The 228,583-nt window shown below is 70.6% G+C and carries 212 protein-coding genes, 6 tRNA genes and 3 pseudogenes (2 of these 221 running past the window's edge); 68 read left to right on the forward strand and 153 right to left on the reverse strand.

Translation table 11 applies throughout. The features are described 5' to 3' along the window. A protein-coding gene (locus R0146_RS00895; protein WP_317690990.1) for an ABC1 kinase family protein crosses the window boundary here: on the reverse strand, positions 1-1,093 show its 5' portion. 599 nt of this gene lie to the left of the window's left edge; the window shows 1,093 of its 1,692 coding nt (coding positions 1-1,093); the start codon lies at positions 1,091-1,093; the stop codon falls past the left edge of the window. Positions 1,094-1,118: 25 nt separating this feature from the next. Continuing rightward, entirely contained in the window at positions 1,119-1,655 is a 537-nt protein-coding gene (locus tag R0146_RS00900) for a PadR family transcriptional regulator (RefSeq protein ID WP_317690991.1), read from the reverse strand. 265 nt (positions 1,656-1,920) lie between these two features. Between R0146_RS00900 and R0146_RS00905 the strand changes: the two genes are divergently transcribed. The 4 genes from R0146_RS00905 to R0146_RS00920 all read left to right on the forward strand — a co-directional run bounded on the left by R0146_RS00905 (position 1,921) and on the right by R0146_RS00920 (position 4,473). Then, entirely contained in the window at positions 1,921-2,511 is a 591-nt protein-coding gene (locus R0146_RS00905; RefSeq protein WP_317690992.1) for a YdeI/OmpD-associated family protein, read from the forward strand. 217 nt (positions 2,512-2,728) lie between these two features. Continuing rightward, entirely contained in the window at positions 2,729-3,232 is a 504-nt protein-coding gene (locus tag R0146_RS00910; protein ID WP_317690993.1) for an ArsR/SmtB family transcription factor, read from the forward strand. Next, the gene (locus R0146_RS00915; RefSeq protein WP_317690994.1) at positions 3,223-3,720 is read left to right on the forward strand and encodes an SRPBCC family protein; all 498 of its coding nucleotides are present in this window, start codon (positions 3,223-3,225) and stop codon (positions 3,718-3,720) included. The genes R0146_RS00910 and R0146_RS00915 overlap by 10 nt, the downstream gene beginning before the upstream one ends. A gap of 291 nt (positions 3,721-4,011) precedes the next feature. After that, positions 4,012-4,473, forward strand: coding sequence for an SRPBCC family protein (locus R0146_RS00920; protein ID WP_317690995.1), 462 nt, complete (start codon positions 4,012-4,014; stop codon positions 4,471-4,473). A gap of 50 nt (positions 4,474-4,523) precedes the next feature. On the opposite strand, the gene R0146_RS00925 is transcribed toward R0146_RS00920, so the two are convergent. Next, on the reverse strand, positions 4,524-6,170 hold the full coding sequence (locus tag R0146_RS00925) for an NERD domain-containing protein (protein ID WP_317690996.1): 1,647 nt from the start codon (positions 6,168-6,170) through the stop codon (positions 4,524-4,526). A gap of 62 nt (positions 6,171-6,232) precedes the next feature. Continuing rightward, positions 6,233-6,772 (reverse strand): DUF1697 domain-containing protein, encoded by a 540-nt coding sequence (locus tag R0146_RS00930; RefSeq protein ID WP_317690997.1) that lies wholly within the window; start codon positions 6,770-6,772, stop codon positions 6,233-6,235. A gap of 198 nt (positions 6,773-6,970) precedes the next feature. On the opposite strand from R0146_RS00930, the gene rph reads away from it, so the two are divergent. Next, positions 6,971-9,664, forward strand: a complete 2,694-nt coding sequence (gene rph, locus R0146_RS00935) for a rifamycin-inactivating phosphotransferase (protein ID WP_317692314.1) — start codon at positions 6,971-6,973, stop codon at positions 9,662-9,664. A gap of 63 nt (positions 9,665-9,727) precedes the next feature. Here the strand turns inward: rph and R0146_RS00940 are convergent, their stop codons facing one another. Together R0146_RS00940 and R0146_RS00945 are read right to left on the reverse strand one after the other, a co-directional pair. After that, on the reverse strand, positions 9,728-10,150 hold the full coding sequence (locus R0146_RS00940) for an SRPBCC family protein (RefSeq protein ID WP_317690998.1): 423 nt from the start codon (positions 10,148-10,150) through the stop codon (positions 9,728-9,730). 14 nt (positions 10,151-10,164) lie between these two features. Continuing rightward, positions 10,165-11,220 carry an IS110 family RNA-guided transposase gene (locus tag R0146_RS00945; RefSeq protein WP_317688753.1) on the reverse strand — a complete coding sequence of 352 codons (1,056 nt, stop codon included), beginning with the start codon at positions 11,218-11,220 and terminating at the stop codon, positions 10,165-10,167. A 420-nt stretch (positions 11,221-11,640) separates the two neighbouring features. Here R0146_RS00945 and R0146_RS00950 point away from each other — a divergent pair, with 420 nt between their 5' ends. Continuing rightward, the gene (locus tag R0146_RS00950) at positions 11,641-12,162 is read left to right on the forward strand and encodes a flavodoxin family protein (protein ID WP_317690999.1); all 522 of its coding nucleotides are present in this window, start codon (positions 11,641-11,643) and stop codon (positions 12,160-12,162) included. A gap of 10 nt (positions 12,163-12,172) precedes the next feature. Here the strand turns inward: R0146_RS00950 and R0146_RS00955 are convergent, their stop codons facing one another. Further along, complete coding sequence (locus R0146_RS00955) at positions 12,173-13,033, reverse strand: phosphatidylglycerol lysyltransferase domain-containing protein (RefSeq protein WP_317691000.1); 861 nt, start codon at positions 13,031-13,033, stop codon at positions 12,173-12,175. A 230-nt stretch (positions 13,034-13,263) separates the two neighbouring features. After that, positions 13,264-14,076 (reverse strand): IclR family transcriptional regulator domain-containing protein, encoded by an 813-nt coding sequence (locus R0146_RS00960; protein WP_317691001.1) that lies wholly within the window; start codon positions 14,074-14,076, stop codon positions 13,264-13,266. A gap of 185 nt (positions 14,077-14,261) precedes the next feature. On the opposite strand from R0146_RS00960, the gene R0146_RS00965 reads away from it, so the two are divergent. From R0146_RS00965 to R0146_RS01005, 9 genes are all read left to right on the forward strand, one after another. Further along, positions 14,262-15,452, forward strand: coding sequence for an MFS transporter (locus tag R0146_RS00965; RefSeq protein ID WP_317691002.1), 1,191 nt, complete (start codon positions 14,262-14,264; stop codon positions 15,450-15,452). 77 nt (positions 15,453-15,529) lie between these two features. Continuing rightward, complete coding sequence (locus tag R0146_RS00970) at positions 15,530-16,813, forward strand: Rieske 2Fe-2S domain-containing protein (protein WP_317691003.1); 1,284 nt, start codon at positions 15,530-15,532, stop codon at positions 16,811-16,813. 11 nt (positions 16,814-16,824) lie between these two features. Continuing rightward, positions 16,825-17,892, forward strand: a complete 1,068-nt coding sequence (locus R0146_RS00975) for an ABC transporter substrate-binding protein (protein ID WP_317691004.1) — start codon at positions 16,825-16,827, stop codon at positions 17,890-17,892. A gap of 1 nt (position 17,893) precedes the next feature. Next, positions 17,894-18,124 (forward strand): hypothetical protein, encoded by a 231-nt coding sequence (locus tag R0146_RS00980; RefSeq protein WP_317691005.1) that lies wholly within the window; start codon positions 17,894-17,896, stop codon positions 18,122-18,124. Further along, positions 18,121-18,735, forward strand: a complete 615-nt coding sequence (locus R0146_RS00985) for an ABC transporter permease (protein WP_317691006.1) — start codon at positions 18,121-18,123, stop codon at positions 18,733-18,735. Before R0146_RS00980 ends, R0146_RS00985 begins: the two co-directional genes overlap by 4 nt. Before the next feature lie 32 nt (positions 18,736-18,767). Next, positions 18,768-19,634 carry an ABC transporter ATP-binding protein gene (locus R0146_RS00990; protein ID WP_317691007.1) on the forward strand — a complete coding sequence of 289 codons (867 nt, stop codon included), beginning with the start codon at positions 18,768-18,770 and terminating at the stop codon, positions 19,632-19,634. Continuing rightward, positions 19,631-20,758: a zinc-dependent alcohol dehydrogenase gene (locus tag R0146_RS00995; protein WP_317691008.1), complete on the forward strand. Its 1,128-nt coding sequence runs from the start codon at positions 19,631-19,633 to the stop codon at positions 20,756-20,758. Before R0146_RS00990 ends, R0146_RS00995 begins: the two co-directional genes overlap by 4 nt. Then, the gene (locus R0146_RS01000) at positions 20,755-21,261 is read left to right on the forward strand and encodes a hypothetical protein (RefSeq protein ID WP_317691009.1); all 507 of its coding nucleotides are present in this window, start codon (positions 20,755-20,757) and stop codon (positions 21,259-21,261) included. Before R0146_RS00995 ends, R0146_RS01000 begins: the two co-directional genes overlap by 4 nt. Beyond that, on the forward strand, positions 21,258-22,214 hold the full coding sequence (locus R0146_RS01005) for a PDR/VanB family oxidoreductase (protein ID WP_317691010.1): 957 nt from the start codon (positions 21,258-21,260) through the stop codon (positions 22,212-22,214). The genes R0146_RS01000 and R0146_RS01005 overlap by 4 nt, the downstream gene beginning before the upstream one ends. 254 nt (positions 22,215-22,468) lie before the next feature. On the opposite strand, the gene R0146_RS01010 is transcribed toward R0146_RS01005, so the two are convergent. Together R0146_RS01010 and R0146_RS01015 are read right to left on the reverse strand one after the other, a co-directional pair. Then, positions 22,469-23,272 (reverse strand): IclR family transcriptional regulator domain-containing protein, encoded by an 804-nt coding sequence (locus tag R0146_RS01010; RefSeq protein ID WP_317691011.1) that lies wholly within the window; start codon positions 23,270-23,272, stop codon positions 22,469-22,471. A 227-nt stretch (positions 23,273-23,499) separates the two neighbouring features. Further along, positions 23,500-23,688 (reverse strand): hypothetical protein, encoded by a 189-nt coding sequence (locus R0146_RS01015; RefSeq protein ID WP_317691012.1) that lies wholly within the window; start codon positions 23,686-23,688, stop codon positions 23,500-23,502. Positions 23,689-24,116: 428 nt separating this feature from the next. Here R0146_RS01015 and R0146_RS01020 point away from each other — a divergent pair, with 428 nt between their 5' ends. The 3 genes from R0146_RS01020 to R0146_RS01030 are packed head-to-tail and all read left to right on the forward strand — an operon-like array spanning position 24,117 to position 27,025. Continuing rightward, the gene (locus R0146_RS01020; RefSeq protein WP_317691013.1) at positions 24,117-25,715 is read left to right on the forward strand and encodes an MFS transporter; all 1,599 of its coding nucleotides are present in this window, start codon (positions 24,117-24,119) and stop codon (positions 25,713-25,715) included. 37 nt (positions 25,716-25,752) lie between these two features. Further along, a complete protein-coding gene (locus tag R0146_RS01025) occupies positions 25,753-26,175 on the forward strand; it encodes a cupin domain-containing protein (protein ID WP_317691014.1) in 423 nt (140 codons plus the stop codon). Positions 26,176-26,206: 31 nt separating this feature from the next. Further along, positions 26,207-27,025, forward strand: a complete 819-nt coding sequence (locus R0146_RS01030) for a class I SAM-dependent methyltransferase (RefSeq protein ID WP_317691015.1) — start codon at positions 26,207-26,209, stop codon at positions 27,023-27,025. A gap of 64 nt (positions 27,026-27,089) precedes the next feature. Here the strand turns inward: R0146_RS01030 and R0146_RS01035 are convergent, their stop codons facing one another. The 4 genes from R0146_RS01035 to R0146_RS01050 are packed head-to-tail and all read right to left on the reverse strand — an operon-like array spanning position 27,090 to position 33,646. Continuing rightward, the gene (locus R0146_RS01035; protein ID WP_317691016.1) at positions 27,090-28,367 is read right to left on the reverse strand and encodes an ABC transporter ATP-binding protein; all 1,278 of its coding nucleotides are present in this window, start codon (positions 28,365-28,367) and stop codon (positions 27,090-27,092) included. After that, on the reverse strand, positions 28,364-29,893 hold the full coding sequence (locus R0146_RS01040) for an ABC transporter permease (protein ID WP_317691017.1): 1,530 nt from the start codon (positions 29,891-29,893) through the stop codon (positions 28,364-28,366). The genes R0146_RS01035 and R0146_RS01040 overlap by 4 nt, the downstream gene beginning before the upstream one ends. After that, positions 29,877-30,905, reverse strand: a complete 1,029-nt coding sequence (locus R0146_RS01045) for an extracellular solute-binding protein (protein ID WP_317691018.1) — start codon at positions 30,903-30,905, stop codon at positions 29,877-29,879. Before R0146_RS01045 ends, R0146_RS01040 begins: the two co-directional genes overlap by 17 nt. A gap of 11 nt (positions 30,906-30,916) precedes the next feature. Continuing rightward, the gene (locus R0146_RS01050) at positions 30,917-33,646 is read right to left on the reverse strand and encodes an AMP-binding protein (RefSeq protein WP_317691019.1); all 2,730 of its coding nucleotides are present in this window, start codon (positions 33,644-33,646) and stop codon (positions 30,917-30,919) included. 68 nt (positions 33,647-33,714) lie between these two features. On the opposite strand from R0146_RS01050, the gene R0146_RS01055 reads away from it, so the two are divergent. Next, complete coding sequence (locus R0146_RS01055; RefSeq protein ID WP_317691020.1) at positions 33,715-34,461, forward strand: 4'-phosphopantetheinyl transferase family protein; 747 nt, start codon at positions 33,715-33,717, stop codon at positions 34,459-34,461. Here the strand turns inward: R0146_RS01055 and R0146_RS01060 are convergent. From R0146_RS01060 to R0146_RS01075, 4 genes are all read right to left on the reverse strand, one after another. Further along, positions 34,386-35,315, reverse strand: coding sequence for a polysaccharide deacetylase family protein (locus R0146_RS01060; protein WP_317691021.1), 930 nt, complete (start codon positions 35,313-35,315; stop codon positions 34,386-34,388). The two genes, R0146_RS01055 and R0146_RS01060, sit on opposite strands and share 76 nt — an antisense overlap. An 81-nt stretch (positions 35,316-35,396) precedes the next feature. Beyond that, positions 35,397-35,804: a VOC family protein gene (locus R0146_RS01065; protein ID WP_317691022.1), complete on the reverse strand. Its 408-nt coding sequence runs from the start codon at positions 35,802-35,804 to the stop codon at positions 35,397-35,399. Between the two features lie 517 nt (positions 35,805-36,321). Beyond that, entirely contained in the window at positions 36,322-36,585 is a 264-nt protein-coding gene (locus R0146_RS01070) for a hypothetical protein (RefSeq protein ID WP_317691023.1), read from the reverse strand. Positions 36,586-36,664: 79 nt separating this feature from the next. After that, positions 36,665-37,972: a class I SAM-dependent methyltransferase gene (locus tag R0146_RS01075; RefSeq protein ID WP_317691024.1), complete on the reverse strand. Its 1,308-nt coding sequence runs from the start codon at positions 37,970-37,972 to the stop codon at positions 36,665-36,667. 98 nt (positions 37,973-38,070) lie between these two features. On the opposite strand from R0146_RS01075, the gene R0146_RS01080 reads away from it, so the two are divergent. Next, positions 38,071-40,977: a cation-translocating P-type ATPase gene (locus R0146_RS01080; protein WP_317691025.1), complete on the forward strand. Its 2,907-nt coding sequence runs from the start codon at positions 38,071-38,073 to the stop codon at positions 40,975-40,977. A gap of 8 nt (positions 40,978-40,985) precedes the next feature. Here R0146_RS01080 and R0146_RS01085 read toward each other — a convergent pair whose 3' ends face one another. Then, positions 40,986-41,465: an ACT domain-containing protein gene (locus tag R0146_RS01085; RefSeq protein ID WP_317691026.1), complete on the reverse strand. Its 480-nt coding sequence runs from the start codon at positions 41,463-41,465 to the stop codon at positions 40,986-40,988. Continuing rightward, on the reverse strand, positions 41,462-42,559 hold the full coding sequence (locus R0146_RS01090) for a lactate/malate family dehydrogenase (protein ID WP_317691027.1): 1,098 nt from the start codon (positions 42,557-42,559) through the stop codon (positions 41,462-41,464). The genes R0146_RS01085 and R0146_RS01090 overlap by 4 nt, the downstream gene beginning before the upstream one ends. 302 nt (positions 42,560-42,861) lie before the next feature. On the opposite strand from R0146_RS01090, the gene R0146_RS01095 reads away from it, so the two are divergent. Beyond that, on the forward strand, positions 42,862-43,608 hold the full coding sequence (locus R0146_RS01095) for an AfsR/SARP family transcriptional regulator (protein ID WP_317691028.1): 747 nt from the start codon (positions 42,862-42,864) through the stop codon (positions 43,606-43,608). Between the two features lie 53 nt (positions 43,609-43,661). Here R0146_RS01095 and R0146_RS01100 read toward each other — a convergent pair whose 3' ends face one another. The 14 genes from R0146_RS01100 to R0146_RS01165 form a co-directional block, all read right to left on the reverse strand. Then, positions 43,662-44,006 (reverse strand): hypothetical protein, encoded by a 345-nt coding sequence (locus tag R0146_RS01100; RefSeq protein ID WP_317691029.1) that lies wholly within the window; start codon positions 44,004-44,006, stop codon positions 43,662-43,664. A 4-nt stretch (positions 44,007-44,010) separates the two neighbouring features. Next, complete coding sequence (locus tag R0146_RS01105) at positions 44,011-45,210, reverse strand: hypothetical protein (protein ID WP_317691030.1); 1,200 nt, start codon at positions 45,208-45,210, stop codon at positions 44,011-44,013. 115 nt (positions 45,211-45,325) lie between these two features. Further along, complete coding sequence (locus R0146_RS01110; RefSeq protein WP_317691031.1) at positions 45,326-47,794, reverse strand: hypothetical protein; 2,469 nt, start codon at positions 47,792-47,794, stop codon at positions 45,326-45,328. A 39-nt stretch (positions 47,795-47,833) separates the two neighbouring features. Next, positions 47,834-49,216, reverse strand: a complete 1,383-nt coding sequence (locus tag R0146_RS01115; protein WP_317691032.1) for a hypothetical protein — start codon at positions 49,214-49,216, stop codon at positions 47,834-47,836. Continuing rightward, complete coding sequence (locus tag R0146_RS01120; RefSeq protein WP_317691033.1) at positions 49,213-49,662, reverse strand: hypothetical protein; 450 nt, start codon at positions 49,660-49,662, stop codon at positions 49,213-49,215. Before R0146_RS01120 ends, R0146_RS01115 begins: the two co-directional genes overlap by 4 nt. Beyond that, a complete protein-coding gene (locus R0146_RS01125; protein WP_317691034.1) occupies positions 49,659-51,524 on the reverse strand; it encodes a hypothetical protein in 1,866 nt (621 codons plus the stop codon). Before R0146_RS01125 ends, R0146_RS01120 begins: the two co-directional genes overlap by 4 nt. Further along, a complete protein-coding gene (locus R0146_RS01130; RefSeq protein WP_317691035.1) occupies positions 51,508-52,116 on the reverse strand; it encodes a hypothetical protein in 609 nt (202 codons plus the stop codon). Before R0146_RS01130 ends, R0146_RS01125 begins: the two co-directional genes overlap by 17 nt. Next, entirely contained in the window at positions 52,113-52,610 is a 498-nt protein-coding gene (locus R0146_RS01135) for a hypothetical protein (RefSeq protein WP_317691036.1), read from the reverse strand. The genes R0146_RS01130 and R0146_RS01135 overlap by 4 nt, the downstream gene beginning before the upstream one ends. Beyond that, on the reverse strand, positions 52,607-54,043 hold the full coding sequence (locus R0146_RS01140) for a polymorphic toxin type 4 domain-containing protein (RefSeq protein WP_317691037.1): 1,437 nt from the start codon (positions 54,041-54,043) through the stop codon (positions 52,607-52,609). The genes R0146_RS01135 and R0146_RS01140 overlap by 4 nt, the downstream gene beginning before the upstream one ends. Continuing rightward, complete coding sequence (locus tag R0146_RS01145; RefSeq protein ID WP_317691038.1) at positions 54,040-56,961, reverse strand: hypothetical protein; 2,922 nt, start codon at positions 56,959-56,961, stop codon at positions 54,040-54,042. The genes R0146_RS01140 and R0146_RS01145 overlap by 4 nt, the downstream gene beginning before the upstream one ends. 48 nt (positions 56,962-57,009) lie before the next feature. Further along, positions 57,010-57,315: a hypothetical protein gene (locus R0146_RS01150; RefSeq protein ID WP_317691039.1), complete on the reverse strand. Its 306-nt coding sequence runs from the start codon at positions 57,313-57,315 to the stop codon at positions 57,010-57,012. A gap of 11 nt (positions 57,316-57,326) precedes the next feature. After that, the gene (locus R0146_RS01155) at positions 57,327-57,767 is read right to left on the reverse strand and encodes a hypothetical protein (protein ID WP_317691040.1); all 441 of its coding nucleotides are present in this window, start codon (positions 57,765-57,767) and stop codon (positions 57,327-57,329) included. A 69-nt stretch (positions 57,768-57,836) separates the two neighbouring features. Beyond that, positions 57,837-59,033 carry a hypothetical protein gene (locus R0146_RS01160; RefSeq protein ID WP_317691041.1) on the reverse strand — a complete coding sequence of 399 codons (1,197 nt, stop codon included), beginning with the start codon at positions 59,031-59,033 and terminating at the stop codon, positions 57,837-57,839. A 19-nt stretch (positions 59,034-59,052) separates the two neighbouring features. After that, positions 59,053-59,943 (reverse strand): hypothetical protein, encoded by an 891-nt coding sequence (locus R0146_RS01165; RefSeq protein WP_317691042.1) that lies wholly within the window; start codon positions 59,941-59,943, stop codon positions 59,053-59,055. Between the two features lie 267 nt (positions 59,944-60,210). Here R0146_RS01165 and R0146_RS01170 point away from each other — a divergent pair, with 267 nt between their 5' ends. After that, the gene (locus R0146_RS01170) at positions 60,211-61,380 is read left to right on the forward strand and encodes an SPFH domain-containing protein (protein WP_317691043.1); all 1,170 of its coding nucleotides are present in this window, start codon (positions 60,211-60,213) and stop codon (positions 61,378-61,380) included. 69 nt (positions 61,381-61,449) lie between these two features. Beyond that, the gene (locus R0146_RS01175) at positions 61,450-61,614 is read left to right on the forward strand and encodes a helix-turn-helix domain-containing protein (protein ID WP_317691044.1); all 165 of its coding nucleotides are present in this window, start codon (positions 61,450-61,452) and stop codon (positions 61,612-61,614) included. Positions 61,615-61,642: 28 nt separating this feature from the next. On the opposite strand, the gene R0146_RS01180 is transcribed toward R0146_RS01175, so the two are convergent. The 6 genes from R0146_RS01180 to R0146_RS01205 form a co-directional block, all read right to left on the reverse strand. Next, positions 61,643-61,801 (reverse strand): hypothetical protein, encoded by a 159-nt coding sequence (locus R0146_RS01180; protein ID WP_317691045.1) that lies wholly within the window; start codon positions 61,799-61,801, stop codon positions 61,643-61,645. Between the two features lie 674 nt (positions 61,802-62,475). Beyond that, complete coding sequence (gene tsaD / locus R0146_RS01185; protein ID WP_317691046.1) at positions 62,476-63,537, reverse strand: tRNA (adenosine(37)-N6)-threonylcarbamoyltransferase complex transferase subunit TsaD; 1,062 nt, start codon at positions 63,535-63,537, stop codon at positions 62,476-62,478. Further along, entirely contained in the window at positions 63,534-64,064 is a 531-nt protein-coding gene (locus tag R0146_RS01190) for a GNAT family N-acetyltransferase (protein WP_317691047.1), read from the reverse strand. Before R0146_RS01190 ends, tsaD begins: the two co-directional genes overlap by 4 nt. Then, the gene (gene tsaB, locus R0146_RS01195) at positions 64,061-64,753 is read right to left on the reverse strand and encodes a tRNA (adenosine(37)-N6)-threonylcarbamoyltransferase complex dimerization subunit type 1 TsaB (RefSeq protein WP_317691048.1); all 693 of its coding nucleotides are present in this window, start codon (positions 64,751-64,753) and stop codon (positions 64,061-64,063) included. Before tsaB ends, R0146_RS01190 begins: the two co-directional genes overlap by 4 nt. After that, complete coding sequence (tsaE, locus tag R0146_RS01200) at positions 64,746-65,723, reverse strand: tRNA (adenosine(37)-N6)-threonylcarbamoyltransferase complex ATPase subunit type 1 TsaE (protein WP_317691049.1); 978 nt, start codon at positions 65,721-65,723, stop codon at positions 64,746-64,748. The genes tsaB and tsaE overlap by 8 nt, the downstream gene beginning before the upstream one ends. A gap of 196 nt (positions 65,724-65,919) precedes the next feature. Further along, positions 65,920-68,190 (reverse strand): DEAD/DEAH box helicase, encoded by a 2,271-nt coding sequence (locus tag R0146_RS01205; protein WP_317691050.1) that lies wholly within the window; start codon positions 68,188-68,190, stop codon positions 65,920-65,922. A gap of 788 nt (positions 68,191-68,978) precedes the next feature. Here R0146_RS01205 and R0146_RS01210 point away from each other — a divergent pair. Beyond that, entirely contained in the window at positions 68,979-70,115 is a 1,137-nt protein-coding gene (locus tag R0146_RS01210) for a glycosyltransferase family 4 protein (protein WP_317691051.1), read from the forward strand. Between the two features lie 4 nt (positions 70,116-70,119). On the opposite strand, the gene alr is transcribed toward R0146_RS01210, so the two are convergent. From alr to glmS, 4 genes are all read right to left on the reverse strand, one after another. Further along, positions 70,120-71,283: an alanine racemase gene (alr, locus tag R0146_RS01215; RefSeq protein WP_317691052.1), complete on the reverse strand. Its 1,164-nt coding sequence runs from the start codon at positions 71,281-71,283 to the stop codon at positions 70,120-70,122. Between the two features lie 82 nt (positions 71,284-71,365). Beyond that, entirely contained in the window at positions 71,366-72,793 is a 1,428-nt protein-coding gene (locus R0146_RS01220; protein ID WP_317691053.1) for a bifunctional ADP-dependent NAD(P)H-hydrate dehydratase/NAD(P)H-hydrate epimerase, read from the reverse strand. Positions 72,794-72,845: 52 nt separating this feature from the next. Beyond that, the gene (locus tag R0146_RS01225; RefSeq protein WP_317691054.1) at positions 72,846-73,205 is read right to left on the reverse strand and encodes a holo-ACP synthase; all 360 of its coding nucleotides are present in this window, start codon (positions 73,203-73,205) and stop codon (positions 72,846-72,848) included. A gap of 11 nt (positions 73,206-73,216) precedes the next feature. Then, complete coding sequence (glmS, locus tag R0146_RS01230; RefSeq protein WP_317691055.1) at positions 73,217-75,061, reverse strand: glutamine--fructose-6-phosphate transaminase (isomerizing); 1,845 nt, start codon at positions 75,059-75,061, stop codon at positions 73,217-73,219. Positions 75,062-75,154: 93 nt separating this feature from the next. On the opposite strand from glmS, the gene coaA reads away from it, so the two are divergent. Next, positions 75,155-76,138 (forward strand): type I pantothenate kinase, encoded by a 984-nt coding sequence (gene coaA / locus R0146_RS01235; protein ID WP_317691056.1) that lies wholly within the window; start codon positions 75,155-75,157, stop codon positions 76,136-76,138. Positions 76,139-76,152: 14 nt separating this feature from the next. Here the strand turns inward: coaA and glmM are convergent, their stop codons facing one another. The 3 genes from glmM to rplM are packed head-to-tail and all read right to left on the reverse strand — an operon-like array spanning position 76,153 to position 78,546. After that, positions 76,153-77,526 (reverse strand): phosphoglucosamine mutase, encoded by a 1,374-nt coding sequence (glmM, locus tag R0146_RS01240; RefSeq protein ID WP_317691057.1) that lies wholly within the window; start codon positions 77,524-77,526, stop codon positions 76,153-76,155. 25 nt (positions 77,527-77,551) lie between these two features. Then, the gene (gene rpsI / locus R0146_RS01245; protein ID WP_317691058.1) at positions 77,552-78,076 is read right to left on the reverse strand and encodes a 30S ribosomal protein S9; all 525 of its coding nucleotides are present in this window, start codon (positions 78,074-78,076) and stop codon (positions 77,552-77,554) included. Between the two features lie 26 nt (positions 78,077-78,102). Continuing rightward, a complete protein-coding gene (gene rplM, locus R0146_RS01250; RefSeq protein WP_317691059.1) occupies positions 78,103-78,546 on the reverse strand; it encodes a 50S ribosomal protein L13 in 444 nt (147 codons plus the stop codon). Between the two features lie 295 nt (positions 78,547-78,841). Between rplM and R0146_RS01255 the strand changes: the two genes are divergently transcribed. The 6 genes from R0146_RS01255 (at position 78,842) to R0146_RS01280 (ending at position 83,696) form a co-directional block, all read left to right on the forward strand. Beyond that, a complete protein-coding gene (locus R0146_RS01255) occupies positions 78,842-80,125 on the forward strand; it encodes a citrate synthase (protein ID WP_317691060.1) in 1,284 nt (427 codons plus the stop codon). Positions 80,126-80,237: 112 nt separating this feature from the next. Further along, a complete protein-coding gene (locus R0146_RS01260; RefSeq protein WP_317691061.1) occupies positions 80,238-80,675 on the forward strand; it encodes a hypothetical protein in 438 nt (145 codons plus the stop codon). Continuing rightward, positions 80,672-81,493, forward strand: coding sequence for a tRNA (guanosine(46)-N7)-methyltransferase TrmB (gene trmB, locus R0146_RS01265; RefSeq protein ID WP_317691062.1), 822 nt, complete (start codon positions 80,672-80,674; stop codon positions 81,491-81,493). The genes R0146_RS01260 and trmB overlap by 4 nt, the downstream gene beginning before the upstream one ends. After that, on the forward strand, positions 81,486-82,412 hold the full coding sequence (truA, locus tag R0146_RS01270; RefSeq protein ID WP_317691063.1) for a tRNA pseudouridine(38-40) synthase TruA: 927 nt from the start codon (positions 81,486-81,488) through the stop codon (positions 82,410-82,412). The genes trmB and truA overlap by 8 nt, the downstream gene beginning before the upstream one ends. Beyond that, a complete protein-coding gene (locus tag R0146_RS01275) occupies positions 82,405-83,025 on the forward strand; it encodes a class I SAM-dependent methyltransferase (protein ID WP_317691064.1) in 621 nt (206 codons plus the stop codon). The genes truA and R0146_RS01275 overlap by 8 nt, the downstream gene beginning before the upstream one ends. Before the next feature lie 77 nt (positions 83,026-83,102). Further along, positions 83,103-83,696: a superoxide dismutase gene (locus R0146_RS01280; protein WP_317691065.1), complete on the forward strand. Its 594-nt coding sequence runs from the start codon at positions 83,103-83,105 to the stop codon at positions 83,694-83,696. Positions 83,697-84,753: 1,057 nt separating this feature from the next. Here R0146_RS01280 and rplQ read toward each other — a convergent pair. The 9 genes from rplQ to R0146_RS01325 form a co-directional block, all read right to left on the reverse strand. Then, on the reverse strand, positions 84,754-85,275 hold the full coding sequence (rplQ, locus tag R0146_RS01285) for a 50S ribosomal protein L17 (RefSeq protein ID WP_317691066.1): 522 nt from the start codon (positions 85,273-85,275) through the stop codon (positions 84,754-84,756). A 57-nt stretch (positions 85,276-85,332) separates the two neighbouring features. Beyond that, positions 85,333-86,355 carry a DNA-directed RNA polymerase subunit alpha gene (locus R0146_RS01290; RefSeq protein WP_317691067.1) on the reverse strand — a complete coding sequence of 341 codons (1,023 nt, stop codon included), beginning with the start codon at positions 86,353-86,355 and terminating at the stop codon, positions 85,333-85,335. 184 nt (positions 86,356-86,539) lie between these two features. Continuing rightward, positions 86,540-87,145 carry a 30S ribosomal protein S4 gene (gene rpsD, locus R0146_RS01295; protein WP_317691068.1) on the reverse strand — a complete coding sequence of 202 codons (606 nt, stop codon included), beginning with the start codon at positions 87,143-87,145 and terminating at the stop codon, positions 86,540-86,542. Between the two features lie 31 nt (positions 87,146-87,176). Further along, complete coding sequence (gene rpsK / locus R0146_RS01300; RefSeq protein WP_317691069.1) at positions 87,177-87,578, reverse strand: 30S ribosomal protein S11; 402 nt, start codon at positions 87,576-87,578, stop codon at positions 87,177-87,179. Between the two features lie 55 nt (positions 87,579-87,633). Further along, on the reverse strand, positions 87,634-88,002 hold the full coding sequence (gene rpsM / locus R0146_RS01305; protein ID WP_317691070.1) for a 30S ribosomal protein S13: 369 nt from the start codon (positions 88,000-88,002) through the stop codon (positions 87,634-87,636). 387 nt (positions 88,003-88,389) lie between these two features. Next, on the reverse strand, positions 88,390-88,503 hold the full coding sequence (rpmJ, locus tag R0146_RS01310) for a 50S ribosomal protein L36 (RefSeq protein ID WP_020575560.1): 114 nt from the start codon (positions 88,501-88,503) through the stop codon (positions 88,390-88,392). Positions 88,504-88,597: 94 nt separating this feature from the next. After that, a complete protein-coding gene (infA, locus tag R0146_RS01315; protein ID WP_092613392.1) occupies positions 88,598-88,819 on the reverse strand; it encodes a translation initiation factor IF-1 in 222 nt (73 codons plus the stop codon). A 258-nt stretch (positions 88,820-89,077) separates the two neighbouring features. Beyond that, positions 89,078-90,016, reverse strand: coding sequence for a GTP-binding protein LepA (locus R0146_RS01320; protein WP_317691071.1), 939 nt, complete (start codon positions 90,014-90,016; stop codon positions 89,078-89,080). A gap of 149 nt (positions 90,017-90,165) precedes the next feature. After that, entirely contained in the window at positions 90,166-90,543 is a 378-nt protein-coding gene (locus R0146_RS01325; protein WP_317691072.1) for a DUF1707 SHOCT-like domain-containing protein, read from the reverse strand. 66 nt (positions 90,544-90,609) lie between these two features. On the opposite strand from R0146_RS01325, the gene R0146_RS01330 reads away from it, so the two are divergent. Then, positions 90,610-91,350 (forward strand): YaaA family protein, encoded by a 741-nt coding sequence (locus R0146_RS01330; RefSeq protein ID WP_317691073.1) that lies wholly within the window; start codon positions 90,610-90,612, stop codon positions 91,348-91,350. Here the strand turns inward: R0146_RS01330 and R0146_RS01335 are convergent. From R0146_RS01335 to R0146_RS01350, 4 genes are all read right to left on the reverse strand, one after another. Further along, complete coding sequence (locus R0146_RS01335; protein ID WP_317691074.1) at positions 91,343-94,735, reverse strand: PPi-type phosphoenolpyruvate carboxykinase family protein; 3,393 nt, start codon at positions 94,733-94,735, stop codon at positions 91,343-91,345. The genes R0146_RS01330 and R0146_RS01335 overlap by 8 nt on opposite strands. 142 nt (positions 94,736-94,877) lie before the next feature. Continuing rightward, positions 94,878-95,693 carry an ABC transporter ATP-binding protein gene (locus R0146_RS01340; RefSeq protein ID WP_317691075.1) on the reverse strand — a complete coding sequence of 272 codons (816 nt, stop codon included), beginning with the start codon at positions 95,691-95,693 and terminating at the stop codon, positions 94,878-94,880. After that, positions 95,690-96,661: an ABC transporter permease gene (locus R0146_RS01345; protein WP_317691076.1), complete on the reverse strand. Its 972-nt coding sequence runs from the start codon at positions 96,659-96,661 to the stop codon at positions 95,690-95,692. Before R0146_RS01345 ends, R0146_RS01340 begins: the two co-directional genes overlap by 4 nt. Positions 96,662-96,727: 66 nt before the next feature. After that, positions 96,728-97,717, reverse strand: a complete 990-nt coding sequence (locus R0146_RS01350) for an ABC transporter substrate binding protein (protein WP_317691077.1) — start codon at positions 97,715-97,717, stop codon at positions 96,728-96,730. A 255-nt stretch (positions 97,718-97,972) separates the two neighbouring features. On the opposite strand from R0146_RS01350, the gene R0146_RS01355 reads away from it, so the two are divergent. Next, positions 97,973-98,524, forward strand: a complete 552-nt coding sequence (locus tag R0146_RS01355; RefSeq protein WP_317691078.1) for a DUF4395 domain-containing protein — start codon at positions 97,973-97,975, stop codon at positions 98,522-98,524. Positions 98,525-98,607: 83 nt separating this feature from the next. Next, on the forward strand, positions 98,608-99,045 hold the full coding sequence (locus tag R0146_RS01360) for a thioredoxin family protein (RefSeq protein WP_317691079.1): 438 nt from the start codon (positions 98,608-98,610) through the stop codon (positions 99,043-99,045). Positions 99,046-99,132: 87 nt separating this feature from the next. On the opposite strand, the gene R0146_RS01365 is transcribed toward R0146_RS01360, so the two are convergent. The 25 genes from R0146_RS01365 to rpsJ all read right to left on the reverse strand — a co-directional run bounded on the left by R0146_RS01365 (position 99,133) and on the right by rpsJ (position 113,416). Then, positions 99,133-99,948 (reverse strand): hypothetical protein, encoded by an 816-nt coding sequence (locus R0146_RS01365; protein WP_317691080.1) that lies wholly within the window; start codon positions 99,946-99,948, stop codon positions 99,133-99,135. Positions 99,949-100,056: 108 nt separating this feature from the next. After that, positions 100,057-100,902, reverse strand: a complete 846-nt coding sequence (map, locus tag R0146_RS01370; protein WP_317691081.1) for a type I methionyl aminopeptidase — start codon at positions 100,900-100,902, stop codon at positions 100,057-100,059. Next, positions 100,903-101,475 (reverse strand): adenylate kinase, encoded by a 573-nt coding sequence (locus tag R0146_RS01375; protein WP_317691082.1) that lies wholly within the window; start codon positions 101,473-101,475, stop codon positions 100,903-100,905. It lies immediately after the preceding gene. Beyond that, the gene (secY, locus tag R0146_RS01380) at positions 101,472-102,776 is read right to left on the reverse strand and encodes a preprotein translocase subunit SecY (RefSeq protein ID WP_317691083.1); all 1,305 of its coding nucleotides are present in this window, start codon (positions 102,774-102,776) and stop codon (positions 101,472-101,474) included. Before secY ends, R0146_RS01375 begins: the two co-directional genes overlap by 4 nt. Positions 102,777-103,580: 804 nt before the next feature. After that, the gene (gene rplO, locus R0146_RS01385; RefSeq protein ID WP_317691084.1) at positions 103,581-104,021 is read right to left on the reverse strand and encodes a 50S ribosomal protein L15; all 441 of its coding nucleotides are present in this window, start codon (positions 104,019-104,021) and stop codon (positions 103,581-103,583) included. Positions 104,022-104,023: 2 nt separating this feature from the next. Beyond that, on the reverse strand, positions 104,024-104,215 hold the full coding sequence (rpmD, locus tag R0146_RS01390) for a 50S ribosomal protein L30 (RefSeq protein ID WP_317691085.1): 192 nt from the start codon (positions 104,213-104,215) through the stop codon (positions 104,024-104,026). Beyond that, the gene (gene rpsE / locus R0146_RS01395; protein ID WP_317691086.1) at positions 104,215-104,823 is read right to left on the reverse strand and encodes a 30S ribosomal protein S5; all 609 of its coding nucleotides are present in this window, start codon (positions 104,821-104,823) and stop codon (positions 104,215-104,217) included. Before rpsE ends, rpmD begins: the two co-directional genes overlap by 1 nt. A gap of 27 nt (positions 104,824-104,850) precedes the next feature. Next, entirely contained in the window at positions 104,851-105,234 is a 384-nt protein-coding gene (rplR, locus tag R0146_RS01400; protein ID WP_317691087.1) for a 50S ribosomal protein L18, read from the reverse strand. A gap of 2 nt (positions 105,235-105,236) precedes the next feature. Beyond that, on the reverse strand, positions 105,237-105,779 hold the full coding sequence (rplF, locus tag R0146_RS01405) for a 50S ribosomal protein L6 (RefSeq protein ID WP_317691088.1): 543 nt from the start codon (positions 105,777-105,779) through the stop codon (positions 105,237-105,239). 27 nt (positions 105,780-105,806) lie between these two features. Further along, positions 105,807-106,214 (reverse strand): 30S ribosomal protein S8, encoded by a 408-nt coding sequence (gene rpsH / locus R0146_RS01410; protein WP_317691089.1) that lies wholly within the window; start codon positions 106,212-106,214, stop codon positions 105,807-105,809. Positions 106,215-106,376: 162 nt separating this feature from the next. Next, complete coding sequence (locus tag R0146_RS01415) at positions 106,377-106,562, reverse strand: type Z 30S ribosomal protein S14 (protein ID WP_317691090.1); 186 nt, start codon at positions 106,560-106,562, stop codon at positions 106,377-106,379. Between the two features lie 7 nt (positions 106,563-106,569). Further along, a complete protein-coding gene (gene rplE, locus R0146_RS01420; protein ID WP_317691091.1) occupies positions 106,570-107,199 on the reverse strand; it encodes a 50S ribosomal protein L5 in 630 nt (209 codons plus the stop codon). After that, on the reverse strand, positions 107,199-107,576 hold the full coding sequence (gene rplX / locus R0146_RS01425; protein WP_317691092.1) for a 50S ribosomal protein L24: 378 nt from the start codon (positions 107,574-107,576) through the stop codon (positions 107,199-107,201). The genes rplE and rplX overlap by 1 nt, the downstream gene beginning before the upstream one ends. A gap of 1 nt (position 107,577) precedes the next feature. Next, on the reverse strand, positions 107,578-107,946 hold the full coding sequence (rplN, locus tag R0146_RS01430; RefSeq protein WP_153571267.1) for a 50S ribosomal protein L14: 369 nt from the start codon (positions 107,944-107,946) through the stop codon (positions 107,578-107,580). 64 nt (positions 107,947-108,010) lie between these two features. After that, positions 108,011-108,298, reverse strand: a complete 288-nt coding sequence (gene rpsQ, locus R0146_RS01435) for a 30S ribosomal protein S17 (RefSeq protein ID WP_317691093.1) — start codon at positions 108,296-108,298, stop codon at positions 108,011-108,013. Continuing rightward, on the reverse strand, positions 108,295-108,588 hold the full coding sequence (rpmC, locus tag R0146_RS01440; protein WP_317691094.1) for a 50S ribosomal protein L29: 294 nt from the start codon (positions 108,586-108,588) through the stop codon (positions 108,295-108,297). The genes rpsQ and rpmC overlap by 4 nt, the downstream gene beginning before the upstream one ends. Next, positions 108,588-109,007, reverse strand: coding sequence for a 50S ribosomal protein L16 (gene rplP / locus R0146_RS01445; RefSeq protein WP_317691095.1), 420 nt, complete (start codon positions 109,005-109,007; stop codon positions 108,588-108,590). The genes rpmC and rplP overlap by 1 nt, the downstream gene beginning before the upstream one ends. Positions 109,008-109,012: 5 nt before the next feature. Continuing rightward, the gene (rpsC, locus tag R0146_RS01450; RefSeq protein WP_317691096.1) at positions 109,013-109,825 is read right to left on the reverse strand and encodes a 30S ribosomal protein S3; all 813 of its coding nucleotides are present in this window, start codon (positions 109,823-109,825) and stop codon (positions 109,013-109,015) included. A gap of 2 nt (positions 109,826-109,827) precedes the next feature. After that, positions 109,828-110,250: a 50S ribosomal protein L22 gene (gene rplV / locus R0146_RS01455; protein WP_317691097.1), complete on the reverse strand. Its 423-nt coding sequence runs from the start codon at positions 110,248-110,250 to the stop codon at positions 109,828-109,830. Between the two features lie 21 nt (positions 110,251-110,271). Beyond that, positions 110,272-110,553: a 30S ribosomal protein S19 gene (rpsS, locus tag R0146_RS01460; protein ID WP_317691098.1), complete on the reverse strand. Its 282-nt coding sequence runs from the start codon at positions 110,551-110,553 to the stop codon at positions 110,272-110,274. A gap of 21 nt (positions 110,554-110,574) precedes the next feature. After that, positions 110,575-111,411 carry a 50S ribosomal protein L2 gene (rplB, locus tag R0146_RS01465; RefSeq protein ID WP_317691099.1) on the reverse strand — a complete coding sequence of 279 codons (837 nt, stop codon included), beginning with the start codon at positions 111,409-111,411 and terminating at the stop codon, positions 110,575-110,577. 34 nt (positions 111,412-111,445) lie between these two features. Then, positions 111,446-111,757 (reverse strand): 50S ribosomal protein L23, encoded by a 312-nt coding sequence (gene rplW / locus R0146_RS01470; RefSeq protein WP_317691100.1) that lies wholly within the window; start codon positions 111,755-111,757, stop codon positions 111,446-111,448. After that, positions 111,754-112,425 (reverse strand): 50S ribosomal protein L4, encoded by a 672-nt coding sequence (gene rplD, locus R0146_RS01475; RefSeq protein WP_317691101.1) that lies wholly within the window; start codon positions 112,423-112,425, stop codon positions 111,754-111,756. The genes rplW and rplD overlap by 4 nt, the downstream gene beginning before the upstream one ends. Further along, positions 112,422-113,093 (reverse strand): 50S ribosomal protein L3, encoded by a 672-nt coding sequence (gene rplC, locus R0146_RS01480; RefSeq protein ID WP_317691102.1) that lies wholly within the window; start codon positions 113,091-113,093, stop codon positions 112,422-112,424. The genes rplD and rplC overlap by 4 nt, the downstream gene beginning before the upstream one ends. A 14-nt stretch (positions 113,094-113,107) precedes the next feature. Next, positions 113,108-113,416 carry a 30S ribosomal protein S10 gene (rpsJ, locus tag R0146_RS01485; protein WP_091414454.1) on the reverse strand — a complete coding sequence of 103 codons (309 nt, stop codon included), beginning with the start codon at positions 113,414-113,416 and terminating at the stop codon, positions 113,108-113,110. A gap of 559 nt (positions 113,417-113,975) precedes the next feature. Between rpsJ and serB the strand changes: the two genes are divergently transcribed. From serB to R0146_RS01525, 8 genes are all read left to right on the forward strand, one after another. After that, entirely contained in the window at positions 113,976-114,848 is an 873-nt protein-coding gene (serB, locus tag R0146_RS01490) for a phosphoserine phosphatase SerB (RefSeq protein WP_317691103.1), read from the forward strand. 118 nt (positions 114,849-114,966) lie between these two features. Then, positions 114,967-115,623, forward strand: a complete 657-nt coding sequence (locus tag R0146_RS01495; RefSeq protein ID WP_317691104.1) for a molybdenum cofactor guanylyltransferase — start codon at positions 114,967-114,969, stop codon at positions 115,621-115,623. 164 nt (positions 115,624-115,787) lie between these two features. Further along, a complete protein-coding gene (locus R0146_RS01500) occupies positions 115,788-117,122 on the forward strand; it encodes a nitrate/nitrite transporter (protein WP_317691105.1) in 1,335 nt (444 codons plus the stop codon). A 52-nt stretch (positions 117,123-117,174) separates the two neighbouring features. Then, a complete protein-coding gene (locus tag R0146_RS01505) occupies positions 117,175-121,056 on the forward strand; it encodes a nitrate reductase subunit alpha (RefSeq protein ID WP_317691106.1) in 3,882 nt (1,293 codons plus the stop codon). Further along, positions 121,056-122,690: a nitrate reductase subunit beta gene (narH, locus tag R0146_RS01510; RefSeq protein WP_317691107.1), complete on the forward strand. Its 1,635-nt coding sequence runs from the start codon at positions 121,056-121,058 to the stop codon at positions 122,688-122,690. The genes R0146_RS01505 and narH overlap by 1 nt, the downstream gene beginning before the upstream one ends. After that, positions 122,687-123,409, forward strand: a complete 723-nt coding sequence (gene narJ, locus R0146_RS01515) for a nitrate reductase molybdenum cofactor assembly chaperone (protein WP_317691108.1) — start codon at positions 122,687-122,689, stop codon at positions 123,407-123,409. Before narH ends, narJ begins: the two co-directional genes overlap by 4 nt. Beyond that, entirely contained in the window at positions 123,406-124,206 is an 801-nt protein-coding gene (gene narI / locus R0146_RS01520) for a respiratory nitrate reductase subunit gamma (RefSeq protein WP_317691109.1), read from the forward strand. The genes narJ and narI overlap by 4 nt, the downstream gene beginning before the upstream one ends. A 27-nt stretch (positions 124,207-124,233) precedes the next feature. Beyond that, a complete protein-coding gene (locus tag R0146_RS01525) occupies positions 124,234-124,797 on the forward strand; it encodes a SixA phosphatase family protein (RefSeq protein WP_317691110.1) in 564 nt (187 codons plus the stop codon). 9 nt (positions 124,798-124,806) lie between these two features. Here the strand turns inward: R0146_RS01525 and R0146_RS01530 are convergent, their stop codons facing one another. Then, the gene (locus R0146_RS01530) at positions 124,807-125,757 is read right to left on the reverse strand and encodes a cation diffusion facilitator family transporter (RefSeq protein WP_317691111.1); all 951 of its coding nucleotides are present in this window, start codon (positions 125,755-125,757) and stop codon (positions 124,807-124,809) included. A 110-nt stretch (positions 125,758-125,867) separates the two neighbouring features. Continuing rightward, on the reverse strand, positions 125,868-126,710 hold the full coding sequence (locus tag R0146_RS01535) for an aldo/keto reductase (RefSeq protein ID WP_317691112.1): 843 nt from the start codon (positions 126,708-126,710) through the stop codon (positions 125,868-125,870). A 94-nt stretch (positions 126,711-126,804) separates the two neighbouring features. Between R0146_RS01535 and treY the strand changes: the two genes are divergently transcribed. Further along, a complete protein-coding gene (gene treY / locus R0146_RS01540) occupies positions 126,805-129,078 on the forward strand; it encodes a malto-oligosyltrehalose synthase (RefSeq protein WP_317691113.1) in 2,274 nt (757 codons plus the stop codon). A 95-nt stretch (positions 129,079-129,173) separates the two neighbouring features. Beyond that, positions 129,174-129,893 carry a DsbA family oxidoreductase gene (locus R0146_RS01545; protein WP_317691114.1) on the forward strand — a complete coding sequence of 240 codons (720 nt, stop codon included), beginning with the start codon at positions 129,174-129,176 and terminating at the stop codon, positions 129,891-129,893. A 70-nt stretch (positions 129,894-129,963) separates the two neighbouring features. Here R0146_RS01545 and R0146_RS01550 read toward each other — a convergent pair whose 3' ends face one another. The 8 genes from R0146_RS01550 to bioB all read right to left on the reverse strand — a co-directional run bounded on the left by R0146_RS01550 (position 129,964) and on the right by bioB (position 144,901). Further along, entirely contained in the window at positions 129,964-130,440 is a 477-nt protein-coding gene (locus R0146_RS01550; RefSeq protein WP_317691115.1) for a hemerythrin domain-containing protein, read from the reverse strand. A 145-nt stretch (positions 130,441-130,585) separates the two neighbouring features. After that, positions 130,586-131,776, reverse strand: coding sequence for an elongation factor Tu (tuf, locus tag R0146_RS01555; RefSeq protein WP_317691116.1), 1,191 nt, complete (start codon positions 131,774-131,776; stop codon positions 130,586-130,588). A gap of 183 nt (positions 131,777-131,959) precedes the next feature. Beyond that, positions 131,960-134,059, reverse strand: a complete 2,100-nt coding sequence (gene fusA, locus R0146_RS01560; protein ID WP_317691117.1) for an elongation factor G — start codon at positions 134,057-134,059, stop codon at positions 131,960-131,962. A 237-nt stretch (positions 134,060-134,296) separates the two neighbouring features. Continuing rightward, complete coding sequence (gene rpsG, locus R0146_RS01565; RefSeq protein ID WP_317691118.1) at positions 134,297-134,767, reverse strand: 30S ribosomal protein S7; 471 nt, start codon at positions 134,765-134,767, stop codon at positions 134,297-134,299. Then, positions 134,767-135,138 (reverse strand): 30S ribosomal protein S12, encoded by a 372-nt coding sequence (gene rpsL, locus R0146_RS01570; RefSeq protein ID WP_317691119.1) that lies wholly within the window; start codon positions 135,136-135,138, stop codon positions 134,767-134,769. Before rpsL ends, rpsG begins: the two co-directional genes overlap by 1 nt. Positions 135,139-135,616: 478 nt before the next feature. Further along, a complete protein-coding gene (locus R0146_RS01575) occupies positions 135,617-139,477 on the reverse strand; it encodes a DNA-directed RNA polymerase subunit beta' (protein WP_317691120.1) in 3,861 nt (1,286 codons plus the stop codon). Between the two features lie 71 nt (positions 139,478-139,548). Continuing rightward, entirely contained in the window at positions 139,549-143,043 is a 3,495-nt protein-coding gene (gene rpoB, locus R0146_RS01580; protein WP_317691121.1) for a DNA-directed RNA polymerase subunit beta, read from the reverse strand. A gap of 517 nt (positions 143,044-143,560) precedes the next feature. After that, a complete protein-coding gene (gene bioB, locus R0146_RS01585) occupies positions 143,561-144,901 on the reverse strand; it encodes a biotin synthase BioB (protein ID WP_317691122.1) in 1,341 nt (446 codons plus the stop codon). A 136-nt stretch (positions 144,902-145,037) separates the two neighbouring features. On the opposite strand from bioB, the gene R0146_RS01590 reads away from it, so the two are divergent. Next, positions 145,038-145,595: a TetR/AcrR family transcriptional regulator C-terminal domain-containing protein gene (locus R0146_RS01590; RefSeq protein ID WP_317691123.1), complete on the forward strand. Its 558-nt coding sequence runs from the start codon at positions 145,038-145,040 to the stop codon at positions 145,593-145,595. A 614-nt stretch (positions 145,596-146,209) separates the two neighbouring features. Here R0146_RS01590 and R0146_RS01595 read toward each other — a convergent pair. The 16 genes from R0146_RS01595 to R0146_RS01670 all read right to left on the reverse strand — a co-directional run bounded on the left by R0146_RS01595 (position 146,210) and on the right by R0146_RS01670 (position 157,714). Beyond that, positions 146,210-146,755, reverse strand: a complete 546-nt coding sequence (locus R0146_RS01595; RefSeq protein ID WP_317691124.1) for a putative endonuclease domain-containing protein — start codon at positions 146,753-146,755, stop codon at positions 146,210-146,212. A 1,273-nt stretch (positions 146,756-148,028) separates the two neighbouring features. Next, entirely contained in the window at positions 148,029-148,418 is a 390-nt protein-coding gene (gene rplL, locus R0146_RS01600) for a 50S ribosomal protein L7/L12 (RefSeq protein WP_317691125.1), read from the reverse strand. Between the two features lie 78 nt (positions 148,419-148,496). Then, entirely contained in the window at positions 148,497-149,129 is a 633-nt protein-coding gene (gene rplJ, locus R0146_RS01605; protein WP_317691126.1) for a 50S ribosomal protein L10, read from the reverse strand. 397 nt (positions 149,130-149,526) lie between these two features. Then, positions 149,527-150,237: a 50S ribosomal protein L1 gene (gene rplA / locus R0146_RS01610; protein ID WP_317691127.1), complete on the reverse strand. Its 711-nt coding sequence runs from the start codon at positions 150,235-150,237 to the stop codon at positions 149,527-149,529. 106 nt (positions 150,238-150,343) lie between these two features. Further along, entirely contained in the window at positions 150,344-150,775 is a 432-nt protein-coding gene (rplK, locus tag R0146_RS01615; protein ID WP_317691128.1) for a 50S ribosomal protein L11, read from the reverse strand. A 374-nt stretch (positions 150,776-151,149) separates the two neighbouring features. Next, on the reverse strand, positions 151,150-152,151 hold the full coding sequence (gene nusG, locus R0146_RS01620; protein WP_317691129.1) for a transcription termination/antitermination protein NusG: 1,002 nt from the start codon (positions 152,149-152,151) through the stop codon (positions 151,150-151,152). 26 nt (positions 152,152-152,177) lie between these two features. Beyond that, positions 152,178-152,519 carry a preprotein translocase subunit SecE gene (gene secE / locus R0146_RS01625; RefSeq protein ID WP_317691130.1) on the reverse strand — a complete coding sequence of 114 codons (342 nt, stop codon included), beginning with the start codon at positions 152,517-152,519 and terminating at the stop codon, positions 152,178-152,180. 170 nt (positions 152,520-152,689) lie between these two features. After that, positions 152,690-152,762: transfer RNA gene (locus R0146_RS01630), tRNA-Trp, on the reverse strand. Positions 152,763-152,977: 215 nt separating this feature from the next. Then, on the reverse strand, positions 152,978-154,735 hold the full coding sequence (treZ, locus tag R0146_RS01635; protein WP_317691131.1) for a malto-oligosyltrehalose trehalohydrolase: 1,758 nt from the start codon (positions 154,733-154,735) through the stop codon (positions 152,978-152,980). Between the two features lie 238 nt (positions 154,736-154,973). Further along, positions 154,974-156,038, reverse strand: a complete 1,065-nt coding sequence (locus tag R0146_RS01640; protein WP_317691132.1) for a UDP-N-acetylmuramate dehydrogenase — start codon at positions 156,036-156,038, stop codon at positions 154,974-154,976. Next, positions 156,031-156,465: a MaoC/PaaZ C-terminal domain-containing protein gene (locus R0146_RS01645; protein ID WP_317691133.1), complete on the reverse strand. Its 435-nt coding sequence runs from the start codon at positions 156,463-156,465 to the stop codon at positions 156,031-156,033. The genes R0146_RS01640 and R0146_RS01645 overlap by 8 nt, the downstream gene beginning before the upstream one ends. After that, the gene (locus tag R0146_RS01650) at positions 156,462-156,935 is read right to left on the reverse strand and encodes an FAS1-like dehydratase domain-containing protein (RefSeq protein ID WP_317691134.1); all 474 of its coding nucleotides are present in this window, start codon (positions 156,933-156,935) and stop codon (positions 156,462-156,464) included. The genes R0146_RS01645 and R0146_RS01650 overlap by 4 nt, the downstream gene beginning before the upstream one ends. 134 nt (positions 156,936-157,069) lie before the next feature. Further along, positions 157,070-157,237: a 50S ribosomal protein L33 gene (gene rpmG / locus R0146_RS01655; protein WP_317691135.1), complete on the reverse strand. Its 168-nt coding sequence runs from the start codon at positions 157,235-157,237 to the stop codon at positions 157,070-157,072. A gap of 37 nt (positions 157,238-157,274) precedes the next feature. After that, positions 157,275-157,351 (reverse strand) — tRNA-Met (locus R0146_RS01660). A gap of 77 nt (positions 157,352-157,428) precedes the next feature. Beyond that, positions 157,429-157,501, reverse strand: a tRNA-Thr gene (locus R0146_RS01665). Between the two features lie 131 nt (positions 157,502-157,632). Further along, positions 157,633-157,714: transfer RNA gene (locus R0146_RS01670), tRNA-Tyr, on the reverse strand. A gap of 152 nt (positions 157,715-157,866) precedes the next feature. Here R0146_RS01670 and R0146_RS01675 point away from each other — a divergent pair. From R0146_RS01675 to R0146_RS01685, 3 genes are read left to right on the forward strand one after another with little or no spacing between them, the layout of a single operon-like run. Next, entirely contained in the window at positions 157,867-158,361 is a 495-nt protein-coding gene (locus R0146_RS01675; RefSeq protein WP_317691136.1) for a YajQ family cyclic di-GMP-binding protein, read from the forward strand. Positions 158,362-158,418: 57 nt separating this feature from the next. Continuing rightward, positions 158,419-159,237, forward strand: a complete 819-nt coding sequence (locus R0146_RS01680) for an exodeoxyribonuclease III (RefSeq protein ID WP_317692315.1) — start codon at positions 158,419-158,421, stop codon at positions 159,235-159,237. 16 nt (positions 159,238-159,253) lie between these two features. Beyond that, positions 159,254-160,309 carry an enoyl-CoA hydratase/isomerase family protein gene (locus R0146_RS01685; protein WP_317691137.1) on the forward strand — a complete coding sequence of 352 codons (1,056 nt, stop codon included), beginning with the start codon at positions 159,254-159,256 and terminating at the stop codon, positions 160,307-160,309. A gap of 31 nt (positions 160,310-160,340) precedes the next feature. Here the strand turns inward: R0146_RS01685 and mptB are convergent, their stop codons facing one another. The 4 genes from mptB to R0146_RS01705 form a co-directional block, all read right to left on the reverse strand. Continuing rightward, the gene (mptB, locus tag R0146_RS01690; protein ID WP_317691138.1) at positions 160,341-161,921 is read right to left on the reverse strand and encodes a polyprenol phosphomannose-dependent alpha 1,6 mannosyltransferase MptB; all 1,581 of its coding nucleotides are present in this window, start codon (positions 161,919-161,921) and stop codon (positions 160,341-160,343) included. A 145-nt stretch (positions 161,922-162,066) separates the two neighbouring features. After that, a complete protein-coding gene (locus tag R0146_RS01695) occupies positions 162,067-162,408 on the reverse strand; it encodes a 4Fe-4S binding protein (RefSeq protein WP_317691139.1) in 342 nt (113 codons plus the stop codon). Next, positions 162,405-163,031: an NADH-quinone oxidoreductase subunit C gene (locus R0146_RS01700; RefSeq protein ID WP_317691140.1), complete on the reverse strand. Its 627-nt coding sequence runs from the start codon at positions 163,029-163,031 to the stop codon at positions 162,405-162,407. Before R0146_RS01700 ends, R0146_RS01695 begins: the two co-directional genes overlap by 4 nt. Next, complete coding sequence (locus tag R0146_RS01705) at positions 163,031-163,486, reverse strand: NADH-quinone oxidoreductase subunit B family protein (RefSeq protein ID WP_317691141.1); 456 nt, start codon at positions 163,484-163,486, stop codon at positions 163,031-163,033. Before R0146_RS01705 ends, R0146_RS01700 begins: the two co-directional genes overlap by 1 nt. A 188-nt stretch (positions 163,487-163,674) precedes the next feature. Here R0146_RS01705 and R0146_RS01710 point away from each other — a divergent pair, with 188 nt between their 5' ends. The 5 genes from R0146_RS01710 (at position 163,675) to R0146_RS01730 (ending at position 170,995) form a co-directional block, all read left to right on the forward strand. Next, positions 163,675-165,597 (forward strand): 2-oxoacid:acceptor oxidoreductase subunit alpha, encoded by a 1,923-nt coding sequence (locus R0146_RS01710; protein ID WP_317692316.1) that lies wholly within the window; start codon positions 163,675-163,677, stop codon positions 165,595-165,597. 53 nt (positions 165,598-165,650) lie between these two features. Continuing rightward, on the forward strand, positions 165,651-166,727 hold the full coding sequence (locus R0146_RS01715; protein ID WP_317692317.1) for a 2-oxoacid:ferredoxin oxidoreductase subunit beta: 1,077 nt from the start codon (positions 165,651-165,653) through the stop codon (positions 166,725-166,727). A 156-nt stretch (positions 166,728-166,883) separates the two neighbouring features. Then, positions 166,884-167,774 (forward strand): polysaccharide deacetylase family protein, encoded by an 891-nt coding sequence (locus R0146_RS01720; protein ID WP_317691142.1) that lies wholly within the window; start codon positions 166,884-166,886, stop codon positions 167,772-167,774. A gap of 135 nt (positions 167,775-167,909) precedes the next feature. Further along, positions 167,910-168,992, forward strand: a complete 1,083-nt coding sequence (gene rarD / locus R0146_RS01725) for an EamA family transporter RarD (protein WP_317691143.1) — start codon at positions 167,910-167,912, stop codon at positions 168,990-168,992. Continuing rightward, positions 168,989-170,995 (forward strand): M13 family metallopeptidase, encoded by a 2,007-nt coding sequence (locus tag R0146_RS01730; RefSeq protein WP_317691144.1) that lies wholly within the window; start codon positions 168,989-168,991, stop codon positions 170,993-170,995. The genes rarD and R0146_RS01730 overlap by 4 nt, the downstream gene beginning before the upstream one ends. A 482-nt stretch (positions 170,996-171,477) precedes the next feature. Here the strand turns inward: R0146_RS01730 and R0146_RS01735 are convergent, their stop codons facing one another. The 20 genes and pseudogenes from R0146_RS01735 to R0146_RS01830 form a co-directional block, all read right to left on the reverse strand. Further along, positions 171,478-171,795 carry an ArsR/SmtB family transcription factor gene (locus R0146_RS01735; RefSeq protein WP_317691145.1) on the reverse strand — a complete coding sequence of 106 codons (318 nt, stop codon included), beginning with the start codon at positions 171,793-171,795 and terminating at the stop codon, positions 171,478-171,480. Between the two features lie 90 nt (positions 171,796-171,885). Continuing rightward, positions 171,886-172,905, reverse strand: coding sequence for an energy-coupling factor ABC transporter ATP-binding protein (locus R0146_RS01740; RefSeq protein WP_317691146.1), 1,020 nt, complete (start codon positions 172,903-172,905; stop codon positions 171,886-171,888). Next, positions 172,902-173,717 carry a cobalt ECF transporter T component CbiQ gene (gene cbiQ, locus R0146_RS01745; RefSeq protein WP_317691147.1) on the reverse strand — a complete coding sequence of 272 codons (816 nt, stop codon included), beginning with the start codon at positions 173,715-173,717 and terminating at the stop codon, positions 172,902-172,904. The genes R0146_RS01740 and cbiQ overlap by 4 nt, the downstream gene beginning before the upstream one ends. Beyond that, positions 173,717-174,994 (reverse strand): energy-coupling factor ABC transporter permease, encoded by a 1,278-nt coding sequence (locus R0146_RS01750; protein ID WP_317691148.1) that lies wholly within the window; start codon positions 174,992-174,994, stop codon positions 173,717-173,719. Before R0146_RS01750 ends, cbiQ begins: the two co-directional genes overlap by 1 nt. A 70-nt stretch (positions 174,995-175,064) precedes the next feature. Beyond that, positions 175,065-176,042 (reverse strand): polyprenyl synthetase family protein, encoded by a 978-nt coding sequence (locus R0146_RS01755; protein ID WP_411567182.1) that lies wholly within the window; start codon positions 176,040-176,042, stop codon positions 175,065-175,067. Between the two features lie 14 nt (positions 176,043-176,056). Then, on the reverse strand, positions 176,057-177,631 hold the full coding sequence (gene nuoN, locus R0146_RS01760) for an NADH-quinone oxidoreductase subunit NuoN (protein ID WP_317691149.1): 1,575 nt from the start codon (positions 177,629-177,631) through the stop codon (positions 176,057-176,059). Then, a complete protein-coding gene (locus R0146_RS01765; protein WP_317691150.1) occupies positions 177,631-179,175 on the reverse strand; it encodes an NADH-quinone oxidoreductase subunit M in 1,545 nt (514 codons plus the stop codon). Before R0146_RS01765 ends, nuoN begins: the two co-directional genes overlap by 1 nt. Positions 179,176-179,191: 16 nt before the next feature. Further along, entirely contained in the window at positions 179,192-181,099 is a 1,908-nt protein-coding gene (gene nuoL / locus R0146_RS01770; RefSeq protein WP_317691151.1) for an NADH-quinone oxidoreductase subunit L, read from the reverse strand. An 11-nt stretch (positions 181,100-181,110) separates the two neighbouring features. Continuing rightward, positions 181,111-181,410, reverse strand: coding sequence for an NADH-quinone oxidoreductase subunit NuoK (nuoK, locus tag R0146_RS01775; RefSeq protein ID WP_317691152.1), 300 nt, complete (start codon positions 181,408-181,410; stop codon positions 181,111-181,113). Continuing rightward, positions 181,407-182,348 (reverse strand): NADH-quinone oxidoreductase subunit J, encoded by a 942-nt coding sequence (locus tag R0146_RS01780; protein ID WP_317691153.1) that lies wholly within the window; start codon positions 182,346-182,348, stop codon positions 181,407-181,409. Before R0146_RS01780 ends, nuoK begins: the two co-directional genes overlap by 4 nt. Before the next feature lie 188 nt (positions 182,349-182,536). After that, positions 182,537-183,064: pseudogene (gene nuoI, locus R0146_RS01785) on the reverse strand (NADH-quinone oxidoreductase subunit NuoI); the annotation flags it as partial. Then, a complete protein-coding gene (gene nuoH / locus R0146_RS01790; protein WP_317691154.1) occupies positions 183,064-184,413 on the reverse strand; it encodes an NADH-quinone oxidoreductase subunit NuoH in 1,350 nt (449 codons plus the stop codon). The gene nuoH and the pseudogene nuoI, both read right to left, overlap by 1 nt. Continuing rightward, positions 184,410-186,881, reverse strand: a complete 2,472-nt coding sequence (locus tag R0146_RS01795; protein WP_411567183.1) for an NADH-quinone oxidoreductase subunit G — start codon at positions 186,879-186,881, stop codon at positions 184,410-184,412. Before R0146_RS01795 ends, nuoH begins: the two co-directional genes overlap by 4 nt. 77 nt (positions 186,882-186,958) lie before the next feature. After that, on the reverse strand, positions 186,959-188,290 hold the full coding sequence (gene nuoF / locus R0146_RS01800; RefSeq protein ID WP_317691156.1) for an NADH-quinone oxidoreductase subunit NuoF: 1,332 nt from the start codon (positions 188,288-188,290) through the stop codon (positions 186,959-186,961). Then, positions 188,287-189,030, reverse strand: a complete 744-nt coding sequence (gene nuoE / locus R0146_RS01805; protein WP_317691157.1) for an NADH-quinone oxidoreductase subunit NuoE — start codon at positions 189,028-189,030, stop codon at positions 188,287-188,289. Before nuoE ends, nuoF begins: the two co-directional genes overlap by 4 nt. After that, positions 189,027-190,415, reverse strand: a complete 1,389-nt coding sequence (locus R0146_RS01810; RefSeq protein ID WP_317691158.1) for an NADH-quinone oxidoreductase subunit D — start codon at positions 190,413-190,415, stop codon at positions 189,027-189,029. The genes nuoE and R0146_RS01810 overlap by 4 nt, the downstream gene beginning before the upstream one ends. Beyond that, the gene (locus R0146_RS01815) at positions 190,412-191,119 is read right to left on the reverse strand and encodes an NADH-quinone oxidoreductase subunit C (RefSeq protein WP_317691159.1); all 708 of its coding nucleotides are present in this window, start codon (positions 191,117-191,119) and stop codon (positions 190,412-190,414) included. The genes R0146_RS01810 and R0146_RS01815 overlap by 4 nt, the downstream gene beginning before the upstream one ends. After that, the gene (locus R0146_RS01820; protein ID WP_317691160.1) at positions 191,116-191,670 is read right to left on the reverse strand and encodes a NuoB/complex I 20 kDa subunit family protein; all 555 of its coding nucleotides are present in this window, start codon (positions 191,668-191,670) and stop codon (positions 191,116-191,118) included. The genes R0146_RS01815 and R0146_RS01820 overlap by 4 nt, the downstream gene beginning before the upstream one ends. Before the next feature lie 45 nt (positions 191,671-191,715). Continuing rightward, positions 191,716-192,078, reverse strand: coding sequence for an NADH-quinone oxidoreductase subunit A (locus R0146_RS01825; RefSeq protein ID WP_317691161.1), 363 nt, complete (start codon positions 192,076-192,078; stop codon positions 191,716-191,718). A 78-nt stretch (positions 192,079-192,156) separates the two neighbouring features. Beyond that, the gene (locus R0146_RS01830; protein ID WP_317691162.1) at positions 192,157-193,473 is read right to left on the reverse strand and encodes an NAD(P)/FAD-dependent oxidoreductase; all 1,317 of its coding nucleotides are present in this window, start codon (positions 193,471-193,473) and stop codon (positions 192,157-192,159) included. A 241-nt stretch (positions 193,474-193,714) separates the two neighbouring features. Between R0146_RS01830 and R0146_RS01835 the strand changes: the two genes are divergently transcribed. Then, positions 193,715-195,106 (forward strand): isochorismate synthase, encoded by a 1,392-nt coding sequence (locus tag R0146_RS01835; RefSeq protein ID WP_317691163.1) that lies wholly within the window; start codon positions 193,715-193,717, stop codon positions 195,104-195,106. A gap of 67 nt (positions 195,107-195,173) precedes the next feature. Here the strand turns inward: R0146_RS01835 and R0146_RS01840 are convergent, their stop codons facing one another. Continuing rightward, complete coding sequence (locus tag R0146_RS01840) at positions 195,174-196,283, reverse strand: NADH:flavin oxidoreductase/NADH oxidase (protein WP_317691164.1); 1,110 nt, start codon at positions 196,281-196,283, stop codon at positions 195,174-195,176. A gap of 170 nt (positions 196,284-196,453) precedes the next feature. Between R0146_RS01840 and R0146_RS01845 the strand changes: the two genes are divergently transcribed. The 3 genes from R0146_RS01845 to R0146_RS01855 all read left to right on the forward strand — a co-directional run bounded on the left by R0146_RS01845 (position 196,454) and on the right by R0146_RS01855 (position 199,901). Next, on the forward strand, positions 196,454-197,167 hold the full coding sequence (locus tag R0146_RS01845) for a demethylmenaquinone methyltransferase (RefSeq protein WP_317691165.1): 714 nt from the start codon (positions 196,454-196,456) through the stop codon (positions 197,165-197,167). Between the two features lie 6 nt (positions 197,168-197,173). Beyond that, complete coding sequence (locus R0146_RS01850) at positions 197,174-198,904, forward strand: TM0106 family RecB-like putative nuclease (RefSeq protein ID WP_317691166.1); 1,731 nt, start codon at positions 197,174-197,176, stop codon at positions 198,902-198,904. Between the two features lie 784 nt (positions 198,905-199,688). Then, a complete protein-coding gene (locus R0146_RS01855; protein WP_317691167.1) occupies positions 199,689-199,901 on the forward strand; it encodes a hypothetical protein in 213 nt (70 codons plus the stop codon). 34 nt (positions 199,902-199,935) lie between these two features. Here the strand turns inward: R0146_RS01855 and menD are convergent, their stop codons facing one another. Both menD and R0146_RS01865 read right to left on the reverse strand, forming a co-directional pair. Beyond that, on the reverse strand, positions 199,936-201,585 hold the full coding sequence (gene menD, locus R0146_RS01860; protein ID WP_317691168.1) for a 2-succinyl-5-enolpyruvyl-6-hydroxy-3-cyclohexene-1-carboxylic-acid synthase: 1,650 nt from the start codon (positions 201,583-201,585) through the stop codon (positions 199,936-199,938). A 52-nt stretch (positions 201,586-201,637) separates the two neighbouring features. Further along, positions 201,638-202,591, reverse strand: coding sequence for an o-succinylbenzoate synthase (locus R0146_RS01865; protein WP_317691169.1), 954 nt, complete (start codon positions 202,589-202,591; stop codon positions 201,638-201,640). Positions 202,592-202,880: 289 nt separating this feature from the next. On the opposite strand from R0146_RS01865, the gene R0146_RS01870 reads away from it, so the two are divergent. From R0146_RS01870 to R0146_RS01880, 3 genes are all read left to right on the forward strand, one after another. Then, positions 202,881-204,164, forward strand: a complete 1,284-nt coding sequence (locus R0146_RS01870; RefSeq protein WP_317691170.1) for an AMP-binding protein — start codon at positions 202,881-202,883, stop codon at positions 204,162-204,164. Positions 204,165-204,200: 36 nt separating this feature from the next. Beyond that, positions 204,201-205,085 carry a 1,4-dihydroxy-2-naphthoate polyprenyltransferase gene (locus R0146_RS01875; protein ID WP_317691171.1) on the forward strand — a complete coding sequence of 295 codons (885 nt, stop codon included), beginning with the start codon at positions 204,201-204,203 and terminating at the stop codon, positions 205,083-205,085. Positions 205,086-205,195: 110 nt separating this feature from the next. Continuing rightward, positions 205,196-205,453, forward strand: coding sequence for a PLD nuclease N-terminal domain-containing protein (locus R0146_RS01880; protein ID WP_317691172.1), 258 nt, complete (start codon positions 205,196-205,198; stop codon positions 205,451-205,453). 21 nt (positions 205,454-205,474) lie between these two features. On the opposite strand, the gene R0146_RS01885 is transcribed toward R0146_RS01880, so the two are convergent. From R0146_RS01885 to R0146_RS01910, 6 genes are all read right to left on the reverse strand, one after another. After that, a complete protein-coding gene (locus R0146_RS01885) occupies positions 205,475-207,184 on the reverse strand; it encodes a glycerol-3-phosphate dehydrogenase/oxidase (protein ID WP_317691173.1) in 1,710 nt (569 codons plus the stop codon). Between the two features lie 136 nt (positions 207,185-207,320). Then, entirely contained in the window at positions 207,321-207,920 is a 600-nt protein-coding gene (locus R0146_RS01890; protein ID WP_317691174.1) for a class F sortase, read from the reverse strand. Between the two features lie 30 nt (positions 207,921-207,950). Beyond that, on the reverse strand, positions 207,951-208,610 hold the full coding sequence (locus R0146_RS01895) for a hypothetical protein (protein WP_317691175.1): 660 nt from the start codon (positions 208,608-208,610) through the stop codon (positions 207,951-207,953). Between the two features lie 117 nt (positions 208,611-208,727). Beyond that, a complete protein-coding gene (locus tag R0146_RS01900; protein ID WP_317691176.1) occupies positions 208,728-210,524 on the reverse strand; it encodes an amino acid permease in 1,797 nt (598 codons plus the stop codon). 194 nt (positions 210,525-210,718) lie between these two features. After that, positions 210,719-211,114: a VOC family protein gene (locus tag R0146_RS01905; RefSeq protein ID WP_317691177.1), complete on the reverse strand. Its 396-nt coding sequence runs from the start codon at positions 211,112-211,114 to the stop codon at positions 210,719-210,721. Next, positions 211,111-212,085 (reverse strand): Gfo/Idh/MocA family protein, encoded by a 975-nt coding sequence (locus tag R0146_RS01910; protein WP_317691178.1) that lies wholly within the window; start codon positions 212,083-212,085, stop codon positions 211,111-211,113. Before R0146_RS01910 ends, R0146_RS01905 begins: the two co-directional genes overlap by 4 nt. 134 nt (positions 212,086-212,219) lie before the next feature. On the opposite strand from R0146_RS01910, the gene R0146_RS01915 reads away from it, so the two are divergent. Both R0146_RS01915 and R0146_RS01920 read left to right on the forward strand, forming a co-directional pair. Then, positions 212,220-212,744, forward strand: coding sequence for a MarR family winged helix-turn-helix transcriptional regulator (locus R0146_RS01915; RefSeq protein ID WP_317691179.1), 525 nt, complete (start codon positions 212,220-212,222; stop codon positions 212,742-212,744). Next, complete coding sequence (locus tag R0146_RS01920; protein ID WP_317691180.1) at positions 212,741-214,495, forward strand: MFS transporter; 1,755 nt, start codon at positions 212,741-212,743, stop codon at positions 214,493-214,495. Before R0146_RS01915 ends, R0146_RS01920 begins: the two co-directional genes overlap by 4 nt. Positions 214,496-214,692: 197 nt before the next feature. On the opposite strand, the pseudogene R0146_RS01925 reads toward R0146_RS01920, so the two are convergent. Then, positions 214,693-214,962 (reverse strand): annotated as a pseudogene (locus tag R0146_RS01925) (MarR family winged helix-turn-helix transcriptional regulator); the annotation flags it as partial. Between the two features lie 71 nt (positions 214,963-215,033). On the opposite strand from R0146_RS01925, the gene R0146_RS01930 reads away from it, so the two are divergent. Beyond that, positions 215,034-215,402, forward strand: coding sequence for a VOC family protein (locus R0146_RS01930; RefSeq protein ID WP_317691181.1), 369 nt, complete (start codon positions 215,034-215,036; stop codon positions 215,400-215,402). Between the two features lie 72 nt (positions 215,403-215,474). On the opposite strand, the gene R0146_RS01935 is transcribed toward R0146_RS01930, so the two are convergent. Then, a tRNA-Lys gene (locus R0146_RS01935) sits at positions 215,475-215,547 on the reverse strand. Between the two features lie 251 nt (positions 215,548-215,798). Continuing rightward, entirely contained in the window at positions 215,799-216,428 is a 630-nt protein-coding gene (locus R0146_RS01940; RefSeq protein ID WP_317691182.1) for an arsenate-mycothiol transferase ArsC, read from the reverse strand. A 414-nt stretch (positions 216,429-216,842) separates the two neighbouring features. On the opposite strand from R0146_RS01940, the gene R0146_RS01945 reads away from it, so the two are divergent. Continuing rightward, positions 216,843-218,237: an SH3 domain-containing protein gene (locus tag R0146_RS01945; protein WP_317691183.1), complete on the forward strand. Its 1,395-nt coding sequence runs from the start codon at positions 216,843-216,845 to the stop codon at positions 218,235-218,237. A gap of 237 nt (positions 218,238-218,474) precedes the next feature. Next, positions 218,475-218,547: transfer RNA gene (locus R0146_RS01950), tRNA-Glu, on the forward strand. 663 nt (positions 218,548-219,210) lie between these two features. Here R0146_RS01950 and R0146_RS01955 read toward each other — a convergent pair. The 4 genes from R0146_RS01955 to R0146_RS01970 form a co-directional block, all read right to left on the reverse strand. Beyond that, positions 219,211-220,191: a type I restriction enzyme HsdR N-terminal domain-containing protein gene (locus R0146_RS01955; RefSeq protein WP_317691184.1), complete on the reverse strand. Its 981-nt coding sequence runs from the start codon at positions 220,189-220,191 to the stop codon at positions 219,211-219,213. A 366-nt stretch (positions 220,192-220,557) separates the two neighbouring features. Further along, positions 220,558-221,451, reverse strand: a complete 894-nt coding sequence (locus tag R0146_RS01960; RefSeq protein ID WP_317691185.1) for a LysR family transcriptional regulator — start codon at positions 221,449-221,451, stop codon at positions 220,558-220,560. Positions 221,452-221,542: 91 nt separating this feature from the next. Further along, positions 221,543-222,646, reverse strand: coding sequence for a TDT family transporter (locus R0146_RS01965; RefSeq protein WP_317691186.1), 1,104 nt, complete (start codon positions 222,644-222,646; stop codon positions 221,543-221,545). Positions 222,647-222,861: 215 nt separating this feature from the next. Then, complete coding sequence (locus tag R0146_RS01970) at positions 222,862-223,593, reverse strand: phosphatase PAP2 family protein (RefSeq protein ID WP_317691187.1); 732 nt, start codon at positions 223,591-223,593, stop codon at positions 222,862-222,864. A gap of 222 nt (positions 223,594-223,815) precedes the next feature. On the opposite strand from R0146_RS01970, the gene R0146_RS01975 reads away from it, so the two are divergent. From R0146_RS01975 to R0146_RS01985, 3 genes and pseudogenes are all read left to right on the forward strand, one after another. Then, positions 223,816-225,108 carry an alpha/beta hydrolase gene (locus R0146_RS01975; RefSeq protein WP_317691188.1) on the forward strand — a complete coding sequence of 431 codons (1,293 nt, stop codon included), beginning with the start codon at positions 223,816-223,818 and terminating at the stop codon, positions 225,106-225,108. A 213-nt stretch (positions 225,109-225,321) separates the two neighbouring features. Beyond that, a pseudogene (locus R0146_RS01980) lies at positions 225,322-226,041 on the forward strand (ABC transporter ATP-binding protein); the annotation flags it as partial. 191 nt (positions 226,042-226,232) lie between these two features. Beyond that, the gene (locus R0146_RS01985) at positions 226,233-227,720 is read left to right on the forward strand and encodes an FtsX-like permease family protein (protein ID WP_317691189.1); all 1,488 of its coding nucleotides are present in this window, start codon (positions 226,233-226,235) and stop codon (positions 227,718-227,720) included. Between the two features lie 50 nt (positions 227,721-227,770). On the opposite strand, the gene R0146_RS01990 is transcribed toward R0146_RS01985, so the two are convergent. Next, positions 227,771-228,436 carry a hypothetical protein gene (locus R0146_RS01990; protein WP_317691190.1) on the reverse strand — a complete coding sequence of 222 codons (666 nt, stop codon included), beginning with the start codon at positions 228,434-228,436 and terminating at the stop codon, positions 227,771-227,773. A gap of 51 nt (positions 228,437-228,487) precedes the next feature. Continuing rightward, positions 228,488-228,583 carry the 3' end of an Rv3654c family TadE-like protein gene (locus tag R0146_RS01995; protein WP_317691191.1) on the reverse strand. It continues 342 nt past the right edge of the window, so the window shows 96 of its 438 coding nt (coding positions 343-438); its start codon lies beyond the right edge, outside the window; the stop codon is at positions 228,488-228,490.

Below are 228,583 nucleotides of genomic sequence, written 5' to 3' on the forward strand. Positions count from 1 at the left end.
CCAGGTCCGCGCTCGGCAGCAGCACGTCGAGGGTCTGCATGCTCCTGACCAGTCGGCCGCCGTCGCGGGTCCCGACGGCGATCAGTGCCTCGGTCAGTCCCTCGCGCAGCGTGTCCGGGACGTGACCGACCATGCCGAAGTCGATGAAGGTCAGCCGCCAGTCCGGTTCACCGGGCGCGCCGTCGGGCCGCGGGGCGACGAACAGGTTGCCCGGGTGCGGATCGGCATGGAAGAAGCCGTCGACGAAGATCTGCTGCAGGTAGCTGTCGGCCAGCACGGCGGCGACCTCGGCGCGGTCGATGCCGGCAGCGGTGATGGCGTCGTGGTCGCCGATCCGGATCGCACTGACATCCTCCAGGGTCAGCACCCGGCGGGTCGTACGCTCCCAGACCACCCGCGGCACGATGATCCGCGGATCGTCCGCGAAGTTGGCGGCGAAGGTCTCGGCATGGCCGGCCTCGGCAAGGTAGTCGACCTCCTGCAGCGTGGTGGTGGCGAACTCCTCGATCAAGGCGCGTACGTCCACCCGGGTCGCCACCGGCCGGTAGCGCGCCAGCCAGCCGCCGACCCTGCGCAGCGCGGCCAGGTCGACCTCGATCACCTGGTGGATGTGTGGGCGCTGCACCTTGACCACGACCGCGTCGAAGCCGAGGTCAACGGCATCTTCCGCCCGCAGACGGGCCCGGTGGGCCTGGCCGAGGGAGGCGGCGGCGAGCGGTTCGTCGTCGAACCAGGCGTAGTGCTCCGCCAGTGGCAGGCCCAACTCGGCGAGGCCGACCTCGCGGATCGCCGCGATGTCCTCGGGCGGCACCTCGTCCTGCAGACCGGCGAGCTCGTCGGTGATCTCCGCCGGCAGGACGTCCAACCGGGCCGACAGGAACTGGCCGACCTTGATCATCAGACCGCCCAGCGCGACGGCGAGCACCCGGAAGCGTGCCGCCGCCTGCGCGTTGCGCCGCGACCGGGTGCGGTCGGCGAGGCCACCGAACCCGATGCGGCGGACGACGACCTCCCACCAGACGAAGCCCGCGGTGACCCGCGCGAAGAACCAGACGATGCGCCGGTAGCGGGCGCGCAGCGCGGAGTCCTTCATGCCGCCTCCCGACGGCCGCGCCTGGTCACTCCTCGGCGAGGATCGCGTAGAGCTTCTTGCGGGCGGTCTCCATCACCTCGTACGCGGCGGTGCGCTGGGCGTCCGTGCCGGTCGAGCCGATCTGGAAGACGGCCTGCGCCAGCCGGCCGGCAGCCAGCCGGAAGCCGCTGCCCTCCGGGCTGGCGGCCGCGACCTCCTCCCACGGGGCGCTCTTGCCCTCGAACTCGGCGGCCGCCGCCCGACCGGCCTCGGTCAGGTGGTAGGTCTTCTTGCCTGCCGTGGGCTCGGCGTCGACCAAGCCCTCATCGGCCAGCATCTGCAACGTCGGATACACCGAACCGGCGCTCGGGTTCCAGGCGCCGTCGCTGCGGTCGGTGAGTTCACGGATGATCTGGTAGCCGTGCATCGGCTGTTCGGCCAGCAGCCGAAGGATCGCGGTGCGTACGTCGCCGCGGCGGGCACGTACGCCGAAAGGTCCGGGGAAGCCCTCGAAACGAGCAGCCCTGTCGAACAGCGGCGCAAACCCGCGGCTCTCGGGACCAGGATGATGATGGCGATACATGACGTCACGTCCTCTTCGATCGTCGTCACGACATATCGTTTTCCTGTCGTTACCCACAGGGTAGATCGGCGGACAAGACCCGTCAGTGGGCCCTGCCGTACGCCGAATGAGGGGCGTCTGGCGCCACCGGACCGGCCGTACGCCACTGGCGTGCCCCGTCGCCGCACTGTGGCCGAGCCGCCCCCGGTCCTAGCACTGCGGCCCCATGGCCGCCCCGATCCCCGCACTGTGGCCCAGCCGCGACCGGTCCCCGTACTGTGGGCTCATGGCCGCAGAGCTGCCCGAACTCCTCGTGCCCGATGCCCCCGCGTGGCGGGACTGGCTGCAGGCCCACCACGCCGACAGCCCCGGCGTGTGGCTTGTGCTGCACAAGAAGGGTGGCGACGTCACCGCCCTGACGTACGACGCCGCGGTCGAGGAGGCCCTCTGCTTCGGCTGGATCGACGGCCAGCGGCGGACCCGGGACGTCGGCAGCTCGATCATCCGGCTCACGCCGCGGACCAGGACCAGCCAGTGGTCGCAGTCCAACGTGGACCGGGTCGCCCGACTCGAGGCCGAGGGACGGATGACGGCGGCCGGCCGGGCGATGGTCGAGGCTGCCAAGGCCGACGGCCGCTGGGACCTGGCGTACGCCGGAGCTGCCACCAGCGAGGTGCCGCCGGACCTGGCCGAAGCGGTCGCCGCCGTGCCGGAAGCACAGGCCATGTTCGACGTGCTGACCTCGGCCAACCGGTTCGCTCTGATCTATCGCCTCCGGTCGGTCAAGAAGCCGGAGACCCGGGCCCGCAAGATCACCGAGTACGTGGCGATGCTCGCCCGGCACGAGACGATCTACCCGCAGAAGCGGCAACCCTAGATCGATCGACCGGTCCGCCACACCCGGCTGCGCCGCACAAGCCGCACAAGCCGCACAAGCCGCACAAGCCGCACAAGCCGCACAAGCCGCACAAGCCGCACAAGCGATTCTTATCAGCGGACCACACCCCACTTCAATGTGACCTGAATCACACTCACCTCTTGACGTGTCACACCACCGGGACCTAATCTACAACCAAATGGTTGTAGATGAAGTCATGAGCGACGACCTGGATCGCCTGTTCCACGCGCTGTCCGACGCCACCCGGCGCGACATCGTGGCGCAGGTGATGCGTCAGGAACAGTCCGTCTCGGCTCTGGCCGCGCGCTATGCGATGAGCTTCGCCGCGGTGCAGAAGCACGTGACGGTCCTGGAGAAGGCCGCACTCGTGTCCAAACAGCGACGCGGACGGGAGCAGATCGTGTCCGGCAACCCCCAGAGCATCCTCAGAGCCCGCGAGGCACTGGAGCGGTACGAGGAGATCTGGCAGGGCCGTACGGAGCGGATGCGCGCCATCCTCCTCGACGACCCCACGAGCACCACCGCGCCACCGTATCGAGCGCTGTCCGAGACATCACCCACCTCACCGTCCGTCGCGCCGGTCACCGTGGCGCCACACCCGACCGCCACCCTGCCGCACCGTGACACCCCCTCCCCCAACATCGCCCCGCCCCGACCACCCACCCTCACCAGTCCGAAAGGACCGACACCATGCCCGTGACCAGCACACTGAAGAACGTCGAGGCATTGACCCTCACGTTCGTGACCGAGTTCGAGGCGCCCGTCGAGCGCGTCTGGCAGCTGTGGAAGGATCCGCGCCAGCTCGAGCGGTGGTGGGGGCCGCCGTCGTTCCCCGCCACCTTCACCCACTACGAGTTCACCGAGGGAGGGGCGGTCAGCTACCACATGACCGGCCCTGACGGCTCCACCCCCGCCGGGTGGTGGAAGATCCTCACCATCGTCCCGGAGGAACGCCTGGAACTCGAGGACGGGTTCGCCGACGAGGACGGCAATCCCATCGCCGAGATGGGCAGTGCCCGCCTCGTGGTGACGTTCGACAGCATCGGCGCCGGCACGCGAATGACCATCACCAACACCTTCGAGTCACGCGAACAGTTCGACACGATGCTCGAGATGGGCATGGAAGAAGGCATGCGCGAGGCCCTCGGCCAGATGGACGCGCTGCTGGTCGACGCCGAGGTCGCCTGACCGACAATCGCCGGACCAGCAACCCGCTGGAGACCGACAACCAGCCGAACAACAACCCGTCAGACCGGCAACCAGCCGGCCCCGCAACCCGCTGGACCGACATCGCCGACACCACCCAGACCGTACCCGTCGTTCCAGACCGTACCCGTCGCTGTCATCCCCGCACGGGCGACCGGTGGGGGATGTGCACGACGGGTACGGTCTGGCCAGGCGGGTCCTCGGGCGGCAGCATCCTCACCCCCTGAGATGCTCGTCAGGCGACGCCCCACACAATGACCGGAAGGACCTCCCGTGGCCGGACACTCCATCACCGTCAGCGGCACCATCGCCGCCCGCCCCGCGCGAGTTTGGCGGGTGATCACCGACCTCGACCACGCCACCACGATCATCCCGAGCATCACCGCGGTCGAGCGGCTCACCGAGGGGCCGTACGACGTCGGCACCCGGTGGCGGGAGACCCGCACGATGATGGGCCGCGCCGAGACCCACGAGATGGAGGTCGCCCAGGCGATCCCGGAGGTCCGTACGGTCGTCACCACCGTCGCCGAGGGCGTCACGTACGCCACGACGATGGACCTGGCACCCCAGGGCGGTGGGACGCTGCTCACCATCACCTTCGCCGCCGATCACCCGGGCGCCACCGGCGTGCAGCGCCTGCTGTGGGCGGCGGCCGGCCCGCTGGGTGCGGCCTTCACCCGGCGGATGCTGCGTCATGAAGTCGACGAGATCCGGCTCGCCGCGACGAACTCCTGACGGCCTCCGCCTCGGCGGTCGACCGCGTCCCCAGATCAGGTCTGGTCAGATCAGATCCCCAGCCGCTCCGCCACCGCCTCCCCACCCATCGCCCGGACGACCGCCGGATCGCCGACCACCACCAAGCGGTCGGTGGCCCGCGACAGCCCGACGTACAGCCGCTCCTTGGCCCGGTCGCGGGAGCCGTCCTCGTTGAGGCAGAGGATCACCGCACGCCGCTCCAGGCCCTTGCAGCCGAGCACGTGGCCGTAGAAGACGTCGCCGCCGTCCCAGAAGGTCCGCCAGTAGCCCTGCTGGCCGTACGCCTCCTGGCGTTCGGTCTGCACCGGATGGCGCCGACCGGTGGTGAGCAGCATGACGTGCGCGGGGTCCCAGCCCTCGTCGAGCAGCCGGTCGACCTGGTCGTCGGCCACCCCGAGTGCGTCCTCGGCACTCGCCGCGATGAACTCGACCTCGGGCCCGTTCTCGCCGCGCAACTCCATCCGGGCGCCGGCCAGCGGCAGGAACGTACGGGCGATCTGCTGGGTGTTGCGCAGGTTGTGGTCCAGCACCAACGGCACCAGGGTGACCGGCGGGCGGCCGAACCGCTGGAAGACCCGCTGCTGCTCGTCGCTGTAGACGTGCAGCCGTCCGGTCTCCTCGTCCCGCAGTGCCCGCAACAGCGGCAGCCACCAGGAGTCGGCGAAGTCCTGGCCCTCGTCGACGATGATCGCGTCGAACTTCTCCTCCCAGGTCAGCGACCCGGCCAGGTCGAGCATCTGGGCGGGCAGCCGGCGTTCCCAGAAATCGACGTCGTCGCGGGCGCCGTCGCCGGCTCCCCAGGTCTGGCCGAGGGCGTGGAAGGTGCCGACGAAGTCCGGACGGTCGCGCCGGCAGGACCGTTTGACGTCACGGGTGAACTGCTCGGCCAGCCCGATGGAGTAGCAGAGCAGCGCGACCCGCTGTGGCGGCACGCCGTCGTGACCGCGGGAGAGCTGTTTGGCCTGGGTGAACGCCAGGACGGTCTTGCCCGAGCCGGCACAGCCGCGGACCTCGGTGCGCGGCACGAACCGGGCGATGTCGAGCAGCATCGCCTGTTCCTTGGTGAGCCGGTCGGCCCGGCCTTCCCGCTCGGCGGCGTCGGCCTCGACGTCGGCGACCGGGTGGTGGCGTCCCCGCAGGATCTCCCGGATCGTGGCGATGTCGTCGGGGGTCGGTAGCCGGCCGCCACCTCGTACGTGGCACAGCTGGGCGAGCTTGTCCCCCAGCTTGCCCATCTCCCTCCTGCCGAGCACCTGCCACCGCTCGACGCCCGGAGCGTGGAAGTCGTCGGGCCACTCGGTGTACGGGGTGACCAGCACGTGCTCGATGCGCAGCCGCGGCCGGCCCTGCCACAGCTCGTCGGCCTCGAGATAGTCCCGGACGGCGTACTTGTTGCGCAGCGGCTGCTCGATGTCGAAGGTCCGCCGGGCCGTGCCGGTGCCGACGTACCAGTCGCCGTGGGTGAAGTGGACGCTGCCGCCCTTGACCTCGACCACCACCAGCCCGACCTCCGGGATCAGGCAGAGGAAGTCGACCTCGTGGTCGTACGTCCCGGTGAACCGCAGCCCGGCGAAGACCACCGAGCCGTCCGGCAGCTGTGCGGTCAGCCGCCGTCCCACCAGTTGCTCCGACTCGGTGGCGTACGTGGGGGATTCCGGGATGAGCTCGGCGGTCATGGCAGAACGCTATGCCGCCGACGGCCCTCCAGGTCGGCCGACCGCGGATCCGCGGCGGTGCCTCAGGACTCCAGCCTGCGGACGATCCGCTGGACCGTCAGCCAGGAGCGGGTGGTGATCCCCTTGCCGTACGTACGCTCCAGCCAGGACATGAAACCCGGGGTGCCGGCGGTGTTGTCGAACACGGCCAGCACCGCGTGCGCCGACGGGTGATAGCCGATCACCCGGCTGCCGGGCTCGGCGGGCTCCGGCCACCCGGAGGGCACGAGCGTACGGTCCTTGAGGAAGGTCACCGTCAGGTAGGTCTGCGGCCCGTGCGTGAGGCCCTCGAAGGGATCGCTGTCCAGCAGTGCGCGCAGCTCGGCGAGTTCGCGCAGCAGCGTTGCGCCGCCGATGCCGAGGTCCTGCTGCAGCGCCGCCTCGATCCGGGCCTCGAGCAGTGTCGCGTCGGGTTCGTCGCTGCGGAAGAGGATGTTGCCGCTGGACAGCACCGAGGCGACACCGTCGAGCCCGAGTCTCACGAACACCGCCCGCAACTTGTCGTTGGTCTGGTTCGGCTGGCTGGGCGCGATCCCGCGCAGGAGTGCCACGAAGCTGGCCATGCGGCCGAGGGTACCGGTCTCCGCCTGCGCGGGACCATCGGTGGGCGCCGCACCTCAGATCGGCCGATCCGCCCGTCTCACACCTTTCGCAGCGGAGTGCGCAATGATGCTGGGGAAGCGGCCGAGCGGCGGCACCGGATCAGCGTGGCGCAGCGGCGCCCAGCGTCCGTGGCCCGAGACGGCAAGGCGGGAGACGTGATGACCGACTACGTGGTGGGGTTCGAACAGATCGACGCGACCATGCTCGCGACGGTCGGCGGCAAGGGCGCCAACCTGGGGGAACTGTCCCGGCTCGGCGGGGTCCGGGTGCCCGACGGGTTCTGCGTGACCACCGACGCGTACGCCGAGGCCACGGCCGGCGACCCCACGCTGGCCGACCTGGTGGAGGGTCTGTCCCGGCTCGGCGTGGAGGACGCCGCCGGCATCCGCGAGGCCGGCACCCGGATCCGGAAGGTCATCGAAGCGGTCACCATCCCGACCGTCATCGCCGACGCGATCAGAGCCCGGCTCGCCCCACCGGGTGGGACGGACAGCGGGAAGAGTGGCGCGACGGGTGGCGGGAACGGCGGCGAGCCAGCCGATGCGACGGACGCGTACGCCGTACGGTCCAGCGCGACCGCCGAGGACCTGCCGACGGCGTCGTTCGCCGGCCAGCAGGACACCTACCTGAACGTGTCGGGAGCCGACGCGGTGCTGCGGGACATCCGCCGGTGCTGGGCGTCGCTCTTCACCGACCGGGCGATCAGCTACCGGCTGCGGCACGGCATCGACCACCGCACCGTACGACTCGCCGTGGTCGTCCAACGGATGTTCCTCCCGGAGGTGGCCGGCATCATGTTCACCGCCGATCCGCTCAGCTCCGACCGCCGGACGGTGTCGATCGATGCGGGCTTCGGCCTGGGCGAGGCGCTGGTCTCGGGGCTGACGAACGCGGACAACTACACCGTGCGCGAGGGACGGATCACCGGCCGACGGATCGCCGACCAGGCACTCGCCGTCAGCGCCGCCCCCGACGGCGGCACCGTCCGGGAGACGGTCGACCCCGCGCGGCGGGACGTCCAGAAGCTGGCCGATGCCGACATCCTGCGCCTGGCCGGCCTCGGCCGGACCATCGAGGCGCATTTCGGGAGCCCGCAGGACATCGAATGGGCGTACGCCGGAGGCACCTTCTTCGTCGTCCAGAGCCGCCCGATCACCACGCTCTTTCCCATCCCCGGCCCGGGCGACAACACGAACCACCTCTACATGTCCTTCGGGCACCAGCAGATGATGACCGACGCGATGACCCCGCTCGGACTGTCGTTCTTCCAACTGCAGATGGGGAACACTCCGCTGGTCGAGGCAGGCGGACGGTTCTTCATCGACATGGCGCCCGACCTGGCCTCCCCGGTCGGCCGGCGCATCCTGAAGGCGTCCCTGCACGCCATCGACCCGCTCATCGACAGCGCCGTACGAGGTCTCCTCCGGCGCCCCGGGTACGTGACGAAGCTGGCCCGCGGCGGGCCCCGGTTCTTCAGCCTCACCAACAATGCCGGCTACTTCACCTGGCGGCTGCCGGTCGAGGCGATCCGGCTCTACCGCCGCAACGATCCGGGCACGATCCCCCGGCTCACCGCCGGACACGAGGTGACGCTCGACGACCTGCAGCGACGACTCGCCGACCTGTCGGGCGACGCGGTGTTCGACGCCGTGCAGACCGACGTCCAGCGACTGGGCAAGGAGGTGACCGACGCCCACAGCATGGCCGTGGTGTACGTCGGCATGTACGCGCTGAGCTGGGTCAACCGGCGGATGAAGCGCTGGCTCGGCGTCGAGGCTGCCGGGGACGCGCTCTCGCAATCGGTCGGCAACGACGTCACCTCGACGATGGGGCTGGCGCTCCTCGACGTCGCCGACGCCGTCCGCAGCCGTCCCGCCGTGCTGGCCGCCCTGCCGCAGCTGACCGACGCCACCTTCTTCGAGGACCTGGCGGCACTGGACGGTGGGGAGGAGGTCGGCCGGGTGATCCGGGACTTCCTCACGACGTACGGCATGCGGTGCTCCGGCGAGATCGACATCACCCGGCCGCGGTGGAGCGAGGCACCGTCCATCCTGGTCCCGGTGATCCTCAGTGCGATCCGGAATCTGGAGCCGGACGCCCGTACGATCCGGGTCGAACGGAGCCGGCGGGAGGCCGAGGAACTGGAGCAGAGCCTGCTCGACCGGCTCCGCACCCTGCGGGGCGGTCGGCGCAAGGCGGCGCGGACAGCGACGATGATCAGCCGGCTGCGGAACTTCGCCGGTTATCGCGAATACCCGAAGTACCTGATGATGCGCCACTATTGGGTGCTCAAGCACGCCCTGACGGGTGAGGCGGCCGGTCTGGTCGCCGACGCCGTCGTGGAGCGGCCCGACGACGTGTATTTCCTGACCGTCGAAGAATTCCGGGAGGCGGTCCGGACCCGCCGGGTGGACAGCGGCCTGATCGCGCGACGTCGGGCCGAGCACCAGGCCTGGGCACGGCTGACCCCGCCGCGGGTGATCACCTCGGACGGCGAGGTCCCACCCGGCTCGTACGACCACTCCGCCGTCCCGGCCGGTGCCCTGGTCGGGATCGCGGCCTCGGCCGGGACGGTCGAGGGCCGGGCGCGGATCATCCGCGACCTACCGGAGGCCCACCTGGAGGAGGGCGACATCCTGGTCACCACGTTCACCGATCCGAGCTGGACCCCGGTCTTCCTCTCCGTGAAGGGTGTGGTGACCGAGGTCGGCGGCGCGGGCACCCATGGTGCGGTCGTCGCACGTGAGTACGGCCTGCCGGCGGTGGTCGGGGTCGAGGGCGCCACCCGGCTGATCAGCGACGGCCGACGGATCCGGGTGAACGGCACCGACGGGTACGTGGAGTTGCTCTGATATGGAGATCGTCCGCAGCCGCACCCATGCCGTGCAGCCGCACTGACCGTTCCGGCCCGCGGGTCAGTCGCGCTCCAGCCGCTCCTTCAGCGTCACCAGGTCGGCCGCCACCGCCAGGACGTCGGAGGCGTACGACTCGTCGGTCATCCCCGGGCGGCGACGGACGGTGAAGACCACCTCGCAGATGTCGGGCTGCGCCGCCTCACCGGGCACCACCCGCATCGGGTTGTAGAAGCTCTCCCCCGACGGCACGGTCACCACGTGGTCGAGCACCCCGAGGTCGTTGCGGCGAACGTACGCGATCCGGACCCGCCCCATCGGCGAGTCGGTGGCCCAGGCGTCGCCGTCGGGCTCGATCGTGGCGCCCGCCAGCCCGGCGGCCCAGGCGGGCAGATGCCGCGGGTCGGCGGCGTACGCGTAGACCACGTCGGCCGGCCGGTGGATCCAGACGCTGACGTGACGGGACGGGAGCAGCGGATCGGTCATGTGTTTCTCCTATGTCAAGCGGCTGCCGGAAGGCAAGCCCCCGGGACCGATTGCTGGGCGTTCTTGAGGGTGGTGAAGACCAGGCGGACGAGTTGGCGTTTGAGGCAGCGCAGGGCCTCACGGTTGGACATGCCTTCAGACTTCTTCTTCTCGTAGTAGGCCCTCCCCAGACTGTCCTTGAGACGGGTCTGGGTGAGGGCGATCCGGTGGATGGCGCAGTTGATCTGGCGGTTGCCCGAGCGTGTCATCCTCACCCTGCCCGCGGTCCGGCCCGACCAGACCGGGATCGGAGCGATCCCGGCATGACGGGCCAGTTGGGCCTCATGAGCGAACCGGTCGACCCCGCCAATCTCCCCAACCAGCTTCGCCGCGGTCAGGGCCCCGCAACCGGGCAGGGCGACCAGTTCGGGAGCCCGCTGCCCGACCAGGGTGCTGATCCGTTTCTCCATCGCATTGATCCGCCCGGTCAAGGCGATCACGTCGTCCAGTTCCTCGCCAGCCAGCTCGGCCACGATGCCGCTCTTTCCGGCCAGCCAGACCGCCAATGCCTGCTGGTGCCTGGCCCGGTCCAGCCCGGCAGGCTTCAGCGGATACTCGGGGTCGAGCTCATGAACCCGCCAACGCAGGCTGTTGATCGTGGCGGTGCGCTGCTTGACCAGCGTGTCACGCCGGTCGACCAGCAGCTTCAGCTCCCGTGCCGCCTCGTCATGACAGGCCCGGGGCAGGCCCGGCTCGGCCAGCGCGGCCCGCGCCACGGCCAGCGCGTCGATCGGGTCGGACTTGCCGCGAGTGCGAGCGATCGCGCGAGCCTGGCCCATCATCTTCGGCGGAACCCGCACCACCGCCTGACCGGCGCCCAACAGGTCCCGCTCCAGACGCGACGACAGGTGACGGCAGTCCTCGATGGCCCACTCCAGCTCGTCACCGAACTCCCGGCGGGCCCAGCCCAGCGCCTTCAGATGCCCGTCCGTGGTGGCCTGGACGGTCACCTGGCCCAGCTTGCGGCCACCCTGATCGACCGCGACGAAGGTATGGGTCTGCTTGTGAACATCGGCTCCGACGACAACCATGGTGGTTGCCTCCTTTCACCCTGATCAGTGAGGGACGGTCGGGCCGGTCGGCGGACACATCTCAGTGGGGGCGGTGCCACGCTCCTATCAAGTCACGCCGGCCGGTCCTTCACAACGGCCGACGACAAAACGCATGCACGCCACGAAGACACCCACGCTACGAGTCAGCCGACCAGTGATCCGGATCCAACCACCGCAACAACAGCGGCACCACCCACACTGACACTGACCCCACGCTAGGGTCGGCCACGCCCCCGGCGGAAGGTCCGGTCGGACCGACCGTCGGGAGGGCCCCGAACGAGGCCCCGCGGAAATGGATCGGACGGAAGGGGCGGCGGGCAGCCCGGCGTGACGCAGGTCTCGCAAAACGGGTGCGCTCCCACCTGCCGTCGTGTCCCCCACGGGTGCCAGGCTTGGCCCATGAGCGTTCTCGTGGTCTACGAGTCCATGTTCGGCAACACGAAGGCGGTCGCGGAGGCGGTCGCCGACGGCCTGCGCGATGCCCTGGCGCAGCGTGGCGACGGCATCGAGCTGACCCTCCAGGAGGTCACCGACGCCCCGGAGAGCGTGCCCGACGACGTCACCCTGGTCGTGCTGGGCGCTCCCACCCACGCCTTCTCGATGAGCCGCGCGTCGACTCGGGAGGATGCCCTGAAGAAGGCGCAGACCACCGATGCCGCGCGCCGGACGACCGGCGTACGCGAGTGGATCGCGGCGGCGTTGCTGCCCCCGCGGACCACCGTGGTGACCTTCGACACCAAGATCATGAAGCCGCTCACCGGCTCGGCGGCCAAGAGCGCCACCAAGGCCCTGCACGGCCGCGGCTTCCTCGACGTCGAACGGGGCGAGAGCTTCGGCGTGGCCGACACCCCCGGCCCACTGCTCGACGGCGAGCTGGAGCGGGCCCGCGCCTGGGGCGCCGCGTTGGTCGCCCGGGTCTGAGCCCGTACGGCTACTCCGGGAGCGCCCGCTCTCCCGGGTCCACCGCCCGCTGGTCCGGCCTGCTGAGTGACATCAACAGCCGGACCAGCAGTGTTGTCACCACGACGGTGAGCACACCGAGGATCCCGGCGACGCTCCACGCCGGAGGCAGGCCGACGGCGCGTTGCACCAGCGGCGTGAGCAGGATCGGCACCCCGGTGAGGATCAGGAACACCAGCGGCACCGGGGACACCACCACGGCGTACGGTCGGCGTCGCAGCACCCCCACACCGACCCCGATCACCGCGGGCAGGAAGAGCGCCAGGTCGAGGACGTGCACCGGATTGGTCGGCACCGCCAGGTCGACCGCGCTCTGCGGCGCGGTGCCGGACAGCAGCGCGGGCACGTCCTCCCGCAGCCACAGCAGCGCGAACAGCACGCCCAGAACGATCAGCGCCCACCCGATCACGGTGAGCATACGACGGCCGGTGAACCGTCGGGCGACCGTACGATCCAGCGTCGTCAACCCGCCGATCAGGGCGTACGTGGCCAACCCGAGCACCGCCACCCAGAGCAGGAACAGCGGACCGAACGGCACCGCGACCGTGTAGATCACGTAGTTGTAGACGGTGAAGGCGAGGGTGCCGAGCCACAGCAGGAAGGCGCGGTCCGATCCGCGCAGCGCCAGGCCGGCACAGACCAGCATCAGCGGTGACACGAGCGCCAGGTTGGCGATGTCCTGGGCGTACGCCTGGGGCAGGAACGCGGCGGTGAGGTCGGCGTAGAAGCCGGGCACGGCCAGCGCGATGACATTGCCGACCATCGCCAGCACCGCGGCAGCGACGGACAGCCACAGCCAGACCACCGCGCCCGGGGCACGCGAGCCGCTCACCGGTGTGCTCCCGGGCCGTTGGACGAGCAGCCGCCGGACGAGCAGCCGGCCCTCGCACCGTCGCCGCCGAGGCCGATCACGGCGACGTCGGCCATGGATCCGCGGTCAGACACGCCCTCATTGTCCCCCCCGGCCGGCCCCGACGGCGGCGGGGTCGGCTCCGCGGCGAGCTGTCGGGCGAGCGACCCGCGCCCTGCGGTCGCGGCGCGCGACGCAGCACGACCTCGGCGTCAGGAGAGGTGGCTCGGGTGGAGGTCCGTCCCGATGTCCGCCGCGGTGTGCAGCATGGCGGGGACCACCTCGTCCAGCACCGTCGCGCCGCCGTGCACGCCGGACTCGGTCAACACGTTGATGGCGGCGACCACCCTCCCGGACCGGTCGCGGATCGGCGCGGCGACCGCCGTGACGCCGGCCGCGATCTCCTCGGCCACCTCACACCAGCCCCTTTCCCGGATGTCCGCCAGCGTCTCGCGGAGCGCCGCCGCAGTGGGAAACATCCTCGTCGGCCGGGTGCGAAAGGTCTCCGAGGCGAGGAAGGCCTCGAGCTCCGCCTCGGGCAACCAGGCCAGTTGCACCCGCCCGATCGCCGGATGATGCGCCGGCAGTCGGCTGCCGACCCCGATCGCGACGTCCACCAGCCGCGGCCGGCCGACCCGGACGAGGTAGACCACGTCGGATCCGGTCAGCCGGGCCAACGACACCGTCCGCTCCAGGTCGCGGGACAGCGCGGCACAGTGCGGTTCGGCGACCTGGGTGAGGGTCAACCGGGACTGCTGCGCATACCCGAGATCGAGCAGTCCGGCGGTCAGTCGGTAGTGGTGGCCGTCGAAGGTGGTCAGGCCGGCCGCCATCAACGTACGCAACAGGCGTCGTACGGCCGATCGGCTGATGCCCACCCGCTCGGCGGCCTGGTCGAGGGTGAGCGCGGGATGGGCGGCGTCGAACGCTCGGACGACAGTGACGCCACGCACCAACGACTGCACGACATCGCGATCGACCGGGCCGGGGGCCGAGTCGACACGCGTCACCGCCTGTTCCGACATGCGTACACGATACGCGGACCAGCTCCGGAACCTCACGTCGAGCACGTCGACACCACCCCCACAGATGTGACGCGTGTCACGTGATGGCACGACTCGGGCAACCCATTGACGTGACGTACACCACATGACAGCGTGTGACTCAGGCAACAGCGCACACATGTACGCATGTCGGAACGGAGTCAATGGTGACCAGCACGACGCTCACCCGCACCAGCGGTCCCAGCACCGCTGCCCTGTGGGCCGGACTCGCGCTGTGCATGGCCGCCGGACCACTGCTGCTCTACACCCTGACCGCGATCTCCCCACTGGTCATCGACGACCTCGGACTCAGCGAGGCGCAGTACGGCGCGATCGCCGCCGTCACCTTCGGAGCCGCCGCGGTCAGCGCGCTGGTGCTCGGCGGGCCGACCGGGCGGATCGGCGCCCGTACGGTGATGGTGGCGGTGTCCCTGGGCGGCGCGGTCGGTCTGGGCGTGCTGGCCCTGGCAGGCTCCTTCGCCTGGGTCGTGGTGGCCGCCGTCGTGTCCGGTGCCGCGCAGGCACTCTCCAACCCGGCCACCAACCGGGTGGTCGCCGCACTGCCCGCCCACCGCCGCGGCGCCCTGATCGGGTGGAAGCAGTCCGGTGTGCAGATGGCCCAGTTGCTCGCCGGCGTCCTCGCTCCCGCGATCGCCGTCCTGGCCGGCTGGCGGTGGGCGGCCGCGGTCGGCATGGTGATCGCACTGCTGGCCGCCGCCACCTCGCTGGCCATCCGGCCGGAACGGGCGCCGCAGTCCGCGGCGGTCGCCGAGGGGGCTGGCACCTGGACCTCGGTGGCCACCCTCACCGCCTACACCTTCTGCATGGGCTTCGGGCTCCAGGCGACCAACGCCTACCTGCCACTCTTCGCCCACCGCCAGCTCGGCTTCTCCGTGCCGACCGCCGGGGCGACCGCCGCCGTGATCGGCGCCGTCGGGGTGGCCAGCCGGATCGTGTGGGCCCGCGCCGCCCATCGCGACGGGCTGCGCGCCCACACCCTGACCCTGCTCGCCCTGGGTGCCGCCCTCGGCGTCGGGCTCGGGCTGGCCGCCACCGTGGCCGGCGGCTGGCTGGTCTGGGTCGGTGCGGCCATCTTCGGCGCCGCAGCCCTCGCCTCCAACGCGGTGACCATGGTCGCGCTGGTCCGCACCGTGCCGCCCGCCCTGCTGAGCGCGGCGACCGGGCTGCTCGTCACCGGCATGTACGTCGGCTTCGCCACCGGCCCGCTGACCTTCGGTCTCGCCCTCGAGAGCGGGGTGGCCTTCCCGGCCGCCTGGCTCGTCCCGCTGCTCGCCTTCGGGCTGGCCGCCGTGATCGGCCTGCCCACTCCCCTGACCCGTCCCCTCCGCGACTCCTGACCCGAGTGCTCCTGACCCGAGCGCTCCCGACCCGTACGACCCACACCTGCACCACCACTCCCAGAGAGGAAGCAACGATGCTCACCCACGAACAGAACGACCTGCTCACCCAGACCGGCCCGGGCACGCCCATGGGCACCCTCTTCCGGCGCTACTGGATCCCCGCGCTGCACGCCTCCGAGCTCGCCGAGCCGGACGGCGACCCGGTCCGCATCAAGCTGCTCGGCGAAGAGCTCGTCGCCTTCCGCGACAGCGACGGGCGTCTCGGCCTGCTCGACGAGTTCTGCAGCCACCGCACCGCCTCGCTCTACTTCGGTCGCAACGAGGAATGCGGCCTGCGCTGCGCCTACCACGGCTGGAAGTACGACGTGGACGGCAACTGTGTCGACATGCCGTCGGAGCCGGAGGGCACCACGTTCCGCCAGCGGATCAAGCAGCGCGCCTACAAGGCCGTCGAGGCCGGCGGCCTGATCTGGGCCTACCTGGGCGACCCGGCCAAGGAGCCGCCGCTGCCCAGCCTGGAGTGGATGGGCCTCAACCCGGAGAAGCGGTTCGTCTCCAAGCGGCGCCAGTTCTCCAACTACCTGCAGGCGATGGAAGGCGGCATCGACTCCAGCCACGTCTCCTTCGCCCACCGCTACAACCTCGACAACGATCCACTGCACGCCGGCACCGAGGGCAACAAGTACCTCAAGGCCGACACCCGGCCGAAGTTCGAGGTGGCCGAGTCCGACGGCGGTCTGCTGATCGGCGCCCGCCGCACCGCGGACGAGGACACCTACTACTGGCGGATCACCCAGTGGATGATGCCCTGGTACACGATCATCCCGCCGTTCGGCACCCACAACCCGATGGGCGGCCACGCCTGGGTGCCGATCGACGACGACAGCTGCTACGCCTGGAGCTGGAACTACCACCCGACCCAGGACTTCGGCGAACGCGAGCTCGACGCCCTGCAGTCCGGTGACGGCATCCACGTCAAGTACAAGCCGGGCACCTACGATCCGCTGGCCGACAAGGCCAACGACTACCTGATGGACCGCGCCGCCCAGCGCCGCAAGGAGACCTTCTCCGGCATCGCCGGCATCGCCGCCCAGGACTTCTCCCTGCAGGAGTCGATGGGTGAGATCTGCGACCGGACGAAGGAGCGCCTCGGCACCTCCGACGCGGCCATCATCCTCGCCCGTCGCCGCCTGCTCGCCGCCCTCGACGACCTCGAGTCCGACGACCTGCCCGGGCTCGCCCCCGAGCACACCCACGTACGGTCGGCCTCGATCCTGCTGCCGAAGGACGTCCCCTTCCAGGAAGGGGCCAAGGACGTCCTCGTGGTGAAGCCCGGCGAGAACTTCTACTCCATCTGATCGGAACATCCATGCGCACACTCCCCCAGCGCCTCCGCGCGGTGGCGGCGGTCCTGGCCGCCACCGTGGCGGCCACCACCCTGGCCGGCTGCAGCGGCGTCGCCGCCGGAGCGACCTCCTGCGAGGGCGTCAAGGTCGAGGCCGGCATCACCAACAGCCTCTCCGACGCCCTGCTCTACATCGCCAAGGACAAGGGGTACTTCGCCGCTGAAGGCCTCAACGTCACGCTGCGGCCGTTCAAGTCCGCCGGCGAGATGATCCCCTACCTCGCCGCCGGTCACCTGGCCGTCGGCGCCGGCGCACCGTCGGCCGGCTTCTACAACGGCATCGCCCGTGGCATCGACGTCAAGATCGTCGCGGACAAGGGCGAGCTGGTCACCGACTACGACTACATGCCGCTGCTGGTCCGCAAGGAACTCGTCGACTCCGGCAGGGTGAAGAGCGTCGCCGACCTCAAGGGGCTCAGTGTCGCCGAGCCCGCGCCCGGCACCGCGACCGCGTCGACCGCCTCGGGGCTGCTGGAGGCGAACGGACTGACCTACAACGACGTCAGGCACACCTTCCTCGGCTTCCCCGACCACGTCGCGGCGCTGCAGAACGGATCCGTCGACGCCTCACTGACCACCGAGCCGGCCGCCACCAAAGCGCTGGCCACCGGTGCGGCGGTCAAGCTGGCCGACTCGACCACGGTCTACAACAACCAGCAGTTGGCGGTGCTCCTCTACAGCGGCGACTTCGGCAAGAAGCAGCACGCGGCCGCGCAGTGCTTCATGAACGCGTACGCCCATGCGGCGCGGGACTACAGCACCGCGGTGGAGCGGGGCAAGTGGGCCGGGCCGGGCGCCGACGAGGTCGCCGGGATCATCGCCAGGAACGTCAAGAGCCAGCCGGCCGCGATCAAGAAGACGGTCCCGAGCTACGTCGATCCGGACGCCGCTCTGAACGTCGAGAGCCTGAAGAAGGACTACGCGTTCTTCGTCAAGCAGAAGTTGTATAAGGGCAGGTCCCAGATCGATTTCGATTCGCTGGTCGACACCAGCTTCGTTGAGGCGGCCGCGAAGACCGCGAGGGGTAACTGATATGAGCACCGTCGTCGAAGAGCAGCAGAGCCAGGGCCGCCGCAGCGCCGTCCGGGCCACCCAGGTCACGCACCGCAGCGGGCCGAGCAGGAACACCCTGCTGACCATCTCCATCGTCTCCTCGATCGGCCTGCTGGTCGTCTGGGAGATCCTGTCCCGGACCGGGGTGTTGGACACCCGCTTCTTCCCCGCCCCGACGCTGTCTTCCGGTCGCTGTGGAACGAGGCGATGAGCGGCCAGCTGTGGGGCCAGTCCCAGCACAGCCTGGCCCGGCTGGTGATCGGCTTCCTGATCGGGGCCGTGCCCGCGGTGATCATCGGCGTCCTGATGGGCCTGTCGAAGTCGATCAGCGCCGCGCTGCGTCCGATCATCTCGGCGCTCTACCCGGTGCCGAAGAGCGCCGTCCTGCCGCTGTTCCTGCTGTTCTTCGGTCTGGGCGAGGACACCATCTGGTACTTCGTCGCGATGGGCGGCTTCTTCCCGGTCGTCATCAACACCTTCACCGGGGTCGCCAACGTGGCCCCGATCTACTACGACGTGGCGCACAACTTCGGCGCCAAGCGGGGCCGGGTCTTCTGGACGGTGGCCCTGCCGGGCGCGATGCCCAACATCATCACCGGCCTCGAGCTCGGCGCCGGCATGGGCCTGATCATGCTCGCGATCGCCGAGATGATGGGCGGCCAGGGCAACGGCTGGGGCTTCATGGTCTGGAACTCGTTCCAGCTGTTCAACATCGAGTCGATGTACGCCTACCTGCTGGTCTTCGCGATCGTCGGCTTCGTGCTCGCGGTCGTCGTCGGATACGTGGGTCGCAAGCTCACTCCGTGGATCACCCGTCACTGACGCCCCCCGACCCAACGAAACGGATTGTCACCATGTCCCACACCATCGCCTCGGCGAACCCGACCACCACGGCCACCGGCGACATCAAGATCAGGATCCGCGGCCTCGACAAGCGGTTCACCGTCCCGGGCGGCCACGTCGTGACCGCGTTGGAGAACTTCGACCTGGACGTCCCCACCGGCCAGTTCCTCACCATCGTCGGCCCGTCCGGCTGCGGCAAGACGACCTTCCTGCGGATGCTCGCCGGCCTGGAGACCCCGACCGCCGGCACCATCGACGTCAACGTCGGCAGCGCGGGTCGCCCCGAGAACGCCATGGTCTTCCAGGGCGACTCGATCTTCCCGTGGATGAACGTCTGGGACAACGCGGCGTACGGCCTGACCGTACGGCGCGTGCCGAAGGCCCAGATCAAGGAGACCGTCGGGCACTACCTCGAGGCGACCGGCCTGACGAAGTTCGCCGACGCCTATCCCCACCAGCTCTCCGGCGGCATGCGCCAGCGGGTGTCGATCGCCCGGGCGTTCGCCAACGACCCGGAGATCCTGCTGATGGACGAGCCGTTCTCGGCGCTCGACGAGCAGAACAAGACGCTGCTGCAGGCCGAGCTGCTGCGGATCTGGGACGAGACCCGCAAGACGGTCGTCTTCATCACCCACTCGGTGGACGAGGCGGTCACGCTGAGCGACCGGATCATGGTGATGAGCGCCCAGCCGGGCACGGCCAAGGCCTTCATCGACGTGCCGTTCGAGCGGCCCCGCGACGTCCTGCAACTGCGCCACGAACCGCAGTACGGCGAGATCGTCTTCGACATCTGGGGCCAGCTGCGCGAAGAGGTCCGCAAGGCCAAGCAGCAGGCCGACGACCGTGCCGCGAAGAAGCGCGGGCAGCGACGCCGATGACCGCCCTGCATGTCCGCGCCGCCGTCAGCGACGGCGCCGGCAGCACCGTCGTCCGGGAGCTCACCCTCCCGGACACGGTGAGCCGGTTGCGGGTGGAGTCCTCCGCGGTCTGCGGCACCGACGTCATGCTCCACCAGCGCGGTCTCCGGGCGCCCGCGGTGCTCGGTCACCACACGATCGGGCGGATCGACCACCTCACCGAGGCCGACGCCGAGGCGCTGGGCCTCGAGGTCGGCACCCGGGTCGCGGTCGAGGAGTACGTCGGCTGCGGCCGCTGTGCCGAGTGCCGGGCCGGCCGCTACCGGCTGTGCCCGTCGGTCGACCTGTGGACCGGCGGCGAGCGGGTCGGGATGATCCCCGTCTCGCGCGGCTCCGGGCTGCACGGCGGCAACGCCGAATACCTGGAGCTGTCCGCCCGACACGCCCTGCACCGCCTGCCCGACCGGCTCACCGTCGACGAGGCCGCTTGGACGCTGCCCCTGGCCAACGCGGTCGACTGGACGCTGGACGCCGGCGGTGTCGGGCCCGGGTCCACGGTGGCGATCATCGGCCCGGGCTACCACGGGCTGTCCTGCGTGGCGGCCGCCGTCGCGGCCGGCGCCGAGACGGTGGTCGCGATCGCCCGGACGTCGAGCGCGCACCGGCTCGAGCTGGCCCGCCAACTCGGCGCCGTCACCGAACGCAACGACGACCCCGACCACGACGTGGTCGACGTCGTCCGGGAGACGTACGGTCCGCTGGATGCCGTCATCGACACCATCGGCCGGCCCGAGACGATGGCGTCCGGGCTGCGGATGCTGGGTCGCTTCGGGGTGCTGGTGATCGCCGGTCTGGCCGGCGGCGACGTGGCCCTCGATCCCACCGCGATCGTCCGCAACCTGGTGACGGTCCGGGGCGTACGCGGCCGCTCCCCGCAGGCGGTCGAACGCGCCATCGCCCTGCTCGCCGCCGGTGGCACCGGACTGGAGCGGATCCCGTCGTACTACGTGCCGCTGGAGGGCGTCGGCGGCACCCTGCGGGACATGGCCGAGGGCCGTGCCCCGGTCACTCCTCACGTCGTGGTCGACCCGTGGCTGCGGGTCACCGATCCCATCCCCACCGAGTCCCCGAAGGAGATCCGATGAACCCCCTGCGCCGTTCCTATGAAGCCCGCGTGCTGGTCGTCCCGCTCGGTCCCGGCAGCGCCCGACTGGCCGAGGACCTGGTCACCCTCGGTGTCGAGCGGGTGCAGGTGCTGACCGATCCCGATCCGGTCGCCGCGCTGACCCGGCCGCTCGGCGAGGCCGGCTGGCAGCCGCCGTCGCCGGCCGGCACCGGTCAGGTCGCCGAGGCCGCCGACATGGTGGTGCTGGTCGGCACCGATCTGGCCCAGGTGCCCGAGGACGTCGTCCGCGAGGTCTGCACCGCGGCCCGCGTCGGCGGCGACCTGATCGCCGCCGTGCTGGTGGCCCCCGAGCGCTGGCAGGAGCCGGCCGGTGCCTCCGCGATGGTCACCCTGCGCCAGGAGGTCGACATGCTGGTGTCCGTACGCAGCCCGAAGCTGCTCGCCGCTCTGCTCGACGTGTTGCGCGGCGGCGCCCGGCCGCAGGACTACCCGGAGATGACCGTCGAGGAGGTGTCGGCATGACCGGCGAGGACCAGGACTTCTTCGAGGTCACCGTCAGCAAGGCGACGCTGGAGGCCGAGGGCGTCATCTCGCTGGAGATGGTCCCGGACCGTGGCCTGCTGCCGGCGTACGAACCGGGCTCGCACCTCGACATCGAGCTGCCGTCCGGCCTGGTCCGGCAGTACAGCCTGTGCAGCCCGCCGTCGGACCTCAGCTTCTACCGGATCGCGGTGCTGCTGGAGCCCGAGGGCCGCGGCGGCTCCCAGGAGATCCACGAGACCGCGCTGGTCGGCAAGCGGGTGCGGATCCGCGGCCCGCGCAACCACTTCCCGCTGGAGCCGTCGCCGCGCTACCTGTTCATCGCCGGCGGCATCGGCATCACCCCGATGCTGGCGATGGTGATCCGCGCCGAGCGGGAGAAGTCGCCGTACGAACTGGTGTATTTCGGCCGGCGCCTGGAGAGCTTGGCCTTCCGCAAGAAGTTGGCCACCGGACCGCACGTCAAGGTGCTGGTGACCGGGGACACCGGGCGCCCCGACCTCGCCGGCATCATCAACGGCGTCACCGACGACACGCTCATCTACGCCTGTGGACCGATCGAGATGCTCAAGGACGTCGAGGACTTCTGCGAGCAGGCCGGGCGGACCCCCCAGCTGCGGACCGAACGGTTCACCTCCGACGGCGAAGCGGCCGCCGAGGCGGCCAGCGGCGACTCCTTCGAGGTGGTGCTGCAGCGCTCCGGCGCGGTGCTGACCGTCGGGCCCGACCAGGGGCTGCTCGAGGTCATCCGGGATCACTGCGAGGTGATGACCTCCTGCGAGGACGGCTACTGCGGCACCTGCGAGACCACCGTGCTGGAGGGCGTCCCGGAGCACCACGACACCATCCTCAACGAGAAGGAGCGCGCCGCGGGCAGGACGATGATGGTCTGCGTGGGCCGCTCGAAGACACCGCGGCTGGTCCTCGATCTCTGAGTCGTACGGTCCCCTGGGGCGTACGACTCCCTGAGGCGCACGACTCACGGGGACGTGCGGCCCCCTGACACGTTCAGCCCTCCGGGACGTACGACTCCCCGGGACGTGCGGGCCCACTGACACGTACGGCTCCCCGGGACGTACGGGCCCACTGACACGTACGACTCCCCGGGACGTACGGGCCCACTGACACGTACGACTCCCCGGGACGTACGCCCCGCGCGGAGTCCCTGGTCGGACGGCGCCGGTCCCGGTCAGCCGTCGACGGCCTGTCCGGCGAGGTCCTCCTCGATCGCTCGCACCGCAGCGAGCAGATCCGGAAGGACCTCGTCGTGCAATTGCTGCACCGTCGTCCGGGTGACGTGAGTGGAGACGTTGACGGCCGCCACGGCGCGACCGTCCGGACCATGGACGGCGACGGCGATCGAGCGCAACGCCGGATCGAGCTCCTGGTCGGTGACGGAGTAGCCGTCCTCCCGCGCCCGGCGGACCACCCTGGCGACATCCTCGGGGGTGGTCACCGTCGCCGCGGTCCCCGGCGCCGCGACCAGCGGCTCGCCCTGCAGCCGGGCCAGGTAGTCCTGCAGCTCAGCGTCCGACAGATCGGCCAGCAGCACCCGCCCGCTCGACATCGAATACGCCGGGAACCGGCTGCCGACGGCGATGTTGACGTTCATCAGCCGCGGGCCCTTGACCCGGTCGACGTAGACGACGCTGTCCCGGTCGAGCACGGTCAACGAGCAGGTGTCCCGGACCCGTTCGGCGAGGTCGGACAGGTGCGGATGGGCGATCCGCGGCAGCGCGAGCACCTCGAGGTAGGTGTCGCCGAGTTCCATGATCCGCGGGCGCAGCCAGAACGTCGGGCCGTCGCTCGACACGTAGCCGACCCCCTCCAGCGTCAGCAGCAGCCGCCGGGCGGTGGCGCGGGTGGTGTCGGCGAGCCGGGCGATCTCGGCCAGCGACAGCGGCCGGTCGGCGCGGGCGAGGATCCCGATCACCTCGAGGCCGCGCAGCAGGGAGGCGACGGTGTCGTCTGCTCGTTGGCCGCTCGCTGGCATGTCGTGAACCCTATCCGGTGCAGTGGCCCGCCGACATCGAACGGCCCGATCCCCGGGCCTGGGCGGCTGTGCCCGGGTGGGCTGATTCGCCCCGGGGTTCCTCGCCGCCGCGCCTTCAACAGCCTTCGCCACCGCAACGCGCGAGTTGCAGTCAGCCGCCGCGCTTTCAGTCAACTGCGGCGCTTTCAGTCAACTGCCGCGCTTTCAGTCAACTGCCGCGCTTTCAGTCAACTGCGGCCTGCCGGCGGGCCGCGGATCGCTGAAACAGCGGCGGCTGGCAGAAGGAGCATCCGCATCCGCAGCGGAGTGGCGACGAGGTCCTGCAGGCCGACCCGGATCAAGCGGCGGAGGACCTGGTCGTATGACCGGTCGGGATCGGCGAGCAGTTCAGTGGTCAGGGCACCGACTGAGGTCATCGTGGGCATCCTTCGAGGCTCCTTGGCCATTAGCCCGAAACCACGGTGACCCGTCTCGCGAGCCTGACACTCAAGGACGCGCCCACGGGCCACCGCAGGATTCACACCATGCCAAGGGCCTCATCCGGCACAAACGCTCGGCTCTTCACCTCGCCCACGCGTTCGTGCTGAATGACAGGCACATGTGCGCGGGCGAAACGCAGAGGTCATCGAATGTGTCTGAGCCGGTGCAGCGGGAGGCACCGCGCCGAGCCACCCGTGCCACCGTCGGGTCCCGGTCGCGGCGCAGGGTGCGGTTCCTCACGCGTGTTCCGCCGGGAGACCCTGCACAACCGACGCACGTGATGATCGCCACACCCTTGTTGAACATGACTGTACGAGTTACTGTGGAGACCTGACCAGACGTCGTCGAGTCGAGGACGACCGGGATGAACGAGCCACAGATCCCACCAGACCGTGTCGCCGAGGTGACCCCCACCTCCCCGGCCTCCACGTCCGCCCCGCCCACTGCTTCCAGCGCGGACTCGATCCCGGCTTCGGACCCGATCCCGGACTCGGCCTCGGCCGCAACCCCGCCCGCGACCCCGACCATGGCCCCGCCCCGGACCCCGCCCCCGGCCCGGACCCCGATCCCGGTCTCCGCGGCGCCCGCAGCCCCCGCGTCCGCGCCGCCGCGGGCCGGGTTCCGGACCTTCCTCCATGTCCTCGCCAACACGGCGGTGGCCAATGTCACCACGAGCTTCCTGTGGTTCGGCCTGACGTTCTGGATCTACGCCGAGACCCGCAACGTGATCGCGACCGGGGTGATCGGTGCGGCGTACCTGCTGTTCATCTCCCTGTTCAGCATGTTCTTCGGCACCGTGGTCGACCGGTTCCGCAAGAAGACCGTGATGGTGTCGGCGACCCTCGCCGCACTGGCGGTCTTCGGTCTCGATGCCGGGTTCTTCTTCGCGGTCGGCGCGGAGCGGATCGTCGATCTGAGGTTGCCGTGGTTCTGGGTCTTCGCCGTCGTGATGCTGGCGGGCTCGGTGGTGGAGCAACTGCGCACCATCGCACTGGCGACGACCGTCACCCTGCTGGTGCCCGAGGACCGCCACGCCAACGCGAACGGGCTGGTCGGGTCGGTCCAGGGCGTGACGATGGTGGTCACCAGCGTGTTCAGCGGCCTGTCCGTCGGGTTCCTGGGGATGGGCTGGACGCTCCTCATCGGCCTTGCCGCGATCGCCCTCACGCTGCTCCACCTCGCACCGCTGCCGATCCCCGAGGCGCGTCCCGCAGCGGCGACCTCCTCCTCTGCATGGGTGGACCTGCGCGGTGGCTGGCTCGCGGTCCGGGCCGTCCGGGGGCTGTTCGCCCTGGTGCTGTTCACCACGGTCAACAACCTGTTCAGCGGCGTCGCGGGTGCGGTGATGGACCCGTACGGCATCGACCGGTTCGGCGTCCAGGGGTGGGGGATCTGGTTCGCGGTGGCCTCCACCGGCTTCATCGGCGGCGGCGCGCTCGTCGCGGCGGTCGGGCTCGGGAAGAACCCGGTCCGCACCATGCTGCTGGCCGCCGGCGCGCTCGGGGCCGCCGGGGCGCTGTCCACGTTCCGCGAGTGGGGATGGCTCTACGTCCTGGGACTGTGGCTGTTCATGGCTCTGGTGCCCGCGGCCGAGGCCGCCGAACAGACGGTGATCCAACGTCTGGTGCCGTACGAGAAGCAGGGTCGGGTGTTCGGGTTCGCGATGACCTTCGAAATGGCCGTCGCCCCGGTGATGAGCCTGCTGACCGCTCCGCTCGCGCAGTGGTGGATCATCCCGGCGCTGCGCACCGACGCCGGACGACGGCAGTGGCAGTGGCTGCTCGGTGCCGGGGACGACCGCGGCATCGCGCTCATCCTGCTGGTCGCCGGCCTCGGCTGCGTCCTGCTCGCCCTGGGCTCGATGCTCACCCCGCAGTACCGGGCACTGTCCGCGAGCTTCCGGGCGGCCCCCGACCCGCCCGGTCAGACCGCCCGGCGGCGGAGTGTCGGTGCCGCGGATTAGGCTCGGGCCACAACCGCATCGAGGAAGGACGAACGGCATGACCGACGCCGGACCCAACCCGTACGTGGTGGACATCGAGGCCGCCACCATCGACAACACTTACTTCCGCGACACCCTGTGGACCGGGACCAACCTGCAGATGACCGTGATGGCGATCGAGCCCGGTGGCGAGGTCGGCGGGGAGATCCACGACGACCACGACCAGTTCATCCGGATCGAGCAGGGTCGGGCCCGGGTGGTGATGGGGCCGGCCAAGGACGACTACACCCTCGACCAGGAGGTCACCGATGACTGGGCCATCCTCATCCCGGCGGGCAGCTACCACAACGTGATCAACGTCGGGGAGGAGCCGCTCAAGCTCTACTCGCTCTACGCCCCGCCGGAGCACACGCCGGGCACTCGCCACATCACCGCGCAGGACGCCCTCGAGGATCCGCAGGAGACCGACCTGGTCGGGTGAGTTCCGGCCGGCCGGCGGGCACAATGACCGCATGACCGATCCGCAGGACAAGGCGTCCCGTTCGACCCCCCAGCCGACGAGCACCTCCGCCACCTCGCCCGTCGCGTCACCCCGTGACTGGGATGCCGCGACGTACGGCGCGCTGCCCCTGCCGCACGTCGGCTGGGGTCGGCGGGTGCTGGATCGGCTGCGTCCGGTGGACGGGGAGACGATCCTGGAGCTCGGCTGCGGCACCGGGCGCGACGCCGCGGTGCTGCTGGCCGAGCATCCGGGATGCCGGCTGGTCGCCCTGGACGGCTCGCCGCGGATGCTGACCGCCGCCGCCCAGACCCTGGCGCCGTACGCGGAGCGGGTCGTGCTGCGGCAGGCCGATCTGCGGGAGGGCTTCACCGTGGGCGAGCCGGTGGACGCGGTGATGAGCGTCGCCACGCTGCACTGGATCCCGGATCACGGGCCGGTGTTCCGCTCCGTCGCAGCGGCGCTGCGTCCCGGTGGCCGGTTCGTCGTCGACGCCGGGGGCGAGGGCCAACTGGAACGGGTCCATCGCGCCGCCCGGCTGGTCGGCGGCGCCACCCAGCCCGCCGAGACGACCCATTTCGCCGGCGTCGAGGAGACCCGGGCCGCTCTCGGGGCGGCCGGCTTCGTGGACGTGGCGGTCCGGCTGCGCCCCGAGCCGCTGGTCCTCGACGAGGCGACGCTGCGGCCGTTCCTGGCCACGATCATCCTCGGCGAGGTGCTGCGCGGCATGCCCGAGGAGGACCGCGACGCGTACGTCGACGCCGTGGCCCGGGCGATGGACGAGCCGGTGATCGACTACGTACGTCTCGAGTTCGAGGCCCGTCGGCCCTGAGTCCCGGAGCAGTCCCGCCACCGGCACGGGCCGCAGCCCGCTGACCGGCGCCGAGGTCGTCGGATCAGCCCGGGAAGACCCGTACCGACCCGACGACCCGGACGCCGACCCGGTCCCCGGGCGACGGCGGCTGCAGTCCGATCACCCGGGCCCGCAGACCGGGTTCGACGACCGCCACAGCGGTTCCGGCCTCATCCGGCGCCGGCGTGGTCGACACCATCCCGACCGCCGCAGCCTCGGCTGCCCCGGTGGGGATCGGTACTGCCTCGGTGGAGCCGGCGTGGATCGGCCCGGCGGGGATCGACCCGGGGATCGGCCCGGCGGAGATCGACCCGGCGGGGATCGGCCCGGTTGGGATCTGCACCGTCTCGGTGGAGCCGCTCCCGATCAGCAGGGGCTCGGTCACCGGGTCGTCCAGTGGGTCCAGGCCGACCACCGCGTCGTGGCCGAAGTACTCGACGCTACGGACGGTGGCGTCCAGGTGTCCGGTCCCGCACGGGGTGAGGCTGATCTGTTCGGGTCGGATCATCACCCGCACCGCCCCGGCGAGCGCGTCACCGCCCACCGGGAGGACACCGAGCCGGCAGCTGACCCGGCCGTCGTCGGCGACACCGGAGAGCAGCACCGCGTCGCCGAGGAAGGACGCCACCTCGACATCGACGGGTTCCCGGTAGAGCACCTCGGGGCGGGCGACCTGGCGGAACCGTCCGGCCCCCATGATCGCCACCTCGTCGGCGAACGACAGCGCCTCGTCCTGGTCGTGGGTGACCAGCAGCGCGGTCGCCCCGGCGGCCCGCAGCGCCCGTGCGGTGGCCTCCCGGGTGGCGGCGCGCAGGCCGGTGTCGAGGGAGGAGAACGGTTCGTCGAGCAGCACCAGGCCCGGCCGGGGGGCGAGCGCGCGGGCCAGCGCCACCCGCTGCTGCTGGCCGCCGGAGAGCTGGTCGGGACGCCGCTCGGCAAGGTCGGCGGGCAGCCCGACGAGGTCGAGCAGCTCCAGCACGCGGTTCCGGTGGCGCCGCCGTGGCCAGGGCAGTCCGAAGGCGATGTTGCCGGCGACGGTCAGGTGCGGGAACAGCCCGCCTTCCTGGCGTACGTAGCCGATACCCCGCCGCTCCGGCGGCACCCACACACCGGGCCCGGCGACCGTACGGCCCCCGATGACCACCTGCCCGGCATCCGGGCGCAGGAACCCGGCGATGATCCGCAGCAGCGTGGTCTTGCCACTGCCGGAGCCACCGAGCACGGCCGTCGTCGTGCCCTCCGCCACGGTCAGGTCGACGCCCCGGAGCACTGCTCCGCGCCCGTACCCGGCCGTCACACCGGACAACCTCACCTCACTCATCGTTCCTCCAGGATCTGTCGCCGCAGCAGCAGGGTCAGTGGGACGGACAGCACGATCATCATCGCCGCGTACGGCGCCGCGGCGGCGTAGTTGAGCTCGCCGGCCTGCCGCCAGAAGGCCAGGGCGAGGGTGTCGGTGCCGGTGGGAGCCAGCAGCAGCGTCGCGGTGAGCTCGGTGCCGACCGCCAGGGCCACCAGCACCGTCCCGGTGAGCACGGAGGGCGCCACCAGCGGCAGCACCACCCGCACCAGGGTCGCCGGGCCGCGCAATCCCAGCGAGCGGGCCGCCTCGGACAGCTCCGGCGGCGCGGCGGCCAGGCCGGCGCGCAGCGAGACCATCGCCCGGGGCAGGAAGAGGATCGCGTAGGCGATCACCACCAGGCCGACCGTCTGGTAGACCGGGCGCGCCCAGCCGACCGCGAGGGTGACGAGGGCGAGCCCGACCACCACGCCGGGCAGCGCGCTGGACAGGTAGGTGAGCCGTTCCAGGGTCAGCGACATCCCGGAGCGGTGCCGGGCGAGCAGCCAGGCGCCGGGCAGCGCCGCGGCGGTCGCCGCCAGCGCGCCGAGCACGGCGAGCACCAGGGTGGCGAGGGTGACCCGCAGCAGGCCGCCGACCGGCTGGCCGGCGAGTCCGGTCAGGTCGGCGCGGGCCAGCCACCGGGCGACGGTCCCCACCGGCACGGCGAGGGACAGGGTCACCAGCACGGCCAGGAAGAGCAGCGCCGGCACCGTCCACGCCCCCAGGGCGGCGGGGACGGCACGCTGCTGGGCGCCGGCGCCGACCCGGGCGACCCGGCGTCGGCCGCGGGCGAGCAGTTCGAGTGCCAGGGCGAGCAGGCAGAGGACCAGCAACACCGAGGCCAGCAGGCTACCGGCGGTGTCGCTGAAGCCGACGGCGTACTGCTGCATGATCGCGGTGGTGAAGGTCTGGAAGCGCATCATCTCCAGCACGCCGTACTCGGCGAGCAGGTGCAGCGTCACCAGCAGTGCCCCACCGCTGAGGGCGGGGCGCAGTCGCGGCAGCACCGTACGGACGACGGCCGCCGCCGGCGACAGGCCCAGTGAGCGGGCGACCTCCTCGTCCCCCGGGTCGAGCGCGCGCAGCAGGGCCGCGACGGGCAGGAAGACGAACGGATAGTACGCCAGCGTGGTGACCAGCGCGGCCCCGCCGAAGCCGGTCATCCACGGGGCCACCGAGACCCAGGCGTACGCGCTGACGAACGCCGGCACGGCCAGCGGCGCCAGCAGCAGCGCCCGCCACAGGCCCGCCAGTGGCAGGGCCGTCCGCTCCACCAGCCAGGCGGCGAGGGTGCCGAGGACGATGGCGGCGGGCACCGTGACCACGACGAGCATCCCGGTGTGGGTGAGCAGTCGTCCGACCCGGGGCCGCAGCAGATAGTCGAGGGCACCGGAGGCCCCGGTGGACAGGGCGCTGGGGATGACGACGAGCAGCGGCAGGACGGCGACGGCGGCGACCAGGGCGGCGACCACCGCCACCCCGCGCGCGCTAGAGGATGCCCGCATCCGTCATCACCGAGACCACCGTGTCGGAGTTGAGCGTGAAGGGGTCGACCTTCGGGGCGTCGAGCGAGTCGAGCGGCGGCAGGGCGGGATCGGACGGAGCGCCCTTGCCGACGACGTACTCCTTGGAGCCGCTGTCGACCAGCACCTTCTGGCCCGCGGGGCTGGTGACGTACGCCAGGAACTGCTGGGCCTGGGTGGGCAGGTCGGAGGAGGCCAGCACGCCACCGGCCGACAGGCTGACGAACGCACCCGGGTCCCCGCCGCCGAAGTAGTGCAGCGCGGTGTTCGCACTGCCCTGCTTGTCACCGGCCTGGTCGCGATACCAGTAGTAGTGGTACATGATGCCGACCGGGACCTCGCCGGCGTTGACCGCCTTCATGGTGGCGATGTTGTTCTGGTAGACCTTCGCGTTGCGCGACAGGGCGTCGAGCCAGGCCCGGGTCTCGGTCTCGCCGCGGTCGGCGAGCATGCCGGCGACGATCGCCTGGAAGTCCGCACCACCCGGCGCGGCGCCCCACTTGCCGGCCCACTCCGGTTTGGCGAGGTCCATCATCGACGTCGGGAGCTGGTCTTCGCGGATCAGGTCCTTGTTGTAGACGAGAACGGTCGAGCGGGCGGCGATCGCCGTCCATTTCCCGGTGGAGGGCGCCATGCCGTCGCGGACCTGCCCGAGGGTCGCCGGGTCCACCGGGGCGAGCAGGCCGGCGCGTTCGACCACGGTCATCGCCGGGGAGTTCTCGGTGAGGAAGACGTCGGCCGGCGAGGTCTTGCCCTCCTCGACGATCATGTGGCCCATCGAGGAGTCCTCGCCGTCGCGGATCTGGGCCTTGATCCCGGTCGCGGCGGTGAACGCGTCGGCCCACGCCTGGGTGACGTTGTGGTGCTGGGCGGAGTAGATCTGCAGGACTCCGGCCTGGGGCGTGAAGCCGGAATCGGCCTTGCCGCCGCAGGCGGTCAGGAGCAGCGGGATCGCGAGGACCAGGGCTAGCAGGGCATGGCGCTTTGTCGGCACGGTGTTCCGTTTCATCGGGTGGGTGGGGGGACGAGATCCTGCAGCCGCCGTACGTGGCGGTCGGCGAGCCGCCAGACCAGGCAGCCGACGGCGATCGAGGCGACGGTCCCGCCGAGGGCCGTGGGGACGACGGCGAGGACCTGGAACTGGACGAGGTAGACGTAGAGGGAAGCGGCGGCGAGCAGACTGACCACCGGCACCGCCCAGCCGGGCACCCGCACCGACGGCACCAGCGTCAGCAGGGTCAGGCCGGCGACGATGGTGAGGTTGCGGGACGGGTCACCGGGGAAGAACGTCACTCCGCCGATGACGGCGAGGGCGACGGTGAGCAGCCGGCGGGGCCGGGTGTCCGCGTACGCAGCGGCGGCGCCGAGGGCGAAGAACCAGAACGTCGTCGGCACGATCCCGCGCAGCAGGCCGTCGCCCAGCCCCAGGATGACGAAGCGCGGCACGAGGGCGACCGCGGTGACGACCGCGGCGAGGCGCCACGGGTCACGACGCCAGGCGCGGGCGATCGCCGGCGACGAGAGCAGCGCGGTGAACAGCACGGTGCTCGCGACGAGGGTGTCGACGAACCACAGCTCGTTGCGGGTGGGAGCGGCATCCGGGCGACCCAACAGCCAGTTCGCGAGGAACAGGTTGGACCAGCCGTAGCGGTCGGTGGTGACGATGCCGACCAGGGCGATCAGCACGGTGGGCACCGCGACGCCGATCAGCACCCGCGCGCTCGCCCGCCAGCGGCCGACGGAGGACGACAGCGACAGGCCGAACCGGGCGGCATTGAAGCCGGCCACGGCCAGCAGGGTGTGGGCGCCGCCGGGCAGTCGGAAGAGTTCGGCGTGCGAGCCGCAGATCAGGACCACGGCGATCGTACGGAGGACGATCGACATCTCGACGGTGTGCCACCTCCACCACCCGGCGAGACGGGCAGGTCCGCCGCTGGCGCGGACCGCGGCGGCCGGCGCCGGGCCGATGGGACGGGTGGGAGGGGCGGGACGGACGCCCGGCGGCGTGGTGGTGGCACGACCGGCGGATCGGCCGAGGGCCACCAGCTCGCGCAACGGTCGGTGGTGCCATCCGCGCGGCAGCGGGCCGACCAGCCCCTCGAGCCGGATCGAGGTCTGGACGTGGCTGAGCGAGTCCCCGCCGAGCTGGACGAAGGTCCGATCCAGGTCCACGGCGTCGGCGCCGAGGACCTGGCCGACCGCGCGGGCCACCTCGGCGGTCAGCGGGGAGTCGGTCACCCCGAGGGACGGGCCGGCGGCAAGCCGGCGCACCGCCGCAGCACAGCCGGGACGGTCCACCTTGCCGTTGGCGGACCGGGCGAGGTCCGCCACGGCGACGGTGACGGCGGCGGGCCCCAGCCCCGAGGCCTCACCGACCAGTCGGCGGGCGGTGGCGACCGTCTCTGCGATGGCCGTCTCAGCGGCGGGCCGGGCGGGGTCGGTCCGCGTCGCCTCCGGCGCGACCAGCACGGTGAGGCCTCGCCCGTCGCCGCCGACGCAGGCGGTGAACCCTGCCGATTCGAGGGCACCCTCGATCCGGGCGACGTCGATGCGTACGCCCATCACCTTGACGAAGCCGGAGCGTCGGCCGACCAGCCGGAGCAGTCCGTCGCCGTCCATCCGGCCGATGTCGCCGGTGCGCAGCTCGGTGAGCATCGCGCCCAGGGCGAGGTCGTCGGGGTGTTCGGCGTAGCCCATCATCACGCCCGGGCCGCGGACGACGACCTCCCTGGCGCCCCCGGACGCTTCGGGAACGGTGGTGTCGAGGTGCAGGGTGGTGTCGGCGATCGGCCGCCCGACCGCGTCCGGGTGCTCGGCGACCAGGGCCGGATCGAGCACGCAGATCCGGGCGGTGGCCTCGGTCTGGCCGTACATCACCGCCAGTCCCCAGCCACCGGCACGACCGAGGGCCGCGGTGTGGAGCACCCGCTCGGGGCTCATCCGCCCGCCGGCCTGCGCGATCAGCCGCAGGGAGGGGTGCGGGCGTTCCAGGACGCCGGTCGACTCCATCAGTTCGACCATGTGCGGGACGACCGCCAGGTGGGTAACGCCGAGGTCGTCGACCGTACGCCACGTCGTCTCGTCGAGCACCGAACCGTCGTGCAGCACCACCGAGCCGCCGGCGGCCAGGTGCGAGTGGAGCACCGAGAGGCCGAACGTGTAGTGCAACGGCAGGCTGGTGATGGCCCGGTCGGTCTCGGTGAGGTGCAGTGCCGCGGCGATCGCGGCGGCGTTGCTGCGCAGGTTGTCGTGGGAGAGCCGGACCAGCTTCGGTGACCCGGTGCTGCCGGAGGTGCTCAGCAGCAGCGCCAGATCGGGGTGCAGCAGGTGGTGTGGCCGTACCCCCCGCGGATCGGCCCCGAACGGCAGCGTCGGATCGACCTCGAACGGGCGGGCCGGATCACCGGTCGCGGTGAGGTCGGGGCGATAGCGCCGGGCGATCGTCGTCGCGTTGGCGTCCTCGGCGGTGACCAGCGCGACATGACCCGCCTCGAGGGTGGCCAGGTAGGCGGTGACGCCGGCCAGGTCCGGGCGCAGCGGCAGGTGGACCAGGCATCGCCCGTCGGCCGCATCGGGCAGCTCGCCGACCAGCGCGTCGACGGCGTCACGCAGTTGATCGTACGAGAGCGCGTCACCGGCGGCGGTGAGCAACGCGGGACGCCCCGACGGCATCGCCGCCAGCAGGGAGGGCAGCAGCACACCGGGGCGCGGGGCCAGGGCGGTCACAGGGGACATGGCAGGTAAGGTTAGCCTAAGCTTGTTGGGCCGGCAACGAGGCGGTCCATGAATGAACAGGAGGTCCCGTGGGTATCGAGGTGTGGTGGTCATCGCTCACCGCGGCCGACCGTTCGTTGCGTGATCTCCTCGACCCGGTCGAGCGGGCCCGGGTGGACTCGCTGGAACACCCGGCCGACCGTGGTCGGTCCCTGGTCGGCGCCGCCCTGCTCCGGGTGGCGGTCGCCGCACACCTCGGCGCGGCGCCGGACGACGTGCTGGTGGATCGGACCTGCACCGGCTGCGGAGGGCCCCACGGCGCGCCACGGGTGATCCTGCCCGCCGCCGGGGCCAGCGGCACAAGGAGCCGCACCCTCGGCCTCTGCACCGCCGCTCCCGGGGTGTCGGTGTCCCACTCCGGCCTGCTGGTCGTCGTCGCCCTGCGCCCGGCCGGGCCCGTCGGGGTGGACGTGCAGCGGGTGGCAGACCTCGAGGATGCTCCCGGAAGTGCAGCCCACCGACATGCAGCGGGCTCCACCCGCGAGGCCGAGGCGTGGGTGCGTCGGGAGGCGTTGTTCAAGGCGGGCGTCCGGGCGTCCGTCCGTCCCGCGCGACGAGCACCCTCGGTGGCGTGGGCGGCGTCGGCGGCGTACGCCGCCCGGAGCCTGTCCACCCCGTTGCCGGGCTACGCGGCGGCGCTCGCGGTGCCGGGTGGGCCAGCGGCCGCGCCGACGGTCCGCCACTGGCCCGCGGCAGAGGGTCAGCGCAGGCCGAGGTCGTCCAGCCGCGCGAAGGTGATGCCGGCCTTCTTCAGCTTCGGCAGGGCGATCGCGTAGCCCTCGGCCGTCATCCCCTTCGGCTGGTTCATATGGCTGATGACGATCGAACCGTGGCGGGCGGCGCCGACCGCCGAGGCGACCTGGCCGGTGGTGAAGGTGGCGCCGGCGTCCCCGTTGATGTCGAAGTTGACCGGGATCTCGCCCAGGTCGCGGACGATCTGCACGGCGATGTCGTCGTAGTAGGCGGTGCCGGGCCGGAAGTAGCGCGGTTCCTTGCCGGTGAGGCGGGTCAGCAGATCGTGATTGCCGGCCACCTCGTCGACGACCTCGCGGACGCTGCCGGTGCCCGTGATGCCGTACGCGGAACGCCCGCTGACCGACAGCGGCAGGTGGCGGGTGCCGTGGTTGGCCAGTTCGAAGAGATCGTCGGCCGCGAGGTCGTCGGCGAGCGTACGGTTCGCCTCGATCCAGCGGGAGTTGAGGAAGAGCGTCGCCGGGATCTGTTCGGCGCGCAGCAACGCCAGCAGCGCGGTGTCGACGCCGGCACCGCCCGGGCCACCGCAGGCGTCGAAGGTCAGCGCGACCTGCTGCTGCCCGCTGCGCAGCACGACGCCCTCGGTCTGCAGCCCCCAGGCCTTGGGCGTACGCCCCTGGTGACGCTGCGCCACCGCCGCGAGCTGCTGCTCGGTCAGGGCCGCGGCCGACGGGGTGGCGGTCGACGGGCTGGCGGTCGAGGTCGTGCCGGCGGCCGGGCCACCGGAGGGGGCGGCACCCGCGGCCGCCTCCCGTGCCAGCGGAGGACGGGTGCAGCCGGTCAGCACAGCGCCCGTCCCGAGGGCCAGGGTGCCGAGGAGCCCTCCGAGCAGGCGGCGTCGGGTCACCTCGCGGGAGCGGTCGGGGTCGGTGGTCACGTCCCCATCATGGTGGACGGAAGCTCAGCGCACCCTGGGTCGGCGTCCAGCCCGGCCGACCGCCCGCACATCCGGGCTCCCTCAGGCGGGCGGCATGCCGTTCGGGTCCATCCAGACGGCGCTGAAGAGGTTGCCGTCCGGATCGTCGAAGCTGCGCGAGTACATGAACCCGGCGTCCTGCGCGGGGCGCGGCTCCCGGCCACCGGCGGCGACCGCCCGGTCGGCGAGGGCATCGACGGCCTCCCGCGAGTCCTCGCCGAACGCGGTCTCCACCTGCAGCACCGTCTGCGGGTCGGCGATCGCCTTGTCGGTGAAGGTCGCGAAGAACGCCGGCGTGAGCATCATCAGGAACATGCTGTCATTGATCACGACGCAGGCGGCGTTCTCGTCGGTGAACTGCGGCTCGATCCGCCAGCCGAGGGCGGTGAAGAACGTCTTGGAGCGCTCGAGGTCGGTCGTCGGGAGATTGACGAAGATCTGATTGGGCACGATGTCTCCATCCGTTGGTGGGGCACCTCGGATGAGGCGCACCTCACACCGTCCATCCTCAGTACCGCGCCGGGAAAGGTCAACCGCCCGACGAGCCTCACCTGTCAGCCGCGCCGGCTTCCCGTTCCTCACCTCGTCGCGGCCCCGACGGGTGCGGGTGGCTCGGAGCAGCTCGCTCGCGGCACCGGCTCAGACACATCCGCGGCACCGGCTCAGCCACATTCGCGGCACCGGCTCAGACACATCCGAAGAGCTCTACACCTCGCCCACGCAGATGTGTCCGTCATTCAGCACAAACGCACGGGCGAGGTGAAGAGCTGAGCGTTTGTGTGTGAGGGAGGCCGCGCAGGGGGTGAGGCCGCGCAGGGAGGTGAGGCTGCGCAGGGAGGTGAGGCCGCGCAGGGAGGTGAGGCCGCGCAGGGAGGTTCCGCAGCCAACTCGACGTGACCAAGTGGGTCATCTCTGCCGGGCTGTCGGCGACCCGGACGGGCTCAGTGCTCTCGCTCACGCCGGGAGGCTAGTCGTCGATCTGGTCCGCCACCGGCGCATTCTCTCCTTCCCCGGCCGCTGCATCCAGGCCCGGGGACGGGAACCAGGTGTCCTGGACGGCGTACCGGCGGTCCGCCAGACGGCTCGACGCCTCCGCCTGCCGCAGCCGGAGCGCCTCGGCATGGACGAGCGCTGCCACGTACGCCTCGAGGGCGCGGCCGTCCGCCCCGGCGACCAGGGCAAGGATGACGGCGTCGGATTCGTCGATCTCCACGCTGAGGTCCACAGTCATGCCCGCATCGTAGGGGACGGGTGGCCTGCCCGATCGGGCCGCTCCCCTCCCGATCGAGCCGCTCCCCTGCCCGGCTCGATCAGCCGCGTGGGAGCGGCGTACGTGTCCGCTCCACGACCAGTGCCTTGGCGCCGTCCGTGGTCGGGGTCAGCACCAGCGTGGCGGCCTGCGGACCGGCCGGGCGCAGCCGCCGCCGCAGGGCCGCCGGATCGGTGTCGACGCCACGCTTCTTGATCTCCAGTCGGCCGACCTGGTGCTCCCGGACCCAGGCCCGCAGCACCTTCTCCTTGGCCGGCAGCACGTCGAGGATCCGGAACGCGGTCGCGTACGCCTCCGGGTCGGTCCTCTCCGGCGTTGCCTCAGCGACCGCGATCACCGGATCACCGATCAGATAGGCGATCTCCTCGGCCACCCGGCCGGCACCGAGCAGGGCCGCCAGCGTGTCGACCGCGCCGGCCCGGATGACCGCCGGATCCGGTTCCCACAGCATCGCCCCGACCGCCGGTGTCCGGAGCGCAGCCGCTGCATCGGTGGCGACGAGGCGGTGCGCCGTGTCGTCCTCGCCGAGCAGGGTGGCGGTCCGGGTGCCGCGAGCGGGGAGGCCACCGCCGGCACCGGCCCACAGCGCGACCTCGACCAGGTCACCGCGATGACTGACCCACTCGGCGCCCGCCGTCTCGGGGATCATCCGGTACGGCAGGCCGGGGCCGAGCTTGAGACAGCCCACTCCCCCGTCCGTAGCCGCCCGGTCGAGCAGGCCGACGGCCCAGTCCCACGGCGGGGTGAAGTCGGCCGGGTTCCAGGTGCGCCCCGCCCCGGTCCGCCGGGCGGGGTCGGCGTACACCGACACCCCGGGCGACCACAACGCGTCGAGCAGAGCGGTGGCGCCGCCGGTCAGCACCCGGGCCCGGCCGGCCGCGACGGCCGGAGCGAGGTTCGCCGCGGCCACCGCGGCGGTGAGCGGGTCGACCTCGACCGCGACGACGTCCAGGCCGGCCTCGAGGAAGGCCCAGCTGTCGGTCCCGATGCCGCAGCCGAGGTCGAGGACCGTACGGGCCCCCGCCGCGGCGTACGTGGCGGCGCGATGGGCGGCCACGGCGGGTCGGGTCGCCTGTTCCAGACCGGCGCGGGTGTAGAACCAGCGGTCCGCGTCGGCGCCGAACTTCACCCGGGCCGCCCGCCGCAAGGACGCCTGGGTGAGGGCCCCGGCAGCGTGCTCCCCGTAGCGGGCCCGCATCCGCGCCACCGCGCCGGGGGCCTCGGTGTCCGGCAGCGCCGAAGCCTCGGCCAGCGCCTGTACCCCCTCCGCGGTCGCCAGCCAGGCGATGTCAGCCACCGGTCCCCTGCTCCCGTCGATCGCGTTCCCCTCCGTCGCGTTCCCGTCCATCGCCCCATTGTGCTTTTCCGGCGCCCGATGCGTCACACCGCCGGTTCCCGGCACCGTTCCCGCCGCCCGGGCACGCCCCGCCTCGTTAGGCTGAAGACGTGGCCACGGACGCCCGTTCCGCTTCCGCCCATCCCGCACGTCAGGCCGCGCCGCGACTGGGCGATCCCACCCTGCGACCCGCCGCCGCCCTCGCCGCCGACCTGCGGGTCGACCCCGAGCAGGGGCTGTCCTCCGCCGAAGCGGCCGCACGACTGGTGACGTACGGACCCAACGTGCTGCGCGGCACCCCGCCGGAGCCCGGCTGGCACCGGCTGGTGCGCCAGTTCCAGGACCCGCTGGTCTACCTGCTGCTGGTGGCAGTGGCGATCTCGGTGCTCGCCTGGCTGGTCGAGGGCGCCACCGGGGTGCCCGTCGACGCCCTGGTCATCGTCACCATCCTGCTGGTCAACGCGATGATCGGTCTGGTCCAGGAACACAAGGCACTGGATGCCGTCGCCGCGCTGCGCACCCTCACCGCGGCCCGCTCGACGGTGCTGCGGGACGGACGGCGGCTGACCGTCCCGGCCGCCGATCTGGTCCCGGGCGACGTGCTGCTGCTGGCCGAGGGCGACACCGTCGGCGCCGACGCCCGGCTGGTCAGCTGCGCGGCACTGCGGATCCAGGAGTCGGCCCTCACCGGCGAGTCGTCCGCGGTGGAGAAGCACGCGACCGCGCTGGCCGCACCCGCGCCACTCGGTGACCGGCTGAACATGGCCCACCGGGGCACCTCCGTCGCCCGCGGTGTCGGGCGGGCGGTCGTCACCGCCACCGGGATGGACACCGCGATGGGCGCCATCGCCGGTCTGCTCGACCGCACCGAGGACGAGGAGACCCCGCTGGACCAGGAGATCGCGCACGTCTCCCGGGCGCTCGGCCGGATCGTCATCGGCATCGCGGTCGTGGTGATGGTGACGATCGTCCTGGTCAACGAGGTGCGCACCGCCGCGGCCCTGGTGGACGTGCTGCTGCTCGGGGTGTCCCTGGCGGTCGCGGCGGTCCCGGAAGGGTTGCCGGCGATCCTGTCGGTGGTGCTGGCGATCGGGGTGCAGCAGCTCGCCCGGCACCGGGCGGTCGTCAAGCAGCTGTCGTCGGTGGAGACGTTGGGGTCGGCGTCAGTGATCTGCTCGGACAAGACCGGCACGCTGACCCGCAACGAGATGACGATCCAGCGGGTGGTGACGGCCTCGGGCACCGTCGAGCTGTCCGGCATCGGCTACCGCCCCGAGGGCGAGGCCAGCCACGACGGCCGCCCCCTGTCGGCATCGTCCGCGGGCGGGGCGCTGCTGACCGAGGTCCGTACGCTGCTGCGGCAGGGCTCGCTGGCGAACGACGCCCAACTGGTCGAGCAGGACGGGGTGTGGTCGATCCAGGGCGATCCCACCGAGGCGGCGTTCCTCGTCGCGGCGCGCAAGCTGGAGGGGCCGGGGCACGATCTCAGCGCGTACGAGCGGCTGGCCGAGGTCCCGTTCACCTCCGAGCGGAAGATGATGTCCACCCTGCACAGCCACCGCGGGCGGACCCGGCTGCTGAGCAAGGGCGCCCCGGACGTCCTCCTTGACCGCTGCGACAGGCACCTGGTCGGCGACCGGGTCCATCCGCTGGACGAGGCGACCCGCCGGGGCATCCTCGACCAGGTCGAAGAGCTGTCCTCGCAGGCCTACCGGACGCTCGGCGTCGCCTACCGTGACGCGCCGGAAGAGCCGGCACCGACGGCCGCGGACGCCACCTCGGCGGCGGGCGCACCGGACGGCGCGACCGGCTGGGCCGACGCCGACAACCTCGACGAGTCCGCCGAGGAACACCTCACCTACGTCGGCATGGTCGCGATCATCGACCCGCCGCGGCCCGAGGCCCAGGCGGCGATCCGGCAGGCGCACCGGGCCGGGATCCGTACGATCATGATCACCGGCGACCACCCCGGGACCGCGGGCCGGATCGGTGCCGACCTCGGCCTCATCGCGCCCGGTGAGCGGGCGCTCAGCGGGCTGCAACTGGACGGGCTGACCGACGAGCAGTTCCGGGCGGCGACCCGCGAGGTGTCGGTGTACGCCCGGGTCGCCCCCGAGCACAAACTGCGGATCGTCGACGCGCTCCAGGACGACGGCCGGATCGTGGCGATGACCGGTGACGGGGTCAACGACGCCCCCGCCCTGAAGTCGGCCGACATCGGGATCGCGATGGGCCGGACCGGCACCGAGGTCACCAAGGAGGCGGCCCGGATGATCCTCGCCGACGACAACTTCGCGACCATCGTGGAGGCGGTCGAGCAGGGCCGGGTGATCTTCGCCAACATCAAGAAGTTCCTGCGCTACCTGCTGAGCTCCAACATGGGCGAGGTCTGCACGATCTTCCTCGGCGTGCTGCTGGCCGCCCCCCTCGGGCTGGCCCACGACGTGCCCGGTGCGCTGGCGCTGCCGCTGCTCGCCACCCAGATCCTCTGGATCAACCTGGTGACCGATTCCGCCCCCGCGCTGGCGATGGGCGTGGACCCGCAGATCGACGACGTGATGGCCGACCCTCCACGGGACCCCCGCGAGCGGGTGATCGATCGCCGGATGTGGCTCGGCATCGGCCTGGTCGGGGCGGTGATGGGACTGGTCAGCCTGCTGACGATCGACCTATGGCTGCCCGGCGGACTGCTGCCCGGCAGCCACACGTACGTCGAGGCGCAGACGGCGGCCTTCACCACGCTGGTGTTCGCCCAGCTGTTCAACGCGCTGAGTTCCCGCTCGGAGACCGCGTCGGCCTTCCGCCGGATCTTCGTGAACCGGTGGCTGTGGGCGTCGATCGGGGCGGTGGTGGTGCTGCAGGTGGCGGTGGTGGAGCTGCCGTTCCTGCAGGCGGCGTTCAGCACCGCCCCGCTCACCCTGCAACAGTGGGCGGTGTGTGCGGCGATGGCGTCGCTGGTGCTGTGGACCAACGAGCTGCGCAAGGCGATCCTGCGGGCCGCCGACCGGCGGCGGTGACGCCGGGGTCAGCGCACCTCGGAGACCACCGTGCCGATGGTCAGGGCGCCCGCCTCACGCGCTGCCGAGGCGACCGCCGCCACCTCGGCGAGGGTGCCCTCCACCAGCACCGGCTCGCCCGCCGCCGAGTCACCGGACCAGACCACGTCCAGGCCGGCGGGCGGCCGGAACGCCTTCCCGGGAGGCATCCTGACCACCCCGGCAGCTCGGGCTCCGGGGTCCTCGAACGGGCGCAACACCAGCGACCGGACCACGGTGAGGCGCTCGGCGGCCCGGCGCAACAGCCGGCAGCGCCGCTCGGACGCGTCGAAGGTGAGGGCGATCGTCCCCGGTCGCCCGTCGAGCGCCCCGGTGGCGAGGGAACTGAAGTTGACGCCGCGCTCGGCGAACACCGAGGCGAGGGCCATCAACGCCCCCGGCTGGTCCAGGCATTGGACCAGCGCCACCCAGGACCGCGGCGCGGACGGGTCCACCACCGGTTCATTCATCCCAAGTCCCCTTCCGGAACGTACGAGTCCCCTTCCGGAACGTACGGGGCGATCGTCGCGGCGATCCGCCGGGCGGCGCGAGCCAGCAGGGCGTCCTCGTCCGGCGGCAGGTCACCGAGCAGCACCTCGCTCCACCCCTCCGGCCCCAGCACGACCGGCACCCCGAGCACCCCGTGCACCGGCACCCCGGCCACCCGGGTCTCGCCCGCCAGGGCGACCTGACCGGCCGTCACGATCTCTCGGCCCTCCGCCAGCGCCGAGATCAGGTCCACGGTGGCGTTGGCGGTCCCCACCGCGGTCCGCGCTCCCGACTGGTGGGTCAGCCAGGGCCGGGTGACCGTCCGCAGATCGGGCGGCCAGGCCTCGACCATCGCGAACGCCCGCCCGCTGTCCTGCTGGGCGAGCAACTCGGCCTGCGCTGTGGCGATCTCCGCCGGCAGGTCGGCCAGGTCACGGCCGGCGCGCAGCGCGGCGACCGTTCGGTCCCGCTCGCCCTCGACCAGTCCCCGGATCCGGACCGAGGACCACAGCGGCACCGCATCGTCGCCATGCTGGCCGGCGATGAATCCGCCGATCCGCTGGCGCCGCACGCCGAGGCTGTGGGCGATCTCCCGGCGGAAGCGCAGCGTGTCCAGCCAGGCTCCCATCCCGATCACCCGCTGCCGGCCGAGCCGAGCGGCCATCGTCGCCACCCCCAGTTCCACCGGATTGGTGACCACGATGACCACCTCGTCCCCCGAGCCGTGCTCGGCGAGGGCGTCGGCGTACGCCGCGAACATGGCGTGGTTGGCGCGGGCCAGGGCCGCCCGGTCGACCGGTTGGCCGGGCCGGGTGCCCAACGTCGCCCCGGAGGCCACCACGATGACATCGGCGACCACCTCGTCGGGGTCCAGCGCGACGTCGAACAGCGGCGCGATCTCGTCGTACGCGTCGATCAGGTCGGCCCGGTAGCCGTGTGTCGCCGCCGACGACGACCCGCCCCGCCGCCCGACCAGCTGCAGTCGCGCGGTGGTGGGCAGCGCGCGGCGCTCGATCAGCTGCGTGCACACCTGCCGTCCCACCGCACCGGTGGCACCGATCACCGCGACATCCATGGTCCGAGCGTACGGAGTCGGGGTGACGGATGTGTTGCGCGTGTTCCCGGCGGCCCCACCGGGTGGTCGCTGCAGTTGTGTATCAGCCCAGTGCCCGTCGACCGGGCCCTCGACGGGGCTACAGTGACACCACGCCGGCGCGGTGCGACTCGGATCACCAATGCCCGCCCGGGGTGTCTGCCGTTTCGCACGTCCGCCCTCGGTCGCTCTCGTACCCCCGGCTCCGCTGCATCACGCACCGGCCGGCCCCGGGTACGCCCACCTCTCGTCACATCGGACCTCACATCGCTTTCGGGGGAGAGATGTCGATCGGCCTCATCCAGGGCCTGGCTGCTCGGCGCGGACCGGGACCCGTCGTCCATCTGCTGGGTCAGCCACGGGTGTGTCATGCCGGCCGGGAGGCGCCGGTGAGTGACGGCGCCGCCCGGCTGTTGGCCTACCTCGCGGTGCACTCGGGCACCCACGAACGACGACAGGTCGCGGCCGCTCTGTGGCCGGATGCCGACACCGCCCGGGCCGCCGGCAACCTGCGCACCGCCGTGTGGCGGCTCGGAGGGCTCGGGCCGGGAATGGTCGAGGCGAGCCCGGGCGGCCTGCGCCTGGCACCCGGGGCCCTGGTGGATGTCGACCTGCTGCACGAGTGGGCGGTCCGGGTGGTCTCCGGGGAGGCGACGCCCGATGACCTCGCCTGCCTCCCGTGGGACGTCGAGGGTCTCGACCTGCTGCCACGGTGGCAGGACGACTGGATCCTGGTCGAACGGGAGCGGCTGCGCCAGCGGCTGCTGCATGCCCTGGAGGTGCTCGGCCGGCTGCTGATCGCCCGGGGGCACTGTGCGGAGGCGGTGGACATCGCTCTGGTCGCCACCGCCGCCGACGAGCTGCGGGAGAGCGCCCAGCGGGTGCTGATCGAGGCCTACCTGGCCGAGGAGAACCGGTCGGAGGCGGCCCGCCGGTTCGCCGCCTATCGGGCACTCCTGCACCGCGAGCTCGGCATCGAGCCCTCACCGGAACTGTTCTCCCTGGTCGACGGTCGCGCCCGGGCCCGCTGAGCCCCGAGACCGCGACACCCGCGTCCGCTCAGCCCCGAATCCTCGACGGCTCGTCACTCGGTCCGCAGGGTCGCCGTCGACCCCACCCGCAGCGTGTTGCCGTACGCGTCCTGCTGGGAGTCGCCGTCGACCAGCGGTGCGACGCCGCCGATGGTCAGCACCCGCGGCCCTGGGGACAGCGTCACCGTCGAGGTCCCGGTGACCGGCGACTGACCGTTCGTCCCGTTGAAGGAGAAGGTGCAGCTGGCCCCCACCACGACGGCCGCACCGTCGCTGCTCGCCGACGCGGTCGTCGAGGCGACCGTGCCGGCCGTCCAGGTCCCGCTAGTGGCGCCGCTGTACGGCAGCTGGCCGACCGTCGCGGTGACATCCCCCTCCCGGGCCACGGAGCTGGGCATGACGTCAGTGGTGGGCGAAGGCGCCGAGGATCCTGGTCCGGGTCACCGCGTCGCGGAGGGCGTCGCTGCTGACGTTCACGTCGGCCCCGGACAGCTTCTGCACCAGGCTCGCCGTCGACAGTTGCGCCAGCCCGTTCACCGAGGTGTCCACCCCGACCCCGTTGAGCGCCCCGACGATGCCCGGGCTGAGACCGACCACCTCGGCCGAGGCGGCACCGAGGTCGGCCGGGGCGGCGCCGCCGCCGGCGTCCCCGAGCGCTTGCTTGAGCACCGCGTCCGCGGTCGGCGCGGGGAGCAGACCGACGACGTGGTCGGTCAGCATCGAGACCGTCCCGGCGACCCCGGTGAGCTGCTGGTCGGCGGGCAGCGCAGCGAGCACCGATGCCGCGGTCACCCCCGACGGCAGGACCGCCCCGCCGACCGCCGAGCGCAGGTCGGCCACGGTCGCCCCGGGGCGGTCGACGACCTCGCGGACCGAGGGCGCGGAGACCAGGTCCTCCAGGCCCGCCACGGTCCGGACCACGTCGTCGGGACGGGCGTGCACCGGATCGAAGACGGCCGCCGGGTTGACCGCCTCGGGCGGCAGCACGGCGGTCTCGCCGAGGGTGCTGCCGGCGAACTCGAGCAGCTGGAACGAGTCGCCGCTCCGCGCGATGTAGGCGCTCTTGTCACCCACCTTGACCGTCCCGAGGACGCCGAGGCCCCGCGGGCCGGTCGACGTCCCGGCGCGGTCGACCCGGCTGCGCAGGTCGTGGAGGTCGTTCTGGAGTGAGGTGATCGTGGCCTCGAGCTCCCTGACCACACCGACCAGATCGGAGCGCAGCTCCGTCACCCCGCCGGCGAGCCGGACGAACTGGTCACGGATCGCGTCGAACTCGTTCTCGATCGCGTGGAAGCGCGCGTTGAAGCCGAGCTCCTCCGGCGTGGCGCCGGCCTGCACCCGGTCCTCACCGTCGACCCAGTCGGTGTGGGCGAAGCTGCGGACATATGTCACCTCGTCCGCCGGGTCGGTCGCCTGGACGTCGGTGCTGAAGTCGAACGGCGGCGGGTTGCTGCCGCCGGCGGCACCGACGTACCACCAGCCGAGGATCTCGCCGATCTCCCGTTCGGCCAGACCGGAGGCCTTCAGGGTGCCGGCGACGAGCTGCGTCGAGACCCCCTTGATGAGGATGTCCTTGTCGAGGAAGGAGATCGGTTCGGACACGGTGACTCCTGGGCGTACGGGCGGTGGACGGGTTTCGGCTGCCGGTCGGGCGGGTGGCGGGTGCGGGTCGGGCGGGCGGCGGGTGCGGGTCGGAGGGGCCGGACGGGCCCCGGTGTCAGCCGGGAGGCGGGCCGTACCGTTCGGCGCCCACGCCGCGCCGCCGCCGGTAACGGGTGTAGGTACGGGAGAGTTCTCCGGCCAGGAACTGCGGTGGGCCTCCGTCGGGGGAGACGTGGTTGCGCCGGATCGGGAAGGTGTTCACCTCGATGCCGAGCGGGCACAGCTCCTCGAGGAGGTTCATCAGGTAGCCGTACTGGTGGAGGTCGAGCACCGCGTCGTCCGGGAGTTCGAGCCGCACCTCGTACGGGTCGGCGAGACCGCGACGGGTGTGGGCGACGCACACCACCAGGGCGATCCCCGGACGGGTCGCCAGCAGTTCCACCCGTCCGCCGACGCCCCGGCGCACCTCCAGTGGCGCCGGCGTCCATCGGTGCGGCCGGCGCAGCCGCGGACCACCGAGCCGGAACGACCAGTCGGCGTCGACCGCGCCCGAGTCGAGCGACCTGAAGCGTTCGGCCGGAGCCATCGGCCGGTCCGGGGCCGGTGGCGGGAAGGGCGCGACGTACCAGCGGTAGGTGGCCGGCACCGGCTCACCGGGCAGGTTCGAGCCGCCGGGGAGCAGGCCGACCGAGCCGAGCACCAGCAGGCTGCTCCCGTCGGGATGCGGCAGCACCCGCACCGACACGAAGCCCGCGGCGGTGAGCACCGCGACGTCGGTGCGGATGGTGTCCCGGGCGGCGACGGCGGCCGGGGCGTCGGCGGCCAGCCCGGCCAGGCCGGTCGGCACCACCAGGCCGAGCAGCAGATCGGTGTCGTACGCCTCCCGGACCCGCGCCGCGAACTCGCCGGGGACCGCCGGGACGAGCCCGGCGGCGACCAGCGGCCGCGCCGCGGCGGGCACCGCAGGTGCGACGGTGGCGACGGTCCCCAGCAGCGTCGCCAGGTCGGCCGGCTCGAGGGGCGGCGGGACCTCGGCCACCGCCGGGCCGAACCCGGTCAGCGCCCGGGCCCACGCCTCGTCCACCAGCACGCTGCGGCCGGAGCCGGCGCCGCGCATCCGAGCCACGTACCGCCCGGTCTCGCCCTCCGCCAGCCGGGCCGGTCCCTCGATGACCAGGCCGTGGCCGGGCAACGAGGTCAGCTGCAGTGTCCCGTCGTCCAGCGGGGTGGCGTCCAGGCCCGCGGCGGCGAACAGCCAGCGCGCCTGCGGATCGTCGCTGCGGTCGCGGACCGCGGCCCGGAGCACCGCGCCGACCACGCCCGGGGCGATGCCCGGGAGCACGGCGGCGCCACCCGCCGCGGCCGCCTGCTGCGCGGCTCGGGCGGCCTCGACCGCCCGGTCGACCCGGTCGGCCGTCGGCGGATCGACGGCCACTCCGAGCCCCAGGTCGTACCGTGGATCGGCCTCGGCCGTCATCGCGGACCGTAGCGTCAGGGTGCCCGGACCGGTCAGCGCCTCGAGCAGCAGCACGGCGCGGGCCAGGCAGGTCGCGGTGCCGGCACCGAGGTAGCGACGGTCGTCGAGCGGTTGGTCGCGGGTCAACCGGCCGATGAGGATCTGCCGGGTCTGCTCGAGGCGGCTGCGGGTGGAATCCGGCAGGCCCGCCGGGGTGTCGCCGTCGAGGTCGAGCAGCAGGCCGCCGGACGCCAGCTCGACGAAGCGGTGCCGCCAAGCGCTGGGACCGTCGGCCGGTGGCGGCACCACCTCGACCACCCGGACCGACACCGCCGGCTGGTCGGACCGCTCGACGATCCGGAACCGGGCGGTGATGCCGACGGTGGCCGGCAGCCCGCGGTTCGGGCCACCACCGGCTGTCGGCTCGGGCGGCCCGTTGAGCGCCCGGTCGAACCCGGCGGGGGTGGCCAGCCGCCACGACGTGACGATCAGCAACCGGCTCCGATAGGCCTCGTCGCCCTCGCCCTGAAGACGGGGCACACCGTGGTCGGCGCCGATCGCGTCGAGGGCGCCGGAGCGGGCGAGGGAGACGTGCCGAGAGGCGGCGATCTCCCGCGCTACGGCGGTGACACGTTGCTTCTCGGCGGTGAGCAGGTGCACGAGCCGGGCCAGCCGCCCCTCGAGCGCGAGGACCTCGACCAGGGCGGCCGCCCCGTCCGGCGGCAGGTCCGGGCCGGCCGCCGCGATCGCCGCGGCCGGATCGGCGGACGGCGCGCCGACAGCGGTGCGTACGGTCACGGCGAGCCGGATCGGCCCGCTGGTGTCGGCGGGCGGCTGGGGCAGGAACAGCGGCAACAGCGAGCCGGCCGCCGACCAGGCGGTGAAGACCGCGGCCGGCTGCTCGGCACCGCCGCCGGCGGCGCGGCATCGTACGACGACCGCCCGCCGCGCCAGCGGGGCGGTGAGCCGGACCAGGACCACCGGGGCCCGCAGGGCGGGAACGTCGACCGCACCGTCCACGAGCGGCAGCACCCGCAGGCCGGCGCCGGCCGCGAACGGCGGGGTGAGCAGGTCCAGGGCCGCCGGCAGGCCGCTCCCGGAGACCGTACGGCTGTCGACCGGGCGCATCTCAGTCCTCCCCACCCATGTCAGTTCACCTCGGGCATGTCAGTTCACCTCGATGTCGGACAACGACGCGACCAGCACGGCGACCTCGGCCGGGCCGACGACGACGTCCTCACCGACCGCCAGCTGCTGAACCCCGTACGGGACGCCGTCGCCGAGGACGTCCTCGGTCAGCCGTGGCGGGTAGCGAAGCAGGTGCAGGTCGCGGGCGTCGGTGACGCCGGGTTCGTTCATCGCGGCCCAGATGATCTCGCTGTAGCGGACCGGCTCGCCGATCCGCAGCCGCCCGACGTAGCGGCGGACCCGGTCGACGATCCGGCCGACCAGCCCGGCCCGGCCGCCACCGTCGGACGGCGGCCCGTCGAGGCTGATCCGGACCCGGAAGCCGACCCCCACCTGCAGCGCCTGCTCGATCGACGGTGCGATCCCGATCGGCCGCACCTCGTCGACCGCCGCCCGCACCCGGTCCGCGAGCTGGCCGGGCCCGTCCCAGACGGCGGCCTCCTCGGGGGCGACCAGCACGGTGACGAAGTACGGATTGCCGAGGCTGCGCTGTTCGCTGAAGAGCCGCTCGGCGAAGGAGAAGTTGCCGTAGATCGACTGGTTGACGTCGAGTCCGCCGTAGAGGTCCTTGACGACGACCTGGCGGACCCCGGGCACCAGGGACACCGCGACGCGCAGGGCGTCCGGCGTCCAGAGGTTGCGCGGGTAGGCCAGCAGCAGGTCGCGGTAGTCCTCGTCGGACCAGGTGAGGTCACCGCCGGCCAGCGGCGCGGTGTGGGCGATCACCACCGTGCCCGCCGCGGCGAGGCCGGCCGCGGCGGCGACCCGGGCATCCGCCGGGTCGAACGCGTCCACCAGCCCGGGGGTCGCGCCGTCCACCACGGCGACCGGGTCCAGGTTCCCGGCCGGGCCGGGGTCGAACGCGGTCACCCCGGCGTCCGCCGTGGTGTGGGCGGCGTCGAGGCGTACGTCCTCGCGGAGGAAGACGATCGCGCCGCCGTGCGACCGCAGTCGGGCACCCAACGGGAGGGTGAGCTGGGGGACGTCGGCCGGCAGGTCACCGGTGAGCCGCAGCCGTACGGTGCCGGTGGCCCGGTGGAAGGGTCGGGGCAGGCCGAGCTCGGCACCAAGCCGGGACAGCGCCTCGCCACGGGCGGTGGCGACGAAGCTGTCGTCGTACATCAGGCCGAGATCGGTCCACAGCCGGGCGTCCTCGACGCTGGCCAGTTCGAGCAGGGTCCGCAGCACGCTGCCGGAGGTCAGGTCGATGTCGGTGCCGAACAGCGCGCGGGCCAGCGCGATCTTCTCGTCGAGGATGCGAGCGACCGGCTTGGGGACGAATCCCGCGCCGGTGACGCCGTGCTCGAGGCCGCTGGACGTGCTCCGCGCCAGCGCGTCGAGGTCGGCCGGGGTGTCGGTCATCCTTGATCCACCTCTCCCAGAGTCATCGGCAGTTCGCCCGCCGCGGTCCGTACGGTCGCCCGGACCTCCTGCCGTCGTGCCGCGTCGAGCGGCCCGAGAGTGACGTCGACGACGTCGGCCACCCGGTTGTCCGCGAGCAGGGTGCGGATCACCGCGACCCGCAGCAGTTGTTCGCGCAGCAGCGGCCCCAGGGCCAGCGACAGGACCCGCAGTCCGTCGAACCCGAAGCCGGTGTTGAACGGATCGCTGCCCAGCGGCGTCAGCAGCGCCACGGCGAGATCCTGGGCGAGATTGTCCGTCCCTTCGAGCAGCACCGGGCCCTCCCCCCACACCAGATCGAGGGCCGGCTCCCCCACCGCCGGCCGGCCGAGCGCGAGGCCGCGGCCGAGCAGGGCACGGGCCGCCACCGGGTCGGGCGGACCGGCGGTCGACGGATCCACGGTCATGATGTCCTCTTCTCGATCTCGACGCCCTGGGCGACGGACATCACGACCTTGCTCCCGCTGAGCCGGATCTCCTTGTCGGTGGCGATGGTGATGGTGCCGGTGCTGTCGATCGAGATCGACGCGTTGCCGGCGGCGGTGCGGACGGTGACCACCCCGGCGGGCGGATCGTCGGGGCGCTTGCCGACGGCCGGCATCAACGACTCCCCGACGGTGATCTCCAGACCGAGCACATTGATCACCCGGCCGCCGGCGGCGTTGACCAGGTCGCTGGCGACCGGTCCGGTCGGCGCCGGGGTCACGCCGGTGCCGGCGTCTGCGGGCATCACCTTCGTCGGCAGGGTGAGCCACCAGTCCCCCTGCCGGCTCTCCGGCTCGCTGCCCTCGGGCCACACGCAGCCGGCGACGACGGCGTTGCGGGAGTCCCCGTCGTGGTTGAGCTGCAGCACCCGGGTGCCGGGATAGTGCGGGACGACCAGCCCGGTGCCGCCGTACGCGAACGGGGTGAGGTAGGGCTTGTCGGCCAGGTGTGTCGCCGGGGTGTCCAGGGCGCCGCGGACGGCCAGGTTGGGTGGTGCGGCTTCGGCCAGTCCGTCGTCGAGGTCGAGGCGCTGCGCGTGTCGTTCGCCGCCGGGTTTCACCGCCTGGGCGGTCACCACGCCGGCGTCCACGGCGCGGCGGGACCTGGCCATCGTCCCGATCCGGGCGTCGATGGTCTCGGCGACCCGTTGGGCCTCGCCGAGCGGGGCCGGTGCGGCCGGTCCGCCGTCGACGCCCTCGACCCGCAGCTTCGTGGTGAAGCCGGTCGTACGAGCGAGGGTGTGGCTCAGTGCGACCACCCGGAAGTCCCGGGGCGGCACGGTGGCGGCCCCGCGGACGAGGTCGACGACGGGTGCGGCGAGGCTGCCGACGGCACCGAGGGCGCCGAGCGCCGGGACGCCTCCGGAGGGCTGTTTCGTCACCGTCCGGGGCAGCCGGATCGTCACCACGTCCCCGACCCGCAGGTCCGGGCGGCCGAGCAGCGACACGTCCCAGGCGTCGGCGGTCGAGGTGGCGAACGGGTCGTCCTTGGCCGGGTCGTCGTACTCGTACGGAGCCGGGGTGGCCTCCACCAGCCCGGCGGCGGCGTCGAGGGACCACGAGTGTCCCCCGGTGACGGACGGTGTCCAGGCGCCGAGGTGGAGCTCCCCGTCGCGGAGGAACAGTGGCACCCGGCCGTGCGGTGCGCCGTAGGCCGCGCGGGCCAACGCCTGCAGGACGTCGCCGACGCGGTCGGCGGCGCGCACCTCGGTGCGGCCCTCCAGGACCGGTTGGTGGCCCTCGGGGAAGACTCTGATCGGCGGAGTGAGGCCCTGGCAGATCGCGTCGACCCACTGGAAGACCGTCCCCTTGACCGGGAGCGTCGGGGCGCCCACCTGGGTCCGCTGCAGGCGGGCCCAGGTGGCGTCGACGCCACTGAACCGGGTCCGGTAGCGGACCTCCCCGGCGGTCCGGGTCAGCTCGGTGATCCGGCCGGTGAGCACGGTCACCAGACCGGACGTCCGGGCGCCGCCGAGACCCGTCGCGGCGAGCAGGTTCGCCCCCGCGGCGAGCAGGGACCCGGGCCGGTCGCGCCAGCCCAGGGCGATCGTCACCCGGCTGCACCGGCCCTTGAGGATGGTGTCGACGTCGGCCTGGCGCAGGCCGTCGACGGTGGCGCTGAAGGTCGGCGCCGCCCAGATGCCGGCGAAGCTGACCTCGAGGTCGGCGTCGTAGCCCGCCCGGTCCACCGCCACCGCGGGCGCGGACGTCGCGGCCTGCGGGTCATCGGGACGGAACTCGAGGCGCCACCCGGCGTCGAACCCGACGCTAGACGAGACGGCCATAGCAGTCCTCCGGGCTCATCGGGGCGGGACGGCCGGCCACCGCGCCGAGGCCGGCCCCGAGGGGTCGCCAGCCGACGCCGATCCTGGCCTCGGTCCGTCCGGCCGCGACGAGGCTTCCCGCCGCGACGGTCACCTCGTCGACCCACAGGTGGCCGCGCAGCCGCCCACCACCGGGCGCGTCGCTGACCGGCAGCGCCCGACCGGGCCGGGCCGGGTGGGCCGCCAGTACGATCCGGCCGGCGAGGACCAGGAGCACCACCCGCACCTCGGCCGGGGACAACGTCTCCCCCGGCGCCGCGGTGAGGGCGGCCAGCGCCGTGTCCGCGGCGACCGTCCGTACGTCCCGTACGTCGAGGCCCGGCGCGATGATGTCCGGTCCGGTGGCCGGCCGGACCGCCGACCGGCGGTCGAGGGCGTCGCGCGAGGACCAGACCACCCGGTCCGGCGGGGCGGACAGCGCTGCGGCCAGGTCGGGGGCGGTGGCGACGAGCACCACCCTCAGGTCATGGTCGGGGGCCGGCAGCGTCGCGGCCTGCGGCAGCCCGCCGTCGGGGTCCAGGGGCACCGCGATCCACCCCGTCGGCAGTGTCATGTCGCGAACTCCACGATCGACAGGGCTGCGGTGGCGCCGAGGTCGACCAGCGCGTCGACCGGTCCGGGCTGTGGGACGTGACGCAGCGTGATGCTCACCTCGAGGCAGTCCAGCCGCTGCGCGGCCGCGGTGAACGACAGCTCCGTCACCTGCATGTTGGTCCGGGTCACCAGGGTGCTCACCAGCGTCACCCCGGCGACCGCACCACCGGTCCAGGCGCCGAGCGACCCGCCGGTGCGGCTGGAGGCCGCGACGAGCTCCAGGTCCTTCTTCCAGAGCAGACGCTGCGGCCCGACCAGGAGGGCGGTCAGCGAGACGACGTCCGTCGAGGCGCTGGTGGACACCCGGAAGGCGGCGGGCCCGACCGGCGGCAGGGCGTACGACTCGCTCAGCGACATCCGGCTCACCGCGAACAGCGGGACGGCCAGGGGGAGGTCGACGAGCACCGCGGAGGGCAGGTGCCGGAACTCCTCGATGTACGAACGGTCGCTCATCGGGCACCTGCCAGCGGCACGGTGGGATCCCACAGACCGTCGAGGGTGCCGTGGTGATCGGCCGACCAGGTGCCGTCCGGGTGGACGGTGATGTCGAACACCACCGGCGGACGCCCCTCGCGCGGCACCCGGTACTGGACGGAGTCGAGGATGTCGACGATCTCGGTGGTCCCGTCCCGCAGCGGGACCGCCAGCCGTCGGCCCTTGGCCCGGACGATCAGCGGTACGTCGGCCCCGGCTCCGTGGGCGGCCCGCAGGATCTGCTCGAAGCCCTTGTTCTGGACGAGTTGGTTGACCCCCTCCGGGGCCAGCATGATCCCCTCGATGAGCTCCGACCCGAAGCCGGGCCCGATCAGGTGGGCGCGCTGCCAGCCCTCGACCAGACGGGCGAGTCGGACGGCCAGACCGGGTGGGGCGGTGCGCAGGGCGCGGATCTGACCTGGGGAGAGCAGCACCCGCTCCAGCCCTGCCCGGGCGACCGGCTCCCGCAGCGCCCCCTCGGCGAGCACGTCAAGATCGCTGAGCCGCAGTTCGTCGAGCAGCTGGGGACGCGGGAGATCGCGGACGAGGGTGGGGGCCGCCGCGAGCCGGGCCCGGACGGCGTCCGCCCGGGCGGCGACCGCGGCCGACGGCCCGACGCGTGGCGGGGCTCCGGGCGGGAGCGGCCGGCCGGGCAACACGTCCCCGGTGATCAGGGCATCGAAGTCGCCGGCGGCCCGGCGGAGTGCTTCGTTCGCCGCGGCGTACTCACGCTGCAGAGCGTTCGCCGCAGCCGCGGCGGCCTGGGCATCGGCCCGCGGGTCCCGGCGGAAGGCGGTCACGGCGTCCTCGAGGCGGCGCATCGCGGCGACCAGCTGCGGCTCGGCCGGGTTCGGCACGGCGTACGCCACCGATCGTTCGGGAAGCGTGTGCCCCGACCGCCAGGCCTCGAGCACCGCCTCGGAGAGCTGGACGATCTCCTCTCCCCGGCCGAGTGCCTTGGTCAACGAGCCGACCGGTGCCCGGCCCGGTGGCACCAGTGCCTCGTCGACCGCCCGGCCCAGCGACTCGTCGTGGGCCGCGATCCGCCGCTTCACCTCGTCCTCGAAGGTCATCAGGTCTTCCACGGCGTTGGCGATCGCCTTGAGGTCGGACTCGCGCAGGGCCCGATCGCGCAGCACGGCGGGGCCGGCGCCCACGCCGCGGCTGGTCTCCACGTCGGCGAGGATCCGGCCGATCGAGTGGTTGATCCGGTCGAGCGCGGCCTGGGTCCGCTGTTCGTGGGCCCGGGCGACGGAGAGCAGCACGATCTCGGCGATCTCGTCGATCGTGCGGCCACCGGCCCGGTCCCGGTAGAGGATCTCCAGGGCGCGCCGCAACCGGGTCATCACCGGGGCCTGCTCGCGGGCGAAGGCCTGCAGCCCGGGACGGAGGGCGTCGGCCGAGATGGTCATCGCGGGCCTCCTGTGACGGCGGCGGAGGCCAGCGGTCCGAGGGCGGCGTCGACCTCGGCGGCGGTCCCGTGCTCCTGTGCCTGCTGGCGGATCCACGGCACCAGCAGCGGGGTGATCACCTTCGGCAGCACCTCGTTCATCACGACGACGACGGTCGCCTCGTGCACGGCCTGCCGGACGGCCCGCTGGAGCGCCTCCTCGGTGAGGCCCTTGATCACCTGCTCGCGGACGGCTTCCGAGGCGAGCCGGACCACCGTCCGGGCGCCCTGTTTCTCGGCGATCCGCAGGGCCCCCAGGGCGCTGGAGGTGAGGGCGTGGGCGGCCTTGCCGATGGCGAACGCGTCGAAGACGGAGAAGGCGACCGAGATGGTGGCCATCAGCTGGGCGAGTTGCACGTCCTGCCAGTGCTGGAAGAGTTCGGGGTCCTCGAGCGCCCGGTAGAGGTCGGTCTGGCGCTGCGCCTCGAGCACGTCGTGGACGGCGAAGGCGATGCTCGCGGCGCCGGTGATCGCCGCCGCGGCGACCGCGCCCAGTGGTGCGCAGAACAGGCCGAGGACGATGATGCCGAAGGACGAGGCGATGGCGATGATCGCGTCCTCGTCCGCCTTGTGGTCGAGGGCCTGGTTCACCCCGGCGGCGTACAACCGGTCGCCGCGGACCTCGGGGGCGAGGTGCTCGTCGGCCAGCTGGTGGATGCCCTGCAGGGTGTAGCGCAGACCGCGCCAGTCCTTGCCGCCCTCCCGCTTGACGTACTGGGAGGCCTCGAGCGCGAAGTAGGCCCCGTCGTCCAGGTCGGAGGCCTTCTGGGTCATCCGGGCGTTCGCCGCCGACATCTCGGCCAGCAGGTCCCGCAGGTAGTGCTGCAGGAAGGCCTGGTCGCGTTCCATGCCCAGCACGAGCTGCTGCAGGTCGGGGATCTGGAAGAAGAGTGGATCGCTCTGGTTGAGCAGGCTGCGTCGCTGGTTGATCGTCTCGCGGAGCTGATCGGGGGTCCAGTCCCGCCCGTTGTGGACGGCCACCGTACGGCCGTCGCGGCGCTCGATCCGGTCATCACCGACGATCGCGAGGATCCGCTGCGGTGTGGAGTCGATCGGTGCCGGCAGGTACACCGGCGGTCCCTCGTCGACGACGATGACCTCCTGGGCCGCGAGCACCTCGCGGACGCTCCCGGAGCGCAGGTAGACCTTGCCGGCGTGCTGGATCGCGGCGAGCAGCACGGACGGCCACAGCACCACGTCGCCGAGGATCTCGAGCTTGGTGCCGAAGTCCTCGACGAGGACGTCGAAGTTGTGCTTCTGCTGGCGTGCGGCGATGCCGGAGGCGGAGCTTCGCAGCTGCTGGAGCATGACCGCCCGGCAGGTCTCGGCGAAGACATGTTCGTAGCCGTACCGCATCGCGTCCTGGATCTCGTTGAGGAAGCGTACGGCCCAGCCCGCGGCGTTCGGCGGGTCGCCGGGGTCGATCCGGACCAGCCGGGCGTTCGCCGGGTCGAGGTAGCTGGCCACGACGGCGTCGGCGAAGTCGCCCACCTCGCGGGCGATGCCGGCGAGCCGACGCAACCACATCAGCTCGGGAGTGGGATTGGGCTTCACCTCGACAAAGCCGTTGTTGCCGGTGGCGTCGGGACGTACGGTCACGTCGGACAGCACCGCCGAGACGATGCTCGCCGCCGCGAGGCCGCGGGCCCGACCGGCGACGGCCACCGCGCAGTGCAGCGCGAAGGCGCCGGCGAAGCCGCATTCAGGGATCGCCAGGGCGGCGGCGAGCGACCGGATCCGCCCGGTCAGATTGCGGGTGTCGACCAGGGCGGCGACATCGGGCTCGGCCAGGAACGGGACACACGGCAACTCGACGGCCGGTGCGGTCTCCGATCCCGGGAAGGATCGCTGGGTGCCGGTCGCCGAGCGCGGCGGCTCGGCGATGTCCAGTGCGGAGGGCTCCTCGTCGGGCGGCGGCGCCGGCTGGCTCGGATCCAGCTCGCTCGGGTCCGGCGTGCCGGCCTCGCCGGGCAGCGCGGTGTAACCGTAGGGGAATCTCTCCTTCCCGGGCTTGGCCGGTGGTTGCGGCTGCATCGCGAAGACGATCGGCAGGACGTCGCCGCCCGGCCAGAACCACTCCCCGACCGAGCTCCCCGACGTCGGGAAGGAGAAGCCCGGCCCACGCCCCGGCAGGGCGAAGACGTTGAAACTGCCGGTGTCCAGGGTCATCTGATACCGGTAGCGACCCGGCAGCGGGTCCCCGCTCGGGCCGACCGCTTCGACCCGGCTGAGGAACAGGTAGCGCAGGAAGGCGCCGCTGGTCGTCCGGATGAAGCCGTAGTAGCCCGGCAACTCGCGGTCCAGGGCCGACCGGCCGCCGTGCCGGTGGAGGTGCCACCGCCAGGCGATCCCCACCGCCTGCTCGACGGTGACCGCCACGTTCATCGCCGGCAGCCAGGGCTTCGTACGGTCCGCGTCGGTCTCCCGCAGCGGCACCTCGACCGTGCCGCCGTCGAAGGACGGGATCACGTACGTCGTGCCGTCGAGGCGGTGCCGGATCCGGAGCGGATCGAGCATCTCCGTCGTCGGTTCAGTGACCCGGACCTGGCCGGGTCGGCCGGCCACGGAGCGGAATCCGGCTCGGGCCGCACCGTCCCTGGCGCCGGCCGCGGCCGCCTCCTGCAACGGCAGCGACGTCTCCGGCCCGGCGCCGGTGGCCGGGCGGACCTCGACGGCGACCCCCGTCACGTCGTCGGGGCACAGCTCGAGCGCGGCAAGGGGGAAGCGTGCGCAGGCGGCGGCGACGGCGTCGGCCACCCGGCTCCGGACCTCCCCCACCGGCAGGTCGCCGGCAGCGTCGGGGCTCACCCGCACGGTGACCGGGACGCGCAGCCGGGTGCCGTGCCGACCACTCGGCCGACCTGTCGTCCGGTTCGCCATCGCCCTGTCTCCTTCCCGCTCGCTTCAGCCGTCGGTCCGTCGCCCGGGTCAGCCGGTGGTCCGGGCCGCGAGGGCCTCCCGGAGCCGGCGGAGGGCCAGTTCGGCTGCGGCCTCGGTGATCTCCTCGACCGTGGGGCCGATCTCGACGGTCACCGGGATCTCCAGGACGATCCCGTCGGCGGCCGGGCCGGGTCCGTTGCGGACCGTGGCGGCCCCCTCCCCGGACACCGTGATGGACTCGCCGCGGCGGAGGAACGCGAAGCCGCTGCGTTCGACGTAGCCGCCCGCCGGCTGTCCGAGGTCGTCCGGTCGCGCCGGGTCGTCCGCGCCGCGTCCCCACCGATCGCCGTCCATGTCACCGCACCTCAGGCCGTGAAGGTGGGCCGGGAGATGGTGTCGTTGTTGATCCCGGCGTGCCGGCTGATCCCGGAGAAGGTCGCGATCGGGGCGCCGCTGACGGTGGCGTTGGACGGGCTGGCGGAGGTGATCAGGCACTTGGTCAGGACAAGATTGGAGAAGTCCCACTCGTCGGCGCTGCCCGCCTGCTTGTAGAGGCCGATGGAGAACTCGGTGCCCTCCAGGGCGAGCTGGGTCAGCCTCGCCGCGGCACCGCCGATCGCCTTCACCGTCAGGGAGAAGGTGAAGCTGTCGGGGTTGGCGATCCAGCCGATGTGGGTCGCCTCGATCGAGTGGACGACCTCGGTGTTGAGCGAGAACGTCGGTGAGAACGAGTCGATCGGGGTCAGCGGGTGGCTGGTGTCGCCGTCCACGACGACGGCGAGCCGGGAGTTGGTCCAGGTGGCCATGACGGGTGCCTTTCGTACGGGAGGCCGGGTCGAGTCCTGCGGGCTCGCCGACGGCGTTGTCGGGAGGGATCAGGCGACCAGCGCGAGCCGGACGTCGAGGAAGTGCACCGAGCCGGCGTACGTCACCGTGACCAGCACCTCGACCGCGCGACTGGTACGGGTCTGGGTGAGGGTGGCGGCCGCGCCGGGCGACCGGTTGGCCTCCTCGGTCTCCAGGATCGGCAGCACCGGGATGTCGACGGTGTAGCCGTCGATCACCCGCCCGGACCGGAGCGGCTCGAGGATCGCGTCGAACCGGCTGCGCAGGCCCTCCATGCCGAGCCGGTCGATCCGGACATTGCCGATCGCGCCGATCAGCCCCGCCTTGAGCCGGTACTCGATGTCGTCGAGCACCCGGACGACGTCGACGTAGAGCCGGGACGGATCGGCCGGGTTGTAGCTGCGGCCGGAGCCGAGGAACAGTCCGTCGCCGGGGATGAACTCCGGATCGAGCAGCGGCAGCATGGCGACCTCGGCCAACTGGGTGACCTCGGTGCCGGTGAACTGACGGGCCAGCGGGATCACCAGCCCGTTGACCTGCTTGAGCAACACGCTGAGGTGCGGCTGATAGCCGGCGATGGTGCCCATCGTGGCGGCCGCGACGTCCTGGACCGGGATGCCGCCGTCGGTGGCGACCCGGGCAGCGGCGAGAATCATCCGGCCGTCGCTGTTCTTGAGTCCTCCGTACGCGGCGTCGGCGGCCTGTGCGAAGGTCTTGCCGGCGGGCACGGTGAGGTCCGGGTCGACCATCGCGACGCCCATCCGCTTGGCCCCGGCGTCGCTGGCATCCTCGATGTGGCCGCGCAGCAGCGCGAGGGTCGCCGGATCGGTGACCCGGGCCAGACAGACGAACTGGACCGGGGCGGTCGCGACCGAGGCGAGCGCCGCCGCCCAGTCGGGGTCCCCGCCCTCGTCATGGGTGGCGACCGCATAGATCCGGGACGGTCCGGGCCGTTGCAACAGCAGCTCGCGCACCGACCGGTAGAGCGGGCCGGCCTCGGTGCCCCCACCGGCGATCGCCCCGGTGGCCGGGTCGACGGTCGCGAAGAGCCGTCGGGCCTCGGCCTCGCCGCCGATCAGCACCGGGGTGTTCGGGGTGGCGGTGCCGAAGCCGCCCGCGGAACCGACCACGGCGACGTTGCCGAAGGCCCGGGTCGCGGTGGGTTGCAGACCGCTGGTGTCGATGGTGACCCGGATGTAGGGGTACTCGGCGGTCGGGATACTCATGGGGGACTCCTTCGGGTGATCAGATCGCGACCGGGACGATCCCGCCGAGTTGCAGGCGGGAGGTGAGCTCGGCCAGCCGGCTGGCCCGGCGGTCGGCGGCATTGGCCGGGTGCTGGCCGGCGGCCAGCGGGAGGTCTGCGTCGTCGAGGGCGGACAGCGGGAACAGCAGGAGCGCCGGACGGCTCTCCCGCGGCGTGGCCCCCTGCGGGGCCGGAACCGGGTCGACGAGCGTGTCGAGGCCGTCCCGGGCGGTGCTGACCGCGGTGACCCCGGCCAGCAGCCCGGCGGCCAGGTCCTCGACGATCTGCGCGACCACGGTGAGCCGGTAGGTGGTCTCGACCGGGGCTCCGGTGGCGTCGCTCACCAGCGTCAGCACCACCCGACCGGCGTCGTGGGTCGGGCCGAACATCGCCCGCAGGTCATCGAGGTCGGTGACGCCGCGGCGCCGCAGCACCTCGACCAGGGCGTCGCGAGGGGTCGAGCCGACGTGGGTCTGGATCGCGTCGATCGCTGCATCGACGTCGGCCGCGGCCGCGACCCGGTCCCCCAGACCACGGAGCGGTTCGACCTCGGCCTCGGTCACCTCGGTGTGGACGCCGCGGGTCGCCGCGGTGACGTCGATCCGGAGGACGGCGTGGACGACCGGGGCGGCGGTCGGCCGCCAGGAGCCGGTCGCCTGCCATTCCGCGCCGCCGCCGAGCGGCCGGACGGCGACGGAGACCGGGACGTCGCGGCCGAGGGCGGGGGCCAGCGCGAGCAGGCGAGCGGAGACCGCGGTGGCGTCCCCGACCACCAGATCCTCGAAGACGAAGGCGGCATCGAGCAGCGCCCGCCCGGTCGCCATCGGCAGCATGGCGGCGAGCTCGGCGGGGTCCAGAAACCGCAGCAGGGTGCGGTCGCCGAAGTTCACGACGGCTCCCCCGCCGTGGCCGCGGGCCCGTCAGGCCGGCCTGTCCTCCCCATGAGCCTGACCGTACGTGGCCCGCGTCACACCGCCGTCACGGCGGCGTCACCGCCGGCCGTCACCGGCGCAGAGCGGCCCTGGCGACGCGGGCGACGCCCGACAACGGGTGCCCGCCGGACGCCCCGCAGCCGGACCGGCCCTGTCGTCGCGTACGGTTGGCCCCGACCCCCCTTGTGTGATCCCTGTGAGATCGCCGCGACCGGAAAGGCCCACGTGTTCCAGATCCTGTTCATCATCGTCGTGGTGCTGGTGGTGGGCGGCCTGCTGTTCGGCGGCCTGCGCACCAGCATCTTCTTCACCGTCCACACCCAGGAGAACGTGCTGGTCGAGCGGTTCGGCAAGTTCCAGAAGGTCGCTTCCCCGGGGCTGAACACGAAGATCCCGTTCATCGAGACCACGACGAAGCCGATCTCGTTACGGGTCCGCCAGCTCGAGGTCAACATCGAGACCAAGACCAAGGACAACGTCTTCGTGACGATCCCGGTCGCCGTGCAGTACGTCATCGACCAGCACGCCGTCGTCGACGCCTACTACAAGCTCTCCGACCCGGAGGACCAGATCCGGTCGTACGTCTTCGACACCGTACGGTCCGCACTGTCCGGGCTCACCCTGGACACCGCGTTCGAGTCGAAGGACGACATCGCCACCACCGTCGAGCAGCGGCTGTCCCAGTCGATGGCCGAGTACGGCTTCCGGATCGTCAATACGCTGGTCACCGACATCTCGCCGGACCCGCGGGTGCGCGACTCGATGAACTCGATCAACGCCGCCCAGCGCGAGCGCGACGCGGCCCAGTCACTGGCCGAGGCCGACAAGATCAAGCGGGTCACCCAGGCGCAGGCCGAGGCCGAGTCCAAGCGGCTGCAGGGTGAGGGCGTCGCCGCCCAGCGCAAGGCGATCGCGATGGGCATCGCCGAACAGTACGAGATGCTGCGCAAGGCGGGCATCGAGGGCACCGCCGAGCAGCTGCTGCTGATGACCCAGTACTTCGACACGCTGCAGGACGTCGCCCGGAACGGCCGCTCGAACGTGCTGTTGCTGCCGTCCAACCCGGGGGCTCTCGGGGACCTGTCGCAGGAGATCCGCACCTCGCTGCTGACCGGCTACGAGTCCGAGCACGCCCGCCGCGAGGGGGATGCCCGCAGCCAGCAGGAGGCCGCCCAGCGTCATGCCGCCGAGCAGCGCGCCGCCGCCCAGCTGGCCCAGCAGGAGGCCGCCTACCAGGCCCGCGCCGCGGCCGCCGGGCACCCGGGCGCGGTGTCCGAACACGCCCAGCAGACCGCCGAGGAGCTCGCCGCCCGCGCCGAGCAGCTGGCCGGCCGGCTGCCGCAGCGTCTGCAGGATCAGGTCAACCAGTTCCTGCAGCAGCGCGACGACAAGTAGTCCTCCACTGGTCGCCACAGGGGTCCCCGGGTCTGCACCCGGGGACCCCTGTGTTCTGGAATCGCGCCCATGGAAATCCGTGACGTCACCCTCGGAGAACGTATCGCCGAAGGCCGAGGACGCCGAGGGCTCACCCAGGAGCGCCTCGCGTATGCCGCGGACCTGAGCCACACCGCCATCGCGAAGATCTGCACGAGCGAGAAGCTCTCGTGCAAATCAGGAGCGAAAAGCTGAATGACTCAAGGCAATTCGGTCCCATTGTCTAGTTCGATACTGCCAGAATGATGTCTATCAATGCCGCACCAACCGCCACCAGTGCACCCACCACGAGTGCAGATCGTTTCTTGGTTCGCGCGGCGAAGAACATGAGCCCCGCAGCGATCAGCATTGCAACTGCAGGGACCAAGTACGCCCACTTCACGGATGCCTCCTCATGACATCTAGCAGATGTTCGCTGCGATCCAGTTGTAAAGGGCTGAGTAGACGGTGGCGATCCCAGCCATGACCGCCAAGTCGGCGGCTGAGATGGCGACGCCGGCGATTACGACGCCCTCGGGGCACGCCACAGCGAGAAACGCAAGGGCAGCACAGGCCACATCATGCACCGCCGCGGTCACCTCAGCCGCGTTTGGGCTCGGCGCTGATACCCGCAGCCAAAGACAAGGAAGCGGCGGAGGCGACCGCGAGGCGTGACAACATGATGATTCCTTTCCGGGATCGGAATGGCGCATCCCGGGAGGGGGGCTACGGTTGAAACCCTACTCTTATGAAGATCTCAGCACCTCACACTTTCGAATACTTTCTGATCATGTCCCCTATGACCTGGAACCACCAGCACTACCGATCCCGTGTCAGCGGGATGTACTCCGGCTCTACGAGCGGGAGCTGATCTCTGAAGACCGAGCTCTCGAGTTCCTCCACTGCGCGTTTTCGGCGGAGGATCTCCCTCCGCTTCCGCCCGGCCGTGCCTCGGAGATCTGGCAGCTGACCTCGTGAGCGGCCGTGCCTCGGAAATCTGGCAGGTGACCTCGTGAGCGACCGTGCCGAGAACGGCCTCGTCTTCGATACCGCCAGAACGACCTGTTCTGACCCCGCTCAGGCCGCGGGCGCCACGTACGTCCGGTCGACCGGCATCCCGGAGTCGGCGCCGAGCAGGATCGGTGAGGGCAGGGCGCCGGCCGCGACCAGTTGGGCGCCGAGCACGGCGATCATCGCGCCGTTGTCGGTGCACAGGCCCGGACGGGGGCGGCGCAGGGTGATGCCGACGGCGGCCGTACGTTCCTCCAGCAGTCCGCGCAGCCGGGAGTTCGCCGCGACACCGCCGCCGAGCAGCAGTGTCTCGGCGCCGAAGTGCTGGCAGGCGTCGACGGCCTTGGCGGTGATCACGTCAGCGACGGCCTCCTGGAAGGAGGCGGCCACGTCGTTGACCGGAATCTCGCGCCCGGCGAGTTGCTCGGTCTCGACCCACCGGGAGACGGCCGTCTTGAGACCGGAGAAGGAGAAGTCGAAGCGGTGCTTCTCCAGGTCGTGCTTGGCGGTCAGACCGCGCGGGAAGCGGATCGCCCGCGGATCGCCCTGCTGGGCAGCCTTGTCGATCACCGGGCCACCCGGGTAGGGCAGGCCGAGCACCCGGGCCACCTTGTCGTACGCCTCGCCGGCGGCGTCGTCGATGGTGGTGCCGACCTCGGCCAGGTCGTCGACCAGGCTGCCGACCCGCAACAGTGAGGTGTGGCCGCCGGAGACGAGCAGCGCCATCGTCGGGCTGCTCGGGTCGAGCGGGCCGTGTTCGAGCAGGTCGACGGCGACGTGGCCGACCAGGTGGTTCACCCCGTAGAGCGGTTTGTCCCAGGCCAGCGAGAGGGCCTTGGCGGCCGCGATCCCGACGGTCAGCGCACCCATCAGGCCGGGCCCGGCGGTGACGGCGATCCCGTCGAGGTCCGCCGGCGCCACCCCGGCCGCGGCGAAGGCCCGGTCGAGCGCCGGGACGATCGCTTGCAGGTGTGCCCGGGAGGCGACCTCGGGGACCACGCCGCCGAAACGTACGTGTTGCTCGACGGAGCTGGCCACCTCGTTGGCGAGCAGTTCGGTGCCGCGGACGATGCCGACACCGGTCTCGTCGCAGGACGACTCGATGCCGAGGACGAGTGGTCCGGTCATGCGTTCTTTCCCTCCAGAGCGGGACCGGCGGGTCCCTCGAGCGGTGGCAGCGTGGTCTCGACGCGGGCGCTCATCACGAGCGCGTCGGCGCCGGGACCGTAGTAGGCGGGCCGGGTGTGCAGGGTGGTGAAGCCGCAGCCCCGGTAGAGCGCGAGGGCCGGCGCGTTGTCGTGGCGGACCTCGAGCAGCACCTGGCCGATGCCGCGGGTGCGCAGGTGGTGCAGGCCGGCCTGCACCAGGCCACGGCCGACCCGGCGGCCCCGGGCGGACGGCGCCACGACGACCCGCATCAGGTCCGCGGTGTCGGGGCCGACGAGGAAGGTGATCACGCCGAGCAGCCGGTCCGCGGTGGGCAGGGCCGGGTCGTCGGATGCCCCCGGCTCGACCGCGACCAGGACGATCCGGTCGCCGCCCTCCAGCTCACCGCGCCAGGAGGTCTCGCTCCACTGCTCCCGCGGCGGGAAGCCGGACCGCTCCAACGCCAGGACGCCCGGCAGGTCGGTCGCCCTCGCCCGCCGCAGGATCATGCCCGCCCGATCGTCAGGCGCTTGTGGCTGACCAGGGCGGACTTGCGGGTGGTCGGGGCGACGGCGTCGGGGCGGCGCAGATAGAGCGGCTGGTCGCCGGCTGACGGCAGGCGCAGCCCGACCGCGGCGAGCAGGCGGGGATCGATGGCGCGGGGGCCCGCATCGGGCCGACCGTGGTGCACCGCCGGATAGAGGTCGGCGCCGGGCCCGATGACGGGCAGTTCGGGCAGGGCGGCCGGGGCGCTCACCTGCGGTTCCCCGGTCCGGGTGCCGTCGGCGGCGTAACGGGCCCAGTAGAGCTCCTTGCGGCGGGCGTCCGAGGCGACCAGGAAGTCACCGGTCGGCGCCTCACGGGCGTGTTCGTACGCCACGACGTCGAGGCTGCACACCCCGTGCACGGACAGGCTCCCGGCCCAGGCGAGGGTCTCGGCGGTCGCGATGCCGACCCGCAGTCCGGTGAACGGGCCGGGCCCCAGGCCCACCACGATGTCGGTCACGTCCGCGAGCGAGGCACCGGCCTCCGCCAGCGCCTCGCGGATCCAGGCGGTGAGGTGCTCGACGTGGGCGCGCCGGTCGGGGTCGCGCCGGGTGGCGAGCACGGTGTCGCCGGACGCGACGCCGACACACATGTCGGTCGAGGTGTCGATCGCCAGGACCAGCGGGGTGCCGGTCGGCGTCGGGTCAGTCATGGATCAGGCCTCCGGTGGGAGCGACGGCTTGGATCTGGCGGTGCAGCTGCTCCCAGCGCTCGCCCTCGCCGCGGAAGAACACGAAACGGGTCTCGTCGGCCGGATCGTCGGACCGCTCGATGGACAGCAGCAGGCGGTCATCGCTGAGCTGCTCGGCGAGCCCTTCGCCCCACTCGACCAGGGTGACGGCGTCGCCGGCGGTCTCGTCGAGGTCGATGTCGTCCAGTTCGGCGGCATCGCCCAGCCGATAGGCGTCGACGTGGACGAGGGCCGGCCCGCTCGCCGTGCTGCGGTGCACCCGGGAGAGGACGAAGGTCGGTGAGACGATCGGGCCCTCGACGCCGAGTCCGGCGCCGAGTCCCTGGGCGAAGGTGGTCTTGCCGGCGCCCAGCTCGCCCTTGGCGATGATCAGGTCGCCGGGCCGTACGACCCGGGCCACCCAGTGTCCCAGCCGGGCCATGTCCTCGGCGGTCGGCACCTCGAAGGCCACCGGGAGCTCCCGCCCGACCCGGAGCAGATGGTCGCCGCGGGACAGCACGTCATAGCCGAGCCGACGCCACCAGGCCAACAGTTCGGGGAACTCGACCCGTACGCCGAGCTCGGCGTAGGTGCATCCGCGCAGCGAGGACAGCTCCTCGGCCAGTTCGATCATCGCCGTGGCGATGCCGTGGTGCTGGAAGTCCGGGTGGACGCTGACCCGGTGCCATTGCGCCACCGCGGCGGGCTGCTCGGTCGAGGCGTCCACCTCGAGACCCACCAGCACCGCTCCGGCCGGCCGGCCATCGACCCTCGCGATGATCCCGAACCCGTCGCGCAGCGCCTTGGCGACGGACGATTCCGTCTCCGACAGGCCTGCCGGTGGCGGGCCCGCGGCCCGGCGGGCGCCGAACGCCGCATGGATGACGTCGACCAGTGCAGGGGCGTCCGACTCCGCGGCAAGGGCGAGGTCGAGCTGGGGCTCAGCACTCATGGGTGACTCCTCTCGGTGCTCCGGGCGTCGTGACGCCGGGCACGATGCCGGTCGATCGCCGCGCCGCCCGACGGCGTGCCGGGCGACCGACCAACCATGCTAGTCGCGGCGACGACAGCCGCCAGGGAAGGCTCCCTGGCGGCTCGTCGCGACCGTGCGCCCCGTGCGCCCCGTGCGCTCCGGGCACTCCGGGCACTCAGTCCCGTCGCCGCCCACGGTCACCGTACGACCGGCGTCCGCCACCGTAGCGGCGGCCACCCCGGCGTTGCGGCTGCTTGGGCGCGATCAGCTCCTCGTACGCCGCGTCCTCGATCGGCTCGGCGGAGGGCTTGCGGGCGCCGGTGGCGCGGTAGAGCCACTCCTCGTCGGGGGCGGCCTCCTGCGCCTTGACCTGGACACCGGCCTGCTGGGCCAGCCGCGTCATGGAGCGGCGCTGGTGCGGCAGGATCAGGGTGACCACGACACCGTCGGTGCCGGCGCGGGCAGTCCGGCCGGCCCGGTGGGTGTAGTCGCGGGGGTCGGCCGGCGGATCGACCTGGAGGACCAGGCCGACGTCGTCGACGTGGATGCCACGGGCGGCCACGTCGGTGGCCACCAGGACCGGCACGGTGCCCTCCTTGAAGGCGCCCATCACTCGGGCGCGGGCGCCCTGGGTGAGCCCGCCGTGCAGCGCGCCGGCCATCACGCCGGCCTCGCGCAGCTGGCCGGCGATCCGGTCGGCCCCCTTCTGGGTGCGGGCGAAGACGATCGTGCGGCCGGTGCGGTTGGCGAGCTCGGCGGTGACGGTCGCCTTGTGCTCGGGCTTCACCAGGACGAGGTGGTGCTCCATCGTCGTGACGGTCGCCTGGGCGGAGTCGACCTCGTGGACGGTGGGGTCGTGCATGTAGCGCTTGACCAGTCCGTCGACACCCTTGTCCAGGGTGGCCGAGAACAGCAGCCGCTGTCCGTCGGTCGGGGTCTCGTCGAGGATCCGGGTGACTTCGGGCAGGAAGCCCATGTCGGCCATCTCGTCGGCCTCGTCGAGCACGGAGACCCGGATCTCGGACAGGTCCGCGGCCCCCTGCTCGATCAGGTCGATCAGCCGGCCGGGGGTGGCGACGATGACGTCGACCCCGCGGGAGAGGGCGCGGCGCTGCGGCTCGTACGACATGCCGCCGGCGACCAGCAGGGAGCGCATGCCCACTGCCCGGGCCAGCGGGGAAAGCACATCGGCCACCTGCATCGCGAGTTCGCGGGTCGGCTCGAGGATGACCGCCTGGGGCCGGCGAGCGGTGCCGTCCGGCTCGACGGTCTCCTGGAGCCGGGTGAGCAGCGGCAGAGTGAAGCCGAGCGTCTTTCCCGAGCCGGTGCGGCCACGGCCGAGGACGTCCCGGCCGGCCATCGCGTCGGGGATGGACGCCTTCTGGATCGGGAAGGGATCGGTGATGCCCTTGCCGGCGAGCACCGCGACGAGCGCGGCGGGGACGCCGAGCTGGGCGAAGCCGTTGGCGCCGGTCACCGCCGAGGTGTCGACCTCGACGTCCTCGGCCTCGTGCCACTCCATGGTGTCCAGCGGCGCGGCGGCATCCTCGTGGTCGTGGTCGTGGTCGTGGTGGGCGTGGCGACGATCGTCACGGAAGCGATCGTCGCGGAAGCGGTCGTCACGGCGGTGGTCGTCACGGTAACGCTCGGAACGTCGGTCGTCGCGGTGACCGTCGGTGCGGCGGTCGTCGCCATAGCGGTCGTGTCCCTGGCCGCCGCGACGGTCGTCACGACGGTCCTCGAAGCGACGCTCGGATCGGCCCCGGCGCGGAGAGGCGTCGTCGCCCCAGCGCTCGCCGTCGACCTCGACGTCCCGGCCCCAGGCCGAGGTGCGCGGCCGGTTCTCCCGGAAGGAACTGCCGCCCCGGGCGCGTCGGTCGTCACGACCGTACGATTTGCCGCCGCGGTCACGACCGCGGTCGTCCTGACGGCGCTCGTACGATCCGCCCTCGCGGGACTGCGCGGAGCCGCTGCGGTCGCGACGCTCGGCCGCGGCACGACGACGATCCTCGCCGTACGAGCGGCCGTCACCGTTGTAGGCCGCGGGACCACGGTCGCCGCGATCGCGTCGGGGGCCCCGGTCGTTGCCGCGGTCGCGGTCATAGCCACGGTCGTACGAGCGGTCACGGTCGTCACCACGCGACTGCGGACGGGCGTCCCGGTCGTACGATCCGCGACGGTCGGAACGCTCGGGGCGCTCAGAACGCTCCCGCCGGTCGTCGCGGCGGTCCTCCCAGCGGTCGCCGCGGTCGCGGCGCGGGGCATCGCCGAAGTCACGACGCGGGGCATCGCCGTAGTCGCGGCGCGGCGAATCGTCGCGCTGGCCACCACGGTGACGCGGCCCGTGGCCACGGGCGGCCCGCTCGTCGGCGGTCCACCGCTTCTTGGGGGTGCCGTCGGCCTTGTGGCTCTTGGGTTTGCGGCTGGAAGAACCGCCGGAGGACATGGAAGGGCGCGCGTTGTAGGGCACGGTGATGACTCGTTTCTGGACCTTGGGTCCTGGCCTGATAGGCGCGTCATCATGATCGACGGTCGCCCGCTTCCAGCGGACTATCCTGCTGGTGCGGGAGCGGAAGACGTGCCCATGCGCCCGACATTGGGCGTCTGCGTTCCGGACGGCGCTGCACCGCCGGATGGTTCATGCTACATCGCACACCAGCATCGTCACGAATCGGTGTGGCACTACCGCCGTGGCCGCTGCGCACGGCAGCGATGGCCGCCGTATGGCCGATCCTGCGGGCGCTGCCGTTGACCGGGCAAGCGAGGTGGGGACGGACACGGATACGGCGCGAACCGGCACATGGGGCGGCCCGGCGGGGGGCCGGCTCTGACCATTCGCGAGAACCCCGACCATTCCCGGCTTCCCCGACGTCAGCCATCCACCCCGACCCTATTCGGCCGTGGAGCGTCGGGGTTCCTGGTGAGCATCGGGGATCCTGGTGAGCATCGGGGATCCTGGTGAGCATCGGGGATCCTGGCGAGCATCGGGGTTCCCGGGAACCATCGGGGTTCGACTGACAGGCGCCGGCAAGGCACATCCCCACCTCCGCCCCGTACGCCGACCGCCCTGCGGAACACCCCCGCGACACCCCGCCTGTGACGGCTCTTACACTGACGGAGGAGTACACGCCGTTCGCCAGGTCGTCACCCGACGTTGGGCGACACGTCGACGTACGTCACCGTCCGTCCATCTGGTGATCGCAGACTGGTCGGAGGTCTAGGAAAGGGCAACACGTGCGGGTCGCGATCTTCACGGAATCGTTCCTCCCCGCCATCAACGGAGTGACTCACTCCGTGATGCGGGTGCTGGAGTACCTCCGCGACGAGGGTCACCAGGCCATGGTCATCGCCCCGGCGAGCGGGGGCCGCGAGCCGTCGGAGTACGCGGGCTTCCCCGTCATCCCGGTGGCTGCGGTCGGACTGCCCGGCTACCACGACGTCCGTGTCTCGGGCACCACCCAGCTGCGGCTGGAGCGCCTGCTCGAGGACTTCCACCCTGATGTGCTGCACCTCGCCGCCCCCATCGCCCTCGGCCACCGGGCGGCGCTGGCCGCGAACTGGCTCGGCATCCCGGTGGTCGCGATCTACCAGACCGACGTCCCCTCGTACGCCGCCCGCTACGGGTTCGCCGGGGCCGAGACCCTGCTCTGGTGGCGGGTCCGACAGATCCATTCCCAGGCCACGATGACGCTGGCCCCCTCCACGGCGTCACGTACGCAGCTGTTGCAGCACCACATCCCGCGGGTCGGGCTGTGGGGGCGCGGGGTGGACTCCGTACGGTTCGATCCGGCCAAGCGGGACGAGACCTGGCGCCGCCGGGTCGCGCCCGACGGCGAGCGGATCATCGGCTGCGTCGGCCGGCTGGCGCCGGAGAAGCAGATCGGCGACCTGGCGGCACTGGCCGATCTGCCGGACACCAAGCTGGTCGTCGTCGGCAACGGCCCGCTGCGCGACAGCCTGGAGTCCTTCCTGCCGACCGCCCATTTCACCGGCCAGCTCACCGGCGAGGACCTGCCGCGGGTGATGGCGAGCATGGACCTCTTCGTCCACCCCGGGGAGCTGGAGACCTTCGGCCAGTCGATCCAGGAAGCGATGGCCTCCGGCCTGCCGGTGATCGCGCCGGCCAAGGGCGGCCCGATCGATCTGGTGAACTCCTCGCGCACCGGCTGGCTCTACGCACCCGGCGACCTCGCCTCGATGCGCCGCCACGTCCGTGACCTGCTCGGCGACGACCGCAAGCGCGCCGCGTTCTCCACCGAGGCACGGCTGTCGGTGCTGGACCGCACCTGGGGCCGGCTGTGCGACGACCTGATGGGGCACTACCGGGAAGCGATCGCCGAGTCGCGGTCGCGCCACCGGCTCACCGCCTGAGCGCTCAGCCGCGCAGCACCCGCGGCACCCGCCCGCCGATCCGGGTGACGATCTCGTAGCCGATGGTGCCGCACCACCGTGCCCAGTCCGAGGCGGTCGGCACCACACCGGCGGGACCGGGCGCACCGAACAGCACCACCTCGTCACCGATCCGCTCCGGGGCGTCCGGTCCGAGGTCGACGACGATCTGGTCCATGCAGACGCTGCCCCGCTGGTGCACCCGCCGGCCTCCGCTCGCCAGCTCCAGCCGGCCCGCCCCATGGCGCGGGATGCCGTCGGCGTAGCCGAGCGGCACCAGCCCGAGCTCCGCGCCGCCCTCCGGGGCGGTCCAGTGGTAGCCGTACGACACGCCGGTGCCGGCCGGGATGTGCTTGCGGTTCACCAGCCGGGCCCGCAGCGTCATCACCGGGGTCAGCGCCACGCCCGCATCGGCAGCGAGGGTGCCGTCCGCCGGATCGAGTCCGTAGCCGGCGATGCCGAGCCGGACCAGTTCGTAGCGGCTTCCCGGGATGCTCAGCGCCGCGGCGGACGCGGCGATGTGCCGGATCGGGATCTGCAGCCCGCCGGCCCGGGCGTCCTCGACCGCCCGGTCGAAGACCTCCAGCTGGGCGGCGTTGCCCGGGTGTCCCACCTCGTCGGCGCAGGCGAAGTGCGACCACACCGCGACGACCTCGACCTCCCCGCGCTCCTCCGCCGCGCGGGCCGCGGCAACGAGCTCGCCCCACTGCTCGGGGCGGCAGCCGTTGCGGGACAGGCCGGTGTCGATCTTCAGGTGGATCCGGGCCGTACGACCCGCGGCACCCGCCGCGCGCTCCACCGTCGCGACCTGTTCGGGGCTCTGCACCGACACGTCGACGTCCGCGGCGACCAACGGCGTCGGGTCCTCGTCCGAGCCGTACAGCCAGCAGAACACCCGCCCGGTGTCGCCGGCGGCGCGCAGCGCGAGGGCCTCCGACGGGACGGCCACCCCCAGCCAGGTCGCCCCGGCCTGCCGGGCCGCGGCGGCACAGGGCAGCATCCCGTGACCGTACGCGTCCGCTTTGACCACCATCATCACCTCGGCCGGCGCGACGACCGCACCGACGGCGGCGAGGTTGGCCCGCAGGGCATCGAGGTCGATCAGGGCGCTGGCGGTCTGGGGGTCGATGGTGGGCCCGGCGGAAGTCATGTCGGTCATTCTGCCCCGGCTTCCGCGGTCCGAGCGTCAGCGGTCGGTCAGCAGACCTTCGAAGACACTCCGCCCGACGGTGTCAGCGATCGGTCAGCAGACGCTGCAGCGTCACCCCGAACCGCTCGGCCAGCGCATGCGGCGGCAGCGGCGGCTCGGCGGCAGCGGTGAGCGCCTGCAACGAGGCTCCGCAGACCGCGGCCCGCGCCGCCGGCAGGCCCGCGGCGAGCAGCGCGCCGCAGACCCCGGACAACGTGTCACCGGAGCCCGCCTGGGCGGTCCACCCGGGCCCGGGGACCGCCACCTCGACCGTACGCTCCCCCGGCGTCGCGACGTACTGGGTGGCGCCCTTCAGCAGCACCGTCGCCCCCCACCGGTCGGCGGCCCGGTGCACGTGGCCCAGCGGGTCGGCCTCCACCTCGGCCCGGGTGACGCCGAGCAGGCGGGCGAGTTCGCCGGCGTGCGGCGTGAGCAGGTGCTCCGGCGCCAGGGTCACCTCGGGCACGTGCCGCAGGCCGTCGGCGTCGATCAGCACCGGCACGTGATCGGCCAGGACGTCGGCCAGCCGCGCGGTCCCGTCGGGGCGGTCGCCCCAGCCGGAACCGACCACCCAGGCCTGGACCCGCCCCGGTGCGGTGACCACCGAAGGGATCGCCGCCAGGGTCGCCCGGGCCACTTCCGTGGCCCCGAGCGCGCGGATCATCCCGGTGCCGGCGTACGCAGCACCGTACGCCACCAGCACCCCGGCACCCGGGTAGGTGGCCGAGCCGGCGTCCACGCCGAGCACGCCGCGGGAGTACTTGTCGGAGCGGACCGTCGGGACCGGCCAAGCGGCGGCCACGTCGACCGCGTCCCACCGCCGCAGCATCGGCACCCCGGCATCGCCGAGCGCGGCCCAGTGCAGCCCGATGTCGACCACCTCGAGCTCGCCACAGCGTTCGGCGGCCGGCTGCATCACCTGGCAGGCCTTGGCACTGCCGAAGGTCACCGTCCGCTCGGCGCGGAAGGACGGGTGGGCCGGCGCGCCGTCGGCGGCCAGACCGGACGGCAGGTCGACGCTGGTCACCGGGGTGCCGGACCGCTCGGCGGCCTCCGCCAGGTGCAGCACGTCGTCCGGTAGGCCGGGGTGGCCGCCGATGCCGAACACACCGTCGACGATCCGGTCGACCCGGTCCATCAGGGCCAGTGCCGAGGCGTGGTCGACCGGGGTCGCGCCGTTCTCGAGGCAGGCGGCCCAGCCGGCCCGGTGCACCCGGTCGGGCAGCACCGCGTGCACCCAGACCCGTACGCCCCGCCCGGCCAGCCGCATGCCCGCCCACAGGGCGTCACCGCCGTTGTCACCGGGGCCGGCGAGGATGAGCACCTTCGTGCCGTCGGTGTGCCCCAGGTCGCACAGCAGGCTGGTCGCCAGGGCATCCGAGGCGCGCTGCATCAGCTCGCCGTCCTCGGTGCGGGCGAACGCCTCCTGCTCGGCGGCACGGATCGACTCGACGGAGTGGACGAGCAACACGATGACCTCCTACCGGGTGCAGGCTCCTCCGAGCTTCGGCCGGTGCAGCCCGCTACCTGTCATCCTCGCAGACGACGAAGGCCGTCGCGATGCCCCCGTCGTGGGACATCGACAGGTGGATCCGGACGATGCCCAGCCGGGTCTGCAGGTCGGCGATGGTGCCGGTGGTGACGAAGTACGGCTGCCCCTCCGGGGTCTTGCGCACCTCGCAGTCGCGCCAGACCAGGCCGCCCGGCGAGCCCAGGGCCTTGGCGAACGCCTCCTTGGCGGCGAACCGGCCGGCCAGCGAGGCCGGCCGGTGGTGCGCCTCCTCCGGGGAGAAGAGGCGTGCCACCAGCCCGGGCGTACGCAGCAGCATCTCCTCGAAACGGGAGATCTCGCAGACGTCGACGCCGATCCCGACGATCGCCACCGAGCGGTCCCCTACTCGACGGTGACCGACTTGGCCAGGTTGCGCGGCTGGTCCACGTCGTGGCCGAGCACGGTCGCCAGTTCGCAGGCGAACAACTGCAGCGGGATGACGGCGACGAGCGGCTGCAGGATGGTGGACACCTTGGGCAGTCGGATCACCGTGCTGGCGAACTCGTCGACCATGGTGTCGTCCTGTTCGGCCAGGGCGATCGGACGGGCACCGCGGGCGCGGATCTCCTGGATGTTGGAGATCACCTTGTCGTGCAACTGGTCACGGCCACGCGGCGGGACGACCACGAAGACCGGCATGCCGGGCTCGATGATGGCGATCGGGCCGTGCTTCAGTTCACCGGCCGCGAAGCCCTCGGCGTGCAGGTAGGCGATCTCCTTCAGCTTCAGCGCCCCCTCCAGTGCCACCGGGTAGCCGACGTGGCGGCCGAGGAAGAGCACCGACGGCTGGTCGACCAGCCGGGCGGCCAGGTCGAGGACCGGGGCGGCGTTGTCGAGGACCTGCTGCATCAGCGGCGGCAGCCCCTCCAGCTCCTTGGTCACCGCGGCGATCTCGTCGCCGTACATGGTGCCCTTGACCTGGGCGAGGTAGAGGCCGAGCAGGTAGCAGGCGGCCAGCTGGGTGGTGAAGCCCTTGGTGGAGGCGACACCGATCTCCGGGCCGGCATGGGTGTAGATCACCGCGTCGGACTCCCGCGGGATGGTGGAGCCGTTGGTGTTGCAGATGGCCAGCACCCGGGCGTGCTGCTCGCGCGCGTGCCGGATGGCCATCAGCGTGTCGGCGGTCTCGCCGGACTGGGAGATCGCCACCACCAGCGTGGAGGAGCCGACGATCGGGTCGCGGTAACGGAACTCGGAGGCCAGCTCGACCTCACAGGGGATCCGCACCCAGTGCTCGATGGCGTACTTGGCGACCATTCCGGCGTAGAACGAGGTGCCGGCGGCGATGATGATGATCTTCTGGACCTGGCGCAGCGCCTCCTCGGTGAGCCGGACCTCGTCGAGGGTCAGCGCACCGTCCTCGGTGTGGCGGCCGAGCAGGGTGTCGGCCACCGCCTGCGGCTGCTCGAAGATCTCCTTGCGCATGAACCAGTCGTAGCCGCCCTTCTCCGCGGCCGACAGGTCCCAGTCGACGTGGAAGCGCTTGGCCTCGGCGGGCTGCCCGGCGAAGTCGCTGACCTGTACGCCGTCGGCGGTGATCTCGACGACCGAGTCCTGACCGAGCTCCAACGCCTCACGGGTGTGCTCGATGAACGCGGCGACGTCGGAGGCGAGGAAGTTCTCCCCCTCGCCCAGGCCGACCACCAGCGGGGAGTTGCGCCGAGCGGCGACGACCCGGCCCGGGGCCTGGGCGTCGACGGCGACCAGGGTGAACGCGCCCTGCAGCCGGTTGACCACGGTGAGCAGGGCGGTCCGCAGGTCGGCGCCCTTGGCGATCTCGACGCCGAGCAGCTGGGCGGCGACCTCGGTGTCGGTCTCGGAACGGAAGGTGATGCCCTCGGCGGTCAGCTCGGCGCGCAGTTCGGCGAAGTTCTCGATGATGCCGTTGTGGACGACGGCGACCCGGCCGTCCTGGGACAGGTGCGGGTGGGCGTTGCCGTCGGTCGGGGCGCCGTGGGTGGCCCACCGGGTGTGGCCGATGCCGGTGCCCGACGCGGGCATCGGGCTGTCCTCCAGCGCCATCTCGAGGTTCGCCAGCTTGCCGGCCCTCTTCTCGGCGGCGATCCTTCCCTCGGCCACGACGGCCACGCCGGCCGAATCGTAGCCACGGTACTCGAGGCGGCGGAGCCCCTCGACCACGACCTCACGGGCGCTGCGCGGCCCGACGTACCCAACGATTCCACACATGGCAGACAGACTAGCGGCCGATCCGACCGCCCCCGGGCGCCCGCGGCACGGCCGTCGTGTCCCGGCTCACCCGGACACGGCAGAATGGCGCCCATGCCAGAAGCGACGCAGCCACCGGGCGACACCGCACCGGACCTGGGCGAGGCCGGCGGACCGTACGTCCACCGCAGCCGCGCCGACTGGGCCGAACTCGCCAATGCGCTGCCGTCGCCGCTGAGCGAGGAGACCCTGGACCGACTGCGCGGTCTGGGCGATCCCACCTCGATGCGCGACGTGATGGAGGTCTACCAGCCGCTGACCCGGCTGCTCAGCCTGCACTTCCGGCACCGCGGCAACCTCTACCGGTCGACCAACACCTTCCTGCGGCTGGACGTCAAGCGCACCCCGTTCGTGATCGGGATCGCCGGGTCGGTCGCCGTCGGCAAGTCGACCACCGCCCGACTGCTCACCGAGCTGCTGCGGAACTGGCCCGACCACCCGAACGTCGAGCTGGTCACCACCGACGGCTTCCTGCACCCCAACGAAGAGCTCAAGCGGCGCGGCATCATGCACCGTAAGGGCTTCCCCGAGTCGTACGACCGCCGGGCGCTGCTGCGCTTCGTGATGGACGTGAAGTCGGGGCGCCCCGAGGTGACCGCCCCGGTCTACTCGCACCTGTCGTACGACATCGTGCCGGGTGAGCGGCTGGTGGTCCGCCAGCCCGACATCGTCGTCGTCGAGGGCCTGAACGTGCTGCAGCCGGCCCGGGTGCACGCGGACGGATCGACCGGGCTGACGCTGAGCGACTTCTTCGACTTCTCGGTGTACGTCGACGCGGCGCCGGAGGACATCCGCCGCTGGTACCTGGAGCGGTTCATGTCGCTGCGGGAGACCGCGTTCCGTGACCCGCGCTCCTACTTCCGGCGGTATGCCGAGATGAGTCTGGAGGGCGCGATGCGCCAGGCGGCGAACATCTGGGACACCATCAACGGCCCGAACCTCGCGCTCAACATCCGCCCCACCCGCGGTCGGGCGACGGCGATCCTCCGCAAGGGCGCCAACCACGAGGTCAAGTGGGTGCGGATCCGCAAGATCTGACGCCGGCTGCCGTCCTAGCGAGCGGTGCTGCGCAGCGTCAGCCGCTCACCGACCACGGAGGCCAGCCCCTCGGCGACGGCCCGGGATCGGTCGGCGTCCTCGCACTCGACCATCACCCGGACCACTTGCTCGGTGCCGGACGGGCGCAGCAGCACCCGGCCGCGCGCCCCGAGAGCCGCGTTGGCCGCCGCGACCGCGGCGAGCACCTCCGGGTCGGTCGCCGCTCGGTGCTTGTCGACGTCGGGGACGTTGATCAGCACCTGCGGGATCCGGTGGACCACCGACGCCAGCTCGGCCAGCGGTGCGCCGGCATCGGCCATCACCGCCATCAGCATCAGCGCGGTGAGGGTGCCGTCCCCGGTGGTCGCCAGGTCGCGCAGGATGACGTGCCCGGACTGTTCCCCACCGAGGCTGTACCCGCCGGCGCGCATCGCGCGCAGCACATGCCGGTCGCCGACATCGGTGCGGACCACGTCGATGCCGTGAGCGGTGAGCGCGTGGTCGAGCCCGATGTTGCTCATCGTGGTGGCCACCACGGCGTCGTTGCGGAGCAGACCGCGTTCCTGCAGCGCCAGGGCGAGGATCGCGATGATCTGGTCGCCGTCGACGATGTCGCCGTCGGCGGCCGCGGCGATCGCCCGGTCGCCGTCACCGTCGAGCGCGATGCCGAGATCGGCGCCGTGCTCGAGGACGGCACGTTGCAGCTCGGCCGGGTGGGTGGAACCGCACCGGTCGTTGATGTTGGTGCCGTCGGGCTTGCCGTTGATCACCACGACCTCGGCGCCCAGCTCGCGGAAGGCGGCCGGCGCGGTGCGGTGGGCCGCCCCGTTGGCGAGGTCGAGGACGACCTTCAGGCCGACCAGCGAGATGGCGTCCTGGGTGGCTGAGCGGAGGGTGGCGACGAGGTGCTGGGTGTAGTCGTCGACCAGCTGCGGGGCGTCGGAGACCCGCCCGACGGACGCCCCCATCGGACGCTGCCACGAGTCGAGCATCCCCGCCTCGATGGCGTCCTCCTGGGCGTCATCGAGCTTCCAGCCACCGCTGCGAAAGAACTTCAGGCCGTTCTCCGGCATCGGGTTGTGGCTGGCGGTGAGCATGATCCCGAGGTCGGCGTCGGTCTCCCGGACCAGCCGGGCCAGGCCGGGGGTCGGGGTGATGCCGACCCGTACGACGTCGGTGCCGGTGCTGGCCAGCCCGGCGACGACGGCGCACTCGAGGAACTCGCCGCTGATCCGCGGATCGCGGCCGACCAGCGCCTTGGGTCGGCGATGGCCCACGCCCTCACCGAGGACGTGGGCCGCCGCCACTGCCAGATCGAGCGCCAGCTCCGCTGTAAGGTCCTGGTTCGCGCGACCGCGAACACCGTCCGAACCGAAGAGACGACCCATGTGAGTCACCCCCGAGGGGGCCTGATCAGCGCTTCGAGTACTGCGGAGCCTTGCGGGCCTTCTTCAGGCCGGCCTTCTTGCGCTCCACCGCACGGGCGTCGCGGGTCAGCATGCCGGCCTTCTTCAGGCTCGGGCGGCTGGCCTCGGCATCGACGGCGTTCAGCGCGCGGGCCACGCCCAGGCGCATCGCGCCGGCCTGGCCGGACGGACCGCCACCGTGCACGCGGGCGATGACGTCGTACGCGCCCTCGACACCGGCGACCACGAAGGGCTCATTGACCAGCTGCTGGTGGATCTTGCTCGGGAAGTAGTCCTCAAGGGCCCGCCCGTTGAGGGACCACTGGCCGGTGCCCGGAACGATCCGGACGCGGGCGACGGCCTCCTTGCGGCGGCCGGTGGCCATGCCGGGGGCGATGATGGCCTGGCGCTCACCGGGAGCGGCGGCACCGGCCGCCTGGCCCTCGGAACGGTAGGCGATCTCGCGGTCACCTTCGGTGAAGGAGGCGAACTCCTCGCTGCTCTCGGTGGTCTCTGCGACGTTTTCAGACACTTGGTTGATCCTCGGCAATCAGTGGGTCACTGGGCGATCTGGACGATCTCGTACGGCTGCGGGTTCTGCGCCGCATGCGGGTGCTCGGGGCCGCCGTAGACCTTGAGCTTGCCCATCAGCTTGCGGCTCAGACGGTTCTTGGGGAGCATGCCCCAGACCGCCAGTTCCACGGCGCGGCGCGGGTCCTTCTGGAGGAGCTCGCCGTACGCCACGGCCTTCAGGCCGCCCGGCTCACCGCTGTGCCGGTAGGCCATCTTGTCGGTGGCCTTCTTGCCGGTCAGCCGGATCTTGGAAGCGTTCACGACCACGACGAAGTCACCGCCGTCGATGTGCGGGGCGAAGGTCGCCTTGTGCTTTCCGCGCAGCAGGGTCGCGGCGGTCACGGCGAGGCGGCCGAGGGTCACACCCTCGGCATCAATGACATGCCAATGGCGCTCGATCTCGCCGGGCTTCGGGCTGTACGTAGACACGGTCGGGGACCACTTCCACTAGGTAGTTATACGTTCTCTTACGCAGTGCGACCGGGAAATCCGCGGCCGCAACCCCCGGTCTCCGGGGCGTCGGGCTCGCCGGCATGCGTCGCCAAGCGCAACATCGGAATAGGTTACCGTCGCCGGGCGCTCGGGTCAAAACAGCCGACCGGCCACCGCTGCGGCAGGCGACCGTCACGGTCCCTTTCTCTATCACCCGTCATACCACACGCCGTGACGAAGCGTACGCCCACCCGACCCCGGAACGGACCCTTCCGGCCCCTATCGTGCCGTCATGGGAGAGACGCTGACCATCCGCGACAATCGCACCGGCGAGACGTACGAGCTCCCGGTCTCCGAGGGGACCGTCCGGGCGAAGGATCTGTTCCAGATCCACGACGCCCAGGGCCGAGGCCTGGTGTCCTTCGATCCAGGCATGTTCAACACCGCCACCTGCCACTCCTCGGTCGCCTACATCCACGGCGACAAGGGCATCCTCGACTACCGCGGCTATCCGATCGAGGAGCTCGCCGAGCGGTGCAGCTACCTCGAGGTGGCCTACCTGCTCGCCTACGGTGAGCTACCCACCAGCGACCAGTTGGCCCAGTGGGAGTACGACATCAACCACCACATGTTCATCCCGGAGAACGTCAAGAAGCTCATCGACGCGTTCCCGTACGACGCGCACCCGATGGCGAAGCTGATGTCGGCGGTGAGCTCGCTGCACGCCTTCTACCCCGAGTCCCGCGAGGCCGACCTGCACCTCAGCCCGCACCTGCAGATCCGCCGACTGATCGCCAAGATGCCGACCTTGGCGGCCTTCTCCTACCGGCACTCCGCCGGCCTGCCGTTCGTCTACCCGCGTGACGACATCTCCTACGTGGAGAACTTCATGCGGATGCTGTTCATGATGGGCGAGCGCGACTACCGCCCCGACCCCCGGCTCGTCCGCGCGCTGGAGGTGCTGTTCGTCCTGCACGCCGACCACGAGCAGAACTGCTCCACCACCACCGTCCGTACGGTCGCCTCCTCCGGCAACGGCCCCTACACCTGTGTGTCGGCCGGGATCGGCGCACTGTTCGGCCCGCTGCACGGCGGGGCGAACGAGGCGGTGCTGCGGATGCTGCGCGAGATCGGCGATGTGGCCAACGTCCCGGAATTCATCGCCGGGGTGAAGTCGGGCGGCGCCCGGTTGATGGGCTTCGGCCACCGCGTCTACAAGAATTACGACCCGCGGGCGCGGATCATCAAATCCACCGCCCACGACGTCTTCGAGGTGACGGGTGTCAACCCGCTGCTGCAGATCGCCCTGGAACTGGAGCGGATCGCGCTGGAGGACGACTACTTCGTCACCCGGCGCCTCTACCCCAACGTCGACTTCTACTCAGGGCTGATCTACGAGGCGCTCGGCTTCGCGCCGGAGATGTTCACCGTGCTCTTCGCCATCCCGCGCACCGCCGGCTGGCTCGCCCAATGGCTGGAGGGCGCCAACGACCCGGAGCAGAAGATCGTCCGGCCCAAGCAGATCTACACCGGCGCGCCCCGCCGCCACTTCGTCCCGATCGACCAGCGCTGCTGATGTCGGTGCGCGCCGACCTCGACGCGCACCGCCGACCGGCGGGATCGTCCCGGGACGAGCGGTCCCCGGGACGCTCCCGCCGGACCACGGACCGGCCCGTAAATTGGGCCTCATGCCCACCACCCCCGATGACGCCCGCCGACGCCCCGGCAACGACCACCGGCCCCTCGGTGACCGGTCCCCTGCGGACTTGGTCGGCCGCGGGATCGGCCGGGCCAAGCTGTTCCGTGAGATCAGCCTGTGGGTGGTGGCGCTGCTGTCCGCCACGGCCGGCGCGGTCGCCATGCAGCTGACCAACAGCTGGGGCTGGTCGCTGGCGGCCTTCGCCGTCGTCGTCGCCGCGACGATGCTTCTGAGGTCCGTCCTCATCCGGCGGTGGACCGACCGGTCGCAGCAGCGCGCGGTCGAGGCGATGGTCGCCGACCAACTCGCCAAGGACGCCGAGGCGGCCCGGCTGCGCGCCGAACGTGCCGCCCACGACCACCCCACGGCCCGCCGTACCCGGCGCAAGCCGCAGGCCAACCCGTACCGACGCAAGGGCGACCGGTGACCGGGGCGGCGGCCCCGACGCCCCGGGTGCACCGCGACATCGTCTCGTTCGTCCGGCGCAGCACCCGGATGAACGCCTCCCAGCTGCGCAACTGGGACGCTCACCACGCCGAGTGGGTGGTCCCGCTGGCCCACCGGGCGACCAGCACCTCCGTCGCGCCCGGGCAGCTGTTCGCCCCGGAGGCGATCTGGGGGCGTACGGCGCCGTTGTGGGTGGAGATCGGCACCGGCAACGGCGAGGCGTGTGCCGCGATCGCCGCCCGCCACCCGGAGGTCAACTACCTGGGCTTCGAGGTGTTCACGCCGGCGATGGCCAGCGCGCTGGGGATGATCGCCCGCGCCGGGCTGACGAACGTCCGCCTCGCCGAGGTCGACGGCGTCGACGCGCTGCGGCACTGGATCCCGGCCGGCAGCGTCGACCGGATCCTCACCTTCTTCCCCGATCCCTGGCACAAGGCCCGCCATCACAAGCGCCGCCTGGTCAGCCCGGCCACCGCCGCCCTGGTCGCCTCCCGGCTGCGGCCCGGCGGCAGCTGGCACCTGGCGACCGACTGGCCCGACTACGCCGAGCACATGCGCGAGGTGCTCGACGGGCGCCGCGACCTGGTCAATCCCCACCTCGCATCGGCCGGCTCCGGGGACCGCGAGTCCACGGATCTCCGCTTCGTTGCCGGGGACGGTCGTGGGGACGGTTGGGCCCCGCGCCCGGACGCCCGGCCGCTGACCCGGTTCGAACAGCGCGGACTGGCCGCCGGCCGGCCGATCCGCGACCTGGTCTACGTCCGTACGGACGCGCCGGTCGAGGACGCCGATGTCTGAGTCCCCCGCGCCCGGCACCACCCGATGGCGGCTGGACATCGCCTATGACGGCACCGAATTCAGTGGCTGGGCGGCCCAGCCGGATCGTCGTACGGTCCAGGGCGAGTTGGAGCACCGGATCGGCCAGGTGCTGCGCCTGCCCGCCGCCCCCACGCTGACCGTCGCCGGGCGCACCGATGCGGGCGTGCACGCCCGCGGCCAGGTGGCCCACGTCGACCTGCCCGACGACGCCCCGGTGGACACCCTGGCGCGCCGGCTGCGGCGGGTGCTGCCGGCCGACCTGGTGGTCCGTGGCGTACGCCCCGCCCCCGAGGGTTTCGATGCCCGGTTCGCCGCCCGGTGGCGGCGCTACGTCTACCGGCTGGTCGATGAGGCGGGTTTCGCCGATCCGCTGCTGCGAGGTCACGTCGCCCGCATCCGCGGCACACTCGACCTGGATGAGCTCACCGCGGCGGGCCGCGAACTGCTCGGTCTGCGGGACTTCGCCGCCTTCTGCAAGCCGCGCGAGGGCGCCACCACGATCCGTACGCTGCTCGACTGCACGCCGCGGCGCCGGTCGGGCGACGGGACGGTGGAGATCACCGTACGGGCCGACGCGTTCTGCCACTCGATGGTGCGCTCCCTGGTCGGGGCGCTGTCCGCGGTCGCCACCGGGCAGCGTGATCTGGTCTGGCTGCGTGCGGTCCGCGACGCGCCGACCCGCCAGTCCTCGATCCAGGTGATGCCGGCGCACGGGCTGACCCTGGAGGAGGTCGGCTATCCGCCCGACGACGAGCTGGCCGCCCGCGCGGCCGCGGCCCGCGCGGTGCGGGTGCTGCCCCCAACGGCACAACAGACCCCGGCCGGCCCCCCGCCGCCCCGGCCGGTCCCGACGACCCCCTCCCCTTTGCTCCCGGACGGAGACTGCGACTGTGTCTGACGAACCGCTGGACCACTACTTCGCCACTCCGCACGGCGAGGAGCATCGCCGGACTATCCGGATCACCGTCCGTGGCCGCGAAGTGGCCCTGCAGACAGCCAACGGGGTGTTCTCCGGCAGCCGGCTGGACCCGGCCACCGCCGTCCTGCTCAAGGAGGTGTCCCCGCCCGGGCCGCAGGTCCGCCGGGTCGCCGACGTCGGCTGCGGCTACGGCCCGATCGCCCTGACCCTGGCCCTCGACTGTCCCTGGCTGACCGTCGACGCGGTGGACACCAACGAACGGGCCTTGGCCCTGACCCGCGACAACGCCGCCGCGCTCGGGGTGGCCGACCGGGTACGTACGTTCACCCCGGAGGGCACCGACCCGACAGCGACGTACGACGAGATCTGGTCCAACCCGCCGATCCGGATCGGCAAGGAGGCGCTGCACGACCTCCTGACGACCTGGCTGGCCCGGCTCGCTCCGGACGGCCGGGCGGTGCTGGTGGCCGGAAAGAACCTCGGCGCGGACAGTCTGCAGCGCTGGCTGGGTGAGCAGGGCTGGCCGACCGAGCGGCTGGCCAGCTCGAAGGGATTCCGGGTGCTGGAGAGTCGTCGCGGCAAGAACCATTGACCCAGCGGTACACGTCGATAAGGTGAGAGGGTCGTTACCCGCCAATGGACGGCGTTCTGCCGCGTGAAGGAGCAAATATGAGCTACCAGCTGCCCGATCTCCCGTACGACTACAACGCCTTGGCCCCGGCCATCGTCCCGGAGATCATGGAGCTGCACCACGACAAGCACCACGCCACCTACGTGAAGGGCGCCAACACCGCGCTCGAGCAGCTGGCCGATGCCCGCGACAAGGGCAACTTCGGCGTCATCAACAAGCTGGAGAAGGACCTCGCCTTCAACCTCGGCGGCCACTTCAACCACTCGGTCTTCTGGACCAACATGGCGCCGGGCGGCTCCGAGCCGACCGGCGACATCAAGTCCGCGCTGGACACGAAGTTCGGCGGCCTGGACTCCTTCAAGAAGGAGTTCTCCGCGGTGGCGCTGGGCATCCAGGGCTCCGGCTGGGCTGTCCTCGGCTACGACGCCCTCTCCCAGGACCTGCGGGTCTACCAGGTCTTCGACCACCAGGGCAACCTGCCGGTCGGCCAGACCCCGCTGCTGCTGCTCGACATGTGGGAGCACGCCTTCTACCTGCAGTACAAGAACGTCAAGGCGGACTTCGTGAACGCCTGGTGGGACGTCGTCAACTGGGACAACGTGAACGAGCGCCTGACCAAGGCCACCGCCTGATCACAGCAGCCACGGGTCAGGCACTGCTTGATCACGGCACCGCTTGATCTTGATCACGGCACCACTGATCGGCACCGCTTGATCGCAGCTCCCAGGTCGGAGCCTGCGTCGTACGTCCGAAAGGGTGGGTCTCCACAGGGAGGCCCACCCTTTCGGCGCGTCCTGCGGTGCCGCCGCGGTGCCCGCACGCCGCCCTGCCCATCCACGCCCGTATCTCCCCGCGCTGCGGGCGCGACAGTGGACCTGACCGGCGCGGGCGCGGGCGCGGGCGCGGGCGCGGGCGCGGGCGGGATCGCCCCCCGCGTTGCGGGCGATGATGGGGTGCTCCTCAAGCACCTTTGGTCGGCTCTACGTTTCGCCCACGCAAAGGTGCGCGTCATTCAGCAATCATGCGTGGGCACAACGCAGAGCTGTGGCTTCGTGCGTGAGGCGACCCAGGGTTTCGGGGACGGATCGCGAGAATCCGGGCGTACGGCGGCGCGCGGAGCAGCTGAACGTCGAGCGGCCGACGCTGAGCCGATAGGCGCTCCCGACACCGGGCACCGGACACCGGGCACCGGGCACCGGGCACCGGCAGGGCAGGTCATCGACCGGCGCCGATACCGCTGCGACGCCGCGACGGCACCCTGGCGTTCCCGCCGGAAGACACCCTGGCGTTCCCCGGAAGACACCCTGGCGTTCCCGCCGGAAGACACCTGGCGTTCCCGCGGGAACGCAACCGGGCAGAACCCGGGCACAACACCTCCCGCAGCGTTCCCGCGGGAACGTCATCAGACATGATCCGGGCATCGTCAGCCGCCATCCGGGAGCATTCGGGCATGACCTGAACGTCGGCCGCCCAACCGAACGTTCCCGTGACACGTGGCGTTCCTCCGGGACGTGGCCTTCCTGCAGGGATCCGGCGGTTCCGAACGGACGTGGCCTTCCTGCAGGGATCCGGCGGTTCCGTACGGATGTGGCGGTCCGTGAGATCGTGCGTTCCCGCGGGAACGCCACAGGGCGTGGAAGGGAAGCCCTTCCACGCCCTGTCGACGTACGTACCTGAGTCGGTCTCCGATCAGGCCTTCTCGTCGGCCTTCGGCTCGGTAGCCTCGACGGTCTCCTCGACCTCAGCCTCAGTGACCTCAGCCTCAGTCGCCTCAGCCTCGGTGGCCTCGGCGAGCGCCGCCTTGATCTCCTCGGCGGACTCGGTGGTGGCCTGCGCGGCGGCCTTCGGGGTCACCTTCTCGGTGATCACTTCGATCTTGGCCATCGGGGCGTTGTCGCCCTGACGGTTGCCGATCTTGGTGATGCGGGTGTAGCCGCCGTCGCGACCCTCCATCGCCGGAGCGATCTCGGTGAACAGCACGTGCACGACGCTCGGGTCGGTGATGGTCTTCAGCACCACGCGGCGGGCGTGCAGGTCGCCCCGCTTGGCCTTGGTGATCATCTTCTCGGCCAGCGGACGGACCCGCTTGGCCTTGGCCTCGGTGGTCACGACTGCGCCGTGCTCGAACAGCTGGCTGGCCAGGTTGGCCAGGATGATGCGCTCGTGCGAGGCGCTGCCGCCCAGACGGGGGCCCTTGGTGGGGGTAGGCATTCTTGTCTCTCCAGTTCAATCAGAAGCGGTGCCCGGGACTCTCGTACGGAGCGGAGCTCAGTACTGCTCGGTCTCCGCGAAGTCGGTGTCCTCGTCCTCGTCGTCGCTCCCCGCACCGGCGTAGGTGTAGGGGTCGAAACCGGGGGCGCTGTCCTTGAGCGCCAGGCCCATGGTGGCCAGCTGCTGCTTGACCTCGTCGATGGACTTGGAGCCGAAGTTGCGGATGTCGAGCAGGTCCTGCTCGGACCGCGAGATGAGCTCACCCACGGTGTGGATGCCCTCACGACGCAGGCAGTTGTAGGAACGCACCGAGAGGTTGAGGTCCTCGACCGGCAGGGCCAGGTCGGTGGCGTACTGGTCGTCCACCGGCGACGGGCCGATCTCGACGCCCTCGGCCTCGACGTTGAGCTCCCGGAACAGGCCGAACAGCTCGACGAGCGTACGGCCGGCAGACGCGACCGCGTCCCGCGGGGTGATCGACTGCTTGGTCTCCACGTCGACGACGAGCCGATCGAAGTCGGTCCGCTGCTCGACGCGGGTGGCCTCCACCTTGTAGCTGACCTTCAGCACCGGGGAGTAGATCGAGTCGACCGGGATCCGGCCGATCTCGTGCTCGGTCTCCTTGTTCTGGTCCGACGACACGTAGCCGCGGCCGCGCTCGACCACGAACTCCATGTCGATGGCGCCGTCACGGTTGAGCGTGGCGATGTGCAGGTCGGGGTTGTGCACCTCGACACCGGCCGGGGGCTGGATGTCGGCGGCGGTCACCTCACCGGCACCGGCCTTGCGCAGGTACATGACGACCGGCTCGTCCTCCTCCGAGGTGAGCACGAGGCCCTTCAGGTTGAGGATGATCTCGGTGACGTCCTCGACGACCCCGGGAAGGGTGGAGAACTCGTGCAGGTTCCCGTCGATCTTGATGCTGGTCAGCGCAGCACCGGGGATCGAGGAGAGCAGCGTACGCCGCAGCGAGTTGCCGAGGGTGTAACCGAAGCCGGGCTCGAGGGGCTCGATGACGAACCGCGAACGGTGCTCGTCGAGGACCTCTTCGCTCAAGGTCGGGCGCTGTGCGATCAGCATGGTGTGTTCCTTTCCGCGTCCACCACTATTTGAAGACGCGATCCGCGCATCGCAAGGACACGATCCGCGTGGGGCGACGGCCGGGTGCCGTACGTCCCCAGGGGTGGGAGAGCCACCCGGATGGGCACTCTCCCGGGGTGAACCCGACCGGAGGGGCGCAGGTCCGCCCCTCCGGTCGATGGGATCACTTCGAGTAGAGCTCGACGATCAGCTGCTCCTGCACGTCGACCGTGATCTGCTCACGGGTCGGCAGCTGGTGCACGAAGATCTTCATCTGGTTCGGGCGCGACTCGAGCCAGGCCGGCACGGAGCGCTCGGCGTGGGTCTCGCGGGCGACCACGAACGGGTCGATGTTGAGCGACTTCTCCTTGACCTGGATGATGTCGTGGTCGGTCACGCGGTACGACGGGATGTTGACCTTCTTGCCGTTCACCAGGAAGTGCCCGTGGTTGACGAGCTGACGGGCCTGGCGGCGGGTCGAGGCGAACCCGGCGCGGTACACGACGTTGTCGAGACGCGACTCGAGGATGCGCAGCAGGTTGTCACCGGTACGGCCGGGCTGGCGGTTGGCCTCCTCGTAGTAGCGGGAGAACTGCTTCTCCAGCACGCCGTAGGCGAAACGCGCCTTCTGCTTCTCGCGCAGCTGCAGCGAGTACTCCGAGTCCTTGGTACGGCCGCGGCCGTGCACGCCCGGAGGGTACGGGCGGCGCTCGAACGCCTTGTCGTTGCCGACGAGGTCAGTCCCGAGACGACGGGACTTCTTGGTCATGGGGCCGGTGTAACGGGCCATTCTTGTTCAGTCCTTTGCTAGTTCGTTCGGGTCAGACGCGGCGGCGCTTCGGCGGGCGGCAGCCGTTGTGCGGGACGGGGGTCACGTCGGAGATCGGACCGATCTCCAGACCGATGGCGCCCAGCGAACGGATCGCGGTCTCACGACCGGAACCCGGACCCTTGACGAACACGTCGACGCGCTTCAGGCCGTGCTCCATGGCACGACGACCGGCCGCCTCGGCGGCCATCTGAGCGGCGTACGGGGTGGACTTGCGGGAACCCTTGAACCCGACGGTGCCGGCGGAGGCCCAGGAGATGACCTGGCCGGCCGGATCGGTGATCGAGATGATCGTGTTGTTGAAGGTCGACTTGATGTGGGCCTGGCCGGCGACCACATTCTTCTTTTCCTTGCGGCGCACCTTCTTGCCGGTGCTACGGCCTGCAGTAGCCATGAGTGTGTTTCTGCTCCTCGAAGAGTCTGTCAGTCAGTGAGCGAGGAAGTGAGGGTCACTTCTTCTTGCCGGCGACGGGCTTGCGCTTGCCCTTGCGCTGACGCGCGTTGGTGCGGGTGCGCTGGCCTCGGACCGGCAGACCGCTGCGGTGACGACGACCCTGGTAGGAGCCGATCTCGATCTTGCGGCGGATGTCGGCAGCGACCTCGCGGCGGAGGTCACCTTCGGTCTGGTAGTTGGCCTCGATGAAGTCACGCAGGACGACCAGGTCGTCCTCGGTGAGCTCATGGACGCGCTTGTCGCCCGAGATGCCGGTGGCGGCGAGGGTCTCGAGCGCGCGGGTGTGGCCGATGCCGTAGATGTAGGTGAGGGCGACCTCGAGGCGCTTCTCGCGCGGCAGGTCGACACCGATCAGGCGTGCCATGTGGCGGGTTCCTTTCCCGTGGGACGGACGACGGAACGGGTCTCCCGACCCGCATGACCTCCGTGGTCCGCGAAGGTGTGTGGCGTGAAGCGTCCCTGTCCGCCTGGTCCTTGATGCTCGATCCCAGGAAATTCGCGGCAGGGCCTCGGCCTTCGTCCGAGGGTGGATCCGAAACGTACGTACGTCGCGGGGTTGCGTTCACACTGACTGGGTCCCCACCCGCCGGCGGCCCGGTGAGTGGAGTATTCGATTGTCCTGCCCGGCCGGCAAGCGGTCCGGAGCTGGTTGTTGTCCCGGACCGTGGTCCGGCGAAGTGCCCCTGCGTGGTGACCCGGGGGGCCGCCGTGGCGGGAGCGGTGAGGCGAGGCGTCGAGGCGTTGCCGGGCGTCAGCCCTGGCGCTGCTTGTGGCGCGGGTTCTCGCAGATCACCATCACGCGACCGTGCCGGCGGATGACCTTGCACTTGTCGCAGATCTTCTTGACGCTCGGCTGAACCTTCATCGATCGTCTTTCTGAATCGGCGCAGGGCGTGGCCCGTCGACGGACCGCGCCCGACTGTGGATGGATGGGTGGGTGGGCCGGGCCCACCCGTGTGTCACTTGTGTCGGTAGACGATGCGCCCGCGGTTGAGGTCGTACGCGGAAACCTCGACGACGACACGGTCGCTCGGCAGGATGCGGATGTAGTGCTGTCGCATCTTGCCGCTGATGGTGGCCAGCACCTTGTGGCCGTTGGACAACTCGACCCGGAACATCGCGTTGGGCAGAGCCTCCACGACGGTGCCCTCGAGCTCGAGAACGCCTTCCTTCTTTGCCATGATCCTCACATCGTCGACTCCGCCCCCACCGATTAGTGGGCGCGTCGGTGCACCGACACAGGTGACCAAGGAGTCACTCTACCCGGCGCGGCAAGGATTGCCCAAATCACGATCGGGCGCCGGAACGATCAGGGGGAGGCCCCACCGACCCCACAGCACAGCGGGCCGACGGCTCACTCCGCGGATCGGCTCAGCGGCCCCGGCGGTCCACTCCGCCGATCGGCTCAGCGGCCCCGGCGGTCCACTCCGCCGATCGATTCAGCGGACCGCCACCAGCGAGGCGGCCTCCGGGCGTTCCACCAGCGGATGGCCCTCGAGGTCGTAGCGGGCAGGCAGGGTCGAGAGCCCCTTCTCCCGGTAGAGCTCGACCGACTCCCGCATGCTCGCGAGCATGTACGGCGGGAATTCCATCCCGTGCCGGTTGGCCCAGACGACGCGCGCCTCGAGCCGGCCGATCTCGCGGGCGTACGCCTCGAGGTCGCGGTCCAGATCGAAGGTGACCATCAGCCCACCGATGTCGCGCTTGTACGCCTCGTCACCGTTCGTGCCGACCATGGTGTACGAGGCGGTGCGCAGCTGCTGGACCAGCCACTTCTGCCAGGGCCGCAGCCGCGCGGCGAGCAGCTCGGCGGACATCCGGTAGTAGGCGAAGTGGCCCGGCTCCTGACGCTTGATCGGGTGGATCACCGACTCGGCGATGGCCTCCTCACCGATCTCCTTCAGCCCGGCGGTGAAACTGTTGTAGGCGAGCACCGCCTGGCGTTCGGTCGACGCGCCGGTGAGGTAGAACAGCATCCGGGAGACGTCCTGGATCGGCCGCCAGTGCGCCAGCGCCCCGAGCAGGCGGATGGTCCAGGTGAACGTCAACTGCGGGGTGGACGGCGGCAGTCCGACGTCGGTGGACAACCGGTCGAGGATGAGCCCGTGCTGGATCTCCTGCGGTTGCCAGACGTCCTGGTAGAAGAGGCGGTCGGTCTCCTCGACCCCGGGGATCAGCGTGAGGATCTCCAGGACGTTGCGGTCCACCTCGAGCTCGACCCGGGCGAGGTAGTTCAGCACGTGCCCGAAACGGGAGCGGACCTGGTCCGGATCATGCACCGTACGATCGACCGATGACAACGGGATCGGTGGGTACAACTCGCCTAGCCGCTTCACATGGTCCCGGATCTTGCCCGGCGTGATCTGCTTCTTGGGCACGCTCCGATGATATGGACGATCCGCCCGGACCGGTAACCCCGGTGCTGCCCCGCGCACCGGGCCGCCGACGGGGTACCGAGGTTTACGCACTCCGCGTGCTCAGCGGGCCCGCGCGCTCCCGTGCTTCGAGGCTCCAAGGCCCCGCGTGCTCAGAGCGCGATCAGCAGCACCAGCAGGACGATCAGCACCAGCAGCGCACCCCCACCGATCGCCAGCACCAGCAGGCCCGCGCGGCCGGGGCCGGTGATCTCGGCGAGTTCGCCGGGCTTGTTCGGCGCGGTCGAGGCGACGATCGCCGGCTCGTGGTAGGTCGGCACGGCGCCCACCGCCTCGACGACCGGCACCAGTTCGCCGAGGGTCCGGGCGGAGAACACCCGGTCCAGCGCGGCGTGGTAGGCGTCGTCGTCCAGCCTGCCGTCGGTGTAGGCCGCGTTGACCCGGGCGGTGAGGTCCTCCCGCTCCTGGTCGGGCACCGGCTTGTCCGGCTCGGAGCGGTAGCGGTACGGCACGGGCAGGTTGCTGCTCATGGCCCCAGACTAGCCGGGCGCCGGGACGCCGACCGGCCGGTCGCGGCACGCTGGCATGCTGGGCCGGTGCTGATCCTGCTGCCCCCCTCGGAGACCAAGACCCCGCGGGCCCACGGCGCCCCGACGACGCTGGAGTCGCTCTCCTTCCCGGGGCTCACCGCGGCCCGGCGTACGGTGCTGACCGCGTTGGCGCGGACCTCCGCGACACCGGACGCGCTCCGGGTGCTCGGCGTCCCGGCCTCGCTGGCGGCGGAGGTGGAGCGCAACACGACGGTGCTGGACTCCCCCGCCACGCCCGCCGGACGGCTCTACTCCGGGGTGCTCTACGACGCGCTCGACCTGGCCACGCTCACCGGCCCGGCCCGTCGCCGGGCCAACTCCTGGCTGGTGGTGGTGTCCGCGGCGTACGGCGCGCTGCGGATGACCGACCGGGTCGGCGGCTACCGGCTGGCGATGGACGTCGACCTGCCCGGGGTCGGCCGGCTGGGTCCGTGGTGGCGGGAGCAGCTGGCCGGGGAGCTGACCGCCGTCGCCGGCCAGGGACTGGTGGTGGACTGCCGCTCCACCACCTATCTGCCGGCCTGGCACCCGTCCGGAGCGGTGGCCCGGCGCTGGGTCCGGGTCCAGGTGCCCGGGGCGAGCCACCACGCCAAACACACCCGCGGCCTGGTCGCCCGACACCTGTGCCGCGAGGGCTCGGCGGCCCGCACCCCCGCCGCGCTGGCCGCCGGCCTGGCCGACGCGTTCGACGTACGGCTCGATCCGCCGGCCCGGCCCGGCCGGGCGTGGGAGCTGCAGGTCAGCTGAGCTGTGGCTGCAGACCGAGCTCGCCGACCAGCCCGGCGCGGTAGTCGGCCGACGAGATCCGGGCCAGCTCGGCGCGGGTCCGGGCCAGGCGGTCGGTCAGCCCCAGCCGTTCGGTCACCTCAGCCGCATGGGCTCCGGCGACGAAACCGGCCAGGTGCTCCACCGCCGCCGTGCCGCGCCGCACCCGGGCGGCCTGCTGGGCGTCGAGTCGGGCGGCGTACCAGTCGCTGGCGAGCACGTTCTCCCGGCGGAACAGGTCGCGGACCGCAGGATCGTCCAGGCGATGGCCGTCGGCGGTGGCACCGTACGCCATGATCTCCAGCACCGCCCGCAGCGGCGGACAGGCCAGGTCGGCGGTCCCGTCGGCGAAGTAAGCCGCGGCGACCCGCTGGTGGGTGCGCACGATGGTGTCCACGCTCTCCGCGAAGACGGCCGGATCCTGCAACTCGGGACGCAGCATCTCGTCGGTGAACACCACGTCGGGGTGCATGAAGATCCGCCCGAAGTACGCGGTGGCGAAGCGCTTCGTCATCCGGTAGCCGAGCCGGCCGGCCAGCACCGTACGTCCCTCGACCTCGAGATCGCCGACCTTCTCCAGCAGACCGTTCGCGATCAGGCTCGACGCATCCCGCTCGGCAGGACTCATCCGGGAGAAGACCTCGGGCACCAGCAGGCTGATGTCGTGGTCGACCCGCACCCGCGGCCCGAGGTAGCCGGCACAGGACAGCCAGCCGTCGTAGCCGGTGAGGACGTACGACAGCAGCGCCGCGTTGAGGTCGTACACGGCGGGCAGCGCGTTGAACGGCCCCTTGGTGAGCGCCCCCTCCGAGCCGGCCCCGGTGGTGGACGGCGACTTGCCGGTCATCGAGCTGATGAACTCCATGAACAGCTCGGGCAGTTCGAGGTAGTGCAGCGGGTTGAACGCGCACAGCGGCGGGACGCCAGGCTCCGGCGGGTTGTTGCGGCGGCCGGCGGCGACCAGGTCGACCGGCACCGGGACCGGCCGGGAGCTGGGGATCCGGCGCCACAGGTGGACGGCGAGGTCGGCGATCGCGGTCGCGCCGGGATCGGCGATGTCGGGGCGCACCTGCAGGTAGCGCGGGTTCTTCGACGGCTTGCCGTCGACCAGCCGGGGCTGCGCGGAGCAGACCCACCAGTCCGGGCCCTGCTCGTCGGCCTGGTCGGCGACCCGGCTGATCAGTGCCTGCACCGGGGCACTGAAGGTGCTGAACCCGACCGCGTCATCGCGCAGTTCCCGGGCGTCATGGTGGTCCAGCGGCTGGAAATTGGACAGGAAGGTGTCGTGACCGGCGATGTCGCGCTCGGCCTGCTTGTCGTAGCCGCGGTGGATGGCGTCGTCGGGACGCTGGAAGAGCAGCCGCTCACAGTTGGCGACGACCTTGCGGGACAGCTCGCCGGGCACTCCCAGCGCCGCGGCGGGCAGCACGGTGCTGGCGGTGATGTCGTCCTCGGTCTGCACCTTGACCGCCGGGCTGAAGTCCGGGCGCAGGCTGAACAGCCGCCAGGAGCCGTCCTGGTCGAAGCCGACCCGCAGCATGTTGACGACGACCTTGTCACCGTCCAGGCGCAGGGCATTGCCGGAGCGGCCGTTCATGATGCCGACGCTGAAGTGGCGCCGCCAGTCAGCGCCCCATTCCGGCCGGTAGGAGCGCTTCACGACGAAGACCAGCTCCTTGATGTGCTGCGGGATCGCCCGCAGCCAGTCGTTGTACTCCGCGGTGTAGTCCTCGCTCGGGGTGAGCAGCTTGATGACGCTGCCCATGCTGCGCCGGTCGCTGAGCACCTCGCGGTGGTCGGTCCCCCGGCGGGCCGGGTCGGCGAACCGGTCGGTGTAGTCACCGGCCAGGATCGACGCGACGGTCTCGATGTCCTGATCGAAGTCCTTGACGTACGCGTTGCCGTAGACGAACGCGTCGGTGATCGCCTTGGAGATCTCCGACTTGCCGCCGCCCGACACGGTGCTCGGCTTGTGACAGGCGGTCGAGCCGGCGGCGGTGCCGATCAGGCTCCACTGGGTCGGGTCGGTGTCGGACTGCGCCATCCGCACCCGGTAGCCGTGCGGCCCGAGGTACGTACGGTCGGCCCGCAGCGGGATCGCGGACCGGCCGCCGTGGCCGTCAGCCCAGGAGACCGACCGGTCGCGGATGCTGAACAGCGCCCGGCCCGGGACGAGCACGACCGACGGGTCGGCCGGGTCCACGGCGTGGCCCTCGGGCTGACGGACGAAGCGGCCCTCCTCGCGGGCGAGGACGTCATCGAGGCGCCAGTCGTCGCCGGCGAGCTTGTCGTAGTACTCCTGCCCCTCGAGGTAGCTGGGGAAGACCAGCGCGCCGCCGGAGTGTTCCTCCTCGGCGCCGCCGACCAGATTGGCCGAGTAGCCGATCTGGGTCTTCACCTCCTTCTTGCAGTACCCGAAGTAGTTGTCCGCGATCACCGTGACGATCACCCCGGCCGCGGTCCGGGCGCAGACCTTGAACGCCTTGCCGCCGTTGTAGCGCTCGTCCTCGGTGCGCCAGCACTGCCCGTCGCGGCGCTCACGCTCGGTGGCCTGGTCCCAGTGCGGCAGACCAAGGTCTCTCTTGGTCACCTCGACCAGGTGCGGGGCGAGGATGACGCAGCCGGTGGTGCCGGTCCAGTGCTCCGGGTCGAGGGCGGCGTCGTTCTCGGGGAGCTGCGGGTCGCCGGCGTTGCCGAAGATGCCCTCGACGAAGTCGAGATTGCTGACCAGCCCGCCGGGCACCAGGAACCGCACCTCCATGGTGCGGGCCGGCGCGACGCCGGGCACTGCGGGGACCACCAGCGGACGCAGCAGCAAGGAGACGAAGGTCCGCGCCGGATGGTCGGAGCCGGCCGTCCAGGGCACCTCGAGCGCCTCGGCCGGCGGCCGCAGGGCCAGCTCCAGGAGGCGGGCGAAGACGTCGGTGCGGACGCTGATCTTGTCGTCGGGGATCGGCAGACCGCCCTGGGCGATGTGGAAGACGCCGGCGGTGGTGCGCCGGTCGTTGACCGGGTTGTGCAGCACCCCATTGGCCAGCCGGTAGCTGTGGACGTACGCGGAGGTGAAGGAGTCGCCGTCCTGGGGCAGCGACAGGCCACGGGCGAGACCGGGCTGGTCGAGGACCAGGGTGTTCACCGGCAGCGTGGGCCGCACCGGGGCGTCGGCCAGGAAGTCGTCGAGGAACGACTGGATCCGCCCGTCGACCGGGCAGAGCCGATCGGTGAGCCGGCGGCCGAGCTCCCGCTGCCGGGCCAGCAGCGGCGCGACGAGGCGGGTCTCCGCGCCGCCCGCACTGCCCTCGGCCACCGGGAGGCCGAGCAGGGCGAGGCGCACGTTGATCGCGGCATGCACGTCAGAAGTCACCATGAGACCCATTCTGGCCATCCGTCCCGGAGCCCAGCGGGCACCCCGACAGCATGGTCAGACCACCGTCGGCGTAGAGTACGCCTCCGTCGTCCGGCTGTCCGGTCGTCCGAGCAACGTACGGATCAGCCGAGCAACGTACGGATCAGCCGAGCAGCGTACGGTCGCTGAGCGCCTCGGTGGCGCCCCGCACCTTGCCGAACTCACTGAGCAGGTCCGGCACGGTCGCCTTCGCCTTCTCCGCGGCGTCGATCTCGAAGATCACTTCGCCCTCGTGCATCATGATCAGCCGGTTGCCGAGCTGCAGCGCCTGCTCCATGTTGTGGGTGACCATCAACGCGGTCAGGCCGTGCCGCTTGACCGCTTCCCCGGTGAGCCGGGTGACCAGCGCGGCCCGCTGCGGGTCGAGCGCGGCGGTGTGCTCGTCCAGCAGCAGGATCTCGGGCTCGCTGAAGGTCGCCATCAGCAGCGACAGCGCCTGGCGCTGACCACCGGACAGCATCCCCACCCGGACCCCGAGCCGGTCCTCCAGGCCGAGCTCGAGCGTGGCGAGCTCCTCACGGAATCGCTTCCGCTTGCGGGCCGAGACCCCACGGCCGAGACCGCGGCGCCTGCCCCGGGAGAGCGCCATCGCCAGGTTCTGCTCGATGGTCATGTGCGGCGAGGTGCCCGCCATCGGGTCCTGGAAGACCCGGCTGATGTCACGGGCCCGCTGGAAATCGGCCAGCCGGGAGACTTCGTGGCCGTCGATCCGGATGCTGCCCGCCTCCGGCCGATGCACGCCGGCGATGACGTTGAGCAGGGTCGACTTGCCGGCGCCGTTGGAGCCGATGATGGTGACGAAGTCACCCTCCCGCAGGGTGAGCGAGACCGCCTTCAGGGCGACCCGCTCATTGACGGTGTGCGGGTAGAAGACCTTGGTGACGTTCGTCAGCTCGAGCTTCGACTGAGGGGCGGTCATCGCGCGTTCTCCTGTCCGGCATCCGTCGTGTGCTCGCCGGTCGTGGCGGCGACGGCGGCGGCCCCCTCGCCGTACGGCTCGGTCAGCTTCTGCAGGCGCTCCTGGCGTCGGGCGCCGATCCGGCGGACCACGTCCCAGCGCGGCAGCAGCAGCGCGATCACGACGAGCACCGCGGAGATCAGCTTCATGTCGTTCGGGTTGAAGCCGATCATCAGCGCCAACTGGATGACCAGCCGGTAGATCACCGAGCCGATCACCGCCGCCGAGGCGGCGATGAGGACCGTACGCTGCCCGAAGATCGCCTGGCCGATGATCACCGACGCCAAGCCGGCGACGATCAGGCCGATCCCCATGCCGATGTCCGCGAAGCCCTGGTACTGGGCGATCAGCGCCCCGCAGAGGGCGACCAGCCCGTTGGACAGCGCCAGGCCGACGATCTTCATCGCATCGGTGTTCACCCCCAGCGAGCGGATCATCGCCTGGTTGTCGCCGGTCGCCTGCATGGCCAGGCCGAAGTCGGTCGACAGCAGCCAGATCAGCAGGGCGGTCAGCACCGCCGCGACGGCCAGGAAGATCAGCACCGAGACCGGCGTGCCGAGCACCTTGGCCTCCCGCAGCGGGGTGACGATCGTGTCGGCCCGCAGCAGCGGGACGTTCGCCTTGCCCATGATCCGCAGGTTGATCGAGTACAGCGCGATCTGGGTCAGGATCCCGGCCAGCAGCGGGTTGATCCCGCCCTTGGCGTGCAGCACGCCGGTGATCGCGCCTGCGGCGAGGCCGACCAGGATCGCCGCCGCGGTGGCCAGCCACGGGTTCACCCCGGCGACGATCAGCGCGGCGGTGGTCGCCGCACCACTGGTGAACGACCCGTCGACCGTCAGGTCGGCGAAGTCGAGGATCCGGAAGGAGATATAGACCCCCAAGGCCATCACGGCGAAGATGAACCCCAGGTCCAGGGCGACGATCATGCGCCCTCCTCCTTCATGTGCGGATCGCGCCCGTCGTACGTGGCGATCCTCGTGGACGGAACGATGTCAGTAGGTCTGAGCGGCCTGCTTGGCCAGGTCGTCGGGGATGGTGACGCCCATCCGCTCAGCGGCCGCCTTGTTGATGACGAGCTGCACGTCGGACTGCGACTCGACCGGCATGGTGGCCGGCTTGGCACCGGTGGTGAGGATCTTCACCGCCATCTGGCCGGTCTGGTAGCCGAGCTTGGTGTAGTCGATGCCGTACGTCGCGACCGTGCCGCGCTTGACGGAGTCGCCCTCACCGGCGATCACCGGGATCTTCCGGGTCTCCCCGACCTGGATCACCGATTCCAGCGCGGAGACCACGACATTGTCGGTCGGGACATAGATGGCGTCGACCCCGGCGAGCGACTGCGCGCCCTGCTGCACCTCGGCGGAGTTGGAGACCGCGACCTCCTTGACGGTCAGCCCCTGCTGGGCGGCCGCCTCGCGGGCCAGCTTCACCTGGACTGCCGAGTTGACCTCGCCGGAGCTGTAGATGATGCCGACGGTGGCGGCCTGCGGCCGCAGCTGCTTGACCAGGCCGATCTGCTTGGCGACCGGGTTGAGGTCGGTGGTGCCGGTGACGTTGCCGCCCGGCGCGTCGAGGGAGGTCACCAGCTGCGCGGACACCGGGTCGGTGACCGCGGTGAAGAGGATCGGGGTGTCGGCGATCGCCTGGGCCGCGGCCTGCGCGGTCGGCGTGGCGATGGCGAGCACCAGGTCCTTCTTGTCCGAGGCGAACTTGGTGGCGATCGAGGTCGCGGTCGCCTGGTCGCCCTGGGCGTTCTGCTCGTCGTAGTCGACCGTCAGCCCGGCGTCGGCGAGGGCCTTCTTGAACCCCTCGCGCGAGGCGTCGAGCGACGGGTGCGAGACGATCTGGGTGATCCCGATCGTGTAGGTCTTGCTGGCCGACGACTGGGCGCCGGCACCCGAGCCGGCCGAATTGCCACAGGCTGCGAGGAACATCGAGGCGGCGGCGATCGCGCCGAGCACCCCGAGACGGGCTGACTTCATCGGTTGAGTCCTTTCCTCTCCGACGCGGCGTCGCGCCGGCGGTGTCCACTGCCGGCTCATTCTGCCTCGCCGACGCCCCCGGTCCCGGCCGGTAAGACGGTCCCGACGGTACCAATCACGTGACGAACCGCCGGCACACGGTCCCACGGACGGCTCGACCGTCCTCCGGGCGTGTCCGACGGCACAGGTATTGATATTCGTGATGTCTTGCATAAGATCGCAAGTAGTCCGTTCACCCTCCCGAAGGTCGCCCCCATGGCCCGCCGCGCCCATCCCGCCCACACCGCCCGTACCTCCACGGCTCCTGCCGCCGGCACCGGCCGGCCGTCCGACCCTGCCGGCACGTCCGGGGCCGAGACCCCGACTCCGGTCCGGATCGACCCCCGCGGCCCGCGGTTCGGGGCGATCATCACCTCGGTGCTGCTAGCCGTCACGCTCCTGCTGGGCCCCACCTGGGGCCTGGTCCCGCTGGGCATCCAGACGCTCGCCTTCATCGGCGGCTCCGTGTTCGGCCTGTCCCGCCAGCCCTGGGGCTGGATCTACCGCGCCTGGGTCCGGCCGCGGCTGGGCCCGCCGGCCGAGCTGGAGGACGAGGCACCGCCGCGCTTCGCCCAGACGGTCGGGCTGGTCTTCGCCGTGCTCGCACTGGTCGGTGCACTGACCGGCCTCGCTCCGCTGTTCTGGGCCGCGACCGGCGTCGCGTTCATCGCCGCCTTCCTCAACGCCGCGTTCGACTTCTGTCTCGGCTGCGAGACGTACCTGCTGGTGCAGCGATTGCGCGCCCGTACGCCGCACCCGTCGGTCTGACGGCGGCTCCGTCCCCCAGGTCCCCACCTTCGTTCCGCACTCCGCCCGCTCCTCCACGCCCCCCATCCCGACAGGACCCCTCTGTGACCGGCCTCATCATCCTTCTCGTCGCGCTGGCGGCGGCCACCGCCTTCGGTCTGTACCGGCGGGCCACCGACGGCCGCTCCCGCTCCACCACCGGAGCCCGGCGACCGCGGCTCAGCTCCGACGACCTCGGCACCGACCTCGGTGCCTCGCGGACCTTCGTCCAGTTCTCCTCGTCGGTGTGCACGCCGTGCCGCCGGACCCGTACGTTGCTGGAGTCGGTGGCCGCGGAGCGCCCGGAGCTGGCGTACGTCGACCTGGACGCCGAGAGCCGGCTCGATCTCGTCGAACGGTTCGGGGTGCTGCGGACGCCGACCGTCCTGGTGCTCGACGCCGACGGCACGGTGGCCCATCGGATCGTGGGCCAGCCGCGCCGCGCCGAGGTGCTGGCCCTGCTCGAGCCGGCCGACACCCTGCTGGCTGCGGCCAGCCGGTAGCCGCCGCCGACCCGCGGCCGGTGGGTAGCGGGCCGGCGTCCACGGCCGTCGGGCCCGGTCAGCGGCGCCCACGGCCGTCGGGCCCGATCAGTCCGGCGGCGCGGCGTCCAGGACGTGCAGGTCCAGTTCGATGTCCAACAGGGCCTCCGCGGCGTGGGGGTGCGGCTCCCCGCCCGACCCCAGCTCGCGGAGCGTACGGTGCAGTTCCGCCAGACAGGCCACCGCCTCGGCCCGACGCCCCAGCTGGGCCGCCAGCCGGGCGTACGACAGACCGGCCTCCAGCCCGATCGCCCCGTGCCGCCCACCCGGGCCGCCGGACCAGCGGCAGAGCCCGGACAGGCCGGCGAGGGTCTCCTGCCACACCGCGATCGGGCGGGTCCGGCTGACTCCGTGGCCGGACAGGGCGGGCACCAGAGTGCGGTAGCTCTGAGCGGCGCGCAGCGGACCGAACCGGGCCCGTTCCCCGCCGCAGCGCACCATCCACCCGGCGAATCGGGAGCGGATCGCCAGACCGTCCTCATCGGTCGGCGACAGCCAGACGACCGCCGGTTCGAGGACCTTACCGAGCCGACGGGGCGCAGCCCCGCCCGCGGCGTACTGGCGCGCCACGTACCACAGCGCGGTCACCTCCGCGGGGTCGCGCACCGGCTTGTCCTCCAGGACCGCGGCCAGCGCCCAGCAGGCCTCGCGAGCCAGCGAGTCGTCGGGGTCGATCTGGTACGACCCGTCGGAGCGGTGCGCGATCAGTGTCCGCAGTCGGTCGATGAGCTCCATCACCTCGAGCGGTGACGGCTCGGGCGGCATCTCGCGGCCGAGGTGCTCGGCTGCCCGGAACGGCCGCGGCCGCCACGGGTCGTCGTGCCGGCCGGGGTCGTGCCGGCCGGGGTCGTCGTCTCGGGACACGGGGCCTCCCCGGGGATCCGGCCCGCCCAGCTGCCTGCGGGCCATGTCCCGCCAGTGTGCCATCCGGTCGGTACCTGCACCAGACTGCGGCTGACCGGAGGCGCCGGGTCAGTCGGCCAGCGGACCGAACGGCACGCCGAAGCGGCCGAGCATCTCCTCGCCGCCATCGGGAGCGGTCAGCACCCACAGGCCCTTCGGTGTGCAGGTGACGGTGTGCTCCCAATGCGAAGCCGCGCTGCCGTCGAGGGTGACGACGGTCCAGTCGTCGTCGAGCACCGCGTTGTCAGGCGATCCCAGGGTGATCATCGGCTCGACGCAGAACGCCATCCCCCGGCTGATCCGCGGGCCCTTGCCGGCCCGGCCGTAGTTCGGCACGTCCGGCGGCTGGTGCATCTCGGTGCCGATGCCATGTCCGACGTACTCCCGGACGATGCCGTACGATCCGGCGGCCTCGACGTACGCCTCGACGGCGGCGCCGATGTCACCGATCCGGCCGTTGAGGCGAGCGGCGGCGATGCCCGCCCACATCGCTCCCTCAGTGACGTCGCTGAGCGCCTGCCGATCGGCGACCGGGGTGCCGACCTGCACGGTCCGCGCAGAGTCGCCGTGCCAGCCGCCGAGGATCGCGCCACCGTCGACCGACAGCGTGTCGCCGTCCTGCAGTGCATAGTCGGTGGGCATCCCGTGGACGATCACCTCGTTGACCGACAGGCACACGACGCCCTTGAAGCCGCCCTGGCCGCGGGAGTCGGCGCCGTACTCCAGGAAGTTGGACTCCGCACCGTGGCGGGCCAGTGTCTCCCGGCCGATCCGATCCAGCTCACGCAGGGTGACGCCCGGGCGGGCCTGCGAGGTGATGGTGTCGAGCAGGTCGGCGACGACCAGCCCGGCCCGGCGCATCAGCCGGAGTTGCTCGTCGGTCTTCAGCTCGATGCCACGACTGCCGCGGAACACTCAGGCCTTCTCTGCGACGAGCGCGTCGGCGATCCGCTGGCCGACCTCGTCGATGGTGCCGAGTCCGTCGACCTCGACCAGCAGCCCGCGCTCCGCGTACGTCGCCAGCAGCGGGGCGGTCTCCTCGTCGTAGACCCGCAGACGGGTCCGGATGGTCTCCTCGTTGTCGTCGGCCCGGCCCTCGATCTCGGCCCGCTTCAGCAGCCGGCCGACCACCTCGTCGGTGTCCGCGGTGAGGGAGATGACAGCATCGAGCTGCACGCCGAGCTCGGTCAGCATCCCGTCGAGCGCCGCCACCTGGGCGAGGGTGCGCGGGTAGCCGTCGAGCAGGAACCCGCCGGCGGCGTCCTGCTCGGCGAGCCGGTTGCGGACCAGCCCGTTGGTGATGTCGTCGCCGACATAGCCGCCGGACGCCATGATCTCCTTGACCTTCAGGCCGAGCGGGGTCTCGTTCTTCACGTTCGACCGGAAGATGTCGCCGGTGGAGATCGCCGGGATCTCGTAGCGAGCGGCGATGCCCTTCGCCTGCGTACCCTTGCCCGCCCCGGGCGGACCCATGATCAGGAGCCTCATCGTAGGAACCCTTCGTAGTTGTGCTGCTGGAGCTTGGATTCGATCTGTTTGATGGTGTCCAGGCCGACGCCCACGATGATCAACAGCGAGGTGCCGCCGAACGGGAAGTTCTGGTTGGCCTGGAACAGGATGAACGCCACCGAGGGGATCAGGGCGATCAGCGCCAGGTAGATCGACCCTGGCGCGGTCAGTCGGCTGAGCACGTACGAGAGGTACTTCTCCGTCGGCCGCCCGGCGCGGATGCCGGGGATGAATCCGCCGTACTTCTTCATGTTGTCGGCGATCTCCTCGGTGTTGAAGGTGATCGCGACGTAGAAGTAGGCGAAGAAGATGATCAGCACGGCGTACGTGATGACGTAGACCGGGTGCGACATCGAGCCGAAGTACTTGCTGACCCACTGGGCGGCCGGTCCGTCCGGCCGGAAGGTCGAGAACAGCACCGGCAGGTAGAGCATCGACGAGGCGAAGATGACCGGGATGACGCCGGCCTGGTTCACCTTGACCGGGATGTAGGTGGAGGTGCCGCCGCGCAGCTTGCCGCCGATCATCTTCTTGGCGTACTGCACGCCGATCCGCCGCTGGCCCTGCTCGATGAAGACCACGGCGGCCATCACCGCGAGGCCGACCAGGATCACCAGGCCCATCACCACCCAGCCCTGCGAGCCGGGGCGGGACTGGCGCACCGACGCCAGGCCGTTGGGGAACTGGGCGGCGACCGAGGTGAAGATCAGCACGGACATGCCGTTGCCGACGCCCTTCTCGGTGATCAGCTCGCCGAGCCACATCACCAGGCTGGTGCCGGCCGTCATCGTCAGGATCATCACGATGATCGGGAACAGTCCGGTGTTGTAGACTAGGCCGGTGCAGCCGGGGATCAGCTGGTCGTTGACCGCGAGGGTGACGAACGCGGTCGACTGCATGATCGCCAGCAGGATCGTCAGGTAGCGGGTGTACTGGGTGATCTTCTCCTGGCCCTGGCCGCCCTCCTTGCGCAGCGCCTCCAACCGCGGGATGACCACGGTGAGCAGCTGCAGGATGATCGACGAGGTGATGTACGGCATCACGCCGAGGGCGAAGACCGCCAGCTTCAGCAGTGCCCCACCGGAGAACATGTTCAGCATCGAGGCGAACCCTGCGGCCCCACCGCTGGCCAGTGCCCGACAGGTGTCGACCTGCTGGACGTTGACGTTCGGGATGGGGATGGCCGATCCGAGTCGGAAGATGACGATGATCCCCAGCGAGAAGAGGATCTTGTTCCGAAGATCGGGTGTCCGGAAGGCATTGGTGAATGCGGAGAGCACCGTGCCCCTCTCTTGTACGACGACGACACGCCCGGGGAGGCCCGGTCCAGGCCGGGACCACCCGCGTGGACATCACACCCACATAGGCGTGCTCAGTGACTGTAGCAGTCTTGTCCGCGCAACCGACGAGGGCAAACCGGGCGCGATACGAAAGGCCGACCACGCCAAGGGATTCATCCCACACCATGGGATTCACCCCGGCATCCCGCCGACAGGACCGCGCGGGTCCGCCGAACACGACCATCCCAGGCTCTCGGCCCCGAACCCGAAGACCGTCGGCTCGCTCGGACACCGACTCAACGACCGAGGACTCACTGCCGATACCGACGACTCACTGCCGACACCGACGACTCTCACCGACGCCGACGACTCTCGCCAACACCGATCTACGGCAAAAACCCCGACCGTATTCGGCCGTACACGATCGGGGTTACCGGGGAACGTCGGGGTACGTAAGCGCCGTCGGGGTACGTAAGCGCCGTGCCAGGACGACGCCACAGGCGTGGGTGCCGTAGGAGGACAGCGCCCCCTGATTGGCCACGCACGTGAACGCCGTCAGCCGTACGTGAGCACCGTCAGCCGTACGTGAACGCCGTCAGCCGTACGTGAGCACCGTCAGCCGTACGTGAGCACCGTCCATGCCGTCACCCAGCACACGGGCGCCCCGCAGCGTCCCCCGTCATCAGTCACCCGTCCGGCGGCATCAGGGGAAGCCGCCTCGACGGACGACGCAACAGGGCGGCTCCTGACGGAGCCGCCCTGGTGCAGGCGCGTCTGAGGGACGCGCCCGTTGTCCAGCGAAGATCAGCGGGTCGCGGCGGTGCCGCCGGCGCCCTCGATCTTCTCCTTGGCCGAGGCCGAGTACTTGTCGACGGTGACCTGCAGCTTGACCGACAGTTCGCCGGAGCCGAGGATCTTCACCGGCCAGCCGTCGCGGACGGCGCCCTTGGCGACCAGGTCGTCGACGGTGACCTCGCCACCCTCCGGGTAGAGGGCGACGAGCTTGTCCAGGTTCACCACCTGGTACTCGACACGGAACGGGTTCTTGAAGCCGCGCAGCTTCGGGACCCGCATGTGCATCGGCATCTGGCCACCCTCGAAGTTCTCCGGGGTGTTCTTGCGTGCGCCGGTGCCCTTGGTGCCACGGCCCGAGGTCTTGCCCTTCGAACCCTCACCACGACCGATACGGATCCGGTCCCGCTTGGAGCCGGGTGCCGGCTGGAGATCATGCAGCTTGATCGCCATGGTCAGTCAACCTCCTCGACGGTCTCGACGGTCACCAGGTGGCGAACCGCACGGACCATGCCACGGATCGCCGGGTTGTCGGGCTGCTCGACCGTCTGGCCGATCTTCCGCAGTCCGAGGCCGCGCAGGGTCTTGCCCATCTGCGGCTTCTCGCCGACGACACCCTTGATCTGGGTGATCTGCAGCTTCGCCATCAGGAAGCCACCTCCTGCTTCGCCTCGTCACGGGCCCGCAGCAGCGCGGCCGGGGCCACGTCCTGCACGGCCTTGGTGCGGCGCTTGGCGACGTCCTCGGGCTCCTCGAGCATCTTCAGCGCGGCCTCGGTGGCGTGCACCACGTTGATCGCGTTCGGCGAGCCGAGCGACTTCGCCAGCACGTCGGCGATGCCGGCGCACTCGAGCACGGCGCGGACGGCGCCACCGGCGATCACACCGGTACCGGGAGCGGCCGGGCGCAGCATGACCACGCCGGCGGCCTTCTCGCCCTGGACCGGGTGCGGGATCGTCTTCTGGATGCGCGGGACGCGGAAGAAGTTCTTCTTCGCCTCCTCGACACCCTTGGCGATCGCCGCCGGCACCTCCTTGGCCTTGCCGTAGCCGATGCCGACCGTGCCGTCACCGTCGCCCACCACGACCAGCGCAGTGAAGCTGAAGCGGCGGCCGCCCTTGACGACCTTGGCAACGCGGTTGATGGTCACCACGCGCTCGATGAACTGGTTCTTGTCCTCGGTGTTCCGGCCCCGACGATCGTCACGGCCGCGACGCTCGCCACGGCCGCCACTGCGGCCCTGGTTCTCACTCATCGCTTTCCTTTTCCTCTCGTCGTACGGTCAGAAGTCCAGACCGGCCTCGCGCGCACCGTCGGCGAGCGCAGCGACACGACCCTGGTACTTGTAGCCGGCGCGGTCGAAGACGACCTGCTCGACCCCCGCGGACTTCGCCCGCTCGGCGACGAGTGCCCCGACCTTGCGGGCCTTGGCGGACTTGTCGCCGTCGAAGGTGCGCAGGTCGGCTTCCATCGTCGACGCCGATGCGAGCGTACGCCCCTGGGTGTCGTCGATCACCTGCACGAACATGTGCTTGGCGGACCGGGACACGACCAGACGGGGACGGTCGGCGGAGCCGAAGATCTTCTTGCGGCCGCGCACCTGGCGGCGCTGCTTGGACGCAGCCTTCGGCGCGGTGTTCTTGTTGTGCGTCAGGGAGATGCCCATCGTCACTTACCTGCCTTTCCGGCCTTGCGCCGGACGTGCTCGCCCTCGTAGCGGACGCCCTTGCCCTTGTAGGGCTCGGGCTTGCGGATCTTGCGGATGTTGGCGGCGACCTCGCCCACCAGCTGCTTGTCGATGCCCTGCACCGCGAAGTGCGTCGGGTTCTCGACGGTGAAGGTGATGCCCTCCGGGGCGTCGACGATCACCGGGTGGGAGAAGCCCAGGGCGAACTCCAGCTGGGTCGGGCCCTTGGCCTGGACGCGGTAACCGACACCCTGGATCTCGAGCTTCTTGACGTAGCCCTCGGTGACACCGAGGACCATGTTGTTGACGAGGGTGCGGGTCAGGCCGTGCAGGGAGCGGTTGAGACGCTCGTCGTTCGGACGCGCGACGACCAGCTCGCCGGCCTCGTTGCGGCTGACGGTGATCGGCTCAGCCACGTGGTGCTCCAGCGAGCCCTTCGGACCCTTGACCGTGACCTGCTGGCCGTCGAGGGTGACCTCAACGCCGGACGGGACGGTGATCGGGAGCCTTCCGATTCGGGACATGGTGTTCTCTCCTCTCGGTCTCGTCCGTCACCACACGTAGGCGAGGACTTCCCCACCCACGCTCTTGGCCTTGGCCTCACGGTCGGTCAGCAGACCCTGCGAGGTGGAGATGATGGCGATGCCCAGGCCCCCGAGGACCTTCGGCAGGTTGGTCGACTTGGCGTAGACCCGCAGACCCGGCTTGGAGATGCGGCGGACGCCGGCGATGGAACGCTCGCGCTCCTCGCCGTACTTCAGGGTCACGGTCAGGGTCTTGCCGACCTCGCCCTCGGCGGGCTCGGCGACCGCGTAGTCGGCGATGTAGCCCTCCTGCTTGAGGATCTCGGCGATGCCCGCCTTGATCTTCGAGTGGGGCATCGACGCCTCGTCGTGGTACGCCTGGTTGGCGTTACGCAGACGCGTCAGCATGTCTGCGATCGGATCGGTCATGCTCATGGCTCAGGAAGCCTCTTTCTCACTGCGGTTTCCGGGACTGCGCCCCGGACCTGCGGCGTTGGAAGTTGAAAATCGTGGGTTGCGATGCGATGCGGGCCGGTGGCCCCACGTACGCGGCGCCCGCCCGCTGGTCACAGCGGGAGCGCACCGCGTACGCGCGGCTCACCAGGACGACTTGGTGACGCCGGGCAGCTCGCCCTTGTGCGCCATGTCCCGCAGGCACACGCGGCACAGGCCGAACTTGCGGTACACCGAGTGCGGCCGGCCGCACTTCTGGCAGCGGGTGTAGGCCCGGACGCCGAACTTCGGCTTGCGGGACTGCTTGACCTTAAGACCGGTCTTTGCCATCAGTCACTCACTTCTTCCCACGGGAGTAGCGCGGGCCCTTGGCCTTGGCCTTGGCCTTCTTCGGGTTGTCGTTGAAGGGGAAGCCGAGCTGCTTGAGCAGCGCGCGGCCCTCTTCGTCGTTGGCCGCCGAGGTGACGACGGTGATGTCCATGCCACGGGTGCGGTCGATCTTGTCCTGATCGATCTCGTGGAACATCACCTGCTCGGTGAGACCGAAGGTGTAGTTGCCCTTGCCGTCGAACTGCCACTGGTTGAGCCCGCGGAAGTCGCGGATCCGGGGCAGCGCCAGGGTCAGCAGCCGGTCGAGGAACTCCCACATCCGGTCGCCCCGCAGGGTGACGTGGGCGCCGATCGCCTGGCCCTCGCGGAGCTTGAACTGGGCGATCGACTTGCGGGCGTTGGTGACCTGCGGCTTCTGACCGGTGATCGCGGTCAGGTCCTTGAGCGCACCGTCCATCACCTTCGAGTCACGGGCGGCGTCGCCGACACCCATGTTCACGGTGATCTTCACCAGCCCGGGGATCAGCATCGGGTTGGCGTAGTGGAACTGCTCCTGGAGCGCCGGGGCGATCTCCTCGCGGTACTTCGCCTTCAGCCGCGGCGCCACGACGGTGGACTCGGTAGCGGTCTGCGACATCAGAACTCCTCCCCGGTCGCCTTGGCGATGCGGACGCTGCGGTAGGCCTCGTACGTCGAGCCGTCAGCGCGGGTCTTGGTGACCTTCTCGCGCTTGTGACCGACGCGGGTGACGACCTCGACACCGTCCTTCTTCACGACGGGCTGCACGTTCGAGACGTGGATCGGCGCCTCGGACGACACGATGCCGCCCTTCTCGACCCGGCCGCCGGCCTGGCGGTCGGTCAGGTGGCGCTTGACGATGTTGACACCCTCGACGGTGACCCGCTCGCGGGCCGGGTCGACGGCGATGATCTCGCCGACGGTGCCCTTGTCCTTGCCGGAGATGACCTTGACGCGGTCACCCTTCTTGACGTTGAGCTTCTTCTGGGCTGCCATCTCAGATCACCTCCGGAGCGAGCGAGATGATGCGCATGAACTTCTTGTCACGCAGCTCACGGCCGACCGGGCCGAAGATACGGGTGCCGCGGGGCTCCCCGTCGTTCTTCAGGATGACGGCGGCGTTCTCGTCGAACTTGATGTACGAGCCGTCGGGGCGACGGGTCTCCTTGACGGTACGGACCACGACGGCCTTGACGACCTCACCCTTCTTGACGTTCCCACCCGGGATGGCGTCCTTCACGGTGCAGACGATGGTGTCGCCGAGGCCGGCGTAGCGACGACCGGAGCCGCCGAGAACACGGATGCAAAGCAGCTCCTTCGCACCAGTGTTGTCGGCGACCTTCAGTCGCGACTCCTGCTGGATCATCTTCTATCTCCTGGTTGTCCCACCGGTTCCCCCGTTGCCGAGGGCCTGGTGGAACTCGATGTGGTTACTTGGCCTTCTCGACGATCTCGACGAGGCGCCAACGCTTCGTACGCGAGGTGGGACGGGTCTCCATGATCCGAACGCGGTCACCGATGCCGGCCTCGTTGTTCTCGTCGTGGGCCTTGTATCGCGCGGTCTGACGCATCACCTTGCCGTAGAGGGAGTGCTTCTTGCGCTCCTCGACGGTCACGACGATGGTCTTCTGCATCTTGTCGCTGACGACGTAACCGGTCAGCACCTTGCGGCGACCGCGCTCAACGGCGTCGGCCGCGGTCTGGTTCTGGTCGCTCATGCGTCTGCCTTCTCATCCTTCTCGGCTCGGTTCGTCGCAACGGCCTCATCGGCCGGGTCCGCCGCAGCCTGGTCCGGGTCGTCCACGATCCCGAGGTTGCGTTCCTGCAGCACCGTGTAGATCCGGGCGATGTCCTTGCGGACCTCGCGCAGCCGGCCCTGCGACTCGAGCTGGCCGGTCGCGTGCTGGAAGCGGAGGTTGAAGAGCTCCTTCTTCAGCTCCACGACCTTCTCGTTCAGGGCCTCGCGGCTCATCTGGCGCAGATCGGCTGCGCTGGTGGTCTTCGCCATCAGTTCTCACCTGCCTCGCGCTTGATGAAGCGCGCCTTCATCGGGAGCTTGTGGATCGCCAGGCGCATGGCCTCGCGCGCCACCTCCTCCGGAACACCGGCGAGCTCGAACATCACGGCACCGGCCTTGACGTTCGCGATCCACCACTCCGGGGTGCCCTTGCCGGAACCCATGCGGGACTCGGCGGGGTGCTTGGTCATCGGACGGTCCGGGTAGATGTTGATCCAGACCTTGCCGCCACGCTTGATGTGACGGGTCATGGCGATACGAGCGGACTCGATCTGCCGGTTGGTGACGTAGGCGTTGGACAGGGCCTGGATGCCGTAGTCACCGAAGGCGAGCTCGGTGCCACCCTTGGCGGCGCCGGAGCGCCCCGGGTGGTGCTGCTTGCGGTACTTCACTCGACGGGGGATCAGCATGGCTATCAGGCTCCTGCGTTCTCGGTCGCGGAGGCAGCCTCGCCCTGCGGGGCGTTGTGGGCTGCCGCAGCATCCTGGCGACGACGGCCACCGCGGTCGGGACGATCCCCACGGCCACGGCCACCGCGCGCCGGGCGCTGGCGCTGGTTGGCGTTCTGACGGGCGGCCTTCTGGGCGGCCCGCTCGGCGCGGGTCCCGGACACGTCACCCTTGTAGATCCACACCTTCACACCGATCCGGCCGAAGGTCGTACGGGCCTCGTAGAAGCCGTAGTCGACATCGGCACGCAGGGTGTGCAGCGGCACGCGACCCTCGCGGTAGAACTCCGAGCGGCTCATCTCGGCGCCGCCGAGACGACCGGAGCACTGGATCCGGATGCCCTTGGCACCGGCCCGCATGGCCGACTGCTGCGCCTTGCGCATCGCGCGGCGGAAGGCCACGCGGGCGCCGAGCTGCTCGGCCACGCCCTGGGCGACCAGCTGGGCATCGGTGTCGGGGTCCTTGACCTCGAGGATGTTCAGCTGCACCTGCTTGCCGGTCAGCTTCTCCAGCTGGCCACGGACGCGCTCCGCCTCGGCGCCGTTACGGCCGATGACGATGCCCGGACGGGCGGCGTACAGGTAGATGGTCACCCGCTCCGAACGACGCTCGATCTCCACATTGGAGATGCCGGCGCGCTCGAGGTTCGAGTGGATCCAGTCGCGGATCTTGGTGTCCTCGCCGACGAAATCGGCGTACTGCTTGTCGGCGTACCAGCGGCTCACGTGGTCGGTCGTGATACCGAGGCGGAAGCCGTTCGGGTTGATCTTCTGACCCATGCTCAGGCCTCCTTCTTCTGCGACTCGGTGGCCTTCGAGCGGGGCTCGACGACAACGGTGATGTGGCTGGAACGCTTCAGGATGCGGCTGGCCGACCCCTTGGCCCGGGGACGGATCCGACGCATCGTCATGCCCTCGTCGACGAACGCCTGGGAGATGTACAGGTCGTTGCGACGCAGGCCGTCGGTGTTCTCCGCGTTGGCGGCGGCCGAGGCCACCACCTTGAAGACCGGCTGGGCGGCCGCCTGCGGGGCGAACTTCAGGGTGTCCAGGGCGGTGTCGACGTCCATGCCGCGGACCATGTCCACCACGCGGCGGACCTTCTGCGCGGACATCCGCACCTGCTTCGCGATCGCGTAGTTACCGGGGCGATCGCCGAGCAGGGCCGCGCGACGGCTCGGCCGTGCCTTGTCAGTGTTGCTCATTGGCTCTCAACTTCCTCGGTCTCAGCGACGACGCGACTTGCGGTCGTCCTTGATGTGGCCCTTGAACGTACGGGTGGGCGCGAACTCACCCAGCTTGTGGCCGACCATGGCGTCGGTGATGAACACCGGCACGTGCTTACGACCGTCGTGCACCGCGATGGTGTGCCCGATCATGTCCGGCAGGATCATCGAGCGGCGCGACCAGGTCTTGATGACGGTCTTGGTGCCCTTCTCGTTCTGCGCGTCCACCTTCTTCCACAGGTGGTCGTCGACGAAGGGGCCCTTCTTCAGACTGCGAGGCATGTTCTACCTTCCCTTCCTCGATCAGCGCTTCTTGCCGGACTTGCGACGCCGCACGATGTCGCGGTTGCTGGCCTTGTTCTTGTCACGCGTACGGCCCTCGGGCTTGCCCCAGGGAGAGACCGGGTGACGGCCACCGGACGTACGACCCTCACCACCACCGTGCGGGTGGTCGATCGGGTTCATGACCACACCACGGACGGTCGGGCGCTTGCCCTTCCAACGGTTGCGGCCGGCCTTGCCCCAGTCGATGTTCGACTGCTCGGCGTTGCCGACCTCACCGACGGTGGCGCGGCAGCGGACGTCGACCATGCGCATCTCACCGGAGGGGAGACGCAGCGTGGCCTTCTTGCCCTCACGGGCGACCAGCTGCACCGACGCGCCGGCGGAGCGGCCCATCTTGGCGCCGCCACCGGGGCGCAGCTCCACGGCGTGGACCGTGGTGCCGACCGGGATGGAGCGCAGCGGCAGGTTGTTGCCGGGCTTGATGTCGGCACCCTCACCAGCGACCACCAGGGCCCCCTGCTGGAGGTCCTTCGGCGCGATGATGTAGCGCTTCTCGCCGTCGGCGTAGTGCAGCAGCGCGATCCGGGCGGTGCGGTTCGGGTCGTACTCGATGTGAGCGACCTTGGCCGGCACGCCGTCCTTGTCGTAGCGCTTGAAATCGATCAGGCGGTAGGCCTGCTTGTGCCCGCCACCGATGTGGCGGGTGGTGATCCGGCCGTTGTTGTTGCGGCCGCCGGTCTTCGGCTTCGCGACGAGCAGCGACTTCTCCGGCGTCGACCGGGTCAGCTCGACGAAGTCGGCAACCGACGAGCCACGGCGGCCCGGCGTTGTCGGCTTGTACTTACGGATACCCATAGGATGCGTTCCTTGTCTCAGCGAGGAGCCCCGGTCAGTCGACCGAGCCTCCGAAGATGTCGATGCGCTGGCCGTCGGCGACCGTGACGATCGCACGCTTGGTGTCGGGGCGCTTGCCGGTGCCGAACTTGGTCCGACGGGTCTTGCCCTGACGGTTGATCGTGTTCACCGCGGTGACCTTGACCCCGAAGACCTTCTCCACCGCGATCTTGATCTCGGTCTTGTTGGCGTCCGGCTCGACCAGGAAGGTGTACTTGTTCTGGTCGATCAGGCTGTAGCTCTTTTCGGAGACGACCGGGGCGATCAGCACGTCGTGGTGCACCCGGATCTTCAGCGGCTCGTTCACTTCTGCTCCTCCTCGACCTGAGCGGTCTCCGGCTCGGCACCACGGGTGCCGACGAAGGCTTCCAGGGCGGCCGTGGTGAACACCACGTCGTCAGCGTTCAGCACGTCGTACGCGTTCAGCTGGTCGGGGACCAGCAGGTGCACGCCGACGGCGTTGCGCAGGCTCAGCCGGGTGATCTCCTCGTCGCGGGTGACCACGACGAGCACCTTGCGGGCCTCCGACACGGTGGCCAGGGACGCCACGGCGGTCTTGGTGGACGGCTTCTCGGCCACCCCCAGGCCGGTCACGACGCGCAGGTTGCCGTCGCGGAAGCGGTCGGTCAGCGAGCCGTAGAGCGCGGCCGCGATCATCTTCTTCGGGGTCCGCTGGGCGTACGAGCGCGGCTGCGGGCCGTGCACGACGCCACCGCCGGTCCACTGGGGAGCGCGGATCGAGCCCTGACGGGCGCGGCCGGTGCCCTTCTGGCGCCACGGCTTCTTGCCGCCGCCGGCGACCTCACCGCGGGTCTTGACCTTGTGGGTGCCCTGACGGGCAGCGGCCAGCTGGGCGGTCACGACCTGGTGGATCAGCGCGATGTTCGGCTCGACGTCGAAGATCTCGGCGGGGAGATCAGCGGTGCCGGCCTTCTTGCCCTGGGCGTCCAGGACGTCGATGGTCAGGGTGCTCATGCGGCCTTCCCTTCCTTGGCAGCCTTCTTGTTGGCGCTGCGGAGGACGACCAGGCCACCCTTGGTGCCGGGGATGGCGCCCTTGACCAGGATGAGGCCCTTCTCGACGTCGACAGCGTGGACCGTGAGGTTCTGCACGGTCTGCTTGTCCACACCCATCCGACCGGCCATCCGCAGACCGCGGAAGACACGCCCCGGGGTGGAGCAGCCGCCGATGGAACCCGGCGAGCGGTGCTTGCGGTGGACACCGTGTCCGGCGCCCAGACCCTTGAAGCCGTGCCGCTTCATGACACCGGCGGTGCCGTGGCCCCGGGTGATGCCGGTGACGTCGACGTACTCACCGTCGGCGAACACGTCGGCGAGCAGCTCCTGGCCGACCGCGTACTCGGCGGCGTCGGTGGTCCGCAGCTCCATCAGGTGCCGGCGCGGCGTCACACCGGCCTTCTCGAAGTGCCCGGCCATCGGCTTGGTGACCTTGGTGGGCTTGACCGCGCCGAACCCGAGCTGGACGGCGGAGTAGCCGTCGGCCTCGGGGGTGCGGACCTGGGTCACCACACAGGGACCGGCCTGGATGACGGTCACCGGGACGATCTTGTTGTCGGCGTCCCAGACCTGGGTCATGCCGAGCTTGGTGCCCAGCAGCCCCTTCACCTTGCGTTCAGTGCTCATGATTCAGACGTCCCTCAGAGCTTGATCTCGATGTCGACACCGGCGGGCAGGTCGAGGCGCATGAGCGAGTCGACCGTCTTCGGCGTCGGATCGATGATGTCGATGAGCCGCTTGTGCGTACGCATCTCGAAGTGCTCGCGGCTGTCCTTGTACTTGTGCGGCGAACGGATCACACAGAACACGTTCTTCTCCGTGGGCAGCGGCACCGGGCCGGCAACCTGGGCACCAGTCCGCGTCACCGTGTCGACGATCTTGCGCGCCGAGGAGTCGATGACCTCGTGGTCATAGGCCTTCAGCCTGATGCGGATCTTTTGTCCCGCCACAGTTCGTCCTTCTTCTCGTGCTTCGGCGGCCGCTCGGGTGAGCAGTACCGGTCTCCGTCACTCCCCGCCCAGCCTGATCGAAAGACCCGCACGATCACGACGATCGAGCGGCCCACGCGGTCGGGCGTGTCGCGCATCCGGGACAGAACAGGACCCAAGTCTCCCCTGGTTCCTGATGCGTGTCCCGGGTCTGACGCCTCGTGCTCCGGGAGTCGATGCTGCGCATCACCAGATGCCGGCATCCCCGGAGCCCGAGCCGCACCCGCGAACGCGGCGGCCGGACAGCGCATGCCATCACCCATTACCCTGGGCCCCTCGTACGGGACCGACTCCCACCTCACCCGCCGGACGAACCGGTCGGCGACTCTGCGTGGAGACCCTATGGAATGTAGATGACACCTGCTGCCCTGTCGGAGCAACCCCACTATGTTGTCATCTCTTGCCGGATCCGGCAAATTGTGCCGGCGGGCAGGACCAGCCGACGCCGCCGAGCGCGCGGTCGGGCGGGACCCACGGACGGCGTCGGGCGCGCCACCGTCGCCAGGATAGGGTCGACATCGTGCAGCAGCGCCCCTCCGTGCCCCAGCGTCTGGCCCTGGTCAGCGACGCCGAGATCCCCGCGGACGCCGTGGCGGCGGCACGGGCCCTGTTCCCCGGCCCCAGCGGCGTACGTCACCGCACGGAGGCCGCCTGGCAGGCGGTCTACCTCGAGGGCGAGGCCCCGGCCCCGATCGACGTCCGCCCGGTCACCACCCGCTACGACCTGTCCGGCGCGGTCGTCCACGGCCCGCTGCTGGACGGCCCGCACCTGGTGGTGATGGACGTCGACTCGACCTTCATCACCAGCGAAGTGATCGAGGAGATCGCCGAGGCCGCCGGATCGCGCGACGAGGTGGCCCGGGTGACCGAGCAGGCGATGCGTGGCGAGATCGACTTCGCCGAGAGCCTCGCCGCCCGGGTGGCTACCCTGGCCGGAGTGCCGGCCACCGTGCTCACCGATGTCGCGGCCCGGGTGCACTACACCCCCGGTGCCGAACAGCTGGTCCGTACGGTGCAGGGCCGCGGCGGACACGTCGGACTGGTCTCCGGCGGCTTCATCGAGATCGTCGCCCCGCTCGCCGCTCGGCTTGACATCGACCTCGTCCGGGCGAACCGGCTCGAGGTCGACGCGGACGGCCGACTCACCGGTCGCACCGTCGGTGAGGTGGTCGACCGCCGGGTCAAGGAGCGCGAGCTCGGGGCGTACGCCGCCGCGGTCGGCGCCGACCCGCAGCGTACGGTCGCGATGGGTGACGGCGCCAACGACCTGGCGATGATCTCCGCCGCGGCGCTCGGGGTGGCCTTCTGCGCCAAGCCGGTCGTCCGGGCGCAGGCCCCGGCCCAGATCACCTTCCACCGCCTGGACGCTCTGTGCGGCCTGCTGGACATCTGATCTGCTGGACAGCTGACCCGCCGGACAGCTGACCCGCTGGACAGCAGATCAGGACAGACGCTGTGTTTGTGACCCCGACCACGCGACACCGGACGGTCACACGGCCTAGAGTCCCCTCATGGAAGCAGTGCCGTACGACGCCATCATCCTGGCCGGTGGCCGGGCACGCCGTCTCGACGGCATCTCCAAGCCCGACCTGAAGCTGGCCGGCAGCCGGCTGCTGGACCACTCGTTGGCGGCCACCGCTCCTGCCCGGCGACGCGTGGTGGTCGGCCCGCCGTCGCTGCGGATCCCCCCCACCGTGCTGCACACCCAGGAGTGTCCGGCGCACGGCGGCCCGGTGGCGGGCATCGACGCCGGCCTCCACGCGCTGGACCGGCACCGACGACGGACCTCCACGGACCGACTCGTTCTCGTCCTGGCTTGTGACATCCCACACGTCGCGACCGCTGTACCGCGTCTCCTGGCGGCCTGTCTGTCCCCCGCGTCCGGTCCGCTCGACGGGGCCTATCTGATCGACGCCGACGGCCGGGCCCAGTGGCTGGCGGGGGTCTACCGGTCGGGCGCGCTGCGGCGGGCACTCGACCGGCTCGCCGCCGACGGCGGTGTCCGCGATGCCTCGGTCCGCCGGCTCACGGCACCCCTGGACCTCCTGCCGGTGCCGGTCGAGGGCACCGAAGCAGCGGATGTCGACACCTGGGCCGACCACGCCCACCTCGAGTCCGTGATGACCGCCGGATCCTCGATCCTGACGGCCCCACCCCGGGAGCACTGACCCCGACGTCCCCCGTCCGCCCGACCCCCTGACGCAGATCACACAATAAATTCGGTTTTCCGCTGGAAAATAGGTCGCGTTTCCACCACGATGACCGGTAGGTGCCCCCGGCACCTACCACAGCACCCACACCGCATTTATCAGCACCAAGCGTGAGGACACCCATGGCCGTCGAGAGCGCCCTGGCACGAGACCTTTCCAACTGGGACCCGAACCGTGAGGAGACCTGGGACAACCGCCTGGCCTGGCGGACCCTGTGGATCACGACCTACTCGCTGATCCTGGCCTTCTGCACCTGGTACATCGTCTCCACCGTGGCTCCGCAGCTCAACAACGTCGGATTCCACCTGACCAAGGAGCAGCTCTACTGGCTCACCTCGATGCCCGGCCTGGCCGCCGGCATCATCCGGCTGATCTGGATGTTCCTGCCGCCGATCCTGGGCACCCGCAAGCTGGTCACCATCTCCTCACTGCTGTTGCTCATCCCGATGCTGGGCTGGACGTTCGCGGTGCGCGATTCCAGCACCTCGTACGGCACACTGCTGCTGCTCGCTTTCGCCTGTGGCATCGGCGGCGGCATCTTCTCCGGCTACATGCCCTCCACCGGCTACTTCTTCCCCAAGAAGCGGGCGGGCACCGCGTTGGGCATCCAGGCCGGCATCGGCAACTTCGGCATGTCGATCATCCAGGTGCTCGGCCCGTGGGTGATGGGCTTCGGCCTTTTCGGCACGGCCTTCCTCACCCCGCAGGAGGCGGCCGGGCACCCGATCTGGCTGCACAACGTGGGCCTGGTGCTGGTGCCCTGGGTGGTCCTCGCCGCGGTGCTGGCGTTCTTCTTCCTCCGCGATGTGCCGATCAAGGCCAACATCCGCCAGCAGATCGACATCTTCGGCAACAGGAACACCTGGTTCCTGATGCTGATCTACCTGATGACCTTCGGCGCGTTCTCCGGGTTCGCCGCCCAGTTCGCCCTGCTGCTCAACAACACGTACGGCATCACGTCGAAGTTCGTCCCGTCCGGCGGTGACGTCACCGGGCTGGTCGCCGGCGCCGCGTACGCCTTCCTGCCGCCGCTGATCGCCTCCGCGGTCCGGGTGGCCTGGGGGCCGCTGTGCGACCGGTTCGGCGGGGCGGTCTGGACCTTCGTCTCCGGCGTCGGGATGACCGTGTCGATCCTGGTGGCCGCGGCCTTCCTCAACCCCACCTCGCCCGACCAGTACAAGGGATTCCTGTGGGCGATGTTCGCGATGTTCTTCTTCGCGGGCATCGGCAACGCCGGCACGTTCAAGCAGATGCCGATGATCATGCCGCCACGCCAGGCGGGTGGGGTGATCGGCTTCACCGCGGCGATCGCCTCCTTCGGCCCGTTCATCGTCGGCGTGGCGCTGGCCAACCTGGCCAACCAGGCGTTCTTCATCGGCTGCGGGATCTTCTTCCTCTTCTGCACCGTCCTCACCTGGGTGATGTACGCCCGTCCGAAGGCACCCTTCCCCGGCTGATCCGACCCCGGCAGCTCCCCGTCGATCCGCGCACCGCTGCGAAAGGACTCCCATGACGACCCCTGCTTCTCCCGGAGGCCCCGCATCTCCCGAAGGCCCCGCATCTCCCGGAGGCGCCGCTTCTCCCGGCCGCGCCGCTTCTCCCGGCCCCGCATCTCCCGGAGGCGAGCCCGGGCACGCCGCCCAGCCGCTCAGCGACGACAACGGTCTGCTCGGGCTCGGCACCTTCTTCCGCCGCGGCATCGCTTCCGCCGACAAGCGCCAACTCTTCCTCACCGGTGGCCGGGAGGGTGACGTCTTCTACCGCGACCGCTGGTCGCACGACAAGGTCGTACGGTCGACCCATGGGGTGAACTGCACCGGCTCGTGCTCGTGGAAGGTCTACGTCAAGGACGGCATCATCACCTGGGAGGCGCAGCAGACCGACTATCCCGACACCGGCCCGGACCTGCCCGACTACGAGCCGCGCGGCTGTCCCCGCGGCGCAGCGTTCAGCTGGTACACCTACTCCCCCACCCGGGTGCGCTACCCGTACGCCCGCTCGGTGCTGTTGCGGCTGTGGAACGAGGCGAAGGCGGCCCACCCGGACCCGGTGGACGCCTGGGAGTCGATCGTCGAGGACCCGCAGAAGGCCCGGGCGTACAAGTCACAGCGCGGCAAGGGCGGGCTGGTCCGGATCAGCTGGGAGACGGCGAACGAGATCTCCGCCGCGGCGCACGTCTACACGATCAAGCGTTACGGGCCCGACCGGCTGGCCGGCTTCTCCGTCATCCCGGCGATGAGCCAGGTGTCGTACGGTGCCGGCACCCGCTTCTACTCGCTGCTCGGCGGCACCATCCTGTCGTTCTACGACTGGTACGCCGACCTGCCGATGGCCTCCCCGCAGGTCTTCGGCGACCAGACCGACGTCCCGGAGTCGGGCGACTGGTACAACAGCTCCTACCTGATGATGTGGGGCTCGAACGTCCCGGTGACCCGTACGCCGGACGCGCACTTCATGACGGAGGTGCGCTACCGCGGCACCAAGGTGGTCTCGGTCTCCCCTGACTACGCCGACAACACGAAGTTCGCCGACGAGTGGATGGCGATCCATCCGGGCACCGACGGGGCGCTCGGGCTGGCGATGGGCCACGTCATCCTGCGCGACTTCCACGTCGCCGAGCGCACCCCGTACTTCCTCGACTACCTGACGAAGTACACCGACTCCCCCTTCCTGGTGTCTCTGGAGGAGTACACCGCCCCGGACGGCACGGAGCGGACAGCGCCCGGGGCGAGGGCGTACGTCCCGGGCAAGTTCCTCACCGCCGAGGACCTGCCCGGGCACGCCGAGGAGGAGAACGCCGCGTTCCGTACGGTCCTCCTCGACCGTGACGGCACCCCACGGGTGCCGAACGGCTCGCTCGGGCACCGCTTCGGGGCGTCCGGCGCCGGCCGGTGGAACCTCGACCTCGGTGACATCGACCCGCTGTTGTCGCTCCTCGACGGTGAAACGTACGAGCCCGTCGAGCTGCTGCTCGCCCGCTTCGATGCGGTGCCGGCGGCCGGGGACGAGGACGGCCAGCACCTGGGCGGCGCGGCCGTGCACCGCCGCGGCGTCCCGGCCCGTCGGGTCGGCGACCGGCTGGTCACCACCGTCTACGACCTGATGCTGGCGCAGTACGGCGTGCAGCGCGCGGGCCTGCCCGGTGTCTGGCCGGACGGTGAGGATGACGAGGACGCGGTCGGCACGCCGGCCTGGGCGGAGTCGATCACCGGGGTGCCGGCAGCACAGATCACCCGGGTCGCCCGGGAGTTCGCCCGCAACGCCGCCGACAGTGGCGGCCGATCAATGATCCTGATGGGCGCCGGGACGAACCACTACTTCCACTCCGACACCATCTACCGGACGATGATCGCGCTGGTGATGATGTGCGGCTGCCAGGGCCGCAACGGCGGCGGCTGGGCGCACTACGTCGGCCAGGAGAAGGTCCGCCCGATCACCGGCTTCCAGCAGTACGCCTTCGCGTTGGACTGGCAGCGGCCGACCCGGCACATGACGACCGCCTCGTACTGGTACCTGGCCACCGACCAGTGGCGCTACGACGGGTTGCCGGCGGACGCACTGCTCTCCCCGCTGGCCGGTGACCGGCTGCGTGGCCGGACCACCGCCGACACCCTGATGGAGGCGAACAAACGCGGCTGGATGCCGTCCTACCCGACCTTCGACCGCAGTTCCCTGCAGCTGACCGACGATGCGGCCGCCGCCGGGATGGCGGCGCCGGCGTACGTCGTCGACCAGCTGCAGAAGGGCGAGCTGCACTTCGCCTGCGAGGACCCGGACAACCCGGAGAACTTCCCGCGGGTGGTCACCAACTGGCGGACCAACCTGATCGGCTCCTCGGCCAAGGGCGCGGAGTACTTCCACAAGCACCTGCTCGGCGCCACGAACGCGGTCCGGGCGGCCGAGTGCGGGCCGGACCGGCGCCCGCTCGACATGGTGTGGCGGGACGAGGCGGCGACCGGCAAGGTCGACCTGTTCGTCACGATGGACTTCCGGATGACCTCGACGACGCTGCACTCCGACCTGGTCCTGCCGGCGGCGACCTGGTACGAGAAGCACGACATCTCGACCACCGACATGCACCCGTTCATCCACTCCTTCAACCCGGCGATCGCGCCGCCGTGGGAGTCGCGGACCGACTACGAGGTGTTCCGGGAGCTCGCCGGCGCGGTCTCCGAGCTGGCGAGGACCCACCTCGGCACCCGTCGCGACCTGCTCGCGGCACCGCTGAACCACGACACCCCGGACGCGATGGGGATGCCGCACGGCGCGACGAAGCCGTACGCCGAGACGCCGATGGTGCCCGGGGTGACGATGCCGAAGCTGATCACCGTCGAGCGGGACTACACCGCGATCCGGGCCAAGTTCGACACCATCGGGCCGCTGCCGGAGAAGGCCGGGATGGCGATCAAGGGGGTGCTGCTGCATCCCGAGCAGGAGATCGCCGAGCTGGCACGGATGAACGGCGTCGCCCGCACCGGGCCGTGCGCCGGCCGGCCGCTGGTCGACACCGATGTCAAGGCGGCCGAGATGATCCTGCGACTGTCCGGCACCTCGAACGGGCACCTGGCCACCCAGGGCTTCGAGACGCTGGAGCAGCGCACCGGCACCCGGCTCTCCGATCTGGCGGCCGAGAACGAGGGCCGGCGGATCACCTTCGCCGACACCGCCCAGCAGCCCCAGCCGGTGATCACGTCCCCGGAGTGGTCCGGCTCGGAGACCGGCGGGCGGCGCTACTCGGCTTTCGTGCAGAACGTCGAGCGGGACAAGCCGTGGCACACGCTGACCGGCCGGATGCACTTCTTCCTCGACCACGACTGGATGGCCGATCTCGGCGAGAACCTGCCGACCTTCAAGCCGCCGCTGGACATGCACCGGCTCTTCGGCGACGCGAAGCTCGGCTCCGCGGTGCCCTCGGGCGCCGCGTCCGGCGGCGTCGAGGTCGGGGTGCGCTACCTCACCCCGCACAACAAGTGGTCGATCCACTCCGAATACCAGGACAACCTCTACATGCTCTCGCTGAGCCGGGGTGGCCCCAACATCTGGATGTCCCCGGCGGACGCGGCGAAGATCGGGGTCAAGGACAACGACTGGGTCGAGTCGTACAACCGCAACGGCGTCGTGGTCGCCCGCGCGGTCGTCTCCCACCGGATGCCGGAGGGGACGGTCTTCCTGCACCACGCCACCGAGCGGACCGTCGACGTGCCCCGGTCGGAGACCTCCGGCACCCGCGGCGGCATCCACAACGCCCTGACCCGGGTGTTGATGAAACCGACCCACCTGATCGGCGGCTACGCCCAGCACGCGTACGCCTTCAACTACGTCGGTCCGACCGGCAACCAGCGCGACGAGGTCACCGTCATCCGTCGCCGCAGCCAGGAGGTGCAGTACTGATGCGGATCATGGCCCAGATGGCGATGGTGATGAACCTCGACAAGTGCATCGGGTGCCACACGTGTTCGGTCACCTGCAAGCAGGCGTGGACGAACCGGTCGGGCCTGGAGTACGTCTGGTTCAACAACGTCGAGACCCGCCCCGGTCTCGGCTACCCCCGGACGTACGAGGACCAGGAGCGGTGGAAGGGCGGCTGGGTGCGGCTGCCGAACGGCCGGATCCGGCCCCGTGCCGGCGGCCGGCTGCGCAAGCTGGCGACGATCTTCTACAACCCTGACCTGCCGCGGATCGCCGACTACTACGAGCCGTGGACGTACGACTACGACATGCTGTTGCGGGCTCCGGCGGACTCTCCGCACGTCCCGGTCGCCCGGCCGCGCTCGCTGATCACCGGCGAGGAGATGAAGATCTCCTGGTCGGCCAACTGGGACGACGACCTCGCCGGCTCGCAGGAGATCGCCGTCAACGACCCGATCCTGGCGAAGATGAACGAGGAGGTCCGGCTCGAGTACGAGAAGACCTTCATGTTCTACCTGCCGCGGATCTGCGAGCACTGCCTCAACCCGTCGTGCGTCGCCTCCTGCCCGTCCGGCGCGATGTACAAGCGGGTGGAGGACGGCATCGTGCTGGTCGACCAGGACCAGTGCCGGGGCTGGCGGATGTGCGTGTCCGGCTGCCCGTACAAGAAGGTCTACTTCAACCACCGCACCGGCAAGGCGGAGAAGTGCACCCTCTGCTACCCGCGCCTGGAGGAGGGGCTGCCGACGGTCTGTTCGGAGACCTGCGTCGGACGGCTGCGCTACCTCGGCATCGTGCTGTACGACGCCGACAGGGTCACTGCGGCGGCCTCGGTCGAGGACGAGCACGACCTGCTCGAGGCGCAACGTCGCTGCTTCCTCGATCCGCACGATCCGGCGGTGCAGCGGGCCGCGGCGGCGGCCGGGATCCCGCACGACTGGATCGAGGCGGCGCAGCGCTCGCCGGTCTGGCGGCTGATCCACGACTACGAGGTGGCGCTGCCGCTGCACCCGGAGTACCGCACGCTGCCGATGGTCTGGTACGTCCCGCCGCTGTCGCCGATCGTCGACGAGGTGTCCCGGACGGGCAACGACGCGGAGGACCACCAGGTGCTGCTCACCGCGCTGTCGACGATGCGGATCCCGCTGGCCTACCTGGCCGAGTTGTTCACCGCGGGCGACACCCGGCCGGTAGAGCTGGCGCTGCGCCGGCTCGCCGCGATGCGCTCGTACATGCGCGACCTCACCCTCGGCGGGCAGCCGCAGGAGGAGATCGCCGCCGCGGTCGGGACGACCGGGCAGGAGCTCGAGGACATGTACCGGCTGCTCGCCATCGCCGACTACGACGAGCGCTACGTCATCCCCAGCACGCACGGGGAGATCGGCCGGGCGATGGCCGAGGTCGATCCGATGGGCTGCTCGTTGGACGGCCCCGAGGGGATCGGCATGAACGGTCCGGGCCTGGCCGCGGCGGGGCACGCGCACGGCGCGGCGCGGACGACGGAGGGGCCCGGCGGGGCACGGCGGGTCCGGCTCGCCCTCAGCCGCCGCGACGACCTCGACGGCTATCCCGGCCAGCACCCCGGACGGCCCGGTCTCGCCGGAGGTGCGCGGTGAGTCTCCCCGGTATCGGACGCGGCGGCTTCCTCGGCCGACCCCGCCAGACGCCCCGGCCGCCGGTCCCGCACACCGCGCGGCAGCGAGCCGTCACCCACATGGCCGCCGCGGTGCTGCTCGGCTATCCCGACGCGGACACCGTGGCCAAGTACCCGGCGATCGCCGCCGAACTGCCGACCCTGCCCGCCCCGTTGGCGGACCGCCTCGACACCTTCCTGGCGCACGCCGAGCACGTCGGGGCCGACCGGCTGGCCCAGGCGTACGTCGAGACCTTCGACCTCAAGCGGAAGTGCTCGCTCTACCTGTCGTACTTCCTCACCGGCGACACCCGCAAGCGCGGCACCGCCCTGGTGACGTTCCTCGAGGTGTACCGGGCCGCGGGCTTCGAGTTCGATGCCCGGGAGCTGCCCGACTTCCTGCCCGTGGTGTTGGAGTTCTCCGCGCTCGGTGACCCCGAGTTGGCCGGGGTGCTGCTCAGCTCGCACCGGGAGGGCCTGGAGGTGCTGCGGGAGGCCCTCGCGGCGACGGGCAGCCCGTGGACCGGGGTGGTCGAGGCCGTCACCCTCACCCTGCCGCACGTCGACGAGCGGACTCGTCGACGCACCCTCGATCTGATCGCCGGCGGCCCGCCGGCCGAGATGGTCGGCGCGGACGCCCTGGGACCGGGCGAGCCGCTGGTCGTCCCCCCACCGACCCTTCCCAGGAGTGATCGATCATGAGCACCCTCGACGCGATGCTGTGGATCGCCTACCCGTACGTCTGCCTCACCATGCTGGTCGTCGGCACCGTCTGGCGCTGGCGGCACGACAAGTTCGGCTGGACCACCCGCTCCTCGGAGCTGTACGAGAGCCGGATGCTGCGGCTCGGCTCGCCGCTGTTCCACTACGGCATCCTCGCCGTCGCCGCCGGCCACCTGCTGGGCCTGGTCATCCCGAAGACCTGGACCGAGGCGATCGGCCTGCACGAAGGGGCCTACCACCTGATCGCCACCCTCGGCGGCGGGCTGGCCGGTCTGGCCGCCGGGGTCGGTCTCGTCCTGCTCATCGTCCGGCGGCGCTTCGTGCACGGCGTCTTCCAGGCCACCACCCGCAACGACAAGGTCATGTACGTGTTGCTGGCGCTGCCGGTGCTGCTCGGCATCGTCGCGACGCTGCTGCACCAGGTGTTCGGCAGCGGTGAGGGCTACGACTACCGCGAGACCATCTCGCCGTGGCTGCGGTCGCTGTTCGTCCTGCAGCCACGTGCCGCGCTGATGGCGGACGTGCCGCTGGCGTTCCAACTGCACGTGATCGCGGCGTTCCTGCTCTTCGCGGTGTGGCCTTACACCCGGCTGGTGCACGCCTTCTCGGTGCCGCTGGGCTACCCGACCCGGCCGTACATCGTCTATCGCTCCCGCGCCGCCGATCCGGTGATCCGGCGGCCCGACCGCGGCTGGGAACCGATCGTCGGCCCGGTGTCGCTGGACCGTTCCCGCGGCGGCGCCGTGCATCCGGAGCAGGAACAGCGACGCCGCTGATCACCCGGACCGATTACCCTGGGGGGTATGTCACGCCACCTGTATCTGATGCGCCACGGCCAGGTCGAGGCCGACTCGCCCGCCTCGGACAAGCAGCGCCCGCTCAGCGCGCTCGGCCGGCAACAGGCCGTCGACGCCGGCGCGCTGCTGGCCGACCGCGGCATCGGCGTGGTGATGAGCTCCACCGCCGAGCGCTGCCGGCAGACCGTCGCCGGACTGGACCTGCCCGGTGCGCCGCGGCTGGAGTTCCAGGAGGCGCTCTATCTGGCCGATGTCGAGACGCTGCTGGAGCGGATCGGTGAGATCGAGGACGAGGTGACCGCGCTGCTGGTGGTCGGTCACTCCCCCGGTCTGCCGGCGCTGGCCGCCGAGCTGTCGTACGACGCCGACCACGGCGACGCCGACGCCCAACGCTGTGCCTTCCCGGTGTCCTCAGTCACCGAGATCGAGGTGCCCGGCAGCTGGTCCTCCCTGGCCGAGGGCGACCGGGAGGGCGTACGCCTCGTCGGCACCGTCGGAGCTTCCGGGGCGTACGGAGCTTCCGGGGCGTACGGAGCTTCCGGAGCGTACGGGGCGCCCGCGAGCTGCTGACCCGGCCGGTCAGGCGCCGGGCGCGACCGGCTTGTCCGGCAGCGGCTCTTCGGAGACGTCGTGCGAGGAGTGTGACTGGACGTGGACGTACACGTCACTGGCGTGCAGCTCTGCGGCGATCGCCGCCTTGACCTCCTCGGCGAGCGCCCGGGCCCGGCCGACCGTCCACTCGTCCGGGACGCACATGAAGGTGTGCACCAGGGCGAGCTGGCCCTGCTGGACGGTCTGGTTGGCCAGGAAGTGCACCGGCTCCCGGGCGGCGAAGACGGCTTCCACCGCCCGGATCCGCGCGACGTCCTCCGCGTCGAGGGACGAGCTGAGCAGCAGCGTCCCGGAACGGCGCAACAGCCCCCAGCCGGTGATCAGGATGTTGCCGCCGACCAGGATCGCGACGATCGGGTCGAGCGGCTGCCAGTGGGTCAGGGCGACCAGCCCGATGCCGACCAGCACGCCGGCCGAGGTCCAGACATCGGTCATCAGGTGTCGGCCGTCCGCCTCCAGAGCGATCGACCGATGGCGGCGGCCGGCCCTGCGCAGCACCAGGGAGACGACCAGGTTGACCAGCGAGGCACCGGTGGACAGCAGCAGGCCGACGCCGAGCTGTTCGACCGGCTGCGGGTGGATCAGCCGCTGCACCGCGGTGTAGATGATCAGCGTCGCGGCCACCAGGATCATCGAGCCCTCGGCGAGGGAGGAGAAGTACTCCGCCTTGCCGTGGCCGAAGGGGTGCCCTTCGTCGGCGGGCTTCGCCGCCAGCCGCAGTGCCCACACGCCGATCAGGGCCGCGGCGAGGTTGACCATCGACTCCATGGCGTCGGACAGCAGGCCGACCGATCCGGTCAGCACCGCGGCGCCGCCCTTGATCGCCATCGTGGCCAGGGCGGCGGCCACGGACAGCCACATGAAGCGGCGGAGGATGCGTGTGTCGACGATCTGCCCGGCGGTCACAGGGGTGCTCATGGGGTGCGAGAGTAGCCGCCGTACGGCCGTCCCGGTAGCGAGGGAAGGCTCGCGGAAGACAGGTGAGGCTCAGGCAACCCGCCCCCGAGGTGCGTCGACGACCGGAGTCCTCAGTGCCCGAAGCGGAGCGGGTCGAGCAGGTCGGCCTGCGGATCCTCCAGCGCCCCGATCGCGGCCATCTGGTCCGGCGACAGGGTGAAGTCGAAGACCGCGAGGTTCTCCTGCTGGCGGCGCGGATCGGCGGACTTCGGCACCGCCACGACGCCCTGCTGGACCTCCCACCGCAGCACCACCTGGGCGGTCGTCCGCCCCAGCGTCCGGGCGGCGTCCTGCACCGCGGCCGACGCCATCAGCGCGTCGCGGTGGTCGCGGCCGAGCGGGCTCCAGGCCTCGGTCACGATCCCGTGCTCGCGGTGGATCGCGACCAGGTCCCGGCGCGGCCGGGTCGGGTCCAGCTCGACCTGGTTGACCTCCGGCACGTACCCGTGCGCGAACAGGTCGGAGAGGAACGGCGCGGTGAAGTTCGAGGTGCCGATCCCCCGGGTCAGCCCGGCCTGCTGGACCGCCAGCAGCCCCTCGTACGCCTCCAGGTAACGGCCCTGGTCCGGGTTGGGCCAATGGATCAGCAGCAGATCGACGTAGTCGAGGCCCATCCGCTCCAGCGCCGCCTCGAGGGCCGGCCGGACCAGATCGCGGCCATGCCACTTCCGGTTGAACTTGGTGGTGACGAAGACGTCCTCGCGGGCGACCGACGCCTGCCGCACCCCCGCCCCCACCGCGGCCTCGTTCTCGTAATTCTCTGCCGTATCGAGAAGCCGGTAGCCGCTCTCCAGCGCGGTGACGACCGCCTCGGTGCACGCCGCGCCGGTCATCGGCCAGGTGCCGAGCCCGAGCAGCGGGATGGCACCTCCGCTGCGGAGCGGGGTGGTCGGGGCGAGCTGTGCAGCGGCCATGGATTCCTCCTCGACGGGGCGGGCATCGACGTCTCCACCCTATCCGGACTCCTCCGCCGGATAGTGTGAGGCAGGATCGGCGGAAGGACAACACGTGCGTACCCCCACCTCGACCTACAGACTCCAGATCACCCGCGACTTCACCCTGCGGCAGGCCGCGGCGATGATCGACTACCTGCAGGACCTCGGGGTGGGTGCGCTCTATCTGTCCCCACTGCTCGCGTCGACCGCCGGCTCCGAGCACGGCTACGACTGCGTCGACCCGACCCGGATCGATCCACACCGCGGCGGCGAGCAGGCCTGGGCCGCTCTCGTCGAGGCCGCCCACGCGGCTGGGATCGGGATCGTCGTCGACATCGTCCCCAACCATCTCGGCATCGCCGAGCCGGACCAGAACCCGAGCTGGTGGAGCGTGCTGCGCGAGGGCCGCGAGTCCCCGTACGCCGCCTGGTACGACATCGACTGGGACCGGTTCCCCATCCTGCTGCCGGTGCTCGGCGAGGACCGCGACGAGAACCTCACCCTCGTGGTGACCGACGACGGGGCGCAACTCGACTACTTCGGTCATCGGTACCCGGTCGCGGAGGGCACCTGGCAGCCGGGCGACTCGGCGGCCGCCGTCCACGGGCGCCAGCACTACCGACTGATCTCGTGGCGCCGCGGCGACACCGACATCACCTACCGGCGCTTCTTCACCGTCACCAGCCTGGCCGGAGTCCACCAGGAGGACCCTGAGGTCTTCGCCGCCACCCACGCCCGGATCGCCCGGTGGATCGCCGACGGGCAGGTCGACGGGCTGCGGGTCGACCATCCGGACGGTCTGTGCGACCCCGGCGGCTACTTCGTCCGGCTGCGCGAGCTGGCCCCGGACGCCTGGATCGTCGGCGAGAAGATCCTGGAGCGCGGCGAGCACCTGCCGAGCTGGCCGATCCAGGGCACCAGCGGGTACGACGCGATGTTCGATGCCGGCGCGGTGTTCCTCGATCCGGCCGCCGAGAAGCAGTTCTCCCGGATCTACACCTCGATCACCGGCGACCAGGTCGGGATCGCCGACCACGTCCTGGAGGGCAAGCTCAACGCGGCGTACGAGTTGCTCGAGGCCGAGCGGCACCGGATCGCCCGGCTCGCCCCGGAGATCGAGACCGAACCACTGGAGTCGGCGCTGGCCGAGATCGCCGCCCGCTTCGAGGTGTACCGCTCCTACCTGCCGCAGGGCGACGGCTACCTGATCGCCGCCGAACGGGCCGCCGTCGCGGCCCGTCCCGACCTCGCCGAGGTGATCGGCGCGATCAGCGGTCGGCTGCACGATCCTGTCGACGAGGTGGCCCAGCGGTTCCAGCAGCTCTGCGGTGCGGTGATGGCCAAGGGCGTCGAGGACACCGCCTACTATCGCTACTCCCGGTTCATCGCCCTCAACGAGGTGGGGGGCGATCCGGGCACCTTCGGCATCGGGGTGGGCGAGTTCCACCGGCGGATGGCCCAGCGCCAGGCCCACTGGCCGCACTCGATGACGTCGCTGTCCACCCACGACACGAAGCGCAGCGAGGACGTCCGGGCCCGGCTCAACGTGCTGGCCGAGATCGGCGACATCTGGGGTCCGTTCGCCCAGGGGGTGGTGGAGCGGATGGACATCGCCAACCGGCCGCTGGCCTACCTGCTCGCCCAGACCTTCGTCGGGGCGGCGCCGATCGCGCGGGAACGCATGCAGGCGTACGCCACCAAGGCGATGCGCGAGGCCTCCGACCAGACCAGCTGGACCGATCCGAACGAGGAGTTCGAGCAGGAGGTGCACGCCGCGATCGACCGCGCGTACGACGACCCCGACACCGTCGAGCTGATGCGTACGCTGCTCGGGCTGGTCGCCCGCCCGGGCTGGTCGAACTCCTTGGGACAGAAGCTGGTCCAGCTGACCATGCCCGGGGTGCCCGACGTCTACCAGGGCACCGAGCTGTGGGACGAGTCGCTGGTGGACCCGGACAACCGCCGGCCGGTCGACTTCACCGCCTGCGCCGACCTGCTGCGCCGCACCCAGCCGCCACCGCTGGACGCCACCGGCGCGGCGAAGCTGTGGATCACCTCCCGGGCACTGCGGCTGCGCCGGGAGCGGCCCGACCTGTTCACCGGCTACGCGCCGGTCTGTGCCGAGGGGCCCGCGGCCGACCACCTGGTCGCGTTCGACCGCGGCGGCGCGATCACCCTGGCCACCCGGCTGCCGTACGGCCTGACCCATCAGGGCGGTTGGCGTGACACGGTCCTGCACCTCGACGGGACGTATCGCGACCAGCTGCAGGGGCTGGAGTGGTCGGGTACCGTCGCACTCGCAGACATCCTCGTCGACTACCCGGTGGGCCTGCTGGTCCGGCAGTGACCGCGGGCCTGCCGGTCCGCACCGTACGGACGGCCGACCCGCCTGAAACGTACGGGGACCGAGAGAAACGTACGGGGACCGAGAAAGAGGCCGACATGACGCTGCGCGTGGACATCTGGTCCGACATCGCCTGTCCCTGGTGCTACATCGGCAAGCGGCGATTCGACGCCGCACTGGCGGCGTTCACCCACCGCAACGATGTCCGGGTCACCTGGCGCTCCTACCAGCTGGATCCCGACCTGCCGGAGCGCTACGACGGCAGCGAGGCGGAGTACCTCGCCGACGTCAAGGGGATGACGGCCGACCAGGTGCAGGAGATGCTGGCGGTGGTCGGCGAGCAGGCGGCCACCGTCGGACTGACGTACGACTGGGACCGGCTCGTCCCGGCCAACTCGCTGCGCGGCCACCAGCTGCTGCACCTCGCGCGCCGCACCGCCGGCATCGACGTCGGCGCGGTGAAGGACGACCTGCTGGCGGCGCACTTCGTCCGCGGCGAGGCGATCAGCGATCCCGACGTGCTGGTGGCGATCGGCGTACGCCACGGGCTGACCGAGGGCGCGGTCCGCGCTGCGCTGGACGACGATGCGGTCCGCGCCGAAGTGCTCGCCGATTTCCGCACCGCCCGGTCGATCGGGGTCACCGGGGTGCCGTTCTTCGTGCTGGAGGACAAGTACGCCATCTCCGGCGCACAGCCCACCGAACTGTTCGCCCAGGCGCTGCAGAAGGTGTGGGAGGAGAGCCGTCCGGCACCGCGCAACTTCATCACCCTGGACACCGGTGACGCCCCCGCCTGCGGGCCGGAGGGCTGCGACTGATCCTCGTAGGGCGGTTGCCGCGGCTCCGCTGCGCCGCCACGGTCGATCCGTACCGGCGCGACCCCGCCGGTCAGTCTGCGATCAGCTCCCGGTCCGGGTGCGCGGACTGCCACCCGTCGATCGCCCGGGTCCAGTCCTCCCCGACGAAGGTGACGACCGACGCGGGGAACAGCGAGTCCTCCTCACGCAGCATGTGTTCGTGCAGTTCGGCCACCTGATCGGCGAAGGCCCTGCGGTGGGCGGCGTCGGTGACGTCGAGCGCTTGCAGGAAGCCGGCGAGCGCCCGGTGCTCCTCGACCAAGGGCCCGATGTAGTCGGCGAAGTCGTCAGGGTAGCGGTCGACCATCACCGCGAACAGGCCGCCCTCCTCCCCCTGCCAGTGCCCCTCCAACTCGACGGCCAGCCGGGCGATCTCATCACGGGCCTTGGCGTACTCCCCGGCGTCCATCGCCCGGCGTGCGCGGTCGGCGAGGTCGCGGGCGCTGTCGTGTTCCGCGTAGTAATCGCGGATCAGCGTCATGTCCTGGCAGCCGCAGTAGTTGCACATGCGGCGATCCTCACACGGCCATTTCGTACGGTCAAGGATGGTTTTTCGGAGGCGGCGATCCCGGAGACGCAGGAGGCCCACCCCGTGACGGGGTGGGCCTCCTGGTGCGTCGAGCAGTGCCTGGTGGGGCGGCGTACGCCTCAGATCACTTGATGATCTTGGTGACGTTGCCGGCACCCACGGTGCGGCCACCCTCACGGATGGCGAACTTCAGGCCCTCTTCCATGGCGATCGGGTGGATCAGCTTCACCTTCATGTCGGTGTTGTCACCGGGCATGATCATGTCGACACCCTCGGGCAGCTCGATGGCGCCGGTGACGTCGGTGGTGCGGAAGTAGAACTGCGGCGAGTAGTGGGCGAAGAACGGCTTGTGACGGCCACCCTCGTCCTTGTTCAGGATGTAGACGCGGCCCTCGAACTCGGTGTGCGGGGTGACCGAGCCCGGCTTGCAGATGACCATGCCGCGCTGCACGTCTTCCTTCTTGGTGCCACGCAGCAGCAGGCCGACGTTCTCACCGGCCTGGCCCTCGTCGAGGAGCTTGCGGAACATCTCGACACCGGTGACCGTGGAGGTCGCGGTGGCGTCGTGGATGCCGACGATCTCGACGGACTCGTTGACCTTGATCACACCGCGCTCGATACGGCCGGTGACGACCGTGCCACGGCCGGTGATGGTGAAGACGTCCTCGACGGGCATCAGGAACGGCTTGTCGACCTCGCGGGCCGGGGTCGGGATGTACTCGTCGACCGCGTCCATCAGGTCCTCGACCGACTTGACCCACTTGGGGTCGCCCTGCAGCGCCTGGTAGGCGGAGATCTGGACGACCGGGCAGTCCTCATCGAAGTCCTGCGAGGCCAGCAGCTCGCGGACCTCCATCTCGACGAGCTCGATGAGCTCCTCGTCGTCGACCATGTCGCACTTGTTCAGCGCCACGACCATGGCCGGCACGCCCACCTGGCGGGCGAGCAGGACGTGCTCGCGGGTCTGCGGCATCGGGCCGTCGGTGGCGGCCACGACGAGGATGGCGCCGTCCATCTGCGCGGCACCGGTGATCATGTTCTTGACGTAGTCGGCGTGGCCGGGGCAGTCAACGTGCGCGTAGTGGCGCTTCTCGGTCTGGTACTCGATGTGAGCGATCGAGATCGTGATGCCGCGCTGGCGCTCCTCGGGAGCCTTGTCGATGGAGTCGAAGGGGGACTCCTCGTTCAGGTCCGGGTACTTGTCGTGGAGCACCTTCGAGATCGCCGCGGTCAGAGTGGTCTTGCCGTGGTCGATGTGCCCGATGGTGCCGATGTTGACGTGCGGCTTGGTCCGCTCGAACTTGGCCTTTGCCACTGGGGCTCCTTCTTGATGGTCGCCTCACTGGTTGCGAGGCGCGCGTTGATTACTACCGGTCTGACGCTTTGCCGGGTCTCCCGAGGGTGACCCGGCCAAGTTTTCTGCACCGGCGCCGCATAGTCAAACCGGAGCTATACTACTCGGTCCATCCTATCCGGCGCCGGTCAGAGGATCAGGCGATCACTCGCCGCCGCGGGCCTTCTGGATGACCTCTTCGGACACGTTCTTCGGGGTCTCGGCGTACGAGTGGAACTCCATCGAGTAGGAGGCCTGGCCCGAGGTCTTCGAGCGCAGGTCACCGACGTAGCCGAACATCTCCGACAGCGGGACCAGTGCGTGGACGACCTTGTTGCCGTGCTGGTCCTCCATCGACTGCACCTGGCCACGGCGGGCGTTCAGGTCACCGATGACGGTGCCCAGGTAGTCCTCCGGGGTGGTCACGTCGACGGCCATGATCGGCTCGAGCAGGACCGGGTTGGCCTTCTTGGCGGCCTCCTTGAAGGCCATCGAACCGGCGATCTTGAACGCGAGCTCGGAGGAGTCGACGTCGTGGTAGGCGCCGTCGACCAGGGTCACCTTGACGTCCTCGACCGGGTAGCCGGCGAGCACACCGAACTGCATGGCCTCCTGGATGCCGGCGTCGACCGACGGGATGTACTCCCGGGGGATGCGACCACCGGTGACGGCGTTGACGAACTCGTACCCGGAGCCCGGCTCCTGCGGCTCGACGTCGATGATGACGCGACCGTACTGGCCCGAGCCACCGGACTGCTTCTTGTGGGTGTACTCGAACTTCTCGACCTTCTTGCGCAGCGACTCGCGGTAGGCCACCTGCGGCTTGCCGATGTTGGCCTCCACGTGGAACTCACGCTTCATCCGGTCGATCAGCACGTCCAGGTGGAGCTCGCCCATGCCGGCGATGATGGTCTGGCCGGTCTCCTCGTCGGTGTGCACCTGGAAGGTCGGGTCCTCCTCGGCAAGGCGCTGGATGGCGACGCCGAGCTTCTCCTGGTCGGCCTTCGAGTTCGGCTCGATGGCCTGCTCGATGACCGGGGCGGGGAAGGTCATCGACTCCAGCACGACCGGGTTGGCCGTATCGCACAGGGTGTCACCGGTGCCGGTGTCCTTCAGACCCATCACGGCGACGATCTGGCCGGCGCCGATCGAGGCGATCTCCTCACGCTTGTTGGCGTGCATCTGGTAGATTTTGCCGATCCGCTCCTTCTTGCCCTTCACCGAGTTGAGCACGGTGGAACCGGTATCCAGTCGGCCGGAGTAGACCCGGATGTAGGTCAGTCGGCCGAGGTGCGGGTCGGCGGCGATCTTGAAGGCCAGCATGGCGAGCGGCTGGTCGTCGGCCGGGTGGCGCTCGATGACGACCGACTCGTCGCCGGGCTTGAAGCCCTCGATGGCCGGGATGTCGAGCGGCGACGGCAGGTAGTCGACGACTGCGTCGAGGAGCGGCTGGACGCCCTTGTTCTTGAAGGCGGTGCCCAGGAACACGGCGGTGATGGAGCTGGACAGCACGGCGCGGCGGACCGCGGCCTTCAGCTCGGCGACGGTGAACTCCTCGCCGCCGAGGTACTTCTCCATGAACTCCTCGTCGTTCTCCGCGACGACCTCGAGCAGCTCGGTGTGAGCGGCCTCAGCGGCCTCCCGCAGGTCGGCCGGGATCTCCTCGATCTCGTAGTCCTCGCCCACCTTGGTCTCGCCGCGCCACACCAGGGCGCGCATCTCGACCAGGTCGATGACGCCGTAGAAGTCGGACTCGGCGCCCAGCGGCAGCTGCATGACGGCGGCGGTCGCGTTCAGGCGGGTCCGGATGGTCTCGACGGCGTGGTCGAAGCTGGCGCCCGTACGGTCCATCTTGTTGACGAAGCAGATCCGCGGCACACCGTACTTGTCCGCCTGGCGCCACACGGTCATCGACTGCGGCTCGACACCGGCGACACCGTCGAAGACGGCCACCGCACCGTCGAGGACGCGCAGCGAGCGCTCCACCTCGACGGTGAAGTCGACGTGGCCGGGGGTGTCGATGATGTTGATCTGGATGTCGTGCCAGTGGCAGGTGGTGGCAGCGGAGGTGATGGTGATGCCACGCTCCTGCTCCTGCTCCATCCAGTCCATCGTGGCGCCGCCCTCGTGCACCTCACCGATCTTGTAGTTGATACCGGTGTAGAACAGGATGCGCTCGGTGGTGGTGGTCTTACCAGCATCGATGTGCGCCATGATCCCGATGTTGCGGACCTTGGCGAGGTCGGTTTCAATCTCGACAGCCACGAAGGGTACCTCTCGTCATGTGTGCGGTCTTCCGGGTTGACCGCACGTGGCGGCGTGACCGGTGGTCAGTGGATGGGTGGCCGACGCACGCCCCGACGGCGGCGCGGCCCGATGGGCGTGCGACACGCGACCCTGCACAGGGTACGGCGACGGGCGCCGACGATCCAACCCGGGCGGTACGAGGATGCGTACCGCCACAGCGGACCATCGGCGCCCGGCGCCGTGCAGCAAGGGGTGTCACCAACGGTAATGAGCGAAAGCCTTGTTGGCCTCGGCCATCTTGTGGGTGTCCTCGCGACGCTTCACCGAAGCGCCGAGGCCGTTGGAGGCGTCGAGGATCTCGTTCATCAGGCGCTCGGCCATCGTCTTCTCGCGGCGATCCCGGGAGAATCCGACCAGCCAGCGCAGCGCCAGCGTGGTGGCGCGGGCCGGCTTGACCTCGACCGGGACCTGGTAGGTGGCGCCGCCGACGCGGCGGGACTTCACCTCGAGAGAGGGCTTCACATTGTCCAGAGCGCGCTTCAGGGTCTGCACCGGGTCGACGCCGGTCTTGGCCCGGGTGCCCTCGAGAGCGGTGTAGACGATGTTCTGCGCGACGGACTTCTTGCCGTCCACCAGGATCTTGCTGACCAGCTGGCTCACCAGGGGAGAGCCGTAGACCGGATCGGCGGGCATCGGGCGACGGGGCGCGGGACCCTTACGAGGCATTACTTCTCCTTCTTCGCACCGTAGCGGCTGCGGGCCTGCTTACGGTTCTTGACGCCCTGGGTGTCCAGCGAGCCGCGGATGATCTTGTAACGAACGCCCGGGAGGTCCTTCACACGACCGCCACGCACGAGCACCATCGAGTGCTCCTGGAGGTTGTGACCCACGCCCGGGATGTACGCCGTCACCTCGACACCGCTGGAGAGCCGCACACGGGCGACCTTCCGCAGCGCCGAGTTCGGCTTCTTCGGGGTGGTGGTGTAGACGCGGGTGCAGACGCCACGGCGCTGCGGAGAGCCCTTCAGGGCAGGCGTCTTGCTCTTCGTCGCCTTGTCGGTCCGGCCCTTGCGGACCAGCTGCTGGATAGTTGGCACCGGCTGGTATCTCTTTCCGTTGGTCGGGCACACCCGGCGGTCGGGTGTGCCCTGATGTCGTACGACTCCTGGCGGGGTCAGATGACTCCTGGCTGCGACCCCCTACCGGCGAGGACGTACGCGCGGGAAAGACCCTTGCGCGACGTCGCCTCGTGGCGGCGGGACGACCGCATGTTCGCGGCTCTGCCGGCGGTTCCGAAAGCCTTCGGTGGCCGACACCGCGCACGGCGCGATACGGAACCTCACCCAGGTTGTTCACCACGATCGGCCGTGCCGGCCGATGGCCGACAGCCGATCACCCCGCGAGCGGGCGCTGCGACTGGTCCGGACAGGCCGGACACAGATAGCAAGGCTACCGACTTTCCTGCCATCGGTCAAAACACCTGCGCGGGCGGCACGTCACTCTACACGGAAACGCCGTGGGGGCGTCCTTCCGGACGCCCCCACGGCGGTGCAGATCCCCTGTGACGGGCTCCGATCAGCGGTAGCCACCCATGTCGAAGTCGTCCAGCGGCGGGACCGAGGTGCCGGCACCCGACATCAGGTCGTAGTCGTACGCCTCGTAGCTGGCCATCGTGTACGCGGCCGCCTTCGCCTCCGGGGTCGGCTCGACCCGGATGTTGCGGTAGCGGTCCAGGCCGGTGCCGGCCGGGATCAGCTTGCCGAGGATGACGTTCTCCTTCAGGCCCACCAGGGAGTCCGACTTGCCGTGGATGGCGGCATCGGTCAGCACCTTGGTGGTCTCCTGGAAGGAGGCCGCCGACAGCCACGAGTCGGTCGCCAGCGACGCCTTGGTGATGCCCATCAGGACCGGACGGCCCTGGGCGGGCTGGCCCCCCTCGGCGACGACCTTGCGGTTCTGCGCGACGTACGTCGGACGATCGACCAGCTCACCGGGCAACATCTCGGTGTCGCCCGACTCCAGCACGGTCACCCGACGCAGCATCTGGCGGATGATGATCTCCAGGTGCTTGTCGTGGATCGGCGCGCCCTGGGTGCCGTACACCTTCTGGACCTCGTCCACCAGGTGCTGCTGCACCGCCGCGACGCCGAGGACCTCGAGGACGTCCTGCGGGTCCAGCTGGCCGTTGGCGAGCTGCTGGCCGACGCCGACGTGGTCGCCGTCCTCCACCAGCAGGCGGGCACGCCGGCCCAGCGCGACCTCGAACTCCTCCGAGCCGTCGTCGGGCACGACGTACATCTTGCGCCCGCGGTCGGTGGTCTCCAGCCGGATCCGGCCGGCAGCACCCGCGATGGGCGCCTTGGCCTTCGGGGACCGGGCCTCGAACAGCTCGACGACACGCGGCAGACCCTGGGTGATGTCGTCACCGGCCACACCACCGGTGTGGAACGTACGCATCGTCAGCTGGGTGCCGGGCTCGCCGATCGACTGGGCCGCGACGATACCGACCGCCTCACCGACGTCGACGAGCTTGCCGGTCGCCAGGGAGCGGCCGTAGCACATCGCGCAGGTGCCGGAGGTGGACTCACAGGTGAGCACCGAGCGGACCTTCACGTGGGTGATGCCGTTGTCGATCAGCATCTTGATGTTGACGTCGCCGAGGTCGACGCCGGCCTGCAGCAGCACCTCGCCGTTGGCGTCGGTGATGTCGGTGGCCAGGCACCGCGCGTAGACCGCCGTCTCGATCGTCGGATCGGCGACGAGCACGCCGTTCTTCTCGATCGCGATCCGCTTGGGCAGACCGGACTCGGTGCCGCAGTCCTCCTCGCGGATGATGACGTCCTGGGAGACGTCGACCAGACGACGGGTCAGGTAGCCCGAGTCGGCCGTCCGCAGCGCGGTGTCGGCCTGGCCCTTCCGGCCACCGTGGGTGGAGATGAAGTACTCCAGAACGGTCAGGCCCTCACGGAAGTTCGACTTGATCGGGGAGGGGATGATGTCGCCCTTTGGGTTGGCCACCAGGCCTCGCATGGCGGCGATCTGACGCATCTGCGTCATGTTCCCTCGAGCACCGGAGTGCACCATCATGTAGATCGGGTTGGTGTGCGAGAAGTTCTGCTCCATCGCCTCGGTCAGCTCGGCGGTCGCCTGCTGCCACAGCTCGATCAGGTTGGAGCGACGCTCCTCGGCGGTCGACTTGCCGCGCTCGTACTGCTTGTCGATCGCGGTCGCCTTGGCCTCGTAGCGGGCGATCAGCTCGGGCTTGCTGTCCGGGGTCTGGATGTCGGAGACCGACACCGTCGCACCCGACCGGGGGGCCCAGCCGAAGCCGAGGTCCTTCAGGTTGTCCAGCGCCGCGGCGACGTCGACCTTCGGGTAGCGCTCGGCCAGGTCGTTGACGATCCGGCCCAGCGGCTTCTTCGACACCTCGTAGTTGACGTACGGGAAGTCGGCCGGCAGCGCCTCGTTGAAGATCGTACGACCCAGCGTGGTCTCCAGCATGATGGTGCCGTCTTCGCGCAGCTGCTGGCTGGCGTCCGGCGGGACGATGTCCCGCATCCGGATGGTCACCTTGGTGCCGAGCTTGATCTCGCCGAGGTCGAAGGCCATCCGGGCCTCCGCCGGGTCGCGGAACACCCGGCCCTCACCGATCGCGCCGGGGCGCTCCTGGGTGAGGAAGTACATGCCGATGATCATGTCCTGGGTCGGCAGGGTGACGGGACGACCGTCGGCCGGCTTGAGGATGTTGTTCGTCGACAGCATCAGGATCCGGGCCTCGGCCTGGGCCTCCGCGCTGAGCGGGAGGTGGACGGCCATCTGGTCACCGTCGAAGTCGGCGTTGAAGGCCGTGCAGACCAGGGGGTGGAGCTGGATGGCCTTGCCCTCGATCAGCTGCGGCTCGAAGGCCTGGATACCGAGGCGGTGCAGCGTAGGTGCGCGGTTGAGCAGCACCGGGTGCTCGGTGATGACCTCTTCGAGGACGTCCCAGACCCGCGGGTCCTTGCGCTCGACCATGCGCTTGGCCGCCTTGACGTTCTGCGCGTGGTTGAGGTCGGTCAGCCGCTTCATCACGAAGGGCTTGAACAGCTCCAGGGCCATCGTCTTGGGCAGACCGCACTGGTGCAGCTTCAGCTGCGGGCCGACCACGATGACCGAACGGCCCGAGTAGTCGACGCGCTTGCCGAGCAGGTTCTGACGGAACCGGCCCTGCTTGCCCTTGAGCATGTCGGAGATCGACTTCAGCGGGCGGTTGCCCGGGCCGGTCACCGGCCGGCCGCGGCGGCCGTTGTCGAACAGCGAGTCGACGGCCTCCTGCAGCATCCGCTTCTCGTTGTTGACGATGATCTCGGGGGCGCCGAGATCGAGCAGTCGCTTGAGGCGGTTGTTGCGGTTGATGACGCGACGGTAGAGGTCGTTCAGGTCGGAGGTGGCGAACCGGCCACCGTCGAGCTGGACCATCGGGCGCAGATCCGGCGGGATGACCGGGACGGCGTCGAGGACCATGCCCTCCGGCGAGTTGCCGGTCTGGATGAACGCCGAGACCACCTTGAGCCGCTTGAGGGCGCGGGTCTTCCGCTGCCCCTTGCCGTTGCGGATGATCGTACGGAGGTTCTCCGCCTCGGCGTCGAGGTCGAAGTCGCGCAGCCGCTGCTGGATGGCGGCAGCGCCCATCGACCCGGCGAAGTAGCGGCCGAAGCGCGCCTTCATCTCGCGGTAGAGCACCTCGTCACCCTCGAGGTCCTGCACCTTGAGGCCCTTGAACCGGTCCCACACCGCGTCCAGACGGTCGATCTCGCGCTGACCGCGGTCACGCAGCAGCTTGACCTCCTTCTCGGCCTGGGCACGCACCTTGCGGTTCATGTCGGCCGAGGCGCCCTCGGACTCGAGCTTCTCCAGGTCCTCCTCGAGCTTGCGCATCTTCTGCTCGATGGCGGCGTCACGCTGCTTGGTGCGGTTCGCCTTCTCCTGGTTGATCTTCGCCTCCAGCGACGGCAGGTCGCGGTGACGCGCCTCCTCGTCGACGGTGGTGATCATGTACGCCGCGAAGTAGATGACCTTCTCCAGGTCCTTCGGCGCGATGTCGAGCAGGTAGCCGAGCCGGCTCGGCACACCCTTGAAGTACCAGATGTGGGTCACCGGGGCGGCGAGCTCGATGTGGCCCATCCGCTCGCGGCGGACGTTGGAACGGGTCACCTCGACGCCGCACCGCTCACAGACGATGCCCTTGAAGCGGACGCGCTTGTACTTGCCGCAGTAGCACTCCCAGTCACGGGTGGGACCGAAGATCTTCTCGCAGAACAGCCCGTCGCGCTCCGGCTTCAGGGTGCGGTAGTTGATGGTCTCCGGCTTCTTCACCTCGCCGTGGGACCACCCGCGGATGTCCTCGGCCGTGGCCAGGCCGATCCGCAGTTCGTCGAAGGAATTCGCGTCGTGCACGTTGTATCTCTTCCTCCCGCCTCGTCAGGCGGGCTGATAGTCCTGAAAGAGTTGCTGGTGGGTGAGGGAAGTCAGCCCTGGACCATGGCGTCCGAGCCGGGGCGACGACGCAGGTCGACGCCGAGCCCGTCCGGCACGCGGTAGTTCTCGTCCTCGGCATCGCGCAGGTCCTGCACGATGCCGTCCGAGGAGAGCACCTCCACGTTGAGGCACAGGGACTTCATTTCCTTGATCAGGACCTTGAAGGACTCGGGGATGCCCGGCTCGGGGATGTTCTCCCCCTTGACGATGGCCTCGTAGACCTTCACACGACCCGACACGTCGTCGGACTTGATGGTGAGCAGCTCCTGCAGTGCCCAGGCGGCGCCGTACGCCTCGAGGGCCCACACCTCCATCTCACCGAAGCGCTGGCCGCCGAACTGCGCCTTGCCGCCCAGCGGCTGCTGGGTGATCATCGAGTACGGACCGGTGGAACGGGCGTGGATCTTGTCGTCCACCAGGTGGTGCAGCTTCAGCATGTACATGTAGCCGACACCGATCGGCTCCGGGAACGGGTCGCCGGAGCGGCCGTCGAACAGCTGCGCCTTGCCGGTGCCCTGCATGACCTTCAGGCCGTCGCGGTTGGGCAGGCCGTACTCGAGCAGACCGGCGAGCTCCTCGTCGGTGGCGCCGTCGAAGACCGGGGTGGCCAGGCACTGATCGCCCTCGACCAGCCCGAGGCCCACCGAGCGCAGCCGCTCGGCCCACGGCTCGTCGACGTCGGTGACGTCCCAGCCGGACTTGGCGATCCAGCCGAGGTGCAGCTCCATCACCTGGCCGACGTTCATCCGGGAGGGCACGCCGAGCGGGTTCAGGATGATGTCGACCGGGGTGCCGTCGGCGAGGAAGGGCATGTCCTCGGCGGGGAGGATCTTCGAGATGACGCCCTTGTTGCCGTGACGGCCGGCGAGCTTGTCACCGATGGAGATCTTGCGCTTCTGGGCCACGTAGACCCGGACCATCTGGTTCACGCCGGGGGCCAGGTCGTCGCCGTTGTCCCGGTCGAAGACCTTGATCCCGATGATCGTGCCGGACTCGCCGTGCGGCACCTTCATCGAGGTGTCGCGGACCTCGCGGGCCTTCTCCCCGAAGATGGCGCGCAGCAGGCGCTCCTCGGAGGTCATCTCGGTCTCGCCCTTCGGGGTGACCTTGCCGACCAGGATGTCGCCGGTGGTCACCTCGGCGCCGATCCGGATGATGCCGCGCTCGTCGAGGTTGGCCAGCATCTCGTCGGAGACGTTGGGGATGTCGCGGGTGATCTCCTCGGCACCGAGCTTGGTGTCGCGGGCGTCGACCTCGTGCTCCTCGATGTGGATCGAGGTGAGTACGTCGTCCTGCACCAGCCGCTGGGACAGGATGATCGCATCCTCGTAGTTCAGACCGTTCCACGGCATGAACGCGACCAGCAGGTTGCGACCCAGCGACAGCTCGCCGTTGTCGGTGCACGGGCCGTCGGCCAGCGGGGTGCCGACCTCGACACGCTGCCCGACGGAGACCAGCGGGCGCTGGTTGACGCAGGTGCCGGCGTTGGACCGGACGAACTTCTCCAGCTTGTACGCCGAGAGGGTGCCGTCGTCGTTCGACACCTCGACGACGTCGCCGGTGACCGAGGTGACCCCGCCGGCCTTCTTGGCCAGGGTGACGTCACCGGCGTCGACGGCGGCGCGGTACTCCATGCCGGTGCCGACGAACGGAGCCTCCGACTTGACCAGCGGCACGGCCTGACGCTGCATGTTGGACCCCATCAGGGCCCGGGAGGCGTCGTCGTGCTCGAGGAACGGGATCAGGGCGGTGGCCACCGACACCATCTGACGCGGCGACACGTCCATGTAGTCGATCTGCCCACTGGGCAGGGTGTCGACGTCACCGTGGCGCTTGCGGACCAGGATCCGCTCATCGACGAAGGAGCCGTCCTCGCGCAGCGGGGCGTTGGCCTGGGCGATGACGTAGCGGTCCTCGACGTCGGCGGTCAGGTAGTCGATGTCGTTGGTGACCTTGCCGTCGACGACCCGACGGTACGGGGTCTCGATGAAGCCGAAGGCGTTCACCCGGGCGAACGACGCCAGCGAACCGATCAGGCCGATGTTCGGGCCTTCAGGAGTCTCGATCGGACACATCCGGCCGTAGTGCGACGGGTGGACGTCACGGACCTCCATGCCTGCGCGGTCACGGGACAGACCGCCGGGGCCCAGCGCGGACAGACGACGCTTGTGCGTCAGACCGGCCAGCGGGTTGTTCTGGTCCATGAACTGCGACAGCTGCGAGGTGCCGAAGAACTCCTTCAGCGCCGCCACCACCGGACGGATGTTGATCAGCGTCTGCGGGGTGATCGCCTCGATGTCCTGGGTGGTCATCCGGTCCCGGACGACGCGCTCCATCCGGCCGAGGCCGGTGCGCAGCTGGTTCTGGATCAGCTCGCCGACCGTACGCAGACGGCGGTTGCCGAAGTGGTCGATGTCGTCGACCTCGACCAGGACGTCCTCGACCTCGCCGTTGGCATCGACGCCGGGCAGCGAGGTGCGGCCGTCGTGCAGGGCCACCACGTAGCGGATGGACGAGACGATGTCGTCGATCGTCAGCACCTGCTGGTCGAAGGCCAGCCCGACGCCGAGCTTCTTGTTGATCTTGTAGCGACCCACCTTGGCCAGGTCGTAGCGCTTCGGGTTGAAGTAGTAGTTCTCCAGGAGGTTCTTGGCCGCCTCGATGGTCGGCGGCTCACCCGGGCGCAGCTTGCGGTAGATGTCCAGCAGGGCATCGTCCTGGCCGGTGGTGTGGTCCTTCTCCAGGGTGTGGCGGATCGACTCGTACTGGCCGAACTCCTCCAGGATCTGCTCGTTGGTCCAGCCGAGGGCCTTGAGCAGCACCGTCACCGACTGCTTGCGCTTGCGGTCGAGGCGTACGCCGACCTGGTCGCGCTTGTCGACCTCGAACTCCAGCCACGCGCCGCGCGAGGGGATGATCTTGCAGGTGTAGATGTCCTTGTCGGACGTCTTGTCCGGGGTCTTCTCGAAGTAGACGCCCGGCGACCGGACCAGCTGCGACACGACGACGCGCTCGGACCCGTTGATGATGAAGGTGCCCTTCTCCGTGATCAGCGGGAAGTCACCCATGAACACCGTCTGGGACTTGATCTCACCGGTGTCGTTGTTCATGAACTCCGCGGTGACGAACAGCGGCGCGGAGTAGGTGGCGTCCTTCTCCTTGCACTCGTCGACCGAGTTCTTCGGGTCCTCGAAACGGTGGTCGCGGAACGACAGCGACATCGTCTCGGAGAAGTCCTCGATGGGCGAGATCTCCTCGAAGATCTCCTCCAGGCCGGACTTCGTGTTGATATCGGTGCGGCCCTGCTCCTGGGCCTCCTCCACCGACGCCTTCCAGGCGTCGTTACCGACCAGCCAATCGAACGACTTGATCTGAAGATCGAGCAGGTGGGGCACCTGCAAGGGTTCGTGGATCTTCGCGAACGAGATGCGTCCCGTCGAGGAGATGACGTCGGTGTTCTTCGAGGCAATGCGCGCGGCGGCCAACAGTTTGGTCCTTCCAGAACTGGCAGGCGATGTAGTGCCGATGCCACACGACCAGGGAAGGCGCCATCCACGCGGGCCCCTGTGGGGAAGGGGAAACTCACGCGGTACGGCATCAGGGCGGCAGGCGACAACAGGCAAACGCCGACACTACACGACCATGACAGAAAACGCAAACCCAGAAGAATAGCCCATCTCCGGTGCGCTGGCGCCCAGTTTACTCTCCCGCGTGTCGGCCTGCCAGCCTGACGGGGGTGAACACCGGGCGACGCGAGGGCGCATCGCACCCGTACGACAGGCTTCGTCTCGCCCGAGGCAGCCTCTCGTCCGGTACCGCAATCTCGTCGATGTCGGATTCGCCCGGCGTCGGATGTGGTCCGACCTCAGCTCTCCTCCGACGCGCATCGGGTCGCACCGATCCGTTCGACGGGGTCATGCTACGCCACCCTGACGACACCACCGCACCACCGACCACGAGCGGTGTCGTGCGGTCGGTGGTGCGGTGGTGGACCGAGGCCGATCAGGCGTTGGGGGCCAGCGCGGTTCCGGCGCCCCGGCGGCGGATCGCCGGCGTCGCCTGGGTGCCCGGCGCGGTCTGGGCCCCCGGGGTGCCCGGCGCGGTCTGGGCTGCCTGCGCGGTCTGGGCGGCCTGACGGGCCTGCCCGGTCTGGGCGGCTCCGTACGCCGGATCATCCTTTTCCCCGACCGGCACGAAGCCGGCGTCGGCGATCATCTGCAGGTCGGCTGCGCCGGCCTGTCCCTCGGAGGTCAGGTAGTCGCCGAGGAAGATCGAGTTGGCGACCTCCAGTCCCAGAGGCTGCAGGGAGCGCAGGCTGTCCTCCCGGCCGCCGGCGATCCGGACCTCCGTGTCCGGGTGCACGAAGCGCACCATGGCGAGGATCCGCAGGCAGTCGAGCGGGGCGAGGGTGTGACTGCCCGCCAGCGGGGTGCCGTCGAAGGGCATCAGGAAGTTGACCGGCACCGAGTCCGAGCCGATCCGGCGCAGCGCGAAGGTGACGTCGACCAGTTCCGCGGCGGTCTCTCCCATTCCGGCGATCAGGCCGGAGCAGGCCGACAGTCCGGCGCCGTGCGCCCTGCCGACGGTGTCCTCCCGGTCGGCGTACGTGTGGGTGGAGCAGATGTCGTCGTAGTGGGACGCGGCGGTGTTGAGGTTGTGGTTGTACGCGTCGACGCCGGCCGCGGCGAGCCGCTCCGCCTGGCCCTCCTTGAGCAGCCCGAGGCAGGCGCACACCTCGACATCAGCGTCGGCCTGCCTCAGCCCGTCGACGATGTCGCCGACCCGGTCGAGATCGCGGTTGGAGGGACTGCGGCCGGAGGAGACCAGGCAGACCCGGCGGGCGCCGGCATCCATCCCGGCCCGCGCGGCCCGGACCGCCTCGTCGGTGGACAACCAGGGATAGTTGAGCACATCGGCCTCGGAACCGAGCCGCTGCGAGCAGTACCCGCAGTCCTCGGCGCACCGCCCCGACTTGAGGTTGACCAGGTAGTTGAGCTTGACCGAGTTGCCGAACCAGTGGCGGCGGAGCCGTCCGGCCGCGTGGACCAGGCCGAGCACCTCGGCGTCGGGCACACCGAGCAGGGCCACCGCCTCCTCCTCGGTCACCGCTCCCCCAGCCAGCACGCGATCAGCGAGCGCCTCGGGGTCAACCAACCCCTCGGAATCGGCCGACCCATCGTGAGCGGCGACCCCCTCGGGATCGGCCGACCCATCGTGAGGTGAGGCGCCCTCGGGATCGGCCGACCGATCGTGAGCGGCGACATCGGTCGACCGATCGTGAGCGGCGACCCCCTCGGGGCCGACGGCCACTCGTTCGGCGGTGGACAGGTCCTGGCTGGCCATGGAATCTCCTCGAAGGGCATGATCGGACGACTTGAACAGCGTTCACTATACGGTGTTCAAGTCGTCCGATGCGGCGGGTCCGCGGGCGGGCGGCTAGGCTCGGAACCCGGGGTCGAACAGCCGGGAGTGAGGGTCCATGTCATTGAGCCGGGCGGATGTCCTCGCCAAGGCCGTCGAGATCCTCGACACGTACGGGCTGGCGGACCTGACGATGCGCCGGCTGGCGACCGCCCTGCACGTCCAGCCGGGCGCCCTCTACTGGCACTACGCCAACAAACAGGAACTGCTCGCTGCCGTCACCGACCACATCCTCGCCGGGGTCTGCACCCCCGGGCCCGACGATCCCTGGCAACAGGCCCTGCTCGACTGGTCGGTGTCGCTGCGCGCTACCTTGCTGACCCATCGCGACGGGGCCGACCTCACCTCGTCGGCGCTGGCGCTGAGCCTGGGCACGCTGCGCCCGCAGGAGCCCCTCGTACGCCTGCTGACCGCAGCCGGCCTGGACACCGCCGATGCCGAGGCGATCGGCGAGACGGCCCTCCATCTCACCCTCGGGCTGACCCTCAACGAGCAGTCACGCACCCAGGCGGCGGCCCTCGGGGTGATCGACGGGCCGGCACCGGACGACGGGAATCGGTTGGAACTGGGCATCGACCTGCTGGCGCGGGGCGTGAGCGCGCGGTTCGGGATCTGAGTGGACGATCCGGGAGCGGAACCCCGGCGGAGCGTCGGGGCGTAGCACTCACGGCGCCGGTGGCCTCGGACAGATCCGTGCTCAGGGCCTCCGGCGCTCACGGAGGCCGGGTCGGCGTACACGTCGGCGAGGCTCGGCGTACACATCGGCGAGGCTCGGCGTACACGTCGGCGAGGCTCGGCGTACACATCGGCGAGGCTCGGCGTACACGTCGGCGAGGCTCGGCCCGAGCACGGCCGCTCGCACTCGAGGCGGCCGGCCAGCGAACCACTCCTCCCGCGCCATGCTTCACCAGGCCCCGCGCGCCACTCGCGCACTACTTGCGCGCAAGAAGGCCGACGACTCTCAGGAACCCCGACGGTCCGCAGGAACACCGACGATGCACGACCGAGTACGGTCGGGGAAGATGAGCAACATCGGGGTAGCTGAGAATCATCGGGGTAGCTGAGACTCATCGGGGCTGTGGGGGCCTTCGGGGCCCCGCCATCCGGGGCCCCGAAGGCCCCTGCCACCGCCCCTGCGCTCGGTCTGCCGACCACCGGTATCATCCCGCCCCACCCCGCCCCCCTCCCCATCCCGACCGCGGGAGAGATCGGGTGTGGGTGGAGCGCAGCTCAGGCTGTGCGCGGGCGGGTGACGTACGCTCCAGCACGCCGCCGCATCGCGGTCCTGATCCGGGCGGCGAGGGCAGCGGAGTCGTCGAGGTCGTCCCACCCCCACCGGACGACCTCCCAGCCGAGACTTCGGATCGCGTCCTCGCGTCGTTTCTCCTGGTAGACGATCCGACCCGCATCCTGGTCATCCTGCCCTCGACGGTATTTCTGGACACCATCGAACTCGCCGACCGTACGCGCCTCCAGCCACGCCAGATCCGTCCTCGCGACGAACTCACCGTTCTCGTTGCGGATCTCGTACTGCAGGACCGGATCCGGGAGCCCTTGCTGCTTGAGCAGTGCCCGACTCACCGACTCACCGCCATTCTCGGCAAGCGGCGATGCGCCCGCCACGACCGCCCGCGCAATGGCAATCCCGTGTCTTCCGCCCTGAGCCCGCAGCACGCCCACCAGCTGCTCCTTGGTGCATCGGCCGAACGCGAGCCGAAGGGCACTGTCCACCACCGCCAACCCGTCCGCGAAGCCGAGGGTTCGCGCACAGTCCACGACTGTCCATGGCACTGAGGTGATCGGGCAGCCATCCGAGACCTCGACGTGCGCGGGCGGGACAGCGGCGACATGACTGATGAGCCGACGACGCCGGCTCTCCCCACCTCGGTCCCTGGTCACATGGACCTGATCCGACAGGTCACGCCAGGGCACGTCCAATCCGTGCCACGCGGCCGCCGACACGTGACTGACGACGGTACCGTCGTTCAACCCCTCGACCGCCGCAGCCACCAGCAGCCGGTGCCTGTCCGACGGGTCATCAGGAAGCCGGTCGGTGTACGTGCCCCGGCGAAGCCTGGCGAGAGCCCCGGTGCGGACGGCCGACTCGATAGCGTGGGTCGACATTCCCCGAGCCCGCAGTCCGGCGGTCGAGGTCAGTGGATACTGAACGTGGTCTGCGGGTTGGCGGCGCTCCATGCCCCCATCGAATCGCCGGCATGGCGCTGGCGGAAGTCCGAACAACACACGGACAACACTCGGCGGCAGGCGGACAACACCCCTTTGCGGCAGGCGGACAACACCCCTTTGCGGCAGGCGGACAACACCCCTTTGCGGCAGGCGGACAACACCCCTTTGCGGCAGGCGGACAACACCCCTTTGCGACGTACGTGCCCGCGGCATCGCTGTCGCGGGCAGCCCGGGTGCCGGCGCCACACCAAGAGCCCGAGACACGAGCATCCGCGCCCCACCGAGCGCACCGAGCACACTGGCGCCGACACACCCCACGGGTGTCGACAACAGGACGTGCAACGACGCGAAGTCAGCCAGCCTCTGGCCCCCAGATCCCCGACGATTCTCAGGAACCCCGATGGCCCTCAGTAGCACCGACGTTGCACGGCCAAATACGGTCGGCGTAGATGCGCAGCATCGGCGAGGCTGAGAATGATCGGGGTTCACCAGAATCGTCGGGGATCCCTCGTGCCGGGCCCAAAGAGCTGCGTTCCCATGAACCGCGGCCCACAAACTGCAGCCCACGAGTCGCGGTCCACCGAACCAGGACCGCCCCATGCCAGCTCACCAGAGCCAGCGAACGCGAACCCCGGGCGCCGGGATACCAGCCGACGATCCCCGCCGCCCGCAAGCCCACCCCAAGCACCAACGCCACCTCAAGCACCACCGCCCCGCCGCGCCACACCGACCGCCGCAGCGCAGGCCGGCCCCACCGACCACCGCCGAACGCCCGGAAACGCCACAGGGGCGGGCCCCAGACGGGACCCGCCCCTGTGGACGGATGTCAGCTCCTCGGGACCCGCGGGCTCCGAGGCCGTGATCACTTGACGGAGACGGAGGCGCCAGCGGCCTCGAGCTTCTCCTTGGCGGCGGCAGCCGCGTCCTTGGCGACCTTCTCCAGGATGGCCTTGGGGGCGGACTCCACGAGCTCCTTGGCCTCCTTCAGACCGAGGGAGGTGAGCGCGCGCACCTCCTTGATGACCTGGATCTTCTTGTCGCCGGCCGACTCGAGGACGACGTCGAACTCGGTCTGCTCCTCCTCGGCCTCGGCCTCAGCGGCGCCGGCCGGGGCACCGGCGACGGCCACGGCGACCGGGGCGGCGGCGGTGACCTCGAAGGTCTCCTCGAACAGCTTCACGAACTCGGAGAGCTCGATCAGCGACATCTCCTTGAAAGCGGCGATCAGCTCGTCGTTGCTCAGCTTGGCCATGATGGGTTCCTCACTTCTTGGTGTGTGATGCAGTCTGGCCGTCCGGGCCACGCCTGCGGTGGTGGTGATCCGTACGGATCATTCGGCAGCAGGCGCTGCCTCGGCGGCCTCCGCAGCGGGGGCTGCATCGGCGGTCTCGGGCTCCGTGGTCTCCACCGCGGCCGGCGCCTCGCCGGCACCCGCGATGAGGGAGGGGTTCGCCTCGGCAGCGGTCTGCAGCGCACCGAACGCGCGAGCAGCCGTCTGCAGCGGGGCGGCGAACAGACCGGCGGCCTTGGAGAGGTTGCCCTTCATGGCGCCGGCGAGCTTGGCGAGGTAGACCTCGCGCGACTCCAGGTCGGCGAGTGCGCCGACCTGCTTGGCGTCGAGGAACTTGCCCTCCATGACGCCACCCTTGATGACCAGGAGCGGATTGTCCTTGGCAAAGTTCTTGAGGCCCTTGGCCACGGTCGCGATGTCGCCCTTGATGAAGGTCAGAGCGTTCGGGCCGGCCAGGATCTCATCCAGCACGTCGATGCCGGCCTTGTTGGCCGCCAGCTTCATGAGGGTGTTCTTTGCCACGGCGTAGGTGGCGTCCTCGCCCAGCGCGCGCCGAAGAGTCTTCAGCTGCGCCACGGAGAGGCCGCGGTACTCGGTGAGCACAACAGCGTCAGAGCTCTCGAACTGCTCCGAGAGCTGGGCGACAGCTGCTGCCTTGTCCTCCCTCGCCATGGTTCTCCTTCCACTTCTGTCGTGTGCACGTCCCGACGGGACGTACGCCTCGACCGCTGGAGCCACCCGGCACCACCCTCGCGGGTCCGGGACACGAAAAATGCCCCGGCGCGCGGGCGCACGGGGCACATGATGACCGGCCATCCCCAGGCGGGCCTGGCTGGATGACGGGACGACATGGAACTCGTCTCACCTGCGCGGGCCTCCGGTGCGGAGCTTAGGGCGTACGACGGGCGTACGACCACCTGCGGTCTTTGGCAGCGACCACTCTAGCCGACCCGTCCGGTGGAGTCCAATCCGCCGAAGGGCTCCGCTGCCGTACGTACGCACGGCAGCGGAGCCCTTCGGGATGGTTCCTGGAGAGATCAGGCGGTCGCCTCGATCCCGACCGCTGGAATCAGGCGGTCGCCTCGATCTCAGCCTTGACCTTGGCCGGGTCCATCAGGACGCCCGGGCCCATCGTCGAGGACGCGGAGATCTTCTTGACGTAGCGACCCTTCGCGGTGGTCGGCTTGAGCCGGACGATCTCGTCGACCGCGGCGAAGTAGTTCTCCATCAGCTGGTCGATGCTGAACGACGCCTTGCCGATGATGAACTGCAGGTTCGAGTGACGGTCGACGCGGAACTCGATCTTGCCGCCCTTGATCTCGGTGACGGCCTTCGCGACGTCCATGGTCACGGTGCCGGTCTTCGGGTTCGGCATCAGGCCGCGCGGGCCGAGGACGCGACCGAGCTTGCCGACCTTGCCCATCATGTCCGGGGTCGCGACGACTGCGTCGAAGTCCAGGTAGCCACCCTGGATCTTCTCGATCAGTTCGTCGGCGCCGACCTCATCGGCGCCCGCGGCCGTGGCGGCCTCGGCGTTCGGACCGGTGGCGAAGACGAGGACCCGTGCCGTCTTGCCGGTGCCGTGGGGAAGGTTGACCGTGCCGCGGACCATCTGGTCGGCCTTGCGGGGGTCGACGCCGAGGCGCATCGCGACCTCGATCGTCTCGTCGAACTTGGCGGAGGCGTTGTCCTTGACCAGAGTCAGGGCCTCACGCGGAGAGTAGAGGGCCTGTTCGTCGCGATTGGCGGCGGCCGCCCGATATGCCTTGCTGCGCTTCATGAGCTGGTTTCCTTCAGTGCTGATACCAGTGGTGGTGCGGACCGCGCCGGTCCTCCCACATCCGGTGGATGGAGCCCCGATCCGTGTCGTACGGACCGGAACGGGGTCAGTCCTCGACGGTGACGCCCATGGAACGGGCGGTGCCGGCCACGATCTTCATGGCGGCCTCGACGTCGTTCGCGTTGAGGTCGGGGAGCTTGGTGGTGGCGATCTCGCGGACCTGGTCGGCGGTGAGCTTGGCGACCTTGTCCTTCAGCGGGTTCGACGAGCCCTTCTTGATCCCGGCGGCCTTCTTGATCAGCTCGGCGGCCGGCGGGGTCTTCGTGACGAAGGTGAAAGTCCGGTCCTCGTAGATCGTGATCTCGACCGGGATGACGTTGCCACGCTGGGATTCCGTCGCGGCGTTGTACGCCTTGCAGAACTCCATGATGTTGACGCCGTGCGGGCCGAGGGCGGTGCCGACGGGCGGCGCCGGGTTGGCCTGGCCGGCGTTGATGGCGATCTTGACGATCGCCGCGACCTTCTTCTTGGGAGGCATGCGGTGGGTCCTTTCCGTGCATGCTCAAGGCAGTGCATGCTCATGGACGTACGCGGACGTACGCCCAACTCTTCGGTGGTCGTACGGGGTCGTGCGACCGATGGTCGGTGACCCGCACCACGGTGGGGTCTCCGGAGGTCCCCGCGCGGGCGGGATCCTCACATCACGTACGCCGGGGCGTGCGGACGCGGCGGCCGAAGCGGGGCGACCTGGCTGGGGCTGCCCGAGGTCCGACCGGTGCGTCGTACGGACCGCCCGGGGGCGGGCACACGACGCACAGTGTCAAAGCATAACCCGAGGACCCCTCCGCCGCGCAATCCGCGGGCGTGAGGGGTCCTCGTGGGGGGTGTCCGGGGCCGGTCGTCCGGCCGCCGTCAGGACTTCTGGATCTGCGGGAAGGTCAGGTCCACCGGGGTGTCGCGGCCCATGAACTCCACGGTGGCGATCAGCCGCTGGGTGTTCGGGTTGATCTCGGTGATGATGCCCGGGACGCCAGCGAACGGGCCCTCGATGACCATGATCGAGTCGCCGATCTGGTAGTCCTGCACCTCGACCTTCTTGGCCGGGCGCTTGCCCTTGCCGACCGCGGATGCGGCGACGCGGGCCACCACCGAGGGCCGCATCATGTTCTCGACTTCGTCGAGGGTGAGCGGGGTCGGGTCGTTGGCGTTGCCGACGAAGCCGGTGACGGCCGGGGTGTGCCGGATGCAGCCCCACGACTCGTCGGTCAGGTCCATCCGGACCAGGACGTAGCCGGGCAGATAGACCCGGGTGACTTCCTTCTTGTTGCCGTTCTTCATCTCGACGACCGTCTCGGTGGGGACGACGGTCTCGTAGATGTAGTCCTCCATGTTGAGGGAGGTGACGCGCTGCTCGATGTTCTGCTTGACCCGGTTCTCCATGCCGGCGTACGTGTGCACCACGTACCAGTCACCGAACTTGCTGTCCAGGTCGGTGCGCAGCTCGGCCATCGCGGTGGCGACCGCGGCCTCGGCGTCGAAGTCCATCACCGGCGCCGCGGAGGTCTGCTCCTCCTCCTGGTCGGCGTCGAAGTTCAGGTTGATCTCGAAGTCGTCGTCCAGCCCGCGGGCCGGTGCCCCCGGCGCGGTGCCGGTGGACTCCGCCTCATCCTCGGCCTCTTCGACGTCCGCGTGCTCGTCCTCGTCGGCGGGGGTCGTCTCGGTGGGCTCGGTGGTCGCCTCCGCCGGCGGGGTCTGCACGGAGCCGAAGATGTCGGCCGCGCTCAGCTCCTCGTCGGTCGGCTCCTCGGCGTCGAGACCGAAGTCCAGGTCGGGCTCGTCACCGACGGTGTCGTCCTCGAACGCGTCCAGGTCGATCTCCACCTCGGACGGGTCGAACTCGTCGTTGTCTGCCACGTTTCCCTCTCGGTCGTTGTCGTACGTCATCCGCCGAACACCTTCAGCACCACCCAGCCAAGCCCGGTGTCGAGCAGGCTGACGAACACCATGATGAACGCCACGAAAAGGAGCACGGCGATGAACGAGCCGCCCATCTCCTGCCGGGTCGGCCAGGTGACCTTCTTCAGCTCATCGACGGACTGTCCGGTGAAGGCGATCGGCCCGGCCTTCTGCTCGTACGGCGGGAGTGCGGAGCGGCGCGAGGAATCGTGCGCCCGGCGCACCGGGCGGCGTCCGCCCCGTCCACCGGCGCGGGATGCGGGGGTGCGCTCCTCGGCGGCTGCGACATCCTCGGAATCCTGCGGATCCGTCAGGTCCTCTGCCACACATCGTCCTTCGTCTCGCCAGGTCAGCGACCTGTTCGGTCTCGGTGCCCCCCGACAGTCGAGGCGTGCCCCGACAAGGCAGTGCCATCGACCGGTTCGGACGACATCACCGACTGTAGCGCCAGCGAGGACTGCTCGTCGCGCCCGGCACACACGGTGCCCCGGACTCGCACGGCACGAGGGACTTGAACCCCCAACCTTCGGTTTTGGAGACCGATGCTCTGCCAGTTGAGCTAGTGCCGTCCGTCGGGCGGTTCCCCGTCCGACAAGATCGGTAGTCTACGCAGATCGCCGCGACGATGTCGAACCGGGCCGGCCGTGCCGCCGCCCTGTGGCACGGCACGCCGTGCCCCGGACCGGCACGGGGACGAGACATGACGGGGCGCCGAGCTTGATCGTCCCGGCCCCGGACACCGGCCCGCGACCGCCGGCCCGGACCGGCCAGGTCCTCGACCGACTCAGGCCCGGTCGAGGATCACCGATGAGCGTGGCCCGAGCCGCAGCCCGGTCCCGGCGGTCGCCGTGGCCGGCTCCCCCGCCGTCACGTCACCCCCCGTCACGTCACCCGTCGCCACGTCACCCGTCGTCACGTCACCCGTCGCCAGCAGGACCGTGCCGGCGAGGCCGGTATCGACCGGTTCCTCGCCGAGGTTGACCGCCACGACGATCCGTACGCCTCGCTCGATCACCAGCAGGTCGCCGTCGAGCCGCACCGCGGTGCGGTCCAGCCGTGGATCGCCGAGATCGGGCCAGGAGTGGCGCAGGGTGATCAGGTCGCGGACCAGGGCGAGGTGCGAGGCGTACGGCTCGCGGAGCGGCTCGGACCAGTCGAGGATCGCGTCGGTGAACGTCTGCAGGTCCTGCGGGTCGGGCACCCGGGCGTGGTCCCAGGCCATCCGGGCGAACTCCGCCCGCCGTCCCTCGGACACCGCCCGGGCGAGCTCCGGCTCCGGATGGGAGGAGAAGAAGGGCCAGGGCGTCGAGGCGCCCCACTCCTCCCCCATGAAGAGCATCGGGGTGTACGGGGCGGTCAACGTCAGCACCGCCGCGGTCGCCAGGGTGCGCTCGTCGACCCGGCCACGGAGCCGGTCTCCGGCGGCACGGTTGCCGATCTGGTCGTGGTTGTCGGCGCACACCACCAGCCGCCAGGCCGGCGTGCCGGGCGGCAGCGGACGGCCGTGCGTACGCCCCCGGAAGGACGACCATCGCCCGTCGTGCAGGAAACCGTGGCCGAGCACGTACGCCAGGGCTTCGGGGTCGGCGAAGTCGGCGTAGTAGCCGGTGTCGTCGCCGGTGAGGGTGGCGACCAGCGCGTGGTGGAAGTCGTCGACCCACTGGCCGGCGAGGCCGTAGCCACCGGCCTCGCGGGGTGTGATGAGACGCGGGTTGTTCTGGTCGGACTCGGCGATCAGGGTGAGCGGGCGGCCGAGGAAGGCGCTGAGCGCGTCGACCTCGGCGGAGAGCTCCTCGAGGATGTCGACGGCCCGGCCCGGGTCGATCAGGGCGTGCACGGCGTCGAGCCGCAGCCCGTCGACGTGGAAGTCGCGCAGCCACATCCGGGCGTTGTCCAGCAGATAGCGGCGCACCTCGTCGGAGTCAGGGCCGTCGAGGTTGACCGGATTGCCCCAGGGCGTGTCGGTGCTGGCGTCGAGGTAGGGCCCGAACATCGGCAGGTAGTTGCCCGACGGGCCCCAGTGGTTGTGCACGACATCCTGCAGCACCGCCAGGCCGCGGCGGTGGCAGGCATCGACGAAGGCTTGGTAGGCGCGCGGGCCGCCGTACGCCTCGTGGACGCAGAACCAGTCAACCCCGTCGTAGCCCCAGCCGCGAGGGCCGTTGAAGGCGGCCACCGGGAGCAGTTCGACGGTGTCGACACCGAGATCGACGAGATGGTCCAGCCGGTCGATCGCCGCGACAAGGGTGCCCTCCGGGGTGAACGTGCCGATGTGCAGCTCATAGATGATCGAGCCGGCGAGCTGGCGGCCGGTCCACGCGTCGTCGGTCCACGGGAAGGAGGCCGGATCGTACGTCCGCGACACGTCGTGCACCCCGTACGGCTGGCGCATCGTGCGCGGGTCGGGGCGCGGTGTCGGGTCGTCGTCCAGCAGGTAGCCGTAGTCCAGTTCGCCGTCGGCGGGCAACGGGACCGCGGTGACCGGGTCCCACCAGTCGTCGTCGGCCCGGATCATCTCGGTGATCCGGGACGCGCTGTCCACAGGCGCGCTGTCCACAGGCGCGCTGTCCAGAGGCATGGTGTCCACAGGCGCGCTGTCCGGGCGCGCGCTACTCGACGGTGTGGTGATCAGGGCTGGATCGCCCGCCGCCGTGGGCGCCGCCGGACGGGTCCACAACCGCACCCGACGCGGCCGCGGTGCCCAGACCGCGAAATCCGGGGCGCTGCCGGCCGCTGCACCCGGGACGCCCGGCCGCAGGCCCGTACGGTCCGCGGGGCGGTCAGACCCGGACATCGTCCAGGGAGCAGTTCACCAGGTTGGGCTCGGGGACGAGGGTGACGCCGTACGCCTCCCGGACGCCGTCGCGGATCGCCCGGGCCAGCTCCAGCACGTCGGCGGTCGAGGCGGAGCCACGGTTGGTGAGCGCCAGGGTGTGCTTCGTCGACAGCGTCGCCGGGGCCTCGCCGTCGGCGTAGCGGGGCAGGTGCCAGCCCTTGCCGAAGCCGGCGTGCTCGATCAGCCAGGCGGCGGATGACTTCACCAGGCCAGGACCCGCCGGGTAACGCGGCGCCGCCGCCGGCAGCCGGGTGGCCAGTTCCTCCGGCAACACCGGATTGGTGAAGAACGACCCGGCGCCCCAGGTGTCGTGGTCGGACGGGTCGACCAGCATGCCCTTGCCGGCGCGCAGCTCGAGGACGGCCTGGCGCACCTGTCGGGCCCGGGCCGGTTCACCGACCGCGACCCCGAGCCTGTCGGCGAGCTGCTGGTAGCGCACCGCCGGGAGCAGGTCACCGAGCAGGAACTGGAACGCGACATCGAGGATGATCCAGCGGCCGGGCTCCTCCTTGAACCGGGATGTCCGGTAGCCGAAGCCGCACTCGGCGGGGAAGAAGGTCTTCTGGGCCCGCTCGCGGCGGTCCCAGGTGCGGACCCGGACGATGTAGTGGCCGACCTCCGTGCCGTACGCCCCGACGTTCTGGATCGGCACCGCGCCCACCTGGCCGGGGATGCCGGACAGCGATTCCAGACCGCGCCACTCGCGGGTGATCGCCTCCTGGACGAACCAGTCCCAGGACTCCCCCGCGGCGACGGTGACGTTGGCGCCGGCGCAGCAGGACTCCTCCTCCACCCACAGGCCCTGGGTGGCGACCCGGACGACGAGCCCGTCGAACCCGTCGTCGCCGATCAGCAGGTTGGAGCCGCCGCCCAGCACGAGGACCGGTTCGCCGGCGGCGTCGGCAGCGGTGACGAGGTCGATCAGGGTGCGGTCGTCGTGGGCGACCGCGTAGCGTGCAGCCGGCCCGCCCAGGTGGAAGGTGGTGTGGTCAGCAAGCCGCTCAGCCACGGTCGACCTCCGCGACCGCCTGGCCGAGCACCTTGACGTCGGCCCCGTCGGGCCCGGTGATCACGGCGGTGATGGTCACCGTGGCGGTCTCGTCGGTCAGCCCGGTGACGGCGGCGCCGATCCTCACCTCGACCCCGGCGTCGTCGTCGGGGACCGGGACCGGGCTGGTGAAGCGGCAGGAGTAGCCGCGCACCTTGCCCGGGTCGCCGACCCAGTCGGTGACGACTCGCAGAGCGGTGGCCATGGTCAGCATGCCGTGGGCGATCACCGACGGCATGCCCACCTTGCGGGCCATCCGGTCGGACCAGTGGATCGGGTTGAAGTCGGTGGACGCGCCGGCGTAGCGCACCAGGTCGGCCCGGGTGAGATTGACCGTCAGCGGAGGCAGCTCGGTGCCGACGGTCAGCGGGGTCGGGTCGGTCGTCATCGGGTGGCCTCCTCGGCTGCGGCGGCCCGGGGGGCCGACCCCTTCGGCGCGGTGGCCTCACGGTTGTGGATCAGCTGGGCGGTCACGGTGCAGACATGCTCGCCGGCGACCGTACGGACGTCGACGGACGTGGTGATGAACTCCATCGGGCCACGCAGCCGCACTTTGTCGAGGGTCAGCACGCCGACGACCTCGTCACCGGCCCGCAGCGGGCGATCGTACGTGAACCGCTGCTCGCCGTGGATCATCCGCTCCAGCCGCACCTCCAGCTCCGGGTCGGCGAGCATCGCCTCCCATGCGGTCGAGGCGATGACGAAGGCGAAGGTCGGCGGGGCGATCGGGTTCGGGCCACCGTACGAGGGATTGTCGTCGCCGATCGCCCGAGCGAATTCGTGGATCTTGGCGCGGGACACCCGGTAGGGCGCCGTGGCCGGGTAGGACCGGCCGGCATGCTCAGTGGTGATGGCCATGGGCACCACGCTACCCGTTCACGGGGTGCCGAGGGAGGCCGGCGCAGGGGCTCAGGACGCGCGCGGACACGGAAACGCCACAGGGCGTCACCGCGTGGGTGACGCCCTGTGGGACGGTGTTCGGGAGGAGCCGCTCAGCGGGTCTCGCGGTGGGCCGTGTGACGGCCGCACTTCGGGCAGAACTTGGCCAGCTCCAGACGATCCGGCGTGTTGCGCCGGTTCTTCTTGGTGATGTAGTTCCGCTCCTTGCACTCGGTGCAGGCGAGCGTGATCTTCGGGCGAATATCAGCGGCCTTGGCCATGGTCGATCCTCTGTCTGTTCACGTTCACTGGTCTGAATGGTAGCGAGGGCGGGATTCGAACCCGCGACCTCACGATTATGAGTCGTGCGCTCTCACCAACTGAGCTACCCCGCCATGTTCCGGACCAGTCGCCTGGTTGGCATCCACGGTGTCACCGACTGCGGTTGTCGCTGACTGTGGATCCGGATCCGAGCCCCCAAGCAGAATCGAACTGCTGACCTTCTCCTTACCATGGAGACGCTCTGCCTACTGAGCTATAGGGGCCTGCACCCTGGTCCGGGAGGCGAATCCCGGCTCAGCTGCCGAGGAACCAACTTACACAACTCGGATCATCTTGCCAAACCGTCGTTCGGCGCGGATCCTGCAGTGGTGCAAGCCGGGACCCCGGCTGTGCGTGGCAGGTGCTGGATTCGAACCAGCGTAGGCGAAGCCGACGGTTTTACAGACCGCTCCCTTTGGCCGCTCGGGCAACCTGCCATGCCCACCGCCCCCGGTCTCCCGGGTTCTGCGGGCGACGGAAACCATAGCAAGGTTGTCGGGCTCAGTGCAAAACGGCGTCATCGGGCCTGCCCGCGCAGCCCCGGCACGGCAGAATGGTCGGACACCGACCCCCACCCGAGGAGCACATCGTGGCCAGTGAGAACTCGTTCGACGTCGTGAGCAAGGTCGATCACATGGAGGTGGCCAATGCCGTGAACCAGGCCGCCAAGGAGGTGCATCAGCGCTTCGACTTCAAGGGCACCGACGCGAAGGTTGCGCTCAGCGGCGAGGCCGTCATCGAGCTGGAGGCGACCACCGAGGAGCGGGTCAACGCCGTGCTGGACGTGCTTCAGTCCAAGCTGGTCCGCCGCGGGATCAACCTCAAGTCGCTGGACGCCGGCGAGCCGCGGGCCTCCGGCAAGGTGTGGAAGATCACCGCCTCGATCCAGGAGGGGATCAGCCAGGACAACGCCAAGAAGGTCTCCAAGCTGATCCGCGACGAGGGCCCCAAGGGGGTCAAGGCGCAGATCCAGGGCGACGAGCTGCGGGTCTCCTCGAAGAGCCGCGACGACCTGCAGACGGTCCAGTCGCTGATCAAGGCCCAGGACTACGACTTCGCCGTGCAGTTCACCAACTACCGCTGACGCCGCCCCGCCCGACCCGGCAGAGGACCACGCCGCTACCCCTATGCTGGGCCCGTGCTGCGCATCGCCACCTTCAACGTGAACGGGATCCGAGCCGCTGATCGACGCGGTTTCCCTACCTGGTTGGCGACCCGTCGGCCGGATGTGCTGGCGGTGCAGGAGATGCGCTGCCCCGCTGGTGAGGTGCCGGATGTGTTCGGCGGCTACCACCTGGTCCACGACGCCGGGGTGATCCCGGGGCGCAACGGGGTGGCGATCGCGACACGTACGGCGCCCAGTGCGGTGCGGACCGGCTTCGGCAGCAAGGAGTTCGACCGGGAGGGGCGCTACGTCGAGGTCGACCTCGAGCCGGAGTCCGGCCCGAAGCTGCGGGTCGCTTCGGTCTACGTCCCCAAGGGCGGCACGCCGTACGAGGACGAGGCCTCGCTGGCGAAGATGCAGCGCAAGTTCCGTTTCCTGCGGTCCTTCTCCCGGCACCTGACCGGCAGCCGCCGCGAGGCGGCGCGGCAGGGCCGGGAGTTCGTCGTGATGGGCGACTGGAACATCGCCCCGACTGAGTTGGACATCAAGAACTGGCGGACCAACCGCCGGTCGGAGGGGTTCCTGCCGGAAGAACGGGAGTGGATCGCCGGCGTGCAGTCGCCGCGCACCCTGGTCGACGTGGTCCGCCACCACCACGCCGGTGTGGACGGCCCGTACTCCTGGTGGTCGTGGCGCGGCAAGGCGTTCGACAACGACGCCGGCTGGCGGATCGACTACCAGCTCGCCACCCCGGCGCTGGCCGACGCGGCGACCGGTGCGGGGACCGACCGCGACCCGTCGTACGACGCGCGGATCTCCGACCACGCTCCGGTCGTGGTCGACTACGCACTGTGACCGAGGAAGGTATCCGATGGAGCTGACCAGTTGCACCACCGACGACGTCCTGTTCGGCATCGACGGGCCGGTGGCCCGGATCGTGCTCAACCGGCCGCGGGCGATCAACGCCCTGAACCTCGGCATGGTCACCGACATCCATGACCGGCTCGACGCGTGGGCGGCCGACGACTCCATCGGCGCGGTGGTGATCCAGGGTGCCGGCGCGCGCGGGCTCTGCTCGGGCGGCGACGTCCGGGCGGTCCGCCGCAACGTCCTGGAGGACGGCAATCCGGGGCCGTTCTTCGCCGCCGAGTATGCGATGAACGCTGCCATCGCCGACTTCCCCAAGCCGTACGTCGCGCTGATGGACGGGATCGTGATGGGCGGCGGCGTGGGCGTCTCCGGCCACGGCTCGATCCGGCTGACCACCGAGAACACCCAGTTGGCGATGCCGGAGACCATCATCGGCTTCACCCCGGACGTCGGCGCCCAGTGGCTGCTGGCCCGGGCGCCCGGCCGGATCGGTGCCTGGATGGCGATGACCGGGGCGACCTTGGACGGCGCCGATGCGGTGGCCGCCGGGTTCGCCGACGCGATGGTGGCCGCCGACCGGCTGGTGGAGATGGCAGCCCTCGACGGCCGTCGTGACCCGTGGCTGTACGCCCTTGCCGAGGGGGCCCCGTTCACCGGGGTGGAGCTCTCCTTCCCCGCCCTGTCGGCGCTGCACGCGGACGGCCCGTCCAGGGTCTGGATCGACGAGTGCTTCGCCACCGACGACGCCGTCACGGTCGTCGAGCGGCTGCTCGACCACCCCGCTCCGGCGGCCCGCCGAGCGGGTGCCGACCTGCGCCTGCGCTGTCCGCTGTCGGTGGTGACCAGTCTGGAGGCGCTGCGGCGTGCCCGGGCGATGTCCGGGGTGCACGAGGTGCTCGCCCAGGACCTGCGGGTCGCCGAGCGGATGGCGATGCTGCCCGACTTCGCCGAGGGCGTCCGCGCCCAGCTGGTGGACAAGGACCAGAGCCCGCGGTGGAGCGACGCCTCGATCGAGGACGTCGACCCGCAGGAGGTCGCCGAGCTGTTCGCCGACTGAGGCCGGGCCTGCCCGATGGGGGATCACTCCCTCAGCGGGACGCAGCCGGTGACCCGGCCGCCAGCGACGTACGCCACGCGGCCTTGTCGTGGCGCAGCATCAGCAGCGCGAACGGCACCAGCGCAACGATGCCGGCCCAGCCGGCCCCGTTGCGGATCGACAGATCGGTGCCGTAGTAGACGACCATGCCGACACTGACCCATACGGCCACCCGGACCAGCCGGGGCGACGGACGGGTCGCGGGCAGCAGCAGCCCGCCCCACAGCAGATACCAGCCGTGCAGCGCGGCGCCGCCGATCGCGGCCGCCAGCAGGCCCCAGGAGACGAAGCGGATCGGGCGGTGCAGCGCGATCCGGGCAGCCATCCAGGCGATGAACCCGACGGTGGCCAGACCGAACACCGTCTCGATCGCCCCGGTGATCACCCCGCCCCACTCGTAGTAGCCCCATTGCAGGACCAGCGAGTTGACCGCCTGGGCGACCAGGCTGCTGGGAGCGATGGTGGGGACCGATCCGGGCACGGCCATCGCGTGCAGCCAGCCGAACCCAAGACCGGTGAGCAGCGACACCGCGGCGAACGCGCCGAGGGCGATCGCCGCAGTGGTGGCCGTACGCCGGAGGATCTCCCGCCAGGCCGACCAGCGCCTGGCGGCCGCCGGCAGGAACATGAACGCGACGGCGAGGCCCGCCAGTGCCGCGGGTTGTTTGGCGGCGGTGGCGATGCCGACCAGGACCGCCGCGGTGACGAACCGGCCCTTGGCGCCGTACCACAGCGCGAGGACCATCAGCCCGACCATCAGCGCATCGTTGTGGGCGCCACCGACGAAGTGGACGATCATCAGCGGATTGGCCACCGCCAGCCACAGGCCCCGGTCGAGGTCGACACCGGTGCCGCCGACGTGGCGGATCAGGCCGGGCAGGCAGGCGGCCAGCAGCACCACCCCGACCACGGCCGGGACGCGCATCGCCAGCGCGGCGAGGTAGGCGTGCAGCGGGCTGCCGGCGGCCGGCGCCAGCAGGTGCCCGCCGGTCGCGTCGACCAGGATCCGCTGGATCTGGAGACTGAGCGGACCGTACGGCGCCGGGGTGTAGAGCCACACCCGCGAGACCGCATCGGCGAACGAGCCGGGCAGAGCCGCCGGCCCCACCTGGTAGGGGTCCACCCCACGGGAGACCAACCAGCCCTGCGCAGCGTACGAGTAGGCGTCCTGGCTGAAGATGGGCGGGGCCGCCAGCAGCGGCGCCGACCACAGGGCCAGCACGGCGCGGAAGTCGTGGCGTCCCGAGGCGGTCGGCCGCAGTCGCAGCCAGGCGTCCAGCAGCAGCCAGACACCGGCGAGCGCGACGATCGAGGTGAAGGCGGTGCCGACCGGCGTGTGGAGCATGCCGAGGCCGGGCAACGACCACAGTGGTGAGGCGTCCGGCAGGAAGGCGGGGCTGAACGAGCCGACGACGAGCAGGATCGTGCCGAGGATGCCCTGGCGGACCATCGGGTCGAACCATTCGGCACCGAGGGCGGCCAGCGCGTCGGTCGCCAGGTCCCGGAGGGCGGCACGGGAGGAGAGGCGGAGCGCCTGCGGCGACTCGAGGTCACGCACCCGGTCACCAGCCATGCTCACCCCTTCCCGCTGCGCGATCCCCTCCTGCTGCGGGCCGACCCTGCCAGACTATGCCCGGATCCGGCCTCCCGGCCAATCCCTGCGGGCGAGTCCTCACCCGATCAGCGCAGCCTCACCCGATCAGCGCAGCCGGGCGGGATCAGGCCGGACCCGACACCGGACCAGGGGCGGGCGCCAGCCGGTCCCGCTCGTGCACCAACCCACCGGCGCTGCCGGCCGGCGTCACCCGATCATCGCTCCAGGCCAGGGCGTCGAAGGGGCACTCGTCGACACAGATGCCGCAGTACATGCAGACCGACCAGTCGATGGCGAACCTATCCAGGACGTTGTGCAGCCGCGGCCGCCGGGAGCCCTCCGAGCCGGCATCGGGCTCGGTGTGGGCCTGCACGGTGATGCACCAGACCGGGCACTCCCGGACACAGATCATGCACGAGGTGCAGCGGTCCTCGATCAGCCGGATGCTGCGGTGCGGCCCGGTCATCTCGGCCCCCGCTCATCCCGGCTCCGGCCGCGGTCTCGATCCTGGCTCCGGTCTCGATCCTGACTCCGGTCGCGGGAGCGGCGGACCCGCGCCCCGGACACCCCCGCGGCAACCTCCTCGGGGTCGGCCGGCCCTGCCGCGGGGTCACGTTCGCCCCACACCGCGGGATCGGGGACGCCCGGCGGCACCATCCGGCGGCGGGCCCGGGCACCCTCCTCGGGGTCGGCGGCGCCCGGCCACGGCACCGCGACACGGGCGGCGAGCGGGTGGTCCTTGCGGAGCGGCGCCTCGGGGGCGTCCGGGGCGAGCAGCAGCCGACGGTCGTCTCCGCCACTGAACTCGACGGCGTACCCCTCCCCCGCCTCACGTTCGCACCAGCCGGCCCCCGGGAAGATGCCGGCCAGGCTGGCCAGCGCACCACCCTCTCGCGACACGCTGGTCCGCACCCGGAGCGTACGGGCCGCCCGGTCGCGCAGCTGGCAGACCACCGTCACGGTCGACGCCCGGCCGATGTCGTCGGTGGCGTCGAGCCAGTCGAAGCGGTCGAACCCCTCGTCACGGGCCGCGCGGACGGCGTCGACCCAGTCGGCCGGGTCCACCCGGCGGGTCAGGTCGTCCCTCATCACGCCTCCTCGGCCACCGTCGGCGCTGCCGGGACGGTCGCTACTGCCGGGACGGTCAGCCCGGCGAGGGCGTCGTCGAGGGATCCCGGCGGGGGCGGGCAGCCGGGGACGACGGCGGCCACCGGGACGAACTGCGCGATGCCGTCGGCGACGGCGTACGAATCCCAGTAGGGGCCGCCCGAGTCGGCGCAGGCACCGTACGCCACCACCTGGGGACGCCGGCCGGTGCGGTCACCGAGGGCGTCGATCGCCTGCCGGACCACCGGCACCAGCGCATCGGGGACGGTGCCGGAGACCACCACCGCGAGCGCTGCACCGGGGACCTCGTCCGCGGCCACCTCGCGGCGTTCCATCGCGGCGGCCTCGAATTCCAGGGTGCAACAGGCCAGTCCGAGGTCGGCGACGAGGAGCCGGCCGTCGCCGTACCAGTCGTACATCCGTGTGCCCTGTGCCATACCCGACAGCCTATCGCCGCAGACGTGCCACCCTCCGGACCACTCTGAGGCATAAGAACTTGCACCTACACTCATTAGCAGATCCAATGAGTAAGGCTCACCTGCGGTGAGCACTAGACTTGCGGCGCCTCCCCCCACGAGGCGTCGTACGACAAGAAGTGAGGCACACCGACGTGGCAGACGTCCAGATGCTCAACCGTGTGGTCATCCGGTTCGCAGGCGACTCCGGCGACGGAATGCAGCTCACCGGCGACCGGTTCACCGCCGAGGCGGCGTCGTTCGGCAACGACATCTCCACCCTTCCCAACTTCCCGGCCGAGATCCGGGCCCCCCAGGGGACGATCCCGGGAGTGTCGAGCTTCCAGGTGCATTTCGCCGACTTCGACATCGTCACCCCCGGCGACACCGCCGACGTGCTGGTGGCGATGAACCCGGCGGCCCTCAAGGCGAGCCTCCCCCAGCTCAAGCGCGGCGGGCTGATCATCGTCGACACCGCGGAGTTCACCAAGCGCAACCTCACCAAGGTGGGCTACCCGGAGAGTCCACTGGAGGACGGCTCGCTGGACGACTACCAGCTGCACGCCCTCGACCTCACCGGCATGACGGTGGCGGCGGTCCACGACTTCGGGCTGACCCGCAAGGACGCCTCCCGGGCGAAGAACATGTACGCGCTGGGCCTGCTCAGCTGGCTCTACAACCGTGACACCGACACCACGCTGAAGTTCCTCAGCGAGAAGTTCGCCGGCAAGCCGCAGCTGCGCGACGCCAACATCACCGCCTTCCGCACCGGCTACGCGTTCGGCGAGACCACCGAGACCTTCGGCGTCACCTACCAGGTGGCCCCCGCGCCGATGCCGGCCGGCCGTTACCGGCAGATCTCCGGCAACGTCGCCCTGGCGTACGGCCTGGTCGTCGGTGCGCGGAAGGCCGGCCTGCCGCTGTTCTTCGGCGCCTACCCGATCACGCCGGCCTCCGACGTGCTGCACACCCTGTCGAAGCTCAAGCGCTTCAACGTGATGACCTTCCAGGCGGAGGACGAGATCGCCGCGGCCGGGTCGGCGCTGGGCGCCAGCTTCGCCGGTCGGCTCGGGGTCACCGCGTCGTCGGGCCCCGGCATCGCCCTGAAGTCCGAGACGATCTCGCTGGCCGTGATGACCGAGCTGCCGATGGTGATCTGCGACGTGCAGCGCTCCGGCCCCTCGACCGGCATGCCGACCAAGACCGAGCAGTCCGACCTGTTGATGGCCCTCTACGGCCGCCACGGCGAGGCACCGGTGCCGGTGATCGCTGCCAAGTCCCCCTCCGACTGCTTCGACGCCGCGATCGAGGCGGTCCGGGTGGCGGTCGAGTACCGTACGCCGGTCTTCGTGCTGACCGACGGCTATCTCGCCAACGGCGCCGAGCCCTGGCGGGTGCCGCAGCTGGACACCATCGACCCGATCGACCCGCGTTTCGCCACCGCACCGAACGGCGAGAAGGGCCCGAACGGGAAGAAGGCCGAGTTCCTGCCGTACCTGCGCGACGAGGAGACCCTCGCCCGCCCGTGGGCCGTCCCCGGCACGCCGGGCCTGGAGCACCGCCTCGGCGGCATCGAGAAGGACTCCCGCACCGGCAACATCTCGTACGATCCGGCAAACCACCAGCTGATGACCGACACCCGTCAGGCCAAGGTCGACGGCATCGCCCGGATCATCCCGCCGCTCGAGGTGGACGACCCGGGCCGGGAGGACGGTGACGGCGCCCGGGTGCTGGTGCTCGGCTGGGGGTCGACGTACGGCCCGGCGCTGGCGGCGATCCGCCGGATGCGCAAGACCGGCACCAAGATCGCCCACGCCCAGCTGCGCTGGCTCAACCCGTTCCCGGCGAACCTCGGCGAGGTGCTGCGGTCGTACGACAAGGTGGTCGTGCCGGAGATGAACCTGGGCCAGCTCGCCCTGCTGCTGCGGGCGAAGTACCTGGTCGACGTCCAGAGCTACTCCCGGGTCCGGGGCCTGCCGATCTCGGTCGACGAGTTCGAGGCGGACCTGTACGAGATCATCCGCGAGGTCGAGGCGCTGGCCTCGGCGACGCAGGCCTCCGCACCCGAGGCCTCGGAAGGAGCCCTCCAGTGACCGCCACCCAGTCCCCCGCCGCGCAGGCACCCAGCACGCAGACACCCGATGCCGTGGCCACCCCGCGGGCACTCGGCCGGGGCCTCGCCCACGTGCCGCTGGCCATCGAGCCGCTCAACCGCAAGGACTTCGTCTCCGACCAGGAGGTCCGCTGGTGCCCCGGCTGCGGCGACTACGCCGTGCTGGCCGCCTTCCAGGGGTTCATGCCGCAGCTCGGCATCAAGCGCGAGAACACCGTGATCATCTCCGGGATCGGCTGCTCGTCGCGGTTCCCGTACTACGTCGACTCGTACGGCATGCACTCGATCCACGGCCGTGCCCCGGCCATCGCCACCGGCGTCGCGGCGACCCGCGAGGACCTCGCCGTCTTCGTCATCACCGGTGACGGCGACGCCCTGTCGATCGGCGGCAATCACCTGCTGCACGCGCTGCGCCGCAACGTCAACATCACCATCCTGCTGTTCAACAACCGGATCTATGGCCTCACCAAGGGCCAGTACTCGCCGACCTCGGAGATGGGCAAGGTCACCAAGTCGACCCCGATGGGGTCGCTGGACCAGCCGCTCAACCCGGTGTCGCTGGCGCTCGGCGCGGAGGCGACCTTCGTCGCCCGCGCGGTCGACTCCGACCGCAAGCACCTCAGCGAGGTGTTGAAGGCGGCCGCCGCACACCGCGGTGCCTCGCTGGTGGAGATCTACCAGAACTGCCCGATCTTCAACGACGGCGCGTTCGACGCCCTCAAGGGCGGTGACGAGTCGGCCGAGGCGATCATCCCACTGGTCCACGGCGAGCCGATCGTCTTCGGGGTCGACGGCCACCTGGCGGTGGTCCGGGAGCGGGCCACCGGGGCGCTGCGGATCGCCGAGCGCGCCACGGTGTCCGCGGAGGACATCGTCGTCCACGACGCGCACGCCGAGGACCCCTCGTACGCCTTCGCGCTGTCGCGGCTGAGCAGTGCCGGGCACCTGCAGCGCTCGCCGATCGGCGTCTTCCGCGACGTCCAGCGCCCGTCGTACGACGACGAGGCCCGCGAGCAGGTCCGGACCGCCCGCGGCGACGGGAACGAGGTCGACGACGCCTCACTGCAGGACCTGCTGTACGGCCAGGACACCTGGGAGGTCGGCGCCTGAGCCCTCCCCGACTGAGGGCCCCCTGAGGCGACTGAGGGTGCCCTGAGTCGGCGGGGCACGACACGCGGCACGCCTGCCAAGCATGCCCCGTCGCGCGCCTAGCCTGAGGTGGATGTGTCCCCGTCAAGCGTCCTCGGACGCCCGGAGGAAGTCTCGATGACCCCAGCCCGTCCGTCGTCCCGCCGCCCGATCACGGCGCTCGTCCGGCCACTGTCGGTGGCCCTGGTGCTGGCGACGCTGCTGCTGTCGGCGTGCGCCCCGCCGCAGCGAGGGCGGTCCCGCCCGGACGCCACGCCGACGCCGACGCCGTACGTCGTGGCCGGCACCAACCATGCCGCCGCGGCACAGGCGTACGCCTATCCGGCGGCGTCGGTGCACGACTGGCTGGTGAACGGCCGGTCGGCCGCGGACTACCCGCAGCAGAAGATCGCCTTCCTCACCTTCGACGACGGCCCGAGCACCGACGCCACCCCGCTCGTCCTCGACGCCCTGCGGGCCAACAACGTCCCGGCCACCTTCTTCGTGATCGGCGGCCCGCTCGGGCTCGGCCGCAGCGGCCCGGCGCTGATGCAGCGTGAGGTGAGCGAGGGCAATGCAGTGTGCATCCACTCGTTCAGCCACGACTACCACTACCTCTATCCCCAGCGGCACGCGGACGCCGAGCACGTGCTGACCGACGAGGGCAGGGCGCTGGATGCGGTGCGGACCGCACTCGGCCCCGGCTACACGCCCGATTGCTTCCGCTATCCGGGCGGGCACATGTCGTGGCAGGGCCTGACGGGTGCGGATGCCGGTCTGGCCTCCCGCGGCCTGGCGTGGATCGACTGGAACGCGATGACCGGTGATGCCGAGGCGAAGAAGAAGGAGCCCACCACGCCCGCCGAGGCGGCCGACAACGTCCGCAAGGACATGGCGCTGCTGAAGGACCCGCACGTCGTGGTGATCCTGATGCACGATGCCCCGGGCAAGCGGATCTCCGTCGAGGCGCTGCCGCAGATCGTCGCCGATCTGCGCGCGGCCGGCTTCACCTTCGGGGTGATCGGGTGATCGGGTGAGCGGGTGAGCGTTGATCGGGTGAGCGGGTGGGCGCCGGACGGCCCGGTGCGGGGTCGCTGTTAGATTGAGCGGCCGGCGGTCCTCCCGCTCGGTGCCGCCGTACGTCTGTGATCGTGAGGAGTCCCGATGCCCGAGCCGACCACCAGCAGCGGACGGCCCGGACTGCGCCGCGGGCTGCTCGCCGGTCTCGGCGCCTATCTGCTGTGGGGCTTCTTCCCGCTCTACTGGCCGCTGGTCGCCCGGGCCGGCGCGATCGAGATCCTCGCCCAGCGGGTGGTCTGGTCACTGGTCTTCGCACTGCTCGGCTGCCTGCTGCTGCGCCGGCGGTTCTGGCAGGGGCTGACCAGCCGGCGCGCCTGGGCCACCCTGCTCGGCGCCGGGGCGCTGGTCAGCGTCAACTGGGGCACCTACATCTGGGCGGTCAACAACGGCCACGTTCTCGATGCCGCCCTCGGCTACTACATCAACCCCATCCTGTCGATCCTGCTCGGCGTCCTGTTGCTGCACGAACGGCTGTCCCGGCTGCAGTGGCTCGCCGTCGGGCTCGCCGCGATCGCCGTGGTGGTGCTGACCGTCGAGGTCGGCGGGCTGCCGTGGGCGGCCCTGGTGCTGGCGGTCACCTTCGGTGTGTACGGGCTGATGAAGAAGGGCGTACGGATCGATGCGCTGTCCGGCATGGTCGTCGAGGGGCTCGGGATCAGCGTGGTCGCCATCGCCTTCCTCGGCTGGCTGCAGGCCTCCGGGCAGGCGACGTTCACCGCGTACGGTCCGCTGCACACCGCCCTGCTGGTGATCGGGGGCCTGGTCACCCTGGTCCCGCTGCTGTTCTTCGCCGACGCCGCCCAGCGGCTGCCGCTGACCGCGATCGGGCTGCTGCAGTACCTGGCACCGACACTGCAATTCCTGATCGGCTGGCTGGTGCGCGGCGAGATGATGTCGCCGGGGCGCTGGATCGGCTTCCTGCTGGTCTGGGTGTCGGTGATGATCGTCAGCACCGAGGCGCTGCTGGCGTGGCGACGACTGCGCCGGAGCGGGCTGCCGAGCGGCGGGCCGGGTGGGCCGCAGAACGCCGGGCCGGGTGGGCCGCAGAACGCCGGGCTAGGTGGGCCGCAGAACGCCGGGCTAGGTGGGCCGCAGAACGCCGGGCTAGGTGGGCCGCAGAGCGGCGATCGGGCCGACAGCGGCCGCCCGACTACGATCGGCTCATGACTGTTGAGGAGACCCCCGTCGTGCTGGACCTGACCGCGGTGGACGAGGCGGTCCCCGCCCGCGCCGACTTCTACCGGCACGTCAACGGGAGCTGGCTGGCCCGGGCGGTGATCCCCGACGACAAGCCGCTCACCGGCGCCTTCAGCGACCTGCGGGACCGCTCCGAGGAGGCGGTCCGCGACATCGTCACCGGCCTCGGCACCCCCGCCGCGCACGACGGCCCGCAGACCGACGCGGACCGGATCGCGGGCCTCTACGCCAGCTTCATGGACACCGCGACGATCGATGCCCTGGGCACCGGCCCGCTGCAGGACGAGTTGGGCACGATCGACGCGCTGGCCGACGTCGCCTCCCTGGTCACCCTGCTCGGCAGCAACGCCCGCCGCGGCCTGGGCAGCCTGCTGTACGGCGGCGTCGACGCCGATCCAGGCCGGCCCGAGGCGTACGCCCTGTTCCTCGGTCAGGGCGGTCTCGGGCTGCCGGACGAGGAGTACTACCGCCTCGACCAGTACGCCGACATCCGTGCGGCGTACGTCGACCACGCGGAGCGGATGTTCGGGCTGGCCGGGCTGGCCGACGGGCGAGCGCAGGCGGAGGCGATGATGGAGCTGGAGACGGCGATCGCCGCCTGCCACTGGGACAAGGTCCGCCGCCGCGACATGGTCGCCTCGTACAACCCGATCGAGGTCGAGGCGCTGGCCGATCGAGTCGCCGCGATCAACCCGCAACTGGACCTGCGCCGCTACCTCGACGCACTCGGCGTCGACGGTGCGAAGGTCACCGGGCTGATCGAGTCACAGCCGTCGTTCCTCGACGACGTCGCGCTGCTGCTGGTCGCCGACCGACTGCCCGGCTGGCGCTCCTGGGCCCGCTGGCGGCTGCTGGTCGGCACCGCGGCCTACCTGCCCGAGGCGTTCACCTCGGAACACTTCGCCTTCTACGGCACCGTCCTGTCGGGCACGCCGACCATCAAGCCGCGCTGGAAGCGCGGTGTCGGGCTGGTCGAAGGCTGCATTGGGGAGGCCGTCGGACAGCTCTACGTGGAACGCTATTTCCCGCCGGCCGCCAAGGAACGCTGCGACGAACTGGTGGCCAACCTGGTCGAGGCCTACCGACGCTCGATCAGCGCGTTGGACTGGATGACCGACGCGACCCGGGAGGAGGCGCTGGCCAAGCTCGCCCACTTCACCCCGAAGATCGGCTACCCGACCAAGTGGATCGACTACACCAAGCTGTCGATCGTGCCCGACGACCTGATCGGCAACGTACGACGCACCGCCGAGTTCGAGACCGACCGCGAGCTGGACAAGCTCGGCGGGCCGATCGACCGTGAGGAGTGGTTCATGACTCCGCAGACGGTCAACGCCTACTACCACCCGCTGCGCAACGAGATCGTCTTCCCGGCCGCGATCCTGCAGTCGCCGTTCTTCCACCCCGAGGCGGACGACGCGGTCAACTACGGCGGCATCGGTGCGGTGATCGGTCACGAGATCGGCCACGGCTTCGACGACCAGGGCTCGACCTGCGACGGCGACGGCCGGTTGCGGAACTGGTGGACCGACGAGGACCGTACGGCGTTCACCGCCCGCACCACGGCGCTGATCGCCCAGTACGACGAGCTGTCCCCGGAAGGGGCCGACGGGCTGAAGGTGAACGGGTCGCTGACCATCGGCGAGAACATCGGCGACCTGGGCGGCGTCTCCATCGCGTACGCCGCGTGGCGGATCGCGCTGACCGACCCGGACACCGGCGAGGTCCGCGAGCCGGAGTCGATCGACGGGCTGACCGGGGCGGAGCGCTTCTTCATGAACTTCGCGCGGATCTGGCAGCAGAAGACCCGCCCGGAGACCGTCCGGCAGCGCCTGGCGACCGACCCGCACTCCCCCTCGGAGTTCCGCTGCAACCAGACCTTGCGCAACGTCGACGCCTTCCACGAGACGTACGCCACCCGGCCCGGCGACGGCATGTGGCTGGATCCCGAGGACCGCGTCCGGATCTGGTGAGGGTAGGGCCCGGGGCAGGAGCTGCCGCTCAGCGCCGCCCCGGGCGTCCAGCCGGCCCTGGGTCCACCTGGACACCTGCCTCGGCGGCCACCGGGGTGCGGCAACCCTGACGGTCTCCGAGCCTGCCCAGCAACCTCGGCGCCCCGAAACCCACCCTCCGTGGCCACCGAGGTGCACCGCCTGACGCTCCCGACCCCGCGCACCACTTCGGCACCCCGATCACCGATGATTCTCAGGAACCCCGATGGCCCTCAGGAACCCCGATGGCCCTCAGGAACCCCGACGTTCCACGGCCGATTACGGTCGGTGTTGCCGCAGAACGTCGGGCGACCTGAGAATCGTCGGGGAACGCGGCCATTGACCGTCGAAGAGCCCCTGGGGCGCCGAAGACCACCGAGCCTCGGCCGCCGTCTCCCCGGACCCCCGGCCGCCGAGTCCCCGGATCGCCGCCCCCGTACTGCCAGATCTCCCCGTACCCCGGATCACTGACCGGCGTGCCGCTGTCCCATCAGATGCAGCACCCGGTGGGCCAGGTCGTCCAGCAGCGTGTAGCGCATCGACCGGCCGTCCCGCTCCGCCCCCACCCAGCCCTGCCGACGCAGCACCCGCAGCGCCTGGGACGTCGTGGTAGGGGTGGTCCCGGCGGCCGCGGCGAGTTCGCCAACCGTGCATCCCGGGTGCAGGTGCATGTGAGCCAACAGGCTGAGCCGAGTCGGATCGCCGAGCAGGTCGAACCGGGCCGCCCAGGCATCGGTGTCATCCATGGGGACGGGCAGCGGCCCGTCGGCAGGGCGGGTCAACGCGCCAGCTCCTCGTCAGTCGTGCCGGTCATCGCGTCGCCACTCCGTCCACCGCCCCATCATCGCGCCGTCCCCCGGGCCACCGCCCCATCATCGCGCCGTCCCCCGGGCCACCGCCCCATCATCGCGCCGCACCCCGGGCCCCGCCCCATCATCGCGCACCTTCTCATCAGCCGGCGAGGCCAGCCGGAAGTCGTACGGCAGTTCAAGGCGGTGCGCGGCGAGCAGCTCCGCATCGGAGAGCACGTCGAGGATCGGGCCGTCGGCGACGATCCGGCCGCCGTCCAGGATCGCGCATCGGCTGCACAGCTGCGCGGCGTACGGCAGGTCATGGGTGACCATCACCACGGTGACGTCGAGCGAGGTGAGGATCTCAGCGAGTTCCCGGCGCGCGGCGGGGTCGAGGTTGGAGGACGGTTCGTCCAGCACGAGGATGTCGGGATCCATCGCCAGCACCCCGGCCAGTGCGACCCGCCGCTTCTGGCCGAAGGAGAGATGGTGCGGCGTACGGTCCCGCAGACCGGCCAGCCCCACCCGCTCCAGTGCCCCCGTCACCCGGCGGTCGACCTCTTCGGAGGGCCAACCGAGATTCGCCGGGCCGAACGCCACGTCCCGACCGACCGTGGGCAGGAACAACTGATCGTCGGGGTCCTGGAAGACGATCCCGACCCGGCGCCGGATCTCGCCCAGCGTGTCCGGGCGCACCGGCACGCCTCCCACCCTGATCTCGCCGACCCCGAAGCCCCCGGACGTCGGGCCCAGGGTGCCGTTGAGGTGCAGCAGCAAGGTGGTCTTGCCCGCCCCGTTCGGCCCCACCAGGGCGATCCGTTCGCCCGGCGCGACGGTGAGGTCGACACCGAACAGCACCTGTCGGCCGTCCGGGTAGGCGAACGCGAGTCCCTCGATCGCGAGCGCCGGTGTCGGCGTCGGCGTCCGAGCCGGTGGCGGGGTCCGGGTCGGTCCGGCAGGCTCGACGGCGTCCGCCGTCACGTCCGCAGTGGGATCCGCGGTCGTGTCCGCGGCGGCATCCGCGGTCGTGTCCACAGGGGCATCCGCGGTCGCGGCCGCACCGACATCCGCCGCGCCGCCCTCGGTCGCGTCCCAGCTCATCGGGCCCCCATCGCGAAAGCCACCAGCAGTGCAGCGCCGACCAGCATCGGCAACGCCAGCGCCCGGCCCCACTCCCCCGCGGCCGGTGCCGGCCGGCCGCTCGGCGGCAGGGTGCCTCGGTAGCCGCGGGACAGCATGGCGAGCTGGAGTCGTTCACCGCGTTCGACACAACGTACGAAGAGGTGGCCGGCCGAGGCCGCGGTGGCCGCGAGGCGTACGCCGCGGCTCCGATGGTCTCCTCGAGCGGCGTGGGCGATCCCCTGGCGGCGCAGGTCGTCGGCGACAAGATCGAGAAAGCGGATCATGTGGGTGAGCACGTCCACCAGGGCACGCGGCAGCCGAAGCCTCCCGAGACCCTCGATGATCTCGTACGGCGGGGTGGAGGCGGCCAGCACGAGCGCCGCTCCCAGGCCCAGGGTGGCCCGGACGAGGACCGCCCCGCCGCCGACCAGGCCGGCGTGGGAGAGCGTCAGCGGACCGACCGGCACCCGAGGGCCGGTCGCGACGAACGGCATCAGCAACGCGAACACGACGAACGGCAGTTCGACCCCGGCGCGGCGCAGGGCCCAGCCACCCGGCACCCGCGCGATCACCGCGACCGCTGCCAAGCCGAATGCGGCGACCACGGCCACCGGCCAGGCCGCCGTCGGAGTGGCCACCACAACCAGGGCGAAGGTGACCAGGGCGACCAGTTTGGTCTCCGGCGGGAGCGACCGGACAGCGCTCGAGCGCTCCCACGGCCGTTCCATCCGCGGGGTGATGGCCAGCAGCACCGGAGGTACGGCCGGTGCAGCGACCTTCACGGCGGTCATCAGAGGTCTCCCGTGGGCCGCGACGGGTCTCCCGAGCCCCGCGACAGGCCCCCCGAGCCTGGCGACACCTCCCCGAAGCCTCGCGACACCTCCCCGAAGCCTGGCGACACCTCCCCGGACGGTGCCGACCGATCGGCCGCATGCGCCGGGTACTCCGCCGATCCCGCGACGTCGACCTCGACCTCACCGGCCAGCGGGCGCCCCCGACGGACCAATCCGGTGACCAGCAGACCGAGTCCCAGAGTCAGCGCGACACCGGCCACGCCGGCCAGCGACGTCCCGACCGCGCCCAGACCGGCGATGCCGTAGTCGGCCAACGAGGAGTGCACCACCGGCGAGGTCGCACTGCTTGCGAAGCCGAGGGCGGCCGCGACATGCTCCAGACCGTCCGGGCTGGTCGAGGCCATCAGGCTCAGCCCGCCGGCGATCACCACCGCCGCCGCTGCAGCGAGCAGAAGGCCCCGCCGGCCGACCGGACGCTGCCTCGCCCAGGCCCCGACAGCGGGATCCGTACGATCAGCGGCCGAGTGCACCGAGTGCAACACCACAGTGCCGTCGGCCAATGTCACAGCGGCCACCTGCGCGCGTTCCCCGCCCGCCAGCCGGACCAGGTCGGGGCGCACAGCGAGCACCGCGCCGACCACGGCCCCGGTGATCAGTGCCTCGCCGATGCCGATCAGCAGGTGGGTGCCCACCATCGCGACGGTGAGGGCGCCGATCGGCATCGGCACCGCGCCGCCGATCGCATAGAGCAGACAGAAGGCGGCTGCCGCCGCGGGGACGGACACGAACGCCCCGGCCATGCTCGCCGCGACGACGCTTCGGCCCTGTCCCTGGGACCCGCCCGGACGCCCGGCGTGCTGTCTCCGCGCCCGGCGGCCGAGGAGCGCCATCAGGCCGTACGACACCACGGTGGCGACCCCTACGCCGACCACGGCCATCAGCACGATGTTCGTACCCAGAGCCGTCACCCCGCCGTCGGCGAACACGAGCGCCTGCACCACCAGGACGCAGGACATCACCAGTACGGCGGTCCACGGCCCCACCAGTGTCACCGCGAGGGCACCGCCGAGGAGGTGTCCCGAGGTGCCGGCGGCGACAGGGAAGTTGACCATCTGCGCGGCGAAGATGAAACACGCAGTCAAGCCGGCGCGCACCGCCCCGACCTCGCCGAGCTCACGACGAGAGCCGCGCAGGGCCAGGCCGAGGGCGGCGGCCGCCACGGCGCCGGTGGCCACCGAGACGGGGACGCCGAGGAATCCGTCGGGCACGTGCATGCCGCGAGACTATCCCGCAGACATCGAAACATGTGAACGTACGCTCACATGTTTCTCTGGGTGGAACGGCTCAGGCCGAGCGGTTCACCACCGTGTCGCAGAGCTCGCTCAGTGCGTCCCTGGCCATCCCGTCCGGCAGGGCTGCGAGGTGTCCGCGGGCGATCTCGGCACGGCGGGCGACCTCCGCACCGGCCCGCTCGATCACCGCGTGTCCCCGCAGTCGCCGCAGCGCCTCGGCCAGCGCGTCGTCGTCGGAGAGATCACCACGGACCGTCCGCAGCAGGTCCTGGGAGTCGTCGTCCTGATAGTCGGCGAGCATCAGGGTCGGCAGGGTCGGCACGCCCTCGCGGAGGTCGGTGCCGGGCGTCTTGCCGGTGCTGTCGGAGGTGATGTCGATGATGTCGTCGCTGAGCTGGAAGACCACGCCCAATTCCTCGCCGAACCCGGCGAGCGCCGCCACCTGCTCCTGCGGCAGTCCAGCGATCATGCCGCCGAACATCGCCGAGGAGGCGATCAGCGAGCCGGTCTTGTCGGCCACCACGTCGAGGTAGGCACCCACCGCGTCCTGGCCCTCGGCGGGACCGACGGTCTCGGCGATCTGGCCCTGCACCAGGCGGGAGAAGGTCCGGGCCTGCAGCCGGACGAAGTCGACGCCGAGGTCGGCGACGATGTCGGAGGCGCGGGCGAAGAGGTAGTCGCCGACGAGGATGGCGACGCTGTTGTCCCAGATGCTGTTGGCGCTGGGAGCGCCCCGGCGGATCTCCGCCTCGTCCATCACGTCGTCGTGGTAAAGGCTGGCCACGTGGGTCAGCTCCATCACCAGCGCGGCCCGGGTCAGGTCCTCCGCCGACCGCGGGGTGCCGAGAGCGGAGGCCAGGACGACGAGCAGCGGCCGGAACCGCTTCCCGCCGGCGGCGATGATGTGCCGGGCGGCTTCGGTGACGAACGGCATCGAGCCGGTCGCAGCGTCGGCGAGAGCGGTCTCGATCACATCGAGCCGCTCCCGCACGTACGCTTCGAACGCATCCCGGGTCTGCGGCGCTGAGATGGGGGTCACAAGGCTCACATCATACCCAGACGGAGGAACTCACTCGCATTGTGGAAGAAGCCCATCGCCGGGCCGGGAACGATGCCCAGCACCACGGTGGCGACCAGACCGAGCACCACCACGACCAGCGTCGCCGCCGAGGTGTCGATGACCTCAGGCCCCTCGACCGGCTCGCGGAAGAACATCACCGCGATCACCCGCAGGTAGTAGACCGCCGCCACCAGGCTGAGCAGCACACCGACCAGGGACAGCCAACCCCAGCCGCCCTCGAACGCGGACGCGAAGACGGCCCACTTGCCCATGAAGCCGGCGGTCAGCGGGATGCCGGCAAAGCTCAGCATGAACACCGCCATCACCGTGGCGAACACCGGGTTCTTCCGGCCGAGGCCGGCCCAGCCGGACAGCTGGGTCACCTCGGCGCCGTTGTCGCGCACCATGGTCACCATCGCGAAGGCGGGGATGGTCGCCACACCGTACGTCAGCAGGTAGAACGAGGTGGCCGACACCGAGGTCAGGCCGTTGATGCCGTTGACCGCCTGGGCGGCACCGGCGACGGCGACCAGGATGTAGCCGGCGTGGGTGATCGAGGAGTACGCGAGCAGCCGCTTGATGTCGGTCTGCGCCAGACCGACGACGGCACCGACCAGCATGGTGAGGATCGCCATCACCGCGACGACCGGCTGCCAGTTCCAGCGCTCCGCGCCGAGGGCCACGTAGAGCACCCGCATCAGACCGCCGACGGCGGCGATCTTGGTGCAGACCGCCATGAACGCGGTGACCGGGGTGGGGGCGCCGGTGTAGACGTCCGGGACCCAGCTGTGGAACGGCACGATGCCGACCTTGAACAGCAGCCCGACGAGCATCATCAGCACACCGGAGATCAGCACGCCCTCGGACAGCGAGCTCTGGCCGATCGACGCGTCGATCACGGCCAGCTGGAACGAGCCGGCGTACGCGAAGACCAGGGCGATGCCGAAGAGGAAGAACGCCGAGGACAGCGCGCCGAGCAGGAAGTACTTCAGCGCCGCCTCCTGGCTGAGCAGCCGGCGGCGACGGGCCAGCCCGGAGAGCAGGTAGAGCGGCAGAGACATGATCTCGAGCGCGACGAACATCATCATCAGGTCGTCGGCGGCGAGGAAGAGCATCATGCCGGTCACCGAGAACAGCAGCAGGGTGAAGACCTCGCTGTGTTCGTGGCGGGCCTCGCCGGCCGCCTTCTCGTCGAGCGAGCCGGGGATGGCCGCGCCGGACGGGGTGAAGGCGCTGACCCCGCCGTACACCTCACGCTCGGCGAACAGCAGAATCGACAGCAGGCCGAAGACCGTCAGCAGCATCCACAGCCCGAGCGCGGGTCGGTCGACCATCACCATCGCGGTCTGGTCCTGGGCCAGCGACGAGGAGCCGTACATCGCGATCGAGGAGGCGAACGCCGCGGCCAGGACGACCAAGGACAAGCCCAGCTGGGTCCCCCACCGGGCGCGCCGCGGCAGGACGGCCTCCGCCAGCAGGCTCAACGAGGCGCCGGCGAAGACGATCACGACGGGAAGGATCGCGGTCAGCAGCCCCGCGTAGTCCATGCTGGTGTTCATCAGTTCTTGCCCTCCGGGATCTGCGGCTGGGGTTCGGACACCCCGACGGACTGCATGGCCGCGACCGTCTGGGCCCCCTGGGGCTCAGCCAGCTGCAGGGCAGGACGCGGGAAGAAGCCGAGCACGAGGATGATCGCGAGCAGCGGGACGACGGCCACCCGCTCGCGCAGGGTGAGGTCGGCGTGGACCGTACGGGTCACCTGGTCGGTCACCGGGCCGGTCATCGTGCGCTGGTAGACCGCCATCACGTAGATCGCGGACAACAGCAGGGCGGAGGCGGCCAGCGCGGCGATCCACGGCGTCCGGCTGAAGGTGCCGGCGAGCACCATGAACTCCGAGACGAAGCTCGACAGACCGGGCAGGGCCAGGGCGGACAGACCGGAGAGCAGCAGGAATCCGGCCATCACCGGGGCGACCTTCTGCACCCCACCGAAGGCGGCGATGTCGGCCGATCCGCGACGCTTGACCATGAAGCCGACGACCAGGAACAGTGCTGCGGTCGACAGACCGTGGTTGAACATGTAGAAGATCGACCCGGCGATACCGGAGGTGGTCATCGCGAAGATGCCCATCACCATGAAGCCGAAGTGGCTCACCGAGGTGAAGGCGACGAACCGCATCAGGTGCCGCTGCCCGATCGCCGCGACCGCACCATAGACGATCGAGATCAGCGCCAGCACCAGGACGAACGGGGTCGCCCACACGCTGGCCTCGGGGAACAGGCCGAGGCAGAACCGCAGCATGCCGAAGGTGCCGATCTTGTCGAGCACGGACACCATCAGCGTGGCGCTGCCGGGATGCGAGGCCTCGGCGGCGTCGGCCAACCAGGTGTGTACGGGGACCATCGGCGCCTTGATCGCGAAGGCGATGAAGAATCCGGCGAACAGCCACTTGCCGACCGGGGTGTCGAACAGACCCGCCGCGGCGGCCGGCTGCAGCGACTGCAGGGCGTACGTCGGCTGGCCGAGGCCCGCCGTGACCGCATAGATGCCGATCACCGCGACCAGCATCACCAGACCGCCGGCCAGCGAGAACAGCAGGAACTTCATCGCCGCGGAGTTGCGCTTCTTTCCGCCGAATCCCCCGATCAGGAAGTACATCGGGATCAGCGTGGCCTCGAAGAAGAGGTAGAAGAGCAGCACGTCGGTGGCCATGAAGACATACAGCGACAGGCCCTCCAACAGCAGGGCCAGGGCGAAGAACGTCTGCGAGGTCCAGCGGCCGTCGTTGGCATCGGGATCGTCCCAGACAGCGATCAGCACCACCGGCACCAGGATGGTCGTCAGCAGGACCATCAGCAGACCCATGCCGTCGACGCCCAGGGAGTAGGAGGCGCCGATCGCCGGGATCCAGGACTGCTGTTCGACGAACTGCATGCCGGAGCCGGGATCGAAGCCGATCGCCACTCCGATCGAGATGACCAGTGTCACCAGCGAGAAGGCGAGCCCGACCGTACGGGCCAGCGCGCCCTTGATGAAGACCAGTGCGAGCGCACCGATCAGCGGCAGCACCGCGAGCACGGTGAGCCAGGGGAACGTCGTCATGTGATTTCTCCTCCCGTCAGGCCAGCCGGCCCAGGATCAGCACGACGGCGATGAGGACGGAACCCGCCACCATCGTCAGCGCGTACGAACGGACATAGCCGGTCTGGAGCCGCTTGAAGAGCTGGCCGACACCGCCGAAGGCGGTCCCCGTCCCGTTGGCGACCGCGTCGATCACGTGGTCGTCGACGGCCACGACAGCCGTCACCACGCCGTTGCCGGTGTTGGTGAACGCCGCGGCGTTGATGGTGTCGCCGTAGAGGTCGTTGCGACCGATTCGAGTGACCACCGACACGTTCTGCGGCGCCTTGTCGGGAATGTCACCGCGGTACAGCCACCAGCCGAGGGCGACGCCCGCGGCCACCACCAGCACCGTGATGAGGGCGATCGGGCTGAAGTGGAACAGCCCGGGGACCTCTTCCACCCCGTTGACCGCCGGGGCAAGGAAGCGGCCGATCCAGTTGTTGAATGCGAAGCCGCCGACCACCGACATCGCCGCGAGGATCACCAGCGGCACCCACATCACCGCCGGGGACTCGTGCGGGTGCTGGTCGTCACGCCAGCGCTTCTCGCCGAAGAAGGTCATCATCATCAGTCGGGTCATGTAGAAGCCGGTGACACCCGCGCCGAGCAGCGCCAGGATGCCGATGATGATGTTGTGTTCGAAGGCCGCCTCGATGATGTGGTCCTTCGAGTAGAAGCCGGCGAAGAACGGGAAGCCGATGATCGCCAGGTAACCCATCGCGAAGGTCACGAAGGTGATCCGCATGGCGCGGGCCAGGCCGCCGTAGTGGCGCATGTCGACGTCGTCGTTCATGCCGTGCATGATCGAACCGGCCCCGAGGAACATGTTGGCCTTGAAGAAGCCGTGGGTCAGCAGGTGGAAGATCGCGAAGACGTACCCGGCCGGGCCGATGCCGGCGGCGAGCATCATGTAGCCGATCTGCGACATCGTCGAGCCGGCCAGCACCTTCTTGATGTCGTCCTTCGCCGAACCGATCCACGCACCGGCGAGCAGCGTGACGGTGCCGACGATGACCACCACGGTGGAGGCCACCTCGGACATCGCGTAGATCGAGCCGGAGCGGACCACCAGGTAGACACCCGCGGTGACCATCGTCGCGGCGTGGATCAGCGCGGAGACCGGGGTCGGGCCCTCCATCGCGTCGAGCAGCCAGGCCTGCAGCGGCACCTGGGCCGACTTGGCGCACGCACCGACCAGCAGCAGGATGCCCAGCAGCGTGGCGACCGGAGTGGTCATCTGCGGCGCCCCGGCGTTGACCGCGTCGAACGAGGTCGAGCCGAACAGGGCGATCATCAGGATCAGCGCGATGGACATCCCGACGTCGCCGACACGGTTCATCACGAATGCCTTGGTGGCCGCCTTCGCGGCGCTCGGCCGCTCCTGCCAGAAGCCGATCAGCAGGTAGGACGACAGACCGACGCCCTCCCAGCCCATGAACAGCAGCAGGTAGTTGTCCGCGAGCACCAGGATCAGCATCGCGGTGATGAAGAGGTTCAGGTAGGCGAAGAAGCGGCGCCGGTTGGGGTCGTGCGCCATGTAGCCGATCGAGTAGATGTGGATCAGCGAGCCGACCCCGGTGATCAGCAGGGCGAACAGGATCGACAGCGGGTCGATCCGCAGCCCGAAGCTCGCGGTCCAGGGGCCCGCGTTGAACCACTCGTAGAGCGGCGCGCTGACCACCCGCTCCCCCGCCGGGCGGGTGAGCAGTCCGACGAACAGCGTCGAGGCGATCGCGAACGACCAGATCGGCATCAGGGTGGCCAGGTAGTGGCCCCAGCGGTCGGTCAACCGGCCGAGTACGAGGAGCAGCAGGGCGCCGAGCGCCGGGGCGGCGAGCATCGTCCATGCCCAGGTGAACGCTCCCTCGGCGGGCACCGAGGCGATCAGTTCAAGCGGAATCATCGGCGCACCCCTCAGAACTTCAGCAGGTTGGCGTCATCGACCGAGGCCGAGCGACGCGTACGGAAAATGGACACGATGATCGCGAGGCCGACCACGACCTCGCAGGCCGCGACCACCATCACGAACAGGGCACCGACCTGACCGTCCAGGACCCCCCAGTACTGGGAGAAGGTGACCAGCAGCAGGTTGGCGCTGTTCAGCATCAGCTCGATCGACATGAAGGCGACGATGGCGTTGCGCCGCAGCATCACGCCGGAGGCGCCGATGACGAACAGCAGCGCCGCCAGGATGAGGTAGTTGTTCGGATTCATCGTTCTTCGATTCCCTCCGCGGACTCGGACCCGGCGTCCGCCACCGTGGCGGCCTCCAGCTGATCGCGCTCGGCGCGCGCTCCCTCGGACTGGTCGGCCCGCGCCTGGGCGAGCTGATCGGCCCGCGCCTGGGCGACCGTACGCCCGCCGACGGCGTCCTCGGAGCCGGGATCGATCTCGCCGAGGCTCTCCCGCACCGGGTCGGCCAGGTTGTCACCCTGCAGCATCACACCGCGCAGCTTCAGGGTCCGCGACACCGAAGGCTCGGCGACCGAGCCGTCCGGCAGCAGGGCCGGGGCATCGACACCGTTGTGCCGGGCGAAGACACCCGAGGACGGCAGGCCGCCCGGGTGGGCGCCGGTGCGGGCATACGCCTGCATCCGCTCTCGCGACTGCTCGGGCTGGGACTTCTTCGGCGTGGTGCGCTCCCGGTGGGCGAGGACCATCGCGCCGATCGTCGCGATCAGCAGCAGCGCGGCCGCGGCCTCGAGCACCAGCACGTAGCGGTTGAACAACAGTCCGGCGATGCCCTGGGCGTTGCCCAGCGAGTTCGCGTCGGCCAGGCCGCGCGCCGTCCCGCTCACCGCGCTCGACAGGCCGACGACCACCAGGACCAGCAGCGCGATCGCGGCGATCACCGCGACCACCCGCTGTCCCTTGATCGTCTCGACGATCGAGTCGGTGGTGTCGACACCGACCAGCATCACGACGAAGAGGAACAGCATCATGATCGCGCCGGTGTAGACGATGATCTGCACGGCCAGCAGGAACGGCGAGTCCAGCGCGCCGTACTGCACGGCCAGCGCGATCATCACGAAGGCCATCAGCAGCGCGGAGTGGACCGGCTTGCGCGACAACACGATGCCGAGCGCCGCCAGCACCATCAGCGGTGCCAGCAACCAGAAGGCCACCGCTTGGGCGGTCACCAGGGGGATCATCGTTCGGCTCCCTTGTTCTTGTCCGACGGCTCGAGGGCCCGGATGTCCTGGGCCGACGGCGTGCTGTAGTCGGGGTGGAACTGCTTGCGCATCTCCTTGCGCACCTCCGACCCGGAACGGATCCACGGCGTGCCCACCGGGCGGGCCTCGGACTCGTCCACGTACGTCTCCTGCTGCCCCTCCGGCATCCGCGGGTCGCGGGCGCCGGTGTCGGGCAGGCCGAGGAAGTACGCTCGCTCGTCATCGCCGAGCCGACGCGGGTGCGGCGGCTGTTCCATGCCGGGCAGCAACGGGGCGAGCAGCTGGTCCTTCTCCAGGATCATCGCCTCACGGCTGGTGTCGGCCAGCTCGAACTCGTTGGTCATCGTCAGCGCCCGCGTCGGGCAGGCCTCGATGCAGAAGCCGCACAGGATGCAGCGCAGGTAGTTGATCTGGTAGACGCGGCCGTAACGCTCCCCCGGCGAGTAGCGCTCCTCGTCGGTGTTGTCGGCGCCCTCGACGAAGATCGCGTCGGCCGGGCAGGCCCAGGCGCACAGCTCGCAGCCGACGCACTTCTCCAGACCGTCGGGCCAGCGGTTGAGCTGGTGTCGACCGTGGTAGCGCGGCATGATCATCGCCGGCCGTTCGGGATACATCCGGGCCTGGTCGCCCTTGACCTGGGTCTTGCGGAACAGGGTGGAGAACGTCACCCCGAACCCGGCAACAGGATTCGCCATCAGGAATCAGCCCTTCGCTGGGAGTCGGACGTTTCGGACAGGACCGCGCGGGCCGGCTCGTCGGCCGCCGAGCTGACCACGTCGACCAGGCCGGGCACCTTCTGGTCGCCGATCGGCGGCACCGGGTAGCCCCCGGCGTACGGGTCGAACGCCGTCGGCTCCTCCTCCACGGCCGTCTCCCGCGGCCCGCCGAAGAGCAGCAGGGCGATCAGCACCGCCGCGACGACGATGGCGGTGATCCAGAAACCGCGGCTGCCGAGCCAGCCATCGGCGATGCCGACGCGGAACACCGCGACGAGCATCGTCCACCCCAGGGACACCGGGATGAGCCACTTCCAGCCCAGCCGCATCAGCTGGTCGTACCGGATCCGCGGGATGGTGGCCCGGACCCAGATGAACAGGAACATGAACATGTAGGCCTTGATCAGGAACCAGACCGGACCCAGCCACGGATTGTTCAGCACGCCGATGTTGTTGAACGGCCAGATCGGCAGGTAGCCGCCCATGAACAGCGTGGTGGCCACGCAGGACACCATGAACATGTTGATGTACTCGGAGAGGAAGAACAGGGCGTACGTCATGCCGGAGTATTCCGTCATGTAGCCCGACCCCAGCTCGCCCTCGGCCTCCGGGAGGTCGAACGGCTGACGGTTCGTCTCGGCGAACATCGAGATCACGTAGATGATGAACGACGGGATGAGCAGCAGGAAGTACCAGCCCATCGAGCCCTGCCACTGGGCCGCACCGAACTGCAGCGGTCGGGCCTGGGCCTGGACGATCTCACTGGTCGACATCGTCCCGGCGTAGAGGAAGACCGACACCAGCGACAGACCCATCGCGATCTCGTAGGAGATCATCGACGCGGTCGAGCGCAGGCCGCCGAGCAGGGCGTACGTCGAGGAGGACGACCAGCCGGCGAGCACCACGCCGTACACGGCGATCGAGGTGAGCGCGAGATAGAGCAGCACCGCCGCGGGGGTGTCCACCAGCTGCAGCTGGGTCTGGTGCCCGAACATCTTCACCGTGCCGCCGAAGGGGATCAGCGAGAAGGTGCCGAAGGCGACCACCGTCATGATGAACGGCGCCAGCTTGAACACGAAGCGGTCCGCCAGCTTCGGCGTCACGTCTTCCTTGAACAGCAGCTTCAGACCGTCACCGAGGGCCTGGATCAGGCCGAACGGGCCGGCGAAGTTCGGTCCGATGCGCTGCTGCATGCGACCGAGCGTGCGCCGCTCCAGCCAGACGTTGAAGATCGTCGCCAACAGGATGAACACGAACCAGATGATCACCTTGACGATCACCAACCACACCGGGTCGTGACCGAACAGGGAGAGGTCCAGCGGGATCATGCCATGCCTCCAAACGAGTCGCGGGAGCGAGCAGTCGAGTCCTCGATACCAGCAGTCGGCTCGCCGGAGCCGGCGGCCTCGGTCGTCGCGGCGGCGAGTCCGACCCGGTCACCGGCGGTGACGTCGAGGTGCTCGGCCACCGAGAGAGCGGGGGCGTTGCGCGGGACCCAGACCACGCCATCGGCCATCGTGGCCTCGACCACCAGCGGCAGGCGAAGCTCGGCGTCACCGGCCCGCACGGACACCGTCTGCGGGGTGCCGATCAGGGCGGCGGTCGCCGCCGAGACCCGCGCCACCGCGGCGGGCGCGGTCTCGGCCAGCTGCGGCTCGCCGTCCTGGCCACGGCCCGCATCGAGCAGGGTGCGCCAGGTGGCCAGGACGAACTGATCAGCGGTGGGCTCGCCGGCGGCCGGCGCCGGGACGGCAGGAGCAGCGACCCGCTCCCCCTCCCAGCTGCCGAGCTGATCGAGCTCGGCCTTGGCGGCGTCGGTGTCACGGATCCCGAGGTCGACGCCCAGGCCGTCGGCGAGAGCGACCAGGATGCGCAGGTCGTCGACCAGGCTGGACGGGGTGACCACCTGGGCGACCGGACGCTCGCGTCCCTCCCAGTCCAGGAAGGTGCCGCGACGCTCCTCGAACAGGCTGACCGGGAACACCACGTCGGCGCGCTCGGTGACCTCCGAGAGGCGCTGTTCCAGGCTGATCACGAAACCGGCGTTCTCCAGGCCGCGGCGGGCGGCTGCGGGGCTGGCGAAGTCGGTCGGCTCGACGCCGCCGACGACCAGGGCCCGCACCGTGCCCTCGGCCGCTGCGGCGAGGATCGCGTCCGCGTCCAGTCCGGTCTCGGTGGGCAGAGCGGCGACCTCCCAGGCGGCACGTACGTCGACCCGGGCCGCCGGATCCGCGACCGGCCGACCGCCGGGCAGCAGGGTCGGCAGCAGGCCGGCCTCGACGGCACCGCGCTCACCGGCGCGACGCGGGATCCAGGCCAGCCGGGCCCCGGTGCGCTGCGCCAGCCGCAGGGCCGCGCTCAGCGCGCCGGCGTCGGCGCCGGCCCGCTCACCGACCAGGATGATCCCGGCGGAGCCGAGGTCGACCTCGGCATCCAGGGTGTCGAGCCGGGCGGCTTCCTCGCCCGGCACGGTGGCCAGCAGCGTGGCGCCGGTCTTCGCCGCACCGTTGCTGAGGAACGGCGCGACGGTCCAGACCGGCAGGTGCTTCTTGAGCCATGCCTTGCGCAGCCGCAGGAAGACGATCGGCGACTCCTCCTCGGGCTCGAACCCGACGAGCAGCGCACCGGACGCCTTCTCCAGGTCGGCGTACGTCACCGACTCGGCCAGCGACCGGCCGGCGACCGCGCTGCCCAGGAAGGCGGTCTCCTCCGCGCTGTGCGGGCGGGAGCGGAAGTCGACGTTGTTCGTGCCGAGCGCCACCCGGGCGAACTTCGACCAGGCGTACGCGTCCTCGACGGTGACCCGGCCACCGGGCAGCAGCCCGACGGAGGACCCGGCTGCCCGCAGTCCGGCGACCGCGGCGTTGATCGCCTCGGGCCAGGATGCCGGCCGCAGCGCGCCGTCCTCGCGGATCAGCGGGTGGGTGAGCCGGTCATCGCCCCGTCCGGAGACGAAGGCGAAGCGGCCCTTGTCGCAGTTCCACTCCTCGTTGACGTCGGGATCGTCGCCGGCGTAGCGGCGCATCACGTCGTTGCGGCGGTGGTCGACCCGCAGCTCGCAGCCGGCCGCGCAGTGCTCACAGGTGGTCGTCGTCGACACCAGGTCGAACGGGCGGGCCCGGAAGCGGTAGGCGGTGCTGGTCAGCGCGCCGACCGGGCAGATCTGGATGACGTTGCCGGAGAAGTACGAGTTGAAGGGCTGCTCGCGGAAGATCGACACCTGTTCCACGGCTCCGCGCTCGGCCAGGTCGATCAGGTGGTCGCCGGCGATCTGGTCGGCGAACCGGGTGCAGCGCGAGCAGAGCACACAGCGCTCGCGGTCCAGCAGGATCTCCGCGGAGATCGGGATCGGCTTCGGGTAGGTCCGCTTCACGTCGCTGAACCGGGTGTCACCGCTGCCGACCATCATCGCCTGGTTCTGCAGCGGGCACTCCCCGCCCTTGTCACAGATCGGGCAGTCGAGCGGGTGGTTGATCAGCAGGAACTCGTTGATGCCGCTCTGGGCCTTCGCGGCCACCGCCGAGGCGGCCTGGGTCTTGATCACCTGGCCCGGCATCACCGTGGTGGTGCAGGAGGCCTGCGGCTTCGGCATCGGCCGCCCGCGGCCGTCGTCGGTGATCTCCACCAGGCACTGCCGGCAGGCGCCGATCGGGTCGAGCAGCGGGTGGTCGCAGAAGCGGGGCACCGGGTGGCCGATCATCTCGGCCGCGCGGATGATCAAGGTGCCCTTGGGCACCCTGACCTCGACCCCGTCGATGGTGACGCTGATCAGGTCCGCCGGATCCATCTGTGCGATCTGGCGCGCCAGCGGGTTGCGCGTCAGCGCCGGCGCCGCGGCAGCGCGGGGGGCGAGCTGGGCTTCCGTCGTCTCGGTCATGCGGTGGCTCCGCTCTCGGCAGCGACGCCCGGGCGGTACCAGGCGGTCGTCTTCTCGTACGGGAACAACTCCCGGGCGGGGGTGTGCAGGCCCGCCTCGAACTCGGATCGGAAGTGGTTGATCATGGACTTCACGATCGTGGCGGTGCCGTCGGCCAGCGCACAGAACGACCGACCGGCGATGTTGTCGGACAGGTCGAGCAGCTTCTCGACATCACCCTCCTCGCCCTTGCCGGCCTCGAGGCGGTCGAGGATCTGGACGAGCCACCAGGAGCCTTCACGACACGGCGTGCACTTGCCGCAGGACTCGTGCTTGTAGAACTCGACGTAGCGGGCGCAGGCCCGGACCGCCGAGGTGGTCTCGTCGAAGCACTGCAGGGCCTTGGTGCCCAGACCGCTGCCGGCCTTCGCCGGGCCGTCGTAGTCGAGCGGCACGTCCAGGTGCTCGTCGGTGAGGATGCCGAGGGAGGAACCGCCCGGAGTCCAGAACTTCAGCCGGTGCCCGTGCCGGATCCCGCCGGCCATGTCGAGCAACTGGCGCAGCGTGATGCCCATCGGGGCCTCGAACTGGCCGGGGTTGGCCACGTGGCCGGACAGCGAGTAGAGGGTCATCCCCCGCGAGCTCTCCGAGCCCATCGACTGGAACCAGTCGACACCGTTGCCGACGATCGACGGCACGGTGGCGATCGTCTCCACGTTGTTGATCACCGTCGGGGAGGCGTACAGACCGGCGACCGCCGGGAACGGCGGCTTCAGCCGGGGCTGTCCGCGACGTCCCTCCAGGGAGTCGAGCAGCGCGGTCTCCTCGCCACAGATGTACGCGCCGGCGCCCGCGTGCACGGTGACCTCGAGGTCGAAGTCGGTGCCGAGGATGCCCTTGCCGAGGTAGCCCGCCGAGTACGCCTCGCGGACGGCCTGCTGCATCCGCCGGATGACGTGCAGCACCTCACCGCGGATGTAGACGAACGCGTGGTGGCAGCCCACCGCGTACGAGCTGATGATGATGCCCTCGAGCAGGGTGTGCGGGGAGGCCATCACCAGCGGGATGTCCTTGCAGGTGCCCGGCTCGGACTCGTCGCAGTTGACCACGAGATAGACCGGGTTCGGGTTGTCCTTGGGGAGGAAGCTCCACTTCACACCGGCCGGGAAGCCAGCACCGCCACGGCCGCGCAGGCCAGCGGTCTTGACCTGGCCGGCGATGTCGGCGGGAGCCTGCTGGAGCGCCGTACGCAGCGCCCCGTAGCCCCCGCGCCGCTCATAGTTGGTGAGCTTCCAGGCCCGCTCGTCGCCCCAGTTGGCACTGAGGACCGGGGTCAGCATGTCGGTCACTTGCCCTCCTCCTGGGGTGCCGCGCCCGGCAGATCGGCCGGGTCGGGGGCGTGCCAGCCGTTGCGTTCGGCGATCTTCAGGCCGAGCAGGGACTGCGCCCCCGCGGCCGGACCTTCGTCGGCGCGCCCGTCGGGGAATCCGGCGAGCACCCGCTCCGCCTCGCGCCACGAGGTGATGGTCGCGCCGCGCGGGGAGAACACCGGTTCGTCGTTGCGCAGTTTCTCGACCAGCTCGACCGCCTTGCGAGGCGTCATCGTGTCGAAGAACTCCCAGTTGACCATCACCACCGGCGCGTAGTCACAGGCGGCGTTGCACTCGATGTGCTCCAGCGTGATGGCGCCGTCCTCGGTGGTCTCGTCGTTGCCGATGCCGAGGTGCTCGTGCAGCGCCTCGGCGATCTCGTCACCGCCGAGGATCGCGCACAGCGAGGTGGTGCAGACGCCGATGTGGTGCTTGCCCATCGGCTTGCGCTTGTACATCGTGTAGAAGGTCGCCACACCGTTGACCTCGGCCGGGGTGAGGCCGGTGACGCGGGCGCAGATGTCGATCGCGGCCGGGGTGATCCGGCCCTCGACGCTCTGTGCCAGGTGCAGCATCGGCAGCAGTGCCGACCGCTTCTGCGGGTAGCGGGAGGCGAGTTCCTCCATCTCCGCGATGGTCTCGGCCGTGATCAGGGTCTCCCCGGCGGTGTCGAAGTCGACGCCCCCGGTGTTGTCGAAGTGGCTCCGAAAACCGCTCATCGATCGACTCCTCCGATCACCATGTCGAGACTGGCCCCGGCGACCGAGACGTCGGACAGCATGGCGCCCTTCGCCATCGCCGGGAGGCATTGCAGATTGGCGAAGCTGGGATCCCGGAAGTGGGCCCGGTAGGGTCGCGTGCCGCCGTCGGAGACGAGGTGCACCCCGAGCTCGCCCTTCGGGCTCTCCACGGGGACGAACACCTGGCCCGGCGGGACCTGGAAGCCCTCGGTGACCAGCTTGAAGTGGTGGATCAACGACTCCATCGACTCACCCATGATGTGGCGGATGTGTTCGGTGGCGTTGCCCTGGCCGTCGGGGCCGACGGTGAGTCGGGAGGGCCAGGCGATCTTCGGGTCGTCGACCATCCACGGCTGTCCGTCCAGCTTCTCCAGCCGGTCGATCGCCTGGTCGACGATCTTCAGCGACTCGAACATCTCGTCGCGACGCACCACGTAACGGGAGTACGCGTCACAGCCGTCATCGGTGACGACGTCGAAGTCGTACGTCTCGTAGCCGCAGTACGGCTGCTTCTTACGCAGGTCCCAGTCGATGCCGGTGGCCCGCAGCGGCGGCCCGGAGGTGCCCAGAGCGACGCAGGTCGACAGGTCGAGGTAGCCGATGCCGTTGTCGAGGCGGGCGCGGAAGATCGGGTTGTCGTCGCACAGCTGGCCGATCTCGGGCAGGTGCTTGTGCAGCCAGTCCGACATCTCGCGCAGCTTGGGGATGGCACCGGCGGGCAGGTCGTTGGCGACGCCGCCGGGGCGGATGAAGCCGTTGTTCATCCGCAGGCCGGTGATCATCTCGATCATGTCGAAGATCACCTCGCGCTCCCGGAACGCGACGGTCATCACGGTGGTGGCGCCCATCTCGTTGCCGGTGGTGCCGATCGCGACGAGGTGGTTGATGATCCGGTTCATCTCCATCAGGAGGACCCGCATCACGGTCGCCTTCTCGGGGACGTCGTCGGTGATGCCGAGCAGCTGCTCGACGCCCAGGCAGTACGACACCTCCTGATAGAACGGCGTCAGGTAGTCCATCCGGGTGCACAGGGTGACGCCCTGCGACCAGGTGCGGTACTCCATCGACTTCTCGATGCCGGTGTGCAGGTAGCCGATCGCGACCCGCGCGTCGGTCACCGTCTCGCCGTCGAGCTCGAGGATCAGCCGCAGCACGCCGTGCGTGGACGGGTGCTGGGGGCCCATGTTGACCACGATGGTCTCGTCGCCGCGCTCGGCCTGCGCCTCCGCGATGTCGTCCCAGTCACCGCCGTCGGCGTAGTAGGTCGCGTCGACGTCCGGGTCACCGGCCTGACGGTACGGGTCCTCGCCGATCGCGGTGGCGTCGTCGAGGATCTCCTCGCCGTGGAATTCGGTGCTGCTCATGAGTTGTAGTCCCTCCGCTCGTGGACCGGGGAGTTCGTGGCGCCGTGGAACTCGATCGGGATGCCGCCCAGCGGGTAGTCCTTGCGCTGGGGGTGGCCGGGCCAGTCGTCCGGCATCTCGATGCGGGTGAGCGCCGGGTGACCGTCGAAGATGATCCCGAAGAAGTCGTACGTCTCCCGTTCGTGCCAGTCGGCCGTCGGGTAGGTCGGGACCACCGAGGGGATGTGCGGATCGGCGTCCGGGCAGCTGACCTCGAGCCGGATCCGGCGGTTGTGGGTCATCGACAGCAGGTGGTAGACCGCGTGCAGCTCGGCGCCACGGTCGGTCGGGTAGTGCACCCCGGACACGCTGGAGCACCACTCGAAGCGCAGCATCGGGTCGTCCCGGAGCACCCGGGCGACCTCGGCGATGTGCTCGCGCTCGACGAAGAGGGTGAGCTCACCGCGATCCACCACGACCTTGCGGATCGCGGTGTCCGGATCGGCGATGGCGGCCCGGAGCCGGTCGACGGCGCCGTCGTACCAACCGCCGTACGGGGGCCGACTCGCCTGCGGCATCTCGACGAACCAGGTCATGTCGTTGTAGCCGGAGACGTCGGAGGTGGTCGACGCGTGGAAGAGGCCCTGGCGTACGTCGAGGACCTCACGCTCCTGGCCGGCGCCCTGCTCGCCCTCGGGGACGGCGGGGATGTTCGATTCGCTCATCGCAGCAAGCCCTTCTGCTCGGCGAGGGGGGAGGCGACCAGCTGGCGGGCCTCGCGGGCGATCGCGGCGTCACGCTCGTCGGCGCCGATCGGCGCGTTCTGCACGATGGTGCGCAGCTTCATGATGCCGTCGATCAGCATCTCCGGACGCGGCGGGCAGCCGGGCACGTAGACGTCGACCGGGACGATGTGGTCGACGCCCTGGACCAGCGCGTAGTTGTTGAACATGCCGCCGGAGGACGCGCACACGCCCATCGACAGCACCCGCTTCGGCTCGGCCATCTGGTCGTAGATCTGCCGGACGACCGGGGCGAACTTCTGGCTCACCCGGCCGGCGACGATCATCAGGTCGGCCTGGCGCGGCGAGGCACGGAAGACCTCCTGGCCCCAGCGGCCCGCGTCGTGCGGGGTGGCGCCGAAGGACATCATCTCGATCGCGCAGCAGGCCAGGCCGAAGGTGGCCGGCCAGAAGGACGCCTTGCGCGCCCAGCCGAACAGCTGTTCGGCGGTGGTCAGCAGGATCCCCTGGGGGATCTTGTCCTCGACACCCATATCAGCACCTCACAATTCGGCTCAGGACGGACGGGGCGATGCGTGTCAGTCCCACTCGAGACCCCCGCGCCGCCACTCGTAGACGTAGGCCAGGAAGACCAGGCCGATGAAGATCAGCATCTGGACCAGGGCGAAGGACCGCAGCCCGGGCATCTCCAGGGAGACCGCCCACGGGTAGAGGAAGACGACCTCGATGTCGAAGATGATGAACAGCATCGCGGTGATGTAGTACTTCACCGGGAACCGGCCGCCGCCGATCGGCTGGGGCGTCGGTTCGATGCCACATTCGTACGAGTCGGACTTCACCCGGTTGTACCGGGACGGCCCGATGATCGCCGACACCAGGGCGACGGTCGCCATGATGGCGCCCATCACCAGCATCAGGATCAACGGAAGGTACATGTTCATCGCCAGGTCCTTTCCTGTGCCGAGTCCATCCTCGCAGCCCTCTCTGTCATCTCCGCCATCACCCCGGCCCGAATGTACTCAGACCGACGGAGCGATCCGTACGAGGGTGTTGATCACGCGATCGAAGGCATCTCCGTCGCGCTGGTCGGTGAGCCCGGCCAACAACTTGTGCACCAGCCGCATCAGGGTGCGACGTGGCAGTCCGTAGTGCACGGCGATCCGCATCACCGTGGGATGTCCGATCAGCCGGGCGAACACCGCGCCGAGGCGGTAGTACTTGCCCAGCTCGTCCTTCATCAGCAGCGGGTAGCCGGCCAGCGCCCGCTCCGCCGAGGCGGTGCCGAAGCCGCGGGACTTCGCATCGACGATGACACCCGCCGCGACCCGGCCGGCCTGCATGGCCGAGTCGATCCCCTCACCGTTGAAGGGGTTGACCATGCCGCCGGCGTCGCCGACCAGCAGCAGCCCGTCGCGGTAGTGGGGCTTGCGGTTGAAGGCCATCGGCAGCGCCATGCCCTTGATCGGCGCCCGCAGGTTGTCCGGACGGAAGCCCCAGTCCTCCGGGGTGTTGTCCAGCCAGGTGCGCATCATCGCGCGGTAGTCGGTCTTCGCGAAGGCCGGCGAGGTGTTGAGCATGCCGAGACCGACGTTGACCGTGCCGTCCCCCATCGGGAACGCCCAGCCGTACCCCGGCAGCAGGTTCGAGGCGCCCGGGCGTCCGTCCCACAGCTCCAGCCAGGACTCCATGTACGCCCCGTCGTGGCGCGGCGAGGCCACGTACGACCGTACGGCCACGCCCATCGGCCGCTTCTCGTCGCGGGTGATCCCCATCGCGACGCCGAGTCGGGACGAGTTCCCGTCGGCGGCGACCACCACCGGAGCGCGGAACGTACGACCGTCCTTGGTCGTCACGCCGACGATCCGGCGGCCGCGGAGCACCGGCTCGGTGACGTGGGCGCCCTCGACCAGGTGAGCACCACGCGTGGCCGCGTGCCGGGCGAGCAGCTCGTCGAGCTCGGTACGCCGCCGGGTCATGCCGTAGTGCGGAAAGTCGGCCAGCTCGGGCCAGTCCAGGGTGAACGGACGTCCGTTGCCGCCGTAGACGCGCAGGCCGCGATTGTGCACCCAGCCGGCCTCTTCGGACGTGTCGATGCCGAGGCGGACCAGCTCGCGGACCGCTCGGGGGGTCAGGCCGTCACCACAGATCTTGTCGCGCGGGAAGGTGGCCTTCTCCAGCAGAGCGACGTCGAGGCCCAGACCGGCCAGATGGGCGGCTGTGGCCGACCCGCCGGGGCCGGCGCCGACGACCACCACGTCATGCTCCGACGCCTCACGCCCGGACGGCGTGTGCACTCCCCCCGCGGCACTGACTGCTGCCTCGGTGGCGGAGGACATGGACACGCTCCTGTGGTCGGTGACGCCCGTGGTCTGCATCTCACGCAGGCCGGAGACATCCGCAGTCTACGACTCCCGCCGTGCTAGGGCGAACCTTCCACATTCCGCATTCACCCTAGTCAGCGCCATATTGGCGGAATAATTTCCGCAATGCTCGCGTGGTGTTATTCATCTGTGACTCACGGGTCCGCGGGCTGCCGGAGCACACGGCCGGTCCGTGCCGACGGGCTAGAGTGCCGGGGTGACGCAGCCTGCCTCGCTCCCCTCTGTCCCCCGCCTGCGTGCGGCGACCACCCCGATCGGCGACCCGGGGCGCCTGCAGGACTTCCTGCCCGCCACCGGCGCGAGCGCCTGGTTCCATCGCGAGGCCTCCGGCGCGAGCGGCCGGGTGCTGGGCGAGGCCTCCGGCGCGAGCGGCCGGGGGCCGCGCGAGGACGGCGTGATCGGGATCGGTGAGGCGGCGCGCTGCGAGGTCGACTCGCTGGCCGAGGCCGACGCCTGGTGGCGGGCCGTGGTGGCCGCGATGCCGGAGAACCTGGGTGGCGACGATCTGCCGTCGGGGGTCGGGCCGCTGGCCTTCGGTTCCTTCACCTTCGACCGCGACCACACTGCGCGCCGTTCGGTGCTGGTGGTGCCGTCGCTGGTGATCGGCCGCCGCGACGGCCGGCACTGGTTGACCCGGATCGGTCCCGCGGAACTGCCGCTGCCGGCGCCCGAGCTGCCGCCGCGGACCGCCGCACCGGTCGGCCCCGGCGAGGTGTCCTGGTCGGACGGGGCGATGTCCGGTCCGGAGTGGGAGGAGGCGGTCGCCACCGCCGTCCACCGGATCACCGGCGGGCATCTGCAGAAGGTGGTGCTGGCCCGCGACATCGTCGCCACCACTCCCGACCGGATCGACCCGCGCTGGCTGGTCGACCGGCTCGGCCCGAGGTATCCGCGATGCTGGACCTTCTGGGTCGACGACATGGTCGGCGCCACCCCGGAGATGCTGGTCCGGGTCGACCAAGGGTTGGTCACCTCCCGGGTGCTCGCGGGAACGATCTGGCGTGGGGCGATGGGCCCGAAGCGACGCAGCAGTGGGGAGACCGGACAGCGAGGTGTGGAGGACACCCTTTCTTCCCGGGCGATCGCCGAGGTGCTCTCCCAGTCGGAGAAGAACCTGGGCGAGCACACCCTGGCGGTCGAGTCGGTGGCGCGGGCGCTGGCGCCGTACTCCACCAGCATGAACGTGCCGGAGACCCCGTACGTGCTGGAACTGCCGAACGTCATGCACCTGGCCACCGACGTGAATGCGGCGGTCCGGCCCGGGACCACGGCGCTGGCGTTGGCGGCGGCACTGCATCCGAGCGCCGCGGTGTGCGGCACCCCGACCGACGTCGCCCGGGCCACCATCGCCGAGATCGAGGGACTGGACCGCGGCCGCTACTCGGGGCCGGTCGGCTGGATCGACGCGCAGGGCAACGGCGAATGGGCGATCGCGCTGCGCTGCGGCCGGCTGCTGCCCGACGGGCACTCGATGGAGCTGTTCGCCGGGTGCGGGATCGTCGCCGACTCCGAACCGGCCAACGAGCTGGCCGAGTCGACGGCGAAGCTGGTCGCGATGCGGGACGCCCTGGAGGAACAGCAGGACTGATCGCCCGCGGAGCCGACCCGTACGTACGGCATCCGTACGGGCCGGGCTCTCCAGCGGACGGACCGGCTCAGCGGAACGGCAGGGCGCGGGTGTACTGCACCGGGAACCGGGTCGGTCCGCCGTCCAGGTGCGCTTCCCACCGTGCCGGGGCGTACGGGTCGCGGAGCAGTTCGCGGGCCACCATCACCGCGTCCGCACGGCCCTCGACGAGGACCTCTTCGGCCTGGTCGGCGTCGACGATGATGCCGACCGTGCTGACCGGGATCCCCACCACCTCGCGGACCGACGCAGCGAACCGCACCTGGTAGCCCGGCCCGACCGTCGTCGGCCGGGACAGCGGCGAGACACCGCCGGTGGACACGTCGATCAGGTCCACTCCGTGCTGTTCCAGGAGACGAGCGAACGTACGCGTCTGCTCCAGGGTCCAGCTGTCCCCCTCGATCCCGTTCTCGGTGAACCAGTCGGTGGCCGACACCCGATAGAGGACCGGGACGTCGGGGCCAACCTCCTCGCGGACCGCGTCGACGACGGCCAGCGGCAGCCGGACCCGCCCCTCGAAGGAGCCGCCCCAGTCGTCGGTGCGTCGATTGCTGAGCGGGGAGCAGAACTGGTGCAGCAGATAGCCGTGGGCGCCATGGATCTCGACGGTGTCGAAGCCGGCCTCCAGCGCACGGCGGGCCGCGGACCGGAAGCCCTCGATCACCGACACGATGTCGGCTGCGGTCATCGCCCGCGGGGTGGCATGGTGCTCGTCGAACGCGACCGCGCTGGGGGCGACCGGGGTCCAGCCGCCGTCCCTGGCCGACAGGGTGCCGACGCCGGCCCACGGCTGGCGGGTGCCGGCCTTGCGACCGGCATGGTTCAGCTGGATGCCGACCGCGGCGCCGAGCCGGTGACACAGGTCGACGATCGGTGCGAACGCGTCGGCCTGCGCGTCGTTCCACAGCCCGAGGTCCCACGGCGAGATCCGTCCGACCGGCAGCACCCCGGTCGACTCGACCAGCACCAGTCCCGCCCCGCCGCCGGCCCGCGAGGCCAGGTGCTGCAGGTGGAAGTCCGTCGGGCAGCCGGCCGAGGCTCCGGAGGGGGCCGCGGAATACATGCACATCGGGGACATCCAGACCCGGTTCGGGACGGTCGTGCCCCGCAGGGTGAGGGGCGTGAACAGTTGCGACATGCGATTGAGGGTAGCCCTGGGCCGTGTCCGGCATCCGAGGTGCCTGCCCACCTCATGGACGATCGGCCGGCGTTCGGGGCCTGGCACCGGCTGTCCTTTCCGGGGCGGGCCGCGGCCGCCGACGTGCCCGCAACAGGCGTACGACCACCGTCCGTGGCATATTTGGGCCCGTGCCCCGAGGAGACGACAAGACCGACTACCGTGCGACGCTGGCGAAGCGCCGCCACGACGTGGCGATGATGTTCGACGGGGTGGCCCGCCGCTACGACCTCGCCAACGACGTCCTCTCGATGGGGCAGGTGCGCTGGTGGCGCGAGGCCACGACGCGGGCGCTGGATCCTCGCCCCGGCCAACTGATCCTCGATCTGGCGGCCGGCACCGGCACGTCCAGCCTGTCCTTCGCCGCGTCCGGCGCGACGGTCGTCCCGACCGACCTGTCCCTCGGCATGCTGCAGGTGGGCAAGGAACGCCACCCCGAGCTGTCCTTCATCGCCGGTGACGCGCTGCGACTGCCGTACGCGGACGGCGCCTTCGACGCCGTCACCGCCTCGTACGGCTTGCGCAACATGGAGGACACCGTCGGGGCGCTGCGGGAGCTGCGTCGGATCACCCGGCCGGGCGGCCGGATCGTGATCTGCGAGTTCTCCACCCCGACCTGGGCGCCGTTCGCGACGCTCTACAAGGAGTACCTGATGGAGGCGCTGCCGCGGATCGCCACCGCGGTCTCCTCCAACCCGTCCGCGTACGTCTACCTGGCGGAGTCGATCCAGGCCTGGCCGGACCAGCGCGGGCTGGCCGCCCTGTTCGTCGAAGCGGGCTGGCGCGACGTCCAGTGGGAGAACCTCACCGGCGGCATCGTCGCGGTGCACCGCGCCTGGGCCTGACCCTCGATGCCCGGCTTCGTCCTCGACGCGTACGCCGCGCGCAGTTGCGCGGTGAAGACGCACAATCTCTTCGACCCGCGCGCCCACCCGGCGGCCCCGGCGGTGGACCCGTCGGTCGCCGAGAGCTTCGACGACGGGCCGAGTCACGCCGATCGGGTGATCGCCGCGATCCTGGCGGCGGCCCGTCGTTCCGGCCGTCCGCGGGTGGTGGACCTGCGGGACGGCGTACGCGAGCCCTGGGCGGAGCGGGAGGCCGCCTGCCGGGCGGCGATGCTGGGCGGTGCCGACGTGATCATCCACGGGATCGTGCCGCTCGATCTCGCCGGGCACCGCAGCGGTCGGGCGGACCTGTGGGTGCGCGGCGCCGACACCGCCGACGGTCGGCCCGGCTACCACCCGGTGGAGATCAAGGCCCACCGGGTGCAGGAGCTGCGCCGGTCCGGGCGCGATCACACGTTCACCGTCCCGGTGTCCGACCTCGCGTCCCCCTCCCCACAGCATTCCCGGCCGGCCGATTCACGGGCGATCCGGGTGGCCAGCCGGGAGGGTGATCTGCTGCAGGTCGCGCACTACTGGCGGCTGCTGGAGTCGGCCGGCTTCGCCGCAGCGGGGCGGCCGCTCGGCGGGGTCATCGGCACCGACGACGTGCCCGGCCACGGGATCGCGATCAGCTGGGTCGACCTCGCCGAGCCGATGGTGCGGACCTTCTCCCGCCGCTCGGCGGAGGGCTGGACCCGGCGCAGCGTGCTGGAACGCTACGACCACGAGCACGACTTCCGGGTGCGAGTGGCCCTGGTCGCCCGCCAGCAGGGCGGGGCCGATGCGCCGGAGCCGCTGGTGCTGCCGATCGTCAACAAGGAATGCCCGCGCTGCGACTGGTGGGAGACCTGCCGGCCGCGGCTCGACGACCATGACCTGAGCCTGAAGATCGACAAGTCCCCGCTGGACATCCGGGAGATCTCGGTGCTGCGACGGCTGGGGATCAACACCATCGACGACCTGGCGGTGATCGACCTGGCCGAGTTGATGCCCCGCTACCTGCCGGAAGTGCAGCACCGGCCGGGCGCCGACCGCCGGCTCGAACTCGCCGCGCACCGGGCCCGACTGATGGCCGCCGGCCAGAGCCTGGAGCGGATCACCACCGGCCCGATCGTCGTGCCGCGCGCCGACCTGGAGATCGACCTGGACATCGAGAACGCCGAGGACGACCGGGTCTACCTGTGGGGGTTCCTGGTCACCGACACCGCCTCGGGCGAGCGCTACTACCGTCACTTCAGCGCGTTCGCCGACCTGGACGACGACGGCGAGGACCGGCTGGCGGTCGAGGCGATGGCGTGGCTGCTCGGGATGGCCGAGGGGCCACGGTCGGTGCGGGTCTACCACTACTCGGCGTACGAGGTCACCCGGCTGGGACGGCTCGCGGAGCGCAGCGGCGATCCGGTGCTGGCACGCGCCCACGCGTACGCCGCGAGCCACTTCGTCGACCTGTTCACGACCGTACGGGAACACTGGTTCGGCATCCACGGGCTCGGCCTGAAGGTGGTCGCGCACGACGGTGCCGGGTTCAGCTGGCGCGACGACGATCCCGGCGGCCTGAACTCCCAGGCCTGGTTCGACGAGGCGGTGCACGCCGACGACACGGCCGAGCGGGAGGCGTCCCGCAGCCGGGTGCTGGAGTACAACGAGGACGACGTACGGGCGACGGCGGCCCTGCGGGAGTGGCTGGCGTCCGCCTGACGCGGGACCGCGGACGTCCCACAGGCGACGTCGCACAGACGTCCCTCGGACTCCACGTGAGCTCCCCCGGAGCGACCGCACGAGGCCTACTGCGCTCTGGACACATCGGCCCTCCACCGGGGGCGTACGGGCCAGCACTGCGCCGCGGCCGAATGGCGCCACCGGCTGCGCCCGCCTTTGACCCTGCGTTGCTTTCCCGGCCCCACACTGCTGGCCCTGTAGTGCTCTCCCGGCCGCACCCGCCGCTGGCCCTGTGATGCTTTCCCGGCCCCACCCGCCGCTGGCCCCAAGAATTCCAGCCCCCTCTCATCCGCCCCCCGGGTCGATTCAGCCCCCTCCACATCGGTCATGCGTTGTGCTCATGCGTTCCTGCGCGTCTTCACGCACCAACGCATGAGCACAACGCATGAGCCAGGTTCGCCCGGGATTCCCGTGCCGGGCCGGCTGCCACACCCGTTCAGGACGCCACTCGGACCCGATACCACCCGTCCGGACAGCGCACCCCAGCCCGACGCCACACCTCAGCCCCACGGCGCAGCCCTACCACCACCCGTCGCCACCGGCCATCCCTGTCACTCCCGCTCCGATCGGAGGCCTCTTCACCCCGAAGCTCGATGAGAACGGCCGCTTCCTGCTACCCCTGCTCCGACCGGAGGTCCCACCTCACCGGAAAAGCCGGACATATTCGACTTAAGGTGATCGTGTGGGTGACGGGCGTTGGTTAGGCTCGGGTTGCCCGTCGTGGACAGCCACCCCGGCGGACCGCCGAACAGAGGACGTCATCATGACCGACGCCACATCCCGGATCATCGTGCTGGCCGCGATGGGATTCATCGCCGCATTCCTGCTCGGCGGTTGGCTCACCGGCACTGTGGGTGGCGCCGGCTGGGGCGAGTCCATCGCAATGGCTGCTTCCTTGGGCATCGCCGGGGCGGGGGTCCAGCTGCTGTTGGTGGCCGTCCGCCGCCGCGAGGAGCTGGAGCACCCGGAGCACTGACTCGGGCGACATCCTGGTCACCGGATCAGGCGCCTCACCCCTCAGGCCGCGCCAACCCTCGCAGCCGCGCCTCCAGGTCGCGCCGGTCGTCCCGGCTGATCGGCACCTCCAACAGTTCGCGCCCCTGCACCGGCGCGGCCAGCGCCTCGGCCAACTCCGAGCGGGTGGTGACCAGCCGGTGGCGCCAGCCGTACGCTGCGGCCAAGGCGGCGAAGTCGACGCCGTGCGGGGTGGCGAACAGTCGCTCGAAGGACCCGGCGTACGCCCCGGCCCGATAGCGCGGATCGCCCTGCTCGAGGGTGTGGAAGATCGAGCCACCGTCGTCGTTGACCAGCACCACCCGCAGGTCGGGCACCGACTCGCTCGGACCGATCAGCAGGCCGCCGGCATCGTGGGCCAGCGAGACGTCGCCGATCAGCACGGTCACCGGCCGGCCGAGACCGAGGCCCGCCCCGGTGGCGGTCGAGAGCAGGCCATCGATGCCGGACAGCCCGCGGTTGCCGAGCACACGCCCCGGGGCGTCCTGGATCGGCGCCAGGTCGGCGTCGCGCATCGGCTGAGAGTTACCGAGCAGCAGCAGGTCCTCAGCGGGCACGGAGGTGACCACCGCCGCAGCGATCTCCGGCCCGGTCAGCACGGGTTGGGCGGCCAGCAGTGCGGCCAGGTCCGCGGCGACCCGGCGGTCCGCCTCCCGCCATTCCGCCAGCCATCCCGGATCGCCAGCGGGCAGTCGCACCTCGTCGGCCACCACGGCGGCGTGCAGCCCGACGTCGTTCCAGTCCGAGCCGTCGGCGACCACGATCACCTCGACGTCGGTGCGGGCGAGCAGCCGCATCACCGGCCGGGACAGGGTGGGCCGGCCGTACACGACGGCCCGTTCGATCCGGGCCGCCAGCGGCGAGTCGAGCAGCAGGCGGTAGGTGCCGAGGGCGCTGCCGGTGCGGGCGTTGGAGGCGGGGCCGGCGAGCAGCGGCACGCCCGCCTCCTCGGCGACCCGGCGGGCCCGGGCCCCGGTGGCCGGGCCACCGCTGCCGACCAGCACCACGGTGCGCGGCCCGGCGGCGGGTTCGGTCAGCATGCCGGCGCCGAGCGGGGCGATCGCCGGGGCGTCGACGTCCAGCCAGGCCAGGTCGTCGTCGTCCGGATCCGGGACGAGCGGCTCCGCGAATCGTAGGTTGAGGTGGCCGGGGCCGGCGAGGCGGCTGCGTACGCCACCGGCGGCGGCCAGCACCCGGGCGATCTGGTGGCGTACGGCCCGGATCCCGGAGTCGGCTTCGAGGTTGGCCTCGGCCCGGACGAACGTGCCGTAGATCCCCAACTGGTGGGTGGTCTGGTTGGCGCCGGTGTCGAGCATGCCGTTCGGCCGGTCGGCGGTGAGAGCGATCAGCGGCACCCCGGTGTGCGCGGCCTCCATCATCGCCGGCAGCAGGTTGCCGACCGCCGTGCCCGAGGTGACCAGCACCGGCACCGGCCGTCCGGTGACCCGGGCGATGCCGTACGCGGTGAACCCGGCGACCCGCTCGTCGAGACGTACGTGCAGCCGCAGTCGCCCGGCGGCCTCGGCCCGGTGCGCGGCGAACAGCAGCGGGGTGTTGCGGGAGCCGGGCGAGACGACCAGGTGCTCGACGCCGTTGGCGACGAGGTGACCGATGACGGCCCGGGCGAGGGCGGTGGACGGGTTCATGCGGCCTCCCTGACGAACCTGCTGGTGGCCGGCTCCGTCGGCGGCCGTGGACTCACCGGCTCAGGCTAGCCGTCTCCGCCAGCCGTCGGTCCCACCGCGCGCGGGTCTCCGGGTCGGCACCCAGCGTCGCCAGCCGGGCCGCGGTCGGCTCGGGGCGACGGACGTCCAGCCAGCCGTCGACGGCGACCAGCGGGGCGTCGACCACGTCGTCGACGAACAGGCGGGAGGTGTTGAGACCGCAGGCGTACGGCAGTTCGGGCAGTGCCGCCGCCAGCGCGACGCCCGCGGCCAGCCCGACCGAGGTCTCCAGTGCGCTGGACACCACCACCGGCAGGCCGAGGCGGTCGGCGAGCTGCAGGCAGGCACGTACGCCACCGAGCGGCTGCACCTTGAGCACCGCGACATCGGCCGCCTCCAACGCCACCACCCGCTCCGGATCACCCGAGCGGCGGATCGACTCGTCGGCGGCGATCGGCACGTCGATGCCGTCGTGGGCGAGGTGGCGACGCAGCGCGGCGAGGTCCTCGGTGGTCGGGCACGGCTGTTCGGCGTACTCCAGCTCGAACCGGGCCAATGTCTTGAGGTGACGGCGGGCGGTGGGCACGTCCCAGGCCCCGTTCGCGTCGATCCGGACCCGGCCATCGGGCCCCAGCGCGTCGCGGACAGCCTCCAACCGGGCGATGTCGTCCGCGATGTCGGAGCGGGGATCGGCGACCTTGACCTTCGCGGTGCGGCACCCGGACTCCACCACCAGGGCGTATGCCTGCTCGGGCGCGACGACCGGCACCGTCACGTTGACCGGCACCCGGCCGCGGATCGGGGCGGGCCAGCCCTCCTCGGCGGCCTCCCGCGCCGCGGCGAGCCAGGGCACCAACTCGGCGCCGTGGTAGTCGAGGAAGGGGCTCCACTCGGCCCAGCCCGCCGGGCCGCGCCACAACAGACCCTCCCGCACTTCGATCCCCCGGAACCGGGTGCGCAGCGGGATCGAGTAGGCGTACGTCTCCATGCCCCGACCCTATGCCGCCCGGTCGCTCGGCGGGGCTCCGGTGATCGGCCTCGTACGCTGGACACCGGCTGTCCCCGGGGCGGCCGTACGCCGGACGCCGCGACCGTGACCCGACAGGGCAGGTGTGACGCGGAGCAGTCCTCCCGCTGCACCGGCTCAGACACATTCGAACAGCTCTGCATTTCGCCCGTGCAGAAGTGTCCGTCATTCCGCACCAACGCACGGGCGAGGTGAAGAGCTGAGCGTTTGTGCGTGAGAGACCGTGCGGGGACGGGCCTACGCTGGGCGCGTGTCAACACCCCCGCTGCGCTTGCTGCCCATGGCCGGGCTGGATGCCGAGGAACTGACCGAGGCGTTCGCCGGCGCACTGGACGGGTCGTACGTGCTGGCCCCGCTGCCGCCGGACCCGGTCGAGGAAGCGGCCGTCCGCGCGATGCTGGCGACAGCGGGCCGGCCGGGCGCGGTCCCGGACGGGGTCGCGCTGATCGTCTCCACCTCCGGGTCGACCGGCACCCCGAAGGGGGTGATGCTCTCGGCCGCCGCGATCCGGGCCGGCGCCGCGGCCACCGATGACCGGATCGGGGGGCCGGGCGACTGGTCGCTGGCTCTCGGGGCGCATTACGTGGCCGGTGCGATGGTGGTCTGCCGCGCGCTGCTCGCCGGCACCGCCCTGCACCTCGCCCCGCCGCACCTGGACGCTCCGCGGATCGCCGACCTCACGGCGGCCGCCGGCCCCGACGTCCGGCACTATCTGTCGGTCGTCCCCACCCAGCTGGCCCGCCTGCTCGATGACGATGCGGCGCTGGCGGCCTTGGCCCGGTTCGACGCGATCCTGCTCGGTGGCGCCGCCGTGGCCCCGGAGCTCCTCGCCGATCTGCGGGCCCGCGGCCTGCGCATCGTCACCACGTACGGGATGAGTGAGACGTCCGGCGGCTGCGTGTACGACGGTCGGCCGCTGGCCGGGGTGGAGGTGCGGGTCGAGACTGCCGCCGTGGCCGATCCGGACCATGCCGCCCCAGACAGGGCAGATCCAAACCGACCAGACCCAGACCACGCCGCCCCAGACCACGCCGACCCAGACCGCGCTTCCGCCGGCCGGCTGACCATCACCGGCCCGATGGTGTTCTCCGGCTACCTCGGCCGCCCCGACCTGACCGCCGAGGTGCTTCGGATCGGCCCCAGCGGCCGCCGGACCCTGCTGACGGGCGACCGGGGCGAGATCGCCCCCGACGGCAGCGTACGGGTCCTCGGCCGGCTCGACGACGTGGTGATCTCCGGCGGGCTCAACGTCGACCTGGCCGCGGTCCAGACCGCCGCACGGCGGGCCCTGGGCACCACCGACCTGGTGGCACTGGGAGTCACCGACGAGATCTGGGGCACCCGGGTGGTCGTCGTCACGACCGTACGTACCTCCCTGCCGGACCTCCGCACGGTCCTGGCGCCCGTGCTGGCGCACCACGCGCTGCCGCGTGGTCTGGCCCGTCTCGACGTGCTGCCGACGACCAGTAGTGGCAAGATCGACCGGCGGGCGCTGATCGCCGCGTGGGGGACGATGGACGAAGAGCTGGCGTGACGAAAGGGACGTGGCCGTGACGAAGGGTGCTCAGGCGTGACGACGATGGCTGATTGGGTCGAGGGTGCCCGGCTGCGGACCCTCCCGGCAGCGGTCAGCCCGGTCCTGGCCGGCACCGGCGCGGCCGCCGCGGTGGGATCGTTTCGGCCCCTCCATGCGGTGCTCGCGCTGGTGGTGGCGCTGGCCCTGCAGGTCGGGGTGAACTACGCCAACGACTACTCCGACGGCATCCGCGGCACCGACTCCGCCGAACGGGTCGGCCCGCAGCGACTCGTCGGCTCCGGCGCGGCACCGGCGGCGACGGTCAAGCGGGCGGCCTTCGGGTGTTTCGGTCTGGCCGGGATCGCCGGTCTGGTGCTGGTGATCCTCACCCAGCAGTGGTGGCTGCTGCTGGTCGGCCTCGCCTGTGTGCTGGCCGCCTGGTACTACACCGGCGGAAAGCACCCGTACGGCTATCTGGGCCTCGGCGAGGTCTTCGTCTTCGTGTTCTTCGGGCTGGTCGCCGTCTGCGGCACGACGTACGTCCAGGTCGGTGCGGTGACCCTGCCCAGCCTCTTCGCCGCGATCGCAATCGGCGCGCTGGCCTGCGCGATCCTGGTGACCAACAACCTGCGCGACCTCGACACCGACATCGTCGCCGGCAAGCGCACCCTGGAGACCCGGCTCGGCGACCGCGGCAGCCGGCTGCTGTTCCTCGCGCTGGTGCTGGTGACGGTCGCCGCAGTGGTGGCCGTCGCGATCGCCTCCGGACGCTGGTGGTCGCTGCTCGGCCTGGCCTTCGTCCTGCCACTGGCCGGTCCCACCCGCGCGCTGTTGACCGGGGCGAAGGGCCTGGCCCTGGTGCAGGTGCTGAAACTGACCGGCATCGCCGAGCTGATCGCGGCCGCCGGCCTGCTGATCGGCCTCGCCATCCCGTTCTGAGTCGTACGCGCCGACCTGCCCTACACGCTGCCCTCAGGCGGTCGCACCGGCCTGGATCGCCCCCGACCGACACCGTTCCGACAGGGCGTCCCGACGCCTACAATTCCGTCATGATGCGCTATCTGCCCGTCCTGATCGCCATCATGCTGGCGATCTACTGCATCACCGATCTGGCGCAGACCGACTCGGTGAAGGTCAACTTCATGCCGAAGTGGATGTGGTTCATGGCGATCGTCGTGCTCCCGTTCGTCGGCGGGTTGGCCTGGCTGATCTTCGGCCGCGGTTCCTTCGGTGGGGGCGGCGGCGGGGGCGGTGATCCGCGCGACCAGGCCCCCGACAACGATCCGGAGTTCCTCGGCCGGCTCTGATCCCGGCCCGGACACGGCCGTCTAGACTTCCGCCAGCGCCGCCGCCATCAGGGCCGACGCGGTCGCGTCGTCGGGCGCCTCCGACGCGGCGCGCTGGGCCTCCACCTCGCGGCGGTAGCGCTGCTTCTCACGGTCCAGGGTGGCGGCGTCCCAGCCGAGCAGCGGGGCGACGATGTCACCGATCTCGTCCAGCGCCGCGCAGCCCCCTTCGGGCATCTCGTACGCCAGCCGGACCCGGCGGCGCAGCACGTCGGCGAGGTGCAGGGCGCCCTCGTGGGTCACCGCGAAGGCGACCTCGGCCCGCAGATAGGCCGGAGCCGCTGCCAGCGGACGACCGAGATCGGGATCGGCGCGGACCAGATCGGCGATCGTCGTCAGCTCCGCCCCGTAGCGCGACAACAGGTGCTCGACACGGTGCCGGTCCCAGCCGATCCGGCGCGCGATCGGGCCGGCCTGTGCCCGGGTGGCCTCGTAACCGACCGCGCCGACCAGCGGGACCCGCTCGGTGATCGACGGCTGCGCACGGGTCCGTTCGGCGCCGAGGGCGAAATCGACCGCGTCCTGGGCCATCCGGCGGTAGGTGGTGAGCTTGCCGCCCGCGATCGCCGACAGGCCGGGCGCGACCCGGGCGACCGTGTGCTCGCGCGACACGCTGGCCGACTCGCCGGGAGTGCCGCGCAGCGGCTGCAGCAGCGGTCGCAGGCCGGCGTACGACGCGAGGATGTCGTCGCGGGTCAGCCGGGAGCGCAGCACCGCGTTGGCCTGGTCGAGGATGTAGTCGATGTCGGCCGCGGTGGCCACCGGCGCCTCACGCTGCTCGGACCAGGCGGTGTCGGTGGTGCCGATCACCCAGTGGTCGGGCCACGGGATGATGAAGAGCACCGACGTCGAGGTCCGCAGGAACAGGCCGGTGCGGCCCCGGATCCGTTCCTTGGGCACCACGATGTGCACGCCCTTGGAGGCGAGCACCTTCAGTCCCTGGGCCCGCGGACCGGCCAGGCCCTCGGTCTGCTCGGTCCACACACCGGTGGCGTTGATGACGTGGCGGGCCCGGACGGTGATCTCCCGGTCGGCCTCCAGGTCGTGCAGGACGGCCCCGGTGACCGCGCCGCGCCGGCGGACGAAGTCGACCACCCGGGTCCGGGAGGCGGCCAGGGCGCCGTACGACACGGCCGTGCGGACCAGGTCGACGACCAGGCGCGCATCGTCCACCCGGGCATCGTAGAAGCGGATTGCGCCGCTCAGCCGCCCGGGGCGGATGTCGGGGAAGATGCCGAGCGCGCCGGCCTTGTCGTAGTGGCGCTGGATCGGCACCCGGCCGCCGTGGAACCGGGCGATCAGGTCGTACAGGCCGACGCCGAGGGCGCTGTAGCCGCGCTCGATGAGGGGCACCCGCAGCGGCCACAGGAAGGGTTGGGCGTGGACCAGGTGGGGGGCGATGGTGTCGAGCAGCAGGCCGCGCTCGGCCAGCGCCTCGGAGACCAGATGCAGGTCCAGTTGGTAGAGGTAGCGCAGGCCGCCGTGCACCAGCCGCGACGATCGCGACGAGGTGCCGGCGGCCCAGTCCTGCATCTCCACCAGCCCGGTGCGCAGGCCACGGGTGACCGCATCGAGGGCGATGCCGGCGCCCGTCACTCCCCCTCCGACGACGAGGAGGTCGAGGCCGCCGTCGTCGGCCATCTCCTCCAGGGCTCGCGATCGGGACTGTGCGGTGAGCGTGGACTCCTTCACGGGCACCACTATGCCAGCGGCCGGCCCGCCGGGAGGCGGCTCGGGTTCAGGTCCGCCCCGCCAGCGATACGGGCGGTGCCGCTGCGGGCGGCGCCGATGCAGGCGGTCACGATCCAGGCAGTGACGATCCAGGCGGTCACGATGCAGGCGGTGACGGGGCGACCGGGACGGCCGTGACCACCGAGTTCGCCGTGAATCCGGTGCCGTCCCAGTCCTCACAGGTGACCAGCACCAGCCGATGCGGCCCGTCCTGGGCGAACAGCTGCGCCGAGGCGGCGGCGAGCTGGTCCTTCGTCAGCACCCGGACATCCTGGACGACGTACGTCCGGGAGCCGGCGGCGCCACCGAGGACGACGGTGGCGCCTGGCCTGAGCTCCACCAGGTGCTCGAAGACCGCCGATCCGCTGTTGTGCACCTTGTGGGCGGTGAGCAGGGTGGTCCCCACCTCGGCGCCGGCATCGGCGGAGCGGTTCCACCAGCCGACCAGCCGCGGATTGTCCGGCGGGTTGAGGGCACCGCGGTCGAGAGCCATCGGCAGCACGCCGACGCTGTGCAGGCCGAGGGAGTCGACGGTCAGCGCGGTGGGATCGAACGGCGCGACCGCCGGCACCGGCGGCGTCCGATGCCGGAAGTAGGCGAGCCAGACGACACCCGACGGCGCCGCGACCAGGCCAACGACGGAGGCCGCGAGCAGGACCCAGGTGGGCACCAGCGGTCGGCGGCGACGGGCACTCACGGGGCGCCCCCGTGCGGATCGTACGGCGCCTCAGTGGCCGGCGCGTCGCCGCAGGCCGAGCGCACCCAGCCCGGCGATGACGACGCCGCCCACCCCCAGCGCCACGAGGCCACCGGTGCTGTCACCCGCCAAGCCGGCATTGACAGTGCCGGGGGCCGAGGGGGCGGTGGTCGGGGTGGCCGACGGCTCAGTGGGCGGCTGCGCGGCGCACTCGTCCAGCCAGAAGACCTTCGAGTTCACCTTGTCGCCGCCGGCGTCGAGCTCGACCTTGATGTGGAAGTCGGCCGCGGGCAGGGCGTTGCCGGTCTTCGAGACGAGGACGTACGAGTGGGTGACGGTGTCCCCGTCGGACGGGATGACGAACTGCCCGGGGCCGGAGAATCCGTAGTCGCTGCTGGCGATACCGGCCGGGGCCGGGGCCTGCGTCGTGAAGGTGACCGCGTAGCTGCCCTGATCGACGTTGAACGCCTGGACGTCGAAGGAGCAGCCGGCGATGTGCGGATCGTTGCTGTTGTCCGGAGTCGCGCCGTGTTCGGCGACCTTGATGTCGCCCGTCACGGCGGACGCGGTGGTCGCGGCGAGCGGGGAGGCGAGCAGTCCGAGGACGCCGGCGGCGGCCAGCAGCCGGAGAGGACGGGCGTGGACGGGCCGGAGCTGGATCGGACGGGGGCGGAAGGCGGCGTCAGTCATGGTGCTCTCCTTCGAGGAACGACAGACTGGGGGAAGGAACGCCAGATCAAGTGATCTGCATCACATCCTGCCGGACGTCCTACCGTTCCGCCGGAGACACGCCCATCCTCGCCCGGATCAGATGACCGCCAGCGCGTGCACGATGCCGAGCACCACCGCCACCGCGCCGGCGCCGTAACCCGTCGCCAGGACGGTCTGCACCGGCCGGGACCGGCCGTTGTCCGCACCGGTCCGGGTCAGCGCCAGGTGACCGGCGAGGATGCCGGGCGCCGGGCCGAGAATGAGTGCCCAGACCAGCCCACCGGACAGCGCCGTTCCGCTCCGCCCGGCCAGCGCGACGACGATCCCTCCGATCACGGCCAGCCCGGCCAGCCCGACGAGGACGCCCGAGGCGACGGTCCACTGTCGGGCACCGGGACGCTCACCGGTGGTCGGCAGCTCGGTCTCCTGGTCAAGTCGGGCCCGGGAGTGCCGGTAGCTGTAACCGAAGTAGATGGTGAGGCCGACCAGCAGCCAGACGACGAACCGCAGCCAGGTCTCCACGGCCAGGTTGGCCATCAGCCAGAGGCACAGCACACCGGAGATGATCGGCAGCGTCGGGGACCACGGCACGGTGAAACCGCGCTTGAGGTCGGGGTAGCGACGCCGCAGCACCGGCACGGCGAAGCTCACCAGGACGAAGGCCGACAGCGTGCCGATGTTGATCATCTCGGACAGTTGGCCGACGTCGGCCAGTGCGGCGATGGCGGCCACGACGACACCGGCCAGGATCTGCAGCCGGGCCGGGGTGCCGCGGTCCGAGGTGTGTGACAGGCCGCGGGGCAGCAGCCCGTCGCGACTCATCGCGAAGACGACCCGGGCGAGCCCGAGCAGCAGCACCATGATGACGGTGGTCAGGCCGATCAGGATGCCGATGGTGATGATGGTGCCCACCCAGTTGGCACCGACGAGGCGGAACGCGGTGGCCAGCGACGGCTCGTCCTCCTTCGCCATCTCCCGGTAGCTCACCATGCCGGTGACGACGATGGTGACCGCGACGTAGAGCAGGGAGACCAGCGCCAGGCCGCCGAAGATGCCCCGCGGCAGGGTCTTCTGCGGGTCCTTGGCCTCCTCGGCGGTGGTGGCGACGATGTCGAAGCCGATGAAGGCGAAGAAGACCAGGGCGGCCGCGCCGAGCAGACCGTACATGCCGTAGCGGGTCGGGTCGGCGCCGGAGAGGAACGCGAAGAGGCTCTGCGTCATCACCCCGGAGGCCTGGGAGCCGGTGGTCGGCTCGGCCGGCGGCAGGAAGGGCTTGAAGTTGGAGACCTTCACGTAGAAGGAGCCCGCAACGATGATGAACAGCGTGATCCCGATCTTGATCACCGTCAGCACACCGTTGACCCGCGAGGTGAGCTTGGTGCCGAGCACCAGCAGCACGGTGAACAGCGCCACGATGAGCACCGGTGGCCAGGAGACGGTGAGCCCGCCGAGCGCGAACTCGGTCGGCAGGTCGATGTGCAGGAACTCGAACACGTTGCGGACGTAGATGCCCCAGTACTTGGAGATCACCGAGGCCGCCATCAGCATCTCGAGGATCAGGTCCCAGCCGATGATCCAGGCGATGAGCTCCCCCAGCGACACGTACGAGAAGGTGTACGCCGACCCCGACACCGGGATCGTCGAGGCGAACTCGGCGTAGTTCATCACCGCGAGACCGCAGACGAGCGCGGCGATGATGAAGGAGATGATCACGGCCGGGCCGGCGTAGTCGGCGGCGGCCTGCGCACCGACGGAGAAGATGCCCGCGCCGACCGCGACGGCGACACCCATCACGGCGATGTCCCACGCGCCGAGTTCGCGCCTCAGGCTGCGTTCGGGATCCGCCAGGTCCTCCTGGACCTCACCGATGGTCTTCTTCAGGAAGAGACTCATGCATCCACCTCGTTCTCTGGGCCGGAACGCACTACTACACCCTCCGGAGTTCGGTGACAGGCTAGTGGACCGTGTCGGCGCGGGACCTACGTCTCGGCGCGGACACACGGTCGTAACAATAGGAATCCGCAGCCACCGGCCGCAGGCCGGCGGACCACCAGAGCCACCGGCCACCGGCCACCGGCCAGGCGAGCCTACTGGGCGGTCTGCCGGACGATCTGGATCAGGTTGCCACAGGTGTCGTCGAACACCGCCGTGGTCACCGGGCCCATCGCGATCGGCGACTGGGTGAACCGTACGCCCAGGTCGCGCAGCCGCTGGTATTCGGCGTCGACGTCGTCGACGGTGAACTGGGTGAACGGGATGCCGTCGGCGAACAGGGCCTCACAGTAGGGCGCCGCCGCCGGGTGGCCACGCGGCTCGAGGAGCAGTTCGGTGCCCTCGGGGTCCTGCGGAGAGACGACCGTCAGCCAGCGGGCGCCGCCCCCGAGCGGGACATCGTGTCTGACCACGAAGCCCAGCACCCCGGTGTAGAACCGTTCAGCCTTGTCCTGATCGTCGACGAGGACGCTGGTCAGGGTGATCCTCATGATGGTCTGCCTTCCTCCGATGGGGTGCCGTCACCCGATGCGGTGGCGGCGCTGTCGAAGCGCGGATCGTACGACTCGCCTGCTCGGGCCACGATCTGCTCGCACAGCGCATGGGTGGCCAGCGCGTTGCGGGCCGACAGGACGACATCCTCCCGTACGGCACCGAGGAACGTGAGGACGGCCTGCTCGAGGCCGCGCTGGCGCGGCACCGGGACCCAGTCGGGCCGGCGGTGCACAGTGGGCAGCCCGTCGGGATGGTCGATGACGTCGGCGAGGTCACGGACGACCCGTTTGCGGCCTCCGCCGGACACCTCGAGCACCTCCTCGGTGACCCCGGCGACGCGGTTCATCACGCCGAGCGCAGTGAACCCGGCCCCCGACAACTGCAGGACCACGTGCTCGAGCCGGCCCTCCCGCACCCGATGGTTCACCGTCACCTCGTCGACCTCCCCGGGGACAAGGAAGCGCAGCGTGTCGACGACATGGATGAAGTCGTCGAAGACCGTACGCCGCACCTCGTCGGCCGGGCCGGGCCGGTTCTTCTGCAGCACGATGAGGTCTCGCGGGTGATCGTGGCAGCTCGCATAGCCGGGCGCGAAGCGCCGGTTGAAACCGACCATCAGCGACGTACTGCGCTGCTCGGCGAGCGTCACGAGCTCCCGGCAGGTCGCCAGGTCGTACGCGAGCGGTTTGTCGACGTACGTCGCGATGCCGGCGTCCAGCAGCCGGGTCACGATCGCCGGGTGGGTCTCGGTCGGGGCATGGACGAACGCGGCGTCCAGTCCGGCGTCGAGCAGCGAGTCGAGGTCGGCATGCCGCTGCGCGCCGGGCAGATGGTGCCCGTCGGCCACGGCGGTGAGGGTCGACGGGCTGCGGGTCTGCAGATGCAGTTCGACCTCGGCCAGGCTGCCCAGCACCGGCAGGTAGGCCTTCCGTGCGATGTCGCCCAATCCGATGCATCCCACCTTCACACGCCCACCCTGTCACAGCCTGCCGGGCCGCGGCACCCCAGGTAGCCCAGTCACATCAATCCATCAGCCCACCACACAGTCCATCCTGCGGCACGCTGTGACCAGACACATATAAGGAGCCTAAGATAGGACCCATGGTCAGACCGGATCGACGCACCAGCCTGCTGGGTCCGCTGAAGCGGGCCCACCTCGCCGCCCGCGGCCTCGCGGACGGGGTGCTCCGCCCCTTCGGACTGACCATGGCCCAGTACACGATGCTCCGGCACCTCGCCGACAACCCGGGAAGCTCCGGCGCCGACCTCGCCCGGCTCGTCCGCATCACGCCGGCCTCGGTGGCCGGGATGCTCTCCGTCCTCGAACAGGACGGGCGCGTGGAGCGGACGCCCGACCCGGCCGGCGGGCGGGGCATGCTGGCCCGGACCACCCCGGCCGCCGACGACCTGCTCGAACAGGTCTGGCCGGCCATCCGGTGGCTCGAGGAGGAGTTGCTCCGGGACACGTCCGACACCGACCGCGAGGCCTTCCTGCGGGTCCTCGAGTCGATCGTCGAACGGCAGTCCGAGCTGCTCGCGCCGCCGCGACTGGGCCCTCCTCCGACGTGGGCAGCGTCGCCCGACACATCACCAACCCCCCGAAAGGAATCGGCGGCCACGCAATGAGCCCCACCTCCCGCATCCACACACTGCACCCGGAACGCTACAAGTGGGTCGCCCTGTCGAACACGACACTGGGCGCCCTGATGGCGTCGATCAACGGTTCGATCGTCCTGATCGCCATGCCGGCCATCTTCAACGGCATCCACCTCAACCCGCTCGAAGCCGGCAACGTGAGCTATCTGCTGTGGATGCTCATGGGCTACATGCTGGTGACCGCGGTGCTCGTCACCACCTTCGGACGCCTCGGCGACCTGTACGGGCGGGTCAGGATCTACAACCTGGGCTTCCTGGTCTTCACCGTCGGTGCGATCGCCCTGTCGGTCGACCCGTACGACGGCGGCGCGGGCGCCATCTGGCTGATCCTGTGGCGCCTCGTCCAGGCGGTCGGCGGATCGATGATCTTCGCCAACTCGACGGCCATCATCACCGACGCCTTCCCGCCGGGCAAGCGGGGGACGGCGATGGGCATCAACCAGGTGGCCGCCATCGCGGGCACCTTCGTCGGACTGGTGCTCGGCGGCCTGATGGCGGCCCTGCACTGGCGGTGGGTGTTCCTCGTCTCCGTCCCGGTCGGCATCATCGGCACCGTGTGGGCGTACGTCTCCTTGCATGAGACCGGCCAGCGGGCTCACCTGATCGAGAAGAGCAAGGAACGGCTCGACGCGATCGGCAACGTGCTCTTCGCCGTCGGCCTGACGGTCCTGCTGATCGGCATCACCTACGGCATCCAGCCGTACGGCGACCACCCGTCCGGCTGGACCAACCCCTGGGTCATCGCGGGCATCGTCGGCGGCCTGGTCATCCTCGTCGCCTTCGTCCTGTACGAGCAGCGGATCCCGAACCCGATGCTCGACGTGGACCTGTTCCGGATCCGGGTGTTCGCCTTCGGCAACCTGTCGGCCTTCCTGTCGGCCGTCGCCCGGGGCGGGCTGCAGTTCATGCTGATCATCTGGCTGCAGGGCATCTGGCTGCCGCTGCACGGCTTCGCGTACGAGGACACGCCGTTGTGGGCGGGCATCTACATGCTGCCGCTGACCATCGGGTTCGTCGTCTCCGGGCCGCTGTCGGGGATGATCTCCGACAGGCTGGGCTCGCGGCTGTTCGCCCCGCTGGGCCTGGTCCTGGTCGGCATCACCTTCATCGGCTTCCTGCTGATCCCGGTGAACTTCCCCTACTGGCTCTTCGCGGTCGTGTGCTTCCTCAACGGGGTCGGCTCGGGCATGTTCGCCGCCCCCAACCGGTCCACCGTGATGAGCAGCGTACGGCCCGCCGACCGCGGCATCGCGTCGGGGATGTCGAGCACGTTCATGAACGCCGGCAACTCGCTGTCGATCGGCGTCTTCTTCTCGCTGATGATCGTCGGCCTGGCGGGCACCCTGCCGCAGGCCCTCTTCTCCGGCCTGACCAGCCACTCGGTCCCGGCCGCGATCGCCACCCCGATCGCAAACATGCCGCCCACCGGCAGCCTGTTCGCCGCCTTCCTGGGCTACAACCCGATCCAGTCGATGCTGGAGCCGACCGGGATCCTCACCCAGATCCCCGCCGCGGATGCGGCCACCCTGACCGGGCAGCAGTTCTTCCCGCAGCTGATCTCGGCGCCGTTCCAGTCCGGCCTGGTGGTCGTCTTCCTGGCCGCGGCCGTGATGAGCTTCGTCGGCGCGCTGGCCTCGCTCGCCCGCGGCAAGCACGTCCGGGTGATCGGAACGACCGGCCACGTCGAGCCGGTGCCGGTCGAGGTGGGCAGCGAGGACTGACCCTCACCCCTCCAGGAGCGCGTCACGGCACGCGACCAGCAGCCCCCGGAGTTGATCACGGCCGGGGGGGGGGGGGGGGGGGGGGGGGGGGGGGGGGCCCCTGTCATCGTCTCGACCACGCCGGCCACTCGCCTCTGCGCCTGCACCAGAAGCGCCCCTGCGGAGGCACTGAGGCTGGTGGCGCGTTCACGGCGCGGACCGGGAGCATCGGACCGCTCGACGAGGCCCCGCTTCTCCAGACCCTGGACCAGGACGCTCATCGACTGACGGGAGACGAAAGTGCGGCGAGCGAGGTCGGAGCCGGTGATGCCCGGGGTGTCCTGCAGGGCCTGCAGACACGCGTACTGCGGCACGGTCAACCCGAGCGGACGCAACACCTCGTCCATCCGCTGGTGCAGCACGGCCTGCGTCTCCTTGATCAGCACGCCCAACTCTTCCGGCGTCGTACGGTCCCTCACGTCTGCCATGTCAATAGTTTGACACAGGGGATTGAGTGTCAGAACATTGACATAAATCCCGACGAAGCAGAGGAGTCCCCATGACGACCACCGGCCCCGATTTCGTGTCGTTCCAGGTGCGCGACCGCGAGGCGTCCGCACAGTTCTACGAGAAGACCGTCGGCCTGACCCGGCTTCCGGTCCCCAACCCGGCCGCCGCAGTGTTCTCCGCGGGCGGCGTCTCGTTCGCCGTACGTGCCCCGTTCCCGGGCGTCGATCTCGACGCCGTCGGCCAGCTCGGCGCCGGCATCGGCGTGTGGTTCCACGCCCCCGATGCCACCGGTCTGCACGCGCGGCTGGTCGCGCAGGGCGTGCCGATCGTCCAGGCGCCGTTCGAGGGGTCCTTCGGGACCCAGTTCGCCTTCCGCGACCCGGACGGCTACGTGGTCACCATCCACTCCAAGGGGTGATCCAGCACACCAGACGAACGGCGCCGGCCTCACCGCAGAACGGGTGAAGCCGGCGCCGTGACGTCGATCGGGTGGGCCCTGTGGGAATCGAACCCACAACCCGCGGATTAAAAGTCCGCTGCTCTGCCAATTGCGCTAAGGACCCCGGTCGGCCCCCCAGCTTACCGACAGGCCACCGACCCGCACACCGGTGGACATCACACCCCTCGAACAAGGGACACCACCGACCCGACCGACCGTACGACCGCATCGGACGACCGCATCGGACAATCCGCCGGCACCACCACATGACACGACACGGAGGGCCGTCACGATGGCGTCGTACGCCACCGCCGACGGCCCTCCGGGGGTCAACAGCCGCTCCGCTGCGGGCCGGCCCGGCCCGCAGACCGCCGACTACGCGGCGATCCTGACCTCATCGGCCAGCAGTGCACGGATCCGGCGCTCCAGGTCGTCGGCCACCTCGCGGACGAACTCGAGCCCCTCGCCGCGGAGCGACGGCACCTCCCAGTTGACCCACGACTTGCCGGCGAAGTCGTGGAACTCCGGCACACCCAGAGTGACCACCACGTCGGCGGCACCCACCAGGCTGGAGGTGAACGGCATCGGGTACGGGTACTTCAGAGTGATCCCCCGCTCGGCCAGCACGGTGATCACGTCACTGGACAGCCCGCCGCGCGGGTGGAGGCCGGCGCACCGTACGTTCACCTTGCCGTCCGCCAGGTGGCGGGTCAGCGCGGCGGCCATGTGGGAGCGCGCACTGTTGTTCTCGGAGACGAAGAGGATCTCCGGCAGGGCCTTGGCGACGCGGCCCTCGGCCTGCGCCTTGGCGAGCAATTCCTCCTTCGCCATCCGCGAGACGAGCAGCGGCAGGAAATCGGTCACGCTGGCCTGCTTCTCCAGGTGCTCCCGGGAGACGGCGACAGCCTCACGCACTTCCTCGGGGGTGAACACGCCCTCGTAGTGGTCGGCCAGCTGGGCCGTGTCGTACGCGTAACGCGCCTCGAGCTCCTCTGCGGTCAACATGGTGACCTCCTCCTTCCACGCAAGCGATGCGTGATCGTGGGCACATCCGGGGGCGTCCATCGCGCCCCGACAAGAAGAAGAGTACCCCCAATCGGACACCTTTCGTTAACCTGCTGTTCACCTGGGCGTGTCGCAGATGTCACCGTACGCTCTTGACTTCTCCCCCAACCGACCGACGGAGCCGTCATTTCCCCTAGTCAAGTCAATGTCAACTGAAGCTTGAGAGTTCACCTGCGACCGCTCGGCCCCTAGTGTCAGCCACGGAGGTCGTCGTACGCGTGTGGGACACCCTGTCGGGGAAGGGCAGGAGGTCCGGGGAAGCACCCGCGACGACGACCCCTTCGGGCACCGGCGTCGGCGTCGGAGCCCGCACATCGCGGCGGCTCGGGAAGGTCGCCGGGAGGGGAAGACGTCATGGGCTTCGTGACACGCGCCCTCGGGCGCACGGCAGCCACGGCCACACTGGCCGGCCTCGTCACTGCGTCGAGCATGGTCTTCGGACCACTCTCGCAGTCGGCACAGGGCGACCGGTTGACCGCGACCACCGGAGTGAACCTGCGGTCGGGACCCGGCCTCAGCTACACCATCGTCGGCGGTCTCAGCACCGGACAACGGATCACCGCACTGGGCGGATCCGTCGACGGCTGGACGCCGGTGGACCTGAACGGCCGACGGGTCTACGTCGCCAGCCGTTACGTCAGCGGCGCCACCGACGGCGCCACGCCGGTGTCGACCGGTGCAACAGGTACCGCTGTGACGACGGTCAACCTCAACGTACGCACCGGCCCGTCCACCTCGTACTCCGTCGTCACCACCCTGGGCAAGGGCACCACGGTCACCCTGACCGGGACGACCTCGGGCGGATGGACCCAGATCTCGCGCAGCGGACACGCCTACTGGGTGTCGAGCGTCTATCTCGGCGCCGGCACCTCCAGCGGTTCCACCGGCGGGTCGTCCTCCGGCAGTACGGCGGCCGGTGCGGCGTACACCACGACCGCACTGAACGTCCGCACCGGACCCTCGACGTCGTACGCCGTTGTCACCACGCTGGTGCGCGGCACCAAGGTGACAACGACCGGGACGGAGCAGAACGGCTGGACCCAGGTGCTCTACAACGGCGCCACCCGGTGGGTGTCCAGCGCCTACCTCACCAGCGCCGGCGCCTCGGCCAGCCAGCCGGCCCCCTCGGTCGTCACCGGGTCCGGGACGATGTACGCCACCACCTCGGTGAACGTTCGCACCGGCCCGTCGACCGGCTACAGCGTGGTGACCACGCTGGAACGCGGGCAGCAGATCGCCACCACCGGCAAGACGTCGAACGGCTGGACCGAGGTGGTCTGGCAGGGCGCCGCCCGCTGGATGTCGAGCCAGTACCTCAGCACCAGCAACCCCGGCCCCTCGAACGCGGTGCAGCCGGTGAGCGACGGTTCGGTGATCGCGTCGGCGCTGCCCGGGTCGGTCGGCCTGTCCGGCACCATCCCGGGGGTCAAGAAGGTCATCAACCTGGTCGAGACCAACTGGCCGGTGGTCGGCCCGTACTACGGCGTACGCGTCGAACCGGGCTCGGACCACAACGACGGCCACGCCGTGGACTGCATGATCCCGAACTGGTCCGGGGCCAACAAGGCGGTCGGCGACGCGATCGCCGCCTATCTCCAGGCCCACGCCCGGGAACTGAACATCAACTACATCATCTGGCGCCAGCACATCTGGTCGGTCGCCCGCTCGTCGGAGGGATGGCGGCCGATGGCCGACCGGGGCTCGACCACGGCCAACCACTACGACCACGTGCACGTCAGCGTCTACTGAGACCGCTGAACGTACGAGGCAGCGGAACGTACGGGGCACTCGTCGCGTACGCCTCACCCCTTGGCGGTCGGACCGGATCATCACGGCGGTGAGTGGCCCGGGGCCACTCACCTCACCGGCGTGACTCCGGACCGGCCCGCCGCGTGCGCAGGAATCGCCCAGTACCGTCGGCTGGGCTATGCTGTTCGTCGGCCCTTCGCCCGTGACAGAGCGGATGGCCGTGGTGCTCAGCACCGAGTCCCCTTCGTCTAGTGGCCTAGGACACCGCCCTTTCAAGGCGGCAGCGCGGGTTCGAATCCCGTAGGGGATGCTCATTATGATGTCTCAGGACCTTGGAAACCGGTGAATCCTCGATGTGGGGGGTTCACCGGTTTCGTGCTGTGGGCCGGGGTTGGTAGTCCCTGGTGCGGTCAAGGATGAGTCTGCGGAGGATGTCGCCGGTGGCGTTGATGATGGTGATGCCGAGGTCGTGGACGAACAGGGTGATGAGGGTTCGCGCGTGGGCGTGTCCGATGCCGATGTGACGGAGGCGTCCGGCGTGGCGCCAGGTGACGCGGCCTGATTTGTCAACCTCGTCAGTGCGGACCCGGCCAGCCGGTGAGGCGGGTCGCGGGGGTGGGCAGGGGCCAGCGGGACCGGCGCTGGTTGTATGCCAGCACCGTACGGGATGCCACAGCTCTCGACTGCTCCGACGCACATTGGATCCGATCCTCAACCATCAGATGCGGCACGAATTTCGGAGCCCCGTACCTGTCAAGTACAGATCAGCCGATAGATCTAATTCTAAATCTCAGCAATACTAAGGATCGAATCACCTCAGAATTTCATCTCTGGCCGCATCTGGCGGCCTTCTGCTTGCCAGACAAGGATGTCCAACCAACACATTGAAGATCGCCACCAAACCTCCTTGCGAGCCGCTGCTGGGCGAAGGACCGCTTATAGTTGTCGGAGACTCTGGAATACTTAGAGATTCTCAGCCCAGATAAGCGTGGACTGTAGCACGGATGGCGTCCATATGGTCGTAGATCTGCTCAACATTTTCAATCGGAACTTTAACCTCATTCTTTTCACCGTCAATCAAACCGAGATACTTCTGGCGGGCATTAAAACGAAACCTGCAGATCGGCTTCCTGTTGGTGTTGTCGAAAAGGACGCTGAAGTGCGACTTGGTATCACGCCCAGCAATTCGCTCCAACGAAACTTCCGAAACCACAATCGCTCGCACAATGTTGTAGGCCTCAACCTCTTCAACGGTGGTCTCGATCCCGCGGCTCCCTTCACCATTACCCTCGGAATTTTCCTCGCCGGTATCGACCTCAGGCTGGGGGGTGGGCCCCGTGACCGGCGCCGCTCCCACGACAGCGCCCTGGCTGCCGAGAGCTGACTTCAGCCGTTCGTTGACCCGGTCGTTGACAAACTGTGTCACTGCCTTGCGGGTGATTCCGAGAAAAAACTCACGCATCTTCGCGGTCAGCGAGCCCTCGTACACACGGGTGGCGAAAAGGCGCACGAAGTCCTCGCCAGGCTCGGTGAACTCCTTGGCAATCTCGGCCTTCACCGCCGACACGTACTTCAGTTCCTCCGCAGCAACAAGGACAGACTCCAAGTCGAACGCAGACTTGGTGAGCTTCTTCAGCTCAGGCAGCGTGTAGGGGTCGACATCGAGGAGGTTAAGCCGCAAGAACGGCTTCTCGTCCATGATGTTCGGCTTGTCGAGGTCGGTGTAAAAGTTCCAGTATTGCCCGTTCGTGAGAACTCCGATCCGAGCGTTCGACACATGGAAGTAGCGGACGAGCTGCCCGGCGTTCTCCAAGGTCAGCGGGGTGCCAATCTGCTTGGCCTCAATCAGCATCTGGACCACACCATCACGCATGATCGCGTAGTCGATCTTCTCGCCCTTCTTCGTGCCGATGTCGCAGATGAACTCGGGCACCACTTCGGCCGGGTTGAACACGTCGTATACCCGAGAACGCGGCTGATGAACGGCATGATGACCGCGTTCTTCGTCGCCTCCTCGGTCTGCAGTGTGTCCCGGTACTCCGAGACCTTCGACGCGAGATCAGTCAGTGCATCCTCGAACGCCACGGCACGCCCTCTCTGTACGCTGTGGTCAGACCGGGTCGTCCAACCCGCCCTGGTCCGCCCCGTCTGTCGAATCAAATCCTGAGCGATTCACTCACGCGCCCACCGTGAATGTGGCAGGCCCGACGTTTGCGGACACGCCCGAGACTCTACAAGTTATGGACCCTGTCTGCCCCGAAAGCTCTGCGCAGGTACGCCGCATCGCCCGTCGCCTCTGGGGCGACACATCGAACGCCACTCAGCCAGCACTCCGCTCGGCCACCGCGACCAGCTCGGCGGCGATCCCCCGGGGCGGCTGGCCGGTGCGCCACACCGCGAGGAGCGGGCGGACCAGATCGAGGCCGGCGATCGGGACGACCACCAGCTCCCCCGCGTGCACCAGGTCGGCAACCACCAACTCGCTGAGCACGCCCGGCGCCACCCCGGCCTGGACGCTGGCACGTACGCCGGCGTTGCTGTTGAGCACGGCCGCCGCCGGGGCCAGGGTCCGGGGCGCGAGGGCCTGTTCCAACACGGCCCGGGTGCCCGAGCCGATCTCCCGAGTGACCAACGGCGTGGCGGCCAGATCATCGGGATCGACCGCGGGGCGTACGTGCCAGGGGTGGTCAGGCGCGACGACCAGCACCAACCGGTCGTGGGTGACGGTGTGGTGGGTGAGCCCCGGGGTCGGGCTGGGATCCTCGACGAAGCCGAGATCGACCGCCCCCTCCAGCACCAGCCAGGTGACCTCCGCCGAGTTCTCCACCCGCAACCGCACCCGATCCTCGGGGTTGTGGCGGCGCAACTCGGCCAGCCACCCCGGAAACAGATGCTCGGCGACGGTCATCGACGCCGCCACGTCCAGCTGGCCCCGACCGGCCGATTCCAGCGACCGCAGCGCCAAGGTGAAGCCCTCGGCCTGGTGCAACAGCGGACGGGCCCAGGCGATCACCGCCTGTCCGGCCTCGGTCGGCTCACTGCCCCGCGGCGTACGCCGGAACAGCACCACCCGCAGTTCACGTTCGAAGCGGCGGACCGTACGACTGGCGTTCGGGCCCGCCATCCCGACCGCCCGGGCCCCGGCGCCGACGCTGCCGTGGTCGGCGATCGCCACGAGCAGGTCGAGCACCTGGAGGCTCGGGTAGGTCGTCACCTCTGGATGATGTCACTTCCGGCGGTCCACGGTGTCGGGCGGCGATCCCCGGCGGGTGCGTCCTCGAGCGACACCACCGGGCGCATTTTCCTCACGCCGCAAGGCCGCGGGTCGCGAGGGCGCGGACGGAGGCCACGGCGCACAGCAGCACCGTGCCGCAGAGCACCACGGTCCCCACCTCCCCGACACCGGCCAACAGCGCGCTGCCGGTGCCCTGCCCCAGCAAGGTCGCCCCCAGGGCCAGCGTCCCGATCGGAAACGTCAGTGCCCACCACCCGGGGCTGAACGGCATCCGGCGCAGGAAGCCCCGTACGGTCACCGCGATCGCCCAGCCGACCAGCGGCAGGCCGACGGCGAACATCGCGACGCCGTACGCGTCGGCAGCCCGGTGGATGACGGCAGCCGCCGGGCCGGTCAACGCCGGCGCGGCCTGGGCGGCGATCGACTGGGCCGCCGCGGTGGACTGACCGACCATCCCCAGCGGGATCCAGGCTGACGGCGACGCCGCCAGCGCGATCGGGGCGATCCGCCAGTGGTGGTGGTAGGCGACGGCGAAGACGATCGTGCCGACGCACAGCGACAGGAAGAAGCAGCCGACAGTGACCAGCAGCAGCCAGATCCGCCCGGGGCCGGCGAGGTGCGACAACAGTCCGGTGCCCGTGGTCGCGGACACCATCGGCCCGACCACGGCCAGTCCCCACACGGTCGTCGGCGCCCCGCAGTCGCTGCCGACCAGTCGAGCCCCGAACCCCAGTGCGGTCAGCAGACCGATCAGGGTCCCGAGCACCCAGAGCACGCCGTCCATCGCCCACGCGGTCCGGGTGAGGCCCGGCCACCAGGCCGGCACCACCGTGGCGGTGCACGACCCGACGGCCAGCAGCCCCATCGCGACGGTGCCCCACAACGGCACCGTCGCGACGTCGCGCACCGTCTCGGTGAAGGCACGGCTGTCGCGGAGAATCCGGCCGACGAATCCGCCGGTGAGCAGGACCAGGACGACCCAGCAGGTCACCAGCAGCGCCACGGAGCCGACGTGTCCCCACGGCAGACGCCCGGCGAGGGTCTGCAGCAGGGTGCCCAGGATCCCGGTGCCCATCGCCGCCGGGTACCAGGCCGGGCCGAGGGGCGGCAGGCGTACGCCACGGAGAGTGACGTCCGACGCAGGATGCGCGGGGTCGGCGAGGAGTGCGGTCATGGCCTCCATCGTCGGGGCGGTCCCGCGGGACCGGTAGCCCCCGACCCGGCAGGCACCCCTATCAGTCGGATAAGGGAGCCCACCGGGCGGGACGCGATGCCGGTGCAGGGCTGCGGACCCTGCCGATCCGGGCCGAGGGCCGCGCCGAGCCGGGCCGAGGATTCTGCGATCAGGAGGATTCTGTGATCAGACCGCGCGGCTCCGGCGGCAGGGCGCTACCGCGTGAGCGCCGGGTGGTCGGTCGGCGGCGCCAGGAACGGGATCCGCGGCATCACCCAGTCGACGCCGATCACCCGGACCGCGGGTGCCACCGACAGCGACCAGACGATCGAGGCGAGCACGTCGGTCGGGTAGTGCATCGCGTCGATCATGATCGACAATGCCACCACCGCCACCAGCACCGTGCCCACGACGGTCCAGAGCCGCTGCCAGCGGCTGCCGCGCAGCAGATAGGCCACCGCGATGACGAAGGCGACGATGAAGACGGTGTGCCCGCTGGGGAACGAGGCATCGGTCTGCACCGGGATGAACGGGTGCGCCATCACGGCCGCGTCGGGGCGGGTGCGGTCCACCAGCATCTTCACCACCGCCGACGGGAGCCAGGTGACCGCCACCATCCCGCCGAGGGCGACGGCCGCACGGAGGTTCTTGCCGAGGAGCCAGATCGCCGCGCAGATCACCACGGTGATGATGATCGCCGGCACCGGGCTGATGACGTGGTAGACGGCAGAGGTGAACGCCCCCAACGCGCCGGTGTGCAGCCCGTTCAGGGCCTTGGACAGCGGCAGGTCGACCGGATGGCCCTTCAGCGCGAAGCCCACCCCGGTGATCACCACGATCGCCACGACCGCGGCCAGGATGAGCGTCAGCGGATAGGCCGAACGGCGGAAGATGCCGTCCTCCGCGGGGGCCCGGTGAGCCGACAGCCGGAGTTGTGGGACAGACATGACAAGAAGGGCGCTTTCTCTCGCGGACGGGACTCCATCATCCTCTCCGAGGACCAGGATCCCGACCACGATCGTGAACGCTCCCTGAGCGCCGCGTGAGGGATGGCTGAGCCTGGAGCCGTACGTGTGGACCGGACGAGGCGACCGTAGTAGAGGCGTAGGTCGGCGACTCCGCAGGCGGGCTAGGCTCAGGACCCCGCAGGCGGGCCTAGGCTCAGCAGCGTGCGTACGACCACCGAAGTGCTGCCCGGTCTGACCCTCACCAGTCTCACCCTCGACCTGCCCCTCGACCACGCGGGCCCCGCGGCGGGGACGATCGAGGTCTTCGCGCGGGTGGTGACCGGCGAGGGCGGGCAGGACAAGCCGTGCCTGCTCTTCCTCCAGGGTGGCCCCGGCAACGAGGCGCCCCGTCCGACGCTCGTCCCGGCCGGACCGTCCTGGCTGCCGCGCGCCCTGGAGGACTACCGGGTGGTGCTGCTCGACCAGCGCGGCACGGGCCGCTCCGCGCCGATCTCCTCCACCGTTGTCCGGCAGGAGGGCCGGGTCGAGGCCCGGCCGGCCGCGCCGCTCGCCGGTCTGGAAGTGGCCGAGCAGGCTCGCTACCTCACCCATCTGCGGGCCGACGGGATCGTCCGCGACGCCGAGGCGGTGCGGCAGGCGCTCGGGGCGGCGCGCTGGACCGTGCTGGGCCAGTCGTTCGGTGGCTTCGCCGCCCTGCACTACCTGTCGGCCTTTCCGGGATCGCTGGACGGCGTCATCCTCACCGGCGGGCTCAGCGCCGTCGGGCACCCGATCGAGGACATCTACGCGACCACCTGGCAGATCATGATCCGCAAGTCCGAGGAGCACTACCGCCGCTTCCCCGGCGATCGGGACCGGGTCCGCCGACTCAGTGCCCTGTGCGCCCGGGGCGCGATCAGCCTGCCCAACGGCGACCGGGTCTCCCCCGACCGGTTCCGTACGATCGGGATCCGGCTGGGCATGCAGGGCGGCGCGGAGCAACTGCACTACCTGCTCGGCCTGGATCCCGGTTCTGCGGCGTTCGCCCACGACCTGGCTGCGACGCTCCCCTTCGCCGGCCGCAATCCGCTCTACGCGGTGCTGCACGAGTCGTGCTACGCCGACGGGGTGGCCACCCACTGGGCGGCGGATCGTACGATGCCCGACCGGGTCCGCGAGGACGTCACCCTGCTCGGTGGGGAGCACCTGCACCGTTCGCTGTTCGCCGAGGACACCGAGCTGGCGGCCTTCGCCGGGGTGGCCGACCGGCTCGCTGAGCACCCCTGGGACCGGCTCTACGTGCCGGAGCAGCTCGCCCGGGCCGACGTCCCGGTCGCCGCGGCGGTCTACCAGCACGACGCGTACGTGCCGCTGGAGTACTCCCTGGAGACCGCCGGCCTGTTGCCGGACTGCCGCACCTGGGTGACCAGCGAGTACGAGCACAACGGGCTGCGGATGGATCCGGCGGTGCTCGACCACCTGATCGGCCTGCTCCGCGGACGACGCTGGTTGTAGTGCCTGCCCCCGGCGGCACGCCGTGCCCCTCAGGCTGCAGGCCGCGCCCTCAGGTGCACGCCGCGCCCGCCGGCCGTAGGGCCGGCCCCCTCGGGCTGTGCCGCCTGGGGGTGATCCCGGAGGCCTGCCCGGGGACCTCATCCTGCACGGTGATCTTCCGGGAGCCGCCCGCGGCATGATCCGTCCGGCGGCTCTCCGCGACAGGGTGGAGGCATGTCTTCAGCACTGCATCCGGCGACCGGCGCACCCGGCGCTGCCCCTGCTCCCTGTCTCGTCGCGGAGGACGTGACGAAGTCGTACGGCTCGACCGTCGCCCTGGCCGGGACCAGCCTGACCATCGACCCGGGCGAGGCGGTCGCCATCATGGGTCCCTCGGGCTCGGGCAAGACGACCCTGCTGCACTGCCTGTCCGGCATCATCGCGCCGTCGTCCGGAACGATCCGGCTCGACGCCGGTGTCGGCACCGTACGGGTCGATCGACTCGACGCCGCCGGACGGGCACGGCTGCGGCGGGAGTCTCTCGGTTTCGTCTTCCAGCAGGGCATGCTGGTCCCCGAACTGACCGCCGTGGAGAACATCGCGCTGCCCCTCCTGCTCAACGGCGCGGAGCGAGCCGATGCCGAGCACCACGCGTCCCGCTGGCTGACCGCCCTCGGCCTGGACGGCCTCGACGATCGCCGGATCGGCCAGCTCTCGGGTGGCCAGGCGCAGCGGGTGGCGATCGCCCGGGCCCAGGTGGTCGATCCGGCGATCGTGTTCGCCGACGAACCCACCGGCGCGCTCGACTCGGCGACCGCCGCCGATGTGATGGATGCCCTGCTCTCCTCGACGGTGGGACGGGGCCGCACGCTGGTCGTCGTCACGCACGATCCCGGCATCGCCCGCAGCTGTTCGCGGATCCTCACCCTGCACGACGGCCGCATCGTCAGCGACGTCGGCCGCCCGGAGGCGGCGCCGGCCGGTCACCGGTCGGCCGCTGACCGCGCCTCGAGGGGCGACGTCCGGAATCACGACCTGCGGAATCACGACCTGCGGAATCACGACCTGCGGAATCACGACCTGCGGACCAGCGGCGTCCGGAATACCGGCGTCCGGAGCAACGCGCTCCCCGGCGAGGTGGCGTGATGAGCGCGTCATCCGACCCGTCGGCCCTGTCACCCGCCACGAACCGTCCACCCGAGGCCGTCCCGACGCAGCTGTCCGAGCCCACTGCTGCGGGCCGGCTTCCTGAGGCGCTGCCGTTGCCGACCCACCGCGGCCCGCTCCGGCCGACCTGGACGCTGCTCGCTCTGCTGGCCCGCCCGACCCTGCGTGATCGGGCGGCCTGGGGTCTGCCGGTGACCGCCTTCGCCGTGATCTCGACGATCATCCTCGACGTCACCGGGGGCGCGGCGATGTTCTGGTCGTTCACCGGTGAGCTGGCGGGGACCTATCGGCTGTTGTCCAGCATCGCGGTGGTGTTGCTGGTGTTGCCGCTGGTCACTCTGGCGTCGTCGGCCGCCAGGCTGTCCGCCCGCCGGCGCGACGACCGATTGTCCTCGCTGCGGCTGCTCGGCGCGACGTCGTTGACCCTCCGGTTGGTCACCCTGGCCGAGGCCGGGACGTACGCCCTGGCCGGCGCGCTGCTCGGCTGCGTGGGGTACGCGATGACCCTGCCGCTGCTCGGCCTGTTGTCGTTCGACGGTCACCGGATCGGCGCTGCCGCCCTGCTGCTCGGCCCGGGCCCGCTGGCCGCGGTGGTGGCCGCCCTGGTCGTCCTGGCCCTGGTCAGTTCCGCGCTGGGCCTGCGTGCCGTGGCCATCTCCCCGCTCGGGGTGCGGATGCGCAGCACCCCCCAGTCGGTCTCCCGGGCCCGCATCGTGATCGGAGTGCTGCTGCTCGTGGTGGCGGTGCTGGCCACGAAGATCGCTCCCCTGTTCGGCGTCCAGTCGGGCCCGGTGGTCGCGCTGGCAGTGGGCTTGTTCGCCATCGCCGTCGCCCTGGAGGTGATCGACATCGTCGGGCCCCGTCTGCTCGCCGTCCACTTCCGTCGCGGACTGCGCCGCGCCCGGACGGCCGAGGCCCTGGTCGCCGCCCGTACGGTCCTGGAATCACCGAAGCAGGCCTGGCGACAGGTAGCCGCACTCGGGTCGGTGTGCTTCGTCGGGGTGGCCGGCGGGTCCGGGGTGGCACTGTTGGAGCGGTTCTCGACCGGCGCCGGAGCGAGCGATATGGCACTGGTCCAGGACATCCGGACCGGCGTGCTGCTGACCATCGTCTTCGCCTTCGCGACCGTCGCCTGCTCGGTCGGCATCAACCAGGCCGCGGCCGTGCTCGACCGCCGCCGCGTCGAGGTCGGCCTCGACCTGATCGGGATGGACCTGACGCGCCAGGACCGGGCGCGCCGACGGACGGTGCTGGGGCCGCTGTGGTTCGTCATGGTGGTGTCCATCGCCAGCGCAGCCGTTGTCCTGCTGCCCCTGGTCGGTGCCGCGCTGGTGCTGTCGCCGGCGACGCTGGTCGTCACCGCCGCGGTGATGGTGGTCGGCGCCCTGTTCGTCGTGCTCGGTCTGCGGGCCACCCGGCCTTCGTTGGCCCGGGTGCTGGCCGACGGCCTCGCCCGGACCGAATGACAGTCTGACCGACGGCCCCGGTGCACGCACCCGGATGCCCGGGTCCGGACTCAGACGTCCAGGGTGATCAGCTCCACCGGCTCGATGCCGGCCTCCTTCAGCTGCGTGGCGTACGGCTCGGTGGCGTACGCGAATCCGTCGCCGCCGGCATCGGTCACCCGGCGCACCGCCAGGTGCGCGCCGCCGAGGTCCAGAGTGAGCCGGCCCCGCGCCCGGGACAGCGGCCCGCTGCCGTCCGGGGCCGGGATGCGACCGGGATCGCGCGGATCGAGCCCGCCGAGGGCGAGCACCCCGTCGGCACACTCCCCCGCCCGGACCGGCTCGGCGAAGGACACACCCGAGTCGTCGGCCTGGAACGCCAGCACCCACTGTCCGCTGCCGCGGGCCGCGTCGGACAGGTCGACGACCAACACGTCGGTGACCACCCCGTCCACGGCATCCGGGCGAGCACGGTAGGCGGCTGCGGCACCCTGCTCCCAGTCCTCGCCGGTGGCGGGGTCGGCCTCCACCAGCGGCATCACCGCCGCGCGGACCAGACCGATCCACCGCGGACCGAGGCCTTCGACAAGCGCCGCCGCCGGGACGATGCTCCAGTCGGTGGCGACCTGCAGCACGACGCCGAAGTCCTCCCGGGCCAGCACCAGGGCCTGCCCAGTCCGCTCCAGGGAACGGCGGATGACGAGCTCCTGGCAGAACGTCTCGAACCACGAATCCATGCCCCCCATCCTGCCCCCTCGCCCGGTGGGCGTCGGCGACCGGCTGCCCCGTCACGGCATCCGCCCCGGAACGGTCGCGCGGCCGGCCTCGCCCGGGCCCGCGTGGGCGACCGCCCCGACCTCCGCGGGGAGCCCGGGGAGGTGGAT

Source organism: Raineyella sp. LH-20 (genome assembly GCF_033110965.1).
Classification (GTDB): domain Bacteria; phylum Actinomycetota; class Actinomycetes; order Propionibacteriales; family Propionibacteriaceae; genus Raineyella.

Coding starts and splice junctions, on each gene's coding strand:
- cbiQ (WP_317691147.1), bottom strand. CDS start 173,717: ATGACCGCCGTGAAGGTCGCTGCACCGGCCGTACCTCCGGTGCTGCTG.
- R0146_RS01720 (WP_317691142.1), top strand. CDS start 166,884: ATGACCCCAGCCCGTCCGTCGTCCCGCCGCCCGATCACGGCGCTCGTC.
- rplA (WP_317691127.1), bottom strand. CDS start 150,237: ATGAAGCGCAGCAAGGCATATCGGGCGGCCGCCGCCAATCGCGACGAA.
- narI (WP_317691109.1), top strand. CDS start 123,406: ATGAGCACCCTCGACGCGATGCTGTGGATCGCCTACCCGTACGTCTGC.
- rpsM (WP_317691070.1), bottom strand. CDS start 88,002: ATGGCACGCCTGATCGGTGTCGACCTGCCGCGCGAGAAGCGCCTCGAG.
- rplF (WP_317691088.1), bottom strand. CDS start 105,779: ATGTCCCGAATCGGAAGGCTCCCGATCACCGTCCCGTCCGGCGTTGAG.
- rplV (WP_317691097.1), bottom strand. CDS start 110,250: ATGAGCAACACTGACAAGGCACGGCCGAGCCGTCGCGCGGCCCTGCTC.
- rarD (WP_317691143.1), top strand. CDS start 167,910: ATGCCCGAGCCGACCACCAGCAGCGGACGGCCCGGACTGCGCCGCGGG.
- R0146_RS01000 (WP_317691009.1), top strand. CDS start 20,755: ATGAACCCCCTGCGCCGTTCCTATGAAGCCCGCGTGCTGGTCGTCCCG.
- rph (WP_317692314.1), top strand. CDS start 6,971: ATGACCGACTACGTGGTGGGGTTCGAACAGATCGACGCGACCATGCTC.
- R0146_RS01825 (WP_317691161.1), bottom strand. CDS start 192,078: ATGAACATGTACCTTCCGTTGATCCTGATGCTGGTGATGGGCGCCATC.
- R0146_RS01905 (WP_317691177.1), bottom strand. CDS start 211,114: ATGAGGATCACCCTGACCAGCGTCCTCGTCGACGATCAGGACAAGGCT.
- R0146_RS01120 (WP_317691033.1), bottom strand. CDS start 49,662: ATGACCGTGGATCCGTCGACCGCCGGTCCGCCCGACCCGGTGGCGGCC.
- R0146_RS01505 (WP_317691106.1), top strand. CDS start 117,175: ATGACGACCCCTGCTTCTCCCGGAGGCCCCGCATCTCCCGAAGGCCCC.
- R0146_RS01855 (WP_317691167.1), top strand. CDS start 199,689: ATGACCGACGCCACATCCCGGATCATCGTGCTGGCCGCGATGGGATTC.
- R0146_RS01100 (WP_317691029.1), bottom strand. CDS start 44,006: ATGCCCAGCTCCGTGGCCCGGGAGGGGGATGTCACCGCGACGGTCGGC.
- rpsH (WP_317691089.1), bottom strand. CDS start 106,214: ATGAGCATGACCGATCCGATCGCAGACATGCTGACGCGTCTGCGTAAC.
- R0146_RS01815 (WP_317691159.1), bottom strand. CDS start 191,119: ATGAGCGAATCGAACATCCCCGCCGTCCCCGAGGGCGAGCAGGGCGCC.
- R0146_RS01710 (WP_317692316.1), top strand. CDS start 163,675: ATGCTCAACCGTGTGGTCATCCGGTTCGCAGGCGACTCCGGCGACGGA.
- R0146_RS01190 (WP_317691047.1), bottom strand. CDS start 64,064: ATGATCCTGCGGCGGGCGAGGGCGACCGACCTGCCGGGCGTCCTGGCG.
- nuoL (WP_317691151.1), bottom strand. CDS start 181,099: ATGATTCCGCTTGAACTGATCGCCTCGGTGCCCGCCGAGGGAGCGTTC.
- R0146_RS01945 (WP_317691183.1), top strand. CDS start 216,843: ATGGGCTTCGTGACACGCGCCCTCGGGCGCACGGCAGCCACGGCCACA.
- R0146_RS01740 (WP_317691146.1), bottom strand. CDS start 172,905: ATGAGCTGGGACGCGACCGAGGGCGGCGCGGCGGATGTCGGTGCGGCC.
- R0146_RS01335 (WP_317691074.1), bottom strand. CDS start 94,735: ATGGTGACTTCTGACGTGCATGCCGCGATCAACGTGCGCCTCGCCCTG.
- R0146_RS01155 (WP_317691040.1), bottom strand. CDS start 57,767: ATGGCCACCTGGACCAACTCCCGGCTCGCCGTCGTCGTGGACGGCGAC.
- R0146_RS01340 (WP_317691075.1), bottom strand. CDS start 95,693: ATGACCGCCCCTCAGTCGAAGCTCGAGCTGACGAACGTCACCAAGGTC.
- R0146_RS01810 (WP_317691158.1), bottom strand. CDS start 190,415: ATGAGCAGCACCGAATTCCACGGCGAGGAGATCCTCGACGACGCCACC.
- R0146_RS01750 (WP_317691148.1), bottom strand. CDS start 174,994: ATGCACGTGCCCGACGGATTCCTCGGCGTCCCCGTCTCGGTGGCCACC.
- rplE (WP_317691091.1), bottom strand. CDS start 107,199: ATGTCGCAGACCGCTACCGAGTCCACCGTCGTGGCGCCGCGGCTGAAG.
- R0146_RS01280 (WP_317691065.1), top strand. CDS start 83,103: ATGAGCTACCAGCTGCCCGATCTCCCGTACGACTACAACGCCTTGGCC.
- rplL (WP_317691125.1), bottom strand. CDS start 148,418: ATGGCCAAGCTGAGCAACGACGAGCTGATCGCCGCTTTCAAGGAGATG.
- R0146_RS01040 (WP_317691017.1), bottom strand. CDS start 29,893: ATGCGGGCATCCTCTAGCGCGCGCGGGGTGGCGGTGGTCGCCGCCCTG.
- R0146_RS01530 (WP_317691111.1), bottom strand. CDS start 125,757: ATGAGCACCCCTGTGACCGCCGGGCAGATCGTCGACACACGCATCCTC.
- R0146_RS01500 (WP_317691105.1), top strand. CDS start 115,788: ATGGCCGTCGAGAGCGCCCTGGCACGAGACCTTTCCAACTGGGACCCG.
- rplK (WP_317691128.1), bottom strand. CDS start 150,775: ATGCCTCCCAAGAAGAAGGTCGCGGCGATCGTCAAGATCGCCATCAAC.
- R0146_RS01990 (WP_317691190.1), bottom strand. CDS start 228,436: ATGGATTCGTGGTTCGAGACGTTCTGCCAGGAGCTCGTCATCCGCCGT.
- infA (WP_092613392.1), bottom strand. CDS start 88,819: ATGGCAAAGAAGGAAGGCGTTCTCGAGCTCGAGGGCACCGTCGTGGAG.
- R0146_RS01900 (WP_317691176.1), bottom strand. CDS start 210,524: ATGAGTCTCTTCCTGAAGAAGACCATCGGTGAGGTCCAGGAGGACCTG.
- R0146_RS01085 (WP_317691026.1), bottom strand. CDS start 41,465: ATGAATGAACCGGTGGTGGACCCGTCCGCGCCGCGGTCCTGGGTGGCG.
- R0146_RS00950 (WP_317690999.1), top strand. CDS start 11,641: ATGAGCGTTCTCGTGGTCTACGAGTCCATGTTCGGCAACACGAAGGCG.
- R0146_RS01150 (WP_317691039.1), bottom strand. CDS start 57,315: ATGGACGGCGATCGGTGGGGACGCGGCGCGGACGACCCGGCGCGACCG.
- R0146_RS00925 (WP_317690996.1), bottom strand. CDS start 6,170: ATGACCGCCGAGCTCATCCCGGAATCCCCCACGTACGCCACCGAGTCG.
- R0146_RS01130 (WP_317691035.1), bottom strand. CDS start 52,116: ATGACACTGCCGACGGGGTGGATCGCGGTGCCCCTGGACCCCGACGGC.
- R0146_RS01880 (WP_317691172.1), top strand. CDS start 205,196: ATGATGCGCTATCTGCCCGTCCTGATCGCCATCATGCTGGCGATCTAC.
- coaA (WP_317691056.1), top strand. CDS start 75,155: ATGCCAGAAGCGACGCAGCCACCGGGCGACACCGCACCGGACCTGGGC.
- rplQ (WP_317691066.1), bottom strand. CDS start 85,275: ATGCCTACCCCCACCAAGGGCCCCCGTCTGGGCGGCAGCGCCTCGCAC.
- R0146_RS01985 (WP_317691189.1), top strand. CDS start 226,233: ATGAGCGCGTCATCCGACCCGTCGGCCCTGTCACCCGCCACGAACCGT.
- R0146_RS01865 (WP_317691169.1), bottom strand. CDS start 202,591: ATGGAGACGTACGCCTACTCGATCCCGCTGCGCACCCGGTTCCGGGGG.
- rplD (WP_317691101.1), bottom strand. CDS start 112,425: ATGAGCACCCTGACCATCGACGTCCTGGACGCCCAGGGCAAGAAGGCC.
- R0146_RS01550 (WP_317691115.1), bottom strand. CDS start 130,440: ATGTGCAACTACTGCGGCTGCCAGGACATGACGCTGATCCGCGATTAC.
- glmS (WP_317691055.1), bottom strand. CDS start 75,061: ATGTGTGGAATCGTTGGGTACGTCGGGCCGCGCAGCGCCCGTGAGGTC.
- nuoN (WP_317691149.1), bottom strand. CDS start 177,631: ATGAACACCAGCATGGACTACGCGGGGCTGCTGACCGCGATCCTTCCC.
- R0146_RS01965 (WP_317691186.1), bottom strand. CDS start 222,646: ATGACCGCACTCCTCGCCGACCCCGCGCATCCTGCGTCGGACGTCACT.
- R0146_RS01350 (WP_317691077.1), bottom strand. CDS start 97,717: ATGAAGTCAGCCCGTCTCGGGGTGCTCGGCGCGATCGCCGCCGCCTCG.
- R0146_RS01645 (WP_317691133.1), bottom strand. CDS start 156,465: ATGACGACCGACCCGACCCCGCTGACCGTCGGCACCGAGCTGCCTCCG.
- R0146_RS01290 (WP_317691067.1), bottom strand. CDS start 86,355: ATGCTGATCGCACAGCGCCCGACCTTGAGCGAAGAGGTCCTCGACGAG.
- R0146_RS00960 (WP_317691001.1), bottom strand. CDS start 14,076: ATGTCGGAACAGGCGGTGACGCGTGTCGACTCGGCCCCCGGCCCGGTC.
- R0146_RS01545 (WP_317691114.1), top strand. CDS start 129,174: ATGACGCTGCGCGTGGACATCTGGTCCGACATCGCCTGTCCCTGGTGC.
- R0146_RS01705 (WP_317691141.1), bottom strand. CDS start 163,486: ATGGCACAGGGCACACGGATGTACGACTGGTACGGCGACGGCCGGCTC.
- R0146_RS01700 (WP_317691140.1), bottom strand. CDS start 163,031: ATGAGGGACGACCTGACCCGCCGGGTGGACCCGGCCGACTGGGTCGAC.
- rplP (WP_317691095.1), bottom strand. CDS start 109,007: ATGCTGATCCCCCGTCGAGTGAAGTACCGCAAGCAGCACCACCCGGGG.
- menD (WP_317691168.1), bottom strand. CDS start 201,585: ATGAACCCGTCCACCGCCCTCGCCCGGGCCGTCATCGGTCACCTCGTC.
- R0146_RS01075 (WP_317691024.1), bottom strand. CDS start 37,972: ATGGACGGGAACGCGACGGAGGGGAACGCGATCGACGGGAGCAGGGGA.
- nuoH (WP_317691154.1), bottom strand. CDS start 184,413: ATGATCCCGCTGGACCTCTCCCTGTTCGGTCACGACCCGGTGTGGTTG.
- R0146_RS01590 (WP_317691123.1), top strand. CDS start 145,038: ATGTCATTGAGCCGGGCGGATGTCCTCGCCAAGGCCGTCGAGATCCTC.
- R0146_RS01035 (WP_317691016.1), bottom strand. CDS start 28,367: ATGAGTGAGGTGAGGTTGTCCGGTGTGACGGCCGGGTACGGGCGCGGA.
- R0146_RS01535 (WP_317691112.1), bottom strand. CDS start 126,710: ATGGCCGCTGCACAGCTCGCCCCGACCACCCCGCTCCGCAGCGGAGGT.
- R0146_RS01025 (WP_317691014.1), top strand. CDS start 25,753: ATGACCGACGCCGGACCCAACCCGTACGTGGTGGACATCGAGGCCGCC.
- R0146_RS01140 (WP_317691037.1), bottom strand. CDS start 54,043: ATGACCATCTCGGCCGACGCCCTCCGTCCCGGGCTGCAGGCCTTCGCC.
- R0146_RS01940 (WP_317691182.1), bottom strand. CDS start 216,428: ATGTTGACCGCAGAGGAGCTCGAGGCGCGTTACGCGTACGACACGGCC.
- tsaE (WP_317691049.1), bottom strand. CDS start 65,723: ATGAGTGCTGAGCCCCAGCTCGACCTCGCCCTTGCCGCGGAGTCGGAC.
- R0146_RS00990 (WP_317691007.1), top strand. CDS start 18,768: ATGTCCCACACCATCGCCTCGGCGAACCCGACCACCACGGCCACCGGC.
- R0146_RS01110 (WP_317691031.1), bottom strand. CDS start 47,794: ATGCGCCCGGTCGACAGCCGTACGGTCTCCGGGAGCGGCCTGCCGGCG.
- R0146_RS01005 (WP_317691010.1), top strand. CDS start 21,258: ATGACCGGCGAGGACCAGGACTTCTTCGAGGTCACCGTCAGCAAGGCG.
- rplR (WP_317691087.1), bottom strand. CDS start 105,234: ATGGGCATCTCCCTGACGCACAACAAGAACACCGCGCCGAAGGCTGCG.
- R0146_RS01820 (WP_317691160.1), bottom strand. CDS start 191,670: ATGGGTGTCGAGGACAAGATCCCCCAGGGGATCCTGCTGACCACCGCC.
- R0146_RS01765 (WP_317691150.1), bottom strand. CDS start 179,175: ATGACGACGTTCCCCTGGCTCACCGTGCTCGCGGTGCTGCCGCTGATC.
- rplX (WP_317691092.1), bottom strand. CDS start 107,576: ATGGCAGCCCAGAAGAAGCTCAACGTCAAGAAGGGTGACCGCGTCAAG.
- rpsS (WP_317691098.1), bottom strand. CDS start 110,553: ATGCCTCGCAGTCTGAAGAAGGGCCCCTTCGTCGACGACCACCTGTGG.
- R0146_RS01970 (WP_317691187.1), bottom strand. CDS start 223,593: ATGTCTGTCCCACAACTCCGGCTGTCGGCTCACCGGGCCCCCGCGGAG.
- rpsK (WP_317691069.1), bottom strand. CDS start 87,578: ATGGCTACTGCAGGCCGTAGCACCGGCAAGAAGGTGCGCCGCAAGGAA.
- R0146_RS00930 (WP_317690997.1), bottom strand. CDS start 6,772: ATGGCCAGCTTCGTGGCACTCCTGCGCGGGATCGCGCCCAGCCAGCCG.
- R0146_RS01050 (WP_317691019.1), bottom strand. CDS start 33,646: ATGTCCCCTGTGACCGCCCTGGCCCCGCGCCCCGGTGTGCTGCTGCCC.
- R0146_RS00975 (WP_317691004.1), top strand. CDS start 16,825: ATGCGCACACTCCCCCAGCGCCTCCGCGCGGTGGCGGCGGTCCTGGCC.
- R0146_RS01415 (WP_317691090.1), bottom strand. CDS start 106,562: ATGGCAAAGACCGGTCTTAAGGTCAAGCAGTCCCGCAAGCCGAAGTTC.
- R0146_RS01915 (WP_317691179.1), top strand. CDS start 212,220: ATGGTCAGACCGGATCGACGCACCAGCCTGCTGGGTCCGCTGAAGCGG.
- R0146_RS00995 (WP_317691008.1), top strand. CDS start 19,631: ATGACCGCCCTGCATGTCCGCGCCGCCGTCAGCGACGGCGCCGGCAGC.
- tsaD (WP_317691046.1), bottom strand. CDS start 63,537: ATGACCGGACCACTCGTCCTCGGCATCGAGTCGTCCTGCGACGAGACC.
- R0146_RS01135 (WP_317691036.1), bottom strand. CDS start 52,610: ATGAGCGACCGTTCGTACATCGAGGAGTTCCGGCACCTGCCCTCCGCG.
- rpmJ (WP_020575560.1), bottom strand. CDS start 88,503: ATGAAGGTTCAGCCGAGCGTCAAGAAGATCTGCGACAAGTGCAAGGTC.
- rpmC (WP_317691094.1), bottom strand. CDS start 108,588: ATGGCGAAGACCACCAGCGCAGCCGATCTGCGCCAGATGAGCCGCGAG.
- R0146_RS00905 (WP_317690992.1), top strand. CDS start 1,921: ATGGCCGCAGAGCTGCCCGAACTCCTCGTGCCCGATGCCCCCGCGTGG.
- rpsC (WP_317691096.1), bottom strand. CDS start 109,825: ATGGGTCAGAAGATCAACCCGAACGGCTTCCGCCTCGGTATCACGACC.
- R0146_RS00940 (WP_317690998.1), bottom strand. CDS start 10,150: ATGACCGATCCGCTGCTCCCGTCCCGTCACGTCAGCGTCTGGATCCAC.
- rplO (WP_317691084.1), bottom strand. CDS start 104,021: ATGGCGATCAAGCTGCATGATCTCCAGCCGGCACCCGGCTCCAAGCGG.
- R0146_RS01115 (WP_317691032.1), bottom strand. CDS start 49,216: ATGACCGACACCCCGGCCGACCTCGACGCGCTGGCGCGGAGCACGTCC.
- R0146_RS01695 (WP_317691139.1), bottom strand. CDS start 162,408: ATGACCGGGCCGCACCGCAGCATCCGGCTGATCGAGGACCGCTGCACC.
- nuoK (WP_317691152.1), bottom strand. CDS start 181,410: ATGAATCCGAACAACTACCTCATCCTGGCGGCGCTGCTGTTCGTCATC.
- rpsQ (WP_317691093.1), bottom strand. CDS start 108,298: ATGAGCGACCAGAACCAGACCGCGGCCGACGCCGTTGAGCGCGGTCGC.
- R0146_RS00915 (WP_317690994.1), top strand. CDS start 3,223: ATGCCCGTGACCAGCACACTGAAGAACGTCGAGGCATTGACCCTCACG.
- truA (WP_317691063.1), top strand. CDS start 81,486: ATGTCTGAGTCCCCCGCGCCCGGCACCACCCGATGGCGGCTGGACATC.
- R0146_RS00980 (WP_317691005.1), top strand. CDS start 17,894: ATGAGCACCGTCGTCGAAGAGCAGCAGAGCCAGGGCCGCCGCAGCGCC.
- R0146_RS01015 (WP_317691012.1), bottom strand. CDS start 23,688: ATGACCTCAGTCGGTGCCCTGACCACTGAACTGCTCGCCGATCCCGAC.
- R0146_RS01525 (WP_317691110.1), top strand. CDS start 124,234: ATGTCACGCCACCTGTATCTGATGCGCCACGGCCAGGTCGAGGCCGAC.
- R0146_RS01730 (WP_317691144.1), top strand. CDS start 168,989: ATGACTGTTGAGGAGACCCCCGTCGTGCTGGACCTGACCGCGGTGGAC.
- R0146_RS01070 (WP_317691023.1), bottom strand. CDS start 36,585: ATGACTGTGGACCTCAGCGTGGAGATCGACGAATCCGACGCCGTCATC.
- R0146_RS01205 (WP_317691050.1), bottom strand. CDS start 68,190: ATGTCCTCCGGCGGTTCTTCCAGCCGCAAACCCAAGAGCCACAAGGCC.
- rplN (WP_153571267.1), bottom strand. CDS start 107,946: ATGATCCAGCAGGAGTCGCGACTGAAGGTCGCCGACAACACTGGTGCG.
- R0146_RS01020 (WP_317691013.1), top strand. CDS start 24,117: ATGAACGAGCCACAGATCCCACCAGACCGTGTCGCCGAGGTGACCCCC.
- R0146_RS01780 (WP_317691153.1), bottom strand. CDS start 182,348: ATGATCCCCCTGGTGACCGCCCAAGCGGTGGCCTTCTGGTTGCTGGCA.
- rpsG (WP_317691118.1), bottom strand. CDS start 134,767: ATGCCTCGTAAGGGTCCCGCGCCCCGTCGCCCGATGCCCGCCGATCCG.
- rplJ (WP_317691126.1), bottom strand. CDS start 149,129: ATGGCGAGGGAGGACAAGGCAGCAGCTGTCGCCCAGCTCTCGGAGCAG.
- R0146_RS01895 (WP_317691175.1), bottom strand. CDS start 208,610: ATGACTGACGCCGCCTTCCGCCCCCGTCCGATCCAGCTCCGGCCCGTC.
- R0146_RS01850 (WP_317691166.1), top strand. CDS start 197,174: ATGCCCGGCTTCGTCCTCGACGCGTACGCCGCGCGCAGTTGCGCGGTG.
- R0146_RS01650 (WP_317691134.1), bottom strand. CDS start 156,935: ATGGCCATCACCACTGAGCATGCCGGCCGGTCCTACCCGGCCACGGCG.
- glmM (WP_317691057.1), bottom strand. CDS start 77,526: ATGGGTCGTCTCTTCGGTTCGGACGGTGTTCGCGGTCGCGCGAACCAG.
- R0146_RS01145 (WP_317691038.1), bottom strand. CDS start 56,961: ATGGCGAACCGGACGACAGGTCGGCCGAGTGGTCGGCACGGCACCCGG.
- R0146_RS00945 (WP_317688753.1), bottom strand. CDS start 11,220: ATGGTTGTCGTCGGAGCCGATGTTCACAAGCAGACCCATACCTTCGTC.
- mptB (WP_317691138.1), bottom strand. CDS start 161,921: ATGGCTGGTGACCGGGTGCGTGACCTCGAGTCGCCGCAGGCGCTCCGC.
- R0146_RS01160 (WP_317691041.1), bottom strand. CDS start 59,033: ATGAGTATCCCGACCGCCGAGTACCCCTACATCCGGGTCACCATCGAC.
- R0146_RS01260 (WP_317691061.1), top strand. CDS start 80,238: ATGCCCACCACCCCCGATGACGCCCGCCGACGCCCCGGCAACGACCAC.
- R0146_RS01920 (WP_317691180.1), top strand. CDS start 212,741: ATGAGCCCCACCTCCCGCATCCACACACTGCACCCGGAACGCTACAAG.
- R0146_RS01355 (WP_317691078.1), top strand. CDS start 97,973: ATGGCCCGCCGCGCCCATCCCGCCCACACCGCCCGTACCTCCACGGCT.
- rplC (WP_317691102.1), bottom strand. CDS start 113,093: ATGAGCACTGAACGCAAGGTGAAGGGGCTGCTGGGCACCAAGCTCGGC.
- tsaB (WP_317691048.1), bottom strand. CDS start 64,753: ATGACTGACCCGACGCCGACCGGCACCCCGCTGGTCCTGGCGATCGAC.
- rpmD (WP_317691085.1), bottom strand. CDS start 104,215: ATGGCGAAGCTGCAGATCACCCAGATCAAGGGTGTCGTCGGCGAGAAG.
- R0146_RS01930 (WP_317691181.1), top strand. CDS start 215,034: ATGACGACCACCGGCCCCGATTTCGTGTCGTTCCAGGTGCGCGACCGC.
- R0146_RS01125 (WP_317691034.1), bottom strand. CDS start 51,524: ATGGCCGTCTCGTCTAGCGTCGGGTTCGACGCCGGGTGGCGCCTCGAG.
- R0146_RS01840 (WP_317691164.1), bottom strand. CDS start 196,283: ATGTCGCAACTGTTCACGCCCCTCACCCTGCGGGGCACGACCGTCCCG.
- rpsE (WP_317691086.1), bottom strand. CDS start 104,823: ATGAGTGAGAACCAGGGCCGCAGTGGCGGCCGTGGCGAGCGTCGCGGC.
- R0146_RS01090 (WP_317691027.1), bottom strand. CDS start 42,559: ATGGATGTCGCGGTGATCGGTGCCACCGGTGCGGTGGGACGGCAGGTG.
- alr (WP_317691052.1), bottom strand. CDS start 71,283: ATGACTTCCGCCGGGCCCACCATCGACCCCCAGACCGCCAGCGCCCTG.
- R0146_RS00900 (WP_317690991.1), bottom strand. CDS start 1,655: ATGTATCGCCATCATCATCCTGGTCCCGAGAGCCGCGGGTTTGCGCCG.
- bioB (WP_317691122.1), bottom strand. CDS start 144,901: ATGGCCAGCCAGGACCTGTCCACCGCCGAACGAGTGGCCGTCGGCCCC.
- R0146_RS01830 (WP_317691162.1), bottom strand. CDS start 193,473: ATGTCCTCCGCCACCGAGGCAGCAGTCAGTGCCGCGGGGGGAGTGCAC.
- R0146_RS01685 (WP_317691137.1), top strand. CDS start 159,254: ATGGAGCTGACCAGTTGCACCACCGACGACGTCCTGTTCGGCATCGAC.
- rpmG (WP_317691135.1), bottom strand. CDS start 157,237: ATGGCCAAGGCCGCTGATATTCGCCCGAAGATCACGCTCGCCTGCACC.
- R0146_RS01010 (WP_317691011.1), bottom strand. CDS start 23,272: ATGCCAGCGAGCGGCCAACGAGCAGACGACACCGTCGCCTCCCTGCTG.
- narH (WP_317691107.1), top strand. CDS start 121,056: ATGCGGATCATGGCCCAGATGGCGATGGTGATGAACCTCGACAAGTGC.
- R0146_RS00910 (WP_317690993.1), top strand. CDS start 2,729: ATGAGCGACGACCTGGATCGCCTGTTCCACGCGCTGTCCGACGCCACC.
- R0146_RS01375 (WP_317691082.1), bottom strand. CDS start 101,475: ATGAGGCTCCTGATCATGGGTCCGCCCGGGGCGGGCAAGGGTACGCAG.
- R0146_RS01255 (WP_317691060.1), top strand. CDS start 78,842: ATGGGAGAGACGCTGACCATCCGCGACAATCGCACCGGCGAGACGTAC.
- R0146_RS00985 (WP_317691006.1), top strand. CDS start 18,121: ATGAGCGGCCAGCTGTGGGGCCAGTCCCAGCACAGCCTGGCCCGGCTG.
- R0146_RS01495 (WP_317691104.1), top strand. CDS start 114,967: ATGGAAGCAGTGCCGTACGACGCCATCATCCTGGCCGGTGGCCGGGCA.
- nuoE (WP_317691157.1), bottom strand. CDS start 189,030: ATGAGCGGTTTTCGGAGCCACTTCGACAACACCGGGGGCGTCGACTTC.
- R0146_RS01030 (WP_317691015.1), top strand. CDS start 26,207: ATGACCGATCCGCAGGACAAGGCGTCCCGTTCGACCCCCCAGCCGACG.
- rplB (WP_317691099.1), bottom strand. CDS start 111,411: ATGGGTATCCGTAAGTACAAGCCGACAACGCCGGGCCGCCGTGGCTCG.
- R0146_RS00970 (WP_317691003.1), top strand. CDS start 15,530: ATGCTCACCCACGAACAGAACGACCTGCTCACCCAGACCGGCCCGGGC.
- R0146_RS01095 (WP_317691028.1), top strand. CDS start 42,862: ATGTCGATCGGCCTCATCCAGGGCCTGGCTGCTCGGCGCGGACCGGGA.
- R0146_RS01345 (WP_317691076.1), bottom strand. CDS start 96,661: ATGATCGTCGCCCTGGACCTGGGGTTCATCTTCGCCGTGATGGCCTTG.
- rpsD (WP_317691068.1), bottom strand. CDS start 87,145: ATGGCCCGTTACACCGGCCCCATGACCAAGAAGTCCCGTCGTCTCGGG.
- R0146_RS01325 (WP_317691072.1), bottom strand. CDS start 90,543: ATGAGCAGCAACCTGCCCGTGCCGTACCGCTACCGCTCCGAGCCGGAC.
- R0146_RS01175 (WP_317691044.1), top strand. CDS start 61,450: ATGGAAATCCGTGACGTCACCCTCGGAGAACGTATCGCCGAAGGCCGA.